The organism is Vibrio sp. 1402 (assembly GCF_033340275.1).
The window spans coordinates 576,716-799,148 of sequence record NZ_JAWOWE010000001.1 but is presented as its reverse complement, the minus strand read 5'-3'; the positions used below and the strand labels follow the sequence as shown (position 1 = coordinate 799,148).

Below are 222,433 nucleotides of genomic sequence, written 5' to 3'. Positions count from 1 at the left end.
TTGAAAGCACCGGTCTTGAAAACCGGCATACGTTAATAGCGTATCTAGGGTTCAAATCCCTATCTCTCCGCCACTTTTAAAAAAACCGCTGTTCTTACAGCGGTTTTTTTGTATCTGCTGTTTTTTAACCGCTGTTATCGAAACTTCTAATTGGTTTTTCTCTAGCTCTTTCTCCAAGTTTTTGCGTACCTACATTGGGTTTAGTTTACGCAGTAATACCTTCAATCGAAGACATTTCCATACGTCTCATTTGGGCTTCAAATAGAGCTTTGTTAAGTCTCAACGTGGGATGCTTAAACGCATTTTGATAGAGTCCCAGTCTAAATACTGCAAATGTACTTGGAGAAAAAATGAAGCTACTTTACTGGTTAGATGAATGGCAAGCTCTTACTCAACAAGAACAAGAGATGGCTTTACCTATCTCTGGCTACGATTTACTTGATGATGTGTTTGTGAAGTATGAACTCGTTGATCTTAACAAGCCATTGTTGTTTACATTTTCTCCTTCCGGTACTGATGTGCAGGTACAAGATTTAACTCCGGATTTTTCTCCTTGGGGCTACGAGCTCGGAATACAACAACAAGTAAACATTATTGCCTTTCAACATTTAGGACAAAGTAATTGGTTCCGTAGTCGGAATTTGATTTTCTTTCTGGAGCAGCTATCTGAGTTGCTTCATCCCTTCAAATGTCGTTTGGGTTATGGGCAAAGTCGAGGTGGCTTTGCAATTGGCGCGTTCGCTAACTTGCTGAAACTAGAACATCTTTTGTTGTTTTATCCTGTTAGCACTAAAAATAAAGCGTTAGTGCCTTGGGATGATCGGCCGAGTACTGAGCTTGCTCAGCAGTTTGCTTGGGAAAGCGGCTACCATGATCGAGATTTGGGCAATGCCAAAGGTTATATTATTTATGACCCATCCAATCGCATTGATCGTCTCCATGCTAAACGTTATCCAGAGCTTACCCATTTAAAAGTCGTCGGTATGGGACACGGCACTCAATCCACACAATTAGATAAATTAGAATTTTTTAATCTGGTGGCGCAGGAGTTTGTTCGCCATCAAACCTTAGATATTGACCAATTTAATAAGCAAATTCACGCTTTGTTTTAAAAGAGGACTGATATCAGAGTCCCCTGTAACCAGGGGGAGATGATCACACACTAAAACTAGATTTTTAACACAATTGCTAGGCGCAATTTAGATGGAGGATTAATGAAGTTACTGTACTGGTTGGATGAATGGCTGGCTCTTTCTCGTGAAGAACAGCAAACCAGGCCACCGATGTCCGGGGAGGACTTACTTGATGATGTATTTGTTAAGTATGAGTTTGTCGACCGCAATAAACCGTTGTTGTTCACCTTTTCCCCTGCTGGTACGAATCTACAAGTACAGGACTTACACTCAGACTTTGCGCCTTGGGGCTATCGCTTAGCCCAGAAACAAAAAGTAAATATTATTTCATTTCAGCATCTTGGGAAAAGTAACTGGTTTCGTAGCCGTAATTTAATTTTCTTTCTAGAGCAACTGTCGACTTTACTTGAGCCCTTTGAATGTCGTTTAGGCTATGGACTTAGCCGCGGTGGTTTTGCTATTGGTGCCTTTTCCAATCTATTAAAGTTGGATCAAGTATTGATGTTTCACCCGGTCAGCACAAAAAACAAAGTTTTGGTGCCATGGGATGATAGGCCAAGTACTGAATTAGCCCAACAATTTGATTGGGAAGGAAAGTATCACGACCTTGACCTTGGCGATGCAAAAGGCTACATCATTTATGATCCAACTAATGAAATCGACCGCCTTCACGCCAAACGCTACCCAGAGCTCACTCACTTAAGAGTCTTCGGGATGGGACATGGTACCCACGCGACGTATTTGAATAAATTCGGTTTTTATAAGCAAGTGGCCGTAGACTTTATACGTTATCAGAAGATAGATATAGCGCAGTTTCGTCATCAGACCAAAACGCTGCGCTTAAAAGAAGATTACTATCAGTGCCTTAACAAGGCGAATGCGAGCTCACAGCATCGTTTAAACTTACTGAGTACCGCTCATAATGTACTAATTGAAGAAAAGAAAGAACATGTGAAGGAGCATCAAGCACAAATCGATATTCAGCCACTTGTTGATATTGCACTTAAGCATGAGTATGACAACCCGCAAGATGCAGTACAACTTTTGGAAGTCGCTCAGCAGTTGGTTCCGAATGATCCCGTTGTGGAGCACAAGTTGCAGCAACTGTCGTAACGTTGAGATATAATGCGGACGATATTGGTCGAAATAGGTCAGTGGCTTTTGTCGCTGGCCTTTTTAATAGCTTATGGATTGATATTTCGATGAAATCTAATGAAGCAGTACAAAATAAAAAGCCCAAGCAAATGCTTGGGCTCCATAAATGTTAATGCGAGTTTTAAAACTCTTTTGGCGCAAAGCCTGTCATCACATCAAGGCGAAGTTCTTTACCAACTTTTGTTAATGGGTGAACGATTACTAAGCCGCGTACGCGTTTTTTCAGTTTGCCGATGTCCGCTTGTTCTGCTTTGGTGATTTCACGAGAGAAAGGCATATCAAGTAAGCTTTTACGTTCTTTGTTCAGCTCATAGTTTTGCTTGTGCTTTAACTGGTTAAGCTTTTTGGTAAGCTGTTCTACTTCATCCGTGAACTTTGTAATCATTTCGTGATCACCACGAGAACGTGCCGCATCAAGTTTACGTTGGCATGTATCTAAACGGTTGTGCAGCTTTTGAATATCAGTTTTTATGCTCATGGTAATTTGGCTCAAATTTTAAATAGTCGAGGAGTATAGCATAGCTGAGATCACACGCTCTACTATACTTCTCGATTGTCTGGCTTTAGTTAATCAGTTCATTGCCCGATACGTTACCAGAGAAAAAGGCTTCGACGTTATCAAGCGTCACAGAGGCAATGTTATTAAGTGCTTCGTGAGTCAAGAATGCTTGGTGGCCAGTAAACAGCACGTTATGACAAGCCGATAAACGGCGGAAAACATCATCGACAATGACATCGTTAGATTTATCTTGGAAGAATAAGTCTTTTTCATTGTCATACACGTCTAGGCCAAGCGCACCAATCTTACCTTGTTTCAACGCTTCTATCGCCGCTAGTGAATCTAGCAACTCGCCTCGACTGGTGTTAATGATCATTACACCATCTTTCATTTGCGCGAAGGCTTTTTCGTTCAATAAGTGATAGTTTTCTTCACTCATTGGACAATGGAGAGAGATAATATCCGCATTAGCGTAGATTTCTTCAAGCGAACAGTAACGGGCTCCCATTTCTAGCGCTAATGGGTTTTCGTAGGGGTCGTAGCAAAGCAGTTCCATGCCAAGCCCTTTGAAGATACGCATCGTCGCGATACCAATCTTACCCGTACCAATAACACCAACGGTTTTTCCGAAAAAGTTAAAGCCAACAAGACCCTCTAGCGAGAAGTTGGCGTCACGTGTGCGTTGGTAGGCCTTGTGAAGACGGCGGTTTAGGCACATCATTAAACCAACCGTGTGCTCTGCCACTGCTTCTGGTGAGTAAGCAGGAACTCGAACCACTTGTAAGCCTAGTTCTTTGGCTGCTTGTTGATCAACTTTATCATATCCCGCGCAGCGCATAGCAATAAGCTTGGTCCCGCCCAGAGAAAGCTGTTTAAGGACAGGAGCTGAAAGATCATCATTAACAAACGCACATACGACATCACTGCCGTGCGCCATCTTGGCTGTTTTTTCGGTTAATCGGAAGTCGTGATAGTGAAATTCAAAATCGCGGTTATTTTTAATTTTATTAAAAGAGGCTTCGTCGTAGGATTTTGCACTAAAAAAAGCAATGTTAATCATGGTTCCCTCTCAAAAAGTGCGGACTTTATAAATAAATATGCTTATAAAGTAATGCAACTTAGCCGCAATGAATAGAGAAATCTTCTCTTTGACTTTTGTTGTATCAAATAACGATAAGAAGTACGCCTTTCAGCGAGTCTATCTTATGGTTCCGCATTAGATACTGTTTGCTTTACGAGCATTAACTGACTAGCATTATCGCTCTTTTCTTGTTCACTTTATTAGCTTAGGCGTTACGACAATGTCAGTAAAATGGTGCTCTATGTTCTTGTGTTGTGTGTTTGCTTCTGGCACTCACGCAGCTGTTGACCTCGTTAAAGTCGACAAGTCTAAGCGTCGAATGTATTTGATGGAACAAGGAGCAGTGCTAAAAGAATACCGAATTGCTTTAGGAGCGAACCCTCAAGGACATAAACAAGAAGAGGGAGACAATCGCACACCAGAGGGCGAATACACTCTAGATTATGTTATAGAGGACTCTGCTTTTTATCGTTCTGTGCATATCAGTTACCCTGATGCGATTGATACGTTGGAAGCGAAGCGCCGAGGTGTGTCCCCTGGAGGGAACATCAAAATTCATGGCTTAAAAAACGGTGAGAGTCAGTTGCCGATTTACATCCAAAGTTTTGATTGGACTAATGGGTGTATTGCGATTACCAACGAGGAGATGGACGAATTTATCCAGCTTGTCGAGATGGGGACACCAATTCAGATTGAGTGGTAACAAAAGGTCCCCTTTAATGTTCTGGCTCTTATAGGCTATGGCATAAAGCGCTGTGGATGATCACTAAAAATACCGTCTAACTGAGGCAGGTATTTCAGTTTATTTGGATTGTTCACCGTATAGCACATCACTTTGTAACCGGCTTGTTGGAGTTTGTTTATCTGGCGAGTACGAACCCAGTTAATATTTAGGTTGCAGCTATAGGCACTAACTTCTTCCAAAAGGCGTTTATCTTTTCTCGTAAAGAATTCACTTAACACACCCAATCGGTAGCCACTGCAGTATTTGTGCATCGCTCTAATGACGTCATGACTAAAGCTCGATAGGAGTACATTCTCTTGCGGCATTGGACTTTTTGTTAACGCATTGGCGAGAGTCTGCGCCACTTCTTCCGCTGGATGGTTGTCTACTTTAACTTCGATATTCAAGTTAAGCTTATTCTCAGTAGCTAAAGTGAGCAGTTCATCTAGTGTCACGATCTTCTCGCCTGAAAAGTCTGTGCTAAACCAACTACCGAAATCTAATGCTTTTAAGTCTTCCAGGGTGAGCTCATCAACACGCCCTTGTCCATTGCTGCATCGATTGACGGTATGATCATGGCAAACCACTAAAACATTATCTTTGGTAGGCTGTATATCCACTTCCACCCACTTCAACCCCAGGTCAATGGCTGCCTGAATGCTTATTTTTGTATTCTCAGGGTATGAACCTGCCACGCCACGGTGACCAATTAATAACGTTTCCATTCGCTTTATCTTTTGCTTTGCGGTTGCCTGATTGTACTCGTTTTTTCTATGAAGATATATCTAGGTGCATATTGTTAGGAACCTTTAGTACAAGTGAACATTAAACTCTAATAGTACGTTGCTGCTTCTTGGACTGAGTCCTGTGGACTTAAAGCCTTAGAGTGTGTAGTTGTTTAATTGGTAAATGAGTAATAAAATGCGAACCATTTTTATTTGAATGGTGAGTGGTAATGTCACGAGTTTTGATAGTCGATGATGACGTTCCTTTGTGTGAGCTGTTAGAAGCGGTTTTGCAAGAGGAGGGCTACATCGTATCTTCTGTGCATTGCGGTGAAAGTGCGCTGCAATATATGGAAAAAACGCCTGTAGATCTTGTATTGCTTGATGTCATGTTACCAAACCTTAACGGCATGCAAGTTGCTCGTAGGATCTGTCAGCGCTTCGCGACACCTATTCTAATGCTTACCGCTCTCAACGATGAAAACTCGATGCTTGATGGTTACCAAGCGGGGGCCGATCAGTATATCGGAAAGCCCTTTAATGTCGCTGAGCTTCTAATGCGCATCAAAGCGATTCTTCGTCGTGTTGGCTTGGAACGTCAACGTCAGACGATGTGTAGTACCGTTCAAACGATCAGCGACCAGCTTAATAGCTTACCCCTCACAAGTACGGAAGCTGAACTATTGAGCTACTTGGTAAAAAACCAAGGAGTCGTGATTTCAAAAGCAGAGCTTCAAACTGAAGTGTTAAAGAAAGAGCTGAGTCCTTTTGATCGCAACCTTGATATGCACATCAGTAACATACGTCGCAAGTTAGTTGAAGCGGGGCTTTCCAAGCAACATATCAAAACCTTCCGTGGCAAAGGTTACAGTTATTTAGAGGCTGTAAACCGTTAATGAAGCTCCGATGTCCACCTTTTATTGCAAAACGTAAAGATAGCTTAGCGTTCAAGTTATTTAGTTGCATGACCGCAATTGTCATTAGTATTTTGGTCGTGCAATCCTTAGCGGAACAAGCTCTGGTGAAAGCCATGTTGAAAGTGCCCGATAGTGTGCGAGAAGAAATGCTAGACCTTGCACATCAAGCCAATGTATTGATTGAGCACGGAGACATGGACGAACTTGCTGACTGGGCAAATGCGCAAAACTTTTATTTATTTGTGTTGAATGAACATCAGCAACCAGTTACGCACCGTCTGATGCATCCGCACTTCGAGTTCAAACTTCAATTTAAGAGAAGCATTGATGATCAACTTGAGGGGAAAGTGAATCGCCCCATCATCAATATTCCTTTAGTTCATGGCAATACTTTAGTGATTCAATTGCCACATCGACTGCACCCTGCAAATGACTTCATTCTGTATTTCTCTATTCTCAAAGTCGTGATTGCAGTGGTTATTTTGGCGCTCTTTTCGCTGCTAATGGCACGTAACTTACAGCAACCATTGGATCGATTGAGAGAAGCAAGCAAAAAGCTATCTAATGGCGATTTTAATGTCAGTGTCGTGAAAGAGCTGAAGTCGAGCACGCGTGAGTTTAACGAGTTAGCGCAAGATTTCGATCACATGACGCAACAGATTCATTCTCTCGCTGAAAAGCAGCGACTGCTTATAAGAGATGTCTCTCACGAATTGAGAACGCCGTTAGCGAGGCAGAACTTGGTTCTGCATCTTTTGCGAAAGCGTGTTGGAGAAAGTGAGCAAAGCCTAGTGGCAAGGCTAGAAGATGAAGCAAAAGAGCTAAACCATTTGATCAGCGATATATTGGAGTTCAGTCGCTTGGAAAATGCGCGCTTCGACAAAGCCACGAAACGCTGTGATTTAGAAGTTTTGCTCTCCCCGCAAGTAGAACGTTGCAAAATAGATTTGAAGTCAGAACAGACGTTGTCTTTCCGCTCAGAAGCTGTATGTGCTAAAGCCATTTGTGAAGAAACGCTGGTCATTCGTTGTTTGAACAATCTTATTGGTAATGCCATTAAATATTCAGGACCAGCATCTCAGATAGAAGTTTCTCTGGAAAATTATGTCAAAGAAGGGCAGCAGTTCACCACCATGTCAGTATCTGATGATGGGCCTGGTATTCCAGAGAACAAGCTGGTCGATATTTTTGATCCGTTTACACGCTTAGATGCTTCTAGAGATAAAAAGCTTGGTGGCTACGGTTTAGGTCTTGCGATTGTCAAAGAATCCATGCGTATTATGGGTGGAGCAGTCACGGCGAAAAACCGTGAGCAAGGCGGTTTGAGGGTTACTTTAGTGTTCAAGCAATAAGTATGATTAAGTCGTAATTTTTGTGATTAATGTCACATTATCATGGCGCATCATCAGAGAGTACTTTACAAAAGTTTGCAAATGCAAAGAATGTAAATTTAATGCAAATGGTAATACTTATCACTTATATTCACCCGCGAAATAATTAAGAGGGAATCGCATTCAACAAGTATGTGACCCGAAAAATAATAATCGGAGTGAAAGGATATGTTTACTAAGAGCCATTTGGCGTTAGTGATCGGTGCAGTGTTAGCAACACCTGCAGTGGCGGAAGTTCAAACAGACGAACATGTAGTTGTAGAAGGTCGAGAGTTCGGCTACAAGGCAGATACAAACAGTACAGCAATGCGCATGGAAATGACGCAGCTGGAAACGCCGGGACAAGTAGCGGTTATCGATGAAACGGTAATTGATGAGCAGCGTGCAAGTACACTTGGTGAAGTGCTACGTAACGATGCAAGTGTTAGCGCGGGTGGTACAAGCCGTAACCGCGAACGTTTCTCTCTACGTGGTTTTGAACTTAGCAGTTCAGACGGTTTTCTTCGTGATGGTCGTCAACACTGGTCACACTACCGTCAGCCAATTGAGCTTTTAGAGCGTGTTGAAGTGCTTAAAGGTCCATCAGGTCTGCTATACGGTAAATCTGAGCCGGGTGGTTTGGTAAACATGGTTTCGAAAAAACCAACAACTCAAACACAAGCAAGTTTGAGTCAAGATCTAGGTTCGAATGATCACTCACGCACTGTGCTTGATGTGAGTGGCGCGCTAAATGATGCAGAGACACTGCGAGCGCGCGCAATTTTTGCCAAAGAAAGCTACGGCTCTTGGCGCAGGTACGGTGATGGCACTGAGCCTAAAACAGATCGTACGGTAGCTGGCCTAGTGGTTGAGTACGATATCACAGACAACTTTATGGTATCGGCTCATTACGATCGCACGAAAGACGACGGTAGCGTGGACTCTGGCGCATACATTGTTGATGGCAAAGCGGTTCGCGGTGATAAGTACATTTGGGATGCGCAGTGGTCTGAAATTGATAACGAAGTAGAAAACTACGGTGTCGATATTAATGCGCAAGTCACGGATAACGTGAACGTAAAAGCAGGTTACAACCGCCAAGACTTTAAGCGTTTTGATGTAGAGTCTTACCCTAAGTTTGATCAGTATGAAGAGTTAAATACGATTAAGCATCGAGGCAACGATCGCTCCGATAATTGGGTATTTGATACTGCATATATAGATGTGACGACGGACTTTACTTTGTTCGGTACGGAAAACACGTTGTTAGTGGGCGCTAACTACTTAGATTACAGTTATGATCGCTTTATGGCATTTCATAATGAGGCGAGTATTGCGCCAGGAGAAACGGTGCCTAAGCCTAGCTATAGTAGTTCGAGGAAATCACCAACAGCTGAGTACGATACTTGGGGTATCTACGCGCAAAATATGATGACGATTAATGATTACTGGCAAGTGCTTGCAGGTGTTCGTTATGACGAAAAGCGTGATGATGAACTGACCGAAAACCAAGTTTCTCCAAAGTTAGGTGTGATATTCCACCCATCGACGAATGGCTCGGTTTACGTTCAGTATTCTGAAAGCTTCATGCCTCAAGGTGAAGTCAGCAACGGTAGTCGTACCTACATCAATGAAGGTGAGAAACTCGACGCTGAGCGTGGTATCTCTTATGAAATCGGTACGAAGTGGGAACTGTTTGATCAGCGTTTATTTGTATCTGGTGCTGTGTTTGATATCACGTTAGAGAACATCTCGCTGGATGTTGAAAGCGGCAAAGACGCGGGCGGCAATCTCCTACACAAGAAAACGCAAGGTGGTGAGCAAGTTCACAAAGGCGCTGAGTTAATGGCTCAAGGTTTTGTGACCCCAGAGTTGTCGCTAACCGCTTCTGCAATGTATTTGGATGCAGAGCTTAAGAAGGCAGAAAGATATGAAGGTAACCGCCCTGTAGACGTGCCAGAGTTCTCGGCAAGTCTATGGTCTAGCTACAAGGTTCAAGACAACACTAACTTAAACCTTGGTTTGATTTATGAAGGTGATCGCTACGGTGATGCAAAGAACACCTTCAAGAAAGATGGCTACGCTCGCGTTGATATGGGCGTGTCATACAAACATAAGTACGATGAGAACTTGGATATTATTGCTCGATTCAATGTCGAAAACTTATTCGATACTGACTACTTCGCAGGTGGTGGTAGCACGAATGGCGAGCAAAAAGGTGCGAGTGGGGTTGTGGTTGGAGAAAGCCGCAACTACATGGCAACAATCCAGTTCAAGTACTGATAACAATTTGATTATTAAAGGGGAAGGGTAGTCTTCCCCTTTGGTCGTTTTTGGAACACAGAAATATAACTCGTATGAATCTAATGAAATCAAGTATCGCTCTGTTGATATCATCGGTTTTGATTCCCGCTCACGCGGCGAACTTAAACGATGCACAAGCTGTGCAGAGTAAAACAAACCAGTCGTCGGCGGTAAGCCAAAAACGTATTGATGCAAGCGCAGAAAAATCACTTACTCTAGAAGCTGAAATTGAGCAGCTGCAAGAGGAAGTCGGTAACTTGAAGATTTATCGCGATCATCTTGCAAGCCTTGTTGAAAGTCAAAATCAAGAAGTTGATAGCTTGAACGAGCAAATTGAGCAGATTGCTCAAACTCGTCAAGGTGTCGTGCCTTTGATGTATCACATGCTTGAGGGCTTAAAAGTGCTCGTCGCTAACGACAAGCCTATACGCAAAGCGCAACGTGAGGAGCGAATTGCAAAGCTGGATTCCATGATGACGCGTGCAGACGTTGCGGATGCAGAGAAGTTTCGTCGTATTTTAGAAGCGTACCAAATTGAAATGGATTACGGCACCAAGCTTGGCGTTTACCAAGGCAAGATTAACCTGGGTGACAATGAAGTTGTGGAGGCGGACATTCTCTATTTAGGCCGTTTGTCTTTGGTAGCGCGTAGCTTATCTGGTGACACATTTTGGAGCTGGTCGCAGCAACAACACGCATGGCAACAAGTGGGTTCTGAGCAAAAATCAGAGCTAGACAAAGCGTTCGCTATGGCGAATAAACAGATCGCGCCGAGCATGTTAACTCTGCCAGTGTCGTTAACCGCTGCGGAGGGCAAATAAATGATGAAAAAATGGTTATCGGTTGCATTAATCTCGACAGCCGCATTAATGCCTCATACAACTTTTGCTAGTGATGCGTTGTTACAAAAGGCGCAGCAAGAAAATCGTCAACAGCAATCGCACAATGTCGCGCGTGAATCAGGTTTTAAGCAAACAGAGCAAGAGCTACAGACTATAAAGAATAAATTGGTGGCAGAGCGGGCTGCTCTTCAAGCAGAAGCGGACTCATTAAGTGTTACCTTCGGTGAAAATGAAGCAGAACTGGCACAGCTAGAAGAAAAGTTGCGTCTAGAAACCGGGAGCCTAGGTGAGTTATTTGGCGTCGTTCGCCAGAACGCAAAAGAGCTAGAGTCTGAGCTAAAAAGCTCAGTAACCGGTGTTGATGCAAACTCATATCAGAAAGATATCGATGCTATTGTTGCGGCTAAATCACTGCCAACGTTGACCCAACTTCAGGCGATGTGGCGCAGCATGGAAGAACAAATCAAAGCAAGCGGTGAAATGGCAAACGTCTCTTTCACACTGCTAAATGGCGAAGGTCGTGAACAAACGGTTAATGGTGTTCGTCTTGGTTCTATGGCGCTGCTGGATAAGACTGGCTACGTTAAGTGGAATGGTCAACGCGGAGACGCGGTAAACTATCTTCGTCAGCCTGAGAACGGTCCAACAGCGAATACTATTTCCTCTGGTGACATTGATGCACTTGTCATTGATCCGTCACGTGGCATTCTTCTTGAACAGCTTGCAAACTCACCGACTTTGGCTGATCGCCTAAATGCGGGTGGCGTTGTCGGTAAAATCATCCTTGGTTTATTGGCTATCGGCCTATTGATTGCGCTCGTACGTGGTGCATCACTGATGATTTCGCGCCAGAAAATCATGAAGCAACTGAAAACCCCAGCGCAGCCAGGAGACAACCCTTTGGGTCGCGTGCTAGCGGTATACCAGAAAGACAAGCATCGCAGCGTAGAAGCGTTAGAACTACGTCTTTTGGAAGCTGTTGTTGATGAGCAAACCCACCTAGAAAAAGGGTTGTCGATGCTTAAGCTTCTTGCAGCTCTAGCTCCTATGCTTGGCCTACTAGGCACGGTAACGGGTATGATCGAAACCTTCCAGGTCATCACTCAATTTGGTAATGGTGATCCGAAAGTAATGGCGGGTGGTATTTCAATGGCACTTGTGACTACCGTACTTGGCCTTGTTTCAGCCATGCCTTTGCTATTAGCGCACAACGTATTGAGCTCTCAAGCAGAAAATATTCGCAGTATCTTAGAAAAACAAGGCATCGGTTTAGTTGCAGAACAAGCTGAGCGTGATATGCCGAGTAACAAAAGCCATTCTAACACCTTAGCGGAGAACGCAGCGTAATGGAGCAGATCCTACTCAGCACATTGGGTTTGATCAGTGAGGATTGGGCCACAACCTTGATGAGCTTTATGCAGCAAGGTGGTCAAATCCTATGGTGGTTGGCCGCCGTCGTGGCGGTGTGCTGGCTGTTGGTTATGGAGCGAGTTATTTATCTCACAACGGTTTTCCCTGGGGTAAAAAAACAGCTTTGTGAGCAGTGGCAAGCAAGATCAGAGCACCACTCTTGGTACGCGCATCAAATTCGTGAAGGATGGATTGCAAAAGCGCAAATCGAACTGCGCCAAAACCTATCGACTATTAAGCTACTTGTGGCGGTTTGCCCAATGCTAGGGTTGTTAGGGACGGTGACAGGCATGATTACGGTGTTTGACGTAATGGCATCGCAAGGCAGCAGCAATCCGAAATTGATGGCTTCTGGTATCTCACTTGCTACGCTGCCAACCATGGCGGGTATGGTAGCAGCGCTTGCGGGCATGTTTATTCATGCTCGCCTTAGCAAAGTGTGTGAACGAAAAGCTATCCAGTTAGAACAATCTTTAAGGAGTCAAAAGTGAGACTCGGACGCAGACCTAACCAACAAGATGAAGCTCAAGTCGATTTAACCTCGATGCTTGATATCGTCTTCATCATGTTGATCTTCTTCATTGTGACCAGTTCGTTTGTACGTGAATCCGGTGTAGAAGTGAATCGCCCTCAGGCTTCTAATGTAGTAAGCCAAAAAGACGCGGGCATTTTTATCGCAGTAACGGCAGCGAATGATGTGTACATCGACAAACGAGTGGTTGATATTGAGCGTGTTGAGGCCTCTATTGAGCACCTGTTACTTGATCAGCCTGATGCTTCGTTAGTTATCCAAGCTGACGAGCATGCTTACAATGGCACTGTCGTGAAAGTGATGGACGCTGCAAAGGCGGCAGGTGTGAAGAACATTGCATTGGCGGCGGAGAAACCTTAATGGGCAGGCTGTTACTTGCACTACCAGCATCACTGTTAATTTCTGTGAGCTTGTTTAGCTTTATGGCGTGGATGGTTGATAAAGGCAACCAGCGTGCGCCAGAAGCTTCAGAAGCCGTTCGTTTTGATATGGTGATGGTAGAGAATGAAGCAGACGTGCAGCGTCGTCAACGTTCAGTGCCGGAGCAACCAGAACCACCTCAAGCGCCGGAGCCAATGGATCTGTCTCAAGCTGACACTCAAATGGAACCAATGAGTCAGATGACGCCAGTCAGTGCTTTAGGTTTAAACACTGCCCTTGAAGGCATCGCGATTAGTGCACCAAACTTGAAGGGAACAATGGGCAACCAGCAAGCACTGCCGTTGTATCGTGTTGATCCTCGCTATCCAAGTAAGGCGCTGAAACGTAGAGTGGAAGGTTATGTCATTATGCGTTTCACGATCGATGCAACTGGACGACCAAAAGATATTGAAGTGATCGAGGCTGAGCCCGAGCGCATGTTTGAAAGGGAAGCAATCCGTGCGCTTAAAAAATGGAAGTATCAGCCAAAAGTTGAGGATGGTGTGTCAATTGAGCAGTTCGGACAAACCGCTAAAGTGGAGTTCAAGTTAGCCAAATGATGAAAAAATTCTTAATCGGTACGGTATTAAGCCTGAGTGCACTCTCAACCATTGCCAGTGAGTTAAGCCAATACACCGCAGCGAGAGTTCAACGAGCACATAATTTGGCTCAAGAAGAGAAACTGAAAGAAGCAATTTCATCTCTTGAAGCTATGGAGCTTTCTCGTGGATATGACCAAGCTTATGTCGCTCGAATGTTGGGTATTTTTTACTGGCAGAACGAGCAAACTCAAGCGGCGATTAAGCAACTTGAGTTGGCAGTCAATAGTGGTTTGCTACAAGATGAGCAAGCATGGCAAACCCGAAAAATGTTGGCTGATATACTGCTGAACGAGCAACGTTTTTCTAAGGCTTTACCTCATTACTATGCCTTGAGCAAAAACATTCCTAAAGGTCAAAAAGCGCATGAGCTATGGCTGCGTATTTCCCAATCTCATTATCAACTGAGTCAGTGGCAAAAAGTGCTTTCAGCAATGGCTCGTTATGAGAAATTTGGTCAGCCAGACAAGCTTGGCGCATTGTCGATAAAGCTTTCTGCTGAGCTAGAACTGAAAAAGTGGAAGCCGGCAATCTCGACCATCAAACGCTTAATCGTGATTGAACCTGAGCGAATTGAATGGTGGCGTCAGCTTGTTGCTCTATACCTACGGGTTGATGACAACAAACGTGCCCTAGACTCTTTGGCGTTGGCAAAACTGAAAGGGTTACAACTTAGCCAAGATGACTTAAAGCTGCTGGCACAATTGTACGCGAAACGAGGTATTCCTGAGAGAGCTGCGTTGGTGATGAACGAGCTAGAGGATGTAAACTCGAATAGTAAGCTAAAAGCTCAGCAAGCAACGTATTGGCAAATGGCAAAAGAGTGGGAAGAGTCTATTGATAGCTGGCGTATTGCAGCTCAGCTAGATAGGCAGTATTACTGGAACTATTCTCAACTGTTGGTGCAAGAAGGCCATTATAAAGATGCCATTGCCGCGCTCGATAAGGTCAGAGGTCGTAAAGCGGATGTTGCACTTATCAAAACTCGCGCTTACTACAAACTTAAGCGGTTTGACGATGCGCTCGCTAATGCCAAAAGAGCGAATGAGATTAAGCCATCGAATCAGGCAAAGAGTTGGGTTAAGTATCTATCACAGCTACGCAAAGTAGAATCGACGCAGAACTCATAGCGAACATTTTTATTAAATACCCGAGCTCAGTCTCGGGTATTTTTTTGTTTAAAGTAAACAATGTAAATTAAATGCCAATACGAATGATTATCACCTAAATTATGCCCCACATTTATTGGTGATGATTGTTTCTATGTTGCTTAAAAGCAAAGGTGTTCAAACTTGGGCTCGCCGCCTACATATCTATATTTCGATGGCTCTTCTCTTAGTTACGCTGTTTTTTGCAGTAACTGGTATTACCCTCAATCGCCCCGAATTGTTTGAACGCAGCGAACCTATCATTCAACAACATACTCTGACGGTTCCGCACTCAGTTTTATTCTCACATTCAGATACCTTTCAACCTAATCGTGAAGGGCTGGTGGCTTTCTTGACTAAAGAAACCGAGCTTCGCGGCACTCCCTCCGCACTAGATGTGTATACCGAAGTTGAGCAAGGTGAGTTGTTACTCGGAGAGCTTTCTATGGATTTTAAAGGCCCGGGTTATAACGCTACGGTCTTTATTGATATGACTACTGGTGCAGCAGACGTCGAAACGACGCACTACGGTATTGTTGCGCTGCTGAACGATCTACATAAAGGACGCAACAGTGGTGGGATTTGGAAGTGGTTTATCGACGTCACTGCGCTTTTGATGGTGTTTTTTGTTCTTACAGGCGTGTGCTTGTTACTGCCTAAGAAGAAGACGCTCAGAACGTCAATGCAATGGATGAGCTTTGGTACGTTACTGTCGCTCGTAATTTATTTTGTTGCTGTTCCATAACAGCTTTTTTAGAGAACACTTATGTTGAACACAGGAAGATTTTTCCGCCGTAATCACTTTTGTAAAGCCGCTTTGATCGCGGCTTTTACTCCTTTCTCTCTTTCCGCGGCGCCTCTACCAGATAACGCGAAGGTCGACTTCGAACTCGAACTTCCAAAGATAGATACCTCAATGTATGCACGCCCTTATGTGGCGGTTTGGGTTGAAAACGATCAGCGTAAACCGGTTAAAACCATCCAGTTATGGGTAGGGAAAGACGAATGGTTAAAAGATCTACGCAGCTGGTGGAGAAAAGCGGGTCGTTATGATCGTGAACTTGTTGATGCGGTGACTTCTGCAACACGTCCTGCTGGTCAATACCGCTTTGTCTGGGATGGAACCAATGACGCAGGGGAGCGTTTGGAACAAGGAAATTACACGTTGTACGTCGAGGTCGTTCGTGAACACGGTGGGCGAAACTACTTACGTCAAAAAATAACGCTAGCGGACAGTGACGTGCGCTATGAGCTTAAACCAACACAAGAGACGGGTGTCATCACCGTCAATTATCAAGTTAAGTGATTAAAGGACACAACAATGAAAACCAAAATGAAAGCAGTGGCATTGGCGAGTGTAATGGCAATGGGATTGGCTGTAACCACCACCGCACAAGCACATCCACGTTGGGTTCTGCCCTCTCACTTTACGGTTTCTAAAGAAGGCGGTGACTGGCTGACATTTGATGTTACTGCCTCTCACGGAACGTTTGTTTTTGATAAGCCTGCGGGTAGTGATCAGGCATTTGTGGTGATGCCGGATGGTCGCTCTGAGCGTCCTAACTTTGTTGTTCGTGGCAAGCGTCGCTCTATGTTTGATTTCTTTTTTACAGAAGAAGGCACGCACAAAGTCGCGATTAATAATCAGCCGAGCTACTACACACAATACAAAGCGGGCCGTCGTGATACGGTGAAATGGGCGCGAGCAAACAAAGCTGAGCGTGGTGACGTGCTTCCTGAGCAAGCGCGTGATGTGGTTACTCAACTAAGTTACACCCGAGCAGAAAGCTACATTACGGTTGGTATGCCAACGGACAAAGCGTTGGAGATTGAAGGCAAAATGCTGGAGATGAAACCGATCACGCATCCATCGGACATCATTGAAGGTGAGCCTGTGACTTTCCAGTTTTTCTTTAACGGAGAGCCACAAGAGGGCGTTACTGCTGAGATTACACGTGAAGGTACCATGTACCGAAACCATCAAGAACAAATCGATGTGGTGAGCGATAAAGATGGCAAAGTGATCTTCACGCCAGAAGTCGCCGGGCGCTACTTAATGAAAGCGAACTACAAAGGTGAATTAAAAGATAATCCATTGGCGGATAAAGCGAGTGCCAATGTTCACCTTACGTTTGAAACTCAACTTAACTAATCGAATTAGGCTCAGCAATTGCTGGGCCATTTTGGAATTATCATGAATAACACTTCTCTTCTAAAAGCGGTTTTGCTTTTTTCTGGATTTGCGTCCTTTCACGCTGCTGCACATTTTCCTCTGATGAGCTGTCACTTGGCGCAAGATAAAGTGATTTGTGAAGCGGGCTACTCGGATGGATCGACAGCAGTCGACTACGATGTCGAAATGTACGATTACGACGACAATCTGATCGCCAAAGAAAAAACAGATAAGCGTTCCATCGCAGAATTTACTCACCCTGAAACAGATTTCTATTTGGTATTTGATGCCGGACATGAAAGCCCGGTGGAAGTGGATATCGTTGAGCTGAAAGAGAAATGAGTGTACAGAAAGTTCGCCCTGATGATGGTAACCGAGAAGGAAAGTGGGTCGCACTGACAATCGCAGCAATTCTCAGTTCAGCAGCCATACTTATGCCCTACCATCAGGTCGCGACTGAAAAGTCAGACATGCAGTCTCATCAAGTGTTAATCACGGATTTACATCAAAATGAGTTGGGGTTGATCGCTGAGCTTAAGCTCGCTCATGAAGAGATTCGTGATTTGCAGTTAGATACCGGAACTTGGCCTGAGATCTCTGATATGGAGGTGCTTTGGATTGCTCCGTTCGTGAAAGACCAAAACTGGAAGCGTAAAGGTTCTCATCAGTGGCAACGAATTGATGACGGTGTCTACATTGGCGTGAAGACCAGTGCCCAAGGCTCTGCTTCCATGCTGTTGGATAGCCGCAGTTCTCAAGCTGATATTTGGTTTAATGATTCTAGCCGTTCGTTAAATGTGGAGGGACTAAGCGATCTAGCTAAACGCCACGATTTCGGGTGGAAACAAATCGTTCTGTCAGACTCTTCCTCTCATTCTCACGCCCATTAAGACAACATAATTGATAAGTACTATGATCAAACGCTCTCTTTTACGTCGTATTCTTACAGCCACCGCGTTATTGACGGTGTCTTCTACTGGCTTTGCTGCCGATAAACTCAGTATTGGTATTACGCTTCAACCTTATTACAGCTATGTTAAAGCCGTTGTTGGTGAGAAGGCGGACATCGTTCCTTTGGTTGATGCTGGTTTTAATCCTCACAACTATTTGCCACAACCTAATGATCTTAAGCGCTTAAATGAAATGGACGTAATAGTGATCAATGGTATTGGTCATGACGATTTTGCACTGAAAGTGATCAAGGCTTCTCAGCGTGATGATCTCGTGGTTATCGAAGCGAACAAAGAAGTGCCTTTATTGCCCGCTATGGGGCAGTCTGTTGGTCAAGGAGCAGTGAACCCTCACACCTTTGTCGGTCTATCAACAACCATTCAAAAGGTTTACACCATCGCGAGTGAGCTAAGCCAATTGGACCCAGACAATGCTACGTTCTATCGCCAAAATGCTCGTAAATACGCGAAAACATTTCGCCTGATGAAGCGTGATGCAATGTTGTCTCTTGGTGAGTTGGACACGGCTGGTATGAAGGTGGCGACAACCCACAATGCTTACGGATATATCCTTCAGGAGTTTGGTGTTGACGTTGCCGCTGTCATTGAGCCTGCTCATGGTGTTGAACCAAGTGCAAGTCAGCTACAGGAAACGATAGAGAAAATTCGTGAATCGGGCATTGATGTGCTGTTTTATGAGCTCAATATGCCGAATCGCTTTGTTGATACCATCGAAGAGGCGACTGGGGTGCAGCTTTATCGCTTTTCTCACATGACTCACGGTGAGTATGAGGCTGATAAAGTCGAGGTTGAGATGCGAGATAATGTGGAAACACTAATCGAAGCCATGAAATTTGTGGCGAGTAAGCGAGCAGGGGAAAAGGCGTAATGACTGGACCTTCCGTTTCCTTAAGTAACGTGGGCCTAAAATACGCCGACAATATCATTTTGCAGAACATCAGCGCCGAATTCGAGAACGCGAAATGTCACGTGATTATGGGACCGAACGGCGGTGGTAAAACCTCTTTGCTTCGTTCGGTACTTGGACTCACGCCATTTTCGGGAAACATAGCGCTCAATTGGCCAGAACCATCAGCTGCATCGGGGAAGATAGGGTATGTGCCACAAAAAGCGATGTTTGAAGCAAGCCTCCCGTTAACCGTGATGGATTTTGTACTGCTTAACCAAACTCGTATCCCTCTATTTTGGCGACGTAAAACGAAACAAACTCAACATGCCCTGGCCCAGCTGGATCGCGTGGGTATGGCAACGCGTTGCGATCGTCGTATGGGGCAACTCTCTGGCGGTGAGCAACAGCGTGTTTTGTTTGCGCAAGCTTTACTGGATGAGCCCAATTTATTGGTTTTAGACGAACCTACAACTGGCATGGATGAGCAAGGTGTTCGATATCTTGAAGGTTTGATTCATGAAGTCGTTGGAGAAGGCAAAACGGTACTGGCAGTGCACCATGACGTGACCGCAGTGCGCCGTTTAGATGCGCAGGTCCATGTTGTAAATCGTCAAATTGTGGCGTCAGGGCACCATTCAGATGTGCTAAGTCCTGATCGTATAGAAACATTATTCAAGCACTACACAGCAAAAGTGGAGGCTGCATAATGGATTGGTTGCGAGAGTTAGCGGTTAGCGGCGTTGAAGCTGGATGGTTAAGCGATAGCTTTTCTTATGCTTTCATGGTGAACGCAATTGTGGCAGCGCTGATATTAGGGCCATTACTTGGTGGTCTTGGTACATTAGTCATCGCCAAGCGACTGGCTTTTTTCTCTGAAGCGGTTGGGCATGCTGCGCTTACCGGAATCGCGATTGGTGTGTTGCTCGGTGAGCCGCCAGAGAATCCGATCATCGGATTGTTTAGCTTTTGTATGATTTTTGCGCTGTTACTTCACTTTGTTCGTAATCGTACGAATGTACCTTACGACACACTGGTTGGGGTTTTTCTTGCACTAGCGTTAGCGGTTGGTGCTGCGCTGTTAATGTACGTTGCTCGCAAGATCAACATTCACATGTTGGAGAACGTGTTGTTTGGCTCGATCTTGACTGTGACGGACAACGATATCCTTATTTTAGCGATCAGTTGTTTGATCATATTACTGCTTCTTATTCCAACGTTTAACCGCATTTTGCTAACTTGTATCAGCCCGGATATTGCACGTGTACGCGGCTTTAATACCAGCTTTTATGATTACTTATTTGTCATGATGATCACCTTGGTCACCATCGCCGCGGTAAAGATTATTGGCGCGGTATTGGTTGGTGCATTGCTACTGATTCCTGGTGCAACGGCTCGGTTATTGACTAAACGCATGGGCAGTTTTGTTCTCCTTTCTTCTTTATTGGCAACCATTGCGTGTTTAGTAGGAACCATACTGCCAATGGAGCTTGAGCTACCAGTGCCATCAGGCGCATCCATCATCATTGTTTCTGCGGCATTTTTCCTAACAGCAACGGTTTACCGAATTATCCAAAAAGCGTAACCATTTTTATAAAGTAATGAACATGAAGATAAAAAAATTAGCGATAACTTTTGGTTTGGTTATAGCGACAACACTTCCATCGTTGGCAAGCGCCAAAGACATTTTAACCAGCACTCCCGTCACGTACATGTTGTCTGAGCAACTCATGAAAGGTACAGGGATAGAGACTCAGTATCTGCCTCCAAAGCGTTACGGCGTTGAGCGTCTTGAAAACTGGTTCGCAAATAAAGGTACAGAGCAAGTTAAGCAAGCGGGTCAAGTCGCGACGGTTGCTATTACTCTTGGTGCGATTTGGAAACAAGACCCGACTTATGTTTACGCTCGACAGGGCAACATTCACTTGATTGAAATCGATGCATCGCAGGCCATTTCTCCTAGAGCTCAAGGAGTTGCAGTACTGACATTGGAAAACGGGTCAACATCGAAGTACGCATGGCTGAACCCTACAAACTTAATCCGAATGGCGGGCATTGTTGGAGAGGATCTACAACGTGTATATCCTGAACACCAAAAGGCTATTCAAACGAATCAACAGGTTCTTATGCTCAATGTGCGTGAACTGATCAACCAACAACAGGCAGAGATCTTCGATAAAGGCATCGATTCAGTGGTACTGATGAGTGAGTCATTAGAGGACTTTGCCTCTGGCAACCAATTGTTTGTGGTTGGGCGCGAATTTAAGCCGGAACTCGAGTGGACAGAAGAAGACAAATTATCTTTAAAAGCTCAGTTTGAACAAGATAAAACGCTATGGTTAGTGACGGATAAACAACCGTCGAAAACCTTGACATCGCTTATTAAACCGAGCCGCATACTGCAAATTGATGTTATTGACCGCTGGGGCAGTAAGGGTATCAAAACTGAGAAGCCACTCGCACGTTGGGAGATGTGACACGTAAAAAGCCACAGATTTTATGATGGGGAATGAAAAGTTCCCTATTTTTTTGTGACTCAGTTCAAAATGTGAGCATTAATACCACTGGTTGCATAAGAAAGTGTTTGTTTCATTTCTATTTCATTACTACTTTGTTATGTGTTCGTTGCGATTGATTCGGATTTAATCTGTTTCTAAGCGAACCGGTACAAACAACTATACGGATGTTAACAATGAAAATGAAAACTCTAGCCGTTGCAGTGGCGGCACTAGCATGTGGTTCACAGGCCTTCGCAGCAGAAGTTTACAACAGCGATGGTACATCTTTATCGATCGGCGGTCACGTTTCAGTTGGCGTGGGTGAGTATTTCGAAGAAGATGTAAAAGTTCACCAAGTGTCTCCACGTATTAACGTTGCGGGTAAGAAAGACATTGGCAACGGTATTACTATCGACGCTAAAGGTGAATGGGCGCTTAACTACCTAAACGGTGGCGAGCAATCGTTCAAAACTCGTCTAGGTTACATCGGTGCTACTCATGAGCAGTTTGGCCGTTTAGTAGCAGGTACTCAATGGTCACCTTACTACGATGTCGCTGGCGTTGCGGATCTACCAATCGCGTTTGCGAACGACTTTTTGTACGACAACCACGGCAACCTAGGCTCAGCTCGTGCTGATAAAATGCTTAGCTACCGTAAAGGTTTTGAATTTGGTGAAGGTTTTGCTTTCAACCTAGGTCTAGGTTGGCAAGGTGAGCAAACTTCAGATGCAACAACATACGAGCAACGTGGTCAAGTTGCATTGAGCGGTTCTGTAGCTGGCTTTGGTCTAGGCTACGTATACAGCGGCGGTGATGTTAAAAACGCGACTCTAGGTACTAAGAATGCTGAATCACACCTATTCTCTGTAAACTACGGTCAGTACGGTTCAGGTCTATACGCAGCAGTAGTATACGGTATGAACGAGTACTTCTACCAAATGCGTAAAGACACTTCTCAACTTGAAGCTCTTTTGGCATACGGCGTAAACGATTGGACATTCAGCGTTAACTACGAAGGCGTAGAAGACGAAGAAGACAACAAGACACTTTCAAGCGAAACTGCGCTACAAGCAGAGTACGCTGTAACTCCTGCTTTCGTAACGTTTGCAGCTTACCAGTTTGATCTAGGTAACGACTACAACAATGAAGAGAACGACTACTGGACTCTAGGTGCTCGTTACTACTTCTAATAAATAGGCCAGTTTCTACTGCCTAAACACATTTATTGTGTTAACGCCTACTCGTTGTGAGTAGGCGTTTTTCTTTCTGCTATCCTTTGGCTATAAGAGACGCTAGTCATTCTGTGCTTAGGTAACTCAACTCTTTGTTTAGAGAGTGCGTCTATAAAAATGCCCGCAACTTGCGGGCATTTTTTGTTGTTAGAGATACAGTTCTATTAATACGCTTATTTTTTATCGAGTAAATCGAGGAAGAAGGCATACTCTAGCGCATCTTCTTTTAAGCGCTTAAATCGACCAGATGCGCCGCCGTGTCCGGCTTCCATATCGGTTTTGAACAACAAGACGTTATCGTCTGTCTTCATTTCACGAAGTTTGGCGACCCATTTCATTGGTTCAAAGTACTGTACTTGAGAGTCGTGCAAGCCAGTCGTTACCAACATGTTCGGGTAGTTTTGCGCCTTGATGTTGTCGTAAGGCGAGTAACTCAACATATAGTCATAGTATGTTTTGTTATTTGGGTTACCCCATTCATCATACTCATTGGTGGTCAATGGAATTGATTCATCGAGCATAGTGGTTACCACGTCCACAAACGGAACATGTGCACCGATACCGCGGTACAGTTCTGGTGCTTGGTTGATGATAGCCCCCATTAAGAGACCTCCTGCAGAGCCACCAACAGCGAAGACTTTATCTTTAGCGCCATAGCCTTGTTCAACCAAACCTTTAGTGACATCAATAAAGTCGTTGAATGTGTTTTGCTTGGTTAGTTTTTTACCGTCTTCATACCAAGGGCGGCCAAGCATTTCAGATCCACGAATATGAGCAATGGCGTAAACAAAGCCGCGATCCAATAGACTCAAACGTGTCGAGCGGAAAGTTGGCTCAATGGTTGCGCCATAAGATCCATAACCATATTGGTAGAGTGGATTTGTACCATCTTTCTTAAATAAGTCTTTACGATACACCAAAGAAACGGGTACTTCTTTACCGTCACGGGCTGTGACCATGATGCGTTCTGATTGGTAATTGTTAGGATTAAAATCACCAAGTACAGGTGTTTGCTTCATGACTTCTGACCCGCCCGTTTTTAGATCGAAATCGTAGTAGGTTCCTGGAGTGGTTAAACTGCTGTAATAAATACGAACTTTCTCGTTATCCAGCTCTAGGTTACCTGTCAAATAGGCAGCAAACGCATCGTCATTAAATGTGAGGGGGAATTCTTTTCCTGTTGAAAGCTGACGTACAGTGACGCTTGCTAGGCCGTTAGAGCGCTGCTCATAGACGATGTGATCATCGAATAACTCGAAGTCGACAAGTTGAGTGTTGTTGTCTGCCGCAATCACATCTTGCCATTTAGAGCGGTCATGCATGTCATTTTGATGAACTTTCATCAAACGGAAGTTGACGGCTTGATAGTTAGTATAAATGTAGTACCAATCGCCTAGCTTAGAAATACTGTATTCAATGCCATCTTCACGAGGATAGAACGGTTTCGCCTTTGCTTTAGGGTTGTTCGCATCAATAATAGAGACCCCACTGGTTTCTGTACTCGAATGCCAGATATAAATATCTTCGCCATCTTTGCTTTTGCTTAGTGAGGTGTAATAGGCGCTGTCGGTTTCCTCAAAAATCAGCTCATCGCTGCTTTGTGGTGTGCCCAATACATGACGATAAACTTGGTAGCCCAATAAGGTCTGTGGATCTTTTTTGATGTAGTAAAAGGCGTTGTTATCGTTCTGCCATGCGACAGCGCTTGAGGCCCCTTCGATTTCATCTTGTAGGTAATTGCCTGTTGTCAGGTCTTTGATCTTAAGGGTGTACACGCGGCGGCTTAATGTATCTTCGCCATACGCCAATAAGTTTTCATTCGGACTAACGTATAGGCCGCCGATACTGAAAAATTCATGTTCTTTTGCTAGTTCATTGACATCTAAAATGATTTGTTTGTCTTTGCCTGCAAAGTCTTTAGCTCGCAAATGGACTTCGTACTCGTTATCTCCGGTCACTTCACTGGAGTAGAAGTAGTTGCCTTTACGAACCGGTACTGAGTTGTCGTCTTTTGCGATGCGCCCTTTAATTTCTTCAAATAGCGTATCTTGAAGTGTTTCAGTGTGCTTTAGAACGGTTTCTGCGTACTGATTTTCTGTCTCTAGGTGCTGTAAAATTTCAGGGTCTTTACGTTCGTCGTCACGCATCCAGTAGTAGTTATCAACGCGGGTATCGCCATGAATAGTCATCGCGTGAGGGACTTTTTTCGCAACTGGAGCTTGAGTTTGTTGAGCAACGATCTGTGTTTGGGAGTATTGAGTCATGCTGGGGATTCCTTGATTGCTGCATCCGGCGACAAGCGCGACCGAGACGGCCAACGTAGTTAAAGTGAAACGCATCTGATTTTATCCTTATTGTACACCCAAGTGGCCTCATCCTGAGGGCTGGGCTTTCATTTTGTTAGTGGTTTTCAGTTGTCCATTCTTTGTTATGGGGTATACCGAAAAAGTGAGAATCCTCAATATTTCCGAGTTGGATACTCAATTTGAAGGGCGCTGAAAACACATTGTGTAAGCAGCTGTTATTTTTAACAAATATCAATTCGAAAGTTAAATCATTCTCATCGGGGAATCGATATAGTGTGATATGAAAAAAGGGACACACTTGTTGAGTGTGTCCCTTTTGGATTTTGAAAGTAAGCTGATAATGATCAGATAACTTGCGGTACTTCGTTTGAGTGATTGTGTGCTCGATTCACCCACATTAACCCAAGCATTGCAATTACCGACATTGCCATCATCAAAATGCCCAAAGGCATCTGGTTATGCGCTGGAAATAGTGACGCGAGCAAAGTTGCGACACCTGCCCCCAAGTTTTGCATGCCACCTAATGTCGCGCCTGCTGTTCCTGCATGGTATGGGAATGGCGCAATCGCTCCAGTTGTTGCTGCTGGGAAGAGAATACCCGCACCCAAAAAGTACACGGTTGCGCCTCCAACTAGCGTTAACGCCGTGGTCAAACCAAACAAGCCTGGGATGAGCACAATAGCAGAGCCCACAAAAATAGAGACCAAGCCTACGTTTAAAGCACGACGCTCAGAGCGACGTCTTGCGATGTAGCTAGATAAGCCCGCACCCACCAAGTAACCTGGGATCGGCAATATAAACAGCAAACTTACCGTTGTTGCAGGTAATTCTAATACCCCACCTAACAACACCCCAGCCGCCGCTTCGAATACACCCACACCAGCGAATGTTGCAACCAGGCAAATCAAAAAGCCTTGAAAGCGACGGTCAGACAAAACGTGTTTGTAGCTTTTGGCTACTGGTTCGAATTTGCGTTTCTCTTTTGGTAGCGTCTCCATCATGCTTGTCATCATGGTGATCACAACCGCGATAGCAAATAGCGCTAAGAACAAGTAGCTCGACCGCCATCCGAAAGCTTCTGTTAGGTAGCCGCCTAATACTGGTGCCATTAATGGTGAGAAAATCACACACATGCTAATTAAGCTGTTTGCTCTGTGTAGATCAGAGCCTTCAAAGCAATCGCGAGTCAGAGTGCGTGACATCGCACCGCCGCAGCCAATACCTAAGCCTTGGATAAAGCTACCAATCAAGAACCATTCAAATTGATGTGCAAATAATGCTACCAGTGTACCCGCGATGTAGATAAGCAGCCCGACGATGATGATCGGTTTGCGTCCCAAGCGGTCCGATAGTGTGCCATACGCAAATTGCGACAAGCCATATGGGATTAGGTAACAAGCCATCACAGCTTGAAGTGATGACGCAGATACCAAAAACTCGCCCGCCATATGACCGATTGAAGGCACGTACATTGTCTGGGTCATTTGACCCACGGCAGTCAATATAGCGATTAAAAAGGTAAGTTTCGCTAATGGAAACGAAGCAGACATTTGCGTATCTCTCCAAAAAATTTAAGACGTAAAAACCCTTAGCGCTCTTTTACAGAGTGCCGACTGAATTCTTGTGTTGCGGGGGTATTTGCGCGAGATAATAGTGCTTGCTTGTATAATTAGCAATCGAAAAGTGTGAAGTTGAGCAAGATAAAAATCTATGATTTCAATTAGAAAAACTAATCCGATTTTGTTTTCAAAAAGCGGTGCATTTCTTTGTCTAATTACGTTAAATCTTTTACTTTTCGTGAATAGAATGAGCCTTATAGGTAACTGGTTTTAATGGTTAAAGTGCAAAAATAAAGCGTCTGCTCGGTTGATCTGAGTTCAAGATGAAACGAGTGAATAAAAGGTAGAGGAAAGCATCAGAAAGAAAAGGGAGCCGAAGCTCCCTTAGAAATGATTATGTCTATTCGCGCTCAGATGCGTATGCGTAAAGCATTTCTAGTGCGATGGTTGCTCCCGCTAGTGCGGTAACATCACTGTGGTCGTATGGAGGCGATACTTCGACAACATCCATACCCACGATATTCATGCCGGCTAAACCACGAATAATTTTCAGCGCTTTGTCTGAGTTCAAGCCACCACAAACTGGTGTACCAGTTCCCGGTGCGAAGGCCGGGTCTAAGCAGTCGATGTCAAAAGTGACATATATTGGCTTGTCTGCGACGGTGCGACGAATTTCTTCTAGGATCTCGTTCACCGACATGTCATTCGCTTGCATCGCATTAATCACATTGAAGCCGTGATCTTGCTGTTTGTATTCCGTACGAATGCCGATTTGTATTGAGTTCTTCGCTGAGATCAAACCTTCTTTCGGCGCATGGTAGAACATCGTACCGTGGTCGTATGAACTGCCATTTGCATAGGTGTCCGTATGAGCATCAAAGTGAATCAACGCCATTTGGCCATGATGCTTCGCATAGGCACGCAGGATAGGTAGCGTAATGAAGTGGTCACCGCCCAATCCCAACATGGTTTTACCACTTTTTAGAATTTCACTGGTTGCCGCTTCAAGGCGGTAAGTAAAATCTTCCGCATCACCGCAATCGAACACGAGATCACCTGCGTCGATCACTTTCAGTTTATCCAATACGTTGAAGCTCCACGGGAACTTCTTACCTTCCCATGCCAAGTTGACTGAGGCACGGCGAATTGCATCTGGACCCATACGCGCACCTGGACGCCCAGATGTTGCCATGTCCAGAGGGACTCCCAACACCACAACGTCTGCGTCTGCCGATACCGGGTTACGAATGTACGGCAGACGTAAAAACGACATAGAGTTGGAGTAAAGCGAATAATCAGTTTTAGTAAACAAATCATTCATATCAGAAGTCCTCTAAATAGGTGTATCCTGCTAGACCTTGTTCTAGTTCTGCTAGGATTTGTGCTTGTTCATTGGCTTCAACTCGCTGTGAAACCAATTGTTTATAATTGTCACGAATCGCATCCACGTCGATATGAACGTAGCGCATCATGTCTTCTACACTATCACCTTCGTTGATGTAACTGATCTCAAATTGACCGTGTTCATCAACATTGACTACAGCACTGTGGGTATCACCAAATAGGTTGTGCATGTCACCAAGGATTTCTTGGTATGCGCCTACTAGGAAAAAGCCCATTAAGTACGGTTTGTCTTTGCTCCAAGCTGGTACAGGTAGCGTGCTCTCGATGCCTTGACCATCAACGTAGTGATCGATCGCGCCATCAGAGTCACATGTGATGTCCAACATCACTGCACGACGCTCTTCCGCCTCGCCCAGACCAGAAAGTGGCAGAACAGGGAACACCTGATCAATACCCCAAGCATCTGGTAGAGATTGGAAGAGAGAGAAGTTCACGAAGAACTTATCCGCAAGACGTTCGCTCAACTCGTCCAGAATCGGACGGTGGAAGCGATTCTTAGTGCTCATCTTGCGGCTTAATTCGAAGTAAATGCGCAGTGACAATTGTTCTGCCCACGCACGTTGTTCCAAGTTAAGCACGCCTGTAGCAAATTGAGAGTGCACTTCTGCCAAATCACTTTGGGTATCATTGTAAATCTCAATTAACGCACGAGCGTCTGTACCATCTTGTAAGTTTTCCCAGTTTCGCCACATGTTTTGTAGCAACAGCGGAGCGTCCTCATCAAGCTCATGTACTTCTTCCGGTAGGTACGACTCGGTACCAATTACGTTAGAAATCAATACAGCGTGGTGCGCTGTTAGCGAGCGACCCGATTCCGAAATGATCACTGGCATTGGTTGTTCGTATTGCAGACACACATCGCCCACAGTGTTGACGATATTACGTGCGTATTCTGCAAGTCCGTAGTTCATCGAATTCGATGATTGGCTGCGTGTGCCGTCATAATCCACTGCCAAGCCGCCGCCCACATCGAAGTACTCGATGTTTGCACCGAGTGCGCGTAGTTCGCAGTAGAAACGTGCAGACTCGTTCACACCATTGCGTACATCACGGATGTTTGCCATCTGTGAACCAAGGTGGAAGTGAACCAGTTGCATCGCGTCTAGGTTGCCTTCGCGTTTAAGACGTTCAATAACGCTAAGCACTTGCGATGCTGATAAACCAAACTTCGATTTTTCACCGCCACTTGCTTGCCATTTCCCTGCGCCTTGAGAGGCGAGGCGAATGCGTAAACCAAGGCGCGGTTTTACGCCCAAACTTTTCGCTTCTTCTAGTACCAGATCCAGCTCAGAAAGCTTCTCTAATACGATGAATACCTTGTGACCCAGCTTTTCACCGATCAGTGCAAGACGCACATACTCACGGTCTTTGTAGCCATTACACACGATCACGGAGCTACCTTGTTGAGCCAATGCAAGTACCGCCAACAATTCTGGCTTGCTACCCGCTTCAAGACCAAGCTGCTTGGTTTCTAGTTGAGCTTGGCTCGCTAGAATTTCATCCACCACTTCACGTTGTTGGTTTACTTTAATTGGGTACACCAACAAGTATTTGTTTGGATATTGGTATTCTTCAATTGCTTGGTTGAATGCGTGGCAAATACCATGCACACGTTGGTGCACGATTTGCGGGAAGCGTACTAATACAGGCAGATTTAACTGCTTCGCTTCTAGCTCATTTACAATAGCGCTGAAAGGGATTTGATGTGCACGATCACTACGTGGTGATACATATACTTCGCCTTGGTCATCAATGCCGTAGAAACCTTGGCTCCAGTAGTGAACGTTGTAGTCCGCGCGGATGCGGTCTAATTTAGTTGCTTTTTCCAACTCGATTCTCACAAAAATGTACTTAACTCCTTAATTAATTAGAAGGAAAAGTACAAAAAAGCAAATCATGAGGTATTTACCTCATACCCTGACACGAACTCCGTGTGCGCGCATTAACGGATAAAAGGGCCCTTGAGTCTAATGATTAAAATCTATCATCTCGATTATGATTTGTTGTCGTCGCTACGTGTGAATATTTGTTTACCGAAGCGTCCATTCTGCTGTTATAGTTGGTCTGACCAGTAAGGATTCGGTCATGAAGCATCTCACTAAAATAAGGACATATTTTGCAGCTGCACAGAATTCAGGGGTACATTCAGACCATGTATCTCGCCGAATATCCCGATAAATTATTGTTGCTTGATGGTGCCAGTCGAGCAGACATTCCTCATCTTAAAGGCTTTATTGAACATCAACTCCATCGTCCTTTTTCTGACCTAAAGTTGGTTGTTGTGACCCACATGCATCCAGACCATGCTGGTGGTGCGCACAAACTACGTGATTTAACAGGATGTAAGCTATTGGCCGCAAAGCGAGAGAGCCAGTGGTATAGCGGTGTAGACGGTTGGCTAATGCATTTGACCGATTTAATGTTAGCACGCTGGATGGCGAATCGGATGCGTAAACCAAAGCAAAACCTTTGGTATTCCCGCAAGTTAAATCCAGATATTGAACTTATTGATGGAGAGTTTATTCCTGGATTTGATGATTGGCAGGTGCTAGAAACGCTTGGGCATACCGACCGAGATCTGTCGGTTTATCATTCTGAACAAGATGTGCTGTATGTGGCGGATTTAATGGTGCAGGTGAAAAAGCATCTGATTGCGCCGTTTCCCATATTTCATCCGAATCAATATCGGCAATCATTAAAGCGTGTGTTTGAGATGAATCCGCAATGTTTGCTTCTGGCACATGGGGGAGAGGTGACTTTGGATGAAAAAGCGTATCAGCACATTTTGAATACAGCGCCGACTAAGCCAATGACGCACTGGCGAGTGACAAAAGTTAAAGCGAAGGGATTGTTGTTTGCGTTATTTCGTAGGAAGTAGGCTGAGATAAAGCCAGACGAGTGATGCTCAACAAAAACGTTCGATCACTCATCTGAAGCTACGGGGTTAAGATGCCAATAAGTGAGATTGGCTAGGATCAACGAGCACTTTGTCTGCCATACCCTGACGACCTAACAACATCATGTAAGTCATTTTTTCACGGTTAGTCAACGTAATGTCGATTGGCCATTGTTGGTCGCCCATACGCAGCATCGTTGTGATCACGCAGCGGTGCTCAAAAGTACCGTTAGAAGATTTAACCTTACGGTTTGCTTTTAGTTTCGCTGTGCAGCGAACCACTTGTTCTAAATGGTATACATCTGGGTGCAAATCGAATGCAACATAAGACTGACCATCTTTTTCAAAGCAATCAATATTGTCTACATGTAATGAAGAGGTTTGAGCGCCTGTATCAATACGCGCTTCAAGGTGAGTAATCCCTAACTCTGGCAAGCAAATAGCTTCGGCATTCCCAATGATCATTTTCTGATTCATAGTGTCATCCTAGCGACGAGTAACAAGAGAGCCGGTTTTTTGGCTCTCTTGTGCGTTAAACAAAAATCAACCTTTACCGCGAGTACGGTTTGAATTTGGCTTAGCGTTTTTCTCGATAAAATCGAAGATCATACCTGCAATGTTTTTACCAGTTGCTAGTTCGATGCCTTCTAGACCAGGGGAAGAGTTCACTTCCATTACCACTGGGCCATTTTTAGATTGAAGGATATCCACACCACAAAGGTTCAAGCCCATCACTTTCGCTGCATTTACAGCGGTCGCACGCTCTTCTTTGCTCAAACGCACGAGTTGTGCAGAGCCACCACGGTGAAGGTTAGAACGGAACTCGCCTTCTTTTGCTTGGCGCTTCATTGCGGCAATCACCTTATTACCGACAACAAAACAACGGATGTCCGCGCCTTTTGCTTCTTCGATAAATTCTTGCACCATGATGTTAGCTTTCAAACCCATGAAAGCTTCAATCACGCTTTCTGCCGCTTTATTTGTTTCAGCAAGTACAACACCAATGCCTTGAGTGCCTTCTAGCAATTTAATCACTAGAGGTGCGCCACCAACGTTTTTGATCACGTCCTGAATGTTGTCAGGATGGTGAGCAAAGCCAGTGCGTGGCAAACCGATGCCTTTACGTGATAGCAGTTGTAATGAGCGCAACTTGTCACGAGAGCGGCTGATCGCGACAGATTCGTTGACACAAAATGTACCCATCATTTCAAACTGACGTACAACAGCAGTGCCGTAAAACGTAATAGATGCCCCAATACGTGGAATAACAGCATCGTATTGCGGTAATTCTTCACCCTTGTAGCGGATCTTAGGGTTGTTGCTCGTAATGTCCATATAACAGTGAAGCGTGTCGATCACATCGATTTGATGCCCACGTTCTTCACCCGCCTGTTTTAGGCGCATGGTTGAATATAAATTCTCATTACGAGAGAGAATAGCAATACGCATGGCAATTCCTTAGTAAGTCAGTACCAAATTAAAATATAAGTATAGAGCATAGAATGCAGTAGGCAGGTGATCATGTTATGACATAACCTACTTACTTCAACGATTTAGAATTGTGGTTGAACAACCACGTCGTCAGAGGTGCGCACCTTAGGGCGTTTTTTTGTGAGATGAAAACGAAAAAGCATCGTCGACACGACAAAAATATTTTATCGAACGCTCACGCCTTGCGGTATGAGACTGTCAAGGGTGAGATAAATAAAATTGAGCAAAAATTTCATCGCTTTGTCACGAATTATCGCTTAAAAAAGCGGCCAATTTGACCGCTGTTTTTAGCTGTTTTGATAGTGACTTAAAAAAAGTTCCGCCGTTTGGGTAGCTAACAGCCTAGATTCTTCATTCGACAAAGAGGGGCGAATTCCCATTAACTGCGGCCAGAATGCACTGCCTTTAAGTAAGTTGTGCAATTGAGTGCTTGCTATATGTACATCATCAATTTGCAAAGCGCCACTGTTCGATTTCTCAGTAAGCCAGCGGTATAGGGCGGTTTCCTGTTTCGACATTTGTTCTGCTTGTTCTTTGAGATCTTCCGGCTTAAATAAGAAGTGCCCAAATGCCACTTTTGCCAGCTCAATATAGTTTGGTTCCGTTACCACAATGATCTCGCTGTAGAGTAATTCAATCAATTGATCTTTGAGTGGCAGAGTGGCCAAGCGTTTAATATCGCTTTCCATCATTGACGAACGCCAAAGCTCAGTCAGCAACTCAGTCACGATCGCTTCCTTAGAAGGGAAGTGATTATAGACCGTGCGCTTAGAGACTTGTGCGATTGCAGAGAGCTTATCCATGCTGGTGTTTTGCACCCCAAACTCTTGGAACGCTTGCCTTGCCGCGCACAAGATGGCTTCTCTTTTGGTTTCACTACGACTTTTTCTTTTTACATTCATAAGCTTGCTAAGTTAAGAAGATCGTTTCTTGATCTATTTTACACTAAGTAGTTTACTTTTGATAATTAGAATGTAAACTGCACCGTGTAGTTTACTTCTGTTCGGGTTAACTTTTTATGAAAAAAACTTTGCTAGCCACAGTAGGAGCGTTCGCGATGGGTACATCAATGATTTCTTGTTCTAATGTTGATACTGAAAAAGCGCCAACATACCCGGACAAATTTGCAAATACAGAGTTGGAATACAAAAGCGGTTTGGGCGACATGTTCGAAATCATGAAAGCGTATTTTACGACTGAGCGCCTTAACCCAACACCAACGATTGAAATTCCAGTGCATGCGATCACAGCGCGGCAACTGTTAGAAGAGCAAGATGACGTCATCTATCGTCTGGGTCACTCAAGCGTATTAATGAAGCTCGACGGAAAACTGGTGATGACCGACCCTGTATTCAGTGATCGCGCGTCTCCTGTACAATGGGCAGGGCCAAAACGCTTTCACCAAACCCCCATCACGATAGAAGATTTGCCAACTATCGATGTGGTGGTGATCAGTCATGACCATTACGATCACCTAGATAAAGCTTCTATTAAAGTGCTAGGCGACAAGGTGGGCACTTTCTTGGTACCGTTAAAAGTTGGCCAATTACTGGTGAATTGGGGTGTGCCGAAGGAGAAAGTGATCGAGCTAGATTGGTGGGAGTCACATTCTGTCGACGGTATTGAATATACATTGACTCCGACTCAGCATTTCTCCGGTCGAGGTTTGACAGACCGCGATACGACACTGTGGGGCAGTTGGGTTATTAATGCACAACAACACAAAGTGTTCTTCAGTGGTGACTCTGGTTACTTCAATGGCTTTAAAGAGATTGGTGAAAAGTACGGTCCGTTTGACTTCACTATGATCGAAACCGGCGCATACAATGAACTTTGGTCAGACATTCACATGTTCCCAGAGCAAAGCGTTCAAGCACACATTGATGTGCAGGGCAAAGTGATGATGCCAATTCACAACAGTACGTTTGATTTATCGATGCATGATTGGAATGAGCCGATGCAACGCGCGTTAGATATCAGTGAAGAGCGCGGTGTAACGTTAGTGAGCCCTGAGATTGGTCAACGCTTGGCGATTGCGGAGCCTCAGCCTGCGAAGGCATGGTGGCAATAATGGCTGAGCTAAAAAGCCAAACATCAGAATAGTTAAGTCACTTATTAGTAGTTACTTGGTCAGGGATAAGGATAAAGGTGCGATGAAAGCAAAGTGGACGTTGTTACTTACATTAAGCATTCTGCCTACCTTTGCACTAGCAGGAGTAGAGCAAGATATCTTGACGTTGATAACACGAGTTGAGCAATCCTCTTGCACCTTTATCCGCAACGGCAAGTCGTACACTAATCAAGAAGCAGCAGAACACATGCGCAATAAATGGGATTACGCCAAAGATGACGTTGATTCCGTGGATGTGTTTATAAAAGAAGTTGCGTCGAAAAGTTGGTTATCTGGCAAACCATATTGGGTGGATTGCCAAGAGGAACGCATTACCAGCGAAGAGTGGCTAACATCATTGATGCGCACCACCGATCACATCCAATAACACTTCTTTGATGGTCTGATAGCGCAGAGGTAGAGCACGACTGCGCTTACGAACCAGAAATAGCTCTTCACATACAGTGTTTTTCAGTTGAGCAATGTATAACGTGTCTTTTAGTGGAAAATTGTCGACCGCACTTTGAGGCAGCACGGTGAAGCCAAGTCCTTTGCTGACAGGCAGCAAAATTTGGCTCAATTGATTTACGTAGCCGGATAATGGTAAATCGCTCATCTTAATTTCTTGGAGCTGTGGTTCTTCACATTGGTCAAAAAACAGCGTCATGTAATGCTCGGCATCAGGGTGGCTAATGACACCACAGTCATGCAAGAGTTGTGGCGTTATCTGCTTATTTTGATATTGCTTTGGCAGAACCAAGCACAACCTCTCTTTACCAATTCGCTCACTGTGAAACAGACCTTTGTTGGGAACATCAGTCACGATACCAATATCAATGTGCCCTTGCGTTATGGCGTTGAGAATAGATTGATTTGGCGCGGCTTCTAAATGTAACGATAAGCTCGGGTGCTGTTTTTGCTTCTCCAAAATGGGCCCATACAACATTAACGCCATTGCACCAGAACAAGCCAGTTTACAATGGCCTGAAAACGCATCATCAAAACTGAGCTCTTCGAGCAGCTTCTTTTCTCTATCTTCTAACTCGAGCGCATATGCGTAGACAATCCTGCCTTGCTCGGTTAATTCGAAGCTTTTGTTTTCGCGCTTGATCAAGGCATGCTGACAACTTTGCTCTAATTTTTTGATGTGTTGGCTGACGCCAGGCTGAGTCATAAAAAGTTTTTCTGCCGTTTGCGTAAAATGACCGACTTCAATCAATGTCTTAAATGTATGTAACCAAACAGGATTAAGCATAGTGTGTGATTTTCTGAGAGCTTTGTTGGGAGACGTAAAGAAAATGATAGCACGGTGTTTTATGAAAACAGAGAAGACTTAAACGATAAAAGATGAATCGTTATCAATACATTACAGACAAAATAAAACCCCGCCTGGTTTCCCAGACGGGGCTTATTCTTTTTCGCAGCAATCCAGCTACTAATAGGTGCTCCCTGCATCTATCCTTGATTGTGGCTAAGTCCTTTAACCGAGTTCCTTGTTCATCGCCTTCCTAGCGGTGTCCATTCTTGCCTATCATCCTGACGGGCGAACTCTATCCTAGAGCTTAACTACATCCTTGCTGACAACTCATCCTAAGTTATCAAATCTTCATCCTGAAGATACCCAATCCTTTAGGCTTTTTTCCTGTTCCCGCCAACATCCTGTCGACAAATTGAGTATTGATGTTTTGCTGATTTGACTCAATTAACTTTTCTAAATTATTTTTACTGATTATTTTAAGTGAATTTAAATATTACTTTTAAATCATATATTTAATGTTTTTTCTGGCATTGCTCTTAGAGGTGATTAATCTATTTGCTCACAACTCTTGTAAGAGATCTCGCACAAGTTTGGTGGTGAATGTATTAATGTGCGCTTTTTGTTCCGAGTTCTGTGGATTGAACTGGATCACAATGCGTTAAAAGGGAGACGATAAAGATGAAAGTGAATTGATCTTGAGTAGAGATTTGTTTGAAAAGAAATAAAAATTCTTGCGGTTTTTATAAACAGTATGGTAAATCTGAAATGCCCACCTTGTTAATCCTTATTAAGATTCAATGACAGTATAAGTAGGGAACTTGATTGCCATTTTTCTGTCATATCTGGTGAGTAAGTTAACTGTGTCAGATAGATAATATGCCGTTTGCCAGTAAAAACAGGCTGCAAGAAATCGGTAATTATCATTATGTTGTGAAATTGGTCACGGTTAAATGATTGATTCCCTTATAGATTGAAGGGGATACGACCTTAGACAATAAGCTCCATGAGGAGCGTTACTTATATAAGATGAGGGACTTTACTATGAAAAAGACTAGAAGAGCTCAGCTACATCGTGTGCGTATTCAATACTGGAAAGACACGAAAGACGCACCAGCTAAAAAATCATAGTTAATTATACCTAAAGGCACGAGCTGGCTGTGGAACGCAGTTTCCCGTTGATTGCCAGCTCAAAAACGCCACAATCACTCCGCGCAACTTCCCAAGCACCCTATTTTTAATATCGCATTCTTCAAAAAATAAAAAAGCCAGTCTTAAGACCAGCTTTCTCTACCATTTACTGAGCTCTGCGTATTACAGGTTGCCCTTTAGTTACAGGTAGTTGGCGTCAACTAGTTCGCCCGCTTGCGCGCTTTTCACTTCTGGGCGTGCTTCTAACCATTTGATAACTTGCGCTTTCTGTTCTTCAGTCGCACTGCCGTAACGGTCAGTAGAACATAGGAAGCCTTCAAACAGTTCTAGACCACCGCCACCGAAGCAAAGACCAAGCTCGTCAATGTAGTCGATAAAGTCATCAACGAATGCATCGTAACGGTCGAAGTCGTTAATGTCTGTTTCACAGCTGATCTCGAAACCTAGGATTGCGAACTCACCTAAGAACAGCTTTTTACGGATACGACGGCTCTTGTTACCGATCTTGTCTAATTTCATGATTATCTCTCGTAGATGATTTGATTTCGTACACCTTATACCTTCTATCACACTTTAGCCCAAGTAAAATCAGAATGAAGCGATACAGTTGGTGATTATGTGACCAGAATTTAATTGCTTCGTTAGCTGTGTTGGTTGGTTTGCAGTATTGTTGAAACACAAGTTTCATATGTTTTAAGCACTTTTGTCATTTTTCTTATCCAAACTTCTTGCCGTTCAACTAATCACTTATTTATTAATTAAACTATAAGATCGGGAAAGTAAAAATGAGCAAGGAAACCTTTGACGCGACGCGTTATAACCAAAGTGAAAACAAACCATTTGAAGAAGTATTAGAAGCGAGCCTATCTCGACGCAGCATTCTGAAAGGTGGTTTAGGTATCAGTGCGATGACAGCGTTTGGTGCTTTCGGATTGGCTGGTTGTAACTCGTCTGACTCAGGGAGTACAGTAAGCAGTGGTTCGGGCGCATCTAAAGCCGTTCTTAACTTTGAATCTATCCCTGGCTCACTCACTGACGCAGTTTCAATTCCACAAGGCTACACCGCACAAGTACTAGTACCTTGGGGAACACCACTTAATGCACAAGGCAGCGCATGGCAAAATGATGGTACCAACACCAGTACCGATCAGTTAAATGCGCTAGGCATGCACCATGACGGCATGCATTTTTTCCCATTGAACGATAGCACTACAGATGGCTTGCTATGTATTAACCACGAGTACATCGACACATCAGCACTGCATCCAAACGGTCCGACGGTTGAAAATGGCGTACGTACCATTGTAGATGAAGTGCGCAAAGAGATTAACGCGCACGGTGTATCAGTGGTTCGCATTCAACTGGAAGACAACATGTGGAAGTTGGTTGATACCGACCCACTAAACCGTCGTTATACTGGTGCGACAGTCATGGATTTGTCTGGCCCGGTAGCCCACACATCTTTAACTGTCACTCGTTTCTCACCAGATGGCAGCCAAGCGCGTGGTACGTTAAACAACTGTGGCAACGGCTACACGCCGTGGGGCACGTACTTAACGTGTGAAGAGAACTGGCCAGGTTACTTTGTTAACGCCGGGACTCGTACAGAAGAGCAAGATCGCATTGGTGTCGATGACCAAAGCACTCGTTACCTATGGGAGACATTAGCAGGAAATGCAGAAGAGCGTCTTGATGAGTTCTCTCGCTTTAATGTGGCTCCAACAGGAGCAAGTGCGATGGATGATTACCGTAATGAAGCCAATGGTCACGGTTACATTGTCGAGATTGACCCTTACACGCAAAACTCACGTGCGAAGAAACGTACTGCGCTAGGTCGTTTCCGTCACGAGGGCTGTACTTTCGGTAAGCTTGAAGAAGGCAAACCAGTGGTATTTTATTCTGGTCACGATTCTCGCTTTGAATACCTATACAAATTTGAATCTGCGGCAGCGTGGGATCCAGCAGATGCTAACCCTGATAACCGCTTGGCGATGGGTGACAAGTACATGGACGAAGGCACACTGTATGTGGCGCGCTTCAATGAAGACAGCACAGGTACTTGGTTACCATTAACGCTTGATAGCGTAACAACCGCTGGTGGTACGTTAGCGGATCACTTTGATTCACTGGCTGAAATTATCATCAATACTGCGGGTGCGGCGGATTTAGTTGGGGCAACACCAATGGATCGACCAGAGTGGTGTACGGTTGATCCATTCACGGGTTCAGTATATTTAACATTGACGAACAATACGCGCCGTACAGATGAAACCAATCCTGCGAATCCACGTTTGAATAATAAGTTTGGTCATGTTATTCGTTGGGATGAAGGTGCTTCAGCAACTGACTTTACTTGGGATATCTTTGTGTTTGGTTCGCCAGCAAATGGTGATGCAGATACCAACCGTTCTGGCTTGAATGAGTTAAACCAGTTTGCGAGCCCAGACGGATTAGCGTTTGATGGCCGTGGTATTTTGTGGATTCAGACTGATAACGGCGCAGATGAAGTCACGTCTTACACCAATGATCAAATGTTGGCTGTTGTTCCATCTAAGCTAACAGATGAGAATGGTGATCAAGCTGTGATTGGTGCGGATAATCAAGCTGAATTGAAACGCTTCTTTGTCGGACCAAATGGTTGTGAAGTAACAGGCTTTACCATCAGCCCTGATTACAAATCATTGTTTGTGAATATTCAGCACCCAGGTAACTGGCCATACAGTGAAGATGCAGCCGAAGAAACGCCTGCTGGTGTTTCTGTGCGCCCACGAGCGGCGACAGTGGTTATTCGCCGTGAAGACGGTGGAGAGATTGCAGTTTAATCTCTAAATGAATAAACACCTTAAAATTCAAGCCCTGCAATTGCAGGGCTTGATGGTTTAGGCGAATGCCTAGTTGCACTTTATACCTAGACAACAGGCTTAGCTTTTCAATGAACCGCCTGAAGTACGAATCACGTCTTGATACCAGAAAAAGCTTTTCTTACGTTTACGTTCTAGCGTTCCTTGCCCATCATCATGACGATCGACATAGATAAAGCCGTAACGTTTGCTCATCTCAGCGGTTGAATTCGCGACCAAATCGATTGGCCCCCAGCTGGTAAAGCCCATCAACTCAACGCCATCCAGAATCGCTTCGTGTGCTTGCACAAGGTGGTCGTTCAAGTAAGCGATGCGGTAATCATCTTGAATCTCACCGTTTTCATCGATTTCATCACGTGCACCTAAGCCGTTTTCTACGACAAACAGTGGTTTTTGGTAGCGATCGTGAAGGAAGTTCAGCAGAATGCGCAGGCCTTTTGGATCGATCAACCAGCCCCATTGGCTCTTCTCAAGATATGGGTTTGGTACGCTATCGACAATGTTACCCACTTCCTTCTGTTTCGGGTCTGCACTTGCACAGCCACTTGCGTAGTAGCTGAATGAGATGAAATCGACACTTGCCGATGCAATTTCTTCTAAGTCGCCTGCTTCCATCTGAATTTCGATGCCGTTTTCACGGAAGTAACGCTTCATGTAGCCAGGGTACTGACCACGTGTTTGCACATCACCGAAGAACAACCACTTGTTGTTTTCATGCATGGCAGCAAGCACGTCATCAGGGTTACAGGTGTATGGGTAGTTGATTGCGCCAAGCAGCATGTTACCAATCTTGCCGTTTGGTACGATTTTCTGACACAGTTTTACCGCTTTTGCGTTTGCGACTAGCTGGTGGTGAATCGCTTGGTAAATCTCTTGTTCATTGGCGTCTTCTTGCAAACCAACACCAGTAAATGGTGCGTGTAGAGACATGTTGATTTCGTTGAAGGTTAACCACAGCTTCACTTTGTCTTTGTAGCGTCCCAGCACGGTGCGAGCATAACGTTCGAAGAATTCGATGACGCGACGATCGCCCCAACCGCCATAGTTTTCAACCAGTGCGTAAGGCATTTCGTAGTGAGATAAGGTCACGAAAGGTTGGATGTTGTGCTCGGCAAGTTCGTCAAAAATTTTATCGTAGAACGCCAAACCTTCTTCATTAGGTTCTAGCTCGTCACCGTTCGGGAAGATGCGGCTCCAAGCTAAAGATAGGCGCAGACAGTTAAAGCCCATCTCTTTGAACAGCGCGATGTCTTCTGGGTAGCGATTGTAGAAGTCGATCGCCACGTCTTTGATACCCGGTGTACGCTCTGCACGGGTTTGATGCGGACTCAAAATACCGTTTGGCAGCATGTCTGATGTCGATAACCCTTTACCCCCAAGGTTGTACGCCCCTTCTACTTGGTTTGCAGCAATGGCACCACCCCAAAGAAAATGTTCAGGAAACTTAATCATGTTTCTCACTCTTTATATTTAGGAAATGTTTGTGGATTTATTGCTTGAGAATAGTGTAGGAGACACCTCGATACTTGTATCGAGATCGTATTTTTCTCAAACAGCGGGGATGCTTAGTTCTAATGATGATTTTGTAATCAATATCAACCTAGGCTGATTTGAACAATAGAGTGAAAGTCAGCCCATTTTGTTCATTCTTATGCACGGTAATTTGTCCGTTCATATCACGCATATTGTTGGCCGTAATCGCTAAACCCAGCCCCAATCCTTCACCAATTTTCTTTGAGGTTTGGAAGGGTTCGAACATGGATTCAAGCATCTCATTCGACACGCCACAGCCATTGTCACTGACGATCAGTTCGACCTGATTAACAGTTGGATTGACGATCAAGTTGAGCTGCGGGTTGGTGGTGTTGTTCATTGCGTCTAGCGCATTCGAGACAAGATTACCGAGTACCTGAAGCAGTCGTTGTTCTTCACCCATGACGTTAGGTAAGTCATGAGGAACTCGAACACGTACATCCACTTTGTCTAATTGGGTTTGATAAACGCGTAAGGTCTCTTCGAGTGCAGAGGTGAGAGAAATTGCCTGTAAGCTTTCTGGTTTGTTGTAGGCGAACGTCTTTAACTGACTGGTCATGCTTGCCATACGATCAATCAGCTTCTGTACCAAAACATTGTTGGCTTTCATCATCTCGGTTTCGCCACGTTCCGCTAGCAGCTCGTTTGTAGTGAGCAGGGTTCGCAAACCTGTTAGTGGCTGATTGAGCTCATGAGTGATCGCGCTCGACATGCGACCCAAAGCGGCCATTTTGCTCGATTCAATCAACTGGCTTTGTGCTTCTTTTAGCGCTTGAGTTCGCTCTTCTACTCGCTGTGCCAGTTCTTGGTTGACCTGTTGCAGTGACTGTTCGGCTTTTTTCCGCTTGCTGATGTCGATGATCGTTGCAAGGAAATACTGCTCGCCATGCCAAGGGAAACTGGTTAGCGAGAACAGGACAGGGAAGACGCTTCCGTCACTGCGTCTGGCAATGGTTTCGACCGTGCTGATCTCTGCGAGCTCTTTATGTTTAGGTAAGTCTTTCAGTAGCTTAAGTGTGGTGGAATTGGGATTGCCTGCATCGAATAACTCCCAAGCAAAAGCGTGTCGATTGACGCTTTCTGGTAAACAGAACAAACGCTTCGCCATTGGGTTGAGATCGAACAGTTGACCTTGTTCATCAATCAATAGCAAACCAACGTGGGTCTTATTGATCATCTGTTTCAAGCGGCGTTGGGACTCTTCCAACAGGGCTTGAATTCGTTGTTGGTTGATGTGCTTTTGGCGACGTTGTAGACCAATGATGACGAGTAATACAACCAATAAGAGCAACACAGCGACGCTCCAACCAATCACGTTGATGGTTTGTTGAATCGGCTTAGAAGGGGTGAGGTAGCTTACGTACCAATTCAAATCATCCAATTTAACGGTGTGCGCAAAATAGCGTTGCTGGTTGAGCGTCCACACACTGATATTGGTGTTGTCGTATAAGCGTTGCGTTTCTAACTGAACGGTGTTGCTCGGTTCGTTAAACCAGTCAGCGTTATAAAGCGCGCTACTCGATAGGAAAAAGCGTTGTTGACGATTCTGCAACGTGATGATGTCTTGGCTAGTAATGGTCTGTTCGGTCAACAAGCTAAGGTTGATTTGCACCACCACAATGCCAGCGATATCCAGACCATCGTAGATAGGGGCTGCAAGATAATACAATGGGCTCGAACCTTTGGTTTTGTTCACCAAGGAAACACCGCCGCCTTGGTTGTGAATTTGTTCCACAATGGCTTTTCGGTCAGACAGGCTAAAGCGCTCTTCGATTAAACTCGAGACCAATACTTCGCCAGAGTTAGACAGGATTAGCCAACCTTCCGTATTGGCGGCTTTATCTAGCTGAGTCAGTTGGGTTTGCAATGGCTCGTAATAAGTCAGATTCCCTTTCACAAACGCGATGGTTTCTGGGTTATTGGTTACGAGGTAAGGTAAGTGGTAGAAGCGTTTGAGTGCACGGCGAACTTCACCAATATAGTCGAGTAGTTTTTGTTGAGCTTCGGTTTGAGTTTGTACACTCAACCACTGACGGGCAACCTCTCTGCTGGCGCTATAGCAAGACAACATCAGCACTGCCGCAATTGCGACCACAAGCCATGTTTTGCCATTCCTTTTGCGCTGCATACCGACTCCATTCAGCTAGTGCGTTCTCACCAACAGTCATTAAAGAGTGCGCCTAACTGGTTGGATGTTAAAGACTTGTAAGCAAGAAGTGAGATCTAGCTCCTTTTCTCCTCAGTGGTTTTTGCTACCGTTAATAAAGATCGATTTCTTTCCCACCCCACAAAGCAGGCAGTAACTCATGGCTTTTGACGACATCCCTAAAATTGCACTTATCGAAGACGATGACATTGTTCGTCAGGCTACCAGCCAATGGCTGCAACTGGCGGGGTTCGATGTGACCTCATTCAGTTTAGGCGAAGAGGGCAAAGCGGCCATTCTGAGCCAAGAATTTGATGCGATTGTCAGTGACGTTCGCCTGCCAGACACCGATGGTTTGTCGATACTAGAAAGCCTGATTGCCAATCACGTCCCAACGCCAGTTATCTTGATCACCGGACATGGTGACGTCGATATGGCAGTAGGGGCGTTACAAAACGGTGCGTTCGATTTTATTGAGAAACCTTTCCAACCTGAGCGTTTATCCCAACGAGTAACCGAAGCGGTCGAGAGCTATCGCGCACAAACGTCTACTCAAGATCGCCAAGAGTACCTATCTAGCGTTAGCGGCTTAGAAGAGGTGTTGATTGGGCGAAGCCGAGTGATGCAACAGCTTAGAGAACAAGTAGCCAAGTTAGCACGCATTGATACTAACGTGATCATTTACGGCGAAACAGGTTGTGGTAAAGAGCTGGTGGCGACCAGTTTGCATAATGAAAGCCAACGCAGATCCTATCATTTTGTGCCAATCAACTGTGGCGCTATTCCTGAGAACCTGTTTGAAAGTGAGCTGTTTGGGCATGAAGCAGGGGCATTTACCGGAGCGGGTAAAAAGCGCATTGGTAAGTTGGAATACGCGGATAAAGGCACTTTATTCTTTGATGAAATCGAGAGTATGCCGCTGTCCATGCAGGTGAAAGTGTTGCGTTCATTACAGGAACATACGGTAGAGCGCGTTGGGGGCAACCAACAGATCTCAGTTGATTTGAGAGTGATCGCCGCCGCGAAAGAAGATCTCAATGATCATGACGAGTTTCGTCAGGATTTGTACTATCGTCTTAATGTGGCGCAGATCTATTTGCCACCGCTACGTGAGCGAGAAGAAGATGCGTTGATCTTGTTCGAACACTTTGCTCTGAAAAGTAATCCTGAGAGTCGTCTGCTGAGTGAAGCCGATAGAAAGGCCATTCTTGCTTACTCTTGGCCCGGTAACGTACGTGAGCTTAGGAATGTAGCGATGCGTTTTGCATTGGATGAAACCGTCTCCGTGATGGAAATTCTCTCCAGTCGACCATCCTCAACAACCGAAGAGACGCATGCGGGCGTGCCGTTGGCGATTCAGCTACATAACTTTGAACGTAAGGTGCTACATGATTCTTTAGTCAGGCATCATGGACGCATCAATGAGGTGATGCAGGAGTTGGATTTACCACGTCGAACCCTTAACCAAAAGATGCAGAAGTTTGGTTTGAATCGCTCCGACTATACTTAGTGCGATTTCTAGCTAATTCGAAATTACTGGCATAACAAACACGTTATGCGCTTTTGGCTGGAGCTGGGACAAACTTATAATTTAGGTCTTTACCTTCTCCAAACAAGGTAACGAGGTTCCTTCCAGTATGTTTAGAGCTATATAGCGCTTCGTCTGCTTCAGCAAGCGCCTCTTGAAGTGATTGCCCCTCAGATAACTGACTGATACCAAAGCTCATGGTCACTTCAGTTTTAAATGATTGCAAAGCGGTTTCAGTTTCGACCGCAAGGCGAATTTGCTCTGCGACAATTTTGGCTTGTTGTGCTTTTTCGAGCAAAACAATCATGAACTCGTCACCACCAAATCGCACAATGCAGGCTGACTCAGGAAGATGCTTTTTAAAAATAGTGGAGATCGTTGCCATGACGGAGTCGCCAACCGTGTGACCATAGTGATCATTAATCGCTTTGAACTTGTCGACATCAGTCATAATAATGCTGATTGCTTGGCTTTTTTTATGTGCTTTACTAACCAAGTTTGGAACGATTTCTTCCATGGCTCGACGATTATATAGCCCTGTGAGTGCATCTAAATGAGAGATATCATTTATGGATTGCACCAAGCGTCCGTTAATTAACCACAGCATACTAAAGCTCAAAGCAACGATCAGGCAGATGCTAAATAAGAAAGTCAGCTGATGGATAAGGCCTGCGACCATAAAACTTGGTAACTCACCTGAAAAAGTACTCCAAAGCGCCCTAAATCCCATAAAAAAACTAAATCCAAAGAAAGAGTAAGCCATTGCTTTAACAGGGAGCTTTAAGTCCTTTTGGGTACCTTTAAGCATGGCGACACCACTAAAGAAGGTGACGATACAAATATACATGCTCAGATAAATAATGCGGCTTTTGATAGAAGGGTCATGGAAGGTGAAATAGTAAAATGAACCACTGAAAACAGGTGTTAACAAGGTAAGACAGTGAGCCAATTTTAAAGGATATTGACGAAAAATGCTTACGCTATATAGCGTAAGCAAGAAGCCGACTAATATGAGAGTGTTGGCTATGACGATGGTCAGCCAGTCTGGCGCAGAGCCTCTAAAGCCAAGTAAAAAAGGGCCTAAACCAATAAACAGTAGTGATATCGAGAAGGTTTTTAAGCCTTTGACTCTACCCTGAGTGTATTGATAACAAAGCAGACTAATAGAGTAAATGCAAGAGAACAGAATAACGATAAAGTTCAGTGTTCTGATGTCTAGATACTGATTATCCATAGGCGACCCATATCAATCTTTCATTCAGGCAACTCCTTTGCCTGATATCAATAAGCGAGCTACATAGTAACGCACTTATTGAGCGATGTCTTATGTTAAACGGCTATTCATTCACCAGCTCGAATTGTTCGGTTTGGTTGGTTTTCGTCGTAAACAGCAGACCAACAATCATCATAAATACGCTAGGCACAATCCAGCTAGCAAAGTCATTGTACAGAGGCATGTAATTACCCATCCACTCATCAGTGGAACTTGGCATGTAACCTAGGATGTGCAGCGCATCAACACAACCAAACATTAGAGCAGTGAACGCGGTTGCGACGACCATGATTTGCGACATCTTGTCGCGCACTGGTGCCATGATCATCAATGCAATCGCTACTGGGTGAAGCGCCACAACCGCTGGTAATGTGATAGCCAATAGTTGCTCTAGACCTACGTTGGCGATCAAACCTGCCAATACCATGGTCGTGATCACGCAGCCTTTGTAGTTCACTTTGCTGAAAGTGTTGTCGTAAAACTCACTGCCTGCTGTGGTTACGCCGATAGCAGTAGTCAAACACGCCAATACCATCACGGCACCTAGTAATAGTGAGCCAAATGCGCCGAAGTGGCTGAAGGTGAACGCCGTTAAAATGTCGCCACCATTGCTGAACTCAGAACCCAAGTATGAGCTTGTTGAGCCAATGTAAGCCAATGAGATGTAAACAAACGCCATGGCAACCACGTACATCAAAGCTGCGATTAGCGTGTATTTTGCGGTGGCTTTCGGACAATCCACACCCATGCTGCGAATCGCGCGGAAGATAATCCAACCAAAACCGATAGAACCTAGCGCATCCATGGTCATGTAGCCTTGGGTCAAGCCTTCAGCAAATGCGCCAGATACGTATGGTCCCGTTGCGGCAGTTAGCTCTCCTGCAGGAGAAACCAAAGCAGTCACGGACATGATGATTAAGATCGCCATTAATGCAGGCGTTAAGATCTTGCCTAGGTTGTCGACCAATTTACCCGGATATAGGGCAAATAGAATGGTGATAGCACAGAAGGCAATAGTGAAAGGCACCAAAGCGGCATCACCAAACATTGGTGCAAAGCTAAATTGGTAAGCGACGGTAATCGCACGTGGGATTACGAACGCAGGGCCAATCACAATAAATACCATTACCCAAAAACTGGTCGCCAAAGGTTTAGGTAGGGCAGCGGTTAATTTGTCTGAACCGTTTACGATAGCCACCATCACCAGTGCCATCGCAGGCAGACCTACACCCGTCAAGAGGAAGCCAGACATCCCGCTCAGAAAGTTTTCACCTGCTTGGTAACCCAAAAATGGAGGGAAGATCAGGTTACCCGCGCCTAAGTACATGGCGAAAGTCATGAAGCCCAAAGCGGCGATATTGCGTGCGCTTAACATTGTTATTCCTCTTATGTTTCGCTTGGAAGAAACTGAAAGGAATGGGAGGAGTATGTGGTGTTCCCGTCAGCTTCTTCTCAAGCTGACAGAAAGTTTAGATATAGCCTGTCAGCTCTGAATCAGTTTCAGAGAGAGCAGGAGGATCGCAGCAGCAACGCCAGATGGGCGTTTTAAAGCGAATTGTAATTGCGCAGTTGCTGACATAGGTGATCCTTAATGACGAAAAAATACCAAGGAATACGTTTGCCTTGGCGTGTTGTTACCCTAACGAACATCGGGCTATTGGCACAACCCCGAAGTAGAAAATAAGTTGATACGGTCAATGTTTGTTTCTGAACTGGTGGATCGAACTGGTTTTTAAATTCAAAATTAGAATAAATGACTTTTCATTTCTTTAACATGGCTTGTTTTGCTGTATTTTTGTGCTATTTGTAGTCGTTTAGGCTATAAACCTCCGCTGATAAAGTGAGCAGCTTAGAATGATGCGCTTTTTCTTCTTATTGTTAAGACGATCATTAGTTGCAGTTCAATCCAAAATTGCATCGGCAAAATATTGCTTATTAGTGAATCGTGCATTTATTTTGTCTTGATCACATTTTTTTAACCTTTTGCGATCTAGGCGTGCAACCTTCTTCTCTTCAATGAGCAAGATCTTGCTCATTACTTTGCTATCAAATCAGCATAATTTTGCTCATTTTTGATGTCTTTCAGCGCTTAGTTCAATAAATACAAAGGGTTAAAAGTTGGCATTTCAATTGCTCTAGGGAATGTGTTGTTAATAAAGGTTTAACATGATGTAAATCCCCAATCGTGAAACGACTACACGGAGAGTAATAATGAAAATGAATAAGCTGGTAAAAGCTTTGGCTGTCGCTGTGACTTCTTTTGGTATTGCTGCTAACGCTGCGGCAGAAGATCGTAGCTACATTCTTGCAACGGCATCGACAGGTGGTACTTACTACCCTGTGGGCGTAGCGTTGGCGACGTTAAGCAAAGTGAAATTGGCACCAAAGCACCACTTCTCCCTTTCTGCAATCAGCTCTGCGGGCTCTGGTGAAAACGTCAAACTGCTGAACGAAAACGAAGCACAGTTCGCGATTCTGCAAGGTCTTTACGGTGCATGGGCTTGGTCTGGTGAAGGTCCTTATGAGAAGAGCGGTCGCCAAGAACAGCTGCGTTCGGTCTCTATGTTGTGGCAAAACGTTGAGCACTTTATTGTTCGCTCTGACCTAGCAAAAACGGGCACAGTGACTGACCTGAACAATCTAGACGGTAAGAAGTTCTCTATCGGTAAGAAGAACTCAGGTACTGAGAACTCTGGTCGCCAAATCATGAAAGGTCTGAAGGTAGATCCTGATAAATTCAATCTTGCTTACATGGGCTACGGCGGCAGTGCGAGCGCACTTCAAAACGGCACCATTGACGGCATGAACACGCCTGCAGGTGTACCTGTTGGTGCGGTCACTCAAGCTTTTGCTGCGTTGGGTAAAGACATTTCGATCCTTTCGTTTACTGACGAGCAAATCAAAGAGGCAAACGGCAACTACAACCTATGGACGAAGTACGAGATCCCTGCGAACACGTATCCAGGTCTAGATAAGCCGATCACCACCATTGCACAGCCTAACTTCTTGGCAGTTCGTGAAGATATCTCGGAAGAGGACGTTTACCAGCTAACCAAAGCGATCTACGAGAACCTGCCTTTCCTACAAGGTATTCATAAAGCAACCAAAGCAATGGCAATTGAGAAAGCAATTGCAGGCTTGCCAGTGCCTCTTCACCCAGGTGCGGTGCGTTACTACAAAGAAATGGGCATCGAAATCCCATCAGACCTAATGGCGAAATAACGCCAACTTCGCCCCGAGTTTCGGCTCGGGGCATTTTATCCCTACCGATTTCTAAGATGGAAAAAGCCGCCAGAGCTTGGAGTATGAGATGAGCGACTCAATAGAAAAGGAATTGCAGAAATTTGAGCTGCCCACGCGCACTGATTTTCCGTGGGTAACCACCACAATCACAGTGTTTGGCGTGGTGTTGTCTGCTTTGCACATTTGGTTTAATACCTTATCGACGTTACCAGAGCTATGGATTTCCGCGACCCACTTTGCTGGCTTTGCGGTGATTTGTGCGCTTTGGTATCCGGCTCATATCTCTCTCAAGCAGAGTAAGATTGCACTCGGCATCGATGTGTTAATTGCCATGGGCGCAGTCGCGTGTTTGCTCTACATTCCCTATGCCGAAGATGCGCTGTATGAACGTGGCGTCAAGTTCGTGACCAGCGATTGGGTCTTCGCCATCATGGCAATCCTGATTGTGATTGAGCTTATCCGACGCACCATGGGTTGGTTTATTCCAGTGCTGATTGTGGTGTGCCTGAGCTACGTTGTGCTTTGGGGTAAGTGGGCGACAGGTATTTTCCACTTCCCGGGTTTGAGCATGGAAACCTTGCTCTACCGTAGCTTCTATTCTTCTGAGGGCATGTTTGGCTCTATCTCGCGCATCAGTTGGACTTTCGTATTCATGTTCATTCTGTTTGGTGCGTTTCTTGTGCGCTCTGGTGTCGGTGATTACATCATCAATGTGGCACGTGCTGCGGCTGGCAAAATCATTGGTGGTCCCGGTTTTATCGCAGTGATTGGCTCGGGATTGATGGGCTCAGTATCTGGATCTAGTGTGGCAAATACGGTTTCAACTGGTGTTATCAGTATTCCTTTAATGCAAAAAGCAGGTTTCCCTTCGCGCTTCGCGGCGGGCGTTGAAGCTGCGGCGTCGACAGGTGGTCAGTTGATGCCACCAGTGATGGGCGCGGGTGCTTTCATCATGGCGTCTTACACGCAAATTCCTTATGTTGATATTATCGCCGTTTCTTTCATTCCTGCTCTTATCTATTTCTTGTCTGTGGCGTTCTTTGTGCGTATCGAAGCCAAACGCAGCGGCGTGCAAAAAATCACGACCAGTGATGAGTCTCTACTGAAAGTGTTGATCAGCGGTTGGCACAACCTTATCCCGCTGGCGGTATTGGTTACTTTGTTGGTTCAAGGTTTTACACCGACTTACGCTGCGGGCTTGTCGATCATCTCAGTGGTGGTGGCGTCTTGGTTCTCGAAAGATCACAAGATGGGACCAAAAGCGATCATCGAAGCACTTTCACAAGGCGCGAAAAACATGGCGACAACTGCCGTGTTGCTGGTGGGTATTGGTCTGGTGATCAATGTGATCAGCACAACGGGTATCGGCAACACGTTCTCACTGATGATCGACGGTTGGGCGAATGGCGACTTGTTCATCATGATCGTTTTGATTGCGCTCGCTTCTCTTGTTTTAGGTATGGGTTTACCTGTGACAGCGGCGTATATTGTATTGGGTACACTGTCTGCCCCTGCGCTTTACAAGTTAATTGCCGAAAACCAATTGCTTGAATTGATGGTGTCAGGTCAATTGCCTGAACAAGCAAAAGCCATCTTCATGTTGGCGGCGCCAGAAAAGCTGGAACTGCTTAATGCACCAATGGCGTTGGAAACTGCGAAAGAAATGGTGGCGCTAGTACCTGCGGACTTTATGGAAACCCTACTAGAGCAAAGTTTGGGTATGGAAGCGGTAGGCTTGGCGTTGCTGGCTGCTCACCTCATCATCTTCTGGTTATCGCAAGACAGCAACGTTACGCCTCCAGTGTGTTTGACCGCATTTGCAGCAGCGACCATCGCTAAAACACCGCCAATGCGCACTGGTTTGATGGCATGGAAAATTGCCAAAGGTTTGTATCTTGTACCGCTGTTGATTGCTTATACAGGCTTAGTCAGTTGGGATGTGACGTCAGTGATTACCGTGGGCTTCTTTGCCATCATCGGTACCTATGCATTGATTGGTGCGATTGAAGGCTACTTGGAAGGTCCTCTAATCATTCTGACGCGTCTCTTGTTGGTAGTGGTAGGTACATTGCTAGTTTGGCACGACATCCCAATGTTGGTTCGTGTGGCAAGCTGCGCGGTATTTGTCGCGGTGTTCATTTACAGTGGTCGCAAGTTCAAATTGCAACAATCTCAACTATCGGTTTTATAAGAGGTCGTATGAAATCAGTCTATGACTACATTATTGTCGGTGGCGGTATCGTCGGCGTATCGACAGCATGGCAACTGCAACAACGTCACCCAGACAAATCCATTTTATTGGTTGAGAAAGAGTCCGGTTTTGCCAAGCACCAAACCGGACACAATAGCGGTGTGATTCATGCTGGGGTGTACTATGCTCCGGGCAGCTTAAAAGCCGACTTTTGTAAGCGTGGGGTAGAGCGAACCATTTCGTTCTGTGCTGAGCACGATATTCCGGTGGAGAACTGTGGCAAGTTGTTGGTTGCGACTAATGAGCAAGAAGTCGAACGCATGAATGCCCTCTATGAGCGCTGCCATGTCAACGGCATCGACGTAAAGCTACTCGATGAAGTTCAACTCAAACTGGCTGAACCAAACATCACAGGCTTGGGCGCGATTTATGTCAAAACCACCAGTATTGTCGATTATCGTTTGGTCACTGAGCAGATGGCGGAAGAATTCAAAAAACTCGGCGGTCAAATCAGCTTGAGAACCAAAGTGGTGGCTGCCGAAGAGAAGGACGAGGAAGTCCAACTGACCTGCATTTCAGACGGTCAAACGATGCAGCTTAATACTAAGTTCTTGGTTACTTGCAGCGGCTTGATGGCGGATCGCATGACTAAGATGATGGGTATTCCAACTGACTTTCAGATCATCCCTTATCGTGGTGAATACTACCGCTTAGATAGCAAACACGACCAAGTGGTGAATCATCTTATTTATCCAATTCCCGACCCTGACTTGCCATTCTTGGGCGTCCATCTGACTCGCATGATTGATGGCAGTGTGACCGTAGGTCCAAATGCGGTGCAAGGCTGGAAGCGAGAAGGGTACGACAAGGTTAACTTCAGCTTGCAAGATACCATGCAAATGCTCAGTTTCTCCGGTTTCTGGAAGGTGACACAAAAGCATCTAAAAACCGGATTGGATGAGTTTAAGAACTCGTGGTGGAAGCCGGGCTATCTCAAGCTGGTCAATAAATACTGCCCAAGCATCAAGGTCGATGATCTCAAACCATATCCAGCGGGTATTCGTGCGCAAGCGGTGTTATCCGACGGAACCTTGGTTCATGACTTCTTGTTTGCCGAAAGCGCAAGAAGCCTGCACGTTTGTAACGCACCCTCTCCCGCAGCGACATCTGCAATGCCGATTGGGGAGTACATTTGCGATAAGGTGAATGAGAAGATAGAGGCGAAAACCGAGACGGTTTAACAGTAGAAAGCCAAACCAAAAGTACACCAGAGATGACTCTATTTGTTGAGTAATTAGTGTCGGGTGTGCCGGAAGTTTGGCTTTTACTTTGGTGATTGGATAATTTCCTTCTTATGATATTTGGATTTATTAGGAGAGGGATGGATGAAACTAGGTTTAGCCAACTACAACGTAGGTGTTGTTAAGCATGATCCTGCATGTCGACAGGATTTTGCACGCAGCCGATCTGAACTGGCGTTAGTGACGGAGATGATGTCAACTCAAATCGAGCATATTGGCAGTACTGCCATTTTGGATATGCCTGCCAAACCTATTATCGATATGGTACTAGGTATTGCGCACTTTCCTCATGTTTCTCTAAAACTTTCTTTGATGGAACAAGCTGAAATTACCATCGAAAAATATACGGATGCTAAGGCAAACTTCGTACGTAAAGTCATAGATGAGTTGAAGACAAAATGAAGAAACGGCTTGGATTCATTTTACTTTGTAGTGCATTTCATTCTTTTGCGTATCAACTGCATGAGCGCGACGAGAGCTATGTATTAATTGGTCATGAGCTCAGTGCTGGCTATATCGTTTATGTACCAGGCTCTATGGAAGCAGAAATTACCAATGTGTTTAAATTTGATTGTGAAGGCAGTCGTGTTGAAGCTGTGAAAATTGGTAGCGAGATTAATAACGCTGCGACATATGGCGAGCATCTCCAATACTATTTCTTTCTCGTGAGAGATCATCAGTTTCACGTTCCTCTAAGAATTATTGAATCTTTTAAAACGGTTGATAAAAAGTCAAAAGAGGTTCTATCAGAACATTTACCTTTCACAAAAAATGATGACCTTGGGTTAGCTTGTGATTTAGTTAGGCCTCAGGTTGAAAGCTATTACTTTTCCCAAGCTTTTGAAGCGATACCTAAACATACCAACAATAAAGGCGACTGAATCAGTCGACTTTATTGTGTCGGCTGTAGAGTCGTAGTGTCTATTGCTATTTAGGGCAGAGTTCGCCTTTCTTTGCGTGTCTTTCGATCATGTAATCGCCTCGGGCACTGTGCAATACAATTGCATTCCAGACTTGACCATCTTGCAACTCGAACTCAAACGCATAATGGGTGCCGCCGACCATTTTCGTTCTCACCTCATGAATTGCTTTCAATTTATCATCGGCATTCATTTGATAAAGCACCATGTTGAGTGAGCGTCTGGCGTCAGGAGTTGCTTCAGCAAGTTGCCAATGACCCTGCTCGTTTGTTGCGGAGCAAATAGACCGCATTTTACTTTTCATGGCGGATGACATCTGCTTGTCTACGGCCAATGCATTTGGTGAAAACAGTGGAACCGTCAAAGGAATCAAAGTTACCAGAAACCGCTTTAAGGTCATAAAAACACTCCGTTGTTTTACTCTTGCTTGAGTATAGACCTCAATGGCTTCAGATGTGGTGCAGTCGACTCTGGGCCTACAATATCGCAGTTCGTATCAACGAACTGATGATAAACAAGGCGACCACGCTTGCCAGCCAAATGCCAATGAACCACAAAATGGGCTTTAGTTTCATCAGTGATATCCTTCTCCACGTTTCATCTTGCCGCGGAACACCCAGTACGAATAAGCCGTGTAGGCTATGATCAGAGGAAGTAATACCACCGCACCGGCAAGTAAAAATGCCAAACTCTTATCTGGCGCAGCGACGTCTTGATAAGTGAGTGCGAATGGGACCAAGTAAGGGAATGTACTGACACCGAAACCCATCGCGGACACAAGAAACAGGCCGATCGCAAGAACGTAGGCTCGGACGGCTTTGTGGTCGAGTAAGGCTTTGAATAGCTGCCAAATAAGTGCCGCTGCAATAATTGGTAAAATGAAAAACAGTAGCGAGTTTGGTAATGAGAACCAACGTTCAAATACGATATTTTGGCTCAATGGCAGCCACAAACTGGCGATGAATATACAGGCTACCATCGCTAGTCCCCATCGTCGCGCGGCCACGTAATAGCGCCCCATCAGCTCTTTTGGAAGCTTGATTAATAACCAGCATGAACCGAGCAGAATATAAGCACAAACAAGCGCCAGGCCACAAAATACGCTAAATGGTGAAAGCCAATCAAACCATCCACCTGCGTATGCTCGTTCACTAACCTCTATACCTTGGAGCAGGGTTCCGAGCATAATGCCTTGCATCAATGCCGCGGTGAGTGAACCAATGAAAAAAGCGCTATCCCATAAAAACTTTCCGCGTTGTGTTCGGAAGCGATACTCAAAAGAAACCCCACGCAGAATTAACCCGAGCAGCATTAAAATCAGGGGAGCATAGAGTGCTGGCATAATGACCGCGTAGGCGAGGGGGAACACGGCAAAAAGCCCACCTCCGCCAAGAACTAGCCAAGTTTCATTCCCATCCCAAACAGGAGCGATGCTGTTCATCATCATGTCGCGCTCTTCATCGTCATTAGCGCTGAGGAATAGGATACCAATACCGAGATCAAAGCCATCTAACGCGACATAAATCAGAACGGCGAGCCCAATCAAAGCGTACCAAATTAATGCGTAATCCATGAGTAAGCTCCTAGGTTAGATGGTTAGAATGTGTGATGGCATCGGTTTTCGTGCCATCAGGAAGTCGGCTATCTAGACCTTCTTCATATCGAGTTGGAGACTTGCGCATCAAACGTAGGAGATAGAAGAAGCCAGCTCCAAAAACCACAAAGTAAACCACGATGAACGCCGTCAGGGAGACGCTCACCGCGGCGGCATCAATAGGCGATGCCGAATTGGCTGTGGTTAAAAGACCGTATACGGTGTAAGGCTGTCGACCGACTTCGGTAGTTATCCAGCCTGCTAAAACTGCAATGAACCCCGCTGGGGCAAACAGCACACAAATACGTTGAAGTGCCCTCGAATCAAAAAGTTTGCGACGTTTTCTTAGCCAAAGGCTCCACAAACCAATAACAAGCATGCCAAAACCAAGTGCGACCATGACTCGGAAAGACCAGAAAACGATAGATACAGGAGGGTGTTCCTCCTCTGGAAAAGCATCTAATCCCTTCACTTCACCGTTGAGGTCATGAGTTAAAATCAAACTACCGAGTTTGGGGATTTCCAGTGCGTATTCCATACGTTTTTCTTCATCGTTAGGGATACCGAAGAGGAGCAATGGCGCGCCTTGGTGAGACTCATAGTGCCCTTCCATCGCGGCGACTTTGGCGGGTTGATGTTCAAGGGTGTTTAATCCATGCATGTCTCCAGCAACGATTTGAATTGGTGTCACGATAGCAGCCATCCACATTGCCATCGAGAACATAATTCTGGCTAGAGGGTTATGGTTTGCTTTTAGCAAGTGATAAGCGGCAACGCCGGCTACAACAAAAGCAGTAGTAAGGTAAGCGGCGAGCAACATATGAACGAGCCGGTAAGGGAAGGAAGGGTTGAAGACAATCGCCCACCAGTCTTCTGGGATAAACTGTCCGGCTTCGTTGATACTATAGCCCGCTGGTGTTTGCATCCAACTATTAACCGAAAGTATCCAAAACGCAGACAAAAACGTCCCGAATGCAACAATACAAGTCGCGGCGAAGTGAAGCTTCTTACCCACCTTATCCATACCGAAAAGCATCACGCCTAGAAACCCCGCTTCGAGGAAAAACGCAGTAAAAACTTCATAACCCATTAGTGGGCCTAGGATTGGGCCTGTTTTGTCGGCAAACACGCTCCAGTTAGTACCGAATTGATAGCTCAACACGATGCCACTCACCACACCCATACCAAAACTGATGGCAAAGATTTTGAGCCAGTACTTATAGATTTGCATGTACTGTTTGTTGCCCGTTTTTAAGTACAAGCCCTCTAATACAGCGAGATAACTTGCCAAACCAATCGTAAAAGCTGGAAAAATAATGTGGAAAGAGACAGTAAAGGCAAATTGGAATCTAGCTAGGTCAATGGCGAGTGTGTCCATGAGCGGTCCCTTTTTCGTTGGATAAACTGTTCGCCGGATTTAAAGAGGAGACAGAAGAGTGGCGAACAAGGTGAAATACGAAGAAGGAAGACGAAGAGATTAAAAAACGATCGCTTTTTACACATGTGCGTACCATCTTTTAGATAAAGGAGGAGTGTTATGAGCCTTAAAGATTACTTTGAGAAAGCGACACCTAAGTTTGGTCCAGGTGGGAAGTATCACAAGTTCTACCCACTTTTCGAAGCTGTCGAAACCATTTTTTACACGCCTGGTAAGGTAAACCAGGGCATGACTCACGTTCGAGATAGCATCGATTTAAAACGTATTATGATCATGGTGTGGTTGGCGGTCTTCCCTGCCATGTTCTGGGGTATGTACAACATAGGCCAGCAAGCGAGTGATGCCTTGTTGTATGGAATGGATCAAGCCTCAGCTCAGCAAGCGCTTGTTTCTTCATGGCAACTGAGTTGGGTATGGGGCTCGTTAGATGCGGTTTCACAAGCGGGGTGGGGAAGTAAAATGTGGCTTGGTGCTACTTACTTTCTCCCGGTTTATGCGACGGTGTTTATCGTTGGTGGTTTCTGGGAAGTTCTGTTTGCTATTGTGCGAAAGCATGAGGTAAATGAAGGCTTTTTTGTCAGCTCTATACTCTTTGCGCTGATCCTTCCTCCGACAATTCCACTATGGCAAGCGGCTTTAGGTATCACTTTCGGTATTGTTGTGGCGAAGGAGATTTTCGGTGGTACTGGACGAAACTTCCTAAACCCAGCTCTGGCAGGGCGCGCGTTCTTATACTTTGCCTATCCTGCCAACATGTCCGGTGGTGCTGTGTGGGTCGCGGCTGATGGTTACTCTGGCGCTACTCCACTTAGTCAATGGTATGAAGGCGGGCAAAGTGCTTTGATAAATAATATGACAGGACAAACAATTTCATGGGGAGATGCTTTTGTTGGTAATTTACCAGGCTCAATGGGTGAAGTCTCCACGTTGTTGATCGCACTAACAGGCTTGGTTCTCATCTTTATGAAGATTGCGTCGTGGAGAATTGTTGCGGGCGTGTTGGTCGGTTTAATCGGAGCTTCATTACTATTGAATGCGATCGGTTCAGACTCTAACCCCATGTTTTCCATGCCGTTCTACTGGCACTTCGTGATTGGTGGGGTTGCGTTTGGTACCTTCTTTATGGCGACAGACCCTGTCTCGGCAGCTTTTACCAATAACGGGAAATGGGCATACGGAGTATTAATCGGCGTGATGACGATTTTTATCCGAGTGCTGAACCCGGCTTATCCAGAAGGCATCATGTTAGCGATTCTATTTGCTAACTTATTCGCGCCACTTTTCGATTACCTAGTCAAAGAAAGTAATATCAAACGCAGAATGAAAAGGGCGAGACCTTCTTAAAATGAGGGTAACCTCACTGAAAGTTGATTGAAAACTGCACTATATTGAAAAGGTCAGAGACATGGGGTTTCTGACTTTTTATTTTTATCAGGAGGACGAAGACGATGAGAATAAAGGATATTCTCGATAGCCGTTTGGTGCTGTCGTTCTGGTATAACCTAGACTACTGCTTGTCTCTTCTTAGTAAAATCTCTTCTCGTTGATTTCCTCAATGCAATCGCATTGAAAAGCATTCTATCTATTTGTTTTTTAGTCTTACGTGAAACTGCGTAGGGCAATGCGTATAAGGAAATTAACAATGAAACGTATTCCAGAACCTTTCCGTATCAAAATGGTTGAGCCAATCAAAATGACGACTTTGGCAGACCGTGAAGTCGCGTTAAAAGAAGCGGGCTATAATCCATTTCTTCTTCGTAGTGATGATGTTTATATCGATTTGCTGACTGACTCTGGCACTGGTGCCATGAGTGATAATCAGTGGGCTGGCATCATGATGGGGGATGAATCCTATGCGGGGAGTCGAAATTACTACAACCTGTGTGATGCAGTGGAGCACTTCTTCGGTTATAAGCTCACCGTGCCTGCACACCAAGGGCGTGGTGCCGAGCAAATTTTGTTCCCCGCTTTGATTGAGCGTATGCGTCAGGTGCGTGGTGGCGAAACGCCAGTATTTATCTCGAACTACCATTTTGATACCACAGCGGGTCACATTGAACTCAATGGCGGTAAAGCGATTAACGTGGTAACGGAAGAAGCATTCGACACCACTACGCCTTATGATTGGAAGGGCAATTTTGATATCGATAAGCTGGTGGCAACAATTGAAGCGCACGGTTCGCATAACATCTGTGCAATTATCACCACGATTACTTGTAATAGCTCCGGTGGTCAGCCTGTGTCGATGGAAAACATGCGCAGTGTGTACGAGATTGCAACCAAGTACGATATTCCAGTGGTGATTGACTCGGCTCGTTACTGTGAGAACGCCTACTTTATCAAGCAGCGTGAAGCGGGTTACGAGAATAAATCGATTCTGGAAATCATCCGTGAGATGTACCAGTACGGTGATATGCTCACCATGTCAGCTAAGAAAGACCCGATGGTAAACATTGGTGGCATGTGTTGTATTCGTGATCATAAGGAGTTGTTCCAGGCGGTGCAGACACGCTGCGTACCCATGGAAGGATTTGTAACATACGGTGGCATGGCTGGGCGTGATATGGAAGCGCTCGCTCGCGGTTTGTATGAAGCCGCGGACGAGGATTTTCTTCATTATAGAATTAGCCAAGTTCAATACTTAGGTGAGCGCTTACGTGAAGGCGGGATTCCGATTCAATACCCAACGGGTGGTCATGCGGTGTTTGTGGATGCCGCTAAGATTTTGCCACATATTCCAGCGGATCAGTTTCCTGCGCAAGTATTGTGTAATGCTTTGTACTTGGAAGCGGGTATTCGAGCAGTAGAGATAGGATCGTTGCTGCTTGGTCGAGATCCGGAAACGGGTAAACAAAAAGCGTCAGAGCTTGAGTTGATGCGTTTGACCATTCCACGTCGTGTCTACACAAACGATCATATGGATTACATTGCGGATGCGATTATCGAACTGAAAAATCGTGCACATGAGTTAAAAGGGCTCACTTTCGAGTACGAGCCACCAGTGCTGCGCCACTTTACTGCTCGATTTAAAGAGATCGATTAACTCAAGTTTAAATCTAGATAATCAAAAGGCCGCGAGTTTCGCGGCCTTTTTCGATTCGTTTATTTCTTAGCGTTACAGTTACGCTAACTCTAATGTGATGCGAACGAACTGGTCGTCTTGATACTGCACTTCATAATTGAAGGTACCACTGGCGTAAATGCTGCCAAGGAAAAGTGAACGTTGACTCATTGGTCCGCGGAACAGCATCGAAATAGGAGCGATTAGGGCGTTATTATCATCGAAGTGCTGATTTAAGTTCTCAGAAAGCACACACAGCAAACAGCCGTGTTGGTCGTGAGATAAGTCGACGTCTTCCGGTCGCGATAATAACACGGTAGTCCCCAGTTTCTTCTCAATCTCGTTGATCAGCAGCAAGTAGCTATCTAGATCGGGTTGAGGGTTGCTGGGTTTGTCTGCACCGACGCAGCGCTCGAGTAATGCTTCCAGATTTCCGTTCTCACCTTTTGCCTGCTGAGTCAAAGATTTTAACGGCTTTTTAATCAGCTTATAGCGATTACTCTTCAGTTTTGGTTTCAGCCATTTCTGAAGTAAGTCATTACGTTCTTTAAGGGAGAGGCCATGCGAGGACGCGTGAATTTTAAAGTGCAGGTGTAATAAAGCGTGAACCGCAAGCTCACTCAGAAGTTGATTAGCATCTGTAGACTGTCTTGCCTGCTTAGAACTTTGCATTACACTCGAACAAAATTAGGGAAGAAGGATAATGGTGCCGAGAGAGGGACTCGAACCCTCACACCAAAGGCACTAGCACCTCATGCTAGCGTGTCTACCAATTTCACCATCTCGGCATCATGATGCTCTGAATACTCAGAGGCCTCGAAAGAAGCAACGCGAATTATAACCAAAATCCACCTGTTGGCGAGAGCAAAATGACGAATTTTGGCTCTTTCGAGTTTGATTGCATATTTATTGGTCACTTTTATGTTTTTTACCATCAACGTCTATCCTTATTCCCTTACTTTTATTAATAGTATGACGACAAAAGAGTACTTTTGTCTAAATTTTGAACGCTTGAACGTTTGCGTAAATAAATGTGATGAATATCTCTTTTTGTTGGCTATACTTGCGTCCCGTTTAAGCGGGAATTAGGGTTTAGTTGTTCAGGACCCTTACCCATACAAGCCGTCACATGGAGCAGGCCAAGCAACATGCTCGCCAGCAGTGAATGACCCCACGGACCGGACCAGCTACGTTCAATTGCTTGTATAAGGTAAAAATAAGATGTCGAACTATTCGTTCTGTCTACATTCTGGATCTAAAAGTGAGTTATCGCTCGCTGCGTTGTCCCTTTCTTCTGCCAATTCCTTTGGCTCTTTTTTCTTTTTCAACGTTTAGTAGGTCCAGCTCATGAGTGTTCTATTTAGTCTATTTGGTATTGTTGCACTGCTAGGTTGTGCTTTCCTACTTTCTGAGGGTCGTTCTTCCATTAAATGGAAAACTGTATCTCGCGCCTTGATGCTACAAATGGGGTTTGCTGCGTTAGTGCTCTATTTCCCGTTGGGTCAAGCGGCGCTGGCGAGTTTAAGTAATGGTGTCGCGGGGCTACTCAGCTTTGCTGATGAAGGGATTAAATTCCTCTTTGGTGACCTCGCTTCTTCTGGCTTTATCTTCGCTATTCGTGTCCTTCCTATCATCATCTTCTTCAGTGCTCTTATCTCCGCCCTTTACTATTTGGGCATTATGCAAAAAGTGATTCAATTTATTGGCGGCGCTATCCAGAAGTTCTTGGGTACGAGTAAAGCAGAGTCTTTGGTTGCAACAGGGAACATCTTCTTATCTCAAGGCGAGTCACCACTTCTTATTCGTCCATTTCTTTCTAACATGACTCGCTCTGAACTGTTTGCTGTGATGGCTGGTGGTATGGCTTCAGTGGCGGGCAGTGTGCTTGGTGGTTATGCTGGTTTAGGGGTCGACCTCAAATACTTGATCGCGGCAAGCTTTATGGCAGCACCAGGTAGTTTGATGATGGCAAAAATCATCGTTCCTGAGCGTCAAACGCCAAGCGATTACAACAATATTGAGCTAGATAAATCAGAAGAAAGCAACGTAATTGATGCGCTAGCAAGCGGTGCCATGGGCGGTATGAAAGTTGCCGTTGCTGTTGGTACCATGCTTATCGCTTTCGTGAGTGTTATCGCGATGGTGAACACGGGGCTAGAAAACTTGGGTGAGATACTTGGTTTCTCTGGCGTAACGCTACAAGCGATTTTTGGTTATTTGTTTGCACCTCTAGCGTGGTTGATTGGTGTGCCAAGCCACGAAATTCTAGCTGCGGGTTCATACATTGGTCAGAAAGTGGTGATGAATGAGTTTGTTGCGTTTATCGATTTTGTGCAGCACAAAGCGACACTGTCTGAGCATACTCAAATTATTATCACTTTTGCGTTGTGTGGTTTTGCGAACATTGGCTCAATTGCGATTCAGTTGGGCTCTATCGGCGTGATGGCACCTGAGCGCCGCAAAGATGTTGCAAGTCTAGGCCTAAAAGCGGTTGCTGCTGGTACACTCGCTAACCTGATGAGTGCTTGCTTAGCGGGAATTTTTATCTCTCTCTAATTTAGATTGAAGATCCACACTCAAAACCCGCCTAAATGGCGGGTTTTGTTATTTCTAAGGCTTGGGCATTAAGCCGTAAGGTATCGATTTAAAAGCCTCTGGGTGCTCTTGATAAGTTGGCGCTTTATGTACCCCTTTCCAATCGAGCAGCATGATGGCTAGCACGTTACGGTGTTCGCCGTACTTGAGATCAAAGTTACCGTCGACCGACGGAATCATCCCTTTTTCTGCGTTGATTGCATGACGAATGGCTTGGCGGGTCTTCTTTACGACCGGATCATGGTCCAAGCCTGCTAACAAAAACGAAATGCCGACTTCCGCAATCACGTCTTCTTTGGCGCGCAGTAGGATAGTGTCGATATTGTTGCGAAAGTAATCATAAATCCATTGGTGTTTCTTCTCGCTTACTCGCTCCTGATAATACTGTGAATCGACAAAGATGATGTGCGTCATACCATAGAGTTTGTTCCAATACTGCTGAGCTGAAAGCATCTTATCTTTATCGTCGGGGTAGGTGTCACGGAAGGTTTGAGTGAATTCCTCGACCACATCTTGCTCTCCTAGCTGACGAAGCCAGTAGACTTGGTTTGCAAGCTGAGCTGCCCATGCCTCTATCATCTCTTTGTCCGTAACGTAACGCGAGAAATCGTAGCGCCTAATAATTTTTCTCAGCGTTTTGTCTTGTTTATGCTTTAGGCCATATTCGTTTGCTCTTGCCATTGCGCCAAGCAAATCCACACCAAGATAAAGGTACTCAGGATGGTGTTTAGTCACGGTATAGCGTCGCTGACCTCGTTCGGTTTCTTTCTCTTGATACGTGGTCAGCCTTTGAGATGAATAGAGAATGATGTCTTCTGGTTCAACGACTTCATTAGCAAATTGGTTTAACCGGCTGGCTACTTGTGCCATGTCGGTCCAAATGGCAGCGTGATATTTCTCATCTAATGTTTGGCGGTACATGCGTAAGCCAAAATGGCCCTCTTTAAACGCCGGGAAAGTGAACAGTTCTTGTTCGTAGGTACTACGAATCAACTGCGCTGATTGAGTATTATCGAGAAGCGGTACCTCTTCCTGTGATGCCTGAGCAGCAAAGGTAAGTGAGCAAGAGAGTAAGACCGCTAAGCTAAGAGGTTTAATACGCATAAATCCATTCCCTATGAAGTCCTGAACCTAAACCTACCATCAATATTAATTGAGAATGTAAAAGCTGAGTCAATAGTTAAAAATTTGCCTAAAAGTCAGGTTGATACGTTCATCTTTGGTTTTCGCGGTTTTTGGTACGCAGTGCTTCCAGTGATGCTGAAGCTCGCCAGCCATAATCAGTAAGGAGCCATGAGAAAGCTCGTATTCAATCTCAGTTTTACAATGTAAATTTCTAAGCAAAAATCGACGTGTTTCACCTAAGTTCAAAGATGCGATAACAGGGTTTCTACCTAACTCTGGTTCATTATCTTGGTGCCAGCCCATTGAGTCTTGGCCGTGTCGATATAAGTTAGCGAGAACAGAATTAAAAGTGACATCAGCAACTGATTCACAACGCACTTTCAGCTGAGTTAACTCAGGAGTCCAAGGGTGAGGCTGCATGGTTAAGCCTGAGTAAGTATATGCTGCATCACCGTGCCACGCTTGTAAGCGAGGTTGAAGTACTGACTTGCCGAACATAGTAATGTGTTCTTGGTGCCATGGCAGTGTCTTTCGAAGTTGGTCAAAGTAATTATCCGCCTCAAGATGGTTAAGAAATTGAGGATCATAATAAAGTTTTCCTCTTTCTACTTCTTGCCATAGATCGCCGCCAAATAAATCGCCTTGTTGATGCATCATCTCACACCTAAAACATAAAAGTTGTCAATCACTGTTACCTTTCTGATTATGATTGGTTATTCTTGTGATAATAAGAATTTTAACAATAAATAAAAAATCTCGTAGTTGTATACGAGTTGTGGGGAGAAAATGCGTTATTTACCCAGAAAGCGATGCTATTTTGCATTGTTCTTCCTCACCTTTTTCGCTTTGTGTATTGGAGTTATTGAGCTGTTAAATCGAAACCAGCAAGAGCTTCACAAAGAGCGAGTTCAAGTTGAGGCCAAAGAACAACTTTCCATTCTCCGTTCCAATTTGGAAGCGGTACTTATGGCGGATATCTACAAAGCCAGTACTTTAGCGACACTCATTACGTTACTTCCTAAAAACCAAGAAGAAGAATTGAGTATCGCCGCTCACCGAATCCTAAATAAAAGTAAACATATTACAATCATCGGTATCGCGAAAAATGATGTAATTAGTCATGTATTTCCACGCCAAGGTAATGAGCGCCTAATCGGCCTTGATTACCGCGCAGTGCCACAGCAGTGGGTACAGGTGCAAAAAGCCAAGGATGTACAAGAAATTTTCATCGCAGGGCCAGTGACTTTGATTCAAGGTGGCCGAGGTTTGATCGTGCGTGTGCCTGTTTTTCTTGATCCTCCAATGAATCAGGACTACTGGGGAGTGATCAGTGCGGTGATTGATTTCGATGCTCTGATGAGAGAAACCGGCGTAATTGATTTCTCGTATCGTTACCCTTTAATGATCCGTGGTTACGATAGCGGTGGCTCATTTGGTGATGCTTTCTTTGGCGCGCAAAGTGTAAATAGCATGGCATATGCAAAAGAGATGGTTCATTTTCCTTATGGTGGGTGGAGTATGGTGGTTTTCTCTGGAGGCAAAGCTGATCGCCAAATCTCTTGGCATCAGTTGCATTTAGCTAGAGTAATCGGCTATCCCATTATATTCGCACTTAGCCTCGCGCTGTTCGCCATTTATCGACTGTATACCATTGCAGATGACAGAGCTTTACACGATGAACTCACGCGTTTACCAAACCGTCGCTATTTTATGAAGTTTTACAAGCAGCAGTTTGAAATAGCGAAACGTTATAAAAAGCGTTATAGCTTCGCCTTAATTAATATTGACCTAGATAGGTTTAAACACATTAACGACACCTATGGTCACGACGCAGGTGACAAAGTTTTAATCGCTACGGCTGAAAGGGTAAAAAGCTCTCTGCGTAAATCAGACATCGTGGCCAGAATGGGCGGTGATGAGTTCTTAGTTGTAGTTCATCACCCAGGAACGGAAGAAAATGTTCAGTCCCTTCTACAAAAACTTCGATTAGCGCTATGCTCGACGCCCGTCATTTACGATGAAACGCTTATCTATTTGAAAGCCAGTATTGGGTACGCGATATTTGACCCGAAAATGTCATCTCCTGAGCAAATGATGAAAATAGCCGATGAGAGAATGTATCAACAAAAGCATGGCGGATGAGCCTGAACCCAGTTTCAATAAGGGGTTAGAGGAATGGTAAAGTTGGGAGCCCGAAATCTCATCATCATTGAGGTGCAAGAATATGTGACTTCATATGTTCACAGACACTTTGCTGAGAGAGTCGTTATTAGCAGTGCATTAAGTGGCATATTTGCATAATGTTGCATTTTGCAAATGCAGTTTGCGAAATTAATGGTTAATAAAGCAACGATATGCATCTGGATCTATTAAAAAACGGCTTTTTTAAAGTTGGCACGCATCGTGCTTTACTTAGAGTGACCCTTATTAAGCCGAGGGTCACCTAGCCAACTGACGTTGTTAGTGAATACAAATTGTTCACAAGTATATACCGCCAATCACGTTTATTGTGATTGGCGTTTTTTCTTTCTAAAGCCCGATGATATTCACATCGTTGCCCGTATCATCAGCTTCTCCGCACTTGCTGTAACAACTAGGTTGTCTTGGACAAACCGCACCTCTGGAGCAGATCAACCTTGCTTGGGTTTGAATCCCGCGCTCTATCCAGTTGATGTTTAATATCTTAGCGATAGTCGTTAAGTCTTTTTTGATGTGGGGAGGAATAACACTACTTCCGCCGGAAGCGACACAAAGGGACTTAAGTTCTTCCGCTATGGAAACGGCATCGCCACCTTGTGCAGAAATGGCAGGGTTAAGATCAATACCGGCACATAGCACCCGATTATTCCCCGCAGGATCAAATACGTTGACCGATTCGCAGCAGTAGATACGTGGCTCGTCACCAACATTTAAAATCGAAATTTGCGCTGAACTTGTATCCAAAGGCTGGGAAAGGCGTCGGAATACCGCCCAGTGCTGGCAAGGGTCGTTCACTTTGCGCATGTTGCCCCAAGGCAATGGAATACCATTTCCGCGATACACGGCTTTTAACTTGCCAGGGCCATAGGCATCAAAATAGTGCCAATGAGGGTAAGGCGAGACCACCGTCATGCGACGCATTGCAACAGAAGGAGAAACTCCCGCCTTTTTGTGAACATCAATCTCGTAACCAGAACGGTCAAGCAACTGACGAAAGGGTACTTTGGGGCAAAGCAAGGCACCAGCAAAAAAGCTGGACTCAAAATCACGCCAAGCTTGCAGGATATCTTGCGAATTGAGTTCAGAGTTAGACACAGGGCTGTCCATTTGCTCCCAATTGTTTTGATGCCCGATAGATAAAACGTTATTCATTGCATCGCTGCTATGGAGCACTCGATGGCCGATATATACCGCCAAGTCATACTTCAATCGGGTTGGATAGTCACGCATTCGTTTATTGAGATAAATAGTCCCAGGTGGCTCCATGAAAGACGTAATCAACTGTTTGGCGCTGACGCCCAGTTCATCAATCACATCTTGTGGCGCTCGATCTACCCAGCGGATATCCAATCCCATACTCTTTGCAATGTCTACGAGATCTTCTACAGATAGATTCAACCGCTTCAAGCCGACCTCTTCGGCGGCGCGCTCTAAATCAGGAAAATGGTTTTGATGGTTCTCTTGGTGCGCACGGATCAGCAAGTGAGCAAATTGACGACCTGTGATCCCGGTTTGAGACAGCATTTCTGGTATCGCGATTTGAAGAATATCATTGGAAAACAGGAAGCTCGGCTCCAACGCCATGCCACTAATCCCGCCACGATTTCCTTTGTTGGGTGTGATGGCTTCTAATTCGGGTTCATCATCTAAAAACCACGCCGGATCTTTTTGAAAAACTTCCGCGATCACTTCGAGCATATCGATACTCGGTACGCGTTTTCCGCGCTCAATCATCGAAAGGTAAGAAACCGAAGGAGCGTACTCTGGATTAATTCTTACACAACGGGCAGACAAATCTTCCATCGTTAAATGGTTGTTTTTTCTTAGGTTGCGAATTTTCGTACCAAGAAAATGAGACTGACGAATAAGGCTTTTTGACACAGACATTTTGTAAAATTCACATTGTAAAATTTTTGTTGTGAAATTGTAGTCAATATTTCGCTAGTCTACATAATGAGCAGGCAAGGAAATTAACCATCCACTTCACAGAATTGCCTGAAACTTAAATAAAGGATTTAAGTTTTTACTCTAGGACGAGTTTTTAAGTGCGAGGATATGACGATGAATATGCTGAACTTCGATAAAAAAGAGATGCAACAACAACAACGCCCATTTATCGCTGAAGCCGTATTTGCCGTCGAAGCGGTAAGTGCTGAGCAGCAGAGTGAGAAACAAGTAAAAGCGAAGCAACTGCTTGACCGCATGTTCCCATTGGAGAACGGGTCGCACCAAGATGTATCAAGTTACGTGATTGATTACCGCCATGTTTTGGCTTATTTCAAAGACGGTACACACAGCGGCCTGAAAAGCCCAAAACACTTCGTGGCGTACACTGGTGAAAAGGAAGATCCAAAATCGATTTTGTTTAAAGATGATTCGGGCAATCATGTAGAAGTGCTGTTTGGCTGTCATAAAGGCACTGGTTGCGTGGAATTAGTGGACATTGATGATATTCAATTGGAAACTCGCACGACGTTTCATCCTGAACTAACTGGCAATGCACCAACCGCGATGCGCCATTGGATAAGTCTAATCAAAGGCGACAAAAAAGGTAAGCCGATGGCATGCAGTGAAGATAAAGAATATACCGCAAAAAATGGTGACGACTACATTCTAAGTTACTGTTACAGCGTCGATTAAGATACTCATGATTGGATACAAAAACCCCGCACTTTACAGCGCGGGGTTTTCTTTTTTATCATAAAAGTCGTTTTCGCTTAGCCAGTTTATTTAAATTGGCATCACGCGGTTACGACCGAGTTGTTTTGCTTCATAAAGCTGTTTATCGGCTTTATTGATTAAGGCTTCAGGCGTATCACCCGGCTCAAATTCTGCTACCCCAAAAGAAGCGGTAATGCTGTGAACTTGTGTGCCTGAGCGCTTATCTCTGATACGCAGTTTTTCTATCATCCGGCGTAGTGTGTCTGCATATTGGCGAGCAATTCGCAGAGATTTGTTAGGTACAATTAACGCGAATTCTTCACCACCAAAACGGTACGCACATATCCCATCTCGACAGCTTTGTTGTAGCCGGCGGGCAATGGCTTTTAATACTGTATCGCCAAAAAGGTGCCCGTAATTGTCGTTAAATGATTTGAAATGATCGATATCAAGCATGATCAAGGTCATTGCCTGATTTGATGCAATAAGTGAAGAGAGATCTTTGTCAAATGCTCGGCGGTTGTATAGGTTTGACAAACCATCGAACAACGCATCTTGCTGTACTTCAGCCAGTTGGTTTTTGAGGCGAGAAATTTCTTCACTCGCGTTGGTCAATTGGCTATTCAAAAACTTTGTTGAGTGACGAATTTCGTGTGACTCTGCGACCAGTTGACGAATCACTACCATCACTTCTTCAATGCTTAGGCTATTGTCCTCAACTTTTTCCAGTTTATTAAAGCTTTTGTCTACCATCTCAGAAAAGGAGGAAGTATCTGAAATCGTATCGCTCATTGAACTGGATACTTCATGTAGCAGAACTTCTACATTGGTTCTAAGATCTTCAAGGCTGGTTTCTGCTTTGCTGGCCACATAGTTGTTGTAAAGCTGTTTATTGGTTGCTGGCGGGCAAATACCGTAGTTTTCTAACACCGTGTCTAACTCAAAGTTGAGTTCTGGAATGGTCTTGTCAACGTAGGTATACCAAAGCGCGTAGTTGGCTGGCGTGGCAGCAACATGGTTTTTGATCATCAGTGGGACCGCTTTTTTTAAATTAGCGGTTGATTTCTTAAACTCGTCGGTCATTTCTGCGATGGTACTAGCAAAATGGGATTGGGCTTAGATTAACGGATATTAACTAATGTCGCTTTAATTTTTATCACTTTTGCATGGTTTATATAGAAAATGAGTGATTAAGATCGTGATCAATACCGTTGGATTCAAATTTTATAAAATATCAGTATGAAACATGTACAGGAATTTGGTGGTATTGCGTGTTTTGAGATATCCAGCAAATGAATTCCGTGTGAACGTTAGTAACCTAATGATCGTCAAACTCTCGTTTTCGTATAAAAGCAAGTAAATCAAAAGGCTTAACGTCAGGGTCTCCGTGAAAAGAACTCGTAGACGAAGAATTAACATCTGAGGGTGCGAATTGAAAAAGAAAATAGGACTTTATTGGTTCACGAACGACTTGCGATTGCACGACAACCCACTGTTGAAAAGCGCCAGTGTAGAAATGGACGAGTTAATTTGCTTGTATTGCTACCCTTCAATGACGCCTTACTTGCATCACTTTGCGCAGGAAGCCTCTTTCGGGCGCGCGAAATTGCAGTTTCTCGACTCATCGCTTAGTGAACTCAATCAATCTTTGAATCACCTTGGTCAGCGATTATGGGCGGTTGAACTAACGCCCGATCAAGCAATCAAGTATGCTGTTAATCGCTTCGGCGTCACACATATATATGCTGACGCTTTTCCCGGTTCGGATGAGCAACAAGCGTTAGATCGCGCAGTTGAAGGCGCTTCTCATGTAAAAATAAAACAGCAAGCAATCCGGACCCTGTTAAGGGAAGAACAACTGCCATTTGACTTGAGCAAACTGCCTACGACTTTCACGCAGTTTAGAAAGCAAGTTGAAAGTTTAGACATCTCTCGGCCCCACGAGAGTATCCGTTCGTTACCTCCAATTCCTTTAGGTGTGAATCTGCCTTCCGTTACTGCATATTACTTTGACACAAAAGCTACGTTTCATGGTGGAGAAAGCCGCGGGCTTGAACATTGTCGCCAGTATTTTGCTTCCACACTAGCCAGTGAATACAAACAAACACGCAACGGTTTAGATGGCATGGATTACTCCACCAAGTTCTCTCCTTGGTTAGCTAATGGGTGCGTTTCTCCGAAAACCATTTATGCCATGTTGAAACGCTATGAAGCCGCGAATGGTGCAAATGATTCAACCTATTGGATTTATTTCGAGCTGCTTTGGCGTGAATACTTTTATTGGTATGCCCGTCGACACAAGCGACAGCTCTTCCGATTCGGTGGCATCCAAAATCGAGCACCACTCACCAGCTTTTACGCGCACCGTTTCCAACAATGGAAGAAAGGTGAAACGCCATTTCCTATCGTCAATGCGTGTATGCACCAACTTAATGAAACCGGTTATATGTCGAATCGTGGCAGACAGTTAGTCGCCAGTTGTTTGGTGCATGAACTTGGCCTCGATTGGCGTTATGGCGCGGCGTACTTTGAGTCACAACTGGTTGATTACGATGTGGCATCAAACTGGGGAAATTGGCAATACCTAGCGGGCGTTGGTGCTGATCCGCGTGGTTCACGACAATTCAACCTCGAAAAGCAAACCGAAATGTACGATCCGCACATGGAGTTCATCGATAGGTGGCAAGGTCGTTGTCCTGGCGCGCATTTGGATAGTGTAGACATGGTCGATTGGCCGATTGTGATGGGCAGCAGTGACAAAGCTTCGTCATCGGAGAAACCGTAATGCAATTTGAAACCGTACGATTGATCTTGGGCGATCAACTTAACAGTGAGCACTCTTGGTTTCAGCAACCTGATGAGCAAGTGCTTTACCTGATTGCGGAGCTCAAGCAAGAGAATACTTACGTCACGCATCATATTCAGAAAGTGTGTGCGTTCTTTTCTGCAATGGAACAGTTTGCAAAAGAGCGTCAGAGTGAAGGTCACCAAGTTCTGCACCTCACATTGGATGACACACAATCCTTCGACGATCTTGAGCAAGTCTTGCAACACTACGCGAGTGAAGTTGGTGCAAGTAAGTTTGAATATCAACGCCCGGATGAATACCGTCTGCTAGAGCAGTTAGCCAAATTAAAGCTTGATGGGGTCGTGACGCGTTGTGTCGATTCGGAGCACTTTTTGTTACCGTTTGAGGAAATAGAATCGCAGTTTCCTCAAGGCAAACACATCATGATGGAGCACTTTTACCGCCGTATGCGCAAGCGCTTCGACATCTTGATGCAAGACGGAAAGCCTATCGGCGGAAAATGGAATTACGATGCCAATAATCGTAACAAGCTCAAAGCCAAAGACATTGAACAACTTCCACAACCTTTGATGTTCAGTACCGACGTCCACGGCATTATTGAGCGGTTGGCAGAACATGACATCAAAACCATCGGAAACCTCGAAGGAGACTTGTTGTGGCCGATCAATCGCGCGCAAAGCCTCTCTTTACTCGCGCATTTCTGCCAAGTCTGTCTGCCGTTATTCGGACGTTTTCAAGATGCCATGACAGGCCAGCACGACGCTAAGTGGAGCTTGTATCACAGCCGAATTTCATTCTCGCTTAACAGCAAATTACTGCACCCGGGAGAAGTCATTGATGCTTCACTCAAGGCATTTCATTCCAACGCGGACATCGACATTTCTCAAGTTGAAGGGTTTATTCGCCAAATCTTAGGATGGCGAGAGTACATTCGAGGGGTCTATTGGGCGAACATGCCTCATTACCCGAAAAACAACGAATTGGGCGCAGAAAGAAAGCTGCCAGATTTCTTCTGGAATGGTGAAACTAAAATGGCTTGTATGCGCAATGCGATTGGGCAGTCCCTCGATTACGCCTACGCACACCACATCCAACGTTTGATGGTCACTGGTAACTTTTGCTTGCTAACCGAGATCGACCCAGATCAAGTGGATGAGTGGTATCTCGGTATCTATGTTGATGCGATTGAATGGGTCGAAATGCCGAACACACGTGGCATGGCATTGTTTGCGGATGGCGGCATTGTTGGCACCAAACCTTACGCGGCGAGTGGTTCTTACATCAACAAAATGAGCGACTACTGTAAGGGTTGCCATTACGACAATAAGGCGAGGAGTGGGGAAGGATCGTGTCCGTTTAACAGCCTTTATTGGCGCTTTATGAACAAACACGACAAGCGCCTCGCAGCCAATCCACGAATCGGGATGATTTTCCGCTCTTGGGACAACATGGAAGAACAACAACGCCAAGCGATTCTTGATACCGCAGAGCACTACATAGAAAACGTGGAGAACTTGTGATGGAAATACTCATCGTCGGTGGCAATGGTGGAATTGGTTTGGCGATGGTGAGAGAAGCCGCAGCTCGGTTCCCTCAAGCTCGCGTGCATGCCACTTATCGTAAGCAGCAACCAGATTGGCAACACCCAAATGTCGTTTGGCATCAAGTGGATGTATCGCAAGACGAGCAGGTAAAAGCGTTCAGTGAGCAGATTGAACACGTCGATTGGTTGGTGAACTGTGTTGGTATGTTGCACACCCAAGAGAAAGGTCCTGAGAAGAATCTTAGCTCGCTCGACGCAGACTTCTTTCAGCAAACCATCACGGTTAATACTTTGCCAAGTTTGCTGTTGGCGAAATACTTCACGCCCAAGCTAAAGCGCAGTACTGCACCCAAGTTTGCGACCATTTCGGCCAAAGTTGGCAGCATTAGCGATAATCAGTTAGGTGGTTGGTACAGCTATCGAGCATCGAAAGCCGCATTAAACATGTTCCTAAAAACCATGTCGATCGAATGGCAAAGAGTGGTCAAACATGGCACGGTGCTTTCACTTCACCCTGGCACCACAGATACCGCTTTGTCGGCACCTTTTCAAACCAATGTCCCAGAGGGAAAGTTGTTCACGCCAGAGCGAGTTGCTAAGGATTTATTAGGCTTGATAGAAAAAGCAACCCCGCAAGATAGCGGGGCGTTTTGGGCTTATGATGGGACGTTATTACCTTGGTAAGAGAACGCGTACAAACGTTAATACAAATGAAATAACATACTCCAGAGAGGGTCGGAGTGACCTACGTTTTCGTTGATTTATTTCTTCGGCAACGCTCAGAACAATAAACGATTTCCTCCCAATTTCGCGCCCACTTCTTTCTCCAAGAAAATGGGCGCTGACAGACCGGACAGACTTTCATGGGAAGGTTGGATTTAAAACCTTTCATCGCGCTGAATGTTCACTCCTAATTTGGTTAAAACTACTTATCAAATAGGTACAGGTAATCGCCGTAGCCTAAACTCGCCATCTTGTTCACAGGTACAAATTTCATCGCAGCAGAGTTCATACAATAGCGTAATCCCGTCGGCTTCGGACCATCTTTAAACACATGACCTAGGTGTGAATCACCAAACTTACTGCGGATCTCCGTTCTAGGGTAGAGCAGTTTATAATCGGTTTTCTCCACGATGTAACCCGGGTTAATTGGTCGAGTAAAGCTTGGCCAACCTGTGCCAGATTTGTATTTATCAGTAGAAGAAAATAGCGGTTCACCGGTCACAATATCCACATAAATTCCCGCTTCTTTGTTGTCCCAGTATTCATTATCAAACGGACGCTCCGTGCCTTCTTCTTGCGTCACGTAATACTGTAGCTCTGTTAAGTTTGATTTGATTTCAGACTGAGCAGGTTTACTGTACGCTTTCACTTTCGAAAGCAGCTTTTTTTCTTCAATCAACTGTCGAAGTGTTTTAGGACTTTCTTTTCGATCTTCACCAAATACTTCGTCGAGATATTTATCGCGACCTGATGCGTAGCGGTAGTATTTGTACTTCAAGCTACTCTTCTTGTAGTAATCCTGATGGTACGACTCCGCAGGGTAAAACTTTTCAAACTCGATCAGCTCTGTTTTCAACGGTTTTGGATAGATCATCGCCTTGTCGATTTCCATCATAAACTGCTTAGCAATCTGCTTTTGCTCCGCATTATGGTAGAAGATCGCTGGACGGTATTGAGGACCACGGTCAACAAATGAACCTTTATCGTCGGTAGGGTCGATATGACGGAAGAAGTAGTCCAGCACTTGCTCGTAGTTCACGACAGCAGGATCGTACTTCACCTCAATCACTTCAATATGACCAGATTTACCAGAAGAGACTTGGCGGTAAGTCGGGTTTTCAATATGACCACCTGAATAACCTGATACAACATCGATTACGCCGGGCAGTTGCTCTAAATCCGATTCTGTACACCAGAAACAACCGCCAGCTAGCGTTGCGATTCTTGTATTCTCTGAAGCCTTCAGCTTATCCATCGTATCGGCGGTACCTGTTTTACTCAATAGTAGAAACAAGACTGGAAGTGCGAAGGAGAAACCGGCCAATAACTTAGACATATTCTTCATAGCTACCTCATCGTTATTTTTGTAGAAAGTGTTACTTAAATAAAAAGTGTTACGTATAGAGAAAGGTAACCGAGCGAAAAAATTACAGTAATGTTGAAAATTCCGTTGCCCTTTTATGCGATAGAGCTAAAGTATCGACAAGAAACACACCGCTAGTAAGGGCAACGATGCCTTGAATAAGCGATGCTAAATGAGGTAAATCATGCAAGCTGAAGTTAAATGGATAGAAGATTTTAAATTCCTTGGGCAATCTCAGTCGGGCCACTCCGTAGTGATGGATGGCAATGGTGGTGCAACCGCACCAAGCCCAATGGAAATGGTACTAATGGCTGCTGGTGGCTGTAGCTCTGTCGATGTTGTTGATGGTTTGAAAACAGCAGGCCAAAAGGTTTCGTCAGTTAATGCTAAGCTAACCACAGAGCGTCGTAAAACCGCGCCGCGTATCTTTACGCAAGTGAATATCCACTTTGAAGTGTCAGGTGACGAGCTTGACCCAGAAGTCGTAGCAAAAGTGGCGGCTGACTCGCTAGAAAAATACTGCTCGGTTTGCTTAATGCTAGGTGAAGGTGTTGAGATGACCCACAGCTGGGAAATTGTGTAAGCCGACAGACTCCACAAAATATAAAAACAGGAAAGAGAAAAGTCCGGGCTTTTCTCTTTTTTTATTTCGCAGTTCACGTACCTTGTGAAGAATCTGAAAGCAGTAATTGCAGGTTGTAGGAGTCTTCCAGTGACAGAACTAGAAAAAATGATGTCTGGCCAGGTCTTTGATGGCATGGACAAAGAAATTGACGCCATTAGAAGCCATGCTCTTCAAGCACTTAGAGCGCTCAATAATAACACCGACGAAAGTCAGCGCGACGAATTGCAAAAGCAGCTATTTGGCAAGGTAGGCCGTTGTATTGTCCAGGCCCCTTTTCATTGTGAATTTGGTAAGACCATCGAAATAGGTGAAGAAACCTTTATCAACATGAACGTGGTCATGCTCGATGGTGCCAAAATTACCATCGGGAACCACGTGCTCATTGGACCGAGCGTGCAATTTTATACCGCTTCTCATTCTGTTGATTACCGCAGTCGCCGACGTTGGGAAACGTTTTGTAAACCCATCACGATTGAAGATGATGTGTGGATTGGCGGTAACTCCGTCATTAACCAAGGTGTAACAGTTGGCGCTCGTTCGGTTATTGCGGCGAACTCGGTAGTCAACCATGATGTGCCGCCAGATTGTCTATACGGAGGCACGCCAGCTAAGTTGATTCGTCGTCTCAACGAAGAAGAGTAGAGGTTAGTATGCAATAACTCTGGCGATTAGAGAGTTCAGACTGAGCTCTCTTCGTCGAGTACATCGTTATATTTTAATGTTAATTCCTCACTCAATTGCTAAAAGAACGGCACCAATTGATAAAGTCAGGGCAACGACAACAGAGTTAACAATGATAATACCCAGTAATAGAATCGACAAATAACGATACCATTTTGGTACTTCTCTAGAAATATTAGGTAATTTTCGCTTTTCACCTGAGCTAGGTTGAACGATTAAACGAACAAACATCAATGTTCGGAAAAATGCGTAAGGCCACCCTGTGAATAAAGAAAGCTCAAATTCATTAAAATATGGTTTTTTAAAATAGTTCCCAACAATCTCCTTCGGCATCAGAAAGTGCATGACACCGATAAAAATGGTTTGTAAGAAAATAATAATCACACCAGTCATTAAAGTGTAAAAAAGAAATGTGATTACTTGCTGCATATAGACTCTATTCCAGTACTAGCGACTAAGTTTGGCTTGCTTTCAATTGAGTTATAAAAGCTTTTTGCCACTTTACCGGATGCATAACCTACAGCCGTTGAACCGGCAGCGAGTACAATGGCAGTCCCCCAGCCAATAGGGTTTGATACTAAAAATAGACCGACTAACGCGCTGGTACCCATTCCTACAGCTGTGCTAGTTATTGACTCAACAAAAATTTCATTCTTTTCATGTTGGTCTTGTGTATTCGCAATCTGAATGCAGGAAGCCGTCAGACCAACACCGACTAAAACATGTCCGCCCACTTTAGATGCTTGAGCTATTTTATTCAGTTTTTCAGCTTGTTTAACTATATGAGCATTCGCAGGTAACCCTCGACTTCGAGCTATGCGGATAGACTCGTAAGCTTTTTATTATCAAGTGATAAATTTAGCCTTTCATATGGAGTACCATACATGTTTAATATAATTGATGATAAGTTATCATGAGTTTTTATCTTATACTCAAATAATCCCGACACAGAGCACCTCTAGCTAATAATTTGTTTGTGCAGATACTAACAAAAAACTATATTTAAAAAGTTTTATTTTTTGTATTCTAGACTTTCATTTTAAAAAGTTAAAAATTAGCTGATGTATTTATTATTTGTATGAAATTGTTAATGTGATTTTTTACATTTAAAGTGTGTTATTAAACTTGGTTGGATAAGTGAAGGTCATACATGATTTGCTAGTGATAAAAAACCTGCGATAAAAAATACAAGTGCTAACATTGTAGAGTTTATGATAATTACCCATATTATTATGAAGGATAATAGGCGGTACCACCTAGGCACCTCTTGGGATACATCGGGTAACTTTCGTTTTTTACCTGAGTTAGGTTGAACGATTAAACGAACAAACATCAATGTTCGGAAAAATGCGTAAGGCCAACCTGTAAATAGAGCTAGTTCGAAAGTGTTAAAATAAGGTTCTTTAAAGTAGCTATTGACAATGTCTTTTGGCATTAAAAGGTGCATGATACCTATAAAGAATGTTTGAAAAAAAATAACTAATACACCAGAGAACATTAAGTATCCAATAATGTTCCAGATCAATTGCATATTGCACCTATCCTTATAATAAACCGATGCTTTTTCAAAGGTTTTATCCTAATTTTTATCATGAAGAAATAAAGAGACTAACAGATAACCTATATCTTAGCTATGAATGTAAGGCCGTTTTGAAGGAGTGTCGAGAACGAAAATAAGAACTATTTTATTGATTTTTATGTAAATATAGTTGGTCGTGTATAAAATTGATAACGTGAAATGGCGAGATGTAAGCCTTGCACAACTAACAAAGGTTGGTTAAACAAGGCTAATAATCGGTTATGGATGAATAACGATTTGTTGCTCCTCTGTTAAAAATGAAACATTAGTTTAACTAAATGTGCCTTTCCAAATATCGCGCATTGAGCAGAGCAATGTAGAATCCTTGTGATGGAAGGATGAAGAACACTCAATCTTTCGATTCATACTGCGCAATATAATGTTTGAGAGATTTGGTTTCCGCACTCTGAAACTCTTCATCGTGCATACGCAGTGCTTGGATACGGTCGAGGCGGAACTGGCGGTAGTCATCGCGCAATTCGCACCAGGCGACCAGCGTCCAGACTTTGCCCCAAAAGAACTGGCCTAACGGTTGGATTTTTCTTTCGGTCACTTGTCCGCTTTCATCTTGGTAATCCAAACTGACCTTAAACTGATGATCAATCGCGTGGCGCAGAAGCTGCCCTCGTTTGGCAGTCTCGGATTGGGTGTGATAATCGGGCACAATCAGCGGACAATCTTCCACTTGTTGTTTGAGCTTATCGGGCAATACCGAAAGTATTTTGGTGGACGCAGAGTGAGACGCTTCGGCGAGTTCAACATCCGACCAGGCTCGAACCATCCGCATACCCAGTTCAAGCGCCATCATCTCTTTTTCTGAGAACATCAAAGGCGGCAGATGAGAGCCAGCTTGCAACAGGTAGCCAACACCTGCTTCACCTTGAATCGGAACACCAGAACTAAGCAACGACTGAACATCGCGATAAATCGTACGTTCGCTGACTTCCATTCTTTCTGCGAGCTCTTTCGCTGTCACGGCGTAACGCTTTGCGCGCAAAAGCGTCAGTAGCTCAAACAGTCGTTCTGATTTGCTCATGATGTTCCTTATCTAGACCTACTGGTTGTTAGTAGTAGTGTGGCTGATTACTTCTCTAGCTCACTGCACATTTTTAAGTTGTGATGTATAAGCTCGAAGCTTTCGCAGTCAATCATTGATAACAGAGGCTGAAATTCAGCGGCTTGCTTGAGCTGTTTTCCCGCCTGTTTTGCATCGTCCATTGAACGCCAGTAAATGATGTCTGTCCACACATCGTCCGTCGCTTCGTGACTGAGTGAGCGATACAAAAAGCCCGGCAGATTCTTCACAAACGTTTGTGACTGTTTGGCAGCGGCGATCACGTCTTGCTCTGTTGTGCCTGCGGTTAGACGAAATTGCACAGTTTCGATAACGGTTTCCATATTGTGATTCCTTATTGGTTTTGGCGGATTGCCTATTGAGTTCCAAATAAGGTTACGCGGATGGAATGTCAGAACATGTCAGTAGTGAAATCTCACTCACTTATCATCAATATGGTTATTTTTCTGGGCTGTTGTAACGATCCCAGTAAGGTAAATCTGTGCCGAGTTTTTCGCTGATAAAATCGATAAAGGCTCTTACTTTCAACGGCATGTGCTTGCGCTCAGGAAAAACCGCATAAATGGCGTGTTCTGGTAGAGAATACTCTTCCATCACCGGTTTTAGATTTCCTGCGGCAAAGTCTCTTCCTGCAATAAATGTTGGCAGTTGCGCAATGCCCGAACCTCTTAACAGCAACTGGCGAATGGCTTCGCTGTTATTGACGATAAAGTTTCCTTTTGGAAGCACCTTGTATTCGCTGCCGTTGTTGATGAACATCCATTCGACGCCGCCACGGAAATAGGAGTAGCGCAGGCAGTTGTGACTGACTAAATCACTTGGTTTTTGTGGTGTTCCAAACTCCGCTAAGTAATCTGGCGAGGCACAAAGCACACTTTTACAAGGGGCGAGGCGTTTTGCGATTAGATTGGAAGAGGTGAGTTCACCAATACGGATCCCCAAATCAAAACCGTCTTTAACCAAATCGACCATTTTGTCTTCGAGGTTTAAATCCACTTCAATTTTCGGGTAACGAGCGAGAAACTCGCTGATCAAAGGCGCGATATGCAGCACACCGAAAGACATCGGCACGGTAATTTTGAGCCGACCTTGTGGAGAGCCTTGCAGTTCAGATACCGCGTCTACGCCTTGCTGGGCCAGATTGAGCGCTTGAGAAGCGTACTCAAAATAGCGTTCTCCCGCTTCGGTCAGGCTCAGCTTACGCGTAGTTCGGTTAAGGAGACGAATGCCCAAATCGTCTTCTAGTTGGTTGATGCGTTTGCTGATCGCCGATTTCGTCAGATTCAGCTGTTTGGCCGCAAGGGAAAAGCTGCCGCATTCGACAACAGCAACAAAAACGGGCAGGGAGGCAATCGCGTTCACATCAATCTCCTATTATCGTGAAGCATTTATTGTTGAGCACAAGGATACAATTAATTTCCAATTATAGAGATTATCTTCAAGAAGAAAACAATCTAGACTATGCACCAGTATTACGACCTTGATTTTGGGAAGAAGAAAATGAAGTACGATTGGATCCTGTTTGACGCTGACGAAACCTTATTCCACTTTGATGCTTTCAAAGGTTTGCAGCTTATGTTTTCTCGCAAAGGCGTAGATTTTACTGAACAAGATTTTGCTCATTACCAAACCGTAAACAAACCGCTTTGGGTGGATTACCAAGACGGCAAAGTAACGGCAGATGAGCTAAAACATAAGCGTTTTATCGAGTGGGCTGAGAAGCTGAATACCACAACAGCAGATCTCAATAGCGCATTTTTAGAAGCAATGGCCGATATTTGCAGCTTGTTGCCAGGTGCAAAAGAGCTGATGGAAGCGCTGCAAGGCAAAGCCAAAATGGGCATCATCACCAACGGTTTTACAGAGTTGCAAGCAATTCGCCTTGAGCGCACAGGGATGACTGAGTACTTCGATAAAGTGGTGATCTCTGAACAAGTGGGCGTAGCAAAACCGGACTTAGGTATTTTTGAATACGCGATGCAGCAAATGGGCAACCCATGCAAAACGCGCGTACTGATGGTGGGTGACAACCTGCATTCCGATATTCTGGGTGGTAATAATTTTGGTATTGAAACTTGCTGGTTAAATACCACAGGCGCAAGCGTCGATGAGCGTATCGCACCAAATTACACCGTTGAGTCTTTGAGTGAACTAAAGAACATTTTGGTGGCGTAACCGAATCGGGTATTATTCCGTAGTAACCCTCAGAAAAATCAAGGAATAATCATGTCAGATATCAAACAGCTAGACAGCAAAGTCGTTTACCAGAATAAGTGGATGACGGTGCGTGAGGACAAAATTTTACGTCCGAGCGGCGCAGAGGGCATCTATGGTGTGGTCGACAAACCTGATTGTGCTGCGATTCTGGCTATCGATAACGGGATGATTCACTTGGTTCAGCAGTACCGTTACACCGTAGGTCAACGTTGTTGGGAGATCCCACAAGGGGCGTGGGAATCAAACCCAGATGCGGATCATCTTGAGCTTGCCAAAGGCGAGCTGCGTGAAGAAACGGGCATGCAGGCGAGCGCTATGGCGTATGTCGGCGCGCAGTTTATCGCATACGGCTTTTTGAATCAGACATGTCACGTCTACTTCGCCACTGATTTAACGGACGTGGGCAATCAACTCGACAGTGAAGAAGAGGATTTGATCACTCGCGCTTTTTCTGTTGAGGAGTTCGAACAGATGATGATCGACGGCACGATCAAAGATTGTGTCACCATCGCCGCTTATGGTTTGGCGAAGCTGAAGAAATTCATTTAGTTATCCATGACGATTTTTTAGTGAAAACAGCGGCCTAGTGCCGCTGTTTTTAGTTTGGGTGAGCTCGTTGAGCCATTGCTTACTCGTCGATTTTCTTACCTAAGATTTCCACTTGCGCTTTTTTGGTCACCCCCGCGACTTGCAGCGCAGTGCTGCCAACCGATTCATAGTTCAACTCGATTTTGTCTAACTTCGCGTTATCTTTTGTTGGTAGGCTTAAACTTCTTGATGACATGCCTTTAGTCAGAACACCTAAACTGTCGAACGTCTTTTCCTGACCATCTTTCATGATTACTTTAACGCTTTTCAGATCGACCGTACCTTGCGTACATTTGATTTTGATGTGGCTAAAACGAGCGTTAGCAAATGGGGACAGTGGATTGACTGTGTCGGTTTCCGATTTAAAACTGACGGTCTTATCTGCAATCTTATCCCAATTGTTGTCTCCTGCAACCGATTGGAAAGAGGCTACAGCCGCTAAAAGACAGAGTGCGATGGTGTTGAACAGTTTCATAGCTTTTCCTTACCTTAGGTTTAGATATTCTGTTTAATCAGTTCGATGACGTGTGTGACTTCGTCTTGAGTTAAAGCCCCTTCTTTGACGAATAAAATTTCGCCTTGTTTATTTTGTACGATAATCGCAGAACTTTCTTGCTGTAGATCCCAAGTTGTTGCTAATACGCCATTTTTGTCTAACACCATGGAAGACCAAGAGAATGTCTTTTTGCTGTCCTCTGCCGACGATTTAACAAATGTACCGGCTCCCCAAATGGCGTCTTCTTGGTTGATCACGGTTGTGGTCTGATACTGATCTTCAGGAAAGTGAGCGGCAGTGATTGCTGACATCAGCGGCGCGTTCATCTCTTTGGCTTTACTACGACCTGCAATGGCTTGTATCACACGGACTTTGCCTAACATCTGCTGAGTTGCCCAAGGTTGATAAGCCACATCGTCTCCTTGCAGCGTCATTTCGCCATAGGTATCAATGCTGACGGAAGGGGTGGTTTGACCGACAGAAAGGTTATGAGAGAAGGCGAATGTCGGGGCGAGTGCGAGTAAGAGTGACAGAACAGATGGAGTTTTCATTGGGGGTTCCTGTAACGAAGTGAGGTTAGAGCGAATCAAAATAAGGGGCAAATACGATGCCCCTTATCGGATGTGGCGTTTAGTTAGAAAGTACAACGCGCGCATTTAGCGGTTGCAGCGGACGATTGTTTTGTCCCATGACTTCCATCAGTTTCGCGGCTTGATCTTTGGATAAGGTTTGAGTGTCTTTAAGCACAAACCAGCGCACACCTTCTGAACATGGCGGTGTGGTTAAAGAGCCGTTAAATCGATAGTGGTTTGCAGTTTTTGGCAGTAAGTCGTTAATCTCAAACGTATCTTTAAAGAACGTGGTTTGATTCTCTTGTGGGATTGCGTTGATCAGTTTAGACAGTGCTGCGTTTTGATCGCCAGCATCAAACATCACCGAAATTACCGCCAACTCGCCGTCTGCGTTGGCGTGTACAAAGTGCGCTTCAAGTGGATATTGGCGGCCTTTGATTTGGTTTTCTGATGGTGTGTGGAAATGGAACTGTTGCAGCTCGAACGTCTCGCCATCGATGGTGAAGCTGTTACGTCCGTTCACTTGCGCTTGCAGCGTATGACCATTGTTGGTTAAACCAATGACCTGACCAGTGTACGAAAGGTTCAGTGCTTCCAGTTTTGCATCGGCTGGGTTGTCGATGTTGATTGGGCTTTGGTTTTTCGTGGTTGCGCAGTCTTTGGCGATTTTTCCCCAGTGCTCTGGCCCGTGTTTGTCATTGCCATAGCCCCATTCCGAAGCCTGAGCTGCGCTTAGAGTGAGAAGTGAGAGTGAAAAAGAAAGTAGTGTTTTGTTCATAATAATGTCTCTGTTCGGTCGCTTCGATAAGCGTTGTTACAAGGCAATGACCTAGAGGTTTGATCACTGCCTGACAAATTAGAAACGGTGGCTGAGTTGGGCACCAATTAGGAACGCATTTGAATGGGTCACGCCCGTCACCATAGGTGCAGGAACACCTTCATACGCGTACTCTTCTACGTTGACATCTTCACCAATCAAGTACGTCATGCCGATGTCAACCGTGGTATCTGATGACCATTGGTAAGATGCGCCCGCAGATAACCAGTGACGGTTCGAATCTGGAATAGAAAGCGAAGTCAGCTCATCGACAGGTGTTTTGTCGAACATGTAACCCGTGCGAAGTGTCCAACGTTCATTGGCGTACCAAGTCGCACCGATGGAGTAGTGCGCGGAGTCTTGCCACTGAAAATCTTTTAGCAACTGATCATCAGCTTTCAAGCTGTCAAATGCTGACCAACCAATCCACTGCACAGAATAGTGCAGGGCAAATTTAGGTAAGACGCGGTGATAACCGGAAAACTCCGCAATATCCGGTAGCGGCATAGCAAGCGAGTCGTACGATTCGCCAGCAAAGTGGATGTCGCCCTTGGCATCTATGTTAGGGCTGTGCTTGTAGCTTAAACCTAAGCGATGACGTTCGTTAAACTCGTACATCATGCCAATGTTCGCGCCAAGCCCAATGCCGCCAGCTTCCACATCAAGTGCGTTGCCTTTTACGGATCCACAGCGTTGTTCTAGTTCGTTTCCAAGTATGTTCCCACCAACGCAAACACCCACGTCCATATCGCGGTACAGCTCACCAGAGCCGTAAATCACATCAATACCACCACCGATACTAAAACGGTCGTTCACCTTGTATGCCAAGCTTGCGCCAAGGTTGACACTCGCTACGCTGGTGACACCGCCAAAAACAGGTGCGCCATAGTTTGGTTTAAACTCCATGTCGGTTCCGAAGTTGGAATATGCCGATAAGCCTAGATACCAGTCGTCGTTGATAGGGTGAATAAAGTAAAAATTGGGTACAACGGCTGGTTGACCAACGCCATCGACGTCATCAATGTCGGTCACGGTTTGAGAGAAGGACGGGGTAATGTCAACTTGAGGGGACGGAGGAAAACCGCCCATACCAACATTGACATCTGCATTAATGTTAGCTCGATGATATTGCGCATTTTTAACGGTAACGTCAGGTTTGACGTAAGTGACACCGAACGATAAGGCATTTTGTTTAAACAGCGTCATCGCTGCGGCGTTGCGGCTGACTACAGATGCATTATCACCAATGACGGCATCACCAGCAAAAGCACGACCAAGACCCGTCGCAGAATGTTCGTTAATTTGAAAACCACCGGCATACGCCGTCGAGGAGGCTAACCCGATTAATAAATAAATCGGTGAAAGAGTTAATTGTCGCTGCATGTTTTTCTCATGAATTAATTAGAAGTTGTATTGCAACTAAAATTAGTAAAATAAACAAATCTGACCAGTGTATTTAAGAGTAAAACTAACAGTGTGCTGACAATAAGTAAATTTAACTTAATAAATATTTATTGTTGAATTTATTAATGCTTCATGGCGTGAATATAGTAGTTATTTAAGTGTAAATTAAACCCTGAACCTCTATTTTTATTTTTGCGGTATTACTTCTCTATTTTTATTGTGCTGACTGTTCCCTAACAAATAGAGGGAAATCCAGCGATAAAGTGTCCGTGATGGAAACTCTGAGTCATTTGTATTTCCATTGCATCCCAACGTTGGTAGTTCGAATCAGCAAGAGAACTATCGTTTTAAACCCACATGACACACCCCTCTCGGTCTTACCTGTGTTATGTGGGTATTTTTTATTTAACTTGTCACTTAACTCCTCTTTAAATTCAATCATCAAAATGGCCATCATGAAATTTAAATTAATGGAATGTTGAATAATTTTGGATTTTACTGGTTTGTTAGTATTTAAAAGTTTTGTTTATAATACTTATAACTTGAATTTATATATTAAAAATGGTCTTTGTTATATGTATTGAATGATAAAGTTTTGAAGTGACTATAATATCTCTGATTTTTCACGTTAGTGAAGTTATTCATTCAGTTTCTTGACGTTAATTTACCTATCTTTACGTCTCGTACCCTGTACGGCTAAGACAAATAGCAGTATAAAATCAAAACGATTATTTACTTCACTCCTGCTATGAAACTCAATAAAAAATGGCTCGTTTTGTGTGGCCTACTTGCTATTGGTGCTGGTGGTTATCATTATCTGCAACGTCCAGAACCCATTTCTCCTTACGCGACAGAAGTCGTTCGCAAAGGCAATATCGAAAAGGCGGTATTAGCTAACGGCATGTTGCAAGCGTCCAAATTGGTGAATGTAGGTGCGCAAGTATCTGGGCAAATTCAACGCCTCGCTGTGAACTTAGGGGATGAGATAAAACAGGGGGACTTGATTGCACAGATTGACAGCCTGACTCAGCAAAACAGCCTCAAAGAAGCCCAAGCGTCTCTTAATAGTCTCAACGCTCAGTACCAGGCTAAGCAAGCGCAGATTAAACAAGCAAACTATGAATACGTGCGCCAAAAAGGCATGTTGGCAGCGAAAGCGAGCTCACGAGCTGATTACGAGAATGCCGAAGCGACGCTCGCCATCTACAAAGCCGAGTTAGCGCAACTGGATGCCGAAATCGAGAAAGCCAAAATCAACGTCGACAATGCGCAGTTAGATCTCGGTTACACCACCATCAACGCACCGATGGATGGCACGGTGGTCTACACCGCGGTGGAAGAAGGACAAACCGTAAACGCCAATCAAACCACGCCAACTATTATCGAGTTAGCCAAGTTAGATACGATGACAGTGAAAGCCGAAATTTCGGAAGCCGATGTGATTTTTGTTCACCCAGGCCAAACGGCGCTGTTCACCATTTTAGGCAAACCGAATCAGCAGTTTAAAGGCACATTGCGCGCCATTGAGCCGGGGCCAACCATCATGGATGGCGATGACAGCGATTTGAGCATTTCAGATAGCGACGCCATTTACTACAACGCTGTATTTGATGTGAAGAACCCGCAAGGTATTTTGCGCATCGGCATGACTGCGCAAGTTTCGATTGTCCTTGAGCAATCGGAAAATACCTTGATTGTCCCTTCACAAGTGCTGCAAAAATCTGGCGGCAAAGGCAACTATACCGTGCCAGTTCTTGAACAGGGCCAAGTGGTGCAAAAGCCCGTGACAGTGGGTATTAACAACAAAGTGAACGCAGAAATTCTCTCAGGTTTGAAGGAGGGCGACCAAGTTGTTCTTGGCAATGCCATGGATGGAGAATCATCAAGCCGAGGTGATCGTCGTCGACCTCCAATGAGGTTCTAATATGAGTGACGTGCTTTTAAAAGTTGAGGATTTAACTCGACGATTTGTCTCTGGCGACGAGTCGCTTACCGTGTTGAACCACATTAATTTAGAGATAAAACGCGGTGAAATGGTCGCGATCGTGGGGGCATCAGGCTCAGGTAAATCGACGCTGATGAATGTGCTCGGCTGCTTGGATAAACCGTCCAGCGGTCGATACTTCATTAATGGGCAAGATGTCTCGACGTTGGAATCTGATCAACTGGCGGAACTGCGCCGCGAGTATTTTGGCTTTATATTCCAGCGTTACCATCTGCTGGGGGATTTAACCGCGGTGGCAAACGTGGAAGTACCGGCGGTTTACGCGGGAGTTCCTCATCGTCAAAGAACGGATCGAGCGCAGTCGTTATTGGCTCGCTTAGGGCTGGAAGATCGTTTCACTCACAAGCCCAGCCAACTGAGTGGTGGCCAGCAACAGCGCGTGAGTGTTGCTCGTGCACTGATGAACGGCGGTGAGGTGATTCTCGCTGATGAGCCCACTGGCGCATTAGACAGTCACAGTGGGCAAGAGATGATGGCACTGCTTAAAGAGTTGCATCAACTTGGGCATACGGTCATCTTAGTGACTCATGATATGAACGTGGCGAACTTTGCGGATCGCATCATTGAAATCAAAGATGGTGAAATCATTGCAGATACGCCAAATGCACAAGTTGTAATCAATGAGCAAGCAGTACAGACACCGAGCACGTCTTTTCATCGCCCAGCGCAAGTCGCCAGTAAGTGGTGGAAGTGGGACAGTTTTATTGACGCGCTCAAAATGGCGCTGCTGGCGATGTCTAGCCACAGAATGCGCACGTTTTTGACCATGCTCGGCATCATTATTGGTATAGCCTCGGTGGTTTCCGTGGTGGCACTAGGTAATGGTTCACAACAGCAAATTTTGTCGAATATTTCATCCATGGGAACAAACACCATTGATGTCAGGCCGGGCAAAGGGTTTGGTGACCGCCGCTCCGGACGAGTGAAAACGCTAACCGCCGACGATGCTAAATCGTTGGAGAGTCTACCTTTTGTCGACAGTGTCACGCCGTCTTTATCCAACAGCTTAACCGTGCGTTACGCCAATCAGGATGCAACCGCGTCTGTGGAAGGGGTTGGGGAAGATTATTTCCGTGTGCGCGGTTATGAGATCGCCAAAGGTCAGTTTTGGGATGAAGAGAGCGTGAATTCGCTCGCCCAAGAAGCAGTGATTGATGACAACACCAGAAAGGAAATGTTTGCGGATAGAAATCCGATTGGTGAAGTGATTTTTCTTGGTTCATTGCCAGTGCGTATTGTGGGTGTCACGCAGAAAAAAGAAGACGCGTTTGGCAACAGCGACGCGCTGAAAATTTGGGTGCCATACACCACCATGTCGGGACGAATGATGGGACAACGCTACCTCAACGGCATTACTGTACGGATTGATGAGAACGCCCCAAGCGCAGCGGTAGAACAGAGCATCATCAACTTGTTAAAAATGCGCCACGGTACAGAAGATTTCTTCACGATTAACACTGACACCATTCGTCAGAGCATCGAGAAAACCACCGCAACCATGACGTTACTGATCTCAGCGATTGCGGTGATCTCCCTAATTGTCGGCGGAATTGGCGTAATGAACATCATGTTGGTGTCGGTGACAGAGCGCACGAAAGAGATCGGTGTACGAATGGCTGTGGGTGCGCGGCAAGCGGATATTTTGCGTCAGTTTTTGATTGAAGCGGTACTAGTGTGTTTGTGTGGTGGCATTGCTGGTATTGGCTTGGCGTTTTTGATTGGTTTTGCATTCAGTACATCTGGCAGCAGCTTCCAAATGATTTACTCAATGAACTCGATCATCTGGGCGTTTATTTGCTCAACGTTGATTGGCATCGCTTTCGGCTTTTTACCCGCTCGCAATGCCGCCAAACTCGATCCGATAGAAGCGCTAGCGAGAGACTAAAAATGAGTAACACAATGAAATTCAAAACTCGATTGGTCGCGGCTGCCTTAAGCGCAGTGTGGTTGTCAGGTTGTGGTTCGCTTATGCGTAGCGACTATCAAGCTCCTGAGGTGCAAGTGCCTGCAAATTGGCAACAGATGCATGTTGCGGGTGATGTCAGTATGGATCCTTGGTGGTTGGCGTTTAACGACCCAACGCTTAATCAATACATTACTCAGGTGTTGGCTCAAAACAACGATTTGACGCTGGCAACGCTAACGCTAAAGAAAGCGCGTTTACAGCTGGGTTTAGCGCAAGATGACCTTTTCCCTACGTTGAGTTCTTCCACATCAGGACAAGTTCAAAAATCTCTTGATAGCGGGGAATCGGCAGATAGCTACAGCACTAACTTGTCCGTCAATTACGAGTTGGATTTGTGGGGAAAAATCTCGGCAGACGTTGACCAAGCCAAGTGGACGGCGATGGCAAGTCAACAAGATCGCGAGGCGACCGCACAAAGTTTGGTGGCAACGACGGCATCGTTATATTGGCAAATCGGCTATCTAAAACAGCGCTTAAACCTCAGTCAGCGTAATGTGGAAGACGTAGCTCAAACGCTACAATTGATTGAAAAACAGTACCAACTTGGCGCTGTGGATCAGTTAGATGTGCTTGAAGCCAAACGTACGTTGGCAAGCTTACAAGCGCAGCAAAGTGAGTTTGAACAGAGTTTACTTGAGGCAAACAACGCCTTTGCGATTTTGTTCAATCAACCGCCGAAGAGCATCAGTGCAAACATCCAAATGCTGCCTGAAGGCGATATGCCATCGTTGAGTGTTGGTGCTCCGTCTGATTTATTGATCCGCAGACCCGACATTAAAGCAGCGATTTATGAAGTCAAAGCCGCACTAGCAAATAAAGACGCAGCAGATTTGGACTATTTGCCCAAGCTGACGCTTACTGGGGCTCTGGGTGGATCGTCACAAGCGCTCAAAGACCTGCTTTCCAACCCGATTGGCAGCTTAGGTGCGGATATGACGCTACCGTTTTTGCAGTGGAATGAGATGAAAAATAGCCAAGCCATTGCAGATTTAGACTATCAATCGGCTATTGTGAGTTATCGCCAAGTGTTGTACGCCGCATTCCAAGATGTCGAAAATGCCTTGTCGGCACGCGAGAAATTGAAGTATCAGGCGGCGCGTTTACAAGAGCAATATGATGCCGCAAGTGCCGCTGAGTCCATTTATGCTGCGCGGTATCAGTATGGCTCGACGTCGATCATGGACTATTTGAATGCACAAGAAGACACCAGAAACGCGCAAGCTTCTTTGTTGGAAAACCGCTACAACCAGTTTCTCACTCAGGTTACGCTTTACCAGTCTTTAGGGGGAACCGACGTTGCGCCGTTGTAATTAGGGGTCAGCACACACTAGCGAAGCGCCATGCAACAAAGCTTTTTTTGAAGGTATTACTGGTCCCATGAATGGGACCAGTAATAAAAGCTTAAGTTACTTGGCGAACTTCTTGAAAGGTGCATCAACCGGGGTGTCAGCTAGGTGATTGGTGTAGTTACTCATCACTTTTTGCGCTAGACCAAGAACAATTTCAAGCAGTTGCTGCTGTCCGTAACCCGCCGCAAAGAATTTCTCTATCTGAGACTCTTCAACTACACCACGTTGGCGCACCATTTGAAGCGTTGTCTCTCGTAGTGTTTCAAGTTTTTCGTCTGCCAATGGTGTTTGGTTGACGAGAGCATCGACAATCTCCTGATCCACTTTCATTGACGCCGCGATCGCACTATGAGCAGGAACGCAGTAGTGACAACCATGTTCAACGTTGATGGTTTGCCATACGACGGTCAATTCTTCTGCGTTAAATGATGTTTGTTGAAAGAGCTCATGCACAACTTGATAACCCTCAAGCAAGGTTGGCGCTTCAGCCATAACAGCATGAAGATTTGGTAGCATGCCAAACGCTTTGACTGAATTTTCAATCAGGTGCTTTGATCCTTCGGGTGCGTTTTCTGCGGTATACAGTTTAAATTCTGCCATGTTTAAATCTCCTGTAATTGGATATGAGCGGATTAGGCAAGAACAGGATAGTTGATTTTGAGCGGTCGCTCAATATAAAATTGAGCATATGTTCAAAATTGATAATTGCTCATGGCGAATACAAAGAAATTCCAACGTGATGAAGTGGTGAAAGCCGCCTCGGATCTATTCTGGAAGAAAGGTTTTCATGCAACATCTACACGTGATTTACAAGATAGCGTGAATCTGCGTCCTGGAAGTATTTATGCGACGTTTGGGTCAAAAGAGGGGCTATATTGTGAAGCGCTAAAAATGTACGTTGCGAACTTACAAGCCCTGTTTGAGTTGCATTTAGCTCAGAACACAACGGTTCTAGATGCAATAGAAGCTTTCGCGATTGATGTGGTTATCAATCAGCGAGACTCCAATCCCAGTGAAGTGTGCATGTTAGTCAAATCAGCAAGTGAATTTGCTGAGGATTTTAATGCGCTGCGCAATCAAACAAACAGCTTAGCAAACCAATTTGAATCTTTTCTTGCAAAGCTGTTTGAGCGAGCTATCGAGAATGGCGAAATTGAAGCTCAGGATACATTGCTTCTTGCTCAGTTGTTCCAGGTTCAGTTTACGGGTATACGAGCCTACTCATACCGTAGTGATGATGTAACCTTAAAGACGTTGATCTCTATTATGGTGGACAGCTTCCGCGGTAACGTACCAAAAACAGAAAGCTGAATGAGGCTGCTCAAAGTCAACGTCTCTAAATCAACGGCTTGAACTAAGCGAGCTCAAATAAACCCGTTATCGGGGTTCGATATCGATAAAAAATGACCACGAAGCATCGTGGTCATTTTTATGCAGATTAACTTGCAATGAACAACAACGGCTTATTAAAAGCGAAACTCTTCTAAGTTATTGCTGCTTTCTAACATTTTTTCAGCCACATAACGATGCGTTGCTGTGGTTGGGTGAGTCACATCCCAGAACACGAACTTATCTGCGCCAGATGCTGCACATTCAGAACGTAATGAGTGAGTGTACATGTAGTCAACAGAGGATGAACGGTTGATGTCTAAGCAAGGGTCGCTTGCATTTACGAAACCGTGTTCTGCTGGTGCCGAGGTTAACTTCTCAAACAGTGCGTGTGTATCAAACAATGCGATGTTGTAGCCTTGGGCTTTGTAGTACATCGCTTGTGCTTTGATGAACTCGTTCATTTTCAATACTTTCGCACGAATCGTTTCAATTTCTTCCTGTGTTGAGTATTTGAACTGTGGTGCTTTGGTTGCATCAGGCAGTGTCATCAACATGAAGTTCTTCGCGCCAGCGTCTGTTAAACGAATCAGAGCTTCAGCGTAATCCGCTTTTACTTCCGGCACGCTACGGTTGTAGTTCATGAAATCATTTAAACCAAACTCTAACGTAAACAATGTGTTAGCAGGGTTGTAGTTCTTCGCCAGCTTTGTGTAGGTTAAGTAAGAAGAAACTTGTTCGCCGACACCAGTTAGCGCGATGTATTGGTTTTCACCTGCTGCGCCACCAACTGCCCAGTTGTATAGCGGTAAGTTTTTGGCTTTAGCAACGTATTCCGTCCAAACAAAACCGTTTGAGAAGTGACCCAAGAACCAGCTATTCGGGTTAGGAAAGCGCCATTGGGACGCGTTAAAGATGTTGCCTGTATCAGACAAGCTATCGCCTAAAGCCACTACTTTGTTTATCTGATCTGGTTGCATTGCAGCATCATTGCTCCAGATCGTGTGGTTATAAGAATAACGATTGTCAGCAGCAAAAAATGTAATGTCTGCGTTCTCGTTCGCTAGATCTAGTGTTTCTTCACAACGCTGACGAATTACGTTTTGTGAGGTATTGGTGTAGAACATGTTTTTAAATGAAACAGAGCTCCACCAATAGCCATCGATAGTGAAGTCACTACCATCTTGGTTTTTTGCCCATTTCCAATCGGTAGCCGCATCGTCCTTAGAGTGGCTCGTACGATACCAGCATCGAACGTACGTATAAGTTTGATTTTCTTGCGCGCTAACCACTTCAGCCGCAGAAACCATTGCTGGTGATAAAGTTGGCTCCTCTGCAATGGCGGAGGCAAGCGGAAGTAATGCAGTTAATAGTGTGATTGTTTTTTTCATCATTCACTCTTCTTGTAATGGTTATTGTTCCGAATGCGTGAATACGCTCGGCTATAACAGTATTTAGATGAGAATTTTTCTCACTAAACCTTCTAATTCTGAGTAAATGCTCAAGACAGTCAACAACTAAATATTCAATATTTCAGTTTTGGCACCACGGTCAAAAAATCCATTCAGCATAGCAATCGATTAAATGGGTGATATTTAGAATAATTACTCACTAACATTAATTTAACATTCACTTTTTGTTAATTAAGTAATTGCTTTATAAGGTTTTGTCGGTGATTTTTAATGTTAACTTAAAGTGTTTGTTGAATGATCTTTTGTACAAATTTGTATATTCATGAAACAAATTGTTTGGCATTTTTGCTCTGTAAACTATAGCTGAAGCTCTCATGCAAACATCATGATGATGACTTTTCATGAGAATATAGTGAATAAAAATTAGCTCAAATAAGGAATAGGGCAAATGCACTACACAACAAGTAAAAAACAAGGCTTATTTTCGTTGTCTGCCGTAGCAATAGCACTGACCACTTCGATGTCAGCGTTTGCGGCTCCACCAATGGGATTTGATGAATCTAAGTTACCGACGAAGTACATCGTCAAATTCAAAGAAGATGCAGTCAGCCGTTCTTCAATGGGTGGTAACTCATTCTGGGGGCCACGAATCGCGCAGGAGTCTGTTCTAGAACAGGTGAAGGCACGTAAGGTGGAAAAACTAGGCAATCGCGCCATTTACAGCGTTGAATTGGATGGCGATGACTTAGAGCCGCTTCGCAATCGTAGTGATGTGGAATACGTGGAAGTCGATCCACCTCGCTATTTGCTCAGCGAAACGACCCCATGGGGATATGAAGCGGTTAATGCTCAACTGCTAGCTGACTTCAATGCGGGTAATCGCACTGTATGTATTATCGATTCAGGGTACGACATTTCGCACAACGACCTAAGCGGTAACCGCGTTGCTGGTACTAACGATAGTGGTACGGGATCATGGAGTGATCCGGGTAACAACAATGCCCACGGTACTCACGTCGCGGGTACGATTGCTGCGATTGCCAACACCGAAGGTGTAAAGGGTGTGATGCCAAACCAGAATGTTAATTTGCACATCGTGAAAGTATTTAACGAATCGGGTTGGGGTTACTCATCTGGGCTTGTTAAAGCTATCCAGACCTGTGCCGATAATGGTGCTAACGTTGTGAACATGAGCCTTGGTGGTAGTCAATCAAGCCGAACTGAGCAAAATGCACTGCAAAATATTTACGATCAAGGCGTTCTATTGATCGCCGCTGCGGGTAATGATGGCAATACAGCGCACAGCTATCCAGCTTCTTATGACTCAGTGATGTCTGTTGCGGCTGTTGATAATCAAAATGATCATGCAGCGTTCTCACAATCTACTAATCAAGTTGAGATCTCAGGCCCGGGTGTGGCGATCTTATCAACGGTTACGGTAGGTGAAGGTAAACTTTCTGATATTACCTTGAATGGTGTCAGTCAGTTTGATCGTGGGATTGTTCCTCACAATCGTTTGATCAATAACGGTTCTTCGTATGTTCCGGATCCAATCGCGGGTTCAGTAACGGCAACGCTAGATAGCTGTGATGTATCTGGCGGTAACTTTAACTGTGGTGATATGTCGGGCAAAATTTGTTTGACTGAGCGTATTGGCAACCAGTCTTCAGGAAACTACCCTGAAGTGGATGCGGTTCAGGCTTGTTACAATGCGGGTGCGCGAGCTGCAATCGTATACAGCAACTCTGAACTACCTGGTTTACAAAACCCATTCTTGGTAGACACAAACAACGCTTATCGTATGGTTTCGGTAACGGTTGATCGTGCATTTGGTCAAGAGCTGTTGGGGTATGTTGGTCAGGAAATTACTGTTGCAACAACCTCTGGTGAAGATTACGAATACTACAATGGTACATCAATGGCGACACCGCACGTAACGGGCGTAGCTGGCTTGGTGTGGAGTTACCACCCAACCTGTACAGCAGCGCAAGTGCGTAATGCCCTAGTGAAAACTGCAACAGATATTGATGTTGCTGGTCGAGACAACCGTACTGGCCACGGCCTAGTTAATGCTGAAGCGGCGAAGCTGTTCTTGGACGCTGGCTGTAATGGACCTGATGGTGGTAGCTCTTCGGATTCTAGCTTCTCAAATACCAGCCCTGTCGCGATTCCAGATAATAAATCTTCTGGCGCAATCAGTGCAGTAGAAGTCGATCGCTCTGGTGATTCAGGCACAGTAAGTATTGACGTTGATATTAGCCACACTTACATCGGTGATCTACGAGTGACTTTAACGTCACCGACTGGTGGAGAAGTTGTACTTCACAATAATACCGGCGGCAGCGCTAACGATATAAAAAATACGTTCCAAGCGGATTTTTCTGGTTTTGAATCGCAAGGTACATGGGAACTAAAAGCGGTGGACAGTGCCAGAAGAGACACAGGCACCATCAACAGTTGGACTCTGACCTTTCAATAAGGAGTGACTATGAAGAAGTTGACCTTACTTTCTTTGTCTGCGGTAGGCGCTACCGCACTATTGGCAATCGGACTGAGCTCAAGCAGCTTGGCAAACAATCAAGGATTTCCTCTCGTGGATGAACGCCAAGATCAAGCCGAGCAGCAACCTGCACGCTACTTTGTTAAGTATCATGAAGGAAAAGAGAGCGAAGTGAGAGCGCTTCTTCGTCAGCACAACATTGAAGTGGTCGACGCTCTGGTGAAACAACACGTGTTGGTTGTGGTGGGTGAACAGGCGGAAGTCGAGAAGCTCGCGGATCACGATGCGGTCGAATACACCGAGCAAGAGCCGACAAGAAAGCTGCTATCTAACGGAACTACGCTTCAATAAGTCAAACCTCCTTAAGATAGTGCCAAAAAGAAAAACGCCCCTCACGTGAGGGGCGTTTGTTTTCTTTCTACGATTGCTTTCTTCTAAAGTTCGTCGTTTGTTATGACTAGAGATTCTTGAAGATTGATGCCGATGAGCCTATTCCCGCATCAATCAAGTCAGTTATCAGCTAGTCATATTCAAACTAACTACTTAGCGAACAATCAGACCCAGTAAGATACCAACAGCGCCGAAGTCTGCGTCACTAAAGGTCGTGTTAGCAAAGCCTAGGTCGCCCAGTACTGGCATTAGGAATACTGGTAGGAAGGTAATCAGTAGACCTTGTGCAAAAGCACCCAAGATTGCACCGCGACGACCGCCTGTAGCGTTACCAAATACACCTGCCGCTGCACCTACAAAGAAGTGTGGAACGACACCAGGGATAATCACAGTAAGCCCCATCACGTAAAGTAGGAACATGCCCAAAAGACCTGCTGCAAAGCTCGATAGGAAGCCAACCAATACCGCGTTTGGTGCGTATGGGAATACAACCGGACAATCAAGCGCAGGTTTTGCGTTTGGTACTAGTTTGTCTGAGATACCTTTAAACGCTGGAACGATTTCTGCGATAACCATACGTACACCTTGAAGAATAACGTACACACCACCGGCGAATGTGATGGATTGCATCAGCGCGAACATGAACCAGTGCTTACCACCGCTAACTTCGCGTACAAAGTCACCGCCAGCGAAGATACACGTCACTATAAAGATGATGCCCATAGTGAACGAGATTGCCACTGGCGTGTCACGTAGGAACAACAAGCTCTTAGGTACGTTCATCTCTTCAGTAGAGTGTTCTTTGTTACCGAACTTGCTGCCAATAAAGCCAGCTAGCACGTAAGAAAGGGTAGAGAAGTGACCAATCGCAACGTCGTCAGAACCTGTTACTTGCTTCATGTACTTGTGAGCAATCGCAGGGAAGAACACCATCACAGAGCCCACAACCAGAGAGCCAAGCGCGATCAGTGGAACACCTTTCATGCCGCTAGAAGCAAGGATCGCCGCTACCATCATCGACATAAATAACGTGTGGTGACCCGTTAGGAAGATGAATTTCCATGGAGTGAAGCGAGCGATCAGAATGTTCACTAACATACCGAAGAACATGATCATCGCCATCTCTTTACCAAACGCTTCTTGCGCGATAGAGACGATAGCTTCGTTGTTTGGAACCACGCCAGTGATGCCAAATGCGTGTTGGAAAATCGTCGCAAAGTCACCCAGAGAAGTCACAACCAGACCCGCACCCGCGCCAAGCACGATGAAACCTAGAATGGTTTTTACCGTGCCTTTAATACACTCGGTGACCGGTTTTTTCTGGGCAATTAAGCCGATTAGGGCGATGAGACCTACCAGAACCGCCGGCTCTGATAAGACATCGTTCATTAAGAAACTGAAGAATTCCATAACGCCACCTTATAGAGCGCCAAGCTCTTGAAGTGCCACAGATAGACGCTCTTTCATTGCCACTTTGTCGACCATGTTATCAAGCGCAACGATGCGAGGTTCAACGCCAAGCGCGTTCAACTGTTCAACGATGTCGTTAGTACCGATGAAGATGTCACAATCCGTACCTTTTGCAGAACCTAGATCGATATGATCCACTTCTGCGTTTACATTCAATTCTTTCACGATGCCTTTGATGCTCATTTCCATCATTAGGCTAGTACCAAGACCGTGACCGCAAACAACCATAATTTTCATAATTCAGACCTTTTCTTTTTATAGGGGTGTATGCCCATTTTTTAAGGACACATCAGGAGTTAGTATTTTTCGATGATCGCGAGAACATCTTGTGTGTTTTGAGCGGTGCAGATGGCTTCTACATGCTCTTCATTCATAAACAACTCTGCCAGTTTAGAAATCGCATCCACGTGCGAGTTACTGTCTGTCGCGGCTAGCGTAACCAGCATTTTTACTGGATCGTTACCTTCAGAATCGAAGTTCACGCCGCTTTGAATCACTGTGATTGCAAGAGACAAACGGTTAACGCCATCTTCAGGACGAGCGTGTGGCATTGCCATACTAGGACCTACCACGTAGTAAGGACCGAGCTCTTCGTGTGAGCGGTAAATAGCGTCCACGTAGCTTGGCTCAATCGCGCCATTTTCAATCAGTGCTTCACAGGATTTGCTCACCGCATCTTTCCAGTCAGTAGCATCAGAATGGATGCGAATCACATCAGAGGTAATCAGTTCACGTAGCATTGGATCTTTCCGGTTTGTTGTTTTGTTGATGGGTACTTTATCGATCAATTTGTCAGAAAAACCTGAGAATGATCACAAATGGTAGCGCTATCTGATAGCGCTATCATAAATTGTGATAGCGCTACCATTTTTATCAGTCGTCCGAGTTTCATATGCTTGTGATCGACTTCTAATGCGCTAATATCAAAACCAATAAAACGCTGTGGTAAGATGTCGCGGCAGAAAATAGAGAACACTAAATAAGAACAATGAGCGAACCTCGCAAACGAAGAAGTACTGGCAATGTCACCTTGGCGGACGTCGCTAAAAAAGCCGGCGTAGGCACCATGACGGTATCGAGAGCATTACGAACGCCCGAGCTAGTATCTGACAAGCTGAGAGAAAAGATTCAACAAGTGGTTGATGAGCTCGGCTATATCCCGAATAAAGCGGCAGGGGCTTTGGCGTCTGCTGAAAGTTACTCCATCGCTCTTATCATTCCTTCCCTGTTTGAAAAAGCGTGCGCGCTTTTCTTACCGAGCTTTCAACAAGCGTTGAACAAAGCGGGTTATCAGTTGCTGCTTGGCTACAGTGATTACTCGGTAGAGCAAGAAGAGAAACTGCTTTCGACATTTCTTGAGAGCCGCCCAGCGGGAGTGGTGCTGTTTGGTAATGAACACAGCCAACGTACTAATCAGCTTTTGGAAGCCTCGAACACGCCAGTATTGGAAATTGCTGAGTTAAGTTCGAAAGCCAGTTACCTCAATATCGGTGTTGACCATTTTGAGGTGGGTAAAGCCTGTACCAAGCATGTGATTGAGCAAGGCTTCAAGAACGTGGGCTTCATTGGTGCGCGTGGGGATCACTCCACTTTGCAACGTAAGCTACACGGCTGGCAAAGCGCGATGATTGAGAACTACCTTGCACCGGACCATTTCTTAACCACCCACGAAGCGCCATCTTCACAATTAGGTGCGGAAGGGTTGGCAAAGTTATTGCTGCGCGATTCAAGTTTGAATGCTCTGGTATGTAGCCATGAAGAGATTGCGATTGGCGCGTTGTTTGAGTGTCATCGCCGAGTGCTGAAAGTCCCGACTGACATTGCGATTATCTGTTTGGAAGGCTCTTCTATGGGTGAGCACGCCTACCCAAGTTTGACCTGTGCGGAATTCGATTACGAACGTATGGGGACGAAAGCCGCAGACAAGTTACTGCAAGCCATTAAAGGTGAGCCTGTAGAACATGCAACGGACATGGGCTTTAAGCTAAAACGCCGAGCGAGTACTGCGATCAACTAACCTCATTTGGTTAGAAACTAATACGTGATACAAAAAACCTCTCGATGCTGAGAGGTTTTTTATGCGTGAGAATAATGATTCTCTACTAAGGACGCTCACCTGCTGCTAGGCGACGTTCGATATCTGCAACCACTTCTGGGAAGTCAGCGATCGTATCGATAAGGTAGTGCGGCGAGCTCTTGAGCAGTTTTGCACGCGCTTTTTCACGAGCGGCATCAAGCGTTGCTTCGTCCGCGGCTTGGTATTCTTCAAACGTTAGACCTGCTTCGTTACCAGAAAGCAGCAAACCAACGGTCCACATACCCGCGTTGTGACCTTCATCGATGCCCGGTGCGGCGTCATCCACTTTGATACACGCATTAACATCGGTAACATTCAGCTCAATCACGTTTTTCAGTGCCATAAATGGTGCTGGGCGACCACCTTGCGGCAGGTCATCCGTTGCTACTACGTAATCCGGTTTGTAGCCGTAATCCGCAGCCACAGGAATCAGCACATCCATCACTTCGCGAGGGTAACCAGAACAAGAACCGATCTTGATGCCTTTGTCTTTCAGACCGTTCACAACTTCAATCGCATTAAGGATTGGCTCTGCGTGGTCAGCCACTTTTGCTTTTTGCAGCGGCATGAATGCTGCGTAGATAGCGTCGATGTCTTCGCTGGTCATTGAGCGACCAAACTTCTCATTCCAACGCTTGTCAACGGCAGGAATACGACCCACAGCTTGGATGTGGTCCCATTTACCAAGCCCCATTGGTTCACGCGCTTCTTCAAGATCGATTTCGAAATCAAATCCTTGCTTGAACGCTTCCACAAAGATACTGGTTGGTGCAAAAGAGCCGAAATCGACGATAGTGCCAGCCCAGTCAAAGATCACTGCTTGAATTGGTGAGTTGCTCATGTTCAATCCTTTTTCTTGCTTGCCAGAGCGCTTGCTTACACGTTGAAACGGCGCTCTGAATAAATTGGTTTTTGTTGAGGTCTATTGACCCTAAAAGTAGTTAAAGTCTTTACACACTTTGGCGATGGCTTCTTCGAAGAGCGCCAACGCTTCTGTTAGTTGTTCGCGGGTGATGATCAGCGGTGGGCTGAGTTGAATCACGTTACCTTGCGATACCTTGAAACTCACTCCGTTGTTGAGGCATTGGTACAACACAGCTTCCGCTTCGTCATACGCGCGTGCTTTGCTTTCGTGGTCGGTGACCAGTTCAATGCCCCACAACATGCCGATGCCACGTACATCACCAATCACTGGGTACTTGACTTTCATCTCTAGCAGTTTTTCACGCATGAACTGGCTGTCGGCTTTGGCTTTATCTAGCAAGCCGTCTTGCTCAATGGCTTCCATGGTTGCCAGTGCCGCAGCACAACCGATAGGGCTTTTCTCATGAGTGTAGTGACCCATGGAAATTTGCTCGGCAGTGTTGTATTTGTCTTTGGTTACCATGGCTGCGATAGGCACTAAGCCTCCGCCCAAACCTTTACCGATGCAGAGCATATCTGGCTCGATGTCGTAGGCTTGGTAGGTAAACCATTCACCGCTGCGACCCATGCCGTTAGGGATGTCGTCGATGATCAACATGACATTGTGTTTGTCACAGATTTCACGGATGCGTTTCCAGTAGGTTTTACTTGGCACTTGAACATCTGTGTTGCGAACCGCTTCTGCGATAAATGCGCCCACGCCGCCTTCTTTCTCAATCACGTATTCAAGGTAGTCGGCGTAATGCACGTCACTGCCGTCCGCGACTGGAAAAGCGCCACGGTAAGACACCGCTGGTGGAATGCGCTCAACACCTGCCATTAATGGTCCCATGCCTTGACGGAAACACGCTTCGCCACCCACTGAGATGGCATCTAGCGATGCGCCGTGGAAGGAATCCCACAGAGACACCACCTTGTAGTTGCCCGTGATGTGGCGTGCTAATTTAAGAGCCATGCCAACCGCAGACGTGCCACCCGGAGCAAAAAGCACGCGGTTCAATTCGCCGCCACAGATTTGGGTGAGCTTTTCGGCACATTCAATCGCGGTTTCATTGGTAAAACGACGTGGAGAAAACGGCAGTTTGGCAATTTGCTCTTGCACACGTTTAATCACATGCGGATGACCGTAGCCCAGCTGATGGACGTTATTGCCATGGAAGTCCATGTACTTTTTGCCTGTAGCATCTTGGATGTAGATGCCTTCCGCTGCTTCCAAGGTATCTAAGCAAGGCGTCGACATGGCTTGATGAAGAAAGACCTCGGAATCGCGCTTCAATAATGCTTGCGTGCGTTCGTCGTCCATCGACGCATTCCAAGCTTGGCGCGCTGGCGTCGTGTTAACATCGCCTTCGCTACGGAAATGAGTCGGTTTGATATTCTGAGTCATAACGCTCTCTCAATCAGAAGGCTGCTTTACGCAACTTGCCAGTACATTGCTTTTTCAATTGCACCGATTAAGCGCTCGATATCTGCTGGGTAAACTTCGCCAATGTTGCCGATACGGAAGCAATCTGCATTTGATACCTTACCCGGATAAATCACGAAGCCTTGCTCTTTCAAACGTGTGTAGAACGCTTTGAACTGGTAATCACTGTGCGTCGGAGAGTAGAAAGAAGTGATGATTGGCGAGTGAAGGTCATCACTCAGTAGTGGCTCAAACCCCAAAGAGCGCATACCTGCAACCAGTGTTTTCTGGTTAGTTTGGTAACGGTTATGACGAGCCTCAATGCCGCCTTCTTGTTCCAGCTCTAACAAGGCTTGGTAGAAAGCGCGAACCGTGTGCGTTGGAGACGTAAAACGCCATTTGCCGTGGTTCACTTCCATACAGTGCCACTGGTCGTAAAGATCAAGGCTCAAAGAACGTGCCTGACCTTGGCACTTTTCGAGTTCAGTTTGTTTTGCAATCACAAAGCCAAAGCCTGGTACGCCTTGGATACACTTGTTAGCAGAGCTGATCATAAAATCGATGCCTAGCTCAGCGATATCGATAGGAATGCCGCCAAAGCTCGACATGGCATCGAGAATCACTACTTTACCGTGTGCTTTTGCCGCAGAAGCAAATGCCTCAATTGGGTTGAGCATGCCAGTGGTTGTCTCACAGTGAACAATTGCCACGTGTGTGATAGCAGGATCCGATGCCAATGCAGTTTCCACCTCGTTCAAGTGTGGCTGTGATGTTTCGCCTGGAGAAACTACATGGCATGGAATATTTAGGTAATCAGCGATCTGAGCGATACGCGCACCGTAAGCACCGTTGTCGACAACCAGCAATTTTCCATCTTTGCCAATGGCGCTGCCAATCGTCGCTTCTACTGATGCGGTGCCACTACCTTGCATTAGTACGCTGGTGTAGCCGTCTTGCTCCGTCGCCAGTTTTACAAGCTTAGTGCGGATCACTTCTACAATGTCTTTGTTGTATTCATCATCCCAAGTACACCAGTCTTTTAGCATGGCTTCACGTACTGTTTCAGAAGTAGATAGAGGACCTGGAGTCAGTAGTAGGTATTCGTTTTTCATCTCGATTTCCATCAGAATAGGCTAATTGGTCTACACCAAATTTCAAGTTCACTCTAGCGAGGAAGAAAAGGGCAGTAAATAGGCGAATCTCCAATTTCATAAAACTTTAATATCCAGAAAATGGCGGATCAATTGAACGATTATTCATCGATAATTTTCGTAAAACTGCCATTTAATGGTCATGAATTCGTCACAAAGGCTCAGTAGGGTGTATATCGTCAACTGGTACAGACCAAATGAAAACTTAGCCAAATTAACTGGAGAAAATGATGAAAAACCGTTTGATGAAAGGATCGCTGGCTGCACTTGTCTCTCTGCTAGCTACGAATGCAATGGCAGCACAGGAAGTCACGGTTTACACCGCTTTCGAAACTGACATTCTTGCGAAATACAAGTCTGCGTTTGAGAAAGATAACCCAGATATCAAGATTAAGTGGGTTCGCGATTCCACCGGTATCATGACGGCGAAATTGCTGGCAGAAAAGAACAACCCTCAAGCGGAAGTGGTTTGGGGTCTTGCTGGCTCGTCAATGGCACTGCTTAAAGATGAAGGTCTTCTTAAGCCTTACACTCCAAAAGGTTTGGAAGAGCTGCACGCGAACCTAAACGACCCTCAATCAAACCAAGCTTGGTTCGGTAACGATGCGTTCTTTAACGCAGTTTGTTTTAACGAAGCTGTAGCGAAACAACTTAACCTACCGAAACCAACGTCTTGGGAAGACCTAACAAAGCCGGTTTACAAAGGTCACATTGCAATGCCGAACCCAGCGTCTTCAGGCACTGGCTACATGCAGGTTTCTGCTTGGCTACAAAACATGGGTGAAGATCAGGCATGGAATTACATGCGTGACTTAGACAAGAACATTGCACACTACACGCACTCGGGTTCTAAGCCATGTGTTCAAGCGGGCATGGGTGAAGTGGCTATTGGTATTTCGATGGCGAGCCGCGGCGCGAAGCTAAAAACACAAGGCGCACCACTAGCGGTTATCACACCAAAAGGCATCGGCTGGGAATCAGAAGCCGTTGGTCTAGTAAAAGAGTCTGATGCAGCGAAGCGCGTGGTCGATTGGTCAATCTCTAAAGCAGCAAATGAGCTTTACGTAGAAATGTACCCAGTGGTTGCACATAAAGAAGTGAAAGCGACCGTATCTAACTTCCCGAACGTTCAAGAGAACATGGCGAAGATGGACTTCGCGCAAATGGGCAGCAAGCGTGCAGAGATTCTAGCGGCTTGGTCTGAGAAGTTCGATGCGAAATCAGAACCAAAGTCTTAATTGAATTTGCTTTGAGTTGAATGCTGAAATCCACCTCGATTGAGGTGGATTTTTTGTTTTCTCTGTTATTTCAGAGTTTGCTGCAAGTAGATTCCTAGTCTCACCTAGGTTCGCTGGAATGACGGACTTAAGGAAGTTGGGAGCTTCTATCCGCACTTACCACGTCATTCTCTAGAGCGACGAAGGAGTGAGTCGGGAATCTCTAATTGCCACTTAAACAAACCTCATCGCCCTTCATCTATTTGTCATCTTCTGGCTATAAATTTGTCATTGGAACGTAACACTCCAAAACTAAAGTTGGTATATACCATTTGGAGCGTGTGTTATGTCAACTAACCAACATTACCTAAATATCGAAAATGTAGTGAAGCAATTCGGACAGTTCACTGCATTGAAGAAAATCTCGCTAGCGATTGAAAAGGGCGAGTTTGTTTGTTTTCTTGGCCCTTCTGGCTGCGGTAAAACCACTCTGCTACGTGCTATTGCAGGTTTAGACCTACCAACGTCTGGTGCGATTTTTCAAAACGGTCAAGAGACCACATTCCTACCACCAGAGAAGCGCGATTTCGGCATCGTATTCCAATCTTACGCGCTGTTTCCGAACCTAACTGTGCAAGAGAACATTGCGGTGGGTTTGAAGAACCAAGGTATGTCGACCAAAGAAGCGTTAGAGAAAGTAGATTACTGGCTAGAAACCATTGGTCTTCCAACCTCTGGCGAGAAATTCCCTAACCAACTTTCTGGTGGTCAGCAGCAGCGTGTTGCTTTGGCTCGTGCATTGGCGCTATCTCCGGGTCTACTGCTACTTGATGAGCCGCTGTCAGCGCTGGATGCAAAAGTACGTGTTCACTTACGTGATGAGATTTGCAAGCTGCAACGTAAGCTGGGCATCACCACCATCATGGTTACGCACGATCAGGACGAAGCATTGTCGATGGCGGATCGCATTGTGGTGATGAACCATGGCGTGATTGAGCAAGTCGGTACACCTCAAGAGATCTACCAACAACCAGCAACGCGCTTTGTTGCTGAGTTTGTCGGCAGCATGAACTTTATTGAAACCTCAGCCGCAACAGACTCCCAAGTACGGATTGCCGAAACCCTGATGCCAGCGCCAAGCTTGACCAATCGTAAGATCCAACGTGGTGACCGCTTCGACCTTGCGGTGCGTCCTGAAAGTATCAAGTTCGTTGAAAACTACACCAACTCTTTACCTGTGCGAGTTACCGCAACCGAGTTTTTGGGGGCGTTTTTCCGCATTGATTGCGTATTGCAAAACGACAGCTCAACGAAAACCATCGTCGTGGATGTGCCTGTGGAAACGGTTCAAAAACTCAATATCAAAGCGGGCGATGTACGTTACATCCAGTTTGCTGAAGAAGGGTTGCATGGTTACGCCGTGCCCTCGGTTGATAAAGCACTAGCGGCGTAGGTGTAAACATGGATGCGAAGACAATGACGATGAATAGCCTGACCACACAAGACAAAGCAAAATCCCTACTCGGACGTGTCAGCCGCGACAACCTTGTGTTGTTCGGTTTGCTCGCAGGCTTGTCGACCATGATGGTGCTGTTCATCTTAATGCCGCTTTGGGCAATGTTGACCAAGAGTGTGCAAAATGCCAATGGCGAATTTGTCGGTCTGGCAAACTTTGCGACGTACTTTTCTTCTTCAAGCTTGTGGGTGTCGGTGGGAAACACCTTCACTTTGGGCGTGATTGTGACCTCGGTAGTGGGTGTGCTTGCGTTCGGTTATGCCTACGCGCTGACTCGTTCATGTATGCCGCTTAAAGGTTTGTTCCAAATCCTAGGTACTGCGCCAATTCTTGCGCCTTCGCTGTTACCAGCGATCAGTTTGATCTTCCTTTTCGGTAATCAAGGCATTGCCAAAGAGATGCTGTTAGGAAACTCGATTTACGGCGTGATTGGTATCTCGATGGGTTTGATTTTCTGGACCTTCCCTCATGCATTGATGATTTTGACTACTTCGCTGCGCACTTCAGATGCCCGTTTGTATGAAGCTGCCCGCGCATTGAAAACATCGCCCATCAAAACCTTCTTTATGGTGACGCTACCTGCGGCGAAATACGGTTTGATCAGTACGCTTATCGTCGTCTTTACACTGGTTATCACAGACTTTGGTGTGCCGAAAGTGATTGGTGGCAGCTACAACGTTCTGGCGACTGACATCTTCAAGCAAGTCGTGGGGCAACAAAACTTTGCCATGGGGGCGGTGACCAGCATTATGTTGTTATTCCCTGCGGTAATGGCGTTCGGCGCAGACCGTTGGGTACAGAAAAAACAAAAGAGCTTATTCGACACTCGCTCGGTGCCTTATCAGCCAGAGCCTAACAAAGCGCGCGACAGCATTTGTTTGGTTTACTGCAGCATCATTTCTATCGCAGTGCTGGCGGTGCTTGGTATGGCGGTGTATGGCTCGTTAGTTACGTTCTGGCCTTGGAACAAAGCGCTGACGCTAAACAACTACAACTTTGCCGAAATGAGCACTTACGGTTGGAGCCCATTCTTCAACTCGCTAACGCTGGCAGGCTGGACGGCAGTGATCGGTACAGCCATTATCTTTGTCGGTGCTTACTGCATTGAGAAAGGGCGTGCGTTTGGTCCAATTCGTCAGGTGATGCAAATGCTTAGCGTGGTGCCAATGGCGGTTCCTGGTATGGTGCTTGGCTTGGGTTACATCTTTTACTTCAATGATGCGAACAATCCTCTGAACGTGCTTTATGGCACCATGGCATTCTTGGTGATTAACACGGTAGTGCATTATTACACGGTGGGTCACATGACCGCCCTGACAGCGCTAAAGCAGTTGCCATCGGAGATTGAAGCCACGGCGGCATCGGTGAAGCTTCCTCAATACAAGTTGTTCTTTAAAGTGACATTACCTGTGTGCTTACCTGCGATTTTGGACATTGCGACTTACTTGTTTGTTAATGCATTGACCACCACTTCTGCGGTAGTATTCCTTTACTCAACCGATACGATTCCGGCTTCGGTCTCGATTCTGAATATGGACGATGCAGGTCAAACTGGCGCTGCAGCAGCGATGGCGGTGATGATCATGATGGCTGCCGCAATTGCGAAGATTGTTCAGATGACTTTGGGTAAATTGTTAGAGAATCGCACACAAGCTTGGCGCAAAAGATAAGGACACTTCGTGCAATACGTAAAAATTAAAGATTCGATTGTTGAACAGATTGAAGCGGGCATGCTATCGCCGCGTCAAAAATTGCCAGCAGAGCGTAAGTTGGCGGAGTCGTTCGATACTACACGTGTCACTCTGCGTGAAGCTTTATCACTGCTAGAAGCGGAAGGTCGAATCTATCGCGAAGATCGCCGAGGTTGGTTTATCTCACCTGAGCCATTGCGTTACGACCCTACCCAAACGCTAAACTTCCCGAACATGGCGAAAGCGCAAAATCGTGTGCCAAAAACGGAGTTGGTTGCAGCAAAAGGGACGTTGGCAAACAAACAAGCCGCGCGCTTACTGGACTTGCAACCTTTCTCGGACGTGTATCGAGTCGACCGTGTGCGATACCTTGAAGACAGACCTGTGGTATTCGTAACAAACTACATTCGCCCAGAGCTGTTTCCGAACCTGTTGGATTACGATTTATCAAATTCACTGACGGACATTTACCGCGAGCATTATGGCGTGACGTATCAAAAGATTCGCTACCGTATTTCAACCAGCACCTTGTTGGGGGAAATGGCTCAGGCACTGCGCGCGACAGCCGGCACGCCCGCGATGGTGGTGGAACGCATCAACTACAACCAACACGGTGAGTTGATTGATTGCGATATCGAATATTGGCGACACGATGCCATTAGCATTGAATCTCTGGCGGAACTCAATCGTTAAGTGGATTTTCTCATTATCTAAGGCTCCATCTCGGGGCCTTTATTTTATTCAGACAGGAACATTGAAATGGATTTGTTGGCGATTGGTCTCGTCGTTTTTTCTGCTGTTCTCCATGCGGGTTGGAATATCCTTGGTAAAAGCAACTCAGGCTCTGGACTCGCGTTTACTATGGCCGCCAGCTTTTCTGCATGTTTCATTCTTACCCCTTATTTGATTTGGTATTTGGCAACCATTGGCTGGACATCATTACCGAGTGAGTTTTGGGGGTTGCTGTTCATTAGCGGCATTTCACAAATGGTTTATCTGGTTGGTTTGATTGTCGCTTATAAGCATGCTGACGTGGGTGTGGTTTATCCCATTGCTCGGGCACTGCCAGTGATGATGGTCGGCGCAATCAGTGTGGCATTGGGACATGAATTATCCAGTCAGCAGTGGCTTGGGTTCTTGCTGATTACCCTTGGTTGTATGCTGGTGCCACTGACGAATTTTCGTCAAATGACATTGGGCTCCTATTTGAACGTCGGTGTGTTCTGGGCATTAATTGCCGCAATAGGCACAACGGGTTACTCGGTGGTCGATAAAGAAGCGCTGAGTTTACTTACAGGGCAAGCATCAGAGATCTTGAATGATCAGTACAGTGCGATCTTTTACTTAGGCGTGCAGTTTTGGGCAATTGGTATTCCTGCCCTTGTGTGGTGCTTGGCTACAGGCAAGCCAGATGAGATTAAGACAGCGTGGCAGATCCGCAAAACAGCCAGCATGGCAGGGGTAATGATGGCATCCACCTACGGCTTGGTGCTGTTTGCGATGACCATGACTGACAACGTGAGTTTGGTGGTGGCACTAAGGCAAATCAGCATTGTGTTTGGGTTGTTTATGGGGATTTGGTTTCTGTCTGAGAAATGGTATCTCACCCGAGGGCTTGGCGTTACTTCTATCGTGGCGGGGATTATTCTCGCGCTTGTGTATTGACCTATATTCACGAAAAAAGGCAGCGAATGAGCCTCTCGCTGCCTTTTGTATTAACTTGTAAGCCTTGTTTAAAAACGCAGTTGCGCACCAAACATCACGCCGCTAGAGTCAAAATCGCTGTTTTTTGAGTACACATATTCTGCATTCAAACCAAAGTGTTTATAGCTCCAGCCGATACCGCCAGCGGCTTCCCCTCCGACACTTGAGTGTTCGATGTTCTTGCTCTGACCGTTCACTCTATAAGTGTATTCGAGAGTGTAGAGAGTGACACCTGCCTTGCCGTACAGTTCGAAACCTGAACCCAGAGGATAGCTAGCATAGCCACTCAAGCGAGGTCCGGAGAAGCTCGTATCGGTGACTTCTGAAATCGGACTCACGAGTATCGAGCCGATACCGTCAAACGCGCCTTTATAACCTGCTTCGATACCAAAGTTATGTGTTGGCATGTAGCGGTAATATATTTCACCTAAGAACATGTCGCCTGATTCTTTGCTTGTCGGAGCATCGTAGTTCACATCGCCATAGCCAATGTTTGTACCTATGATGTGCTCACTGGTTTCTGCATTGGCTGACAAAGAAAAAGCCGACAACACTAAAGCAGTAATGAATGAATAACGCATGAACGCTTCTCCTTAGCTTTTAGCTTGCTCGCCTTTTAATATTTGTTCGAAAGTGACCTTGGTGTTGTCTAGCCATTCATAACGGCGACGATACATCGAACGCTTAGAGCGCGACATGCCTTCGATATCTCTACGGGGTGCATTTACATCAATTGAGTAAAAATGACGATTGTATTCGGTGCCGCCCAATTCTTGCCAGAGTGCATCGTAATCCGTTTTTATTCGCCCTTTGCTGTAACGTTTAGCTGCGTAAGTATGGGACTGCGTTTTCACCGCTAGAATCGTATTTACTTCCCAAATTTGTGCGAGCAAAGTGAGCAAGCTCACCATCAAGCTTTTTGGTCTCTGTCCGTAAAGCTTACGAGTTAGCTTTTTAATTTTCGCGTTGTTTTCTTCACTGCTTCGCGGTCCTTGTAAGCCTCCAATCATAATGCTGCGTCCAGATTCGATGTGACCTAGCGTAAAAGAGAGCGTGTAGAAGTTGCCATCTTCAGCGCTGTGCAGCACTAGGCTCATGTCGCCTTCTTTTTGATAACGTGCTTCGTATACTAATCTCACCGAGTACAGTATTTCGTCAATTTCAAAAGAGGCTAATGTTAGGCCTTTCGAGTCTGTGTAGATTTCTTCGATTGTTTGTTTAGAAAACAGTTCTGAAATAGTTTTATAGTGATCAACTACCAAGTTAGAACGATCGAACGCTGAGTTGTTTTTGATGATATACGGACGAAACGGTTTCTCTAAAAACCGATGCGTACGTGTACAAAGCAACTCTAACAATGACGATTCAATATTGTTTGAAAGGTGCTTAAATGCACGTTTGTAATAAAGCGCACGTAAGATGAACTTAGCTCTGTAGGTCCAAATTGGCTTGTAGACATCAGCATAATCATCTGAGTAAATCGATTTGCTATGGTAAAAAATAGATTTGTTCGCGGTCATTTTCACTCCAGATTAACTTGTGCTCAATAGCGACAATTAAGAACCGACGGACGAGCAGCGAAGAACCCGAAAAGGAGGAATGCAAAGCACGACTGAAAAGAGGTGGTTTTTGCTGTGTCCGACGTTTTTGTAAGGTTTTGAACACTGTTCTTTTGCTGGAATTCTAAGAGAAAATTGACCTTAGGTATTGTATGGTTTGGTAAGGAAATGTCAGGTTGAAACCCATTGTTCAAAAGGAAGAAAATGCGAATGTCGGCTGAATATGACGTTGAGTTGCTAAGTTAATGTGAAATAAGTTGAACGAAAATTGAACATTATTTGAAATTGTTTTGACGTGTTTTAGGTCTTTATACGTACCTTATAAGTATCGAGCCAATTTTGGCCCGATGTAAAGGTAAGTAAGGAGAGGTTTATGAAACGCTTAACAACTTTAGCAAGTACGATTGCTCTGATTGCTGCACCTTCTATGGCTCTTGCTGGTGGTTATCATTGGACAAACGATACCGAAACTATCCATGGCGACGTAATGGATAGCAAACAAGCGGCTTATGAAATGGGCCGAGACATGATCCAAAGCTACCAAAATAAATCATCTGGACAACTCCGTGATGAGTTTACGAGCCTTACAACGTATGTTGATCGCCAATCGTTTTCTATCACTGACTCAAAAGTCATGGTAAATGAGTTCTTGCAAAGTGACGGGCAAGTTGTTTACCAGCCTATTCTCAATGTTCAATACGAGTACCGCATGCGTGATACCGGTAAATATTAACCAGTAAGACGGACTCGAATTGTTTACCACTAATATTTTTGCTGTTTGTTTTGGGGAGCCACGAGCTCCCCATTTTGTTTTTGTTGGAAGCGAAAATTCGCACACTCTCAGTGCAACATTTTCTATCGCTCAGCGTTAGATTTTCTTGCTCGTTGATTGTCATCATCGTTTGTAAAGTGTTTGCGGAAATGGATGTAACGCACTAACGAGGATACCCGATGACACATCATTCATATTGGTTCAAGCAGGCAATTGAAGCTGAGCAACCAGAAACGCCACAACCGTTACAGCAGAACATTAATACTGACGTTGCGATTGTTGGTGGCGGATACACCGGACTTTGGACCGCGATTATGATTAAGCAGCAATCTCCGGAAAAAAAGGTAGTCGTGATTGAAAAAGGCCTTTGTGGCAGTGGTGCATCGGGCGCAAACGGCGGTTGTATGCTGACTTGGTCGACAAAGTTTCCGACATTGAAACGGTTATTCGGTGAAGAACATGCTGCTTGGTTGGTAAAAGAGTCGGAACAAGCAGTGCTAGAGATTGACGACTTTTGTCAGCAGCACAACATCGATGCGCAATTATCGTTGAAAGGGGTTTATTACACTGCAACCAATCAGGCTCAAACTGGGGGAATGCAGCCAGTTGTGGACGAGTTAAAGCGATTAGAAGTGAACAGTTGGCGTCGTTGCTCGGTGGAGGAACTGCGTGCCAATGCGGGATCGCCGCGCAATATAGAAGGCTTTCACTCTCCAGTTGCAGCCAGCGTTCAACCTGCTTTATTGGCGAGAGGATTAAGACGCGTCGCAATGGAGTTGGATGTTGAAATCTATGAGAATACGCCGATGACGCGTCTAGATTATGGAAAACCTGCCACTGTCTGTACACCTAAAGGAAATGTTCAAGCGCAGCAGGTGGTGTTGGCATTGAACGCATGGATGGTGGAGCAGTTTAAACAGTTTAAAAACAGTATCGTGGTGGTCTCTTCCGACATGGTGATCACCAAGCCGCTTGGTGACGCACTACCTCAATCTGGTTGGCAGGCAGGTTCTAGTGTGTTGGATTCTCGTATTTTTGTACACTATTACCGAGATACGCCAGATGGCCGTTTGATGTTGGGGAAAGGCGGCAATCAGTTTTCTTTCAATAACCAAGTTGACGCAATGTTTAACAAGCCAACACGCTACCAAGGTCTACTGCGTAAGTCGTTCGATAAGTTGTTTCCTCGTTTGAGAGGCGAGGAGTTTGCTTATTCATGGACGGGGGGCTCTGATCGTTCTGCTACTGGTTTCCCTTTTTTCGGCGATCTAGATAAACAGAGCAATATCTTTTACGGATTTGGTTATTCAGGCAATGGTGTAGCGCAGACTCGCATGGGCGGAAAGATCCTATCTTCATTGATATTGGGAATCGATAACGAGTGGACGAACAGTGGTTTAGCCAAAGGACCGTTGGGGTGTTTCCCACCAGAACCGCTTCGCTGGACCGGGGCTATGATAGTGCGCAACGCGGTACGTCGAAAAGAGGAAGCAGAAGATAACGAGAAAACGCCGTTTATCTGGGATAAGTGGCTAGCAAAACTTGCAGGACCAGCAGGTAAAGCGGATAAGCTTGACTAAACTGAAGACTTTAGCCACAAACGAGACAGTTTGCAGTGAAAGTCATTGGGGCGCGATGAAGCCTTGTGTTAGCCTCTGTCTTTCAAGCTCAGATTTAAAAGGTGAGTCATAAAATGAAAGTATTCAGCAACTTCGATAGCGGCAGCATTCACGTAGTGAAAGCGGACGACAAAAACGACATCCAACTCAAAATTCCTAACGACAATATGTCGGAATTCTACCAGTGGTTCCACTTCCGTCTTGAGACAGAAGTCGAGCAATCACACACCATCAAATTGCTTGATTTGGCTAAATCGGCTTATCCAGAAGGATGGCAAGGTTACGATGTGGTTGCGTCTTACGATCGTGAAGAATGGTTCCGACTACCGGCAGAGTTCGATGGCGACACGCTGACTTTCACTGTAATCCCTGAGCGCAGCTCAATTTACTTCGCGTACTTTGCGCCATACACGTACGATCGTCATTTAGACTTGTTACACATGGCACAAAGCGCGCACCACTGCCAACTAGAGACGCTTGGTCATACGCTAGATGGCAATGACATGAGCTTGCTTACTTTCGGTGAGCCAGAAGAAGGCAAAAAGAAAATCTGGATGATTGCACGTCAGCACCCAGGTGAGACAATGGCGGAATGGTTCATGGAAGGTATGATCCAACGTCTGTTAGATGAAAACGACACGGTTGCGCGTGCATTGCTTGAAAAAGCGGTGCTTTACGTCGTACCAAATATGAACCCAGACGGTGGTATTCGCGGTCACTTGCGTACCAACGCAGTAGGTGTAAACCTAAATCGTGAATGGCAAACGCCATCAATGGAAAAGAGCCCAGAAGTCTACCTTGTGCGTCAGCGCATGCTGGAAACGGGTGTTGACATGTTTTTAGATATCCATGGCGATGAAGCGATTCCGTATAACTTCGTCGCTGGCTCAGAAGGTATTCCTTCTTACGATGAAAATCTTGCCGCTTTAGAGGCATCATTTAAGCAAGCGTTATTGACTATTACGCCAGAGTTCCAAGATGAGATTGGTTACGATAAAGATGAGCGTGGTAAAGCGAATTTGACTGTGGGTTCAAATTGGGTTGCAGAGCAGTTCAAATGCTTGTCTTACACAATCGAAATGCCATTTAAAGATAACAACAATCACCCAGATCCACTTTACGGTTGGTCTCCTGAGCGTAGTGTCTTGTTTGGACAAGATGTATTAGCTGCAACGTTAACCGTAGCGGATAAAATTTAGCGCGACGAGTTAACGCTTTTTCATTATTTCGAAAACAGCTCATTTTAAATGAGCTGTTTTTTTGTGCTCTCCATATCCACGCTCCCCTGTAAAAATTTGTTGCCATTCACAAGCTTAAATGATGATTCTTAAATTTGAGAAAGTGGCTTTTTATGGTGATTTGCGTCACAGAAAGTTGGCTTCTTTGTGATATTCTCCGCAACGAATTGACTATGGCTAAACCAACGCAACGAACTTTATTTTTCGGTTGGGTATGCGGATGAAGCTCATGAATAGATGGTCTTGAGGTTACCTTTTTCCGTTTTACGTCATTGGCGTTTGAATATCATTTTTGATTCTTTCCTACGCTATTTAGCTATTTCTATTCGAAGAAAAGAGAAAGTTACGGCTTCATATTTTACGGCAGTATGCTGCCGCGATGTGTTGCTTTGTGTACAAGAAAAAGGAAAAGAATAATGAAAAAAATCGCTATAGCAGTGGCTACTGTACTTGCTGGTGGTGTGATCTCAAACGTTGCACTTGCTGACACTTACATGGGCGGTAAAATAGGTTACAACTCTCTAAACGATGCGTGTTACCTAAACGAACCTTGTGACGACGACAGTTTTGCAGCATCTATGCACTTAGGCTACAGCTTCAACAAGTACGTTGCAGCAGAGTATGGTGTTGATTACCTTGGTGACTTCACTGCAAACTTCAAAAAGCCTGGCCTAAACACAGTTGACGGTGACCTATGGGCACTAACTCTAGCTCCTAAGTTCAACCTACCACTAACGGATTCTTGGAATCTATTCGCGAAAGTTGGTGCTGCATACATGATGGCTGGTGACGAGAAAGATTTCGTACCAACTGGCTCTCTGGGTGCTGAATACCAAATCAACTACAACTGGAGCCTACGTGCTGAATACCAACGCTACCAAGATATGTCTGATGATGTAATTGAAGACATGGATTCAGATTTCTTCGGTATCGGTTTCAACTACAAGTTTGGTTCTGAGCCAGTCGTTCAAGAAAAAGCCGTTGAAGAGGTGGTAGAAGCACGTCCTGCAACCCGCATTGTAGATCACGTTTACCCTGCTCAAACAACAGCGACAGTACAATTCGACTTAGAAAGTGCAGAAGTGAAAGACGCGTCGAACCTTTCTGGTACCGTTGATTTGATGAATACTTACCCACAAGCTCAAGTTGAGATCACGGGTTACAGCGATACGACAGGTTCTGCTGCTTACAACAAGCAACTCACAGAAAAACGTGCGAAAGCCGTTGCTGACGAGTTCCAAGCAAAAGGTATTGCGGCTGAGCGTATGACAGTGAAAGGCATGGGTGAAGCTAACCCAGTAGCAAGCAACGAAACACGTCAAGGTCGTCAAATGAACCGTCGTGTTGAAGTAGTTGTCCCTGCGTTTGAATACCAAACCACTGAGAAAGCAGAATAATTCCTGCTTAAGATAAAGTTCCAAAAGCCAGCGTGTATCACGCTGGCTTTTTTGATCCCGCTTAACAAACTCAGCACTTTCATCAATTTGTCATCACCAGTTCATACCATGGCTGCCAAGTGTTTGGGAGAGTGTTATGCAAAGTTTACCGCCGCTTAATTTGCTCCGAGCGTTTGAAGCCACGGCGCGATTACAGAGCTTCACTAAAGCCGCAGAGGAGCTAAATGTGACCCGTGCGGCCGTCAGTCAGCAGGTGAAATCGCTAGAACTGCAGTTAAATGCAACATTATTCGAGCGCAAGGGTACGCATCTTACGCTGACCAGCTCAGCAAAAGAATACTGGCCTGTGGTTAACCATGTGCTTCAAACATTATCGACCACGACGCAGCATTTATTTACTCGTCCCAAGAATACGCAAGTTAACTTACATGTCGCTCACAGCTTTTGCTCTCAGTGGTTAATGCCAAGATTGGCTGATTTTCAGCGACAATTCCCAGACATTTCCTTTAAAGTCTCGACAACTGCTAATACAGTTCCAAACGCCAGTGCGATTGCGGATATCGAAATTATTAACGGAGATGGAGATTGGCAAGAGCAAGAAGCCATACGATTAACCCAAGAAAACTGGATTGTTGTCGCAAGCCCCGGCTTTATGCATTTAAACCCGATAAATGACCTCTCGCAGTTAGCTAAAGCGCCTAAAATCTGTACTAGTGGTTATCATGAATCTTGGCAAGAGTGGCTTTCACACCAAGGTTACCAAGGGAAGGTGAGCAAAGTCGTCGCCGAGTTTGAACACTCATTGCTTGCTATTCATGCTGCGATTAATCAACTTGGCGTGTTGCTGGTAAGAGACTTTCTTGTTGAGGATGAGCTGCAACAGGGCGTATTAGTCCAGGCTGGAAATTGGCATATGCCAAGTTCTGGTGCACATTATATGGTGGTTCGAGCATCCGAAAAATCACACGTAAACACCTTTGCTCAATGGTTAATACAGAGTCTTTAATGTTCGTTCAGCGAGTAAGTAGAGCGCATGTGTGGTTTGGCTATTATTAGCAGTAGCAAGTCATCAGTCTAGGACTGAGCGACATGCTTAATGACATCTAATAACCACTGATTTACCGGAGCTTGCTGTTGAGAGCGACGACAGCTCATCACGTAGCGAACATCAAGCTCTAGCCCAGCAGGAAGCGCGATACTCCGGCAACCCTTAGGAACATGTCCACTCATCGTTATGCCAAAATGATTCGTTTGCAGAAGCACTTTTTGAATCATCGCTGGATGCTCAATTTCCACTTTAGGTGTGGTTCTAAAACCCATATGTTTGAGCCTTTCCAACACTGGGTATCGGTAGTCGTTCCATCCCGGCGTTTTAAAAAGTATAAAAGGGTATTCTTCTAGTTCTTGGGAGTTTTGAGCGGGATGATCTTGTCGAACAAAAAATACCGCTTTTCCTCGCCCTAGTTCGGTCTGAACAATTGACTGTGGCAGATCTTCATCAAAGTAATGAATCGCAATGGCGTTTTCACCGTCAATTAATCGTTTTTTTGCTTCGCTACCCCAGCGCAAACATGAGAATTTTGCGTTTGGGGCGTGCTTTAGTAACTCCAAGTAAAACTTGTCACCAAAGTACTCCCAAAACAATGTGTTGGCATAAATAGTGATTGAACCGTCAAAATGAGCTGGTGAAAAATGCTGTGGTTTGATGGAATCAATACTGTTGATTATTTGCTCAAAATGCGCAATGTTCGCTTCCACAAAAGCTGTTGGTTCAAAGCCATTTTTGGTCTGAACGAATAGCGGATCATTGAGCTGAGTTTTCATCTTTGTCAGATTTTTGCTGATTGCTCCTGACGTTTTACCGAGTGATTCTGCGACTAACCGGACGTTACGTAACTCATACATCCGTTTTAATACCAAAATATTTTGAATATCCAGATTAACGCTCATACATTGTCTCGCTTGGCTTTTGTCGACAAATCATATCGCTGAATTTCTTAAGAAAAGACAACGCTCGGTCAATTTAAGTTGCTGCCTTATCCCTGATTTATTGAAGGTAACGATAAGTTATTCTTGGTTACATCAGTTTATTAGCATGGATTTCCATTTGGTAAATAATGGCTTTCCTCGTATGAGCGCGTTTCTGTTGTTACAGTTTTTCCACCGACAGAAAGTAAGAACGATAATAGAGGTGATGTATGAAAAAACTAATCGCACTTGTTTTGATGGTTTGCTCAACAAACGTAGCATTTGCTGGTGATGGGTCATACACGGGCACGATTGATATGACGATGGCAACGAAAAATCAGGTTGACGTAGAGCGTTCAGATTCTCAATTGACGCTGAAGGGTCGCAATGAAATGGCCTATGGCGGTGTAACAATCCATTCGGATGCTGCAACTCAAAAAATTGAACTTCGTGGTCGACGTGATTAATCGAATAGTTTCTTGTTAAGAAAATGCCGCGAAGAACGCGGCATTTCTATATGTAATATCATCAGATCATAATTACCAGATAAGCGTATGGTGAGAAGCTAAGCGCAATGACCACCTGCCATTATTCGCATGGCGGTGCCATATGAATGACAGCTAAGCCCCCCAAAGAGGTTTCACGGTATTTTTTATTCATATCTTTACCAGTCTGATACATGGTTTCGATAACTTTATCTAAAGAAATTAAACATTTACTTGTGCGCTTTAATGCCATACGCGATGCATTAATCGCTTTCATTGCTCCCATGGCATTTCTTTCAATACAAGGTACTTGAACCAAGCCGCCAATCGGGTCACAAGTCATACCCAATGAATGCTCCATCGCAATTTCCGCAGCAATACAAATCTGCTCGTTACTGCCCCCTCTTAGCGCTGTTAAGCCAGCGGCAGCCATGGATGAAGAAACCCCAACTTCTCCCTGACACCCCACTTCTGCACCAGAAATTGACGCGTTAGTTTTATATAAGATGCCGATAGCGCCGGCGACTGCGAGAAAGTCTTTTAGCTGTTTAACATCGAGCTCTTTGATGAAGCGATGGTAGTACATCAATACCGCCGGAATCACCCCTGCTGCACCATTCGTTGGAGAAGTGACGACTTGCCCTCCTGCTGCATTTTCTTCACTAACCGCAAAGGCGAAGAGATTGATCCAATCCATGATCTCCATCGGATCGTTTTCAACTGCAGCGTTGGCTTCGAGCTTTTTCAAAAGGTTTGGTGCTCGACGAGTGACATTTAGACCACCTTCCAAAATCCCTTCCGTATCGAAGCCACGTTGCATGCAGAGCGACATCACTTTCCAAATTTGCTCTGCTCTTTGGTTAATTTCTTCGTCTGAGCGAAATGCGAGTTCGTTTTGGAGGATCATGCCTCCCAAGCTGAAACCGTTCGTCTCGGCTTTTTCCAGCATCTCATCTGCGGATGTAAACGGAAATGGTACTGCGACCTCATCTTGTTGCGTGCCGTTCTCTAGTTCGTCGGCGGTGGCGATGAATCCGCCCCCAATGGAGTAATAAATTTCAAACGCTACTTGATCTCCAGCAGCGTCTAATGCCGTAATCGTCATGCCATTTTCATGCAGGGGAAGGTTGTCGCTATGAAAGACGATGTCATGGTCGTAGCTAAACTCAATCTGGTGTGTACCGGCGAGCATGAGCGTATTATTGTCTATGGTATTTTGTAGCGCACTTTTGGCACTGCTCATTTTGATGGTATCAGGTTTATTTCCCATCAAACCAAGGACCGTGGCTCGGTCTGTATGGTGCCCTCGACCTGTCAGTGACAATGAGCCATAAAGGTCCACTTGCACCCGATGCACTTTCGCCATAGAGTCGCTAACTAGCTGAGTGAAATGGAATCCGGCAAGCATAGGACCATTAGTATGGGAGCTGGATGGCCCGACACCAATTTTAAATATATCGAAAATCGACAGCATAATTGACTTCCTTTAGCAGTGAACCTTTATAAAGGTCTCTAGAACAGTGTTGTTAACTAGATGTTAAAGCTTGTGGGTCGGGAGTGAAAGAAGATTTTTGTAACACTGCCAACTAAGCGTGAGATTTTAAAATGAAGTTAGACAACATCGTCATCGTTTTAGGTAAACGCCTCGTCAATAACAAATTGACCTCTGAGGGCATAACCAGAGTCGAAGTTTTGTCTTGTAGGACTGCATCACTACCGACAGAGCGAACGGCGATTATTTTTTGTGGCGGAGTAACGCAAGGACAAAGCGTTTCTGAAGCAGAGGCGATGTACGCGTATTTTAGAACCCTAAACGCAGACTCTGTGACTCCGTTCCCTGAACGTCATATACTCTTAGAAACGGAGTCGTTGAACACGTTTCAAAACATGCGTTATGTTTCCCAAGTTTTGTGCAAAAGTGGGTTGTTCGAGTTATGGTTGGGGCATCCGGTTGAGGTTATCTTGCTGTCTAATGACTACCACCTCGAACGAATCATTGATATCCAGAATTTGATGGATGAGCAAGGCTTATTACGAGTACTTAAATCCGATTGCGAATCCATTGGGGTGACTCTCAATATTCCACTGGATATCAGCAAACATATTCGCGTGCCATACCCACATAAAGGGCTTATGGCGGAGACATTCTTGCTACTCGATGAACTCACAACCTACCGAGTTTATTTAGAAGGGGTCAAGCATGGCGCATTTTTCCGAGATTTATCAATTGTCCGAAAAAAGCCACTTATGATCGCAAGAGATGCTATTCACAAATTGCTCTCTTTACCGCTCGATAAAGAGGCTTTGCAACATATTGAAGAAATGAAAAAGGCCGTCGAAATGACGGCCTTGGATGAATCTATAGGTGCTGCGGAAAAGGCATTAAGTATCTTCCATCCGATACTGACTGCATTGAACCGTCGCTTTGATCCTGAGTCTATTCATTAAGCTCGCGTTTTGTACGGACGGCGCTTAATGCGATCAAGCAGTAGCAAAGCAGTTCTATACCTTCTTCTGAGATATTTTTAACATCACGGATGTAATTTTCATCCATCACTTGTTGCCAAAAACTACCCATACCATACAAACGAGAGAAGACTAATAATAGCATTACAGCACCAACTAATAGCTTCATATGTGGCACCGTTAAAATGGTCGCCATTTCGTTCATGGTACCTTTACCACCTTGGTAAGCTTTGGCGCAAGCCAGTGCGGTGACAGCAAGTGCTGGGAAAACCCAAGAGCCATGATGAATCATATCTGTCCAATAGTCCGTTTCGCGAATAATCAGTACTGCAAAAAATCCTGCAATCAAAATAGCCGCATGCTTTAGCTGAGGCTGTTGTTTCGATAAGCTGAAAAACGACCATGATGCAATAGCAAGCATCACAAGCTGGAGCGTTTCTGTAACGGAAAGCTCGCCAAGGCTTGATCCCAACACGACATAATCAAGACGAAGACTAAGGTTAACGAGAATACTTATAGCGACAATCATCAAGGCGTTTAAGCTTGATTTATAAATAATGCGCTTTGATTTTTCAGTAACAACGTTGCTTGGGGCTGACTCGGCTTCTTTTACTATTTGTGTTTTCATCTTGCTCACCTGTCCCAGAAAATGTGGAAGAAATGTGAATTAGTGTGATCTGTGTTTGGAATTTTATTGTCCAAGTGGAAAGTTATGTCAGAGGAATGTCAAGAATAGAACACTGTTCGATATAGGGTCGATGTGCGGTAAAGTCAGAGATATGTAAAAACAACGTAAGAACACTTTGATAAATCGAATAAAAAAGGAGCCAAAAGGCTCCTAAGTGATAGAGGGAAGGTGACGTATCGACAAAAATAATTAGTAGTTGTCACCCTCATTTTCTTTGTGATTCTCGCGATAGTATTCCCATTGCTCGACGCGTTCATTGTCCGACAGCACACAGTAAGTGACACGCTCGCCGTTTTCCGACACGGTATCCAGCTCACCACCTTGCTGAACACAGTATACGGCTGCGGGATTTGCAACGGAGGTATACTCAGTTGATCGGGTCGCTCCCTCGTAAGTTGAACAACCAGCCAGTACCAATGTTGCAGCCATAGCCATCATTAAATTTGTCTTTTTCATTCTTTATCTCCGCATGGGGTGGGCGAGTATTGTATTGATTATAAGCAACTTTAAGAGATTATTGTCTTATCGATGTTAAAAGTAAGAGGGACGTATAAGAATTTAGATATTCTCATTTATTGCTGATTAGCACGTCACACTTCTGTTCTAGGCGTATTGTTGTGAAGGTCATATCAATCACTTCCTGACAAGCGCTCGAACGTACCTGGTCTACAACAATGATTTAAAGTGTGAAATTCGGTAATATGCGCACAAAACATTGACCGTGGTATTTTCGATGAGACATTTAAAATCGACCGTTCATCCAGACATAGAGCATTTGGATGACAAAATTGTTTTTCAGCGCAATGCAGCGCGAGCCATTGTACTTGATGGTGAAGATGTGCTGTTGCTCTATACAGAACGTTACCATGACTACACGCTACCAGGCGGTGGTATTGATGATGGTGAAGATGTCATTGCTGGATTAGTCCGTGAATTAGAGGAAGAAACGGGCGCCCAAAATATACATGGTATTAAGCCTTTCGGAATCTTTGAGGAGTTTCGTCCGTGGTACAAGGATGACGCTGACGTGATGCACATGGTGTCGTATTGTTATACATGTAAAATCGAACGTGAGCTAGGCGAAACGGCGTATGAAGATTACGAAGTTAAAAATGGAATGCGCCCGGTATGGATGAACATACACGAAGCAATTGCACACAATGAAAAAACGATGGCAGAAAGCCCGAAAAAAGGCATGAGCATTGAGCGCGAAACGTTTTTACTTCAGTTGATTTCTAAAGAATTACTATAAACAGCTAGTTTGCATCATTACGACTTAGCTTCTGTTGGCTCTATTGTGGGCAAAGATTTTAGAGCAATAAAAAAGTCCGGACTCCCCCCCGGAACCCGGACTTATTCCAGACGCGCAAGCGAAGCGTCATCTTGATATGTTAGATTTGTTTCGAACTATGAAAACAATAGCTGTTTTACATTTAGTGTGTAAATAATTATTAGGTCTGACCATTGGTTTTCATGTTTTTTTGCAAACGCAATGTGACGCATATCTACCCAATTGCCAAGCGCAATTGGGGCGCTTTTTAGTAAACCACTACTCTTTCTTATCTTTGAGATACCTTACCTCAACTTTTTTGCACACGTTTGCATAGAGATCACGAGTTTTCAAATCCGCCGAACAGGATCTTGTGATTTTACGTTTCTCTGACATTGAGCTCTGTCGTAGCTTTTATCACAAATTAACTAGCGGAGGCAGTCGGCTAAAGTCGACCAGCGGTTGTGAAATCATAGGAGCGTCTGGAGCAAATAAGAGTAAAGGTTGAAATGATGAGGATTGTAACTGACCGATATCTATCAACTTTTCCAATGCATAGAAGCGGCTGACATATTGGCGAGTCTCGTTAGGCAGCGTGAGTTGTTGGAAATCTCGACTTCCTGCTCGCTGAATAGCACGTGCAACACGTCCTTCTCCGGCATTGTATGCAGCTAAAGTGAGAGCCATATTTTGATCGAATTTGTTGTATAAAAACGCCAGGTACTTGAGCGCGGCCGTTGTGCTAGCTTCTGTGTCAAAGCGATCGTCTTGTTTTGTATTTATCGTTAATCCGAAACGTTTCGCTGTGGCTGGTATCAGTTGCCAAAGTCCGGCGGCGTTAGCGTGAGAAACGGCTTTGGGGTTGTAAGAAGATTCTAACATTGGCACTAAGGCTAGGCTATTTGGTAATGAGTGGTTTTGAAGCTGTTTGAAAATGTGGTTAATTACCGGCTTGGATGAATCGAGACGCTTGGCAATTTGTGGCTTGTATGGGGCTAATACTTGATACTGCGTTTGAATATCGACAGCATTTGGTTTTGCCTGGCATGTGAATGGAAGGTAGGACAGAAAGGCAATAAAAATAAAAAGGCCTACAGTACTCAGCCGAGATGGCGACTGAATCTGTAGGCAAGACGAACATCGTTTAGAACGATTTATCTTCATAAGTGTGTTGCACAGGTTGTTTGAGTTGACTGACCAACTCATGGAACGCCGCAGAGCTGTGGCCATTGCTCTGATTGTATTGTTGGCACTGACTTACCAACGTTTCCAATAGCGCCCATTGTTTTCTAGCTTGCATACCTATTTGGGCAGGCAAAGCATTGAAAATTCGTTTTACGCTGGCGTCATTACACGCTAACCCCAGCGCTCGCATACACTGGCTTCTGTCATTGGCGGAGCGGCTGAGTTTATTGAGTATCGGCATTTGTTTCTGAACATTGTCGTTCAGTGCCTCTCCATCAAACTTTAAGTACAATACCTTTTGCTGCTGAAGCAAAGGAAGTAGTTGTTGATAAAGCTTAATATCCTCAGATATAGAGCGAACAAATTGTTGAATTCGCTGCGATACTGCGCTTGCCATGATGTCTTCCTAGCGTTTTATTACTCGTGACCTGTATGGAACTGCATGATTGCCTTGGATAGCACTTTTGTATCTAGGCTAAGTTCACCACGCGCTAATGCGTTGCGTACTTGTTCTACTTTTTCCATATCAACATCAGGTAGTGATGCCATTTCAGCTTGAGCGCGATCTATCGCTACGGTATTCGCTTGAAATGCAGGCTCGTGTACTTTGCTCTGTTCGACGACGTCGACAGGCTGTTTGCTTGCTTGCTGTAATTTTGTTTGTGGGACATGACCGCCCGCGACTTTGTCGATTTTCATGCTGTGGTCCTCATCATCATGTTCTAAATTAAGTAGGCGGTTAGAATGTGATAAACATTAAATATTTTTTTTGTACTCGAAGTTCAGTGTTACTGACGAGAGCCAAAATTAAAAAATGTTACCCCGAGTCAAAAAATCAAAATTGAGTATGAACCTGGTTTAATCCAGTTACGACTGCTCTTATGACCTTGCCCGAACTTGGGTTTTCCACGTCAATTTGTTGCCCTTTCGCTCCATCTTCTAAGGCGACTCCTTTTGTGCTGGCACTAAATCCATTTTTGCTCGCAATGACTATGACTTCATTGCCTTTCTCGATTAGAGGTGGGGCCGACAAATTGGATGGATTAACCACTTGTCCAGCCCTCAAACGACGAGAGGTTTCTAAGCCTACTGCTTGCTCGGGGCGAGTATAAAAATCGTCTTGGCGAGAGATGGTTCGGGTTTCAAGCTTTATGTGTTTAGCCGTTACGACTTCATTTCGGCCAACCGTGGTTGTCGCGACCAAAACAGGCAGAGTCAGCGAAGACTTTATCGTAACGTTAATTCGCCATGGTGATGCGATATTGTCGCAGCTGACTGAGCGCTTGAGGTTACCGACTGGCAACGTGTTGTTGTCACGACCTGTGATAACTAAAGGCGATTGACATTCTGGCAAGTGATTGGCGGAACCGGGCACCCACATGTCGAAGTCCAGTTTGTACTTCCCCCACTGATTGGAGAGCGCTACGCGATCCACCTCTTGTTCGAAATCCGTTGCTACAACGGACTTTATCTCTTCAACGCTGAGGGTTTTGTCATTGGTGTTGGCGAATGCTTGTTCTGATGTCAAAGCGAGTAACGTCAGCATTATTGTTGAGGAAGTGGACACTTTCCTCTTGTTTTTAATGCTTTCCGAGAACCGGAAGTTTGGCTTCCATCCTTGTTTGTAAGTCATTGATATATATAGCTATTTTTTATGGCACGTATCTTGTTTGTATGTTGGCGTATTCGAGCCAACTGTAAGGAAGATGCATGGCGATCACATTTGAAAATGCTTTAGGAGTACATCCAGAGGCACTTAATTTTCGCGTTCAGCGTACCAAAGTCCTCGCCAGTAACCTAGCAAATGTTGACACCCCTGGGTATTTGGCGAAAGACCTAAGTTTCACCACCGTAATGAACCAAGTAACGGCAGGTGGTGTGAACAAACCGGTGCCAAAGTTCCAGGTTCAGGCCCAATACTCGGTGCCTTACCAGAATAGCAAAAATGGCAACACCGTAGAGCTTGGTGTTGAACAAGCAAAATTCACGCAAAACAACATGGACTTTCAAACTAGCCTGACGTTTCTCAACATGAAATTTAATGGCTTAGCGAAAGCGATTGAGGGACGTTAATTATGTCATTCACTGATATTTACTCGATCACTGGTTCCGCGATGACAGCACAAACTGTGCGTCTTAATACGGTAGCCAGTAACTTAGCAAACGCAGATGCAGTATCTGCAAATCCAGAAGATGCTTATAAAGCGCTTAAGCCAGTATTTGCGACTGTGTACCAAAAAACGCAAATGACAACAGAAAATGGAGCTTATCCCAATGCAGAAGTTCGCATTGTTGACGTTGTTAAAAATGCTGGAGATGCAGAGAAGCGTTTTGAGCCGAACAACCCACTGGCTAATGATGACGGTTATGTGTTTTACCCAGATATTGATGTAGTTGCTGAAATGGCAGACATGATGTCCGCAACACGCAGCTTCGAAACGAATGTTGAAGTATTAGCCAATGTAAAAAGTATGCAGCAAGGTCTGCTTAGATTAGGGCAGGGCAGCTAATGAGTATTGCACAATACACCCCTTTATCGTCTGACGCTCCAGTAAATACAAAAGCAAAAGACAGCAACGGTATCTCACCAAACCCTAAAGACATGAACAGCGCTTCTTCATTGGAGAATGAGTTTATTTCTTTGATGGTGGCTCAAATTCAAAACCAAGACCCACTTAATCCCCTTGATGGTACGGAATACGTTGGTCAATTGGCTCAGTTCTCGCAGGTACAAAGTACCGAGAATATGTCTAAGACAATGCAACAGAGCATGGTGTTACTGGACAACATGCAAGTGCTATCAACAGCGGGCCTTGTTGGGCAAACGGTTTACGTCAATGCGGATGAATTTCAGCTTGGTGAAGACGTACAAAACGGAAAAATCGAACTCGCTCATAGCTCAAACCAAGTCACGTTAGTTGTTAAAGATGAATTTGGTCAATCAACTAAAGTGCCACTAGGTGCTCACGGCAAAGGTGACGTCGACTTTTCAATTAATCCTGAAGAACTTGGTCTTAAACCAGGCAAATACTCAGTGGCCGTAGAAGTGCAAGAAGGGCAAGCAAGTCCAAATGTGCTGATGGCAGGCACTGTTGAGCAAGTGCGCATTCCTAATACCGGTGGCGCAGCATTAGTCAATGTCCATGGCGTTGGCAACGTTCCTTTCTATCAAATCACTCAGTTTGGTGCTTAACCAAATACGGAAATCAGAGGTCTATTTATGAGTTTTAACATCGCACTAAGTGGTCTGGACGCGACCAACACAGAGCTAAACACAATCAGTCACAACATTGCCAACGCATCAACGTATGGTTTTAAAGGTGGCCGCACAGAATTCTCCGCTGTATATAACGGCATGCAACCTGGTGGTGTGGAAGTCGCGTCAATTTCACAGAACTTCGACAAAGACGGCAGTATCACAGGAACTGGTCGTGCGATGGACCTAGCTATTAATGGCGGTGGCTTTTTTGTTACTAAAGATAATATGGGTCAAATGTTGTACACACGTTCAGGTGTGTTCTCAACGGATAAGAACAACTTTGTTACGGCTAACAGCGGTGCAAAGCTTCAAGGTTACAGTGTCGATAGCAACAACAACCTAATGACAGGTTCTGTGGGTAATATTCAGGTATCGACTTCCTCACTGAATGCTAAAGCAACAGACAGCTTAGATTTTGTTGCGAACTTCGACGCAAGCGCGTCTGTTATTGATAAAGCCGTAACGCCATTCAATCCAAAAGATCCAAGCTCATTTAACTCGTCTTACACAACAAAAGTCTACGACTCACTGGGTAACTCGCACACGGTAACTCAGTACTTTACTAAGACTGCTTCTAACTCGTGGGAAGTGAACGTTCAAGTAGATGGCGGTACGACGCCAGTAGCAACTGTGCCTGTAACGTTTGGTAAAGACGGCTCGCTTTCAGCACCAACTGCGCCGTTTAATGTTTCATTCCCTGCTGCAGGCGCGAACGCGATGAGTGTAGACATTAACCTGAAAGGCAGCACGCAATTTGGTGCAGCTTTTGGCGTAAGTACTAATAGTCCTAACGGTTACACATCAGGTGAACTTGCAGGTGTACGCGTTGAAGGTAACGGCATGGTTTACGCGACTTACACTAACGGCCAATCACAGCTACAAGGTCAGGTTGTTCTTGCTGATTTTGCAAACACACAAGGCTTAGCGAAAGTGAGTGGAACATCATGGACTCAAAGCTTTAGCTCAGGTGCTCCAATTATGGGTGTTCCGGGTTCAGGTACGATGGGTGACCTAACTCCGGGTGCATTAGAAGGTTCTAACGTTGACTTAACCAGCGAGCTTGTTGCTCTAATGACTGCACAACGCAACTACCAAGCAAACGCAAAGACAATTTCTACCAGCGACAAGCTTACTCAAGCTTTGTTTAACGCGGTGTAATGGGAGTTTTGCATGGATAGTTTGTTATTTACGGCAACGTCGGGTGCCAGCCGAGTTCTTAAAGCGCAGCACGTTCGTTCAAACAACTTATCAAATGCTGATACTGCGGGTTTTCGAGCGGATATGGAGCGTGTGCGTAGTGTAGAGATGCAAGGCCCAGGTTTTGATGGTCGCACTATGGTTGTGACCAACTCTGCCTCAACACGTTTCGACGCTGGCGATATTGTGAAAACAGGACGTCCGTTGGACGTTGCGGTTATGGGGGAGGGATATCTCTCTGTAGAAACCCCAGCGGGTAACGAAGCTTACACCCGTGCAGGCAATATTCAGGTCGATACTTTTGGCGCTCTAACAATCAATGGGTTCCCTGTCCTCGGTGACAATGGTCCTTTGGTTGTGCCGGATTATCAAAAGATTGAAATCAGCGAGCGTGGTCAAGTCTCAGTGATCCCACCAGGTGGCGGCGCAGAAATTGTGGCAGGCACTTTGAAGTTGGTTAAACCGGAAATTAATCAACTGCAAAAAGAGAGCGATAGCTTGCTGCACAGCGTAGATGGCGTGCCATTCGCGGCAGATGAAACCGTGCAACTCTCTCCTGAGCACATTGAGGGCAGTAACGTATCTGCTATTGATGAATTGGTTAGTGTGATGTCGCTGACGCGCAACTTTGAAATGCAAGTTCGCATGATGAAAACGGCGGAAACTCTAGCAAAAGCTGGTAACAAATTAATGGCGGCGAGCTAAGTCTCGCCCCGCAAGGAGTAAAAAATGCATTCAGCATTATGGGTAAGTAAGACAGGCATGGCAGCGCAAGACACGAAGATGACTGCCATTTCTAACAACCTAGCAAACGTAAACACGGTTGGCTTTAAGCGTGACCGAGTCGTATTTGAAGATCTTTTCTACAGCATTCAGCGTCAACCAGGCGCACAAGTAGACCAAGTTAACGAACTACCAAGTGGTATTCAGCTAGGTAGCGGTGTTCGCGTTGTTGGCACACAAAAAGTGTTCACGCAAGGTAATACCCAAAACACAACGCAAGAGTTGGATCTTGCTGTAATGGGTCAGGGTTTCTTCCAAATAGAAAACTCGGACGGACAGATCATGTATACACGTAATGGTCAGTTCCATCGAAACTCAGAAGGCTTAATGGTGAACAGTCAGGGCCTGCCTTTAGAGCCTCAAATCCAGATCCCAGACAATGCGGTCTCTTTCTCTGTGGGTGTTGATGGCACAGTGACTACAACAACAGCAGATGATCCAACACCTCAGCAGCTTGGTCAAATTACACTTGCAAAATTCATCAATCCAGCCGGCTTAGAGGCCATGGGTGGCAACTTATTCCGTGAAACGGAAGCCAGCGGTCCAGCTGATGAGCTGATTGCAGGAGCTGATGGCGCCGGCATTATCAAGCAAGGTGCACTGGAAGGGTCAAACGTACAAGTAGTAGAAGAGATGGTCGACATGATCACCACTCAACGTGCGTATGAGATGAATGCGAAAGTGGTCTCTGCTGCAGATGACATGCTGAAGTTTGTTTCGCAATCAATGTAAGTATGAAATTGGTGATGATGAAGGAAAAAGCAATGAAATGGCTTTCTAAGAGTTGGGCAGTAGCCGCCGTGTTGCTGGTGGGATGTGCTGGCCGTCAGGAATTTATTCCGCCTGAGCCGAATGCTGAGGAATATGCACCACCAACGCTCGATTACACGCTGCCGGAAACCCAATCTGGTAGCCTTTATCGTCACCAATACACGATGACCCTGTTTCAGGATCGTCGTGCTTACCGAGTTGGCGATGTATTAACGGTTCAATTATCAGAAGAAACCTCATCGAGTAAAAATGCGGGTACTAAGTTCGGTAAAAGTTCAGCAATTAACTTTGTGGCTCCGACCATAGGCACGAAAACTATCGATGAGTTAGGGGTTAGCGTGGATGGCAAACGTAACTTCGATGGCAGTGCATCAAGTTCACAAGGCAACAAGCTTCAAGGTGCCATTACGGTAACGGTACACGAAGTATTACCTAATGGCGTATTGCGTATCAGCGGTGAAAAATGGCTTCGTCTGAATCAAGGCGACGAGTTTATTCGTCTAACCGGTATCGTCCGTGTGGATGATATTAACCGCAGTAACCAAGTTTCTTCTCAACGAATTGCTGATGCAAGAATTACCTACGCAGGTCGCGGAGCGCTAGCTGACAGCAACGCAGCCGGGTGGCTAACTCAGTTCTTCAACAGCCCATGGGTACCTTTCTAATGAAGACAATGCAATCTTTCTTTATGTCTCTCCTATTGGTGTTGACCTTGGGACTACCAGGCACTTCACGTGCTGAAGCGGAAATTCCGATCATGGACTTGGTCGATGTTCGCGGCATTCGAGAAAACCAACTGGTTGGTTATGGTTTGGTAGTTGGCTTAGCCGGCCAAGGTGACCGAAACCAAGTGAAATTTACCTCTCAATCTATTACCAACATGCTACGTCAGTTTGGGGTTCAAATTGATGACAGTATGAACCCTAAGCTACGAAATGTGGCTTCTGTGAGTGTGACAGCGTCCGTTGACCCAATGGCAGGCCCAGGACAAACGTTGGATGTGGTTGTGTCTTCAATCGGTGATGCAAAGAGCCTTCGCGGTGGTACGTTATTGCTAACGCCTTTACGTGGTATTGATGGCGAAGTGTACGCGATTGCGCAAGGTAACGTGGTTGTGGGCGGCTTATCTGCAGAGGGGCGAAGTGGCTCCAAAGTAGAAGTAAACACACCAACGGCGGGTCGCGTTCCGAATGGTGCGACTTTAGAGAGAGAAATCAAAACCGATTTCAACCAACGTGATGAAATCACCCTAAACCTGCGCAAGCCTAGCTTCACTACAGCAAAAAATATTGCGCGTGAAATTAACAACACTTTTGGGCCTAACGTTGCAGTTGCGATCAATAAAGCGCGCATTGATATGCGTGCACCAAAAGATACACAGCAGCGTGTCGTCATGATGTCGATGCTTGAAGAAATGAGCGTCGTTGAAGGCCGTAAACCTGCTCGTATTGTCTTTAACTCTCGCACTGGCACCGTAGTGATCGGTAAGAGTGTCAAAGTGAGTGAAGCAGCAGTAAGTCACGGTAACTTGACCGTGCGAATTTCTGAATCACAACAAGTTAGTCAGCCTAATGCGTTTGCAAATGGCGATACGAAAGTCGTTAACCAAACGGACCTTGATGTGAATGAAGATCTCGCTCAGATGGTGATTTGGCCTCCAGGCACGGAACTTAACACCATAGTTAATGCGGTAAATAGTTTAGGTGCCACGCCTACAGACTTGATGTCTATCCTGCAAGCTTTGAGTGAAGCAGGTGCATTGAACGCTGAATTGGTCGTGATATAAGGAGTTAAGGATGAAGCTAGACAGTACCAATGAACAAACTCAGTTAAATTCGATGCTTTATCACGACAATAGTGCATTGGCTAACATCAAGCATAGTCGTGATCAAGAAGGCGCACTTGAAGTCGTCGCAGGTCAATTTGAGGCAATGTTCCTACAAATGGTGTTACGCCAAATGCGCAGCAGTAGTGACGCTCTTGCTGATAAAGACAGCCCGTTTGCCAGTCAGCAACAAGGGGTATTCCGTGATATGTATGACGGACAGCTGGCGATGGAACTAGCAAAGAAACAGAGCTCAGGCATTGCCAATATGCTCATCCAGCAGCTGAGCCCGTCTATGCGTGAGGTTGCTTTCGATGCTGCGCGCAACATCTCATCCGCTAACGATGGTAAAGGTTCGAATTCTGAATCTATCTCACAAGTAGATTCTAAAGAGGTGGAGAAGAATTCAAGCCTATTTAATACCGCTTCTCAAGCCGTCGCCTCTGTTAAACAGGTATTCGGTGAGGCCGGTATGACTACCGCGTTTTCTCAGCCGTTGATCAGAAAAATGGAGCTGTAAATGAACCTAGTTAATATTGCCCTTTCAGGTTTAGGCGCGAACCGTGTGGCCCTAGACGTAACCGCGCAAAACGTGGCAAACGTGAATACCGTGGGTTACAGTCGTCAACAAGCGTTGATGGCGTCTGTCGATGATGGTAAAGCCAATCGCTTAAGTCCAGGTTTAGGGGTAGAAGTCACTAGCATTCGCCGCGTTACTGATCAATTTCTGATTAAGCAAACGTGGTCGACTAACAGTATGGCGGCATACGCATCTGGATACACCAGTAACATGAGTCAGCTGGAGAATACGCTTGGTGCCGATGGTTTCAGTATATCGGCTGGCTTGGACTCGCTAAACGCTGCGCTTAACGATGCGACCGTTAAGCCGGAATCCATACCTTACCGCCAGCAGATCATTAACGAATCTGAAGCTTTGGCCCGCCGTTTTAATACGCTTACCGAATCTTTATACAATCAACATAAAGACATGAGCGACCAACGTAATGCAGCGCTTAACCACGCGAATAGCCTTATGGAAAATATCGCGAAGGTGAACAAGCAACTGGTAGAGATGCAAGGTACAGGTGGTAACCCATCACAGTTAATGGATGAACGAGATAGGTTAATCGGTGAGTTATCTCAAACCATTGAAATCAAAACAACACAGCAGCATGACGGCAGTGTTCAGGTCACACTAACCTCTGGTCAACCGCTTGTGATGGGTACGGACCATGGCAAACTGGAAGCCATTCCTGACCCGAGTGATCCTTACTTGGCGGACTTACACGTCACGTTCTCGAATCAAAGTTTTGCGATTGGTGACTCGCTTGGTGGCAAATTAGGTGCGATTAATGACTATCAAACCGAAGTGTTGAAACCAAACCAATTGGCTCTGAATGACATGGCGAAAGCTCTCGCGGATGAATACAACGCCGTGCTTGCAACTGGCAAAGACTTAAATGGCAACCCAGGTAAACCTTTGTTCAGCTATGACCCAGCAAACCCTGCAGCCAGTTTGGATATTACCAAGCTAACTCCAGATGAGCTTGCGTTCTCAAGTGATGGAACACCTGGTAACGCAGATGCGTTGCAATCATTGATCGAGTTAAGCAACAAGCCAGTGGCGGTATCAGGTTACGGCTCAGTAAGCTTGAACGATGCCTTTAGTTCAATGGTGGGTCAAACCGCAATTAAAGCACGCCAAGCTAACGCTGATTATCAAGCGAAGTTAGCCATGAACAAGCAAGCGCACGCAGCTCGCGATAATGTTAGTTCCGTAAACAGCGATGAAGAAGCGGCTAACCTAATGATGTTTGCTAATGCGCACAATGCCAACATGAAAGTGATCAGCACAGCAAATCAACTGCTCGATTCTATTCTGCAGTTATTCTAAGAGGAAAGTTTAGATGCGAATTAGTGACAATCAATTTAGTCAAATGATGTTGCACAGCTTGCAGAGCAATAGCGCGGGATTAGGCGAAGCTCTGCAACAGATGTCTACTGGCAAGCGCTTGACCAAGCTGTCTGACGATCCAATGGCTTCGATCAAGTTGCTTAACTTAGACCGAGAAACCAGTGCGATTGCTCAGTACAAAAACAACATTGAAAACGTAAAAACGACGCTATCGAGTCAAGAAACCCATTTAGATTCGATCAAAGAAAGCTTAAAAAGCATGCGAGACATCGCGCTTTGGGGTGCGAACGGCTCTCTTACTGACGAAAGTCGTGGCGGTATGATTACAGAGCTTAAGAGTTACCGTGACTCTATTGAGTCGTCTTTTAACGCGCAGGATGAAGAAGGGCACTACCTTTTCTCTGGTACTAAAACGGATACTGCGGCTGTAAGTAAAGCGAGCGGCAGCTACGTAATTGAAGGTAATAGTGACAAGCGCGTAGTAACAATTGCTAAAGGTGTCACGATGGATTCCAATATGACTGCAAAAGAAATATTGGACCTTGGGGGAGGCCATAACGTGCTTAACCAAATTGATGCGCTGATCAAAGAGTTTGAGAGCCCTACCGCCAACTTCAGAGCTGAAGTTGAGGCGAGTATCAGCGCTATCGACGATACTTTTTCAAACGTACTAGGGACCATGACTGAGATTGGTGGTCGACACAACAACTTAGATCTTGTTGGTGGCGCGCACAGTGAAAACAAGCTGTTCGTTGACAAAGTATCTGGAGACCTCTCTGCTCTGGACTATGGTGAAGCGTCGGTACGATTGAGTAATTACATGGCCGCTTTGCAAGCAACGCAAGCAAGCTATGTGAAGATCGATGGTTTGTCGCTGTTTGACCGTTTATAAGGTTAGGAAGTTCTTTTTATGGTAATGAGTACAGTAGAGGTTAGACCCCATAGCATACGCTTAGGTGGACAAGAACAAGCCTCTATCATGCCGACCCGTTCTGCAGACTCAAGTACGGCAATTAAACCGCGCCCGGCGCAAATTCAGGCTGACACTGCGTCAGCCTACTCTGTATCTGGTATTCAGCTTACGCAGGGTCAGCAGCAAGCCACGGCGGTTCAGATCGCGTCCAAATCGCTGCAGGTGATTGGCAAAGAGCTTACGCAAATTAAACGTGGTTTGACGCAAGCTATTAATCAAGGCGTACAAAATGTTCCTGGTTTGCAGGATACATTGGTTCGTTCTAAAGCCACCATCCAAAAAGTCGTTGAGCAAGCACGTTTCGATGGCCAGAAAGTCCTAAATAACGAACTGCATTTAAAACTGGATAAAGCGGATATTCGTCGCTTTTCTATTCCAGGTTTGAATGTTCATCGCTTAAGCGACAAGACCGAGCAAATCCGTTTGGATTTTCCTCAAGGTCAAGCGGTGATGATTCAGTTTGATGGACAATCAGACGGTGAGCGAACGGTCAAAATGCTGGATCGCAGCTTGATTGCGTTAGGAATGCGAGCCTCATTAGCCGATGATGGCAGCATTTTATTTGAAGCCAGAGACAACGCTTATCAACAAATGCAGCAAAAGGTGATGGTAACGGGGGAAGGGCACCGATTCCCTGCGGGACAGCCTAACGTTTTGAACTTAAAGTCTGAGCCAGATGGTATTGCGGAGCTCGGGTTTGATCTAGGCTCACGCGACGGCATCAAGCAGACGATTGCCAAAGTAAATCAGCATCTGAAACAAGTTCAAACGAGTTTGCAAGAAGCGAAAGCTTTTCATGGTGAACTGAATACTCAAATGCGTTCTATCCAAACCAAAACCGCACAGCTTTCAGTCAATGAGGTGAATGCAAAACTGGATGGATTCATGCAAAAGTCTGGCGAGTTTACTTCGACTTTTCAGGCATTGAATGCGCAAGCAAACGTGCGTCGTCATACCGTGGTCGCTTTACTGAAGTAACGAACACTCCAATGATTCCCGGCTTTACACTGTTATCGTCCCCCAATAACGAAAACAGCGCACTGTCGGGAATCTCTCTTCGACTCGTCTAGGGCTCGAGTGCTTTTGCCACCGAACGATTCAATTTCTGGAATAGCCATCCAAGTGCTATCAAAGACGCACCTAAGCCTAAGAAGCTTATTGCTCGCCAGAACCCATCCAGAGAGCTCACATCCCATAAGAATACTTTCAGTGCGACACAGGCAAGGACCACTAGACCGACACGCTGCATCATCAGCCCCTGTTGGGTCACGCCGCGCCAAGTCAGCAATCCACCTACGAGCAAGCCAGCCACTGAATAACTGAACAACTCTGCCATGCTGGTTGGCTGATACAGCATCATCGATGTGGTTTGCCAGAATTGACGGATAGACATCCCCAACCAAATGACTGCAAGTAAAAAGCCTAGACTAGCAATCGCAAATCGATGAACTTGCAACGTATTCCAGCGTTTAAATGTTGCGATAAGCAGGATGCAAGCTGGTAACAGCCAGCCGATACTCAGCATGTTAAAGATGGGAAGTGCTTGTGCCGAGACGTTATCAGTCACCAACGGCGATTCTGCCGTATTAAGCAAAATAATCAATATAGCGAACGCGCACCAAAGCAAGTAACTATAGATTTCGTAGATACGACTTAAGCGTTGCGCAAATTGGCTGCGGTAGCTGTATACCAAACCCATAACTAATGCTTGATTGGCAAAGACTGCCGCACTTGTGAAGTCGATGTGCCCCAAGTAACCATATTGCCCCGTTAACCAGTAGTTAGTTTGGGTGAACAATGCCATTAAGAATACATGTAAAAACGCCCCTTCAAACCAGTTGGTCAGTTCTCGGTCCACTTGTTTTAGTGTTGAACGAGCATAAGACAAGATGAAGAGAGAAGGCAGATAACTCACAAGAACCCAAGCCCAATGCCCAGCTTCTACCGGTTGCCATTCGGGGATGAAAGGTAGCAGCGTGAGTCGGATAACCAGTATTCCCATTGCCACTTTAATCGCCCAACTCGCAGGTCGAAATAACCCGACTTGAGCCTGTAAGGCCATTATCGCAACTTGTATTGAGATTGCTGTTGTTAACCAAGTATCGCTCAACCAAACAAAAGCAATACCTATGATTAAAGCATGCATAACGGCAGAGCATTCTAATGCCAACGAACGTGCACGCTGACCAAGCACAACGTAGTAAGTGGCCATCAATGCGCAGAATGCAGTCCAATACCACAGGTAGCCCTGCATAAATTCGTCAATATAAAACAACGTAATTAAGCTCATCGCGGGAGCCAGTACCAGCAGAAGCAGCCCACTGAGTTGCGAACGGTCACTAAGTGATTGGCAATATGTTCGATAGCAGATCAGCGCAATACTCACCGCCAATGCGAATAGGATGCTAGCTTCTCGCTCTACCATATACAGCGCATCAAAAGCGATGGTAAGAACTATCAGCGCGGTTGCCGAGACGAGTATGGATGGCAAAAATACACGTAATGACCAGCCTGTACGAAGTGCTGGTAGCCAGATGCTCGCAACAAGCAGCGTATAACAGTACGCCATTTGTAGAGTGTTCAGCTCCGGCATTCTGGTGACGGCAGAAAAGGTCAATAAAGCAGTTGCGAGAGCGGTAGCGGTCGGCGAGTTTGTCCACTTGCTTTGATAGTGACGAAAGCGAGGATTGAGCATCCAACCCATTCTCGGAACCGCGAAAATGAGATACAAAGTGATGGAGAGATAAATCGCGAGCCACGAGAACAACCGTTCTGTTGGTACACTCTCAATCAACAGCAACATCCAAATGACATGTGGAATCGCGATACTTGGCGTAATCCATGCCCTACGCACTTTTTGCATCAATAAGGTCGCCGCGAACGAAATCGCGCAGATGTATCCGGCTAACAAAAAGTAGTTGGGTTCACTACCTCCAATCCACAGTGGTGCTGTGTAGCCACCAATTAAGCCAAGCACGGCCATTAACGGCCCTTGTCGCAATGATAATGCTAAACTGAAAAATGCCGCTGAAGCCAAAATGATCAACGAGATACTTGGCGTTAGCATTTGATAAACCACAAAGGCAAAAATGACGGTGCAGTAAATGCCCGTTAATCCCGTACCGGTAACGGCAGCAGGAACATACGTAAAGCCTTGGGCTCGTGCTGCCCGTTGCGGATTCTGTTGTTCTTTACGGTGAAACCACTCGCCAACAAGCACCATTAGTAATGAGATCATAAAGGCAAAGGACACTCGCATAAATGGCGAAAACTGGATGTGGCTACCAATCACCTGTACGAGATAACCTCCACCGATCAGCATGGCCAATGCGCCTACCCAAACCAACCAATTTTCTTGAATGTTGCTAAGCAGGCTCTGAACTTTACTCTGAAGGAATGACTCATTTTCTTGACTAAAAACATCCAGTTGCACTTCTCTTGTCTGGGCGTATTCTTGATTCGCAGCGCTCTGGTCTAAGTCTAGGTTGGCAGCTGGATCATGTTCCCCAGAGGATGAGACATTTTTCTGTTGTGATTCTATGTGAGGTGACGTCGCTACAGATGGTGTGTCTTTTTCGATGCTGGATTGTTGGTGCACTTGTTGGTTTGAGCCCCCATGGACACTGGCTCGTAGTGATGTAACTTCCTCACGAAGTTTGGTTAGTTCTTTTTCTAAAAGTGCAGCTCGGTTGGCGGCTTTCACTCCGATGAGGATGGCGAGACACGCCATGAACAGTGCTAGTATTACGTACAATCCATTTCTCCTTGCGTACGTCGCGTGACCCACGATTCTTAACTTTGAGCACTTACGCTAAAGCTTAGTTCATGCTCTATGCCTTAGCCTCATATAGTGCTAGGTTCCGCGCTTTCTTCAGAAATCATTCTACATAATGAAACTCAATGCGTAATGATGAATTCGACAAAGTCGCACACTTGTGTGCCACTTTAAGACCTGATGAACAAAAATGAGTCGTTAAGTCATTGGGGGTCAACTATATTCATAGTTCTGATGCGATCGCCAAAGGACTTCAAACATGTGCGTTTCGTAGCGATGTCATCGAAGGTCAGTCGTTTGATTTGCACGTTCGGTTGTTTCTATTTGACCGTAAGGCTGAATGTATTCGGGTATAGCGCATTCACGCGAAAAAAGACAAAAACAGGTAATTATTGATGCAAGTGGGTAATGAAGCGCTGGTGCTGTCAGCGGTTGGGGTTATTGGTTTAGGTTGCCAATGGTTAGCTTGGCGATTGCGTTTGCCAGCGATTTTATTTTTGTTGTTGGCAGGGCTGATCGTCGGGCCATTTATGCAGTGGTTAAATCCTGATGAGATATTAGGTAATTTGCTCTTTCCGTTGGTCTCTTTGGCGGTGGCAGTGATTTTATTTGAAGGCAGTTTGACCTTAAATTTTAAAGAAATTCGTGGCGTGAGTGGTTCGGTATGGAGCATTGTTTCCATCGGGGCGATCATTTCGTGGGCGGCGACCAGTATCGCAACACACTATTTCCTCGGCTTTACTTGGGAGCTTGCCATGTTGTTCGGCAGCTTAACCGTAGTAACAGGGCCGACGGTCATCGTGCCACTTCTACGAACCGTAAGACCTAACAGTACGCTTGCTAACATTTTGCGATGGGAAGGGATTTTGATTGACCCGCTCGGTGCGCTTTTTGTTGTGATGGTTTACGAGTTTATCGTATCTCACAGCGCGATAAATAGCGTCGAAGTGTTTGGGACGATCATTGCTGTCGGTGTCATGCTAGGTGCGGCCTCAGGCTATGCAGTTGCGACGATCATGCGTCGCTCTTGGCTACCGGAATATTTGCAGCCATTTGCGGTTTTGATGGTGGTTCTAGGTGTATTTTCGGTCTCTAACCACATTGAGTCTGAAGCTGGGTTACTAACCGTCACCGTAATGGGTATGTGGCTCGCAAACGCTAAAGACATCAATATTCAGCAAATTCTGCACTTTAAAGAGCATTTAACCATTTTACTGATCACCGGATTGTTCATCTTCCTTGCGGCTCGAATCAGTCTGGATGATTTTGCTGCGCTAGGTAGCGGTGCGTTATTGTTGTTTGTATTTATGCAGTTAGTGTCGCGTCCGTTATCGATTTTTCTTTCAACCTTCCGCAGCAACTTGCGTCTTAAAGATAAGCTGTTTTTGTCTTGGGTTGCACCGCGCGGTATTGTTGCTGCTTCGATTTCGTCTCTTTTCGCGATCAAATTGACCGAATACGGCATTGATGAAGCGATTTTACTGGTCCCTATGACCTTCATGGTGATTATAGGAACGGTCGTGTTACAAAGTGCGACGGCACGTCCTGTAGCGCTGACGTTGGGCGTTGCAGAGCCAGCACCACGCGGCTTCTTGTTGATTGGTGCTAACCGAGTAGCAAGAGAAATAGGGCAGGCGCTGGCGCGTTATGACCGCCGCGTATTAATGACTGACTCAAACTGGGAGTACATCAGTCAGGTTCGTATGTTGGGGTTGGATTACTATTACGGCAACCCTATTTCTAGTCACGCGGACGACAACTTGAACTTGATAGGAGTTGGACAAGTGGTTGCATTAACGCCCGATCAGCATTTCAACATTATGGCTTGCATGCAATTCGTCGACGAGTTTGGGGAAGATAAAGTTCACTGCTTACAAAAAGTGAAAACCAACGGCAATGGCAGCGAGAAGCACTCCGTGGCTCAGGAGTACCATGGTAAATTGCTGATGGGCGGCAATGTAAGCTATACCCAGCTAGCCAGTATGTTAAGTCGTGGTGCAGAGGTTAAACACACGAAATTGAGCGATAACTTCACGTATCAAGATTATTTAGCGCATCACAAAGGTAGTTCAGTTGTACCGCTGTTCCATGTAGAAGAAAAAGGAAAAATTCAATTCTGTGATGATCCCGAACAGTTTGAACCAACGACGACAAGCACTGTTGTGTCGCTAATTCTGTCGGACAGCGTAAAGTAAACTACAGAGCAATGTGATCCATTTTCATCATGGGTATCGTACGCTGATTATCTCAATTTGAAGAGAAACTTGCCGGCTTGTTTAAAACGGAAAGCGAGTTTCTTTTCTTATAATGTCAGGGGCAGTCGAGACTCATTACTCGTTTCGGAAAAGTAATCCGGCAAATTCACAAAATTCGCATTGACGTTACTGATAAGGATCGCAATACTGCGCGACTGTTTTACTTTAGGGTGACATTATGGCTCCGCAAACTAACCGAAAAGATTTACACCTAGATGCTGTTTTACATCATGATATGAGCATGAAGCATAAAACGGCGGGTTTTGAGTCTGTCGAGTTTGAACACTGTGCGCTGCCAGAATGTGACTTTCACGCGATCGATTTATCGACAGAGTTTCTTGGTCATCAATTAGCGCTACCGTTTTTGATTAGCTCGATGACTGGCGGAGCAAAAGACGCAGAAACGATCAATTGTCGTTTGGCTGAAGCAGCAAGTGAATTAGGTATTGCCATGGGTGTGGGCTCGCAACGGATTAGCTTAGAAGAAAGTCAGCATTCGGGCTTGGGTAAAACCATTCGTGAGTTGGCGAAAGAAGTACCGTTGTATTCCAATCTTGGAGCCGCTCAATTGCTCGATAAAGGTAAACTCGATAATGCGCAACGTGCGGTTGAGGCGATTCAAGCCGATGCCTTGTTTGTGCACGTTAATCCAATGCAGGAAGCGTTTCAGAAAAATGGCGACCACAATTGGGTTGGTGTTTTCCAGGCAATTGAGATGCTTAAATCTCGCGTGAAGGTTCCTATCATTATCAAAGAAGTCGGTTTTGGTATTAGCGGACACATTGCGCAGCGATTAATTGATGCTGGTGTGGATGCAATTGACGTTGCGGGCGCGGGTGGCACAAGCTGGAGTGCGGTTGAAGGGTATTGCCAAGATAATCCGAAAATGCAGCGTGCAGCCGAGCTTTTCCGCGATTGGGGTGTCCCTACAGCAACATGTTTGGCTCAAATCCGCGCACTGCATCCTACATTACCGTTGATCGCCTCGGGAGGTGTTCATAACGGACTTGAAGCGGCGAAAGCCATTCATTTGGGTGCTAATCTCATTGGGCAAGCTGGTGCGGTATTAAAAGCTGCGACGATCAGCACGCAGTCTGTCGTCGAACACTTTGAACAAATGGCATTAGAGCTGCGTTTAGCGTGCTTTGGTACTGGCTCTTCTAAGGTTGGTGAGCTAACGAAAGCGCGCTGTCTATAGCTTTTAGAATGGCGCGCTTTACACAGAGTCGCTCAATAATTTTTCGATGTCTTAACACGTAGACTGATAATTTCGTTATAGTTGATACAAAAGTCACTTCAGCTAGTGACGCCTTTATTCAGACACTTGAATGGGCACGTGTTGAAGAGATTGAGTTTAGTTTTACTATTGTTTGCAACTGGAACCTTAAATTTATGAAAAAACTAGTCATGCTGATGTTGGCGGCTTCTGCTTTGACCGCTTGTAGTGATGAAGTGGGCACTGAAGGCTGGTGTAACGACATGCGCGATAAGCCAAAAACAGAATGGACAGCAGACAACGCGGTAGACTTTGCAAAGCATTGTGTTCTGCAAGATGGTGTCGGCAGCGAGCAATGGTGTGAAAACCTGAAAGATAAGCCGAAAGGTGACTGGACTGCAAACGAAGCGACCAGCTTTACTAAACACTGCATTTTTTAAGCACAGCGGAAAGCGCCTTTTCTGAGGTGACATTCTGTGAGGTAAACACCAAGCGTTATTGCTTGGTGTTTTTGTATCTAAAATAGCTCGATTTTTCACGTGTCAGCGCACTTCCCTCTGAATGGAAAGTTTTACATTTTCGTTTCATTTTTGAAAACCTGTATTGCCTGCCTTTAATTTTTCGTATTGCAATGGCATGGTGTCGAGATAGCCATCTAATTCAATTAGATTCATAACAAAAAGGAATTCAAATGGAAGTACTAAAAGGCTCATGTCTGTGCGGCAAGGTAAAGTTGGAAGTGGCAGATGAATTTAAGTACATGGGAAATTGCCATTGCTCTGAATGCCGCAAGTTCACAGGTTCTGACTATTCATCTGCCGGTGGTATTGCGTTGGATAAACTGCTTATTATCCAAGGGAAAGAAGATATTCAAACTTATCAGAAAAGCGAAAATACCATGCTATGCTTTTGTCGCCACTGCGGATCGAGCCTGTATTCGAAAAAGAACAATGGGATCGTCAACATTCGCCTTGGTATCTTGGATGACACACCTTCTCACAAGCCTGATTTCCATATTTTTGTCGCATCGAAAGCGCCATGGATCGAGATATCGGATAACCTGACTCAATTTGATGCAGGGCCCAGATAGTAGAGTTGTTGTAGATAAGTATTTAGAAACAGAGCGCGTTACAATACGCTTGCGACGCTCTCTGTGCTTTTACTTTGTATATTAGAACGGAGACGACTATTTGGCGTCTTGTAGTTCTTCAAAGCCACCTGCATTGTGCAGATTCGTAAAGCCTTGCGATTGTAAGTATTGATACGCTTTGCCAGAGCGGTTACCACTGCGACAGTACAACACGATAGCTTGATCTTTATCGACGTCTTGAAAATGTTTATCAAGTTCAGATAAAGGGAAGTTGACGGCATTATCCAAATGCCCTTCAGAAAACTCTTGCGGCGTGCGCACATCGACAATCATCGCGCCCTCGTCAATCAATTGCCAACCTTGTTCAGCGCGTTCAGAAGCTGACACGTTGGGTGAGAGGAAGCCAACGCATAACGTTGCAAGAAATAGAGATACGGCCTTTTTCATTGTTTGATTATCCTTTTTAAGAGTACGTAACCACTCTAGATTTGATTGAGCACATTTTCCATCATAAAGAGATGCTAAGTGGTTGTGAATGCGATAATTCGATAGAAAATTTTATTTAATTTAATAAAAAATTTTTATCAAATTCACCTCTTGAACTCTAATTTTTCGACCTTATTATTTTCATCGAAAGCGAGCTGTCGACTCGCAAATCCATCTTGATGTTTATTTTGTCTTTTATTTTTGGTTCCAAGTAGGAGGCACTTAAAAATGAAAATTCGTCCTTTAAATGACAAGCTAATTGTTGAAAGACAAGAGGTGGAAAATAAATCTGAAGGGGGAATCGTTTTAACTTCTCAGTCGGTGAAAAAATCAAACCGCGGGAAAGTCATTGCTGTTGGTTTAGGTAAACGTCTTGAAAATGGCGAACGCGCTGCGATGGAAGTCAAAGTGGGCGACCAAATCATTTTCAATGACGGTTACGGCGTGAAAACCGAGAAAATTGACGGCGCAGAATACTTAATTCTGTCCGAATCTGATGTGTTAGCAATCGTTGAGTAATTATTTTTGTAGTAGTTTTTTGAGGAGATAACCATGGCTGCAAAAGACGTATTATTTGCTAATGACGCACGTCAAAAAATGCTGAAAGGTGTGAACTTACTGGCGGACGCAGTAAAAGTGACACTAGGCCCGAAAGGCCGCAACGTTGTGCTTGATAAATCTTACGGCGCGCCAACCATCACCAAAGATGGCGTGTCTGTAGCGAAAGAAATCGAACTGAAAGATAAGTTCGAAAACATGGGCGCACAAATGGTGAAACAAGTGGCGTCCAAAGCGAATGATGAAGCGGGGGACGGTACAACGACCGCTACCGTACTGGCGCAATCTTTCATCAATGAAGGTCTTAAAGCGGTAGCCTCTGGCATGAACCCAATGGACCTAAAACGTGGTATCGACAAAGCCACTGAAGCGGCGGTTGAGAAACTACGTGAAATGTCTAAGCCATGCAGCGACAAAGAATCTATCACCCAAGTGGGTAGCATTTCTGCAAACAGCGATCGCGCGATCGGTGAAATCATTGCAGAAGCGATGGAGAAAGTGGGTCGCAATGGCGTGATTACGGTTGAAGAAGGCCAAGGTCTAAACAACGAATTGTCTGTGGTTGAAGGTATGCAATTTGACCGCGGTTACTTGTCGCCATACTTCATCACTAACCAAGAAAATGGCAGCGTCGAGCTAGACAACCCTTACATCCTATTGGTGGACAAAAAAGTCAGCAGCATCCGCGAGCTATTGCCTGTACTAGAAGAAGTGGCGAAATCTTCTCGCTCGCTATTGATCATTGCTGAAGACATCGAAGGTGAAGCGCTAGCGACATTGGTTGTGAACAACATGCGCGGCATCGTGCGTGCGACCGCGGTGAAAGCGCCTGGCTTTGGTGACAACCGTAAAGCGATGATGGAAGACATTGCGGTACTAACTGCTGGTACGGTCATCTCTGAAGAAATCGGCCTAGAGCTCGAAAAAGCAACGTTAGAGCAACTAGGTAGTGCGAAGAAAGTGACCATCACCAAAGACACAACAACCATTGTGGGTGGCGCAGCAGAAGCAAGCGCGATTGCTGATCGTGTGGCTTCGATTGAAAAACAAATCGAAACAACCACCTCTCAATACGATAAAGACAAGCTTCAACAACGTGTTGCGAAGCTTTCTGGCGGCGTAGCGGTGATCAAGATCGGCGCTGCAACCGAAGTTGAGATGAAAGAGAAGAAAGATCGCGTGGACGATGCACTACACGCTACTCGCGCAGCGGTTGAAGAAGGTATTGTTGCTGGTGGTGGTGTTGCTCTAACTAAGATCGCGAAAGAATTGGCGGATCTAAAAGGCGACAATGATGACCAAAACGTGGGTATCCGAGTTGCCCTACGTGCAATGGAAGAGCCTCTTCGTCAAATCGCAACTAACGCAGGTGACGAAGCTTCTGTTGTGGCGAACGCTGTTAAAGCGGGTGATGCCGATTACGGTTACAACGCTGCAACAGGTGAATACGGCAACATGATCGAAATGGGCATCTTGGACCCTGCTAAAGTAACACGTTCAGCGCTTCAATTCGCAGCGTCTGTTGCTGGCTTGATGATCACCACTGAAGCGATGATCACCAACCACGTTGAAGACAAAGAACTTGATATCTAACGTCATCAACCGTTAGTGATTAAGTAAGCGTTAAAATAACAATAACATTGCAAAACCTAAGCGGGCTCGCTTGAGCCCGCTAATCAGTCATTTGAGGTAAGTGTTATGACCCGTTTACCTGCGTTTTCTTTCTCAATATCTGAGCCGGGCGGTAATGAAGCTTCGTCAACGTGGCCGACTGCTATTCACTTCCCCCTCGTTCCAGCTGGGCCAGAGTTTTCGATCGAAAATGCTCTGCCTAAACGTCCGACAGTGACGATATTCACTATCGATCTGTCTCAGTTATTTAAAGGGGACGCCCGGGTCATCCATTAACTGTATCGAAACAGCCAGCGTACGTTGGCTGTTTTTTTCTAATTTAAAGTATTGATAATGTAGATTTTTAATTGATTACTGCCACTTGTTCAATGATCAATTTGAATTGGGATAATCGGACCGCAAGCGTACTACACCTTTAAGCCCAGCATCCCGCCGAAAATGATCAATCCCGCCCCACATGCTTGATTGAGTCGATGCTTAATCTTCAACAAGAAAGCTTGTAGCTGGGATGACGTGAATAAAACAGCAACGATAGAAAACCAAATACCATGCAGCGCAATCATATAAATCCCGTAAAAAAAGGCGATGTGTTGCTGACTAGAGTCGGGAGAAATCACTTGGCTAAAAATACTCAGAAAAAACAGCATCGTCTTGGGATTGAGTAAATTACACAGAAATCCCTGCATGAAAAATCGCCACATTGAATACTCGCTCTGTTGAATGGTTTCTGAGTTTGACGCAGGCTGCGAGGAGAATATTCCTTTAATCCCAAGGTAGACAAGATAAGCGGCCCCAAGATAGCGCACGAGATTAAACAACCATTCATTTTGTGAAATTAAGTAACTGATCCCCAGCATGGAGTAAGCGATGTGGATGCTTATCGCCATGCTGATACCAATCGCACTGTATACGCCTGCTTTTCGTCCTTGATTTAAGCTATTTCTTAATACCAAAACAAAGTCTGCGCCAGGGCTAATGACAATAAGCACACCTAATAACGCAAGAGTTACAAATTCCATATCGATTTCCTGTTTGAATGATGAAGTCTGGGATGTAGCGGAATTGTAGGTGTCTTTATTACTGACTATAATCGAAAAATATTCCCATATTGGTGAGAAAAACTCACAGATGCGTCACCTGAAATCTTTTTATGTCTTCCACGTTGCGGCGAGTTCTTCAAGCTACACTGAAGCGGCTGACAAACTGAACATTACTCACGGAGCCGTGAGTAAGCAGATCAAGCAACTTGAGCAATATCTGTCTCAACCTTTGTTCTTCAAAGAGGGCAGGAAAGTCGTGTTGACGGCGGAAGGCGAATTACTCAAGACATACACAGAAACGGCATTCCAAACGCTAGAAACAGGCGTGAATACGCTTATTCAAGAGAAGCATCAGCATCTTGAAGTGTCTTGTGAACCGACATTAACCATGCGCTGGTTGATGCCAAGGTTGGCCGCGTTTAATGATGAACACCGTGCTGATGTTCGTTTGTCGACGGCTGGTGGCCCGGTAACATTAGGATCAACTGGGCTTTCGATGGCGATTCGTCGAGACGATTTTGCGCAGCATCACGATTACGACAAAACCATTCTTGTGGAAGAGTGGATGGGGCCGGTATTTTCTCCTGAGTATTGGCAATCCATTAAAGACAATTTGAAAGCAGCTCGATTGTTGAATAGTCAAACCAGACCGAATGCTTGGGCGGATTGGCAGCAATCAACACGTTGTGAAACTTTCAACGGCAACACTCAGCAATCATTCGCGCATTTTTATTTTTGCATACAAGCAGCGGTGGATGGCTTAGGCGTCACAATGGGATCGTATCCTTTTGTCATGGACGATATTAAGCGTGGTAATTTGGTCGCACCATTTGGGTTTTCTCCATCAAGTTGCAATTACGTTTTATTGAGTCAAGATAAAAAGCGTACAGAACTCGAACATAAATTTATCACGTGGTTACAAACGCAAATGGCAGAGTGTGTGCCACTGTCATCACAACAGATTACGCAAGGCGAATAGAAGGCATAGAGCGAGATTACGTCAGTCAGTTTTATGGAAAAAGGCTTAGGAAATTGGAAATGGAAAACCTCAATATTGTTGAAATCAAATCATTTGTTCCGGCGAAAGATTACGCGCTATCAAAACGCTTTTATGAGGCGATTGGCTTTGAAATGGCGTCGGACTTCGGTGATGTAGCATACTTCTCTCAAGGTAGCTGCGCGTTTCTTTTACAGAATTTTTATGAGCCAGAACACGGCAATAACTTCATGATGCACTTGCTCGTAGAAGACGCAGAAAGCTGGCATCAGCACTTATCCAAAGTGGGTCATGAAGAATTTGGTTCGCGTTTGACAGAGCTAGTCGAGCAACCTTGGGGCATACGCGAATGTTGTTTGTTTGACCCTAGTGGCGTTTTATGGCGAATTGGCCAGAACATGAATACTGACTAACGCCAGTCTTATTTTCACCACATCTACGCGCAGATATTGAGATCTCGATATCTGCGCGTTTTCTTTTTTTACTTAGCCTTGCCAACGTTTGTAGCGCACTCACGCCTTTTTCGAGGTGGTGTGCGATGGGCTAACGCCAAAAAACTCCTCAAGCAGCATGGCTTTGAGTTCCGCTCTGACTTCTGCGCCACCGATTAACGCCAAAAGTGCGAGTCCTCCTGGAATAAGGATGACCATTAATATCGGTCTTAAAATATACGAAAAGCAGAAGATGGTCGGGAAGAAAATCAATCCTTGGCCTAGTTTGTTTAATACGTACATGAGCGATTCCTTTTGTTTTTATATAAAATGAGCATGCTCAATTTTATAAATGAGCGCGCTCAATTTGTCAATCTCAACCACGCAAGGTATGATCCTTTCAGGCTCATTAAGCAGACACATCAATGACGAAGCGACAACAAACCAGAGATAAAATTCTAAAAGCCGCATGGGCATCTTTTGCTCAAAATGGCTATGACATGACGACCACAAGGCAGATAGCGAGAGAAGCAGGAGTAGCCGATGGCACAGTGTTTAGCCATTTCCCGACTAAACTGTCGATTTTGCGCGAAGGGATGCTGGCGCAACTGCAACAGATCAGCCAAGAAACGCTAGTCAGTGTGGAAGGTAAAACCGATATCGACATTGGTTTGGCGCTGACGGAGAAATACTATCGCTACTATTTTGCGAACGTTGAGCTGAGCCGAGCTTTGTTGAAAGAGGTGATTTGGGATTTGGATTATTATCAGTCGTTTAACCAAGCTTTGTTTCAATCTGTAAACGGAAGCTCCGTCCTTGAGGGAAAAATACCGCTGATTTTTGACTGCTATTTTATGACGTTAATCTCGCACTTGAGCCGTGCAGAACCGGATATTGAAGCGGCACTTGAAGAGCTTCATGCTAAGTTTCAGCAAATCATTGCGACTGCATAACACGGCCCCAACGCAGGATCTGAAAGAACATACTGCCTGTCATTTTATTTGCTGGACTCCCATTTTCTCGTTTCAGTTGGCGTCTCACCAAATAGCCGCTTGTAGCTTTGACTGAACTGCCCGAGATGGAAAAAACCAAAGTCAAAAGCAATTTCTGCAATTGTTCGATTATCTTCAGGGCTTTGTAGCACTCTACGTACTTGATTCAGGCGCATTCGATGTATGAACTCCTTTGGGGAAGTATTACAGCAATGTTCAAAGGTGTACTGTAGTGTGCGACGACTGACGTGTACTGCATCACACAGTTCACTGACGGTTATTGGTGTACGGTAGTCTAGATCCTGTAGCTGTTGTTTTATACGCTGCATCACGTGTTGACGATGAGAGATTGATATCGGATGGCTCGTGTGCAGTGAACTGAGTGAGAACAACTCCAGCACAATGTCTTTTAAGATTGCTTGATGTGTGGTTTCAGACCATCTTGGCTCGGCGGAACCAAGTAACGTGCCTAAGTAGTATTTAAGTTGTTGAATGTGTTTTTCCGTCAAACCCGTTAAGTGAAATGTGTTGTTTTGGATACTCCCAAGCTCAAGTTGATTTTCTATGATGTGAACGAAGTTTTTGTCGAGCACTATTCCATAGATAGAAAACTGCTCCGGTGTCATTAACTCAAAATCAGCGCCACCTTGCCTAAGCAAAAGCTGGTTTGAATTAAACTGACTGTGATTTAGGTGTAGCGGCTTATTTTCCGCACTCAAACCCAACCAAATACCTCCCTCTTCAACCCTGCATTGCTGTCTTAGCGAGCGGTTACTGTCTTCACGAAACACATGGAAATTGGGAAATCGTCGTTCTCGAATTTGACCTAAAAATCGACCATCGCTGAGTTGGTCATATTCCTGTTGCCAGTTTATCAGACTCGCAGCTTGTTGGTTTGCATCCTTAGTGTGATGGATGCACAGCATTGGTGCAGTTTGGGGCATTTGGTTACTCATCCTTGTGATGCTCATTCCTTTTTTGTGAGTCATGTTGGAGCAGTATTTACATAACTCATTGTTTATTATTGGTTTATAAATGTTGCCAGTTTTTGATAACGCTACGGAACACATTTGGCAATACTTTCTTAAAGCTTATTGATAGTTCAGCAAAAAGCGAACCAAATAGTGAAGAGGAAGAGCAATGACGGCAACTTATCGTCGGCAACAAGGAAGTAAAGTCTATACCTTTAAGTCATTAGCTGACTTGATGGCGAAAGCGACACCGGAGCGCTCAGGCGATGCGTTAGCCGGGGTTTGTGCTCAGTCAGCGGCAGAACGTGTAGTCGCACAAATGGCGCTGTCTGAGTTACCACTTAAAACGTTTCTTAACGAGGCGGTTATTCCATACGAAAGCGACGATATCACTCGCCTAATTATCGATACGCACGACCTTGAAGCCTTTAAGCCGATTGAGCACTTGACGGTCGGAGATTTTCGAAATTGGCTGCTGAGTGAAGAAGCCGATGGTGAAACGTTGGCTAAAATTCGTCAAGGTTTAACACCAGAAATGGTGGCCGCAGTCAGTAAGATTATGCGCAACCAGGATTTGATTCTCGTTGCTAAAAAATGCCAAGTTGTCACGGCTTTTCGGAATACGATTGGTTTGCCGAGTCGCCTGTCTACTCGCTTACAGCCGAATCATCCCACTGATTCTCTCAACGGTATCGCAGCGACCATTTTTGATGGTCTGATGTACGGAAATGGCGATGCGGTTATCGGTATCAATCCGGCAACAGATAATGTACCTCAAGCTATTAAGTTAATGAACTTAATGGATGAGGTGATTCAACACTATCAAATACCGACTCAGTCTTGTGTGTTAACTCATGTCACGAACACGATCGAAGCCATTGAAATGGGTGCACCAGTCGATCTCGTTTTTCAGTCGATAGGCGGCACGCAAGGGACGAATGATACCTTCGGAATCGACTTGTCGATTTTGAAAGAGGCCCATGAAGCCGCGTTGTCTTTGAATCGAGGCAGTGTAGGAAACAATGTGATGTATTTTGAGACCGGACAAGGTACAGCGCTGTCTGCGAATGCGTTTCATGGGGTCGATCAGCAGACTTGTGAAGCCCGCGCTTATGCTGTCGCGAAACAGTTCGATCCTTTGTTGGTTAATACTGTCGTTGGGTTTATTGGCCCTGAGTATCTGTTTGATGGCAAACAGATCATTCGTGCTGGGCTTGAAGATCATTTCTGTGGGAAGTTGCTTGGTTTACCTATGGGTTGCGATATCTGTTACACCAATCATGCCTATGCCGATCAGAATGACATGGATAACTTGCTAACACTATTAGGTGTGGCCGAGTGCTCGTTCATCATGGGTATTCCAGGGTCTGATGACATCATGCTCAACTATCAAACTACCTCATTTCACGATGCCCTTTACGCAAGAAAAGTACTCGGTTTGAAGCCAGCACCAGAGTTTGAACAATGGTTAATGGAGATGCAGATTTTCGAGAGCGTGCAAGACGTTCGGTTAAGTGAGCAAATCTCTCGCTCGTTTTCGGGAGCAATTAACCAACTGAATAAGGGGTATTCTCATGGGTAAAGTAATCACCATTGCTCAGTCCCCACAAGATGAGTCTGAAGTTGTCACACATAACCCTTGGGGCAAGTTACGCGACTTCACCTCTGCTCGGATCGCTCTGGGTCGCAGCGGGAACAGTGTACCAACCAACGAGTTACTCTCATTTCAGCTGGATCACGCCCAAGCTATGGATGCAGTGCATTGCAGTTTGAATATTGAGTCTCTCGTTGCTGGTTTGTCGGACTCTTACTCGATTCTTGAAAATACCTTAGAACCTCCAGTGGTAGTGAGCAGTCAAGTGAGTGACCGGCTTATGTACCTGCAAAGGCCCGATTTAGGAAGGCTGCTTGATGAATCTTCTTGGCAAACGCTCAACTTGATAGCAAATGAGCATAACACTGACATTGATCTTGCGATTGTTATTGCTGATGGACTTTCTTCCGTCGCAATTCAAAACCATGCCGTGCCTGTTGTTACTCGATTGATTTCTCTTTTAAGCGCTGATGATGGACATCAATGGAAATTCGCACCTATCACAATCGTAAAGCAAGGAAGAGTAGCGGTAGGGGATGATGTTGGTGAATGTTTTAACGCCAAGGCCGTGCTGGTTTTAATTGGAGAGAGACCCGGTCTAACTTCTCCGGATAGCATGGGTATGTATCTCACTTGGGGGGCTAAACGAGGCTCTAAAGATTCCCAAAGAAACTGCATTTCCAATGTGCGCCCTCAGGGGCTCAACTATGACGATGCCTGTGAACGCGCATTTTACTTGCTCAAGGAAGCTCGAAAATTACAACTGTCAGGAGTGAATCTGAAAGATCGCTCAGATATCAATGAGCCAAGTGGCGCAAGCGTTGAAGATAAACACAGCGACAACTTTTTAATTTCATCAAAGTAGAAGGATTTACTATGTCTAAACATCAGGAGTACTTGGCCAAAAGGCAGCTAAAAAGAGGCACCGCAGGTTGGATTTTACTTGCTGGCTTAGGTGTCTCGTATGTTATATCTGGTGACTTTGCCGGTTGGAACTTTGGCATCGCTCAAGCAGGATGGGGAGGCTTTCTTATTGCTGCTATCGCGATGGCAGTAATGTATTTCACGCTAGTATTGTCTTTAGCTGAAATGTCTGCGGCGATTCCTGCTGCGGGTGGTGGTTACAGCTTCGCAAGACAGGCGATGGGGCCGACAGGTGGCTTTTTCACTGGCTTATCAGTTTTGATTGAATATGCGCTCGCGCCTGCTGCGATAGTGATTTTTATTGGCTCAGCAGTGAATGAATTGGTTGGTATCGATGGCCCTGTTGTTTACGCACTTTTCTACGCCGTCTTTATCGCTATTCATATGGCAGGGGTTGGCGAAGCTCTCAAAGTAATGATGGTCATCAGTGGTTTGGCTGTGCTAGCTATTCTCATTACTGCTGCTGTGCTTATTGGTCACTTTGACGTTAATAACTTATTCGATATTGCTCCGGCGACGGCTCAGGCAACAGAAATCTTGCCGTTTGGGTGGTATGGCGTATGGGCTGCGTTGCCATTTGCAATGTGGTTGTTTCTTGCGGTTGAAGGTGTGCCTTTAGCGGCAGAGGAGGCAAAAAATCCGGCAAAAGATGTTCCCAAAGGCATCATTGGTGCGATGCTGTTTTTATTGCTAACCGCAACTCTCGTAGTCGTCCTTTTGGCTGGTGCGGTTGGCTCAAAGGTCATAGGCGATAGCGCGGTGCCATTAGTTGACGCCCTAAAGCTTACGGGCAATTCAACGGTAGCAATGGCCGTGAACTTACTTGGATTGGCTGGCCTTATCGCTTCTTTCTTTTCAATCATTTATGGTTACAGTCGCTTGGTGTTTGCGCTTTCCCGCGCGGGTTATTTACCGCAAACTTTGTCATTAACCAGTGACAAAAAAGTGCCTTCTCGTGCGCTTTTGGTTCCGGGCGTTTTTGGGTTCTTGGTTTCACTTACGGGTGAGGGGGACTTAATCTTGGCGATGGCTGTTGTCGGTGCGACTGTATCGTACGCATTAATGTCCTTGAGCCATATTTTATTGCGAATTAAACAGCCGGAATTAACTCGTCCATATAAAACGCCTGGTGGGATAATTACGTCGAGTATTTCTCTGGTGCTTTCTTTGATCGCAATGACAGGTGTTTATGCTTTTGATCCCTCAGCCTTTTTCATGACAATGGGATTGTTTCTTATCGGTGGTGTTTATTATGGGTTATACAGCCGCAACAAACTGGTGGCAGCAACCGCCGAGGAAGAGTTTGCCATGCTGTCTGTAGCAGAGCTAGAGCTTGAATCAGATGTCGTACGATAGTCACTTTGATTCTTGTTATTCAGCATATTAAGGGAGCCATAGGCTCCCTTTGTCATTTCTATCAAAAGTGCATAGCGCACAAATGCATCACTTTAACTTTATAAGTGTTTAATCATGTGAAAGTCTAGTCTGGATAACGATGGCGCAGATCCATCACAGGTAAAGGTTAAGTTTTCAAGGAAAGATCATGATAAACAAGGTATTTAATACACTTTTGGGAACAGAGTTACCGATTATTCAAGCGCCAATGGCCGGTGTGCAAGACAGCCAAATGACCATCGCCGTCAGTAATGTTGGCGGGCTTGGCTCGTTACCTTGTGGAATGCTGAACAAAGACGCCATCGTAAAAGAACTTCAACTTATCAAGCAGGCAACTAACCGACCGTTTAACCTCAATTTCTTTTGCCATGAAATGCCGGAGTATGACGCCAACAAGCACGAAAAGTGGCAAAAAACGCTGCAACCGTATTTTTCCGAGGTTGATGCAACCGTTCAGGCTCAGCCAAACGCTCCGACAAGGATGCCTTTCAATCATGATATTGCTGACGCGATTGAACCATTTGCACCGCCAGTGATCAGTTTCCACTTTGGTTTGCCAGACGATGATCTGTTAGCTCGAATTAGAGGGTGGGGAGGGAAGATCCTTTCGTCAGCGACCACGGTGGACGAAGCACTTTGGCTAGAAGCAAAAGGCGTTGACGGTATTATCGCCCAAGGCTTGGAGGCTGGTGGACACCGAGGTATGTTCTTATCGGATGATTTAACTACTCAATTAAGTTTGATGGCGTTATTACCACAAATCGCCAAACGGGTGAATTTGCCCGTTATTGCTGCAGGCGGAATCGCTGATAGAAGTGGGGTGGAAGCCGCGTTGAGATTAGGAGCGAGTGCCGTTCAAGTTGGCAGCGTCTATTTGTTGTGTGATGAGGCGAAAACATCGTCTTTACATCGATATGCCATTGCCAGTGAACGCGCGCAACATACCGCAGTGACCAATGTTTTCTCGGGCCGACCAGCGAGAGGCATTGTGAATCGCGCGATGTCGGAGCTAGGCTACATCAGTGAGTTTGCGCCGAAATTCCCATACGCCTCCATTGAAATGGCTCAACTAAGAGCGCTTATGGAAAAGCAAAACCGAGATGAATTCACACCGTTGTGGTGCGGACAAAACTCGTCGGGTTGTAAGGAAATATCGGCGGCAGAAATGACATTGTCATTAGTGGAAGGCATCGATTTAAACTGATATGCATCTTGCCTTTTAAAGCGATGCTGACCGAATGGTTACGAGTTATCCCTGTATTTATGTAGTAAATCTAATGGGATGTGGCAGTAATCATTCGGAAAGTTTGTGAGTCTGTCTTGGTGCTCATCATCACTTGGCACATAATTTGTGAGTGGCAGTACTTCTACGGCGATCTTGTCGGTGTCCGGTCGTGCTGCGATAAACGCTTTCGCGATGGTGAGATGCTGTTCGTTTTGGCTATAAACACCAGTACGGTACTTCTCACCTACGTCTTCACCTTGCTTGTTAACGCTGTAAGGGTCGATTATCTCAAACAAATACCCCATTAAAGTTTCAACCGAAACTTGCTCAGCATCGAACTGGGTTTTCACGCACTCTGCGTAGCCATCGTATTCGGATTGAGTGTTATCCGTTGTGCCATTTGCTCGCCCGGCTTCTGTGTTGATTACGCCCGGAAGGTGGCGCATAAATTCTTGCACGCCCCAAAGGCAGCCGCCTGCGAAGTAAATTTCTTCCATTACTTTTATCCTAGTCTCTATCGTTGTTGGGATGTAGGGAGTTAACCCCTCTTCTTCCATCCCATTTTCGTTGCCCTATTATCTGTTGATGGGAGCGATATTCGCAAGGTACAGCTTGGCTAATCAGACCACGCGTTTTTTCCTTTTTACTTTCAAGTTCTTTTCTTATGAAACATCAGGTGAGTATACTGTAAGCTCATCAATAAGGAGCGAACCTGTGAACCCAAGACAAAATGAAATCCTGCAATTAGTGAACGACCGTAAACGCGTTCAAGTCACAGAGCTTTCTGACATCATTGGCGTGTCGGGTGTGACCATCAGACAGGATTTGAACTTTCTGGAGCAACAGGGCTACCTAAAGCGCGTTCACGGCGCAGCTACCGCGTTGCAAAGTGATGACATTGATGCCCGCCTAGAAGTACGTTTCGATATTAAACAATCGCTCGCAAACCAAGCTGCGGATTTGGTCGCACCGAATGAGACAGTGCTGATTGAAGGAGGCAGTGCCAATGCGTTGTTGGCTCGGACATTGGCTGAGCGCGGCGATGTGACCATCATTACGCCATCGGCGTATATCGCCCATCTCATCCGTAACACTTCTGCCAACATTATCTTGCTTGGTGGCGTGTATCAGCACCAAGGCGAGAGCTTGGTCGGACCGCTGACTAAGTTGTGTATTGAGAACATTCATTTCAGCACGGCCTTCTTGGGTATTGACGGCTTCCATCAAGACACTGGCTTTACTAGCCGCGACATGATGCGTGCTGAGATCGCAGAAACCATCATTGCGAAAAAAAGGCGCAATATTGTTCTAACGGATTCTAGTAAATTTGGGCAAATTTATCCCTCATCAATTGGTAATACTGACGAAATATCAGTGCTGCTGACTGACAAAGCCGCTCCGAAAAGCGACCTTGAACAAATCAAAAAGCGAGGTGTGGAAGTTATATTAGGCTGATTAAGCCACGCTTCGTTTTCGCTTCGCGAGCATTGCTGTTGGGGAGAAACCGGTGACTAGCATAGTGCCGCTAAGCACTAGAATTGTTCCTATGATGGTGTTAGAACCGACGGGCTCATCTAGCACCAAGTAGCCCCATAAGATACCAAAAACAGGAACAAGAAAAGTGACAGTCAGTGCTGACGCTGGGCCGATATCAGAAACTAAGCGGAAATAGAGCAAATAAGCGAACCCTGTGCATACAACGCCGAGCGTGACAACAGAGCTCCATTCGAAATGACTTGGTTCTGCACGCATTGGTAAGAATGGTAGCAGCGGCAGTACCCAAATAACCGCCGCCCACATGCTGCCGTGAGCATTGTCAAAAGCAGGTACTTGTGGCGCATTTTTAGTGTAGTTGGTAGCAATGCCATAGCTGAAAGAAGCCATCAAACTGGCGGCAATAGGGAGCATGGCTTCTTCACCTATGGTTGAAGTATCTAAGCCGACCAAGACTGCAACGCCTCCAATGCCTATTAGCATACCGAGAACAGATTTCGCTGTGAGTGGGCTGCGGTACCAAACAAAGCCAACTAGTGCTCCCCATATTGGGGCGGTTGAGTTCAATATTGCTAAAGTTGATGCATTCAGTGTCTGGGCTGCGTACGCAAAGAGTAAAAATGGAACTGCGCTATTGAATAAGCCAATAATAAAGAAGTGTTTAGTATGCGTAGTTAACGTGAGTTTCTTCTTCAAATATACGGCGATCAATAACAAAGCGACGGCGGCAAATGTAACTCGAAATTCGATTAAGTAAGCCGGCCCGAATGTGTTGGCGGCGACTCGCATAAACAGAAACGAGCCACCCCAAATAGCAGCGAGGCAGAGTAAGCGAAAAAAACTGACGGCAGTCATTTGACATCCTTGGTCGAGGTCTAGCGCCTCATCGATTAATTGTTGCGCTAACAGTGAATTAAACCAAGGATGAGGTCAACCAGAAATGTAATGCCAGTTCCGGATCTGGCTAGCTTGGGCTCACGTTGATGGTGTGTTGTTGATTTGTGATGACTTAATGGCTCTCTGACCATACTGCGAATTCATTTCCACTCGGTTCAGTGAAGTGGAATCGACAGCCGCCGGGGAATTCGAAAATAGGGCGGATAACTTTTCCACCATGCAGCTCTACTTTTGTCTGAGTGGCCTGAATGTCTGAGCTATAAAATACTAAAAGTGCGCCACCATTTGCGGTTTGGTTTATAAACTCAGATTTGAAGAATCCGCCATCCAACCCTTGTCCTGAAAATGCAGAATATTCTGGACCATAATCGGTAAAGCTCCAGTCAAAAGCACGCTCAAAAAATTGTTTGGTCGCACTGACATTAGTGGAACCAAATTCAACGTAATTCAATTTTTCATGTTGATGCATGGTGAAATCCTTCTCGGTTACTATCGTTTCTAGGCGAACTTTTCTACGATGATGTCGTCCGCTTTTTCGACAAATAATGCGCCATTATCTCTGAGCTCTGTCAGCACATTCTCTACATTATCAGGCAGCACCGCACGAGTTGAAGCAAGATTAACTACCACATTGTAGCCAAGTTCCAGCGCTTGCATGACGGATTTTTTCACGCAAAAGTCCAAGGCAAGGCCACCGATAACTAAGGTATCAATCCCGTTGAACTTTAGAAATTCATGCGCACCTGTCGTTTTGGTGTCGGCAATATCATGGAAAAAAATACCGTAAGGGTGCGCATCAGGATCCATGCCTTTATTAACTTGAAAATCGTAGTCCAACACGGGTGGTAAACCATCTAGCAGCTCAGAACCTGTTGTGCCAAGCACACAGTGACGGTTCCACTTTATATCCACATTCGGTAAACCAACGGGCTCAAGCATATTGGATGGCGATTCTGCATCCCACTTTGCTTTTGGTGGGTGTAAGTCACGACTGACCAGTTTTAATCGGCCTTTGGCATGATTACTCAGAAGCTCCGGTACGATTTCCAACGCACCTGCAACGGGCAGTTCATTTGGACATAACTCACTAAAGCCTTTCTCTGGATCAACGTCGATCACTGCTGTAGTTTGATAGTTTACTCGAACAGTCATGGCAGACTCCTTGTCTGTCTGATTGTCTGCGTTTATCCACGCAAACAGTTTTGAAAAAAGGTTACTTCGTCGCTAGTCAGCGTATATACCATTGCGGGTTTTCCACCTTTGCCTTTGTTGGTTGAAGCGACTTTATTAGTGGGTTTTAGTACGCCTGAATCTATCAAGCGGCGCTTAATCGTCATTCGGCTGATATCAATACCAAACTCTTGATAAGCAGAAATGATGTCCGCAACCAAAAACTCTTTGTCTAATGCAAACAAAAGAACCGATGTGTATTCAATGGATGCACGAAGCTTTTGCCACGCTTTTTCAATGGTTTTTTGATGATCAAATGCGAGAGTCTCTTCTCCATTGAGAATAGCCTGTAGCGAAAACCATTTAAGTTGGCATTCCGGTACACCTGCATTATTTATTTGCTCTACATTGTTACGATCGACTAAGGCGTAGTGCGTAATGTTTAAGCTCCAGTCTTCTGGGTCGCGCTTTGGATCACCGTCGATAAACGCTTCGCTAAAATGGCGAGGGTAGGTATGGATTTTCTCACGGCAAATTCGGCGACGCGCCGCTTCAAAGTTTTCATCGGCCGGGCGTCCGCCTTCACTGGTTAAGTCTTTATCAAAGACAAATCCGCCCGGTAGTGCCCAGACTCCATGGTATGGCCGATTTGGATTTGAACGTTTAATCAACAACACTTCCAATCCCTTATCGGCACAGCCAGATAGCCTGAATGGAATAATGTCGACAGATACGATCATGGTTGGGTCCTAATATTGATTTGTAAGTAATCTAGCGCATAACAAGTGGTCAATCAATGGGTAAGTAACGAGTTGTTAGAAACGTTTTCGGTAGTGTTCTTAATACGGTTTGAGCATAAATTTACGGATGACTCTGACTTATTCACAATGCTTGTTCGAATTCTAGACAAAAAAACCTTATAAAAATGAGTGGTTAGTAACAAAAGTTGACAAACTATAGATGGGTGTTTATTGTTTACGCAAATTAGTTAGTAACAAAAAGTTATATACCCAGGAAGGGCATGTAGAAGGGCACCTAATGACCACCAAACTATTTTCTTCCCGCATCATTCAAAGCGCTTTGGATTTCGATGTCTACAAAGTCAATATGATGAGTGCTGTAACAGCGCTTTACCCTGATGCGATGGTGTCATATAAGTTTATCGTGCGCAGTGAGGAAGACCTTTCTGAGCTTTTGCCTGAGGTAAAAGCCGAAGTCCTTAAACTGCAAGATATTCAATTTACGCAAGAAGAAATTGAATATATTAAGCGTGTCGCGCCTTACCTGAATCCTGACTTTGTTGATGCACTGCGCCATTTCCGTTTCAACCCACAAAGCGATGTCTCTTTCCATAACAAAGCCATGGCTGATGGCTCAAGCCAGTTAAGAATTACTATTAACGGTTTGTGGCGAGATACCATCTTGTACGAAACGATCATCATGAGCATCGTGTCTGAAGTTCGTAGCCGTCAGCGTTGGTCAGATATCCCTGTTGTGCAATTTACCACTGTTTTAGAAGAGAAAGTTCGGCACCTAAAGTCGGAACTAAAACGTCGTAACATCACTAACTTTAAATTTTCTGACATGTCGACGCGTCGACGTTTTTCCTTCCAAGCTCAGCGCACTATGCTGGAATATTTGTGCCAGGAAGTGCCGGAATGTTTGACAGGAACAAGCAACTATCACTTAGCAAAAGAGCTAAACTTGACGCCTATCGGCACCGTTGCTCATGAATGGTTTATGGGACACCAAGCTCTGGTGAATGTGCGAGATTCGCAAAAAGTGGCGTTGCAACGTTGGCAAAAAATGTTTAATGGTGCACTAGGCATTGCGTTAACCGATACGATTGGTATCGATGCTTTCCTTAAAGACTTTGATGAAGAACTAAGTAACGCGTACTTCGGTGTACGTCACGATAGTGGTTGCCCTTATAGCTGGGGTGAAAAAATGATTGCACACTACCAGTCACTGAATATAGACCCATTAACAAAAACACTGGTGTTTACCGACGGACTTAACTTCGAACAAGCGTTAGATATTTGCGAGTATTTCCAAGGACGTATTCAGGTGAGTTTTGGTATCGGTACTTTTCTTGCCAATGATATGGGTGATTATGTCAATAAAGATGGTGAAGCCTACCAGCCACTTTCTATCGTGATAAAAATGGTCACGTGCAATGGTTCACCGGTCGCCAAAATCAGTGACGAACCTGAGAAAGCCATGTGTGAAGATATCTTCTTTTTGATGAATCTCAAGCGCCGCTTTGAACAACCTCTTGATTTAAATGAGTGTCGTAAAATGATCGATCGTTTAGAAACTGAAGGTCAAAATTATCTCATTGACGCGTAGGCGTTATCCTCTCTCCTTGATAAGCACCCTCTATCGTTACGACAAATTTATATAGGTAAACGTGGAGGGTGATTTCGTTATAGTAATATACAGAAGTAACCAGATACAGCGCAGGAAAGCACTCAAAAGTTGATGTGTTATCTGCCTTTGATTAGTGTAAATCGATACGTTACAGCATCGTGGACGGTGTATCTCATCCGACACTAAACTCAGTCTAATCACGTAGTTTATTCCCACGTACCATGAGCTCACTCGGGTATAGACGTCTATCTGCTTTTATGACTTTGGGCTTCACGTAGTTGCTTGAATCAGGAGTCAAAATGAACCTAGTAGTACATTTGCAAAAGAAAGCGATCCGAAAATATGGCTATGAGATGGCCACTCGCCAAGCATGGAGGTGTGGTATCAAGGCAAATCTTGTAAAGCGCGTGATTGGCCTTTTTAAAGGACAAATTGTTTGTGTGGTTGAAGGTTGCCGAGCAGAGTTTTCTTCTCCTCTTAATAACCCCCTTCACGAAGATGACAAGCAGGGGCGATATGTGTTTGTTGGCGGTGTATGCTGGGAACCAAATAACATTATAGCGCCTGGTTTCCCTGATTTTATGTTTATGCACGTGCGTAATCTAAGCCACCGTCATAAGTATTTAACGGATGACGAACTATTTTTGAGCTTGGCTTAAAAATAAATCTCATAGACTAGTCCAGCCCAATCATAATCAGTAGTGATACAGTTTTAGCTCTGTTGACACGTTGCTGAGTGTTTCTTGACGTATCTTTTATAAAACAGTGTTTCTTTACTTGTTAATGACAGAGGGTTTGTTTTCGTCTGATGTGATTTCCCTTTTGCGATTTACCATAACGCTCATTAAAGCAAACCATACTGGGATGTAAATCATGAATATGAAATCTATCGCAATTGCAATGGCAGTTGTTGCTGTACTAGCAGGCTGTAAAGACAAAACGCCACCAGCTCCAACTCAAGCAAACATTACTTTGGTTGAAGCGGTGACTGAAACGGTGAAAAAGCCGCACCAAGTATGTAAAGACGTGGTAGTAACCGAGCAAGTTGCCCCTGCGGATGACAATAAAATTATTGGTACGGTTGGTGGCGCAGCAGCTGGAGCCGCGCTGGGCAACCAAATCGGTGGTGGCTCAGGTAAAGTGATTGCAACTGCAGCTGGTACGATTGCTGGTGCACTGACAGGTCGTAAGATCCAGGAGAATGTGCAAAAAGGTGATGTAGTAACAACGACGAAAAAACAGTGTCATACAGAATATACGACATCTGATAAAGTAGTGGGTTACGACGTCACTTACGAAGTTTCAGGTGCACCAACGACGGTTCGTTTGGCGAGCAAACCAGCGACAAAAACGTTCCCAATTCAAGATGGTAACGTTGTTCTACCACAATAGTTAGCGACTTAACCGAAGCGATTAACAAGCCCTTTTATCTTTGAGATGAAAGGGCTTTTTCACATACGCGGCGTTTTCATCTGTTTTCCTATTGGAATGTGCGGCCAGAAATACCCGTTAATTTCCGCGTCCGATACAATCACTTTTCTAAAAGTACGAACGGAAAAAACATGGAAGATTTTTACCTGACCGAGCACGGTCTGGCTGGTTATTTCGAAGCTCAATGGTTCGACAAGTTCATTGAGGAGCAACAGATTGAGATGATAACCAGTCGCTCAAAACAAGTCCCACTTTCTTTTTTGTCATCACCTCACTGCTCCCAAGTTGCTGATTTTATTGCGCAGGCGGTAATCGAAAGCAGCGTTCAGCCGTATTCCCTACTTGAGGTTGGGGCGGCGCTGGGAAGAAATTATTATGAGTTAGTGCAACGCTTACCTAACCTTAAAGAAGCGACGCTTGTGGAGCCTTCAAATAGGTTAATGGATGGCTTGAAGCAACTATTAATAGAAGAACAACGCGTCGAGCTTACTTACCTTCACGATGTGAACACCTTAAACACTTTAGAGGTAGAGAATAGAGATATCGTACAGAAATGTGCTCATGTTGATTTGACGCTAATTAACCAGCCTTTTGAGCTCGATACTCTCCAATCTCGCTTTGATTTAGTCGTATGTTTAAATGTGATTGATCAATGTGAGTCGCCACTTAGCGTGATCAATGCTCTAAAAAAAACCACCAAGGTGGGTGGGCTGATCGTTGTCTCTTGCACTTATCAGTGGAACGCGAAACACATCAAAAATAAAGAAGAGGCGGTTGATGATATCAAAGAATACTTTGCTGAAGGCTGGCGTCTAGTGTCGGAAGCCGAGCATGAATATCGCATCCGGTTTAATGATCGCTTTGCAAGGCAGTTTTTATCTCACGTAGTCGCTTACGTAAAAACCGATTAGAGCCACATAAAAAAACCGAGCACTTACGGCTCGGTTTTTTAGTCTTTGGGTTAGAGCACAACTTTAAGTAACGTGCGCTTCTTGTTGCTCTTGCAACTTTTTCTTACGACGTTCTCGTTTAGAAAGCCAAACCAGAGGCACAACAATCATAATGGTTCCTATTGCCATAAATATATCTGGCACTTCTCCAAACCAAATCAATCCCACAAACACGGCACCAATTAAGCCACTGTATTCAGCGCTGGCAATTTTGTTGCTATCGATCGAGCGGTAAGCGATGACACATGTTGCTGCATAAATCATGATGAACAGACTTGAGCCAGCAGCAACAGGGAAAGCACTCCAGTCCCAAGGTTCTGCTTCGATCAGAACAAGCAAGAAGGCTACTGGAATACCTGCCAAGTTTGTCATCAATAATGTTTGCATCACAGACTGATTTTTTGGCAGTTTTCGAATGAGCAAGTTATTGATTGCTAAAGTAATTGCAACAACTAAAGCTGAAATCGCTGCCCAATCGATTTGGTCTGGACGAATGATGACCAATACACCGGCAAAGCCCATTATCGCTGCGGCGACCGATTGTTTAGATAGCTGTTCGCCAAAAAAGATTGCTGCAAGCGGCAACATGATCAATGGCGCGGCGTAAAAGATCGCGTTCGCAGTTGCGAGCGGTAAAGATGAGATCGCCAAAACCATGAATATTGCACCAAGTAACCATACGTGAGCGCGAACAGCATGCCACTTAAACCCTTCAAGAAAAGGCGCATTTTTTGTTAGCAAGTAGACTGGCAGCAGGAAAAGCACCGCTGAAATTTGTCGGAAAAAGACAAATTGAAAAATAGGCACTTCATTTCCGACACTTTTAATTAAAGAGTCCGAAAGCACCGCAATGAGATTTCCAACAATTAATAGCAGCATCGCTGCTCCGACCGATGTAACTTTCACTTTTTCCTCTCCTCTTTCTTTGCCAAAGAGTAGGTGATGTCATAGGATGAAGTGAAGTGATATTTATTAGTTTAAGTATGAGATTTTTAGATAATGAAATTGCCACCACTCAGAGCGGTTCACTGTTTTGAATCTGTTGCCAGAAACTCTAGCTTTTCGCTTGCTGCTGAAGAACTCAATGTGACGCAAAGTGCCGTTAGTCACCAGATACGACTATTAGAAGATTATTTGGGTGAATCATTATTTATCCGTCAAGGCAGAAAGCTCTCTTTGTCCGATACGGGCACCCGCTATTTAGAGGATATTAGCCCAGCAATTAGCTCAATTGCGATGGCCAGCCAAAAGGTGCGAGAAGGGGACAAAGGCAGCATACGGTTGGCGATTTATAGCTCGCTTGCCGTAAAGTGGCTTATTCCTCGTTTGTCTGATTTTAAGCGCTTACATCCAGAAATCGATCTGACACTCAATATGGTCGTTGGTGATCCTGAACAGACAGACAGCGTTGGCGATTGTTTTATCACGGTAGAAAAGCCAAAGCGAAACTACATGTCGGTAAAGTTATACGCGGAGACGCTGTATCCGGTCTGCAGCCATAAAATTTGGAAAGAGTTGCAAGATCAACCGATTCCAGAAGCGCTTTGGCGATACCCTATTTTGTCGACAGACTCAATTTATCGTGAGAGAGGAAAAGACTGGGCTGAGTGGTGCAGAGCGGGCGGTTACACCTTGCCGAAAGATGTCGATGTTCAACATTTTAGTCATATGTTGTTGGCAATAGAGGCGGCGCGTTATGACCAAGGCATCGCATTTGCGAATGATTTTATGCTTAATGAAAGAGATAAAGCGCACGATTTGGTGTATATCCCTTCGCATGGATTGGAAACCGGCGACAGCTTTTATTTTATTCATAAAAAGAGTCGAGCCAAGCAAGCGGAAATCATCAAGCTCACTAACTGGTTGAAGCAGCAATGCTTGTGAAATGACTAAATTGTCAAAATTAAGAAAGAAAGTGGCAAAGTTGTGTCTAAATATTTCATGTTTTATTGAGTTTTTATTCATTAACATCCACTTGGTTTTGAAACCAAGTGAAATGGATAGCATGGCATGCTTAAGGATGGGCAAAACACAACCTCAATAATTAACAGGCAGTGAAATACAATGTTTAAAAAAACATGGCTAATGACAGCCCTTCTAGCAACATGTTCTGTTGCAAACGCAGCTCCTTACGTTGGTGCATCTGTAGGTCAAGCATCGTTTGGTGATGTTAATGGCTCTATCAATGGTGGTGGTACTAACGCTAGCACTAAACTTAAACTTGAAGATGACTCAAGCCTTTCAGGCAAAGTATTCGGTGGTTACAAATTCAACGAATACATTTCTCTAGAAGCAGCCATTGGTGGCTACGATGCTTTAGACGGCAAAGTTGTTACTGTTGGTGATATGAAGTATCTATCGATTCAGCCAAAAGCGACTCTACCGATTGGCGATCGTTTCAACCTTTTTGCTAAAGCTGGTCTTTCTTACTTCAATGCTGAATTCAAAATTAGCAACTCTGTGATTGACGGTAGCGCAGGCCATACCACCATTTCTGACAGCACTGTAACAGGCATGTACGGTTTAGGCGCAGAGTTCGCTATTACTGAAAACTTTGCTCTACAAGTTGAATGGGAATACATGATGCCTGAGCTAGACATTGCGAAATTTGGCAATGAAAAAGTAACGGTTGATGCAGACATCAATGTGTTCTCTGTAGGTATGAGCTACCGTTTCTAAGAATACTTATTCAAGTTACCTCTTGGCTTAGTAAACGTTTTTGACTTCTGTTGGTCGAGCTGAGTCCAAGCTTTGAATTTGTTTAGATATAGCACAGGAAGTTTAGTTGCTAAGCGTCCTGTGCTATTTTTTTGCTTTGGAATAACTCTTAGGAATCTTTGTGAACGATGTCAATCTTAGGTATCTGGATCTACTGTTAAAGCACTTTGAACCTCACCAGTATCACCTTGTTACGCTTTCTGAGCTAGAAGCGGTGATTTGCACGTCGAGGCGCAATGTTTCTATTGTGATGAAAAAGCTTGCCACTTACGATTGGGTCGATTGGCAACCTGCGATTGGCCGAAGTAACGCTAGCCGTCTCAGTATTAATATTTCCCTCCAACAAGCGATGACCGAGTTTTTGGTTGAGGAGCTTGGCAGAGGAAGAATGAACTCAATAACGAAACTTATTGATTGGTTCGGTCAAACCGCGGTTAGAGCACTAACTATCGCTTCTGAAAAAGTGAATCGATTGAATGAATCAAATAACGCTATTTTGATTTCTTCTTACCCTTGGGTATCCAAAATCGACCCTGCGAATACTTACCGTCACACTGAATTACACGTCGCGAAAAGCGTTTATGACGTATTGCTGACCCAAAATTCCAATGGTGGTATCGAGCCATCGTTAGCACACGAATGGAAAATGGAAGGCAAGGTAATGACGTTATGGTTGCGGCCAGGCATATATCGCCATGATGGCGAGCCCCTTAACATACAGGATGTGGTTTGGAGTATAGAAAGACTTAGGGAGATAAAAGGACCAGTTCACGAGCTCTGGCAATGTATTGATAGCGTGGTTGCAGAAACATCTAACTGCTTAAAAATTATATTGAAGTATCCGAACAAGTTGTTTCCATACATGCTAGCAACTCCTCATGCGTCTATTCTATGTCGAGATGTCGTCTCTTTCGGTTCTAGTTATTCCTACCACATAGGGACTGGACCATTTAAAATCAGCGGCTGGAACCAGGAGAGTATGACTCTTGAAGCGCACAAAGAGTATTTTTCAGCACGCGCATTGTTAGATCAAATAACGCTGTCTCATGGTGATGTTAAAACCTTAAATATGTTGAGCTTTAACCAAAGCTCCGATCACGTTGAAGTGGAAAAAATTAGCGCATTTTCATATTTGACCTACCGCGAACGCGTGGAATCCCAACTCACAAAAGAGACTTGGTATCAACTCGCTGATTACATCCATGTGCAAAAGCGAATTTATGATGCGCCAAGTGCCGTTGACAGCATTCAGTTAGAGACTCACGAGCAAGATTTATCAATAACAGATGGTGTTGTGATACCTAAACTGAAAGGTAAAGTGGTATTAGCTGAACCTGTCTGGACGATTCCGAGTTTAATTCGTCGTTCCGAATGGTTGCACAGTGTGATTCGTGCAACGGGATTAGAGTTAGAGATCATTGTTATTGATGACATTAGTTTTCCTGAGGTAGTGTCTCACCAAGCAGATTTGCTCTTCATTGAGGAAGTCATGGAAGCACCATTTGAATATGGCATCTTCGAATGGCTGTCGATAGCAACTGGACTGCGTTTTAGTTTTGATCAAAGCCAGATGTTAAGCCATAGAGAAAAGGTTCGCAGGGCGATGGCAGATGATCACTCGCTACAGTCTTTATTAAACCTAGAGAAAGCGCTGCGCGATCAGTACCTATATTTGCCTTTGTTTGTTGGCTACGAAGAAGTGACAAAAACACAGCAAGTGCGAGGTGTGCAGGTGAAGAATACAGGCTATAGCGATTTACATAGGTTATGGATTGCTCATTCACACTAGAGTCGGTGTTCAAGATTATGCAAATGTCCAACGCATAAAGCCATCGAAATGATGGCTTTATAAGGGCGTATCGGATTAGAAGTTGTACGACACACTTGCGCGAACAACCCATTGGTTTGCGCTATCAACGATAGAAGAGTCGCTGATACCGCTGCCTAGGCGCGTGTATTGTGTCATTTGGCTTACTTGCCAGTTGTCGTTGATTGGCATAACAAGTTTGTAGCCCACACCATAGCTTACCGTTGAATCACCTTTGTATGCTTTGCGGTTTGCGTTTGCTTCGCGTTGTTTCACACCAAAGTAGTAATCTACGTAGTCTTCACTTTGATAAGTTAGGTTAGCAAAAGGAACAAAATCAACACTACCGAATTTCATGATGTGGAAGTAAGTCGCGCCCGCTAAGTAACCTTTGTAAGCACCGCTGATATCGTGCTGAAGGTATGTAGAAATGACGTTGTTTTGATCCAGTGTAAAGTCTGCGTTTAAACCTAGATCGACGGCGAAACGGCGTTTATCTGTGCCTTTCAGGCTTTTCGCTGTATCACCGTCGCGCATTACACCGCTACCTACAAGGTAGGCACTCATGTTGATTAACTCATTGGTGTTACCGAAGAAGCGGTAGTTAATGCCACTTAGGTCGGCATTAAAGTCGTCACCATGGTAACCACCGTTGAGAATTGGTGCTGTATTATGTTTTTGATCTTTGAAAAGATCGCTGCCTTGAGCCACACCAGCTTCTACGTTCCAACCGCCTTCGTTGTTGTAGATGTTACCGTTACGAATGTAAGTATCGCCAGCGAAAGCTGAGCCAGCAGCTGTCAAAGTAAGTAGTGCAATTAATGTTTTTTTCATCATTTTTCCGAGTTGTTCTGTTTTGTTTTGAACACTGTACAAAATAACGTTGTAAGCATCTATCTGCAAAGCGTATGGAAATGTAATGAACAATCAGGGTAAGAAGCAGAATGTTGCTTTAGAATAGAAAGGTTGCTGGAATAGCTTTCGTTAAAATAACGAAAAATCCGAGCTGGGGTGGCTCGGATTTGAGGTATTTATCAGGTATTGATACTAACTTCTTACTGTTTCGTTAAGTTGTATAGTGGTGCTAGGTCACCCGTTACTTTTTCGCCATTCATGTCTAGCTTCATAAGTACGTTTTCACCAACAAAGTATTGGTTTGGTGCATCTTCATTTGTCAACGTTACGATGCTGCCATTTGCATCCCAAGTGAATTGACCTTCAGATTTTGATTGACCGCCTTCTTTGTCTTGGTAGCTTTCTTCAAGTACGTAAGTGCCATCTTGATTTAGTGTGATGGTCATATCGATACCAGCACAATCCGCGCAAGGTAGTGTTCCTTTGTAGGTGCCGTTCCAGTCCAGAGCACTTTGTGCGTTGTGTTCAGAGTCTACAAATGTCTCTTCAGTAATTACTTGTTCTTCTTCTACTGGTAACGTGTCAATTGTCTCAGTCGTAACGTCTGCACTGGTGGTGACTTCAGTTTCCGTTGCCTGAGGTACTTCAACTGCGCTTGTTTCGGCAGGTTTCTCATCTTGACAGCCTGCAAGAATGATTACCGCGCCTGTTAGTGCCAACATTGTCTTTTTCATTTTATCCCTCTTTAAATCAAGATTTTGTATGAGAGTAATAGTAGACATTTATCGAGGATTTGCGTCATCAAAAAGCAATAGAATGATCTAACTATGTCAATAAAACCGGATATGAGCATGAAATTGTCAGGAAAATCAGAACAATGTAAATGTTGCTTTGGGTATCAAGCTTGAGCCCACAGATAAATATCTAAAAAGGGGAGTGGGAGTGAGTTAATTGATAACAGCCCACATTGTTGTGAGCTGTATTATCAACATCATCTAAGAAACGTTATTGAAGCTTGAGCGTGAAGTGCCTCGTTTTGTGCTTCGTTGATCAGAAAACAGCTCCGCAATAACCTGACGATTTAATTCGCCTTTCAAATGGCCGTGCTCATCGATGACGGGCAGTGAATGTTCACACGACATGACTTCAGTCAGCACTTGCTCAATGGCTAAATGTGGAGAGATGATAGGCACCTCTTCATAGATATCATCACGCCAATCTGATATATGAGTTAACTTCGCTGCGTTTAGCAATCCTTGCTGTGTTATCACGCCTTGATAGCCTGCATTGGTCTCATGGTAGGCATAATCACGTTTAACACGTTTCATTTCACTTAGTGCATCTTCAATGGTTTCAGCGCGAACACAGTACGAAGGTGGCTGCATCAGCGTTTCGACTGTCAGTGCTCGCGCTCTATTGACGTCTTTTACAAAGGCTTCAACGTACTCATCGGCAGGATGCAGTAAAATTTCGTCTGGTGAACCTTGTTGGACAAGTTCACCGTCTTTAAGAATCGCGATGCGATCGCCAAGTCGAAGCGCTTCATCTAAATCATGAGTAATGAAAATAATGGTTTTGTGCAGCTTCTGTTGCAGCTCTACCAACTGATCTTGCATTTCGCTCCGAATCAGAGGGTCCAATGCTGAGAAAGCCTCGTCCATCAACAGTATTTCGGCGTCGGTAGCCAGTGCCCGTGCAAGGCCCACTCGCTGTTGCTGTCCACCCGATAGTTGAGCGGGATACTGGTGCTCATAACCCGTCAGTCCAACGGTTTCTAACCATTCATTTGCTTTTTCTAAGCGCGCCTCTTTATTCATTCCCTGAACTTCCAAACCATATGCGATGTTGTCGATAACAGTGCGATGAGGCAGTAAGCCAAAGCGTTGGAACACCATAGACATCTTGTGACGGCGAAACTGTTCAAGTTCTTTGTTAGAAAGTTGCATGACATCCACCCCTTCTACCAAGATCTGCCCCATGGTTGGATCGATTAATCGGTTGAAGTGGCGAATCATGGTGGATTTTCCAGAACCGGATAACCCCATAATGACAAAAATTTCACCCTTTTGAATTTGCAGGTTGATGTCTTTTAGTCCGACCGTATGGCCCGTTTCCGCTAAAACCTGCTCTTTACTATGTCCCAACTTAACGCGCTCAATCACGCTATTGGGCTTGGGGCCGAAGATTTTATACAGACCGCTGATTTCGATAAGTGGACTAGTCATGTTTTGAGTCTCCTAAATGAGCTTGAGTGCGTTTCGCATACGCTTGTGAAGCACGATCAAAAAGGATTGCTAGGGCGACAATTGCTAAACCATTGAGAAGACCAAGAGTGAAATATTGATTGGTAATAGACTTTAGAACAGGCTGACCTAAACCTTTTACCCCAATCATTGATGCGATGACCACCATTGACAGTGCCATCATGATCGTTTGGTTAATTCCCGCCATGATGGTTGGCATTGCAAGCGGAAGCTGAACCCCAAAAAGCCGTTGCCGAGTGCTGGCACCAAATGCGGTTGCGGCTTCCAATACTTCTTTATCAACTAGACGAATGCCCAAATTGGTTAAACGAATAACCGGTGGAATCGCGTAGATCACTACGGCGATAAGGCCAGGAATTTTCCCGATGCCCAATAACATCACAACTGGAATGAGATACACAAATGCCGGCATGGTTTGCATGACGTCGAGTAATGGTGTTACCACCGACTGAATGTGATTAGAGCGCGCCATAGCGATGCCGATAGGGATACCAAGTGCGATGGCAAGCATAGTACATACAGTGATGATACTGAGCGTACGCATAGTGTCTTCCCACATTCCAAAATAGCCAATCAGAATCAGCGAACCAAAACATGCAGCGGCCAGTTTCCAAGAGCGGCTAGCGGCATAAACGAGAGTGGTGCAGACACCTAAAATAATGAACCAAGGTGTAGAAATCAGAAGTTTTTCAAACCAGACAAGAAACGCCAGGAGCGGATCAAACAGAGACTCAATGAGTTCACCATACTCGCGAGAGAAATCTCTGTAGGCGCCGTCGAGTGTTTTGCGAATCGCCCTGAGATCAGAGGCATCCATTTCCGGGAATTCGCTGAGCCAATTTGAGTCAGACATATGTACTTCCTTTTTCTGATATACCTAAGCGCTTTCAAGAAACTTAATTTGGCAAGAAGAGTAGGGCACCTAGGCCAAGTAATGGTCGTTCGACAGGTTCTTTATCGAAAGTATTACTCTTTAAGCTCAGGCGAATATCGTCAAGCTTCTCTTTTTCGTTCCTTAGGTATACATCCTTTTAAATAAAACAATCATTAGTGTTCAAACTAATGATTTGCTTGGATTATAGTTTTTCTTCTTCAATAAAATGAACACATTAGCGTGTATTTGTATGAAAAATCTGCGCAAACTAACGTTTTTATTATCCGGTTAATTAGAATTGATCTTTTTGCTCGTTTGTCATCGAAATTTCTAAATTATTAGATGTCTAATTAATGCTGATGTATTACGTATTTGTCGTGTTGATTTTTGCAAACTTAGTTTATTGGCATATGCTAAAAATGTTATTGGCATATGCCAGTTTAAGGCGTAATTTGACCCTGTGTTTTTGAGGGACAATGATGGCAAGACCAAAGATAGAAAGACGAATATGCGGACGTGCGGCTCACCATTGCTTTAAGCCCAATGGCATTCCATTTAATCAGTTGGAGCAAGTCGCCATATTACCAGAAGAGTTAGAAGCGCTACGTTTAGCCGACTTAGAGGGGCTTAGCCAGCAGCAAGCTGCGGAGCAGATGGGCGTTTCTAGACAAACTTTTGGTAACACAGTAAAAAGTGCAAGATTGAAAGTCGCAAAAAGTTTAGTTGAAGGTCATGCATTAGTTTTTCCGAATGAGGAGTCAAACTTATGATTTATGCTATTCCTAATGATGGTGAGCGGGTGGCAAACCACTTTGTAAAAGCACCATACATTGCTATTTATTCTGATACTGACGGTATGCTAAAAAACTTAGCGAACATAGCTTCTATGCCACAAGCGGGTTGTAATGCGAAGTCTCAGTTGATTCAGTCTCTACAAGGGTACAATGTGGATGCTGTTCTTGTGCGAAATATCGGTGAACGTGTATTGGCAAAGCTACTTAGCAGTGGTACGCCAGTATTTAGGCTGTCTACTCGTAGTTCCTTGGAAGATGTGCTTGCGGTTCCAAGAGAGCCTTTGATTGAGCCCTCTCAAGGACGTCCATCAAACAATCATAAGAAAAGTGTTCACAAACAAAAAGGCGGCTGCGGCTCCTGTGGTTGTGGTGGCCAAAAATCAAAACCCTCCTTGTTGGCAAGACCTAAAGCGCTACTCAAAGCAACATCTAGCCCTGCTATACTTAAGCTAGAGTCGATGGCTAATAAGGCAGGTTAATATGGTTTGGTTATTTACCTTTCTTGGTTTTCTCGCAATCATTTTGTTGATGTCACTTGGCGTCATTTTTCATAACAAGCGTATTCAAGGAAGTTGCGGCGGTTTAAACAACGTCGGTGTTGATAAAGTATGCAACTGCGAAACCTCATGCGCAGAACCTGAAAGGCGTTTATATCAAATCTCAGAGCCTAACTCATCACCTGAGCGCTAAGGCTTTTGGCCCATTGCGGCAAGGTTTGCCGAAACCAGTCCAAATATTTGCTGGTCTGCGGATTCTCTCTGGAGACCAGTATGTTGACTACCTCGACAACGATCCACGCTTTTGCTAGTCCGATATCGCGCGCCAATTCTGTTGTTTCACCTTTCTCTGCGCACTCTATATACTTGCCTGCTACGTTCAAGTAATCATCAAATGTGCCCATGCCCTCGATGAGCGGCGCTAAATCTATCGCGACATGCCCTGTAGAAAAGCGTTCCCAGTCGAACAGCACTAGCTCGCCATTTTCGCGCTGTCCCCAGTTTCCAGCATTCGAGTCTCCGGAGATCAAGTTCTGTCCATCGAAAAGATGCGCCGATCGTTGTTGGAGGTTGTGGAAGAACTGTTCTGTCTCTGAGCCCAGTTCAAGTGTAGCGAGTGCTTGTTGAGTCGCTTGTGGTGTCCACTGGTGGCGGTGATAAATACCATCTGATGTTGGTGGAAGTTGGTGCAGTTTGACGAGTTGTTCAATGACTCGACCATCTTCAAGTAAGAATGCTTGCTCGACTGCGTGGGGAACGTATTCAATGTGCAGAACGTTTTTCTGGTCGTCGAATTGAATCAAGCGCGGTACGTGTATTCCAAGCGCGTTAAACTGTTCGGCATAGCGTTGATAAAACGCCACTTCTATTTGAGTAGGGTTACGTTTTTCTATTACTTGGACGCCATCTTGTTCGATGAGAAAAACTTTGGCACTGCCCATTTGGTTGAGTTCTTGCTGCGACACCGGACTTCCTGTCTTCATGTAGAGAGAGCTCACCTTAATCGCTGCACTCACGTTTGCCAATAGCCACGACAAAGTGCCTCAAAAATATTAAATGCAACTGTTTAAATATGATTTTGCTGTGAGTGTCTAAATTTTACACAGTCTCGCCTGTACTCCGATAAATTCGTTCTACGCTTACTATTCGTCTTAATAAAGGAGAACCAAAATGGCTGTAATGAAGCAGGATATTCCAAATCGTGTAACGGTTTACCATGACAATATCGATCAAGAACAAGAGCTGAAAAATGCGATGCTGCCAGAGAAACCGCGCTACTTTAACGGTGCTCCGACTTACAAAGCGAACAGCATCGAAGAGTTTGAAAGCAAAATCAGTCAGATAGGTTTGTCTCTCGATAAATAATTTTTCTTTTACATAAAAGCGCCCTCAAAATGAGGGCGCTTTTTTGTTTATGTGATTGATTTGAATCGTAGGGAATTAACCTTGTTGTGCACTGCCTTGGCAGACTTGCTTCTGCACTGCTGGTGGCGCGGGCTCGTAATGGCTTAAGGTCATACTAAAGCTGCCTTCGCCACCGGTGATGGAGCGTAATCGACGAGCGTAATCTTGCAGCTCGTTTACTGGTGACTTGGCTTTCAACAACGTGAATTGGCTATCAATCGGTTCGGTGCCTTCTATTAATCCTCGATTACCTGACAAATCCCCAGACACGTCACCGACGTTTGTGGTTGGGACGTGTAACTCCATTTGGACAATTGGCTCCAGCACAATAGGATCGGCGTTGTTAATCGCATCTAAAAAGGCTTTCTTACCTGCGATGACAAACGCAATTTCTTTCGAATCGACGGAGTGATATTTACCGTCATAAACGGTGACTTCCACATCCTTAATTGGGTTGCCAGAAATCGCGCCTTCCTCTAACGCTTGCAAAATACCTTTTTCAACAGCAGGAATGAGCGCGGTTGGGATGGCGCCACCCACCACTTTGTTGATGAACTTAAATCCGGCACCACGTTCGAGTGGACGAACGTTCAATTGCACTTCACCAAACTGGCCTGCACCGCCACTTTGTTTTTTGTGTCGATAATGCCCTTCGGCAGGTTTGGTGATGGTTTCAAAGTATTCGACGCTTGGTTGGCAGGTTTCGACGTCCAGTTTGTACACGTTCGCCATCTTTTCTAATGCGACTTTGAGGTGAAACTCCCCTTGGCCGCTGATGATGGTTTCGTTGGTGCGAGCGCGATGTTCGATGCGCAGCGAAGGATCTTCACTGGCAATTTTATTCAGCACATCTCCTAATTTTTGCTCATCTCCACGCTTAAGAGGCTTCAAGCACAAAGAATACATGGAGTCAGGAAGATCCAACGTTTTGAGTTGAACTCCATCTTCTTCGTGAGAGTCATGAACGATTGAATCGAATTCGAGATCATCCACTTTGGCTAAAACGCAGAAGTCGCCCGCAAGCGCGCGAGGGATCTCGGTTCTATCTTTGCCCTGCAGTTGATATAAGTGCCCAACTTTAAATGCCTTGTTGCTTTCGCCAATATAAAGCTGGCTGCCCGCATTGATTTCCCCCTGATACACACGTAAGTAGGCAAGTTTTCCCATATATGGGTCGACGCTGACTTTGTACACGTGTGCGACGGTGTGCTCTAAGGTTTCGCAATTTACTTTGATTTTTTTGCCGTTCTTTTCCAGTTGAGGAGGGTTACCCTCGTTTGGCATGGGCATGATCTCCGCCAAGGTGCGCAGCAGCAACTCGACGCCCGTGCCGGTTTGTGCTGAGACAAAACAGACCGGAATCACATGTCCAGTTCTTAGTGCTTCTTCAAACGGATCATGCAGTTGCTCTGCGGTGAGTTCGGAGCCTTGTTCCAGATACAGTTCCATCAGTTCTTCATCGACTTCGATAACTTGGTCAATTAGGGTCTCATGAGCTTCATCTACCGTTGCAAGTAAGGTTTCTCGTCCCAATTCTGGTTCGAAATAGCAGTCAACTACAGATTCCCCATCAGCCGAAGGTAAGTTGATCGGCAAGCAGTGGTCCCCAAAATGCTCAACGATGTTCTCCATCAATCTCTCTAACTGATTACCGTGGTTATCGAGCTTATTGATGATGATCATCTGACATTTTTGCTGCTCTTTTGCAAAGGTGAATAAGCGATCGGAAGTTTGGTTAAGCGGTGTTTGAGGGTCGATGACAAGGGCGGATGTTTCAACGGCAGGAAAAACGCTGATAGTACGGCCAAGTAACTCGTTTTGTCCCGGAGTGTCGATGACATTGAGCCGGTGTTTATTCCAGCGCAGTGCGACTGGCGTTGCTTCAATACTGTGTTGATATTGGATGGATTGAGGATCGAAGTCGGTAACGGTATCGCCTTTTTCTACGCTGCCTAAATGGTGCGTGGCATCACAGGTAAAGAGCAGTTTTTCTATCAGCGTGGTTTTACCGGTCCCGGTTTGGCCGACAAAAGCGATATTGCGTATTTTATTGATAGGCATAGAGCCTCCTTGCAAGATGGCGTGAAAAACCTACGAATTGCTAGGAAGTGGGTTGCTATAGAAACCCACGCACTGCATTGGAGTAGGGCGGGATTACCGCCTATTCGTCTTCCATGTCATTTTTCGGATGACTCGATGCATAAGACCACCTTCTTGGACCACTGTAATCTTAGCATGCCGTAATAACCGTATAATTTATGTGACTTATTTCATGATGGGGCTGATTGTTTTTTAATCGAGATCATAAACTCAGAGGTTCTGACTTTTGGAGCAAAACCTCTGGATTGTTTAGGCTATTTGGAAAGAACGATTTCGCCGTCGCGATAAACCAAGCTTGGCGTTACATCTTGTCCTAGTAACACCGGGCCATCAAGATCGACAACGCTCGCCTGAGCTGCAATAGGTAACGCGGCTCGCATCGCCAGCGACGTCCCCAACATACAACCGGACATGAGGCTAAAACCGAGTTTTTGGGCGTCGTCGGATAATAATAGTGCTTCAGTGAGTCCGCCAGTTTTATCTAGCTTAATGTTCACCATTTCATATTTGCCAACCAGCTGATGTAATTGCTCTCTGGTGTGACAACTTTCATCGGCGCAAAGTGGAATGGGGTGCGGAATGCTGGCGAGTACGTCATCGCAGTCTTGTGGCAACGGTTGTTCGATCATGGTGATGTCTAGCGGTTCGAGTTGAGCAAATACCGTCGCGAGATCGAGGCTTTGCCATGCTTCATTCGCATCTAAAACAATTTGCGCGTGCGGCGCGGCATCGCGTACTGCTGCAACGCGCTCAATCACGTTTTCACCATCCAGTTTTACCTTAAGCAGTTTTGCGCCTTGGCTAAGGTAAGCTTGCGCCTGTTTTGCCATTGCTTGCGGCGTGTCGATAGAAACCGTCATCGCCGTCACAATCGCCTCTGGTAACGTAAAGAGGTCGTGAACCTGTTGCTTGTGGCTCAAAAGCGCGTGAAGATGCCAAAGGGCGCAATCCAATGCATTTCTTGCCGCCCCTGCGGGCAATAACGATTGAAGCTGGCTTTTGAGAACCATGACATCAGCTTCGCCTTTGGCATACAAACTTTGCAGTTCATGCGCGGCGTGAGAAATCGTCTTAATCACCGATTCAACCGATTCACCATAACGAGGGTATGGCGTGCATTCACCTTGGGCTGTCATGCCTCGATGTTCAATTGTCACGCGGACTACGTGGCACTCTGTCCGACTGCCGCGAGAGATGCGAAATGGTGTCACCATGGCAATCGTGACGGGTTCTACATGAATTTTCATCTCACTAGTTTTCCCTAAACCGCAGTTATTTTCTAAACCGTAAATGTTTCTTAAATCGTAAGGAGCCTATCTGCAACCGCATCAACGCCAAAACGCACAGGGTCGGTGACGGGCACCTGGTATTTGTCGCTCCAATCCTGGCATAGCTGGGCTGCATCTTCTTCGCTGATCGCCGAAGTGTTCAAGCAAATACCCACTAATTGAGCGTTTGGATTTGTTAGGCGAGCAGCGGCCAGATTCGCTTCTATCGTTTGTTCAATGGTTGGCAAGCTCACATGTGGTAAGTTGCGGATGTGCGGGCGACCAATCTCATGGCACAGTATCAGAGCGTCAGCTTGTGCGCCGTGAAGTAAGCCCAAACTTACGCCAGCAAATGAAGGGTTAAACAATGAACCTTGCCCTTCGATGATGTCCCAATCGTGATCGGTGAACTCAGGGCTGATCGCTTCTACTGCGCCGGAGATAAAATCGGCAACTACAGCATCAATCGAAATGCCACTGCCTGCGATGAGAATTCCGGTTTGACCCGTTGCTTTGAACTCTGCACGACAGTTTTTACGCTTCAATGCATGCTCAATGGCAAGGGCAGAGTACATTTTGCCAACGGAGCAATCTGTTCCTACAGTAAGTACTCGCTTGCCTGCGCGAGCTTTGCCATTGCCGACCTTGAGCGGGGCATCATAATGGCGAACATCATACAGTTTGGTTAATCCGCGTTGTTCTAGATCGGCAAGAGGAGAAAGTTCCGCCAAACGTTGGTGCATGCCCGATGCAATTTCAAATCCCATCTCTGCCGCTTCAAGTAAGGTTGCTTGCCAAGCTTCGGGAATGACGCCTCCTGGATTTGCAGTGCCAAGCACCAGCGTTTTTGCTCCTTGCTGCTGCGCTTGTTGTAGTGTCATGTCGGTTAAACCAAGCGATACGGTTTCTGGCGTCAGGCGGATTTGGCCAAGACAAATCTCAGGTCGCCATTGATATATGCCACGCGCGGTTTTTGCTGCGAGTGGATCGGTTACATCGCCAAGAAAAAGTAGGTAAGGTTGAGCAATTTGCATGATGGTTCCCTTCGTCATCGTTATTGCTCATTAATGTAGCCAGACTGATTTAGGAAACCGAATGCTTATTTGTTAGGCGGGTATAACTTCAGGTTATACCTTTAAACCATCTGTTGTTTTAGGGCGGTGATAAATTGCTTTGTCGCAATGGATTGAGGTGTGTGCTCTGCGAATAAAATAGAGACAGAGAAGGACATATTTGGCTCCAAAGCATGCACGGAAACGGCATTATCTTGGCGATATTGTTTTGCAGTCCAAGGGTCTACAATCGCGAATCCTGCTTCGTTTTTCACCAGTTCAGCCGCCGCGGAGTAGCTGCGGACGGTGATGGCATGTTGATAATGCTCGTCACGCGCCGATAAGGTTTGATGCAGCAATAAGCCCAGAGGGTCTCGGCTATCTAAACCGATAATGGGTAAATCGTGACTGATGAGTTCTTCTAAAGTGACGGTTTTTTCTGTGGGTATCGCTGCGCTTTTAGGGGCAATTAGCGCCAAGTTTTCTTTTAATAACATGTGTCCCATGATCGCTGGTGGCGTTTCTTCACCGAACGCAATGGCGACATCCAATTCATGTTTCAGTAAACCTGAGCACAGCTCATCGCGATTAGCCGTTGAGAGCTCAAAGGAGATGCCGTGCTCTTTCGACAGCAACGCGACAGTCGGCGCTAACAAGTGTGCGGCCAAAACAGGCGGAGCACCGACTCGTAAATGTTGAGTTCCCTGTTTGACTTTGTTGGTCAGAGAGCGAAATTGTCCGAGTTGTTGATAGACTTTTTCAGCCTCTGGCAATAAGGCTTTGGCTTCTTGAGTGGGAACGAGACGGCCCTTTACACGCTCAAATAAAGCGAAGCTCAGTTGTTGTTCTGTATGGGCGAGAACTCGAGTGACATTAGGTTGGGAAACGTGCAGTAAGCGAGCCGCGCCTGACACCGTTCCTGCTTGCATAATGGCGTAAAAGACTTCTAATTGCCTTAAGTTCACTGCGATTTCCCTCTGCTCATGTTGCTCACCTCAGAATACCCAACCTTGCTGATGAGCGATAGAGGTAAAAGTGCTGGCGTAAAAAATAGGAAGACGATGTTGGTGCCTTCCTATCTCGCTTTTTCAATTTCTCAACTTCTCAATTTCTATGCTTCACTTTGCTGCTGCATGAAGGGGCAGGTCGTTAAACGGCTCTACGTCTCGACTGAGTAATCCCATCAAAATCACTGCTAACACCATGACAGCAGCTGCGATTGCAAAACCGTATTGTGTTAGTTCGTAATGACTCAACATTGCAATCAGGACGTAACTGAGAGATTGAATGGTGGTGGCAAACATGCTGATGCCGCCATCGACGCGACCTCGTTGATGAACCGCTACGGTGTGATGCATCCAGTTGACTCTCGCAATGCGATTTAGCGCGTTAAATACGCCAAACAGCGCCGTAAACAATAAGATGGTCAGCGGGCTCATCGCAAAACTCATCCCGATAAGCGCAAAAGAGACCATAACCATCGAAGCGAACATAATGTGGCTATGGGAGGCACGGCTTAGCACTTTGGTGACAATAAAGCCGGTTAGCAACGAGCCGAGGCCAAAACTGATGTTGAACCCTGCAAACCAATCGCCAGAGATGCCTTGTTCAGAAAACCAAATCGGCACCAGTTTGCTCAAATACGTCAATGCAGGATAAGAGAGGCAAGAGAGCAGAATAAAGCCATAAAATCGGGGTTCGAGACGGAATATTTGTTTGCTCTCTTTGAGTTGCGCGATGAAAGCAACGGATTTTGATGCCCTTAATTGTTGGGTATAAGGCGTCAGAATATAGAACATCGCTGCTAACGCAGAGGCGCTGGCCGCAAACAAAGCAAACTCTTTCATACCCCACATTTCAAGCAAAACAATACCCAACGCGCCAGCTCCGAGGGTTGTGGATTGCATTACAATTTCTTGCTGACCCGAAATTTTCGCATACTCATGGTGCTGATAATTTTCTTGGGTGAAGGCGTTGTTGGTCGTCCATGCAAAATTACTCGAAACCCAATACACCAATTGCGCAAAAGCCAGCAACCAGTGTGACTCAAACCCTAACCAATAAGCAATGAACACCACCAAAGCCATACCCGATTGAATCCATTGATTGAGCACGAGTAGTACTTTGCGTGAATGTCGGTCAATTAAAGTGGAAAAGAAAGGCGTTGCTAGAAAAGAAATCGCGGTGCAGCTCAGAGAAACTAAAGCGACGAAAGTGCCCATGTTAGGTTCGGAAAGCATGACCCATGGCAGCGCCATCATGAATAAGCCAGAGGAAATGCTGTCGAAGAAGCGGCCAGCTAAGTACGGCTGAGTTTTATTTTTCATTATGTTTGCCTCTAACTCCCGATGGCTTTCAAAAGGTTGATGTCCAACTGTCTTGTGTTTAACAACCAAGTCGTTCGCGCTGAACACATTATCTTGAGATCGCCGGGGTTTAGCGTTAATTAAGATGGTGCAACTTTAAAACCTCAAGTAAACTTGAGGTAAAGCATTTTTTTAACAAAATTGATACACAGGGAGTCAAGGATGGAAATCAGCGTAGGAGAAGTGGCAAAACGTTCTGGAGTGAAAGTATCTGCCCTACATTTTTACGAGCAAAAAGGACTGATTTCGAGTTGGAGAAATCAAGGTAATCAGCGTCGCTACCATCGTAGTGTGTTGCGCCGTGTTGCGGTGATCAAAGCAGCGCAGCAAGTTGGGTTGTCGTTAGAAGAAATTAAACATGCGTTAGATGAACTGCCGAAACACCAAGCCCCTAACAAAGCGCAATGGGAAAAAATGGCAAGCCATTGGCATGAACAGTTAGAACAAAAGATTCAAAAACTTAAAGCGTTGCAAAACGATTTAGGAGGATGCATTGGCTGCGGGTGCTTGTCGTTAGAAACCTGCGCACTGCGAAACCCAGAAGATGTATTAGGGAAAGACCACTCGGGGTCGAACTTAACGTTAGAAGAAGAGTAGCGATTATCTCTATTCTTTGTCGAAACTGTCGACTACGATCGCGCCCATCGAAGCAGGCATTGTGATGACGATAACGCGCTTTATCGCAACCAAAGGCTCATTCATGAGTGGCAGCTTATCAAGACAGAAAAGAACTAACGCTACCACAACGGCCGCAATGAGGTACGCGATAACCACACGAAAAATAAAGATGGATACGCGATTCTTGATGTGGCTTTGAAACACGCTTTGATACGCGAAAAAACTGAGGAAAATGACAGAAAGACTTAACAGCATGAGCAAGTTTGCCATTGGTAGGCTCTCACCCAATCGCCACGCTTCCTCCGAAAATGAGATCGGGACTGCTAGGGCAAAAGCGCCAACCAATACTTGGCTAGCGTCTTCTAGATTAAAGTGGCTGCTCATGCTGTTTATTCCATTATTCGCTTGCTAGATGTAAGAGCTTTTCAAAACGCTCATTACCGTGCAGCAATTCGAGGTCTCGTTCTTCGGCAAGTAAATCACGAATGGATGGGCTGTATTCAATTGCGCGTTCCAAGTCTTCAATAGCTTGCTCTTCGATACCAAGGCGAGAGTATGCACACGCGCGTTGATACAGTGCAGGGCCGTTGGTGTAATCGACTTCAAGTACGCGGTTACAAATGCTAAGTGCCCAATGGTATTCGTTGATTTCCATCGCTGCGTCGGCTTTGTAAGTCAACGCTTCTAAATCACCTGGACGAATTAATAAGATTTCATCATAGATTTCAATACGTTGTTCTGGAGTTTGAGAGCTTTGTGCACGTAGCCATAAGTTATGGATCTCGTTGATTTTCTCAATCTCTTTGTTGTTTTCGCTGATAATGCGAGTTTTGCGTTTTAAATCTCGCTCAAGGGCGACAAACTTTTTCTCGTATTCTTGGGCGATCTTCTCCAATCGTTTATCAGCCATCTCTTTGGTGTTGTGTTTAAACTCGCGCAGAGATTGCCATCCGACAAAGGCAATCAGCGATGCGACACCAGCAATGATGTAGAAGAAGTATGTAACGGTCACGTTGGCATAGTTCAACGATTTATCTGCGACCGTTAGCTCGCGATCGGTGATCTCTGTGATCATTCGCTTTTCTAGGCTTTGATAGTCCTGACGCAGCGCTTTTAGTTCATCTAAAATATAGCGTTCCATTAATGGTCTATCTAACAGATCCGATTCTGAATACTTTTCCTCCGATGCCATTGTTGGCAAGGCAAGTATCAGCGAGAAAAAAATACCAATAAATAAGCGCATATAACGTCCTTTCACGAGAAGAGTACAGATAGACCATGCAACAATAGCAAATAGCACAAACGTTTAGCAAAGTTATTACAAAAGAAATAACAGTCGTCTACGTAGAAGTCATATTCTTGTTGTTTTTCAGTTTGTTCCTGGTGGTTATTTGTTGTGATATCTTTTATCCTCCTTGCGAATTTATGATTAATGGAGTGAGCATGGACGCGCGAGCTAAGGATTACTTAGAACAATTTCTAGAATTATTATCACCAGAACAAAGGGAAGCTGTACCATCAGTCAGTGCTGACTATTATTGTGCCGATGAATACAACGCGAATGTATGCGCAGACTTGGTTCGTATTGGACAGAAAACTGCATCGTGCAGTTTGGAGCTTTGGTATCGAGAGCATGGTGAAACCATGCCCCAAGTCGGTCATTTACAAGTAGTGACGAATTGGGATGGGGACCCGGTTTGCGTGATACGAATTACTGACGTAAGTACATGCAAATATGAGGATGTAACCGCAGAGTTTGCCTTCGCAGAAGGCGAAGGTGATAGAACCTTAAACTGGTGGCGTGATGCTCATACTGCATTTTTTAAAGCTGAATGCGATGAGTTGAACATCGATTGGCATGAGAAACGTACGCTGGTTTTAGAGCGTTTTGAAGTGGTGTATCCCGTCAATTAATCTCTGATAGCAGCACTGATTTGAAGTGCTGCTATCTTTATTGAGAGACCATTTTTAGCGCTTTCGAGCGGTCACACTAAACATATGCCAATGTTTTTGGCTTCCTACTACAGTGGTCCCGTCTTCATCTCTTTCATGCAATGAAATGAGGTCGTAACCTTCGAATAAGCTTTCCACTTCCTTTTTTGTTAATGCGGTAATGTTTGGATGCATTTCGGAGGTAACCCAGGAGTCTTTCACTCCCAAGAAATCGCCGCAGAAGATACCGCCCGGTTGTAATGCGCTGTCTATTTTTTTCCAGACTTGTTTGAAGCCTGTGTCAGGGCAAAAGAACAAACTGGCATTTGCGATAACCAAGCTGCACTGAGGGTAATTAAATTCAGTAAAACAGCACTGCGAAACCGAAAATCGCTTATTACCTTCAAAGCGTGTTAAACAAGTTTTTACTGCATCTTCATTGCTATCACATGCGTGAACCTTAAATCCCTGTTCGAGGAGAAAGTGGCTGTCTCGACCTATTCCGCAGCCAATATCGAGAGCGACTTTGCCTTCTATCTTAAGTAGGTTCAGGGCATTTTCCACGTTTGGGCGGTGAGGTTGGCTTAAAATCTTCTGATAGTATTCATTCCATTGCGCTGGCATTGAACTTCCTTATGTTGGTTGTGCCCCCCAGCCCCAAAACTAGCGTCCATTTTGTTTCGCTTGACTGGGTAGGTTTGCAGTATTGGCAACTGTTATAGCTGATCTTCAATTGGTAATATTCCGGAGAACCAAGCACCCATTTTTCGCCATACTCCTGCTTCTGGTTCGGAGTCGTATTCTTCGCCTGTTTTTACGTCGGTCCAGACAATGTCCCCGTCGCGCAGAGTTAAGGCATAGGCGTTACTCGACAGTTGATTCGGCAGTTGTTCTAGAAACATTTGCACATATTCTGGCTGTTCTATAACAACTGCCATTTCGGTATTCAAAGCTGCCGAACGTGGGTCCCAGTTCATTGAACCAACGAAAAGTGTTTTGTTATCAATCGTCATTGCTTTAGCGTGTAAACTTGCTCTGCTACTCCCCGTGATGCTCCACTTACTTTTGAGTTTTGCGCTCGCTTTTACTTCCCAAAGCTTGATTCCAGCTTCGAGTAGATCTTTTCGATATTTTGCGTACCAACCATGCACGGCAAACACATCGTTAGACGCGAGGCTATTGGTCACAATCGTGATATCAACGCCTCGCTTGGCCGCGTTACTTAATGCTTGAGTACCTGCTTCAGTTGGAACGAAATAGGGAGAAATGAGCACAAATGAATCCTCAACACTTTTAACCAGTTCCGACAAATTATCAATAAGTTGGCTCTCTCGGGTTGCGACTTTATCGGGCAGATCAAACCATACTTTCGCTTCTCCCCAGTAGAGCTTGAGTTTGCCTTGTTTTAGATCTTGGTACATATCCAGTTGGGTGAAGTCATAGCGGCCGGTTGAAAACTTTTCCTCTAACCGGAGTTTATTGACCTGCTTTTGAATCGCTTGGTCGGTAATTTGCTGTGAATTCGGTGTAATCCATTCCATTGGTATCGCATAGGCGCTATTCCAGTAGAGGTCGAACTGATCGGCAGTTTGTTGTACCGCCTCACCATAGAGCAGAAGATCAAAATCACCAAACTCAACTTGCGATTCAAAAGAGAAGTATTCATTGCCGATATTTCTACCTCCGACAATGGCGGAAACACTGTCTGCAATCAGAGACTTATTGTGCATACGACGATTAAGGCGTTCAAAATCGCTAGCAAGAGCGAACCAACGGGAGTCGCGATACTGATGCGGGTTAAATAAGCGGATTTCTATATTAGGATGTGCATTGAGGGCAGCCATCACATCGTCGTTTCGCTTTTGCATATCGTCAAGCAACAGCCTTACTCGAACACCACGCTTTGCCGCTTCATACAAGCGCCACGTTATTAGCTGACTCGTTTCGTCACCACGGTAAATATAGTATTGAAGATCAAGACTTTTCTGGGCGGACTCGATCAAAGAGGTTCGAGCAAGAAGGGCATCGTGTCCCTGATTTAACGGTGCAAAGCCAGTTATGGACTTAGGATCTCTCCCGTAAGCTTCAAAGTACTGCGCAAGAACAGAATCCTTTTGATAACCGAGCTGAAAGCTGGTGGACTTTTCACTGGCGTCATTCAACGATACGGATGAGCATGCCGATAAAATAGTGAGCAGCGAGGGGAAGAGCAACTTGGCGAGCGTTTGTAACAAAGCACATTTCCTTGTCTTACAGAGTGTTACCTACTCCAAATTATAGACTTAAGCTGACGCCACATGCACCCAGAACCGTTTGATAACGAGCGATTAATCAATGAATTGCCATAGAGCCTGCACCAAGTTCAACTTTTAGAGCGCAGATAATCATTTATTTTAATTATCATTATGGCCGTATTGGTCATAATCACTAATATCTGGTGATTATGACCAATAGCACACTGGATAAAATAATGGTTTTTATATAACCATATGATTTTTAATAAATAAATGCTTGGCATGTCATTTGCTGTTTAGAATAAAAGTTAAGTCAGAGCAACTTGCGCAGTTGGTTAATTTTTTGTTAATTTTATTAACTTTGAATTGGCAATAACTATCTAGTTCGCTGCTTAAAAGACTAGGCAAGTGCCGCTTTGATGTTTATTCAAATTCAATTCTCTCACCACCATGCTTACCGGGAGCAATGGACTGAATAAAAGTGTGGTGTTGAAAACAACAATAAAAAAGGATTTTCGATGTTAGCAAAACCCATATTACGTTGGCTTTTACCCTTCGTCGTCGTTGGAGGCTCTTATGCAGGATATGCTGCAATTGCCGCAACTGCGCCGGAAAAAGAGTCAACCAAAGATGCAATTACAGAGCCTACTGTTCAGGCTTCTTCTCTTTTTCCTACCGATCACAAAGTGGTGATTACCAGTCACGGTGAATTAGTCCCTTTTGAAAAAACACACCTTTCCGCGCAAGTTAGTGGTGAAGTTACAAGTTGGCACCCGAATTTTGTGACGGGTGGCATCGTAAAACGAGGAGAGGTTCTTTTCACAATTGAAAGTGACAACTATGAAGCGTCGGTTTTACAAGCTGAAGCCGATTTAGCTAGTGCACGCGCAAACTTGATTGAGGAACAAGCGAAAGCCGAAGTGGCAAAACGTCAGGCAAAGAGACTGAGCGATAAGCAAGTGACGGATCTGTATTTACGCAAGCCTCACGTTTTGAGCGCACAAGCGCAAGTGAAGTCGGCTCAAGCGGCACTCAAACGAGCAAAAAGAGAGTTAGAAAATTGCAAAGTCGTTGCACCTTACGATGCGCTGGTTGTTGAGCGTGATATTGGTGTTGGTCAATTTGTTACATCTGGTTCTCGAGTTGCCACGTTAAACAACATCGAAGTGGCAGAGGTGCACGTACCCATTGCCGGTTTTGATAGTGCATTTTTACCCGAATCCATTGGTGAACTCACTGCGACAGTGACGCAGCAAGGTGTGTTTTCTACCACTAGAGAAGGTCGAGTAGTTCGTGATCTAGGCATGATTGATAGCGCTACCCGAATGATTAACATGGTCATTCAAATCGCGGACCCATACGGTGTCGATAACCAGCAGCCTCCAATTAAATTCGGCTCCTACGTTGAAGTGAGCTTCACTGGTAAGGAACTTAAGCACATCTACCGCTTGCCACAGGAATTAGTTAAAAACCGTACCGTGTGGGTGGTGAATGGCGATAATCAACTTCAACCCAGAACTGTCACGGTTTTGAGAGCAGAAGGTGAGTTTTTGCTGGTGGGCGAAGGCTTAGAGCAAAGTGATAAGTTGGTACTGACCTTACCAGAGTACCCTCAAAAAGGCATGGCGGTACAAATTGCAAAAAAGAGTGACGACTCCGAAACCGTCGTACAGTAAGTAGGAGTTTGTCATGGAAGATACTAAACAAAAGGGCTTAATTGCCTATTTTGCGAATAACCCCGTCGCTGCCAACCTTTTGATGGTGTTCATCATTATCATGGGTGTGGTGAGTTTTCTCTTTATTCAAAGGCAGATGTTTCCGAATATTGAGGTGAACTACATTGATGTTCGTGCGACTTATCCTGGCGCTTCTCCTCAAGAGATAGAAGAGAGTATTCTCGTTAAGGTCGAGGAATCGATTAAAGACGTCACCGGGATTAAAAAAGCAGTCTCAACGGCCTCTAGAGGTAGCGCGTATGTTTCCATCGAGGTAGACGTTAATGCCGATATCAAGCGTGTCTTAGATGATGTAAACCAACGTATTGATACCTTGTCTAACTTACCAGCGGGTATGGAACCAATCAATGTCTACCAAGTTGAATGGCGCCAAGATGTAATCGAAATGGGGTTAGTTGGGGACCGACCGCTCGAGGAGCTTAAACCGCTTGCTAAGCAAATCGAAGATGAATTACTTCAGTTAGAAAACGTCATGCTGGTGTATCTGAGTGCGCCAGAAGAAGAAATAGCGATTGAAGTAGACCCACTTGTTCTTCGTAAATACGACCTGACGTTGAGCGATATCAGCAGCGCGATCAGCCGTTACTCAGCCAACTTTTCTGCGGGCGAAGTAAAAACAAACTCAGGGATGATTGCAGTAAGGATTGAAAACCAATACTACCGTGGTGATGAGTTTAGAAATATTCCTGTAAAGCTTGGCGCAAATGGTGCGAAGGTTTTACTGCAAGATATCGCCACGATCAAAGATGGCTTTACGGAAGAAGAGCGCTATTTTGAATACTCAGGGCAAAATGCGATCTACATGTCTGTTGAAGCAACTCGTGATCAGAACATTATCCCTGTTGCACAGTCCGTTCGTAATTATATTGAAGCAAAAAACAAGACATTGCCGCAGGATGTTAAGCTCAAAGTCTTAGTTGATACGACTTATTATTTAAATGGGCGTCTCGACATGATGTTGAAAAACTTGCTGCAAGGTGCTGCATTAGTCGCGATTATGCTGACCATTTTCCTACGTTTCCGCTTGGCTATGTGGGTAATGATTGGGCTACCTGTCTGTTTCCTCGGTGCTGTAATGATGATGCCAGCTTTGGGTATTACAGTGAACATCGTCTCGCTGTTTGCTTTCATCATGGTGCTCGGAATTGTGGTGGATGACGCCATCGTCATGGGAGAAAGTGCGTACAGTGAAATCGAAGAAAAGGGCGGCGGTGTCGATAACGTGGTACGCGGTGTCAAACGTGTTGCTACGCCAGCGACATTTGGTGTTCTGACAACGATTGCTGTATTCGCACCATTCTTGTTGTCTAGTGGTATTGATAGTGCCTTCTTTTATGGTATCGCGGGGGTCGTGATTCTGTGTTTGATCTTCAGTTTGATTGAATCGAAGCTGATCCTTCCTGCACACCTTGCGCATACTCATTTTAAGCCAGTTAAACCAGGTGGTTGGCGTGACCGATTTAACCAACGTTTTTTTGGTTTTGTAAATGGTCCATATCGGAACTTTGTAACAACATGCACCCATTGGCGCTGGACAGTGTTTGCGGTGTTCTGTGGTTTACTGCTGATCAGCGCGGCTTTGATCAACGCGAATTATGTTCGGGTGATCCCCAACCCTAAAGTGCCGACTGACTATCCTGCGATCACTATTGAAATGAATGATACCGTTTCAAGTGAGCAGACAATCAGTGCACTCAAGACTATTGAACGTGTCATGCAAAAGATCGAATCTGAGACCATTGCAGAACATGGTCAAGGAATGATTCGTGATGTGCTGTCGTACAACAGAAGCCGCACCGAAGGTCGTGTATTAGTACCTCTGGTTGATGAAGAGTTACGCCCGTTCAATACATTTGAACTGGCTCGACGTTGGCGTGAAGCTATGCCTGTTATTCCCGGTATGAAGAGCATCAAAATCCGCGAGCAGAGTGCGGGTGGTGGTGACAGAGATGAGTTTGGCTACTTGTTGTTTGGTTCTAACATCAATGAGCTCAACGAGGCTGGGCGTTACTTGATAGAGCGTTTACAGCAGGAAGAAGGGTTATATGATATTTCATCTTCTATTGATTCTGGAAGCAAAGAAGTACTCCTGTCTCTTGCGCCTGTAGCGTACGATCTCGGTCTGGATCTCACCATGATCGCAGAGCAAGTTGGTGGCAGCTTTTATGGTGGCGAAGCACAGCGCATTATTCGTGATGGTGAAGAAATTAAAGTTATGGTGCGTTACCCGCAATTGACGCGTGAAGCATTCTCATCATTGCGTTACGCTGTGATTACCACACCAGCAGGTAAGAAGGTCATGTTGGGTGATGTGGTGAAGATCAATGAGCAGCCGGGCGTGAGTAGCATTCGACGTGAAGGCGGGTATCAAACCGTTTATGTCTATGGTTCCATAGACGAAGAATTGGTTGAACCTCAAGAAATCGTTAAGGTCATTGACGACAATATCTTACCGGACATGAAGCAAGCCTTCCCAACTGTGAAAACAGAATTGGGCGGTGATATTGAAGAGCAGGCTGCGCAGCGTAATGAACAGATTTTGTTCTTTATTGCTGGCATGATCATCGTCTACATCTTGTTAGCTGTACCGTTAAAAAGTTATACCCAACCTTTGATTGTAATGTCCGTTATTCCGTTTAGTCTGACGGGGGCGATTTGGGGCCATTTCTGGCTAGGTTTAGACATCAGTATGATGTCGACATTTGGTTTGATCGCCGCTGCTGGCGTGGTTATTAACGACTCTCTGGTTATGACAGATTACGTAAACCAAGTGAGAGAAAAGGGTATGAACATCAAACAAGCGGTTGTTGAGGCGGGTTGTGCTCGTTTTCGAGCTATCACGCTCACCTCAATAACGACGTTTGCGGGTGTATTGCCGATAATGTTTGAAACGAGTTTGCAGGCGCGTTTTGTCATACCGATGGCTGTCGCTTTGGGCTTTGCGGTGTTGTACGCAACGGTTCTGACTTTAGTGTTGGTGCCTTGTTTGTATTTAATGCTTGAAGATATTAAAAATATTTTCAGATCGATCAAGAGGTTTATCCATCGTTTGATTAATCGTTTCAGAAAGTCGCCAGTGACGTCGAGCGTTGAAGCAAGCGTATCGAGTTAACAAGCTTGATGTTAACGATTAGGAGCAGCCTTCGGGCTGCTTTTTTGTTTCCGCATTTTGATTCAAAGCGATTTTTTAGTGGGCAGTTACGTAATTATCTGATGAGAAAACTGCCTGACAAAGCATTTTCAATGTGTATGTTTCTAATGTTTTAAATTCGTATGGTTAATTTGACACTTGGTTAGCGAAATTTACCAGACGAAGATAACGTTGAATATGAGGGTTTATTTAAGTTGTTGAAAAATAACAAAATAAAAGTTGGCATCGTATGTGCAATATATAAATTGTAATTAAAATTAACTGCTAATCCTCAAGGAGCTTATTATGAAAAGCGTATTTCTATCTACTCTAAGTCTTATTGCTGTAATGTCATCACCAATCGCTGCTGCTAACACTTTAGACAAAGAGGAGTGGAGCTCAGATTTACGTCAGGACTTTTCTGAAATGAAACATGAAGCTATAGCAGATATTCAGCAAATGAACATGGATGCCATTCACGCACGTGATGAGCGTATCGTGAAAAACATTAAAGATGAGCAAGAACAGTTAGTAAAGGTAACGTGCCACAAAGAGAAAGCAAGCAAGTCATAAACGCCGATAAAAGAGACTAACAGACGAAAATGAATCCAATACGAGTTCGGTGTTAGTTAGCAGTAAGCACTGACCTTGTTGCTCTACTTGCCAGCCTTTTAAGGCTGGCTTTTTTGTTTCTCATTTCATGGGTGGAGATCAGATCCTCAAGCCTATTATCAATAGTTGGCGTGTTTGATGAGCTATTGCTGGATGGAGCGGATGTAACTTTTAAAAGTGTAGATTTCAGTAAAGTGGAGGTGATGTTAGATATTTAAAATTTTGAAAAGATCCGATCTCCTTTTTGACCTTCATAATACCTTAGTATGTGGCTTACCTTTACTTGAATTAGAACTCATATTGCAGGCGTTCGTTTAAAGGTATTGATGCATATTTGAAGAGTAAGAGATAGACATATGAGTTTTATTAAAATGTGTAAAGATGGTTTTAGAGGAAAGCCGGATTTCTCTGACTTATTACATAATGCGTTCCAGATAGATGACTTAGTGCTGTCATTTGAGTGTCCGAACAACATATATGAAGGACATGTATACCAGGATCTTGTTAATTTAGAACAGTTCGATGTTGAATCAAAAATAGAGAGGCATGAAAGGTTTGTAAAGTTAGCTACGGTATATTTTTTGTTTCAGAAGAAAATATTAAACCCTTTGCTTCCTATTAACAAACAAGGTGGATTATATATTAGGCTACGGGTTAAATCTACTGGAGAAGATATTGATAATATTAGTCAATTGTCCTCATTTTTAGAGAGAGAATATTATGATTTTTATCATGCCCCGGAGCAAAGTGAAGGCTCTATGAGGGGGTATCATACAGACTTGATGAAAGAATTGACTAAGCGTGCGAATAAACAATGGGGAGAAATTCCAGAAAGTGAACACCGAAAAAGAGAAAAAGAAGAATATTTAATTAGAGGTTTCTTAAGTGGTTATCCACCAATAAAGTGTGAGATAGTTGAAGTTGGAAAAAACAAATACTCAAAATACTCAGAAGGTAATCTTAAGTATAAGAGTGAATTACGAAGAGTATACAATTTACCCATAAAAAATGAATTCTACCTGAGCATCGAGTTTTGGTATAAGTACGAATCGATGTTTGCTAAGCAGAAGTTTTTAGATTGGGTGAGAAGTGCGGATGAAACCTTTGAAAAAAAAGTATTGGAATTACTGGATTTGTCTCCGCTCATCGACTCGTATACAGCCAAAGCGGTAAAGGGATTGAACGAAAAAACTAAGGCAGAGTAACACAGCGTCAAGAAAAGCTAGCAAAGTATGTAGCCATGAGAGAAAAATGAATCAAATTGGATGTCTATTTACCTTTGTACGCCATGGCGCATATAAAGCCAATGGATTTAGTATAGAGCCTATCACAAATATCAATACATATTTAAATAACAAGAGATATAAATATGAATTTTATCAAAATCTTTAAAGATGGGTTTAGAGGGAAACCAGATTTTGCACACTTGTTACATAATGTATTCCAGATAGATGACTTAGTACTATCATTTGAATGTCCGAACAATATATATGAAGGTCATGTATACCAAGATTTTATTGAATTACAACGATTCAATATTGATTCAAAAGTAGAGCGGCATGAAAAGTTTATAAACTTGGCCACGATTTATTTCTCTTTTCAAAATAAAATAATAAATCCACTATTACCAATCAATAAACAAGGTGGTTTATATATTAGGTTAAGGATTAAGTCTGCAGATAAATATATTACTAGTGTTAATCAACTATCTTCATTTATAGAGAAAGAGTACGTAGATTTTTATCATGCTGTAGAGTCACCTGACGGTTCTCAAAAAGGTGATCATACAGAGTTGATGAATGATGCCATTGCGTATGCAAATCATCGTTGGGGAATGGACCCGATAAACGAAGAAAAAAAGAGAGCGAAAGAAGAGTTCCTTGTAGGAGAGTTTCTTCGTGGTTACCCTCCAATCAAATGCCAAGATATCAAGATTGGTGGAAATACATTTTCAAAATATGTAGAAGGAAATTTGGAGTATAAAAAAGACTATCGAAGAGTGTACAATTTGCCTATCAAAAATGAGTTTTACTTTAGTATTGAATTTTTATATGAAATCGAGCCTATGTTTGCTCAAAAAAAGTTTTTAGATTGGGTAAGACACGCGGATGAAATCTTTGAAAAAAATGTTTTAGAGTTGCTAGCACTGTCTCCGCTTATTGATTCGCATACTACCTCCAAATCCGAAAGGTTGGCAAAAAAAAGTTGATCCAGAGCGTTCATACTTAACTTAAAGAAAAAAGCCCGCGAAGAATGCTTTCACGGGCGAAAAAAGGGCACCAAATTGGGTGTCTATTCATTTTGGAGGTGGTCGAACGTCCATATAAAACTGACAATAGGCTTGGTGAGAGGCTTACCACCAGCGCGACCAACGAGGCTAAAGTTAACATTGTTGTAATGATTGTTAAAATGTTAATTCTTCAATCAATGTTTTCATTATCGTGAGTTTAAATTGTGAATGTGTTGCCTGCGTGTATTTTTACTCTGTGAAATGCCGTTTTTGACAATAAAACATATTATAAATCTTGTGTTGGTTATTTGATTTGGTTATATAAAGCTCAACATACTTAATCCTTAACTGTTCATATTTACACTTAATGAGACACAATAACCCTCTGTTTGTTAAGTGATTGTGTGTTTTTTAACGCATTGGTATTGAACAAAAAGCGACCTAAGCCGTTCTTGTTCATTTTGATAAGTTTACTTATCAGTCGTTTTAGATTTCTTCGTGCTTATGGACTAGGCCGAAGTCAGCTAAAATGGCATACGCAGCAGGGATCATAAACAACACCAGCAGAGTGGATGCGAAAATACCAAACACGATGGAGATAACCAGTGGTTGGATAACCTGTGCTTGCAAACTGGTTTCAGTCAGTAACGGAAGCAAACCTGCTGCAGTGGTCATTGATGTTAGGAATACTGCTCTAAAGCGTTCCCGACTGGCTTTGACTACTGAGTCATGTACATTATCCCCTTCATCCACATGATGGCGTATGTACTGAACTAACAGAATCGAGTCATTCACCACAATCCCTGCTAATGAGACGAAGCCCATCATACTTGGCATACTTAATGAGTGACCGAGTAGGATGTGTCCCCATACCACGCCAATAAAGGCGAGGGGAATCGCAAGCATGACGACGAATGGTTCCAAATAACTGCGGAATTGGTAACTCAGAATCGCAAACACGCCAAATAAACCAAGCAAGAAGCCTTTACCCATTGATGAGCCAGTTTCAGCGGTATCTTTGGCTTCACCTTCAAAATCAAAGCGAAGACCAGGATACTTTTGCATAAGCTTTGGCGCATCATCCTGTTGGAACTGACGAATAATGGCGGTTGAGTTGGCTTTCGTATTGTCGATATCGCCGAATACGCTCACAGTCCTCAAGCCATCAATGCGCTGGATTCTTACGTAATTACGTTGGAAATCCAAAGTCGCAATGGTTGCGAGGGGGATTTGACTGCCATCGGACAAGATAATCGGAAAGTTTGCCAATTGCTGTAAGTCACCGGCTTGTGCTTTATCGAGGCGAACTTCGATGGAAATGTTTTCTACCCCAACTTGGATCTCGTCTGCGGTTTGGCCAAAGAAAGCTGCACGCAATTGATTGGCGATGAGTTGGCCGTTAATCCCGTAAGCTTCTGCGCCCGGACGCAGTTTTACCAAGACTTCTTCTTTACCCATACGCATGTCATCCAACACGCCATGGACACCGTCAAACTCATTTAAGTACTGTTGAATGTCGATAGAGGCGGCTTTGAGCGCATCCAGTTCATCATGCTTCGCTCGAATTTCAATCGCTCGTCCACCCGGCCCCATGGTCGGTTGTTTAAATACCAGTGAGATAGGATCCGCAAGTTCACCAATGTCTTCACGCCATGCGTCGATAAATTCATCGATGAGTGTGTTACGACTCTCGGCGCCCAGCAAATCCAGACGTACCGTGGCAATGTGAGGGCCAGATTCATTCGCGTCGGCGTTAGCGTTGAATTGACTGGTGATGTGTAGAACCAATGGATTGCCGTCTTCCACTTTCTCTGTCCATTCTTTATCTAGCTTTTGAGCGGAAGCGACGATCTTATCGACGACAGCTTCCGTTTGAGACAGAGAAGAACCCGGAGGAAGAATAATGCGCGCTTCTGCAATGTCGCCATCCAACTCAGGGAAGGGTTGGAACTTGAGTAAACCACCTACTAACGTGGCAGCGGAGATAAGAAGTAATGCAACTACGCCACCCATAAAGGCATAGCGATACTCGACCACTTTATCCACTGCGTTGACCAAGGTGGTGTTACGGAAGTTTTCAAAAGAAGCGAGCAGCTTTTGTTTAAACTTCGGTGTCTTTCGCTCTTGCTTTTGTTTATGTAGCGAATGAGAAAGGTGGTTAGGTAGGATCAAGAAGGCTTCCACCAAACTCAAACTCAAAACGAGGATCAGAACTTGAGGAACTGCTTTAAGTACCGCACCCATTTCACCTTGCAGGAATAACAAGCTACCAAAAATACACACCGTAGTTAGGAAGGAAGAAATTACCCCTGGCAGTACCTTTTTCACTCCTTTGATAACGGCATCATCGATCTCTTCTCCTCGGTCGAGGTGAGCGGCAATCGATTCGGCAATAACGATGGCATCATCCATCATGATACCGATGGCCATGAGTAACCCGACCAAAGACATGATGTTGATGGACAGGCCAAGTTGCGCCATCAAAAATAACCCACCTAAGAAGGCAACGGGTAAACCAGCTGCGACCCAAAAGGAATAGCGAAAACTAAAGAACAACCACATGGTGGCGAAGACCAGAATGATACCTTGCCAACCGTTTTTGACCATCATGGTCAGGCGATCCCAAAGCACGGATGAAAGGTCATTGGTCATTTGTAGCATCACACCGTCTGGCGCGATAGCTTGTTGTTCTTCGACAAATTGAGCAACCCGTTCCTTGATACGCAGTGCGTCATCTTCTTTGTTTTTGCTGACTTTTAGTAGGGCAGAAGGGTGACCATCGAAGAGGACTTTCTGTTCGTCCAATTCAAACCGGTCGGTAATCGTCGCAATATCTCTTAGACGGATGATTGAGCCATTTGTACCAGAGCCCACGACGATAGTCTCAAGCTCTTCCGGCGTCACGCGTCGTTCGTCAAAGCGGATCAGAAAGTTCTTATCTGGCGTTTCGACATTACCACTTGGCAACTTGACGTTTTGACGACCAATCTGGTCCGCAATATCACCAACACTCAAACCAAGTTGTCGGATAGCTTGAGTGTCTAACTCTACTCGGTATTGGTGGTCAGAGAAGCCAGCAACTTCAACCAAAGAGACATCGTAATCGATTTTTAACGTGCGTTTAAGCTGTTCGGCATACGCTTTTAGCTCTGGCCATGTGGTATCTGCGGTGATCGCGACATCCACAACTGGCTCGTTCCAATCGAGCTCTTGGACCACAGGAGATTCAATCTCTTGTGGGAAGTCGTTTATCGAGTTGATCTGGGTTTGAACATCAACCAACATGCGCCCAATGTCGGCTTCTTCATTCAGTTTTAAGATAAGACGCGCAGAACCCTCAATCGCTTCACACTGAGTTTCTTTAATGTTGGCAAGGCCATCGACAGCATCTTCCATTCGGATACAGATGCTCTCTTCTACCTCTTGAGGGGAAGCGCCGGGGTAAACCACACCAGCTAGGATGTAGGGCGGATCAAACTCAGGAAAAGTTTCACGCTTAATCGTGGAAAGTGAAGAAATCCCCAATATCAGCAGCGTTAGCATCAGCAAGTTGGCTGCTGTTGGATGCTTGGCGAAGAATCGGATCATGAATCAGACTCCTCAATAGCCGTTTCTGACTGTTCAGGTGACTCTTTCAATAGCATGCCGTTAATCGCAGGCAGCAAATCGTTGATGATCAGCTTCTGACCTTGCTCTAGTTCACCATCGATCACCACTTGGTTATTGCGACGATATAACACTTCAACCGTGACGACTTGCAGACGATTGTCATCGCCCATCAGGTAAATCTTATTGCCATGAAGCGCACGCTCTGGGATGACCCAACTCGGGTTCTCTTGTCCCTCAATCAAGGCACGCACAAACATGCCGTTCACCAATGGAGGCGCAGACGTTGGGTTTAATGCACGGTAGTCTTGTTCAATTTCCAGAATCACACCGGCAGTCGCTTGGCTTGGATCAACCGTTTCACTGATGCGTGCAACTTTCGCAGGCCAGCTTGCAGAGAGGTTACCGCTGCTGAGTTCAATGTTGGCATGAATCGCATTCATATCAGGTTGTGGAATACCAGATTCATCACGGACAAACTCACCGATGCTCGCCGCCAAAGTTTGCATGTCATGAATGGATAGTTGAGCTTCCACTTCCATGACATCAATACCATGTCCTGTCACCATGGTTTGTTGGAGGTTAACCACTTGCTTTTTCTCAATTTCTACGTCAGCAATACGCAAATCGTAAGGAAGCGTGATGATGGTTTTATCAAGCGAGCGTTCGGCCTCATCCACTTTTGATGCATTAACTTTAACTAGGGCTTCCGCGACTCGTTTCTCATCCGGCATCAAACCAATTTGATTTTCAATATCCAGTACTAACTTACGTTGAGAGAGCGCGCTTTGCTCTTGCTGATCTACATCCGATTGCGAGGTTAAGCCTTTCTTACGTAGGTTTTGTTTACGGTCTAACTCTTTGTTGGCGATAACCAGACGGTTGGCTTCTATCTTGAGTGTGCTTTTGAGATTCGCTTCTTCTTGGTTCAGCTTAGCCAGAGAGGTTTGAGCAGATTTGAGATCGGCTTGAGCTTGAACCAGTTTCAACTCGTAATCGAGTGGGTCGATTCGCAAGATTTCCGTTCCTGCTTGCAGCACTTGTCCTTTTTCCAGTTGCGGATGACGGTAAACCACTTTACCGGTCACTTCGGCTATCGCTTTCCATTCAACTTTCGGTGCGATTTTACCAAAGCCAATAGCAACAGGTGCAATCGCTTTCAGCTCAAGTGGAATCGTCTCGACCAACCGTGCACGATCTCCAGCGGGTTTTACGGGCAAATCTGGTTTGAGGCTAATCGCCAAAAACAGAATGACGACCCCCACCGCAAGAGCAGGAAAGAACAGCAGCTTTTTATTTATCTTCATATTGGTCGCCCGAGTCTAAAAATCCATGTTTCATCAGTTGTATGTTGTGTTCGAATAATCGGTTCAAGAAGGCTTCAGAAAGTTCAATGCCATGAATGGCGAGCAGTGCTGGTGGTGCCATAAAAGGAAACACCATCAAGCTGATGTAAGAGACGCGACAAAGTTGAGGGTCGGCGTCTTTTCGTAAAACGCCACTGTCAATCAACTTATCAAAGATCACGCCTTGCATTGGCTTGCTGATATCTGCGAAGACTTTTTCGAGCAGTTTGCGTTGGGTTTCCGATGGGGGCATATGCATAACTTGGGCAACTAAGCGTGGGAACTGTGGTACCTTGATCATTTCGCGGTAGTAGGTACGCATTAGATCGAGAAAGTTTTGCTCGTTACTGTTGGATACCAACGTCTGCATCTGCTTTTGCATCGGTGACAGTGTTTCGCGCAACATGGTCTCGAACAGGCCTTCTTTGTTGCCAAAGTAGTAGCGAATCATCGCAACGTTCACGCCTGCTTTCTGCGCGACTAGGCGAGTAGAGACCTTGTCATAAGCCATAATGGTGAAGAGTTCGCGCGCGTGGAAAATCAGTTTTTCCCGTGCGTCGATATTATCTGTGGGTCTTCCCGCCCTTCGATGCGCTTCCGTCACAATCTTCTCTCAAAATATTAAACATTTGATTAATTATAAGACGCTGATTTCTCATGCGACATGTGAAAAATTAATCAGTATTTAATCAAGTGATTAATTTGTGATGAAGAGAAGTAAAAAAGAGCAGAAAGAACTGCTCTTTGAACAAATAGAAAAGTATTTACTTAGGAAGAACGGTCTTGTGAGGCTATATCACCCCCAACTTAACACACTCCAATTCGGTCTGTTGGCGTGTTCTTTTAGTTGTGGGCATGGATTTACCAGATAAGCGTAGTTCGCGTATTCACAAAGCGGTAAATCGTTGATTGAATCGGTATAGAAATGGATTTCGGAATAAGGCTCAGGCTGATTTTCTAGCCACTGTTTTAATCGCGTGACTTTGCCTTCACGATAACTCGGGATACCGTCGATTTCAGCAGTATAACGGTTGTTTTTCTCGATTAAATCAATTCCGAGTGCGGTTGGAATATTAAGACGGCGACCAACGGCTTCCACCAAAAAAGTGACGCTGGCAGAGATGATAACCATATCTATACCATCACGAGACAGTTGCTCAATCAGGGTTTTGGCTTGAGGGAACTGTTTAGGCAAAATATGGCTTTCAACACATTCTTCAACCAAGGCGTTTACTTCTTCAATCGGCATGTTTTCTAGTGGCTTCATGGAGAACGCTAGGTAATCTTCCATGTCCATTTTGCCTTCAGAGTACAAGGCCATTAGACGCTGATCTTCCATAATAAATAAAGGATCAGTCGCGATGCCTTTCTCAACCATAAACTCGTTCCAAATCATTGCGCAGTCAGCGTTTATTAGGGTTTCATCCATATCAAAAACATACAAAGGTTTGGACATGTTTAGGCTCTCACTGGTTGAATTTCGTTTAGGTTAAAGAGTAGCTCTAGTTGGCTGCCATTCGCTAGTAAGCGTTCTGAAGAGCGGTTAAGCAAGTCAACAGTGAGCTCACACTCTTCAACGTTCACTTGATAGCGAATAACATTACCTAGAAGCTGGTGGTTGGTGATCGTACCTACTTGTGGCGCTGAGATGTGGCTATCATATTGACGACCTTGCTCTTTTACATATATAGACTCTGGGCGAATCGCCACTTTCCATTCGGTATCAATGTTGAAGAGTTGCTTGGCTTTATTGGCCTCTACAAGGTTGTAGTGCCCCATGAAACCGGCCACAAACTCGTTAGCAGGATGAGTATAGATTTCTTCAGGTGTTCCTGCTTGAACAATTTCTCCTTTACTCATTAGGAAGATACGATCAGACATAATCATCGCCTCTTCTTGGTCATGAGTTACGAAGATAGTGGTGAGATTCATCTCTTTCTGAATATCTCGGATTTGCTGACGAAGGTGTTTGCGGATTTTGGCATCAAGCGCAGAAAGTGGTTCATCAAGCAATAATATGCGAGGTTTCACCACCAACGCTCGAGCGAGTGCGACACGCTGGCGCTGACCGCCAGAAAGTTGATGCGGATAGTGTTTTTCTTTACCTGCCAGATCCACCAGTTTGATGACTTTAGCCACTTCACGTCGAATATCATCATTCGCAAGCTTTTTCATTTTTAAGCCAAATGCAATGTTGCCTTCGACGGTCATATTGGGAAACAGCGCATACGATTGAAAGACCATCCCAATACCACGCTCTTGCGGGACTTGATGCGTGATATCTTCTCCGTTTACCCAAATCTCGCCTCCATCGACAGGGTTAAGCCCAGCAAGGCTGCGAAGTAGTGTCGATTTACCACAACCGCTAGGGCCTAAAAGCGTAATGAATTCACCTTGCTCGATGTTAAAGTGAATGTCCTCAAATACGGTGTTATCACCAAAACGTTTAGTCAGATTTTTCGCTGTTACGTAGCTCATTGTTTGACTCCTCGGCTGAAACGACTTGCCAACCAAGTCAGTAAAAAAATAAATAGGAAGTAGGTCATCACTAAGGCAGACGTAAAGTGGCCGCTCGTCTGACGCATGTTATACAAGTAGATTTGCAGGGTTTCATAACGTGTGCCGACTAAAATATTGGCGAACACAAACTCTCCCAATAGAAATGAAAATGAAAGGAAAAGCGATGCCATCAGTCCTTTTTTGAGGTTAGGTAAAATGACCATCAAAAACGCTTTGGTTGTGCTTGCCCCTAGCAAGTGTGCAGCGTCCATTAAATCGTTAAGGTTAATTGCTTCGAAGCTATTAGAAATCGCACGATACATGAACGGTAACGCGATGGTGAAGTAAGTACCTACTAGAATCCAAGGAGTACCGATAAGGGAGATTTCACTGTCAGCATAAAGTTGAAGCAAGCCGACGGAGGACACCACTGGTGGTACAGCGAATGGTAGCAAAATCAATACGTTCATGAGCTTATCGAGCTTCGGAAAGTAGTAAAACACCACGAATATCGCTGGCAGAACCAGAATCACACTGAGGGTTAGCGAAGCAATACAAATAAACAGCGAACGCCCAAACGCTTGCAAAAAGCGTGGGTCGGTCAGCAATTTAACGTACCAATCAAAAGTGAAACCATCTGGAAGCACCGTGGCGCCCCAGCGTGATGAAAGCGAATAGACAAAGGTCGCTAAAATCGGGATGAGCATGATCCCAACAATGGAATAAACCACCGTTTTATGGAATCGATTATTAACGTTGTGCATGACTACTTCCTACCTGCATAGCTTTTCGAAATGAGCCATTGGTTAATCACTGTGATAAAGGCAAGTAACGCCATTAGAATCACCGAAATTGCAGCGGCGAGATTAGGTTCAAGGAACAGGTCTCCCGATACCAGACTCGCAATTCGAATTGTGATGACGTTATAGTTACCGGAGGTCAACGCATAAACACTCGCATATGCGCCAATTGCGTTGGCTATTAAGATAATAAAGGTACCGAATAAGGCTGGTGAGAGCACTGGCAGAGCGATTTTCGCCCAATACTGTGATGTTTTGGCTCCCAGTAGCGCAGCAGCTGCTTGCCAATCATCACTCAACGCATCGAACGCAGGGTAGAGCAACAACACCGCCAGCGGGATTTGGAAGTAGATGTAAATGGCCAGCAGGCCCCATTTACCATAAAGGTCGAAATCACCGAGTAAGCCATACTGCTTGAGCAAAAGGGTAATCGCCCCATTGGTGCCCAAAATAATAATAAAAGCGAATGACAGAGGTACGCCTGCAAAGTTGCTGCTCATGTTCGTAAACGCAATCACACCGTCGCGGACTTTAGAATCGACTCTGCGCAGAGAAGAGACCAACAGAGTCGCAATGGCTAAGCCAAAAATGCTCGACCATATAGCTAACCACAAACTGTTGCCAAACGCCTGCATCATAAAGGCGGAGTCGAGCACTTCAATGTAGTTATCGAAGGCAAACTCGCCATCGTAGATAAAGCTGTTTAACAGCACCCAAATCATCGGTGCGAGTTGAAATAGGTAGAAAAACAGCGCGAAAGGCACCAACCAAATGGCTGGCTTAAAGCGCTTTAACCAAGTACTTGCCAAATTTGAGCGTGATTCGCTGGAGCTTGGGGAGAGGACTGAACTGCTCATAGTGCTAACAATTCCTGAGTGTATGGCTTCGTGTGGTCAAGGTTTAGCAATTGACAAACGGTGCCACAAATATCAGTTTGCTTAACATGACAATCTTGATGGGTAAACTTATCACCAATGACAAACAGGGGAACTTCTCGCTCTTCAGGTAAAATCCCACCATGAGAAAGATCGTTGTTCATGCCATGATCGCTGGTCACAATGATTTGATACCCATCAGCAAGCCATTGATCGATGTAGTTGGAAAGAATAATGTCTGCACCTCGCGCACAATTGCGGTATTGGCGAGAGTCTAGGCCAAACTTATGTCCTGTATCGTCGATATTCATCGGATGGATCAATAAAAAATCAGGTTGATAGTTGCGACGTAAATACTCTGCGTCCAGGAACAAGGCTTCATCAGGATAATGATCCCAATGGTAAAAGCAGCCATGCTGGATATTCAGGGTTTCATCATGCGTGAAACGATCGCGAACAGGTTCAAATGGCGCGCGATTATAAAGCTCACTTACCCAATGGTAGGCAGCCGCAGCGGTCACTTTTCCTTGGGCTTTTGCCAAACTGAAAATGGAATCGTGTTTGGATAGACGAACGATATTGTTGTTTACGATGCCGCTTTCTACAGGGCGAACGCCCGTTAAAATGCACTCATAAAGTGGGCGAGACATAGAGGGCAGCTCACACTGCACAGGATAAAGCGTTGCGCGAGTTTCTTGTTGGGAACGACTTTGTTCTAGAAGACCATTGAGGTAGCCCATGCAATCACGGGCTACCTGATAGTTCAGTCCATCTAGAACAACAAGGATGACCTTATTGCTCATAACGACTTACTCTTATTGCTGGTGGATTAAGACACTTTCTTGCCATTGACGTGGCAGCTTACGTGCGGACTTTTCCCAAGCTGAGAAGTCAGTCACTGGGTGAACATTGCTGTATTGGTCATTAGCAATTAGCTTGTCTTGCACTGCTTGAGGCAGTGTGATGTTGGTGCGGATTGGACGCGCATAACCTTCTGCTAAGTTGATTTGCCCTTGATCGCTGAAGATGTATTCACGAGCAAGCTTTGCTGCATTAGGGTTCTTCGCGTATTTATTGATTATGGTTGTATAACCAGAAATCACAGAGCCATCTTGAGGAATGCTCACTGTAAAGCGGTCGCGGTCAATTTTGTCGCGGTAGTTCAATGCATTGAAGTCCCACATGATCGCCACTTCAACTTCGCCTTTTTCTAGGTTGGCGATGTTCGGATCGGTAAATGAAAGACGACCTTGCTTCGCGAGTTCAGAAAAGAATTTGAGCGCAGGCTTGAGGTTGGATTCGTCCCCACCGTTGGCGAAAGCTGCGGCGAGAACCGCGTTGTTTGCCTGTGCTGCTACGCCTACGTCACCTACGGTCACTTTGTAGTCGCCTTTTAATAGGTCATCCCACGTTTTTGGCGCGTCTTTTACGAGGTTATTGTTGGAGATAAAAGAAATAGTGCCAGTGTAGGCAAGTGCCCAATGACCATCTTCGTCTTTTGCCCAATCTGGGATGTCATTCCAAGTTGTTGGTTTATATGGCTGAGTGACGCCTTTTTTAACCGCTACACGTGCGAAGGCAAAGCCTACGTCACCAATGTCTGCGGTCGCGTTTTTCTTCTCAGCTTCGAATTTTGCGATTTCTTGAGCCGAGCTCATATCCGTGTCTTGGTGCTTAAGGTTGTAATTTGACTTTAAATCAGCCCAAGTGTCTTTCCAGTTTGCCCAACTGTCAGGCATACCCACACTGTAAACCGCCCCTTCTTTTTGTGCTGCTGCTACCAAAGATTCAATATCGGCTTCTTTCGCTACTGTTGGCGTAGCGAGCGTTACCGCAATGATTGCCGCTGGTGCGGTAATTGAACGACTTAGCAAAGTTTTCATTGTCTCCATCCTTCTGGACTAGGTCAGTAAGTTCGCTTTGTATGCTATGGATGGAATGTGACGATTTAGCGCAAGTAATTTGACAGTTTTGCTGATTTTATATGGCACTTATATTTCATACGTTCAGTATGTGTTCTGTTGATTAATGTCATATTTTTGTTACGTAAACGCCTTATGTTATTCGTCAAATTATCGTTGGACTAGATCAGAATGAGAGCGACAGGCACCGGACAATTTGGTACCCAATTAGGAAAAATTAGAAGCAGCTTAAAACAGCAGATTCTTTCCGGCATCATGTCGGAAGGACAAAAACTGCCGTCAGAGAGAGAGCTCAGTGAGCTGTTTTCTACAACTCGAATCACTATCAAAGATGCGTTGGTGTCTTTAGAAACTGAAGGTCTTATTTATCGAGAAGAGCGCCGGGGTTGGTATGTATCTCCTGAGCGTATCTGTTACAACCCGTTGTCTCGTTCTCACTTCCATCAGATGATTCGAGAGCAGCATCGTATTGCAGAAACTAAGTTACTCAACGTGCGAAGTGAAATGGCCGCAGGTGAGTATGCCAAATCGTTAGAGGTGGAGCTAATTACCCCAATTTATGTAATTGAACGGTTACGTTTTATTGATGGGCGAGCGGTATTGTTTGTTGAGAACGTGCTCAAAGCGGCACTGTTTGAGGGTATATTGTTTGAGAACCTCACCATGTCCCTGACGGGCATTTATCGTGAGAAGTATGGTTACGAGACAAAGCGCTCTCGTTTTGATGTGATTCCCACGTCAGCTCCTGCTCATGTCGCTAAGGCGTTGAACCTAGTTGAAGGACAACCCGTTCTGAAAATTCGGCGGGTAAACTACAAACAAGATGGGCATTTAATGGACTGCGAATTCGAGTATTGGCGTCCAGACGCAGTGATGATTCGCATTGATAGCGTAGGATAAAGCGCAGAATTAAAAAGAGCCCAATGAAGGGCTCTTTTTCGCATATTGGTTAGAGAGGCGGTTTAAACGAGGCCTTGCTCTTTCGCCATTCTGCTTGCAATGCCGGGTGCTTTCCAAATGCTTGGCAGCAAAATGAAAGACACAGGTACGGCGGTAATCACAATGAAAGACTGCAATGCAGAAATACCACCAGAGCCCATTGAGATAAGCGCAATAGCGACAATACCCATAATCAGCCCCCAGAACGAGCGAATCACTGCGTTTGGTTCTGTTGAGCCCGTCATCACTACACTTATTGTGTAAGTCATCGAGTCACCCGTCGTCACGATAAATGTTGTCGTTAAGATCAGGAAAAGAACCGAAATGATCATTGGGTAAGGTAATTCACCAGTAATCGCTAGCAGTGCTGCAGGCAAGTTAAAGCCTTCAAACGCAGATGAAATCAAACCAGGGTTATCAAGTTCAAACGCAAGGCCACTGCCACCAACGATACTAAACCAGAAGCAAGTAATCAGCGGTGCCGCGATGCTAATAGACATGATTAATTGGCGAATTGTACGACCACGAGAGATACGAGCAATAAAGATCGCCATCATTGGGCCATAACCGATAAACCAACCCCAGAAGAATACTGTCCACCAACTTAGCCAGCCTGTATCACCACGGTAAAGTGCCATAGGGAAGAAGTTATCCACCATACGACCAACGCCTTGCACGTAGCCATCAACGATAAAGCTTGTCGGCCCGAAGAACAGGATGTAACCAATTAATAGTACAGACAAAATGATGTTGTAACGACTGACGATTTGAATACCCTTGCTCAATCCGCTCAGTGCGGAAAGGGTATACATCAGGATCGCCGCCATAATAACCATACTTTGCGTTACGAACGTATCTGGCAGGCCAAACAATGAGTTTAGCGCGTAGCTAATTTGTAAACCTAAGAAGCCGATAGGACCGATGGTTCCTGCTGCTACTGCAATGATGCTACATGCGTCAGCAACATCACCAATCCAGCCTTTAATGGCTTTATCACCAAACACAGGGTAAAGCAGAGTACGCGGCTTAAGAGGCAGGCCTTTATCGTAATGCAAGTGCATTAAGACAATGGAAGATAGACCACCAAGGATCGCCCAAGCTAAGAAGCCCCAGTGCATAAAAGACTGAGATAGGGCATTGATTGCGGCAGTTTTCGGTGAGGCTTCCCCGTATAGAGGCGGAGCAGTCACAAAGTGCGCGATAGGCTCAGCTGCGGCCCAGAACACACCACCACCTGCAAGTAGAGTACAGAGTACGATTGACAACCACTTAAAGTTATCAATATCAGGTTTCGCTAGACCACCTAGGCGCACATAACCAGTGCGACCAAACGCAAGAGCCAAACCAATTAGGAAATTCAGAAGAAGCAGTACTTGCCAGTAAGCTCCGAAATATTTAGTAGCAAAGCCGAAGCCGGTGTTAACCATTGCGGTTAGAGAGTCGGTATTCGTTAGAGCAAGTAAAACGAATAGAGTGAGGAAGCTACCACTTAACCAAAAGACAGGATTGGTGAGTTCGAGGCGCTTGAGTAAAGATGGGGGATGAATAGCAGAATAGTCAGCATCCTGAATAGGCGCTGTGTGGGAGGCGGCATTCGTCATATTTGACATAATTACTTCGCTTTTTAGGGCTATGAAGCCGTGCATTTCCCCTCACATCGTTTCGACGAAAAGTGTGAGGATGTTCAAAAAGCCGATGATGTTAACATGTCGAAGTTGCAAATATAACCTTAGATTTCGATTAATTTTTAACAGGTTAGCCAAGTTGCTGATTTTTGGGTAGAGATCAAAAGAAAGAGTTTTTACGTGAAATGCACCGCATTTCGTATGTAATTAACATTTCCCTTGTTTTTGCATGGGATTATCAGGATTACATTGAGAAAACATGTTTTTCCCAAGCTAAGGTTTAACTCGATGGCTCACTTCGAACTTAACGGGCAGTGGATGCTTACCTCGCCACAGCGCCCCAATCTTGAAATTCCAATGTTTATTCCGGGCGATAATGTGTCGGCGCTTTTACAAGCAGAGCAGATTCCAGATCCTTATTTTGCCGATAATGAAAACAAAGTTCGATGGATTGAAGAGTGTGAGTGGCATATCTCACGTGAGTTTGACGTCGACGCGTTTACGTTGTCTGCCAAGCAAATTTGGATGACGCTAACTCGTGTCGATACATTGGCAACCTTCTATGTTAATGGTGAGCTAGCACTAACTTGCAGCAACATGTTTACCCAGCAACGTGTGGATATTAAACCGCATTTAAAGCAAGGTACTAACACGATTCGGGTTGAGTTTGCTCGGGCGGATTTAGAAGGTATCGCAAGAGCAAAAAAACTGCCATTTCCTATTCCATCGGCAATGGGCAACAACCAAATTCCACACATGAACTTGATCCGCAAAACACAATGCCATTCCGGATGGGACTGGGGCATTTGCTTGATGGTATCGGGTATTTACGACCCCATTCAAATCGACATTGTGAATGAGCTTTGGCTCAAAGGCTTCTCGACAGAGCAGCAATGGCAAGCCGATGGGAGTGTGTTTCTTGATGTAGTAGTTGAAGTGGAAACGGACAGTCAACGCCATGAAATGATGGTTGAATTTAATGGTGGGCGTCAATGTATTCAAACAAAAGGAAGTGGTCACTATCATTGCCAGTTCCACATTTTGGAGCCTCAACGCTGGTGGCCATCGGGTTATGGCGAAGCGTATCTCTATCCCATTACCATTTCTTGCAGAGAGCAAAAGTTAACGCACAACATTGGTTTGCGTCAGTTAACCCTAAATAACCAAGCTGATGAGCACGGCTCTGCAATGGAATTTATCGTCAATGGCGTACCGATTAATGCTAAAGGTGCCAACTGGATCCCTATTGACGCAATGCCGGGGCGAGAGTACGAAACACGTTATCGCAACCTTTTGCAAAGTGCGGTTGACGCCAACATGAACATGATTCGCGTATGGGGCGGTGGTCAGTACGAGAGTGAAACCTTTTATAACCTTTGTGATGAACTTGGTTTGTTGGTGTGGCAAGACATGATGTTCGCCTGCTCGTTGTACCCATCAAACGACGAGTTTTTAAAAGACGTAGAAGAAGAACTTAGATTCCAAATCCCGAGGCTTAAGAAGCACCCATCAATCGCACTTTGGTGTGGTGACAATGAAGTGATTGGAGCTATTGGTTGGTATGACGAATCTAAGCGCAGCAAAGTCAAATACACGGTTAACTACGATCGCCTCAACCGCATGATTGAGAAGGAGATTACCGAGCAAGATAGCACTCGCCGTTTCTGGCCAAGTTCCTCATGTAATGGTGAACTGGATTTCGGTGATGCGTGGCATGATGATAGTAAAGGCGATATGCACTTTTGGGACGTTTGGCATTCAGGAAAATCATTCAGTGCTTACGTTGACGTGAATCCTCGTTTTTGCTCTGAGTTTGGTTTTCAATCTTGGCCATCTTTTGCTGAAGTTAAGCGGTTTGTCCCTGAGCAAGACTGGAATATTACATCCCCAACTTTCGAACAACATCAGAAGAACCCTCGAGGTCATAGTATTATTACAGAGATGTTCACGCGCTATTTTCGTTTTCCCTCTGGATTCGAGAGCATGCTGTATTTAAGTCAAGTTCAGCAGGCAATCGCGATCAAAACTGCATGCGATCATTGGCGTGCCATTTCTCCAGTTTGTCGCGGCATGCTGTACTGGCAACTCAACGACAATTGGCCTGTCAGTTCTTGGTCTAGTTTGGAATACAGTGGTCGATGGAAGCAGTTGCACTACCATGCGAAGCGATTTTTTGCGCCACAGTATTTGGTATTTTCCGAGCATACAGGCAAGTTGAGCCTACATTTGCTCAATGATGCCAAAGAGTCCGCAAGCGTCAACGCACTGCTTAAGTGGGTAGATTGGCAAGGGGAAGAAAAGCAATGTTGGAGCTTAGAACAAACAGTCATAGCAGACAGCAATACGATTTTGTGGCAATTGGATGAATCGATCGAGAAGGACGAACTTACGTCAGGCTTCTTCTATGTTGAAGCGCAAATCGGTGAAGACAGAATAAGCAACACATGGTTTAGTACTCACGAGCTAAAAACCTTGCCGATAGCGAAAGCCAATATAGGTGTCTCTATTGAAGGGAGGAAAATTACATTGATTGCGGATAAGCCTGCGTTTTTTGTTCATTTGGAGAGTGATGCTGATGGAAGGTTCAGTGACTCTAGTTTTACTCTGTTGGCCAAGGTTCCAATGACGGTTGAGTATTTAGGTGATGATGTTTCAGGTATGCAGCAGTCGTTGAGGGTATGCCACCTTAATGATTAAAGCGGGCATAGAACATCTACATGCTGATAACTAAAAAGGGAGCGTTTGCTCCCTTTTTAGTTACCAAGTATCCGTTATTAAGCTCAGGTTGAGACAGAAGTTTATTTAAGTTTCTGATGGACCCGATAGCTAACGACAAAGCCAATGTAGAATAGTGCAGCAAGAGTAATCACTGCCGTCGCGTACGCCAGCAGGCTGTTTAACCCTAAACCAAAAGCCAAAGTGAAGGCGATACCATGAATGGCTTCCGCAGGGATTCGGTACCAAGCAGCGTGGACGGAAGATCCGAAGAGGATAAAGGTACTAAGTAAGACAATCGTGCCGCCTATAAAGCCGACCCATCTGCTGTTGTTCATGTTGCAGTCTCAGGGGTTACCGAGGTAACGTAACAAAATATTTCAGAGTCGTATTATACAACCGAGAGAGGGTATGGGTGGTAGAAATATTTGCCTCACAAACTAAGAGGCCATCTAAGTGGCCTCTTTTTAACCGATTTAACGGCATCCGTTATGACGCAAAGGTGTGAGGCTTGTAAGAAACCTAACCTTTGGCATTCGTTTGGGGTTGTGCTTTTGGTCGTATCGTCCAATCACCACCAAGCGATTTGTAGAGCGTAATCGTAGCTTGTGCGGTTTGTAACTTTGCCGCGACTTGCTGATCTTGCATCATGCGTTGCTGACGTTGCGCATCTAAAACCGATAAGTGATCAATCAAGCCAGCGCGGTACAGTGACTTGGCTTTGTTGACGGCGTTATTGGTGGCTTTCAATGCATCATCGATTCGGCGCTGACTTTCTTGGCTGCGACCATAAGCAAACAGTGTGGATTCGGTTTCTGCTAAAGCCGCCTCGACCGTATGTTGATAAGACAATGTCGCCGAATCAAAACGCGCTTGGTTGATGGCTTCAATCGCTTCGCCACGCCCCCCATCGAACAAGTTCCAGCTTACGCCAGCCGCACCCATCCAACCGAAAGAATCGCTACTGAAGAGATCGTCAAAGCTTGACGCCGACAACCCCGGAGCGCCCGTCAAAAAGAACTTCGGATATTGATCAGCAACGCTTGCTGCTAACTCTTCATTGAGCGCGGCCATTTCACGCTCGGCTAAGCGAATATCGGTACGACGTTTCAATAGATCGGAAGGTAAACCGACCGGCACCATGTCCTGCATGACAGGTACACTATGCTGCTTAGATAGGCGGATTTCGACTTGTGTTAGCGGCTCACCAAGCAATACTGCTAAACGATGTTTGTGCGCTTGTTGGGCAATCTCTAACTGCGGAACGAGCGATTCCATTGCCGCAAGTGTGGCCTTCGTTTGGGCTAAATCGAGATCAGAACCGTAGCCGCTGCGCACGACTTTTTCGACGAGATCAAGTGTACGTCGTTGATCTTCTAAGTTCGACTTTGCCAACTCAAGGCGTTCGCTTGCGCCTTGGTATTGCAAGTAGTTATGAATCAAATCCGCCGTGATCACCGTGTTCAAGCCGTTTTGATAAATTTGAGCTTGTTCGAGATGAATTTGTGCCGCGTTTGCTTGGCGGTCGATACGCCCAAACAGATCAGCCTCCCAAGCCATACTCGCGCCTGCAAATACGCCATCGTGCTGATTATCCATTAGGGTGACGTTACCAATTTGAGGTGGCAGACCCGGCATGGAATCACTGAGTGGATTCAATATCGGACCGAGTGAAGAGTCATTTTTGCTGAACTGATAGTTCATGTAAACCGCACTAAGATTAATTGTCGGTACCTTGAATGACTCCACCATGGTTTTATAGTTGTTGGCCATTTTCACCCGCTCGGCCGCCACTTTCAGCGGAATGTTTTGGTTCTGCATGTCTTGAACCATTTGATTCAACACCGGATCGTGAAACTTAGTCCACCAAAACTCAACGTGTTGTAAATCGGTACTCAACCCTGCATTTTCGGCGTTCAAGTAGGTTTCTGCCATACTGGTGGTCGGTGCTTGGTAGTCTGGTCCCACCGCACAGCCCGCTAAACTTAGGGCTAGAACGACAGGCGTTAGAATGAATTTTTTCACGATGACGCCTCCTCTAGCTCAGCGTTGGTTTGTGTGGATGGTACTTTTTCTTTGTAAGCAAGGCGATACAGTGCAGGCATGACAAACAGTGACAATATGGTTGCGGCTGCCAAGCCTCCGATGATGGTTGCGGCCATTTGGTCAAACAGCAGGTCTGACAGCAGCGGGATCATGCCGAGCGCGGTCGTTAACGCACCCATAGAAATGGCCATAGTACGGTTGATCGTGGCTTCTTTGATCGCGTCAGACAAGCTCTTGCCATTTGTGCGTTCGAGCTCAATTTGATCCATTAGTACGATGCCATTTTTGATGATCATCCCGGTCAGTGTAATAGCTCCGATTAGCGCCATAAAGCCAAATGGTTTATCGAATCCAAGCAGAGCAAACACCGCCCCTGATGCTGCCAGTGGTAGCGTTGCGAGGATGATGATTGGCTGCTTAAAGCCGTTGAACATCGCGACTAAAATGATCACCATGATCAGCATTGCTTTTGGTTGCTGCTTCATGATGTCGGTGACCGCTTTGTCTTCATCGTAATATTCGCCGCCCCATTCCATGCTGTAACCCGCCGGAAGTTGGATAGCTTCAACCTGATCTTTAATGGCATTTCTTACGTTCGCTGGTGTGGAGTCTCGGCTCACACCCGCTTGAACCGTGATGGTTTTCACGCGGTCGCGTTGCCAAATCATGCTCTCTTCGGTGACCAGTTCGAATCCATCCACCACTTGACCAAGCGGAACGCTGTTAAAGCCAAGTAGCGAGCGCACAGGTAGCGTTTCTAGTGACGCCATGTTTTGCGATGTGCCACGTAGCTGAATTGGAATCAACTCATCATTCAGGTTCATTTGTCCGAGCGGCATGCCGTCTGATGCGCGTTTTAGCGCGAAAGCGACATCGGCGCGGTTAATGCCTGCTTGACGCATTTTGTCTTGGTTTAGAATCGGCTTGAGCACTTTGCTTTCTTGGCGCCAATCATCGCGAATGTATTTTGCATCAGGGTTTGAAGCAAAAATCGTTTTCGTTTCCGCCGCTAGTTGATGCAATACGGTTTCATCCGGACCAGAAAAACGCACTTCAACCGCGAACTTATCTTTGGTTGCCAGCTTCAGCGCTCGAAAGCGAGGTTCGGCATCAGGAAACGCCTCTTTCAGCCAATCATCCCCACGCGTTACCAAGTGGCTGATGCTCTCGTAGTCTTTGGTGTTGATCAGAATCTGGCCGTAGGCAGGGTCGAGCGGCTCAGGCTCTACCGTTACCGAGAAGCGAGGTGCACTGGTGCCGACGTAGCTAGAGATACTTTCCACTTCTGGTTGTGCGACCAACCATTCTTCAACTTTGCGCATGTCTGCCGAGGTTTGTTCAATCTTGGCACCATTGGGTAGCCAGTAATCGAGAAACACAATTGAGCGATCCGACTGAGGAATAAAGTTCACGGCCACATACGGGATTGCCACGGCGGTGACTAAAATCAACGGAACCAAAGCGGCTAAAGCTTTACGCGGGTTGTCCACCGTCCAGAATACCAACTGTTTATAACGGCTCGGTTTGGTCTCTTCGCTGTTAGCTTTTGGCTTGATGAACATCCACGCCATTAATACTGTAAACGTCATCGCGACGATCCATGAAAGCAACAGTGACGATGCCACAATGTAGAACACAGAGCTCGCAAACTCGGCGGAGTCGGTTTTGGAGAACAACACTGGGCTTGCACCCATAATCGCGATGATAGTTGCGCCTAAAAGTGGCACGGCGGTCTCTTTGACGGAATCAATCGCGGCGCGAGTTCGCTCGATACCTTTGTTGAGCTTGGCGATCATCATATCGGTGATCACAATGGCGTTATCCACCAACATGCCCAGTGCGAGAATAAACGTACCTAGCGAGACACGGTGCAAATCGATGCTGGCGATGTTCATGTATACAAGCGTGAGCAAAATCGTCAGGAGCAAGCTTGCGCCAACGATGGTTGCACTCTTAAAGCCCATGAAAACCAACAACACCACAAAAACAATCGCGACACTTTCAAGCAGGTTGCCAACAAAGTCGTCGATAGACTTTTGTACTTCTTCAGGTTGATAAGCAACGGTCGAGATGTCGACACCCAGCGGCAGCGTTGCCTGGTAGTTAGCGATGATGTCTTGAATCGTATCGCCAAGTGACACCACGTTAATGCCTTGAACTGGGCTCACCGCCAAGGTGACAGCGGGCTCTCCGTTGTAGCGGTTTTCTGCCAATGCTGGTGTTTGATAACCCATGGTGATGTCGGCGATGTCACCAAGACGAATCAACCCCGAGCCAAACTCGCCGGTGCCACCATTGATGATTAAATTGCGAATGTCTTCTAGAGACTGAAACTCACTGGTTTGCGCAATACGAATACGCTCTGTACCTGCATCGAATTTTCCCGCTTCGAACGTGCTGTTTTGTGTGCTCAGTTGGTTCCAAACTTGTGCTATCGACAAACCATATTGAGCCAAGCGCTCGTCTGGCATATCGATATGTACAACGCGAGGTTGAATGCCGTGTAGCTCGATCTTTTTGATGCCGTCGACGGCTTTGATTTGGCGTTGCAGCTCTTTGGCGTAGCGACGCAACTCTTCTGGCGCAGCATCTGTGCTGTGGATAGAGAAAAGCATGCCGTAGACTTCAGAGAACTCGTCTTGCACTACGCTGATCTGTGCACTGGAAGGCAGCTGCAGTTTTACATCGTCCACTTTGCGTCTCAATAAGTCCCATTCCTGCGGAAGTGCTTTGGAATTAAGGCTCTCTTTGAGGTCAACAAAGACCATAGACAAACCTGGGCGAGACAATGAGCGCAAGCGATCCAACTCTGCCATTTCCTGCAATTTGGTTTCCACGGTATCGGTGACTTGGTGCTCGACTTCTTCGGCAGACGCACCCGGATAAAGGGTCACGACTACCGCAGTTTTTACCGTAAAGCTCGGGTCTTCCAACTTGCCTAAGTCGAAGTAAGAATAGATGCCAGCGATCACGCTCAATACGATAAAGAACAGAACGAACTTACGTTGGCGAATCGCGAATTCAGCTAAATTGATCATGGATTCGCACCTACAACGTCTTGATGGTCAGGTTTGGGGCGGCATCGCCCTCGCTCAGATAATGGCTACCGCTGATCACCACATAATCGCCTTGCTCAAAACTTCCGGTCACACACGCTTGGTATGCGTCGATAGAGTCAAGATTGACAGGCTCTGAATGAATAACCGCATCACGAACCACATTCACGTGCAGAGTCTGTTTCTCACCCAAAATTGCAGAGTAAGGAAAGCAATGGCTTGAGTGACTGGTGTTGAGCGCGGTATTTACTGTGACTGCTTTACCGTTGAATAGCGCACTGGAAATCGAATCGATGTCTAGCGTGACGGTATAGGTTTGTTTGAGCAGGTGCTTCTTCGGCGCGATTTCTGCCACGGTTGCTCGGTAGGATTGCTCCGAATCATACCAAGTCAACGATGCTGGCTGACCTAGTGCGAATTGCGACTTCATATTTTCCGGTACGTCGATGTCGACTTCCCAACTGCCTTCTTGCTGAATTGACACAACACTGCCGCCCGGCAAGGTTTGTTCATGTGGATCAACAGAAACGTCGGCAACAATGCCAGTGAATGGTGCACGTAGAGTGGTGTAACGTAGGGCATCTTTTGCACGTTGGATGTTTTTCTCAACCACTTTGACGGCAGAGAGGCTACGTTCGTAGCTGCTGATGGCTCGGTCTAAGTTTACGCTGGCAATGGCATCATCAGAAGTCGCTTGTTTTACGCGCTTTAACTCGGCTTTCGCGAGTTTGTGGGCTGATTGTGCTTCTAACATGCGTGCTTGTAATTCTTCTAGTGAGACTTGGTAGTCGTGCTTGTCCAGCATGGCAATGACTTGGCCTTTTTCTACCAAGCTGCCTTTATTTACGAACACGCTTTCCACGGTGCCGGGTACACGAAAAGAGAGTGAGGCGGTTTCTTTTGCTTTTACGATCCCGCTGAATGATTTGTTGAGTTCTTCATTCCTTTCGTTGACTTCAATCACTTGAACGGGTCTGGATGCGCTTGGCTCCTCAACCTGAGGTTGGGCTTGATTACAGCCGAGTAGAGAGAGCGCGATAGTGCTCAGCGCAGCGATTTTGATTTGATGATTCATAAGATGGCTCCATAATTTCGGCGCCATCTTATAATTCACAGATGTTCAGATAATCATGCGTGCGCATGATTCAATGTCACAAATTTTATGACAATAAATGCAAACTACAAAAGTTTTGGGATTTTATTGCACAAATGTTCAATAAGTAACCGGCTAGCTTGGTTCAGCGTTTTCGGTTGAGGATAGAGTAACCACCCCATTTCTTCCGTGACAGCATATTGAGACAATACTTGCACCAATGCACCGGATTCGAGCTCATTTTTTACCAACAGTTTTGGGATATAGCTGATGCCGCGGTCAAGCACTGTGGAGCTTTTAATAAAGCCGATGTTGTTGGAAATGAGTTTTGGTTTGAGCGCTACGTTTTGTTCCTGAAAATGCCAAAGGTTGTCGACATTGCCATTTGGCCAACGAAAACAAATGCACTGATGATCGCTCAACTCTTCTAATGTGGCGGGCGTGCCGTGAGTTTGAAGATAGTTCGGTGAGGCAACGACACATCGGTCTAGCGTTAAGATCTTTCTCGCGACAATGTCTGAGTCAAACAGCATGCCGCCGTGCAGCGCGATGTCCAACCCTTGTTGAAACATATCAATAAAGCCATTGTTGATATTGCGAATGTCGAGTTCAACCTGCGGGTATTGATCCTGAAATTCAAACAAAATGGGTTGAAGATGTTCATAGGTTTCTGGCAGAAGGCCAAGTTTGATTTTGCCGCTGACCTCGATGTTTTCGTTACTGGCTTGCTGGTTTGCCGAATCAAGCAAGGTGAGTACTTTTTGCAGATCTTGGTAGTAGGCATCGCCTTTGTTTGTCAGCGAAAGGCTGCGAGTGGTGCGGTGAAAAAGTTGCGTTCCGAGGTAACGTTCCAGTTCTCCAATGCGTCGACTAACATTTGCTCGTGGCAAGTCCAAAGCATTGGCTGCCGCTGTAAAGCTGCCAAGTTGGACGACTTTGGTGAACAGTTTTAGATCGTCAATTTTCACTCTTGAACTCCATACTCTTTGAGCGCCGTGCTAAACCCTGACACTCTAGAGTATTGATGTGTGGTATACAAAACTTATTATTAATTATCAAAATATAAATAAGGACTTCAACATGTTGAGATTTATACAACGTCGCCGCATTAAGAAAGTGATTAAACTAATGAGTACCAGATTGGTGGTGGGATACGGCAGTCGTGAGTACTTTTCGGTTGGTCAGGTAAAGACGAGCACCAGCGAGTTAAGCGCGTGCCAACAAAAAATTGCGTTGGCGTTGTATGCGAATCCGCAAGATCTTGATTTGGAAAATCAACCAGAGTTGCAAGCCATCCGCTCTGATGTAGCGCATGACTTCTTCGCTGGTGTCGATTATACCGCTCAAGATGTGCTTAATTTACTCGGCTCTGGTGGCTGGAAAGGAGGTCGAATGGAAGATGGAATGTCTCATCATTTTGGTATGCACAGTCGCTATTAAAAACATGCGTTAATTTTATAAATTCGATAAATATTTTTGCTGTTAAAGATTAATTAAATTTTCTTTCAATTGGGTAACAATTACCTAATTATGCACCCGAATCCCAGCGCGTCGCTGGACTGGTTGGATTGCATACCATGAAATTAATCATCAAAGGATTGGGGCTGAGTGCTCTTGTGCTCAGCATGTTTGCTCATGCAGATAGCAAAACGTTGAACGTTTATGCATGGGGTGGCTATTTGCCGGAAGCATCGTTAAAAGCGTTTGAAAAACAAGAAGGCGTTACGATTAATTATTCGACCTTTGAGAATAATGAATCAATGTATACCAAGCTAAAATTGCTAAAAGGTTCTGGTTACGATGTGGTTTTTGCTTCTGCGTACTTCATTGAAAAAATGGGTCGAGAAGGACTGCTTTCGAAAATAGATCACGCTCAAGTGCCAAACATGCAAGACACAATGGACGGCTTACTTGGCCAAGCGCACGATCCGAAAAATGATTACTCATTGCCTTATATTTGGGGCATTACCGGGATCAGCTACAATGAATCCATGGTTGAGCAACCAGTGACAAAATGGGCTGACTTATGGGAGTCACAATACGAACAACAAGTCATGCTGATTGATGACGTTCGCGATGTGTTCGGTATGGCGCTGAAGAAAAATGGCCATAGTGTGAACACCAAAGACGAAGCAGAAATCAAACAGGCTTTCGATTCTTTAGTGGCACTGAAAAATAACGTATTGCTGTACAACTCAGATGCACCTCAAGTCCCTTACGTGTCCGGTGAAACATCGGTCGGCATGCAATGGAACGGCAACGCATTCCAAGGGCAGGTTGAAATGCCTGAGCTGAAGTTCGTGATGCCGGAAGAGGGCGCGGTATTGTGGATGGACAACTTCACTATTCCGTCTGGCAGTAAAAACAAAGCATTGGCGCATAAATTTATTAACTTTATGTACCAATCAGAGAACCAAGCGGAAATCGTGACCAGTTTGGGTTATGCGTCGGCAACAAACGCTGGGCGTGACAAATTGCCAGAAGAGTTGAAAAACAACCGTACTATTTTCCCTTCATCAGAAGACATGAAAAAAGGCGAGTTCATTAATGATGTTGGCGCAGAAACGTTAGCGATTTACGAAAAGTACTGGCAACGTTTAAGAACGCAATAAGCGACGTCTTTACCTATTTTTAGGCTTAAAATCGTTCAAATTTGGATTCCCCTCATCACGAAAGTGGTGAGGGGAATTTTTTACAGGCTTTGTACTGCGAGTGTTACTACGCGGCACGCTTTACGAGGCAGAAGTGCTTTTTACCGCGTTGCAGTAACCAGTATTGATCGAACAGTGGGAAGCTCAAACTTGGGTTATCAGCCGACACTTTTTCACCGTTTACACTAATGGCGTTGTTGCTGATGTGTTCGCGTGCAACACGCTTCGAACTTGCTAAACCCGACTCAACCAACAGCTCAACCAAATCTTGTTGTGCGCTCTCAATGCTTGGTAAACCATCCAACTCCAATTGTTTTAATTCACCCAAACTCAGTTGTTGCACATTACCGCTGAATAAAGCTTGAGTGATGCGCTCGGCGCTAGCTAGGCCTTCTTCGCCATGAACAAATCGCGTCATTTCCTCAGCGAGAATACGTTGTGCTTGCGGTTTACCTTGGCTTGTTTGGTCTTGCGCCTCAATGCTGGCAATTTCTTCGCAGCTCAAGAACGTGTAGTAACGCAGGAAGTGGTAAACGTCGGCGTCTTCTGCGCCAAGCCAGAACTGGTAGAACGCGTAAGGAGAGGTTTTGCTAGGATCTAGCCATACTGCGCCGCCTTCGGTTTTGCCAAATTTGGTACCATCGGATTTGGTGATCAGCGGCAGAGTTAAGCCAAATACTTGCTCACCATTTTGACGGCGAGTTAAATCGATCCCGCTGACGATGTTTCCCCATTGGTCATTGCCACCGATTTGCAAACGGCAACCGTATCGACGGTTTAGCTCGGCAAAATCGTACGATTGCAGTAGGGCGTAGCTAAATTCGGTGAAGGAGATACCTTGGTCAGGTCGTTGCAGGCGTTGTTTTACCGAGTCTCGGTTGACCATAGTATTGATCGAGAAGTGCTTACCCACATCGCGGAAGAAGTCGATCACATTGATCGCTTTCATCCAGTCAGCGTTGTTCACCATGATCATCGGCTTGGTCAGTTGGAGGTTCATCAACTGCTGAATTTGATTAGAAAGATCGTTAACCCAGCCTGAGACGATTTCCTCTGAGTTCAGACTGCGCTCAGTCGCTTTAAAGCTTGGGTCGCCAATCATGCCCGTTGCACCGCCAATCAAGGCAACAGCTTGGTGTCCGGCATCTTGAAAGCGCTTAAGCATAATCAAAGGCACGAGGTGGCCGATATGCAAGCTGCCAGCTGTAGGATCGAAGCCGCAGTAAACGGTTTGTGGCTGTGAGAGAAGTGTCTGAATTTCTTCCAAATCGCTGGCTTGTGCAATCAAGCCACGATCTTGTAAATCTTGCAGTAATGGTGTTGTCATTCTTTTTGTCTGTTTTAGTGGTTGTTACATTCAGACTAAAACGCGACACCTTTTCTCGATATATCCCTTAAGGGACAGTTTTTTATCTTGAATGGAGAATGAGGTGATTGAGGAAAAGCTGGAATAACTCACTCAATGAAGACACATTTAATTGCGAGTAAATTCGCTTTCGATGATTTTTGACCGTGCCTTGAACTAAGTGTAACCGCGCGGCAATTTCTTTGGTGTCAAACCCTTGAGCGAGAAGCGAAGCCACCTCTTGTTCGCGACGGGTGAGTGATTCTACGCCAAACGTTGCTAAAGCTTGCTCAATGGCTAATCGCATACTGCCAGAATAAGCACTCTGTGCAAAAACAGGCTCAGAAAAGGTAAATTCCGTTTGTTTCCAATGCTGCTGACAAAGCGACTGAATTATCGGGAAATAGGGCTTTAGCTTATTGATTTGTGGCTGAGAAAAGTATTTTCCATCAGTCATATATCCGAAGTACAGCATGACCCAACGGCCAGATTCAACTTCGACTAGCATGCTAAGCTCGTCTTTCCACCCTGTTTGATGATAGAACTGCTCGCAGTATGAGGTGAAGTCAACGCCTTTACGCGCCACGTCTTTGAGCGTAAATACGCCTTGTTGCTTTGTCTCGTTTAGTTTGAGAAAAAAAGGGTCATTTTGAAATGAGTCAGTAAGGTAGCGTTGAAAAAGTAACTCTCGCTCGTTCTCAATTGAGTCGTAGAGATAAATAGGATGTTTACCTTCTCGGTAACCTAAAATAACTGCGCAATCAAAATGAAAAAGAGTGCGAATGACACGCATAAGTTTAGGAGTAAAGTTAGGCGTGTTAAGAGCAGAAATTGCTTCTGCTAGCAGATTATTAAAGTTATTGTCAGGCATGGGATACCGAATTGCAGGTGGTTTTGCGCAAGCATAACCAAAAGCAATCCAACGAGAAAGGGAAGTCGCCATCTTCTGGTGACTTCCATAGAGAAAGTTGCGTAAGTGCTCAGTTTTGAGGAATCATATCCCCGTTAACTTATTGATAAGGGTGCATAACAACGGTTTTATTTAAGCGATTAGTTGCTATGCATTACTGCGAGTTAGTGAGCTCTTCGTTAACCCAATATTTAGAACCAGACACGTTAGCATCGATGAGCAAACCTTTAGCGTTCAACTGATAGACGGCGACGCCGCTGTTAAATTGTTTTGAAAGTTGCTCTGAATCTTCGCCCGCAACAGCAGAGGCTTCACTTGTGGCCTCCCATCCTTCGTTGACGAACGTATCAAAGTCTTCTTTGCTCTCAAACAGAACCACTTGTTGGTAAAATTTGCCGCCAGCCCCAAGTGCAACGCCCAAACCAAACATATTCATATAAGTGCGTTCTTCTGTTTCCTTATTCACTGCGACTCCTGACCCTGAGTTGGTGTGAAACAGCAAAGATAATTTACGAGAATCAAAGACCGCGTAGCCGTACGCGTTGTCGTAAATAGCTTTTGCCTCCGGCTTTTCATTAAATAACTTGAGCAAAGCGCTATCTGCCATTAAGTCCACGGCTTGGCGAGCTTCTTCTGGCGTATCGCCTTCCATCAGCTCATCAATTTTTTTGTCGGCAGCATCTATCCATTCTTTGCTTTTCTCGATGCTGGCTTCCGTCCATTCGCCTGCGGTATTGATCGCTTCCTCGGACCAGTTCGTGAAATCTTGCCACGCTTGTTTTGAAAACGCTTTGGTGTCGTCCCAAGCATCTTGTGCAGTATCAGAAACTGCGTCGCCAAGCTCAGACATTTTATTGGAAATTTCATCCCAATCGGCATAAGCAGGGGATGCCAGGAGCATCAATGTAGTAAGGAGTGCGATAGGCTTTTTCATCAAATTCTCTCTGGAGTTATCGATATACCATTCATTTTAGGTCATCAGACTTTGATAATGAAATTGACTAAATGACGAACTTGAGAGAGGAATCACGAACTGATTGTGAAATGACGTGTGAATAACAAAGCCCTCACAAGGGGAGTGTGAGGGCTAGAGTTTATCGTGTGTTACTTGCTGCTAACTTTACCGAGTTTTAACCAAGTATCGATAACCGTATCTGGGTTTAGTGATACAGAGCTAATACCTTGATCCATT

At 45.0% G+C, this 222,433-nt stretch carries 210 protein-coding genes and 1 tRNA gene (1 of these 211 only partly in view); 113 read left to right on the top strand and 98 right to left on the bottom strand.

Features of this window, described 5'->3' with window-relative positions:
* Positions 1–350: 350 nt before the first annotated feature.
* Together R7044_RS03485 and R7044_RS03480 are read left to right on the top strand one after the other, a co-directional pair.
* The gene (locus R7044_RS03485) at positions 351–1,112 is read left to right on the top strand and encodes a hypothetical protein (RefSeq protein ID WP_064354473.1); all 762 of its coding nucleotides are present in this window, start codon (positions 351–353) and stop codon (positions 1,110–1,112) included.
* A gap of 102 nt (positions 1,113–1,214) precedes the next feature.
* Positions 1,215–2,246, top strand: coding sequence for a cytosolic protein (locus tag R7044_RS03480; RefSeq protein WP_205391285.1), 1,032 nt, complete (start codon positions 1,215–1,217; stop codon positions 2,244–2,246).
* Between the two features lie 163 nt (positions 2,247–2,409).
* Here R7044_RS03480 and R7044_RS03475 read toward each other — a convergent pair whose 3' ends face one another.
* Positions 2,410–2,766, bottom strand: coding sequence for a YibL family ribosome-associated protein (locus R7044_RS03475; protein ID WP_005374274.1), 357 nt, complete (start codon positions 2,764–2,766; stop codon positions 2,410–2,412).
* An 85-nt stretch (positions 2,767–2,851) separates the two neighbouring features.
* Complete coding sequence (locus R7044_RS03470; protein WP_054579202.1) at positions 2,852–3,847, bottom strand: 2-hydroxyacid dehydrogenase; 996 nt, start codon at positions 3,845–3,847, stop codon at positions 2,852–2,854.
* 241 nt (positions 3,848–4,088) lie between these two features.
* On the opposite strand from R7044_RS03470, the gene R7044_RS03465 reads away from it, so the two are divergent.
* Entirely contained in the window at positions 4,089–4,571 is a 483-nt protein-coding gene (locus R7044_RS03465) for a L,D-transpeptidase family protein (protein ID WP_017819702.1), read from the top strand.
* Positions 4,572–4,606: 35 nt separating this feature from the next.
* Here R7044_RS03465 and R7044_RS03460 read toward each other — a convergent pair whose 3' ends face one another.
* Positions 4,607–5,317 (bottom strand): glycerophosphodiester phosphodiesterase family protein, encoded by a 711-nt coding sequence (locus R7044_RS03460; protein ID WP_017819703.1) that lies wholly within the window; start codon positions 5,315–5,317, stop codon positions 4,607–4,609.
* Between the two features lie 230 nt (positions 5,318–5,547).
* On the opposite strand from R7044_RS03460, the gene R7044_RS03455 reads away from it, so the two are divergent.
* The 19 genes from R7044_RS03455 (at position 5,548) to R7044_RS03365 (ending at position 22,577) form a co-directional block, all read left to right on the top strand.
* On the top strand, positions 5,548–6,213 hold the full coding sequence (locus R7044_RS03455) for a response regulator transcription factor (RefSeq protein WP_005386018.1): 666 nt from the start codon (positions 5,548–5,550) through the stop codon (positions 6,211–6,213).
* Positions 6,213–7,586: a sensor histidine kinase gene (locus tag R7044_RS03450; protein ID WP_017819704.1), complete on the top strand. Its 1,374-nt coding sequence runs from the start codon at positions 6,213–6,215 to the stop codon at positions 7,584–7,586. The genes R7044_RS03455 and R7044_RS03450 overlap by 1 nt, the downstream gene beginning before the upstream one ends.
* 207 nt (positions 7,587–7,793) lie before the next feature.
* A complete protein-coding gene (locus R7044_RS03445; protein WP_161440718.1) occupies positions 7,794–9,887 on the top strand; it encodes a TonB-dependent siderophore receptor in 2,094 nt (697 codons plus the stop codon).
* A gap of 74 nt (positions 9,888–9,961) precedes the next feature.
* Positions 9,962–10,729 carry a DUF3450 domain-containing protein gene (locus R7044_RS03440; protein ID WP_085569258.1) on the top strand — a complete coding sequence of 256 codons (768 nt, stop codon included), beginning with the start codon at positions 9,962–9,964 and terminating at the stop codon, positions 10,727–10,729.
* On the top strand, positions 10,730–12,097 hold the full coding sequence (locus R7044_RS03435; RefSeq protein ID WP_085569257.1) for a MotA/TolQ/ExbB proton channel family protein: 1,368 nt from the start codon (positions 10,730–10,732) through the stop codon (positions 12,095–12,097).
* Positions 12,097–12,651: a MotA/TolQ/ExbB proton channel family protein gene (locus R7044_RS03430; protein ID WP_017635540.1), complete on the top strand. Its 555-nt coding sequence runs from the start codon at positions 12,097–12,099 to the stop codon at positions 12,649–12,651. Before R7044_RS03435 ends, R7044_RS03430 begins: the two co-directional genes overlap by 1 nt.
* Positions 12,648–13,052, top strand: a complete 405-nt coding sequence (locus tag R7044_RS03425) for an ExbD/TolR family protein (RefSeq protein ID WP_005374257.1) — start codon at positions 12,648–12,650, stop codon at positions 13,050–13,052. The genes R7044_RS03430 and R7044_RS03425 overlap by 4 nt, the downstream gene beginning before the upstream one ends.
* Entirely contained in the window at positions 13,052–13,672 is a 621-nt protein-coding gene (locus tag R7044_RS03420) for an energy transducer TonB (protein ID WP_005374256.1), read from the top strand. Before R7044_RS03425 ends, R7044_RS03420 begins: the two co-directional genes overlap by 1 nt.
* Positions 13,669–14,841, top strand: a complete 1,173-nt coding sequence (locus R7044_RS03415; RefSeq protein ID WP_017635539.1) for a tetratricopeptide repeat protein — start codon at positions 13,669–13,671, stop codon at positions 14,839–14,841. The genes R7044_RS03420 and R7044_RS03415 overlap by 4 nt, the downstream gene beginning before the upstream one ends.
* Before the next feature lie 133 nt (positions 14,842–14,974).
* Complete coding sequence (locus R7044_RS03410) at positions 14,975–15,604, top strand: PepSY-associated TM helix domain-containing protein (protein WP_005374254.1); 630 nt, start codon at positions 14,975–14,977, stop codon at positions 15,602–15,604.
* A 21-nt stretch (positions 15,605–15,625) separates the two neighbouring features.
* Positions 15,626–16,165, top strand: coding sequence for a DUF2271 domain-containing protein (locus tag R7044_RS03405; RefSeq protein WP_017635538.1), 540 nt, complete (start codon positions 15,626–15,628; stop codon positions 16,163–16,165).
* A 15-nt stretch (positions 16,166–16,180) separates the two neighbouring features.
* On the top strand, positions 16,181–17,011 hold the full coding sequence (locus R7044_RS03400) for a DUF4198 domain-containing protein (RefSeq protein WP_005374252.1): 831 nt from the start codon (positions 16,181–16,183) through the stop codon (positions 17,009–17,011).
* 42 nt (positions 17,012–17,053) lie between these two features.
* Positions 17,054–17,374, top strand: a complete 321-nt coding sequence (locus R7044_RS03395) for a hypothetical protein (RefSeq protein ID WP_005374251.1) — start codon at positions 17,054–17,056, stop codon at positions 17,372–17,374.
* A complete protein-coding gene (locus R7044_RS03390) occupies positions 17,371–17,922 on the top strand; it encodes a DUF6162 family protein (RefSeq protein ID WP_225455352.1) in 552 nt (183 codons plus the stop codon). Before R7044_RS03395 ends, R7044_RS03390 begins: the two co-directional genes overlap by 4 nt.
* A gap of 22 nt (positions 17,923–17,944) precedes the next feature.
* The gene (locus R7044_RS03385) at positions 17,945–18,871 is read left to right on the top strand and encodes a metal ABC transporter solute-binding protein, Zn/Mn family (RefSeq protein WP_005374249.1); all 927 of its coding nucleotides are present in this window, start codon (positions 17,945–17,947) and stop codon (positions 18,869–18,871) included.
* Positions 18,871–19,599, top strand: coding sequence for a metal ABC transporter ATP-binding protein (locus R7044_RS03380; protein ID WP_025768067.1), 729 nt, complete (start codon positions 18,871–18,873; stop codon positions 19,597–19,599). Before R7044_RS03385 ends, R7044_RS03380 begins: the two co-directional genes overlap by 1 nt.
* Complete coding sequence (locus R7044_RS03375; RefSeq protein WP_005393560.1) at positions 19,599–20,474, top strand: metal ABC transporter permease; 876 nt, start codon at positions 19,599–19,601, stop codon at positions 20,472–20,474. Before R7044_RS03380 ends, R7044_RS03375 begins: the two co-directional genes overlap by 1 nt.
* A gap of 22 nt (positions 20,475–20,496) precedes the next feature.
* The gene (locus R7044_RS03370) at positions 20,497–21,366 is read left to right on the top strand and encodes a metal ABC transporter solute-binding protein, Zn/Mn family (protein WP_225455351.1); all 870 of its coding nucleotides are present in this window, start codon (positions 20,497–20,499) and stop codon (positions 21,364–21,366) included.
* A 215-nt stretch (positions 21,367–21,581) separates the two neighbouring features.
* Entirely contained in the window at positions 21,582–22,577 is a 996-nt protein-coding gene (locus R7044_RS03365; RefSeq protein ID WP_031780879.1) for a porin, read from the top strand.
* Between the two features lie 215 nt (positions 22,578–22,792).
* Here the strand turns inward: R7044_RS03365 and R7044_RS03360 are convergent, their stop codons facing one another.
* From R7044_RS03360 to speA, 4 genes are all read right to left on the bottom strand, one after another.
* Positions 22,793–24,958, bottom strand: a complete 2,166-nt coding sequence (locus R7044_RS03360; protein WP_225455350.1) for a S9 family peptidase — start codon at positions 24,956–24,958, stop codon at positions 22,793–22,795.
* A 311-nt stretch (positions 24,959–25,269) separates the two neighbouring features.
* A complete protein-coding gene (emrD, locus tag R7044_RS03355) occupies positions 25,270–26,475 on the bottom strand; it encodes a multidrug efflux MFS transporter EmrD (RefSeq protein WP_005374234.1) in 1,206 nt (401 codons plus the stop codon).
* Positions 26,476–26,884: 409 nt separating this feature from the next.
* Positions 26,885–27,805: an agmatinase gene (speB, locus tag R7044_RS03350; protein ID WP_053307121.1), complete on the bottom strand. Its 921-nt coding sequence runs from the start codon at positions 27,803–27,805 to the stop codon at positions 26,885–26,887.
* Between the two features lies 1 nt (position 27,806).
* Positions 27,807–29,717 (bottom strand): arginine decarboxylase, encoded by a 1,911-nt coding sequence (gene speA / locus R7044_RS03345; protein ID WP_031778854.1) that lies wholly within the window; start codon positions 29,715–29,717, stop codon positions 27,807–27,809.
* A 323-nt stretch (positions 29,718–30,040) separates the two neighbouring features.
* Between speA and R7044_RS03340 the strand changes: the two genes are divergently transcribed.
* Positions 30,041–30,766, top strand: a complete 726-nt coding sequence (locus R7044_RS03340; protein ID WP_225455359.1) for an MBL fold metallo-hydrolase — start codon at positions 30,041–30,043, stop codon at positions 30,764–30,766.
* Between the two features lie 66 nt (positions 30,767–30,832).
* Here the strand turns inward: R7044_RS03340 and R7044_RS03335 are convergent, their stop codons facing one another.
* From R7044_RS03335 to R7044_RS03325, 3 genes are all read right to left on the bottom strand, one after another.
* Positions 30,833–31,261, bottom strand: a complete 429-nt coding sequence (locus R7044_RS03335) for an ATP-dependent zinc protease (RefSeq protein WP_005384193.1) — start codon at positions 31,259–31,261, stop codon at positions 30,833–30,835.
* 66 nt (positions 31,262–31,327) lie between these two features.
* On the bottom strand, positions 31,328–32,233 hold the full coding sequence (gene rimK / locus R7044_RS03330; protein ID WP_005374224.1) for a 30S ribosomal protein S6--L-glutamate ligase: 906 nt from the start codon (positions 32,231–32,233) through the stop codon (positions 31,328–31,330).
* Between the two features lie 329 nt (positions 32,234–32,562).
* The gene (locus tag R7044_RS03325; protein ID WP_025768062.1) at positions 32,563–33,177 is read right to left on the bottom strand and encodes a TetR/AcrR family transcriptional regulator; all 615 of its coding nucleotides are present in this window, start codon (positions 33,175–33,177) and stop codon (positions 32,563–32,565) included.
* Positions 33,178–33,332: 155 nt separating this feature from the next.
* On the opposite strand from R7044_RS03325, the gene R7044_RS03320 reads away from it, so the two are divergent.
* Together R7044_RS03320 and R7044_RS03315 are read left to right on the top strand one after the other, a co-directional pair.
* A complete protein-coding gene (locus tag R7044_RS03320) occupies positions 33,333–34,346 on the top strand; it encodes an MBL fold metallo-hydrolase (RefSeq protein ID WP_031780877.1) in 1,014 nt (337 codons plus the stop codon).
* Between the two features lie 82 nt (positions 34,347–34,428).
* Positions 34,429–34,773 (top strand): DUF5329 family protein, encoded by a 345-nt coding sequence (locus R7044_RS03315; protein WP_053307122.1) that lies wholly within the window; start codon positions 34,429–34,431, stop codon positions 34,771–34,773.
* Here R7044_RS03315 and R7044_RS03310 read toward each other — a convergent pair.
* Complete coding sequence (locus tag R7044_RS03310; RefSeq protein ID WP_017819717.1) at positions 34,741–35,640, bottom strand: LysR family transcriptional regulator; 900 nt, start codon at positions 35,638–35,640, stop codon at positions 34,741–34,743. The two genes, R7044_RS03315 and R7044_RS03310, sit on opposite strands and share 33 nt — an antisense overlap.
* Before the next feature lie 1,332 nt (positions 35,641–36,972).
* Complete coding sequence (locus R7044_RS03305) at positions 36,973–37,311, bottom strand: YggL family protein (protein WP_017819719.1); 339 nt, start codon at positions 37,309–37,311, stop codon at positions 36,973–36,975.
* A 266-nt stretch (positions 37,312–37,577) separates the two neighbouring features.
* Here R7044_RS03305 and R7044_RS03300 point away from each other — a divergent pair, with 266 nt between their 5' ends.
* Positions 37,578–39,614 carry a PhoX family protein gene (locus tag R7044_RS03300; RefSeq protein ID WP_017635525.1) on the top strand — a complete coding sequence of 679 codons (2,037 nt, stop codon included), beginning with the start codon at positions 37,578–37,580 and terminating at the stop codon, positions 39,612–39,614.
* Positions 39,615–39,713: 99 nt separating this feature from the next.
* Here the strand turns inward: R7044_RS03300 and R7044_RS03295 are convergent, their stop codons facing one another.
* Together R7044_RS03295 and R7044_RS03290 are read right to left on the bottom strand one after the other, a co-directional pair.
* On the bottom strand, positions 39,714–41,105 hold the full coding sequence (locus R7044_RS03295) for a glycoside hydrolase family 1 protein (RefSeq protein ID WP_033906241.1): 1,392 nt from the start codon (positions 41,103–41,105) through the stop codon (positions 39,714–39,716).
* A 148-nt stretch (positions 41,106–41,253) separates the two neighbouring features.
* Positions 41,254–43,314, bottom strand: a complete 2,061-nt coding sequence (locus tag R7044_RS03290) for a sensor histidine kinase (protein WP_064369501.1) — start codon at positions 43,312–43,314, stop codon at positions 41,254–41,256.
* A 178-nt stretch (positions 43,315–43,492) separates the two neighbouring features.
* On the opposite strand from R7044_RS03290, the gene R7044_RS03285 reads away from it, so the two are divergent.
* A complete protein-coding gene (locus R7044_RS03285) occupies positions 43,493–44,842 on the top strand; it encodes a sigma-54-dependent transcriptional regulator (protein WP_053349389.1) in 1,350 nt (449 codons plus the stop codon).
* A gap of 43 nt (positions 44,843–44,885) precedes the next feature.
* On the opposite strand, the gene R7044_RS03280 is transcribed toward R7044_RS03285, so the two are convergent.
* Positions 44,886–46,094 (bottom strand): GGDEF domain-containing protein, encoded by a 1,209-nt coding sequence (locus tag R7044_RS03280; protein WP_225455349.1) that lies wholly within the window; start codon positions 46,092–46,094, stop codon positions 44,886–44,888.
* Between the two features lie 103 nt (positions 46,095–46,197).
* Positions 46,198–47,508, bottom strand: coding sequence for a branched-chain amino acid transport system II carrier protein (gene brnQ / locus R7044_RS03275; RefSeq protein WP_064376706.1), 1,311 nt, complete (start codon positions 47,506–47,508; stop codon positions 46,198–46,200).
* An 836-nt stretch (positions 47,509–48,344) separates the two neighbouring features.
* Between brnQ and R7044_RS03270 the strand changes: the two genes are divergently transcribed.
* The 5 genes from R7044_RS03270 (at position 48,345) to R7044_RS03250 (ending at position 53,749) form a co-directional block, all read left to right on the top strand.
* Positions 48,345–49,355 carry a TAXI family TRAP transporter solute-binding subunit gene (locus tag R7044_RS03270; RefSeq protein WP_017635521.1) on the top strand — a complete coding sequence of 337 codons (1,011 nt, stop codon included), beginning with the start codon at positions 48,345–48,347 and terminating at the stop codon, positions 49,353–49,355.
* A gap of 88 nt (positions 49,356–49,443) precedes the next feature.
* The gene (locus R7044_RS03265; protein ID WP_225455348.1) at positions 49,444–51,567 is read left to right on the top strand and encodes a TRAP transporter permease; all 2,124 of its coding nucleotides are present in this window, start codon (positions 49,444–49,446) and stop codon (positions 51,565–51,567) included.
* A gap of 8 nt (positions 51,568–51,575) precedes the next feature.
* A complete protein-coding gene (gene lhgO, locus R7044_RS03260; RefSeq protein ID WP_005374181.1) occupies positions 51,576–52,808 on the top strand; it encodes an L-2-hydroxyglutarate oxidase in 1,233 nt (410 codons plus the stop codon).
* Positions 52,809–52,952: 144 nt separating this feature from the next.
* The gene (locus R7044_RS03255) at positions 52,953–53,270 is read left to right on the top strand and encodes a GrpB family protein (RefSeq protein ID WP_033906247.1); all 318 of its coding nucleotides are present in this window, start codon (positions 52,953–52,955) and stop codon (positions 53,268–53,270) included.
* A complete protein-coding gene (locus tag R7044_RS03250; RefSeq protein ID WP_033906248.1) occupies positions 53,267–53,749 on the top strand; it encodes a hypothetical protein in 483 nt (160 codons plus the stop codon). Before R7044_RS03255 ends, R7044_RS03250 begins: the two co-directional genes overlap by 4 nt.
* Positions 53,750–53,795: 46 nt before the next feature.
* Here the strand turns inward: R7044_RS03250 and R7044_RS03245 are convergent, their stop codons facing one another.
* The 3 genes from R7044_RS03245 to R7044_RS03235 form a co-directional block, all read right to left on the bottom strand.
* Entirely contained in the window at positions 53,796–54,188 is a 393-nt protein-coding gene (locus tag R7044_RS03245) for a hypothetical protein (RefSeq protein WP_033906249.1), read from the bottom strand.
* A gap of 174 nt (positions 54,189–54,362) precedes the next feature.
* Positions 54,363–55,361: a cytochrome d ubiquinol oxidase subunit II gene (cydB, locus tag R7044_RS03240; protein ID WP_033906250.1), complete on the bottom strand. Its 999-nt coding sequence runs from the start codon at positions 55,359–55,361 to the stop codon at positions 54,363–54,365.
* 10 nt (positions 55,362–55,371) lie between these two features.
* Entirely contained in the window at positions 55,372–56,760 is a 1,389-nt protein-coding gene (locus tag R7044_RS03235) for a cytochrome ubiquinol oxidase subunit I (RefSeq protein ID WP_033906251.1), read from the bottom strand.
* Between the two features lie 159 nt (positions 56,761–56,919).
* Here R7044_RS03235 and R7044_RS03230 point away from each other — a divergent pair, with 159 nt between their 5' ends.
* Together R7044_RS03230 and R7044_RS03225 are read left to right on the top strand one after the other, a co-directional pair.
* Positions 56,920–58,164, top strand: coding sequence for an NADH:ubiquinone reductase (Na(+)-transporting) subunit B (locus R7044_RS03230; protein ID WP_033906252.1), 1,245 nt, complete (start codon positions 56,920–56,922; stop codon positions 58,162–58,164).
* A 298-nt stretch (positions 58,165–58,462) separates the two neighbouring features.
* Positions 58,463–59,863, top strand: coding sequence for a tryptophanase (locus R7044_RS03225; RefSeq protein WP_005384172.1), 1,401 nt, complete (start codon positions 58,463–58,465; stop codon positions 59,861–59,863).
* Positions 59,864–59,941: 78 nt separating this feature from the next.
* On the opposite strand, the gene R7044_RS03220 is transcribed toward R7044_RS03225, so the two are convergent.
* Positions 59,942–60,553 (bottom strand): DUF2913 family protein, encoded by a 612-nt coding sequence (locus R7044_RS03220; RefSeq protein WP_005374167.1) that lies wholly within the window; start codon positions 60,551–60,553, stop codon positions 59,942–59,944.
* A gap of 32 nt (positions 60,554–60,585) precedes the next feature.
* A tRNA-Leu gene (locus tag R7044_RS03215) sits at positions 60,586–60,669 on the bottom strand.
* 559 nt (positions 60,670–61,228) lie between these two features.
* Here R7044_RS03215 and R7044_RS03210 point away from each other — a divergent pair.
* Positions 61,229–62,437: a NupC/NupG family nucleoside CNT transporter gene (locus R7044_RS03210; protein WP_104980352.1), complete on the top strand. Its 1,209-nt coding sequence runs from the start codon at positions 61,229–61,231 to the stop codon at positions 62,435–62,437.
* A 54-nt stretch (positions 62,438–62,491) separates the two neighbouring features.
* Here R7044_RS03210 and R7044_RS03205 read toward each other — a convergent pair whose 3' ends face one another.
* On the bottom strand, positions 62,492–63,580 hold the full coding sequence (locus R7044_RS03205; protein WP_225455347.1) for a DUF3541 domain-containing protein: 1,089 nt from the start codon (positions 63,578–63,580) through the stop codon (positions 62,492–62,494).
* Between the two features lie 69 nt (positions 63,581–63,649).
* Entirely contained in the window at positions 63,650–64,255 is a 606-nt protein-coding gene (locus R7044_RS03200; RefSeq protein WP_053349380.1) for an alpha-ketoglutarate-dependent dioxygenase AlkB family protein, read from the bottom strand.
* Positions 64,256–64,387: 132 nt separating this feature from the next.
* On the opposite strand from R7044_RS03200, the gene R7044_RS03195 reads away from it, so the two are divergent.
* Complete coding sequence (locus R7044_RS03195) at positions 64,388–65,743, top strand: diguanylate cyclase (protein ID WP_104976309.1); 1,356 nt, start codon at positions 64,388–64,390, stop codon at positions 65,741–65,743.
* 387 nt (positions 65,744–66,130) lie between these two features.
* On the opposite strand, the gene R7044_RS03190 is transcribed toward R7044_RS03195, so the two are convergent.
* Positions 66,131–67,687 (bottom strand): DUF3612 domain-containing protein, encoded by a 1,557-nt coding sequence (locus R7044_RS03190; protein WP_225455346.1) that lies wholly within the window; start codon positions 67,685–67,687, stop codon positions 66,131–66,133.
* Positions 67,688–67,861: 174 nt separating this feature from the next.
* Between R7044_RS03190 and R7044_RS03185 the strand changes: the two genes are divergently transcribed.
* Positions 67,862–68,440: a malate synthase gene (locus R7044_RS03185; RefSeq protein WP_005374156.1), complete on the top strand. Its 579-nt coding sequence runs from the start codon at positions 67,862–67,864 to the stop codon at positions 68,438–68,440.
* Positions 68,441–68,530: 90 nt separating this feature from the next.
* Here the strand turns inward: R7044_RS03185 and R7044_RS03180 are convergent, their stop codons facing one another.
* Positions 68,531–69,544 (bottom strand): GGDEF domain-containing protein, encoded by a 1,014-nt coding sequence (locus tag R7044_RS03180; protein WP_005374150.1) that lies wholly within the window; start codon positions 69,542–69,544, stop codon positions 68,531–68,533.
* Between the two features lie 349 nt (positions 69,545–69,893).
* Here R7044_RS03180 and R7044_RS03175 point away from each other — a divergent pair, with 349 nt between their 5' ends.
* Genes R7044_RS03175 through R7044_RS03165 form a run of 3 tightly spaced genes read left to right on the top strand, consistent with a single transcriptional unit; the run spans position 69,894 to position 73,497 of the window.
* Positions 69,894–71,246 (top strand): DASH family cryptochrome, encoded by a 1,353-nt coding sequence (locus tag R7044_RS03175; RefSeq protein WP_225455345.1) that lies wholly within the window; start codon positions 69,894–69,896, stop codon positions 71,244–71,246.
* On the top strand, positions 71,246–72,790 hold the full coding sequence (locus R7044_RS03170) for a cryptochrome/photolyase family protein (protein WP_017819731.1): 1,545 nt from the start codon (positions 71,246–71,248) through the stop codon (positions 72,788–72,790). Before R7044_RS03175 ends, R7044_RS03170 begins: the two co-directional genes overlap by 1 nt.
* Complete coding sequence (locus R7044_RS03165; protein WP_017819732.1) at positions 72,790–73,497, top strand: SDR family oxidoreductase; 708 nt, start codon at positions 72,790–72,792, stop codon at positions 73,495–73,497. The genes R7044_RS03170 and R7044_RS03165 overlap by 1 nt, the downstream gene beginning before the upstream one ends.
* A 61-nt stretch (positions 73,498–73,558) precedes the next feature.
* On the opposite strand, the gene R7044_RS03160 is transcribed toward R7044_RS03165, so the two are convergent.
* Both R7044_RS03160 and msrB read right to left on the bottom strand, forming a co-directional pair.
* Positions 73,559–73,705 carry a DUF2256 domain-containing protein gene (locus R7044_RS03160; protein ID WP_005374142.1) on the bottom strand — a complete coding sequence of 49 codons (147 nt, stop codon included), beginning with the start codon at positions 73,703–73,705 and terminating at the stop codon, positions 73,559–73,561.
* 33 nt (positions 73,706–73,738) lie between these two features.
* Complete coding sequence (msrB, locus tag R7044_RS03155) at positions 73,739–74,881, bottom strand: peptide-methionine (R)-S-oxide reductase MsrB (protein ID WP_005374134.1); 1,143 nt, start codon at positions 74,879–74,881, stop codon at positions 73,739–73,741.
* A 202-nt stretch (positions 74,882–75,083) separates the two neighbouring features.
* Here msrB and R7044_RS03150 point away from each other — a divergent pair, with 202 nt between their 5' ends.
* Together R7044_RS03150 and R7044_RS03145 are read left to right on the top strand one after the other, a co-directional pair.
* Positions 75,084–75,482 (top strand): OsmC family protein, encoded by a 399-nt coding sequence (locus R7044_RS03150; RefSeq protein WP_205391272.1) that lies wholly within the window; start codon positions 75,084–75,086, stop codon positions 75,480–75,482.
* A 129-nt stretch (positions 75,483–75,611) separates the two neighbouring features.
* Positions 75,612–76,166 carry a sugar O-acetyltransferase gene (locus R7044_RS03145; RefSeq protein ID WP_042523386.1) on the top strand — a complete coding sequence of 185 codons (555 nt, stop codon included), beginning with the start codon at positions 75,612–75,614 and terminating at the stop codon, positions 76,164–76,166.
* 87 nt (positions 76,167–76,253) lie between these two features.
* On the opposite strand, the gene R7044_RS03140 is transcribed toward R7044_RS03145, so the two are convergent.
* The 5 genes from R7044_RS03140 to R7044_RS03120 form a co-directional block, all read right to left on the bottom strand.
* Positions 76,254–76,634, bottom strand: a complete 381-nt coding sequence (locus R7044_RS03140; protein WP_005374128.1) for a hypothetical protein — start codon at positions 76,632–76,634, stop codon at positions 76,254–76,256.
* On the bottom strand, positions 76,622–76,816 hold the full coding sequence (locus R7044_RS03135) for a hypothetical protein (protein ID WP_225455344.1): 195 nt from the start codon (positions 76,814–76,816) through the stop codon (positions 76,622–76,624). The genes R7044_RS03140 and R7044_RS03135 overlap by 13 nt, the downstream gene beginning before the upstream one ends.
* A 1,317-nt stretch (positions 76,817–78,133) precedes the next feature.
* Entirely contained in the window at positions 78,134–78,820 is a 687-nt protein-coding gene (locus R7044_RS03130; RefSeq protein ID WP_025547493.1) for a helix-turn-helix transcriptional regulator, read from the bottom strand.
* A gap of 47 nt (positions 78,821–78,867) precedes the next feature.
* Positions 78,868–79,182 (bottom strand): hypothetical protein, encoded by a 315-nt coding sequence (locus R7044_RS03125; RefSeq protein ID WP_029795225.1) that lies wholly within the window; start codon positions 79,180–79,182, stop codon positions 78,868–78,870.
* A 115-nt stretch (positions 79,183–79,297) separates the two neighbouring features.
* Positions 79,298–80,221 (bottom strand): LysR family transcriptional regulator, encoded by a 924-nt coding sequence (locus R7044_RS03120; protein WP_005384329.1) that lies wholly within the window; start codon positions 80,219–80,221, stop codon positions 79,298–79,300.
* A gap of 138 nt (positions 80,222–80,359) precedes the next feature.
* Here R7044_RS03120 and yjjG point away from each other — a divergent pair, with 138 nt between their 5' ends.
* Positions 80,360–81,034, top strand: a complete 675-nt coding sequence (yjjG, locus tag R7044_RS03115) for a pyrimidine 5'-nucleotidase (protein ID WP_140293742.1) — start codon at positions 80,360–80,362, stop codon at positions 81,032–81,034.
* Between the two features lie 51 nt (positions 81,035–81,085).
* A complete protein-coding gene (locus tag R7044_RS03110) occupies positions 81,086–81,625 on the top strand; it encodes an NUDIX domain-containing protein (RefSeq protein WP_017635078.1) in 540 nt (179 codons plus the stop codon).
* A 79-nt stretch (positions 81,626–81,704) separates the two neighbouring features.
* Here R7044_RS03110 and R7044_RS03105 read toward each other — a convergent pair whose 3' ends face one another.
* The 4 genes from R7044_RS03105 to R7044_RS03090 form a co-directional block, all read right to left on the bottom strand.
* The gene (locus R7044_RS03105; protein ID WP_213866855.1) at positions 81,705–82,139 is read right to left on the bottom strand and encodes a hypothetical protein; all 435 of its coding nucleotides are present in this window, start codon (positions 82,137–82,139) and stop codon (positions 81,705–81,707) included.
* A 20-nt stretch (positions 82,140–82,159) separates the two neighbouring features.
* Positions 82,160–82,711: a YtfJ family protein gene (locus tag R7044_RS03100; protein WP_213866856.1), complete on the bottom strand. Its 552-nt coding sequence runs from the start codon at positions 82,709–82,711 to the stop codon at positions 82,160–82,162.
* A gap of 79 nt (positions 82,712–82,790) precedes the next feature.
* Entirely contained in the window at positions 82,791–83,510 is a 720-nt protein-coding gene (locus tag R7044_RS03095; protein WP_225455343.1) for a carbonic anhydrase, read from the bottom strand.
* A gap of 78 nt (positions 83,511–83,588) precedes the next feature.
* Positions 83,589–84,932 (bottom strand): OmpP1/FadL family transporter, encoded by a 1,344-nt coding sequence (locus tag R7044_RS03090; protein WP_005497916.1) that lies wholly within the window; start codon positions 84,930–84,932, stop codon positions 83,589–83,591.
* A gap of 769 nt (positions 84,933–85,701) precedes the next feature.
* Between R7044_RS03090 and R7044_RS03085 the strand changes: the two genes are divergently transcribed.
* From R7044_RS03085 to R7044_RS03075, 3 genes are read left to right on the top strand one after another with little or no spacing between them, the layout of a single operon-like run.
* Positions 85,702–86,877: an efflux RND transporter periplasmic adaptor subunit gene (locus R7044_RS03085; protein WP_005384341.1), complete on the top strand. Its 1,176-nt coding sequence runs from the start codon at positions 85,702–85,704 to the stop codon at positions 86,875–86,877.
* 1 nt (position 86,878) lies between these two features.
* Positions 86,879–88,843 (top strand): MacB family efflux pump subunit, encoded by a 1,965-nt coding sequence (locus R7044_RS03080; RefSeq protein WP_025768038.1) that lies wholly within the window; start codon positions 86,879–86,881, stop codon positions 88,841–88,843.
* A 14-nt stretch (positions 88,844–88,857) separates the two neighbouring features.
* Complete coding sequence (locus R7044_RS03075) at positions 88,858–90,234, top strand: efflux transporter outer membrane subunit (RefSeq protein WP_225455342.1); 1,377 nt, start codon at positions 88,858–88,860, stop codon at positions 90,232–90,234.
* Positions 90,235–90,330: 96 nt separating this feature from the next.
* On the opposite strand, the gene R7044_RS03070 is transcribed toward R7044_RS03075, so the two are convergent.
* The gene (locus tag R7044_RS03070; protein WP_005374097.1) at positions 90,331–90,873 is read right to left on the bottom strand and encodes a carboxymuconolactone decarboxylase family protein; all 543 of its coding nucleotides are present in this window, start codon (positions 90,871–90,873) and stop codon (positions 90,331–90,333) included.
* A 111-nt stretch (positions 90,874–90,984) separates the two neighbouring features.
* Here R7044_RS03070 and R7044_RS03065 point away from each other — a divergent pair, with 111 nt between their 5' ends.
* The gene (locus R7044_RS03065; RefSeq protein WP_005374096.1) at positions 90,985–91,584 is read left to right on the top strand and encodes a TetR/AcrR family transcriptional regulator; all 600 of its coding nucleotides are present in this window, start codon (positions 90,985–90,987) and stop codon (positions 91,582–91,584) included.
* A 155-nt stretch (positions 91,585–91,739) separates the two neighbouring features.
* On the opposite strand, the gene R7044_RS03060 is transcribed toward R7044_RS03065, so the two are convergent.
* On the bottom strand, positions 91,740–92,996 hold the full coding sequence (locus tag R7044_RS03060) for an SGNH/GDSL hydrolase family protein (RefSeq protein WP_115386464.1): 1,257 nt from the start codon (positions 92,994–92,996) through the stop codon (positions 91,740–91,742).
* A gap of 466 nt (positions 92,997–93,462) precedes the next feature.
* Here R7044_RS03060 and R7044_RS03055 point away from each other — a divergent pair, with 466 nt between their 5' ends.
* Both R7044_RS03055 and R7044_RS03050 read left to right on the top strand, forming a co-directional pair.
* Complete coding sequence (locus R7044_RS03055; protein ID WP_025768035.1) at positions 93,463–95,493, top strand: S8 family serine peptidase; 2,031 nt, start codon at positions 93,463–93,465, stop codon at positions 95,491–95,493.
* Positions 95,494–95,502: 9 nt separating this feature from the next.
* On the top strand, positions 95,503–95,865 hold the full coding sequence (locus R7044_RS03050; RefSeq protein ID WP_225455341.1) for an ATPase: 363 nt from the start codon (positions 95,503–95,505) through the stop codon (positions 95,863–95,865).
* A gap of 192 nt (positions 95,866–96,057) precedes the next feature.
* Here R7044_RS03050 and R7044_RS03045 read toward each other — a convergent pair whose 3' ends face one another.
* From R7044_RS03045 to R7044_RS03035, 3 genes are read right to left on the bottom strand one after another with little or no spacing between them, the layout of a single operon-like run.
* Positions 96,058–97,314, bottom strand: coding sequence for a PTS ascorbate transporter subunit IIC (locus tag R7044_RS03045; protein WP_225455340.1), 1,257 nt, complete (start codon positions 97,312–97,314; stop codon positions 96,058–96,060).
* A gap of 9 nt (positions 97,315–97,323) precedes the next feature.
* On the bottom strand, positions 97,324–97,611 hold the full coding sequence (locus R7044_RS03040; RefSeq protein WP_005374080.1) for a PTS sugar transporter subunit IIB: 288 nt from the start codon (positions 97,609–97,611) through the stop codon (positions 97,324–97,326).
* Positions 97,612–97,670: 59 nt separating this feature from the next.
* Positions 97,671–98,114, bottom strand: coding sequence for a PTS sugar transporter subunit IIA (locus tag R7044_RS03035; protein ID WP_225455339.1), 444 nt, complete (start codon positions 98,112–98,114; stop codon positions 97,671–97,673).
* 248 nt (positions 98,115–98,362) lie between these two features.
* On the opposite strand from R7044_RS03035, the gene R7044_RS03030 reads away from it, so the two are divergent.
* A complete protein-coding gene (locus tag R7044_RS03030) occupies positions 98,363–99,391 on the top strand; it encodes a LacI family DNA-binding transcriptional regulator (RefSeq protein WP_005442357.1) in 1,029 nt (342 codons plus the stop codon).
* Positions 99,392–99,476: 85 nt separating this feature from the next.
* Here R7044_RS03030 and phnX read toward each other — a convergent pair whose 3' ends face one another.
* The 3 genes from phnX to phnW form a co-directional block, all read right to left on the bottom strand.
* On the bottom strand, positions 99,477–100,292 hold the full coding sequence (phnX, locus tag R7044_RS03025; protein WP_042523361.1) for a phosphonoacetaldehyde hydrolase: 816 nt from the start codon (positions 100,290–100,292) through the stop codon (positions 99,477–99,479).
* A gap of 90 nt (positions 100,293–100,382) precedes the next feature.
* Positions 100,383–101,762: an aspartate aminotransferase family protein gene (locus tag R7044_RS03020; protein WP_042523359.1), complete on the bottom strand. Its 1,380-nt coding sequence runs from the start codon at positions 101,760–101,762 to the stop codon at positions 100,383–100,385.
* Positions 101,763–101,788: 26 nt separating this feature from the next.
* A complete protein-coding gene (phnW, locus tag R7044_RS03015; protein ID WP_005432490.1) occupies positions 101,789–102,892 on the bottom strand; it encodes a 2-aminoethylphosphonate--pyruvate transaminase in 1,104 nt (367 codons plus the stop codon).
* Positions 102,893–103,158: 266 nt separating this feature from the next.
* Between phnW and R7044_RS03010 the strand changes: the two genes are divergently transcribed.
* The 5 genes from R7044_RS03010 (at position 103,159) to R7044_RS02990 (ending at position 109,020) form a co-directional block, all read left to right on the top strand.
* A complete protein-coding gene (locus R7044_RS03010) occupies positions 103,159–104,169 on the top strand; it encodes a putative 2-aminoethylphosphonate ABC transporter substrate-binding protein (RefSeq protein WP_005384363.1) in 1,011 nt (336 codons plus the stop codon).
* Between the two features lie 325 nt (positions 104,170–104,494).
* Complete coding sequence (locus R7044_RS03005; protein ID WP_009705055.1) at positions 104,495–105,601, top strand: putative 2-aminoethylphosphonate ABC transporter ATP-binding protein; 1,107 nt, start codon at positions 104,495–104,497, stop codon at positions 105,599–105,601.
* An 8-nt stretch (positions 105,602–105,609) separates the two neighbouring features.
* Positions 105,610–107,334, top strand: coding sequence for a putative 2-aminoethylphosphonate ABC transporter permease subunit (locus tag R7044_RS03000; RefSeq protein WP_042523354.1), 1,725 nt, complete (start codon positions 105,610–105,612; stop codon positions 107,332–107,334).
* Positions 107,335–107,343: 9 nt separating this feature from the next.
* Positions 107,344–108,048: a phosphonate utilization transcriptional regulator PhnR gene (gene phnR / locus R7044_RS02995; RefSeq protein WP_005374048.1), complete on the top strand. Its 705-nt coding sequence runs from the start codon at positions 107,344–107,346 to the stop codon at positions 108,046–108,048.
* A 66-nt stretch (positions 108,049–108,114) separates the two neighbouring features.
* Positions 108,115–109,020, top strand: a complete 906-nt coding sequence (locus tag R7044_RS02990) for an EamA family transporter (protein WP_225455338.1) — start codon at positions 108,115–108,117, stop codon at positions 109,018–109,020.
* 68 nt (positions 109,021–109,088) lie between these two features.
* On the opposite strand, the gene R7044_RS02985 is transcribed toward R7044_RS02990, so the two are convergent.
* Both R7044_RS02985 and R7044_RS02980 read right to left on the bottom strand, forming a co-directional pair.
* Positions 109,089–109,640, bottom strand: a complete 552-nt coding sequence (locus R7044_RS02985) for an outer membrane beta-barrel protein (protein ID WP_085569210.1) — start codon at positions 109,638–109,640, stop codon at positions 109,089–109,091.
* Between the two features lie 12 nt (positions 109,641–109,652).
* Complete coding sequence (locus tag R7044_RS02980) at positions 109,653–110,579, bottom strand: VirK/YbjX family protein (RefSeq protein WP_181881307.1); 927 nt, start codon at positions 110,577–110,579, stop codon at positions 109,653–109,655.
* Between the two features lie 412 nt (positions 110,580–110,991).
* On the opposite strand from R7044_RS02980, the gene R7044_RS02975 reads away from it, so the two are divergent.
* From R7044_RS02975 to R7044_RS02955, 5 genes are all read left to right on the top strand, one after another.
* Complete coding sequence (locus tag R7044_RS02975) at positions 110,992–111,351, top strand: DUF3316 domain-containing protein (protein ID WP_064369428.1); 360 nt, start codon at positions 110,992–110,994, stop codon at positions 111,349–111,351.
* A gap of 218 nt (positions 111,352–111,569) precedes the next feature.
* Positions 111,570–112,970, top strand: coding sequence for an FAD-dependent oxidoreductase (locus R7044_RS02970; RefSeq protein WP_115386471.1), 1,401 nt, complete (start codon positions 111,570–111,572; stop codon positions 112,968–112,970).
* 113 nt (positions 112,971–113,083) lie between these two features.
* Positions 113,084–114,208, top strand: coding sequence for a M14-type cytosolic carboxypeptidase (locus tag R7044_RS02965; protein WP_115386472.1), 1,125 nt, complete (start codon positions 113,084–113,086; stop codon positions 114,206–114,208).
* Between the two features lie 455 nt (positions 114,209–114,663).
* Positions 114,664–115,644 carry an OmpA family protein gene (locus tag R7044_RS02960; RefSeq protein WP_065275126.1) on the top strand — a complete coding sequence of 327 codons (981 nt, stop codon included), beginning with the start codon at positions 114,664–114,666 and terminating at the stop codon, positions 115,642–115,644.
* Between the two features lie 136 nt (positions 115,645–115,780).
* Positions 115,781–116,650, top strand: coding sequence for a LysR substrate-binding domain-containing protein (locus R7044_RS02955; protein ID WP_115386473.1), 870 nt, complete (start codon positions 115,781–115,783; stop codon positions 116,648–116,650).
* Positions 116,651–116,718: 68 nt separating this feature from the next.
* On the opposite strand, the gene R7044_RS02950 is transcribed toward R7044_RS02955, so the two are convergent.
* Positions 116,719–117,594, bottom strand: coding sequence for a LysR family transcriptional regulator (locus R7044_RS02950; RefSeq protein ID WP_005384388.1), 876 nt, complete (start codon positions 117,592–117,594; stop codon positions 116,719–116,721).
* 248 nt (positions 117,595–117,842) lie between these two features.
* Here R7044_RS02950 and R7044_RS02945 point away from each other — a divergent pair, with 248 nt between their 5' ends.
* The gene (locus R7044_RS02945; protein ID WP_054579233.1) at positions 117,843–118,079 is read left to right on the top strand and encodes a hypothetical protein; all 237 of its coding nucleotides are present in this window, start codon (positions 117,843–117,845) and stop codon (positions 118,077–118,079) included.
* Positions 118,080–118,200: 121 nt separating this feature from the next.
* On the opposite strand, the gene R7044_RS02940 is transcribed toward R7044_RS02945, so the two are convergent.
* Positions 118,201–119,571, bottom strand: coding sequence for an L-serine ammonia-lyase (locus tag R7044_RS02940; RefSeq protein ID WP_017819764.1), 1,371 nt, complete (start codon positions 119,569–119,571; stop codon positions 118,201–118,203).
* A 131-nt stretch (positions 119,572–119,702) separates the two neighbouring features.
* Here R7044_RS02940 and R7044_RS02935 point away from each other — a divergent pair, with 131 nt between their 5' ends.
* The gene (locus R7044_RS02935) at positions 119,703–120,545 is read left to right on the top strand and encodes a YdcF family protein (protein WP_225455337.1); all 843 of its coding nucleotides are present in this window, start codon (positions 119,703–119,705) and stop codon (positions 120,543–120,545) included.
* Here the strand turns inward: R7044_RS02935 and R7044_RS02930 are convergent.
* Together R7044_RS02930 and R7044_RS02925 are read right to left on the bottom strand one after the other, a co-directional pair.
* Positions 120,535–121,191: a hypothetical protein gene (locus R7044_RS02930; RefSeq protein ID WP_005374025.1), complete on the bottom strand. Its 657-nt coding sequence runs from the start codon at positions 121,189–121,191 to the stop codon at positions 120,535–120,537. The genes R7044_RS02935 and R7044_RS02930 overlap by 11 nt on opposite strands.
* A 249-nt stretch (positions 121,192–121,440) precedes the next feature.
* On the bottom strand, positions 121,441–121,707 hold the full coding sequence (locus R7044_RS02925) for a DUF333 domain-containing protein (RefSeq protein ID WP_005374023.1): 267 nt from the start codon (positions 121,705–121,707) through the stop codon (positions 121,441–121,443).
* Positions 121,708–121,984: 277 nt separating this feature from the next.
* On the opposite strand from R7044_RS02925, the gene R7044_RS02920 reads away from it, so the two are divergent.
* Complete coding sequence (locus R7044_RS02920) at positions 121,985–122,503, top strand: NUDIX hydrolase (protein WP_005374021.1); 519 nt, start codon at positions 121,985–121,987, stop codon at positions 122,501–122,503.
* A gap of 435 nt (positions 122,504–122,938) precedes the next feature.
* On the opposite strand, the gene R7044_RS02915 is transcribed toward R7044_RS02920, so the two are convergent.
* The 4 genes from R7044_RS02915 to flgA all read right to left on the bottom strand — a co-directional run bounded on the left by R7044_RS02915 (position 122,939) and on the right by flgA (position 125,339).
* Positions 122,939–123,685: a lytic transglycosylase domain-containing protein gene (locus tag R7044_RS02915; RefSeq protein ID WP_042523341.1), complete on the bottom strand. Its 747-nt coding sequence runs from the start codon at positions 123,683–123,685 to the stop codon at positions 122,939–122,941.
* Positions 123,666–124,103: a flagellar export chaperone FlgN gene (gene flgN, locus R7044_RS02910; protein WP_005374018.1), complete on the bottom strand. Its 438-nt coding sequence runs from the start codon at positions 124,101–124,103 to the stop codon at positions 123,666–123,668. The genes R7044_RS02915 and flgN overlap by 20 nt, the downstream gene beginning before the upstream one ends.
* 20 nt (positions 124,104–124,123) lie before the next feature.
* Positions 124,124–124,405: a flagellar biosynthesis anti-sigma factor FlgM gene (gene flgM, locus R7044_RS02905; RefSeq protein WP_005374016.1), complete on the bottom strand. Its 282-nt coding sequence runs from the start codon at positions 124,403–124,405 to the stop codon at positions 124,124–124,126.
* A 136-nt stretch (positions 124,406–124,541) separates the two neighbouring features.
* Positions 124,542–125,339 carry a flagellar basal body P-ring formation chaperone FlgA gene (gene flgA / locus R7044_RS02900; protein ID WP_025768020.1) on the bottom strand — a complete coding sequence of 266 codons (798 nt, stop codon included), beginning with the start codon at positions 125,337–125,339 and terminating at the stop codon, positions 124,542–124,544.
* 77 nt (positions 125,340–125,416) lie between these two features.
* Between flgA and flgB the strand changes: the two genes are divergently transcribed.
* Genes flgB through R7044_RS02840 form a run of 12 tightly spaced genes read left to right on the top strand, consistent with a single transcriptional unit; the run spans position 125,417 to position 135,407 of the window.
* Positions 125,417–125,779, top strand: a complete 363-nt coding sequence (gene flgB, locus R7044_RS02895) for a flagellar basal body rod protein FlgB (protein ID WP_005374013.1) — start codon at positions 125,417–125,419, stop codon at positions 125,777–125,779.
* A gap of 2 nt (positions 125,780–125,781) precedes the next feature.
* The gene (gene flgC, locus R7044_RS02890) at positions 125,782–126,216 is read left to right on the top strand and encodes a flagellar basal body rod protein FlgC (RefSeq protein WP_176311422.1); all 435 of its coding nucleotides are present in this window, start codon (positions 125,782–125,784) and stop codon (positions 126,214–126,216) included.
* Positions 126,216–126,899: a flagellar hook assembly protein FlgD gene (gene flgD / locus R7044_RS02885; protein ID WP_005384410.1), complete on the top strand. Its 684-nt coding sequence runs from the start codon at positions 126,216–126,218 to the stop codon at positions 126,897–126,899. The genes flgC and flgD overlap by 1 nt, the downstream gene beginning before the upstream one ends.
* Before the next feature lie 27 nt (positions 126,900–126,926).
* Positions 126,927–128,123 (top strand): flagellar hook protein FlgE, encoded by a 1,197-nt coding sequence (flgE, locus tag R7044_RS02880; RefSeq protein ID WP_005374010.1) that lies wholly within the window; start codon positions 126,927–126,929, stop codon positions 128,121–128,123.
* Positions 128,124–128,135: 12 nt separating this feature from the next.
* The gene (flgF, locus tag R7044_RS02875; protein WP_005374009.1) at positions 128,136–128,867 is read left to right on the top strand and encodes a flagellar basal-body rod protein FlgF; all 732 of its coding nucleotides are present in this window, start codon (positions 128,136–128,138) and stop codon (positions 128,865–128,867) included.
* 24 nt (positions 128,868–128,891) lie between these two features.
* Positions 128,892–129,677 (top strand): flagellar basal-body rod protein FlgG, encoded by a 786-nt coding sequence (flgG, locus tag R7044_RS02870; RefSeq protein WP_005374008.1) that lies wholly within the window; start codon positions 128,892–128,894, stop codon positions 129,675–129,677.
* A gap of 32 nt (positions 129,678–129,709) precedes the next feature.
* A complete protein-coding gene (gene flgH / locus R7044_RS02865; protein ID WP_017635111.1) occupies positions 129,710–130,381 on the top strand; it encodes a flagellar basal body L-ring protein FlgH in 672 nt (223 codons plus the stop codon).
* On the top strand, positions 130,366–131,502 hold the full coding sequence (locus R7044_RS02860; protein WP_086026720.1) for a flagellar basal body P-ring protein FlgI: 1,137 nt from the start codon (positions 130,366–130,368) through the stop codon (positions 131,500–131,502). The genes flgH and R7044_RS02860 overlap by 16 nt, the downstream gene beginning before the upstream one ends.
* 10 nt (positions 131,503–131,512) lie before the next feature.
* Entirely contained in the window at positions 131,513–132,061 is a 549-nt protein-coding gene (locus R7044_RS02855) for a rod-binding protein (protein ID WP_005384422.1), read from the top strand.
* Positions 132,062–133,435, top strand: coding sequence for a flagellar hook-associated protein FlgK (gene flgK, locus R7044_RS02850; RefSeq protein WP_005374000.1), 1,374 nt, complete (start codon positions 132,062–132,064; stop codon positions 133,433–133,435).
* Between the two features lie 13 nt (positions 133,436–133,448).
* Positions 133,449–134,348 (top strand): flagellar hook-associated protein FlgL, encoded by a 900-nt coding sequence (flgL, locus tag R7044_RS02845; RefSeq protein ID WP_005373998.1) that lies wholly within the window; start codon positions 133,449–133,451, stop codon positions 134,346–134,348.
* 18 nt (positions 134,349–134,366) lie between these two features.
* The gene (locus R7044_RS02840) at positions 134,367–135,407 is read left to right on the top strand and encodes a hypothetical protein (RefSeq protein WP_062731081.1); all 1,041 of its coding nucleotides are present in this window, start codon (positions 134,367–134,369) and stop codon (positions 135,405–135,407) included.
* A gap of 88 nt (positions 135,408–135,495) precedes the next feature.
* On the opposite strand, the gene R7044_RS02835 is transcribed toward R7044_RS02840, so the two are convergent.
* Entirely contained in the window at positions 135,496–138,159 is a 2,664-nt protein-coding gene (locus R7044_RS02835; RefSeq protein ID WP_405540292.1) for a DUF2339 domain-containing protein, read from the bottom strand.
* 440 nt (positions 138,160–138,599) lie between these two features.
* Here R7044_RS02835 and R7044_RS02830 point away from each other — a divergent pair, with 440 nt between their 5' ends.
* The 4 genes from R7044_RS02830 to R7044_RS02815 all read left to right on the top strand — a co-directional run bounded on the left by R7044_RS02830 (position 138,600) and on the right by R7044_RS02815 (position 142,765).
* Positions 138,600–140,399: a cation:proton antiporter gene (locus R7044_RS02830; protein WP_005373994.1), complete on the top strand. Its 1,800-nt coding sequence runs from the start codon at positions 138,600–138,602 to the stop codon at positions 140,397–140,399.
* A gap of 238 nt (positions 140,400–140,637) precedes the next feature.
* On the top strand, positions 140,638–141,657 hold the full coding sequence (gene fni / locus R7044_RS02825) for a type 2 isopentenyl-diphosphate Delta-isomerase (RefSeq protein ID WP_054576170.1): 1,020 nt from the start codon (positions 140,638–140,640) through the stop codon (positions 141,655–141,657).
* Between the two features lie 194 nt (positions 141,658–141,851).
* Positions 141,852–142,115 (top strand): DUF3012 domain-containing protein, encoded by a 264-nt coding sequence (locus tag R7044_RS02820; RefSeq protein ID WP_005373992.1) that lies wholly within the window; start codon positions 141,852–141,854, stop codon positions 142,113–142,115.
* Positions 142,116–142,366: 251 nt separating this feature from the next.
* Positions 142,367–142,765 (top strand): GFA family protein, encoded by a 399-nt coding sequence (locus tag R7044_RS02815; protein WP_005373991.1) that lies wholly within the window; start codon positions 142,367–142,369, stop codon positions 142,763–142,765.
* A gap of 96 nt (positions 142,766–142,861) precedes the next feature.
* Here R7044_RS02815 and R7044_RS02810 read toward each other — a convergent pair whose 3' ends face one another.
* Positions 142,862–143,212, bottom strand: a complete 351-nt coding sequence (locus R7044_RS02810; RefSeq protein WP_025768015.1) for a rhodanese-like domain-containing protein — start codon at positions 143,210–143,212, stop codon at positions 142,862–142,864.
* Positions 143,213–143,479: 267 nt separating this feature from the next.
* Here R7044_RS02810 and R7044_RS02805 point away from each other — a divergent pair, with 267 nt between their 5' ends.
* From R7044_RS02805 to R7044_RS02795, 3 genes are all read left to right on the top strand, one after another.
* Entirely contained in the window at positions 143,480–143,770 is a 291-nt protein-coding gene (locus tag R7044_RS02805; RefSeq protein WP_005373989.1) for a co-chaperone GroES, read from the top strand.
* A gap of 33 nt (positions 143,771–143,803) precedes the next feature.
* Positions 143,804–145,402: a chaperonin GroEL gene (groL, locus tag R7044_RS02800; RefSeq protein WP_005388702.1), complete on the top strand. Its 1,599-nt coding sequence runs from the start codon at positions 143,804–143,806 to the stop codon at positions 145,400–145,402.
* Between the two features lie 105 nt (positions 145,403–145,507).
* Complete coding sequence (locus tag R7044_RS02795; RefSeq protein ID WP_005373984.1) at positions 145,508–145,717, top strand: hypothetical protein; 210 nt, start codon at positions 145,508–145,510, stop codon at positions 145,715–145,717.
* Positions 145,718–145,848: 131 nt separating this feature from the next.
* On the opposite strand, the gene R7044_RS02790 is transcribed toward R7044_RS02795, so the two are convergent.
* Positions 145,849–146,460 carry a LysE family translocator gene (locus tag R7044_RS02790; RefSeq protein WP_005373983.1) on the bottom strand — a complete coding sequence of 204 codons (612 nt, stop codon included), beginning with the start codon at positions 146,458–146,460 and terminating at the stop codon, positions 145,849–145,851.
* 109 nt (positions 146,461–146,569) lie between these two features.
* Between R7044_RS02790 and R7044_RS02785 the strand changes: the two genes are divergently transcribed.
* The gene (locus R7044_RS02785; RefSeq protein WP_225455358.1) at positions 146,570–147,460 is read left to right on the top strand and encodes a LysR family transcriptional regulator; all 891 of its coding nucleotides are present in this window, start codon (positions 146,570–146,572) and stop codon (positions 147,458–147,460) included.
* A 59-nt stretch (positions 147,461–147,519) separates the two neighbouring features.
* A complete protein-coding gene (locus R7044_RS02780; protein ID WP_053304622.1) occupies positions 147,520–147,891 on the top strand; it encodes a VOC family protein in 372 nt (123 codons plus the stop codon).
* Positions 147,892–147,990: 99 nt separating this feature from the next.
* On the opposite strand, the gene R7044_RS02775 is transcribed toward R7044_RS02780, so the two are convergent.
* Positions 147,991–148,212 (bottom strand): hypothetical protein, encoded by a 222-nt coding sequence (locus R7044_RS02775; protein ID WP_017635120.1) that lies wholly within the window; start codon positions 148,210–148,212, stop codon positions 147,991–147,993.
* A 122-nt stretch (positions 148,213–148,334) separates the two neighbouring features.
* Here R7044_RS02775 and R7044_RS02770 point away from each other — a divergent pair, with 122 nt between their 5' ends.
* On the top strand, positions 148,335–148,862 hold the full coding sequence (locus R7044_RS02770) for a TetR/AcrR family transcriptional regulator (RefSeq protein WP_138939752.1): 528 nt from the start codon (positions 148,335–148,337) through the stop codon (positions 148,860–148,862).
* 44 nt (positions 148,863–148,906) lie between these two features.
* Here the strand turns inward: R7044_RS02770 and R7044_RS02765 are convergent, their stop codons facing one another.
* Entirely contained in the window at positions 148,907–149,857 is a 951-nt protein-coding gene (locus tag R7044_RS02765; protein WP_225455335.1) for a helix-turn-helix domain-containing protein, read from the bottom strand.
* A gap of 184 nt (positions 149,858–150,041) precedes the next feature.
* Between R7044_RS02765 and R7044_RS02760 the strand changes: the two genes are divergently transcribed.
* From R7044_RS02760 to R7044_RS02745, 4 genes are all read left to right on the top strand, one after another.
* A complete protein-coding gene (locus R7044_RS02760; protein WP_005388715.1) occupies positions 150,042–151,454 on the top strand; it encodes an ethanolamine ammonia-lyase subunit EutB in 1,413 nt (470 codons plus the stop codon).
* Positions 151,447–152,331: an ethanolamine ammonia-lyase subunit EutC gene (gene eutC / locus R7044_RS02755; RefSeq protein WP_167415744.1), complete on the top strand. Its 885-nt coding sequence runs from the start codon at positions 151,447–151,449 to the stop codon at positions 152,329–152,331. Before R7044_RS02760 ends, eutC begins: the two co-directional genes overlap by 8 nt.
* An 11-nt stretch (positions 152,332–152,342) precedes the next feature.
* Positions 152,343–153,746 (top strand): ethanolamine permease, encoded by a 1,404-nt coding sequence (eat, locus tag R7044_RS02750; RefSeq protein ID WP_005373969.1) that lies wholly within the window; start codon positions 152,343–152,345, stop codon positions 153,744–153,746.
* Between the two features lie 187 nt (positions 153,747–153,933).
* Positions 153,934–154,989, top strand: a complete 1,056-nt coding sequence (locus tag R7044_RS02745) for an NAD(P)H-dependent flavin oxidoreductase (protein WP_033906298.1) — start codon at positions 153,934–153,936, stop codon at positions 154,987–154,989.
* Between the two features lie 38 nt (positions 154,990–155,027).
* Here the strand turns inward: R7044_RS02745 and R7044_RS02740 are convergent, their stop codons facing one another.
* A complete protein-coding gene (locus R7044_RS02740) occupies positions 155,028–155,507 on the bottom strand; it encodes a peptide-methionine (S)-S-oxide reductase (RefSeq protein ID WP_225455334.1) in 480 nt (159 codons plus the stop codon).
* Between the two features lie 217 nt (positions 155,508–155,724).
* Here R7044_RS02740 and R7044_RS02735 point away from each other — a divergent pair, with 217 nt between their 5' ends.
* Entirely contained in the window at positions 155,725–156,465 is a 741-nt protein-coding gene (locus tag R7044_RS02735; RefSeq protein ID WP_054576166.1) for a DNA-binding transcriptional regulator YciT, read from the top strand.
* On the opposite strand, the gene R7044_RS02730 is transcribed toward R7044_RS02735, so the two are convergent.
* From R7044_RS02730 to R7044_RS02715, 4 genes are all read right to left on the bottom strand, one after another.
* Positions 156,466–157,359: a DMT family transporter gene (locus tag R7044_RS02730; protein WP_225455333.1), complete on the bottom strand. Its 894-nt coding sequence runs from the start codon at positions 157,357–157,359 to the stop codon at positions 156,466–156,468.
* Between the two features lie 154 nt (positions 157,360–157,513).
* A complete protein-coding gene (locus R7044_RS02725) occupies positions 157,514–157,870 on the bottom strand; it encodes a VOC family protein (RefSeq protein ID WP_025768007.1) in 357 nt (118 codons plus the stop codon).
* A gap of 29 nt (positions 157,871–157,899) precedes the next feature.
* Positions 157,900–158,553 carry an isochorismatase family protein gene (locus tag R7044_RS02720; protein ID WP_054579245.1) on the bottom strand — a complete coding sequence of 218 codons (654 nt, stop codon included), beginning with the start codon at positions 158,551–158,553 and terminating at the stop codon, positions 157,900–157,902.
* A gap of 32 nt (positions 158,554–158,585) precedes the next feature.
* Positions 158,586–159,311, bottom strand: coding sequence for an NUDIX domain-containing protein (locus R7044_RS02715; RefSeq protein ID WP_005373953.1), 726 nt, complete (start codon positions 159,309–159,311; stop codon positions 158,586–158,588).
* Between the two features lie 298 nt (positions 159,312–159,609).
* Between R7044_RS02715 and pncB the strand changes: the two genes are divergently transcribed.
* The 4 genes from pncB (at position 159,610) to R7044_RS02695 (ending at position 163,283) form a co-directional block, all read left to right on the top strand.
* Positions 159,610–160,920, top strand: a complete 1,311-nt coding sequence (pncB, locus tag R7044_RS02710; RefSeq protein ID WP_021035923.1) for a nicotinate phosphoribosyltransferase — start codon at positions 159,610–159,612, stop codon at positions 160,918–160,920.
* 320 nt (positions 160,921–161,240) lie between these two features.
* Positions 161,241–161,600 (top strand): hypothetical protein, encoded by a 360-nt coding sequence (locus R7044_RS02705; RefSeq protein ID WP_017819785.1) that lies wholly within the window; start codon positions 161,241–161,243, stop codon positions 161,598–161,600.
* A gap of 214 nt (positions 161,601–161,814) precedes the next feature.
* A complete protein-coding gene (locus R7044_RS02700; RefSeq protein WP_053307172.1) occupies positions 161,815–162,333 on the top strand; it encodes a glycine zipper 2TM domain-containing protein in 519 nt (172 codons plus the stop codon).
* A gap of 170 nt (positions 162,334–162,503) precedes the next feature.
* The gene (locus R7044_RS02695) at positions 162,504–163,283 is read left to right on the top strand and encodes a methyltransferase domain-containing protein (protein WP_033906303.1); all 780 of its coding nucleotides are present in this window, start codon (positions 162,504–162,506) and stop codon (positions 163,281–163,283) included.
* Between the two features lie 63 nt (positions 163,284–163,346).
* Here the strand turns inward: R7044_RS02695 and R7044_RS02690 are convergent, their stop codons facing one another.
* Positions 163,347–164,228, bottom strand: coding sequence for a DMT family transporter (locus R7044_RS02690; RefSeq protein WP_005373940.1), 882 nt, complete (start codon positions 164,226–164,228; stop codon positions 163,347–163,349).
* Between the two features lie 93 nt (positions 164,229–164,321).
* On the opposite strand from R7044_RS02690, the gene R7044_RS02685 reads away from it, so the two are divergent.
* The 3 genes from R7044_RS02685 to R7044_RS02675 all read left to right on the top strand — a co-directional run bounded on the left by R7044_RS02685 (position 164,322) and on the right by R7044_RS02675 (position 167,829).
* Positions 164,322–165,206 (top strand): LysR family transcriptional regulator, encoded by an 885-nt coding sequence (locus R7044_RS02685; RefSeq protein ID WP_005387224.1) that lies wholly within the window; start codon positions 164,322–164,324, stop codon positions 165,204–165,206.
* A 180-nt stretch (positions 165,207–165,386) separates the two neighbouring features.
* On the top strand, positions 165,387–166,001 hold the full coding sequence (locus R7044_RS02680) for an outer membrane beta-barrel protein (RefSeq protein WP_005373936.1): 615 nt from the start codon (positions 165,387–165,389) through the stop codon (positions 165,999–166,001).
* A gap of 160 nt (positions 166,002–166,161) precedes the next feature.
* Positions 166,162–167,829, top strand: a complete 1,668-nt coding sequence (locus tag R7044_RS02675) for an ABC transporter substrate-binding protein (RefSeq protein WP_225455332.1) — start codon at positions 166,162–166,164, stop codon at positions 167,827–167,829.
* Between the two features lie 75 nt (positions 167,830–167,904).
* On the opposite strand, the gene ompV is transcribed toward R7044_RS02675, so the two are convergent.
* The 4 genes from ompV to R7044_RS02655 form a co-directional block, all read right to left on the bottom strand.
* Entirely contained in the window at positions 167,905–168,681 is a 777-nt protein-coding gene (ompV, locus tag R7044_RS02670) for an outer membrane protein OmpV (protein ID WP_225455357.1), read from the bottom strand.
* Between the two features lie 221 nt (positions 168,682–168,902).
* Positions 168,903–169,436, bottom strand: a complete 534-nt coding sequence (locus R7044_RS02665; protein ID WP_137282823.1) for a copper resistance protein NlpE — start codon at positions 169,434–169,436, stop codon at positions 168,903–168,905.
* Between the two features lie 261 nt (positions 169,437–169,697).
* Positions 169,698–170,927, bottom strand: a complete 1,230-nt coding sequence (locus tag R7044_RS02660; RefSeq protein WP_086047542.1) for a quaternary amine ABC transporter ATP-binding protein — start codon at positions 170,925–170,927, stop codon at positions 169,698–169,700.
* Positions 170,920–171,819, bottom strand: coding sequence for an ABC transporter permease (locus R7044_RS02655; protein WP_005387211.1), 900 nt, complete (start codon positions 171,817–171,819; stop codon positions 170,920–170,922). The genes R7044_RS02660 and R7044_RS02655 overlap by 8 nt, the downstream gene beginning before the upstream one ends.
* 500 nt (positions 171,820–172,319) lie before the next feature.
* On the opposite strand from R7044_RS02655, the gene R7044_RS02650 reads away from it, so the two are divergent.
* From R7044_RS02650 to nqrM, 3 genes are read left to right on the top strand one after another with little or no spacing between them, the layout of a single operon-like run.
* Positions 172,320–172,610: a DUF134 domain-containing protein gene (locus R7044_RS02650; RefSeq protein ID WP_005373924.1), complete on the top strand. Its 291-nt coding sequence runs from the start codon at positions 172,320–172,322 to the stop codon at positions 172,608–172,610.
* Positions 172,607–173,113: a NifB/NifX family molybdenum-iron cluster-binding protein gene (locus tag R7044_RS02645; RefSeq protein ID WP_005387209.1), complete on the top strand. Its 507-nt coding sequence runs from the start codon at positions 172,607–172,609 to the stop codon at positions 173,111–173,113. Before R7044_RS02650 ends, R7044_RS02645 begins: the two co-directional genes overlap by 4 nt.
* Position 173,114: 1 nt before the next feature.
* Positions 173,115–173,324: a (Na+)-NQR maturation NqrM gene (gene nqrM / locus R7044_RS02640; RefSeq protein ID WP_017635136.1), complete on the top strand. Its 210-nt coding sequence runs from the start codon at positions 173,115–173,117 to the stop codon at positions 173,322–173,324.
* Here the strand turns inward: nqrM and R7044_RS02635 are convergent.
* Entirely contained in the window at positions 173,302–174,114 is an 813-nt protein-coding gene (locus tag R7044_RS02635) for a phosphotransferase (protein WP_225455331.1), read from the bottom strand. The two genes, nqrM and R7044_RS02635, sit on opposite strands and share 23 nt — an antisense overlap.
* A gap of 187 nt (positions 174,115–174,301) precedes the next feature.
* Here R7044_RS02635 and R7044_RS02630 point away from each other — a divergent pair, with 187 nt between their 5' ends.
* Positions 174,302–174,496, top strand: coding sequence for a hypothetical protein (locus tag R7044_RS02630; protein WP_005373920.1), 195 nt, complete (start codon positions 174,302–174,304; stop codon positions 174,494–174,496).
* 75 nt (positions 174,497–174,571) lie between these two features.
* Here the strand turns inward: R7044_RS02630 and fusA are convergent, their stop codons facing one another.
* The 5 genes from fusA to R7044_RS02605 all read right to left on the bottom strand — a co-directional run bounded on the left by fusA (position 174,572) and on the right by R7044_RS02605 (position 181,282).
* Complete coding sequence (gene fusA / locus R7044_RS02625) at positions 174,572–176,596, bottom strand: elongation factor G (protein ID WP_053304611.1); 2,025 nt, start codon at positions 176,594–176,596, stop codon at positions 174,572–174,574.
* A 293-nt stretch (positions 176,597–176,889) separates the two neighbouring features.
* The gene (gene dgcA, locus R7044_RS02620) at positions 176,890–177,882 is read right to left on the bottom strand and encodes an N-acetyl-D-Glu racemase DgcA (protein WP_053304610.1); all 993 of its coding nucleotides are present in this window, start codon (positions 177,880–177,882) and stop codon (positions 176,890–176,892) included.
* A gap of 50 nt (positions 177,883–177,932) precedes the next feature.
* On the bottom strand, positions 177,933–178,937 hold the full coding sequence (dgcN, locus tag R7044_RS02615; protein WP_053304687.1) for an N-acetyltransferase DgcN: 1,005 nt from the start codon (positions 178,935–178,937) through the stop codon (positions 177,933–177,935).
* 101 nt (positions 178,938–179,038) lie between these two features.
* Positions 179,039–179,920: a LysR family transcriptional regulator gene (locus R7044_RS02610; protein WP_047102778.1), complete on the bottom strand. Its 882-nt coding sequence runs from the start codon at positions 179,918–179,920 to the stop codon at positions 179,039–179,041.
* Between the two features lie 153 nt (positions 179,921–180,073).
* The gene (locus R7044_RS02605; protein ID WP_017635140.1) at positions 180,074–181,282 is read right to left on the bottom strand and encodes an MFS transporter; all 1,209 of its coding nucleotides are present in this window, start codon (positions 181,280–181,282) and stop codon (positions 180,074–180,076) included.
* A 201-nt stretch (positions 181,283–181,483) separates the two neighbouring features.
* Here R7044_RS02605 and soxR point away from each other — a divergent pair, with 201 nt between their 5' ends.
* On the top strand, positions 181,484–181,918 hold the full coding sequence (gene soxR / locus R7044_RS02600) for a redox-sensitive transcriptional activator SoxR (protein WP_047102776.1): 435 nt from the start codon (positions 181,484–181,486) through the stop codon (positions 181,916–181,918).
* Positions 181,919–181,927: 9 nt separating this feature from the next.
* Here soxR and R7044_RS02595 read toward each other — a convergent pair whose 3' ends face one another.
* Positions 181,928–182,323 (bottom strand): DUF2391 family protein, encoded by a 396-nt coding sequence (locus R7044_RS02595; RefSeq protein ID WP_005373896.1) that lies wholly within the window; start codon positions 182,321–182,323, stop codon positions 181,928–181,930.
* A 13-nt stretch (positions 182,324–182,336) separates the two neighbouring features.
* Entirely contained in the window at positions 182,337–183,182 is an 846-nt protein-coding gene (locus R7044_RS02590; RefSeq protein ID WP_005373890.1) for a tetratricopeptide repeat protein, read from the bottom strand.
* Positions 183,183–183,382: 200 nt separating this feature from the next.
* Between R7044_RS02590 and R7044_RS02585 the strand changes: the two genes are divergently transcribed.
* Entirely contained in the window at positions 183,383–183,853 is a 471-nt protein-coding gene (locus R7044_RS02585; protein ID WP_005373887.1) for an ASCH domain-containing protein, read from the top strand.
* A 54-nt stretch (positions 183,854–183,907) separates the two neighbouring features.
* Here R7044_RS02585 and R7044_RS02580 read toward each other — a convergent pair whose 3' ends face one another.
* A complete protein-coding gene (locus tag R7044_RS02580; protein ID WP_205391249.1) occupies positions 183,908–184,495 on the bottom strand; it encodes a class I SAM-dependent methyltransferase in 588 nt (195 codons plus the stop codon).
* A 92-nt stretch (positions 184,496–184,587) separates the two neighbouring features.
* A complete protein-coding gene (locus R7044_RS02575) occupies positions 184,588–186,105 on the bottom strand; it encodes a phospholipase D family protein (protein WP_213895803.1) in 1,518 nt (505 codons plus the stop codon).
* 518 nt (positions 186,106–186,623) lie between these two features.
* Here R7044_RS02575 and R7044_RS02570 point away from each other — a divergent pair.
* The 5 genes from R7044_RS02570 (at position 186,624) to R7044_RS02550 (ending at position 193,792) form a co-directional block, all read left to right on the top strand.
* Positions 186,624–187,781, top strand: coding sequence for an efflux RND transporter periplasmic adaptor subunit (locus R7044_RS02570; RefSeq protein WP_005387110.1), 1,158 nt, complete (start codon positions 186,624–186,626; stop codon positions 187,779–187,781).
* Between the two features lie 13 nt (positions 187,782–187,794).
* On the top strand, positions 187,795–190,953 hold the full coding sequence (locus R7044_RS02565) for an efflux RND transporter permease subunit (protein WP_033906309.1): 3,159 nt from the start codon (positions 187,795–187,797) through the stop codon (positions 190,951–190,953).
* A 324-nt stretch (positions 190,954–191,277) separates the two neighbouring features.
* Positions 191,278–191,544: a hypothetical protein gene (locus tag R7044_RS02560; protein ID WP_005373876.1), complete on the top strand. Its 267-nt coding sequence runs from the start codon at positions 191,278–191,280 to the stop codon at positions 191,542–191,544.
* Positions 191,545–191,939: 395 nt separating this feature from the next.
* Positions 191,940–192,788, top strand: coding sequence for a hypothetical protein (locus tag R7044_RS02555; RefSeq protein WP_005387103.1), 849 nt, complete (start codon positions 191,940–191,942; stop codon positions 192,786–192,788).
* A gap of 164 nt (positions 192,789–192,952) precedes the next feature.
* The gene (locus R7044_RS02550) at positions 192,953–193,792 is read left to right on the top strand and encodes a hypothetical protein (protein ID WP_033906310.1); all 840 of its coding nucleotides are present in this window, start codon (positions 192,953–192,955) and stop codon (positions 193,790–193,792) included.
* 507 nt (positions 193,793–194,299) lie between these two features.
* Here R7044_RS02550 and R7044_RS02545 read toward each other — a convergent pair.
* The 9 genes from R7044_RS02545 to R7044_RS02505 form a co-directional block, all read right to left on the bottom strand.
* Entirely contained in the window at positions 194,300–197,401 is a 3,102-nt protein-coding gene (locus R7044_RS02545; protein WP_205391247.1) for an efflux RND transporter permease subunit, read from the bottom strand.
* Complete coding sequence (locus R7044_RS02540) at positions 197,398–198,726, bottom strand: efflux RND transporter periplasmic adaptor subunit (RefSeq protein WP_025767987.1); 1,329 nt, start codon at positions 198,724–198,726, stop codon at positions 197,398–197,400. Before R7044_RS02540 ends, R7044_RS02545 begins: the two co-directional genes overlap by 4 nt.
* The gene (locus tag R7044_RS02535) at positions 198,713–199,369 is read right to left on the bottom strand and encodes a TetR/AcrR family transcriptional regulator (protein WP_025767986.1); all 657 of its coding nucleotides are present in this window, start codon (positions 199,367–199,369) and stop codon (positions 198,713–198,715) included. The genes R7044_RS02540 and R7044_RS02535 overlap by 14 nt, the downstream gene beginning before the upstream one ends.
* 192 nt (positions 199,370–199,561) lie before the next feature.
* Entirely contained in the window at positions 199,562–200,221 is a 660-nt protein-coding gene (locus R7044_RS02530; RefSeq protein ID WP_017633566.1) for an HAD family hydrolase, read from the bottom strand.
* Between the two features lie 2 nt (positions 200,222–200,223).
* Entirely contained in the window at positions 200,224–201,243 is a 1,020-nt protein-coding gene (locus R7044_RS02525) for an ABC transporter ATP-binding protein (protein ID WP_005373862.1), read from the bottom strand.
* Positions 201,240–202,028, bottom strand: a complete 789-nt coding sequence (locus tag R7044_RS02520) for an ABC transporter permease (RefSeq protein ID WP_033906312.1) — start codon at positions 202,026–202,028, stop codon at positions 201,240–201,242. The genes R7044_RS02525 and R7044_RS02520 overlap by 4 nt, the downstream gene beginning before the upstream one ends.
* A gap of 2 nt (positions 202,029–202,030) precedes the next feature.
* The gene (locus R7044_RS02515) at positions 202,031–202,921 is read right to left on the bottom strand and encodes an ABC transporter permease (protein ID WP_033906313.1); all 891 of its coding nucleotides are present in this window, start codon (positions 202,919–202,921) and stop codon (positions 202,031–202,033) included.
* Positions 202,918–203,742, bottom strand: coding sequence for an alkaline phosphatase family protein (locus tag R7044_RS02510; protein ID WP_033906314.1), 825 nt, complete (start codon positions 203,740–203,742; stop codon positions 202,918–202,920). Before R7044_RS02510 ends, R7044_RS02515 begins: the two co-directional genes overlap by 4 nt.
* Positions 203,743–203,754: 12 nt before the next feature.
* Complete coding sequence (locus tag R7044_RS02505; protein WP_005373851.1) at positions 203,755–204,822, bottom strand: ABC transporter substrate-binding protein; 1,068 nt, start codon at positions 204,820–204,822, stop codon at positions 203,755–203,757.
* Positions 204,823–205,032: 210 nt separating this feature from the next.
* Here R7044_RS02505 and R7044_RS02500 point away from each other — a divergent pair, with 210 nt between their 5' ends.
* A complete protein-coding gene (locus R7044_RS02500) occupies positions 205,033–205,761 on the top strand; it encodes a UTRA domain-containing protein (RefSeq protein WP_033906315.1) in 729 nt (242 codons plus the stop codon).
* Between the two features lie 62 nt (positions 205,762–205,823).
* Here R7044_RS02500 and R7044_RS02495 read toward each other — a convergent pair whose 3' ends face one another.
* Positions 205,824–207,410 carry a BCCT family transporter gene (locus tag R7044_RS02495; RefSeq protein WP_005373846.1) on the bottom strand — a complete coding sequence of 529 codons (1,587 nt, stop codon included), beginning with the start codon at positions 207,408–207,410 and terminating at the stop codon, positions 205,824–205,826.
* Between the two features lie 303 nt (positions 207,411–207,713).
* Between R7044_RS02495 and R7044_RS02490 the strand changes: the two genes are divergently transcribed.
* Positions 207,714–210,122, top strand: coding sequence for a beta-mannosidase (locus tag R7044_RS02490; RefSeq protein WP_033906316.1), 2,409 nt, complete (start codon positions 207,714–207,716; stop codon positions 210,120–210,122).
* A gap of 101 nt (positions 210,123–210,223) precedes the next feature.
* Here R7044_RS02490 and R7044_RS02485 read toward each other — a convergent pair whose 3' ends face one another.
* The 5 genes from R7044_RS02485 to R7044_RS02465 form a co-directional block, all read right to left on the bottom strand.
* Positions 210,224–210,478: a hypothetical protein gene (locus tag R7044_RS02485; RefSeq protein ID WP_005387084.1), complete on the bottom strand. Its 255-nt coding sequence runs from the start codon at positions 210,476–210,478 to the stop codon at positions 210,224–210,226.
* A gap of 184 nt (positions 210,479–210,662) precedes the next feature.
* A complete protein-coding gene (locus R7044_RS02480) occupies positions 210,663–212,165 on the bottom strand; it encodes an efflux transporter outer membrane subunit (RefSeq protein WP_033906317.1) in 1,503 nt (500 codons plus the stop codon).
* On the bottom strand, positions 212,162–215,224 hold the full coding sequence (locus tag R7044_RS02475) for an efflux RND transporter permease subunit (protein WP_172563715.1): 3,063 nt from the start codon (positions 215,222–215,224) through the stop codon (positions 212,162–212,164). Before R7044_RS02475 ends, R7044_RS02480 begins: the two co-directional genes overlap by 4 nt.
* 10 nt (positions 215,225–215,234) lie before the next feature.
* Positions 215,235–216,317: an efflux RND transporter periplasmic adaptor subunit gene (locus R7044_RS02470; RefSeq protein ID WP_205391246.1), complete on the bottom strand. Its 1,083-nt coding sequence runs from the start codon at positions 216,315–216,317 to the stop codon at positions 215,235–215,237.
* A 104-nt stretch (positions 216,318–216,421) separates the two neighbouring features.
* On the bottom strand, positions 216,422–217,303 hold the full coding sequence (locus R7044_RS02465) for a LysR family transcriptional regulator (protein WP_033906320.1): 882 nt from the start codon (positions 217,301–217,303) through the stop codon (positions 216,422–216,424).
* 112 nt (positions 217,304–217,415) lie between these two features.
* Here R7044_RS02465 and R7044_RS02460 point away from each other — a divergent pair, with 112 nt between their 5' ends.
* Positions 217,416–217,775 (top strand): DUF6559 family protein, encoded by a 360-nt coding sequence (locus R7044_RS02460; protein WP_005373833.1) that lies wholly within the window; start codon positions 217,416–217,418, stop codon positions 217,773–217,775.
* 137 nt (positions 217,776–217,912) lie between these two features.
* Entirely contained in the window at positions 217,913–218,947 is a 1,035-nt protein-coding gene (locus R7044_RS02455; RefSeq protein WP_005373831.1) for an ABC transporter substrate-binding protein, read from the top strand.
* A 106-nt stretch (positions 218,948–219,053) separates the two neighbouring features.
* On the opposite strand, the gene tyrS is transcribed toward R7044_RS02455, so the two are convergent.
* From tyrS to ppsA, 4 genes are all read right to left on the bottom strand, one after another.
* A complete protein-coding gene (gene tyrS, locus R7044_RS02450) occupies positions 219,054–220,313 on the bottom strand; it encodes a tyrosine--tRNA ligase (protein ID WP_005373828.1) in 1,260 nt (419 codons plus the stop codon).
* Positions 220,314–220,395: 82 nt separating this feature from the next.
* Positions 220,396–221,202, bottom strand: coding sequence for a response regulator transcription factor (locus R7044_RS02445; protein WP_031778843.1), 807 nt, complete (start codon positions 221,200–221,202; stop codon positions 220,396–220,398).
* A gap of 193 nt (positions 221,203–221,395) precedes the next feature.
* The gene (locus R7044_RS02440; RefSeq protein WP_005373824.1) at positions 221,396–222,175 is read right to left on the bottom strand and encodes a hypothetical protein; all 780 of its coding nucleotides are present in this window, start codon (positions 222,173–222,175) and stop codon (positions 221,396–221,398) included.
* A gap of 170 nt (positions 222,176–222,345) precedes the next feature.
* Positions 222,346–222,433, bottom strand: the end of a protein-coding gene (ppsA, locus tag R7044_RS02435; protein WP_005373822.1) for a phosphoenolpyruvate synthase. Its footprint extends 2,285 nt past the window's final position; only the last 88 of its 2,373 coding nucleotides appear in the window; its start codon lies off the right edge, out of view — the gene reads right to left on this strand; its stop codon occupies positions 222,346–222,348.

Coding starts and splice junctions, on each gene's coding strand:
- R7044_RS02460 (WP_005373833.1), top strand. CDS start 217,416: ATGTTGAGATTTATACAACGTCGCCGCATTAAGAAAGTGATTAAACTA.
- R7044_RS03430 (WP_017635540.1), top strand. CDS start 12,097: ATGGAGCAGATCCTACTCAGCACATTGGGTTTGATCAGTGAGGATTGG.
- R7044_RS03265 (WP_225455348.1), top strand. CDS start 49,444: ATGAGCGACTCAATAGAAAAGGAATTGCAGAAATTTGAGCTGCCCACG.
- R7044_RS03005 (WP_009705055.1), top strand. CDS start 104,495: ATGTCAACTAACCAACATTACCTAAATATCGAAAATGTAGTGAAGCAA.
- R7044_RS03065 (WP_005374096.1), top strand. CDS start 90,985: ATGGCGAATACAAAGAAATTCCAACGTGATGAAGTGGTGAAAGCCGCC.
- R7044_RS02645 (WP_005387209.1), top strand. CDS start 172,607: ATGATTTATGCTATTCCTAATGATGGTGAGCGGGTGGCAAACCACTTT.
- rimK (WP_005374224.1), bottom strand. CDS start 32,233: ATGCGTATTGCTATTCTCTCTCGTAATGAGAATTTATATTCAACCATG.
- flgB (WP_005374013.1), top strand. CDS start 125,417: ATGGCGATCACATTTGAAAATGCTTTAGGAGTACATCCAGAGGCACTT.
- R7044_RS02705 (WP_017819785.1), top strand. CDS start 161,241: ATGAACCTAGTAGTACATTTGCAAAAGAAAGCGATCCGAAAATATGGC.
- dgcN (WP_053304687.1), bottom strand. CDS start 178,937: ATGCAAATTGCTCAACCTTACCTACTTTTTCTTGGCGATGTAACCGAT.
- R7044_RS02490 (WP_033906316.1), top strand. CDS start 207,714: ATGGCTCACTTCGAACTTAACGGGCAGTGGATGCTTACCTCGCCACAG.
- R7044_RS03420 (WP_005374256.1), top strand. CDS start 13,052: ATGGGCAGGCTGTTACTTGCACTACCAGCATCACTGTTAATTTCTGTG.
- R7044_RS03340 (WP_225455359.1), top strand. CDS start 30,041: ATGTATCTCGCCGAATATCCCGATAAATTATTGTTGCTTGATGGTGCC.
- R7044_RS03450 (WP_017819704.1), top strand. CDS start 6,213: ATGAAGCTCCGATGTCCACCTTTTATTGCAAAACGTAAAGATAGCTTA.
- R7044_RS02935 (WP_225455337.1), top strand. CDS start 119,703: ATGAAGTTAGACAACATCGTCATCGTTTTAGGTAAACGCCTCGTCAAT.
- R7044_RS03195 (WP_104976309.1), top strand. CDS start 64,388: ATGCGTTATTTACCCAGAAAGCGATGCTATTTTGCATTGTTCTTCCTC.
- R7044_RS02785 (WP_225455358.1), top strand. CDS start 146,570: ATGCGTCACCTGAAATCTTTTTATGTCTTCCACGTTGCGGCGAGTTCT.
- R7044_RS03440 (WP_085569258.1), top strand. CDS start 9,962: ATGAATCTAATGAAATCAAGTATCGCTCTGTTGATATCATCGGTTTTG.
- flgF (WP_005374009.1), top strand. CDS start 128,136: ATGGATAGTTTGTTATTTACGGCAACGTCGGGTGCCAGCCGAGTTCTT.
- R7044_RS02970 (WP_115386471.1), top strand. CDS start 111,570: ATGACACATCATTCATATTGGTTCAAGCAGGCAATTGAAGCTGAGCAA.
- R7044_RS02695 (WP_033906303.1), top strand. CDS start 162,504: ATGGAAGATTTTTACCTGACCGAGCACGGTCTGGCTGGTTATTTCGAA.
- R7044_RS02570 (WP_005387110.1), top strand. CDS start 186,624: ATGTTAGCAAAACCCATATTACGTTGGCTTTTACCCTTCGTCGTCGTT.
- phnX (WP_042523361.1), bottom strand. CDS start 100,292: ATGAGCAACTCACCAATTCAAGCAGTGATCTTTGACTGGGCTGGCACT.
- R7044_RS02665 (WP_137282823.1), bottom strand. CDS start 169,436: ATGAAAAAGACAATGTTGGCACTAACAGGCGCGGTAATCATTCTTGCA.
- R7044_RS03230 (WP_033906252.1), top strand. CDS start 56,920: ATGAGCCTTAAAGATTACTTTGAGAAAGCGACACCTAAGTTTGGTCCA.
- R7044_RS02525 (WP_005373862.1), bottom strand. CDS start 201,243: ATGAGCTACGTAACAGCGAAAAATCTGACTAAACGTTTTGGTGATAAC.
- R7044_RS03095 (WP_225455343.1), bottom strand. CDS start 83,510: ATGAACAAAACACTACTTTCTTTTTCACTCTCACTTCTCACTCTAAGC.
- R7044_RS03140 (WP_005374128.1), bottom strand. CDS start 76,634: ATGCAGCAAGTAATCACATTTCTTTTTTACACTTTAATGACTGGTGTG.
- R7044_RS02805 (WP_005373989.1), top strand. CDS start 143,480: ATGAAAATTCGTCCTTTAAATGACAAGCTAATTGTTGAAAGACAAGAG.
- flgH (WP_017635111.1), top strand. CDS start 129,710: ATGAAATGGCTTTCTAAGAGTTGGGCAGTAGCCGCCGTGTTGCTGGTG.
- R7044_RS03245 (WP_033906249.1), bottom strand. CDS start 54,188: ATGACCTTAAAGCGGTTTCTGGTAACTTTGATTCCTTTGACGGTTCCA.
- R7044_RS03365 (WP_031780879.1), top strand. CDS start 21,582: ATGAAAATGAAAACTCTAGCCGTTGCAGTGGCGGCACTAGCATGTGGT.
- flgA (WP_025768020.1), bottom strand. CDS start 125,339: ATGACTTACAAACAAGGATGGAAGCCAAACTTCCGGTTCTCGGAAAGC.
- R7044_RS03130 (WP_025547493.1), bottom strand. CDS start 78,820: ATGAGCAAATCAGAACGACTGTTTGAGCTACTGACGCTTTTGCGCGCA.
- R7044_RS02700 (WP_053307172.1), top strand. CDS start 161,815: ATGAATATGAAATCTATCGCAATTGCAATGGCAGTTGTTGCTGTACTA.
- R7044_RS03470 (WP_054579202.1), bottom strand. CDS start 3,847: ATGATTAACATTGCTTTTTTTAGTGCAAAATCCTACGACGAAGCCTCT.
- R7044_RS02990 (WP_225455338.1), top strand. CDS start 108,115: ATGGATTTGTTGGCGATTGGTCTCGTCGTTTTTTCTGCTGTTCTCCAT.
- R7044_RS02945 (WP_054579233.1), top strand. CDS start 117,843: ATGAAAAAACTAATCGCACTTGTTTTGATGGTTTGCTCAACAAACGTA.
- eutC (WP_167415744.1), top strand. CDS start 151,447: ATGGGTAAAGTAATCACCATTGCTCAGTCCCCACAAGATGAGTCTGAA.
- R7044_RS03385 (WP_005374249.1), top strand. CDS start 17,945: ATGATCAAACGCTCTCTTTTACGTCGTATTCTTACAGCCACCGCGTTA.
- R7044_RS03210 (WP_104980352.1), top strand. CDS start 61,229: ATGAGTGTTCTATTTAGTCTATTTGGTATTGTTGCACTGCTAGGTTGT.
- R7044_RS02560 (WP_005373876.1), top strand. CDS start 191,278: ATGAAAAGCGTATTTCTATCTACTCTAAGTCTTATTGCTGTAATGTCA.
- fni (WP_054576170.1), top strand. CDS start 140,638: ATGGCTCCGCAAACTAACCGAAAAGATTTACACCTAGATGCTGTTTTA.
- R7044_RS02720 (WP_054579245.1), bottom strand. CDS start 158,553: ATGACTGTTCGAGTAAACTATCAAACTACAGCAGTGATCGACGTTGAT.
- R7044_RS03100 (WP_213866856.1), bottom strand. CDS start 82,711: ATGAAAACTCCATCTGTTCTGTCACTCTTACTCGCACTCGCCCCGACA.
- ompV (WP_225455357.1), bottom strand. CDS start 168,681: ATGAAAAAAACATTAATTGCACTACTTACTTTGACAGCTGCTGGCTCA.
- R7044_RS03390 (WP_225455352.1), top strand. CDS start 17,371: ATGAGTGTACAGAAAGTTCGCCCTGATGATGGTAACCGAGAAGGAAAG.
- R7044_RS03380 (WP_025768067.1), top strand. CDS start 18,871: ATGACTGGACCTTCCGTTTCCTTAAGTAACGTGGGCCTAAAATACGCC.
- R7044_RS02660 (WP_086047542.1), bottom strand. CDS start 170,927: ATGACTAGTCCACTTATCGAAATCAGCGGTCTGTATAAAATCTTCGGC.
- R7044_RS02455 (WP_005373831.1), top strand. CDS start 217,913: ATGAAATTAATCATCAAAGGATTGGGGCTGAGTGCTCTTGTGCTCAGC.
- R7044_RS03285 (WP_053349389.1), top strand. CDS start 43,493: ATGGCTTTTGACGACATCCCTAAAATTGCACTTATCGAAGACGATGAC.
- R7044_RS02960 (WP_065275126.1), top strand. CDS start 114,664: ATGAAAAAAATCGCTATAGCAGTGGCTACTGTACTTGCTGGTGGTGTG.
- R7044_RS03105 (WP_213866855.1), bottom strand. CDS start 82,139: ATGAAACTGTTCAACACCATCGCACTCTGTCTTTTAGCGGCTGTAGCC.
- R7044_RS03255 (WP_033906247.1), top strand. CDS start 52,953: ATGAAACTAGGTTTAGCCAACTACAACGTAGGTGTTGTTAAGCATGAT.
- R7044_RS02565 (WP_033906309.1), top strand. CDS start 187,795: ATGGAAGATACTAAACAAAAGGGCTTAATTGCCTATTTTGCGAATAAC.
- R7044_RS03460 (WP_017819703.1), bottom strand. CDS start 5,317: ATGGAAACGTTATTAATTGGTCACCGTGGCGTGGCAGGTTCATACCCT.
- R7044_RS03360 (WP_225455350.1), bottom strand. CDS start 24,958: ATGCGTTTCACTTTAACTACGTTGGCCGTCTCGGTCGCGCTTGTCGCC.
- R7044_RS03190 (WP_225455346.1), bottom strand. CDS start 67,687: ATGTCTGTGTCAAAAAGCCTTATTCGTCAGTCTCATTTTCTTGGTACG.
- R7044_RS02740 (WP_225455334.1), bottom strand. CDS start 155,507: ATGGAAGAAATTTACTTCGCAGGCGGCTGCCTTTGGGGCGTGCAAGAA.
- R7044_RS03290 (WP_064369501.1), bottom strand. CDS start 43,314: ATGCAGCGCAAAAGGAATGGCAAAACATGGCTTGTGGTCGCAATTGCG.
- R7044_RS03085 (WP_005384341.1), top strand. CDS start 85,702: ATGAAACTCAATAAAAAATGGCTCGTTTTGTGTGGCCTACTTGCTATT.
- R7044_RS02630 (WP_005373920.1), top strand. CDS start 174,302: ATGGCTGTAATGAAGCAGGATATTCCAAATCGTGTAACGGTTTACCAT.
- R7044_RS02725 (WP_025768007.1), bottom strand. CDS start 157,870: ATGCATCAACATGAAAAATTGAATTACGTTGAATTTGGTTCCACTAAT.
- R7044_RS03475 (WP_005374274.1), bottom strand. CDS start 2,766: ATGAGCATAAAAACTGATATTCAAAAGCTGCACAACCGTTTAGATACA.
- R7044_RS03270 (WP_017635521.1), top strand. CDS start 48,345: ATGAAAATGAATAAGCTGGTAAAAGCTTTGGCTGTCGCTGTGACTTCT.
- R7044_RS02815 (WP_005373991.1), top strand. CDS start 142,367: ATGGAAGTACTAAAAGGCTCATGTCTGTGCGGCAAGGTAAAGTTGGAA.
- R7044_RS03480 (WP_205391285.1), top strand. CDS start 1,215: ATGAAGTTACTGTACTGGTTGGATGAATGGCTGGCTCTTTCTCGTGAA.
- brnQ (WP_064376706.1), bottom strand. CDS start 47,508: ATGTTAAGCGCACGCAATATCGCCGCTTTGGGCTTCATGACTTTCGCC.
- R7044_RS03310 (WP_017819717.1), bottom strand. CDS start 35,640: ATGCTTAATCCTGTTTGGTTACATACATTTAAGACATTGATTGAAGTC.
- R7044_RS02950 (WP_005384388.1), bottom strand. CDS start 117,594: ATGAGCGTTAATCTGGATATTCAAAATATTTTGGTATTAAAACGGATG.
- R7044_RS02840 (WP_062731081.1), top strand. CDS start 134,367: ATGGTAATGAGTACAGTAGAGGTTAGACCCCATAGCATACGCTTAGGT.
- R7044_RS03220 (WP_005374167.1), bottom strand. CDS start 60,553: ATGCAAAGTTCTAAGCAGGCAAGACAGTCTACAGATGCTAATCAACTT.
- R7044_RS02540 (WP_025767987.1), bottom strand. CDS start 198,726: ATGAAGATAAATAAAAAGCTGCTGTTCTTTCCTGCTCTTGCGGTGGGG.
- R7044_RS02515 (WP_033906313.1), bottom strand. CDS start 202,921: ATGAGCAGTTCAGTCCTCTCCCCAAGCTCCAGCGAATCACGCTCAAAT.
- R7044_RS03135 (WP_225455344.1), bottom strand. CDS start 76,816: ATGGGTACCAGCGCGTTAGTCGGTCTATTTTTAGTATCAAACCCTATT.
- R7044_RS03395 (WP_005374251.1), top strand. CDS start 17,054: ATGAATAACACTTCTCTTCTAAAAGCGGTTTTGCTTTTTTCTGGATTT.
- R7044_RS02655 (WP_005387211.1), bottom strand. CDS start 171,819: ATGTCTGACTCAAATTGGCTCAGCGAATTCCCGGAAATGGATGCCTCT.
- R7044_RS03295 (WP_033906241.1), bottom strand. CDS start 41,105: ATGATTAAGTTTCCTGAACATTTTCTTTGGGGTGGTGCCATTGCTGCA.
- flgL (WP_005373998.1), top strand. CDS start 133,449: ATGCGAATTAGTGACAATCAATTTAGTCAAATGATGTTGCACAGCTTG.
- R7044_RS03320 (WP_031780877.1), top strand. CDS start 33,333: ATGGGTACATCAATGATTTCTTGTTCTAATGTTGATACTGAAAAAGCG.
- R7044_RS02940 (WP_017819764.1), bottom strand. CDS start 119,571: ATGCTGTCGATTTTCGATATATTTAAAATTGGTGTCGGGCCATCCAGC.
- R7044_RS02530 (WP_017633566.1), bottom strand. CDS start 200,221: ATGTCCAAACCTTTGTATGTTTTTGATATGGATGAAACCCTAATAAAC.
- lhgO (WP_005374181.1), top strand. CDS start 51,576: ATGAAATCAGTCTATGACTACATTATTGTCGGTGGCGGTATCGTCGGC.
- R7044_RS03325 (WP_025768062.1), bottom strand. CDS start 33,177: ATGAATGTAAAAAGAAAAAGTCGTAGTGAAACCAAAAGAGAAGCCATC.
- R7044_RS03055 (WP_025768035.1), top strand. CDS start 93,463: ATGCACTACACAACAAGTAAAAAACAAGGCTTATTTTCGTTGTCTGCC.
- R7044_RS02440 (WP_005373824.1), bottom strand. CDS start 222,175: ATGAAAAAGCCTATCGCACTCCTTACTACATTGATGCTCCTGGCATCC.
- R7044_RS02545 (WP_205391247.1), bottom strand. CDS start 197,401: ATGATCCGATTCTTCGCCAAGCATCCAACAGCAGCCAACTTGCTGATG.
- R7044_RS02765 (WP_225455335.1), bottom strand. CDS start 149,857: ATGAGTAACCAAATGCCCCAAACTGCACCAATGCTGTGCATCCATCAC.
- R7044_RS02745 (WP_033906298.1), top strand. CDS start 153,934: ATGATAAACAAGGTATTTAATACACTTTTGGGAACAGAGTTACCGATT.
- R7044_RS03300 (WP_017635525.1), top strand. CDS start 37,578: ATGAGCAAGGAAACCTTTGACGCGACGCGTTATAACCAAAGTGAAAAC.
- R7044_RS03225 (WP_005384172.1), top strand. CDS start 58,463: ATGAAACGTATTCCAGAACCTTTCCGTATCAAAATGGTTGAGCCAATC.
- R7044_RS02555 (WP_005387103.1), top strand. CDS start 191,940: ATGAGTTTTATTAAAATGTGTAAAGATGGTTTTAGAGGAAAGCCGGAT.
- R7044_RS02580 (WP_205391249.1), bottom strand. CDS start 184,495: ATGCCAGCGCAATGGAATGAATACTATCAGAAGATTTTAAGCCAACCT.
- R7044_RS03445 (WP_161440718.1), top strand. CDS start 7,794: ATGTTTACTAAGAGCCATTTGGCGTTAGTGATCGGTGCAGTGTTAGCA.
- R7044_RS02770 (WP_138939752.1), top strand. CDS start 148,335: ATGACGAAGCGACAACAAACCAGAGATAAAATTCTAAAAGCCGCATGG.
- R7044_RS02585 (WP_005373887.1), top strand. CDS start 183,383: ATGGACGCGCGAGCTAAGGATTACTTAGAACAATTTCTAGAATTATTA.
- R7044_RS03060 (WP_115386464.1), bottom strand. CDS start 92,996: ATGATGAAAAAAACAATCACACTATTAACTGCATTACTTCCGCTTGCC.
- R7044_RS02920 (WP_005374021.1), top strand. CDS start 121,985: ATGAGACATTTAAAATCGACCGTTCATCCAGACATAGAGCATTTGGAT.
- R7044_RS03200 (WP_053349380.1), bottom strand. CDS start 64,255: ATGCATCAACAAGGCGATTTATTTGGCGGCGATCTATGGCAAGAAGTA.
- R7044_RS03250 (WP_033906248.1), top strand. CDS start 53,267: ATGAAGAAACGGCTTGGATTCATTTTACTTTGTAGTGCATTTCATTCT.
- R7044_RS03160 (WP_005374142.1), bottom strand. CDS start 73,705: ATGAAAGGTTTTAAATCCAACCTTCCCATGAAAGTCTGTCCGGTCTGT.
- R7044_RS02810 (WP_025768015.1), bottom strand. CDS start 143,212: ATGAAAAAGGCCGTATCTCTATTTCTTGCAACGTTATGCGTTGGCTTC.
- R7044_RS03080 (WP_025768038.1), top strand. CDS start 86,879: ATGAGTGACGTGCTTTTAAAAGTTGAGGATTTAACTCGACGATTTGTC.
- R7044_RS03315 (WP_053307122.1), top strand. CDS start 34,429: ATGAAAGCAAAGTGGACGTTGTTACTTACATTAAGCATTCTGCCTACC.
- R7044_RS02915 (WP_042523341.1), bottom strand. CDS start 123,685: ATGAAGATAAATCGTTCTAAACGATGTTCGTCTTGCCTACAGATTCAG.
- R7044_RS03045 (WP_225455340.1), bottom strand. CDS start 97,314: ATGGAATTCTTCAGTTTCTTAATGAACGATGTCTTATCAGAGCCGGCG.
- R7044_RS02485 (WP_005387084.1), bottom strand. CDS start 210,478: ATGAACAACAGCAGATGGGTCGGCTTTATAGGCGGCACGATTGTCTTA.
- R7044_RS02775 (WP_017635120.1), bottom strand. CDS start 148,212: ATGTACGTATTAAACAAACTAGGCCAAGGATTGATTTTCTTCCCGACC.
- R7044_RS03020 (WP_042523359.1), bottom strand. CDS start 101,762: ATGACTCAGAATATCAAACCGACTCATTTCCGTAGCGAAGGCGATGTT.
- R7044_RS02635 (WP_225455331.1), bottom strand. CDS start 174,114: ATGAAGACAGGAAGTCCGGTGTCGCAGCAAGAACTCAACCAAATGGGC.
- R7044_RS02955 (WP_115386473.1), top strand. CDS start 115,781: ATGCAAAGTTTACCGCCGCTTAATTTGCTCCGAGCGTTTGAAGCCACG.
- R7044_RS02975 (WP_064369428.1), top strand. CDS start 110,992: ATGAAACGCTTAACAACTTTAGCAAGTACGATTGCTCTGATTGCTGCA.
- phnW (WP_005432490.1), bottom strand. CDS start 102,892: ATGAAAAACGAATACCTACTACTGACTCCAGGTCCTCTATCTACTTCT.
- R7044_RS02780 (WP_053304622.1), top strand. CDS start 147,520: ATGGAAAACCTCAATATTGTTGAAATCAAATCATTTGTTCCGGCGAAA.
- R7044_RS03090 (WP_005497916.1), bottom strand. CDS start 84,932: ATGCAGCGACAATTAACTCTTTCACCGATTTATTTATTAATCGGGTTA.
- R7044_RS02520 (WP_033906312.1), bottom strand. CDS start 202,028: ATGCACAACGTTAATAATCGATTCCATAAAACGGTGGTTTATTCCATT.
- R7044_RS02860 (WP_086026720.1), top strand. CDS start 130,366: ATGGGTACCTTTCTAATGAAGACAATGCAATCTTTCTTTATGTCTCTC.
- R7044_RS03280 (WP_225455349.1), bottom strand. CDS start 46,094: ATGGATAATCAGTATCTAGACATCAGAACACTGAACTTTATCGTTATT.
- R7044_RS03170 (WP_017819731.1), top strand. CDS start 71,246: ATGCAATTTGAAACCGTACGATTGATCTTGGGCGATCAACTTAACAGT.
- R7044_RS02925 (WP_005374023.1), bottom strand. CDS start 121,707: ATGAAAAAGACAAATTTAATGATGGCTATGGCTGCAACATTGGTACTG.
- R7044_RS03030 (WP_005442357.1), top strand. CDS start 98,363: ATGAGCGAACCTCGCAAACGAAGAAGTACTGGCAATGTCACCTTGGCG.
- R7044_RS03165 (WP_017819732.1), top strand. CDS start 72,790: ATGGAAATACTCATCGTCGGTGGCAATGGTGGAATTGGTTTGGCGATG.
- flgC (WP_176311422.1), top strand. CDS start 125,782: ATGTCATTCACTGATATTTACTCGATCACTGGTTCCGCGATGACAGCA.
- msrB (WP_005374134.1), bottom strand. CDS start 74,881: ATGAAGAATATGTCTAAGTTATTGGCCGGTTTCTCCTTCGCACTTCCA.
- R7044_RS02855 (WP_005384422.1), top strand. CDS start 131,513: ATGAAGCTAGACAGTACCAATGAACAAACTCAGTTAAATTCGATGCTT.
- R7044_RS02965 (WP_115386472.1), top strand. CDS start 113,084: ATGAAAGTATTCAGCAACTTCGATAGCGGCAGCATTCACGTAGTGAAA.
- R7044_RS02835 (WP_405540292.1), bottom strand. CDS start 138,159: ATGGCGTGTCTCGCCATCCTCATCGGAGTGAAAGCCGCCAACCGAGCT.
- R7044_RS02830 (WP_005373994.1), top strand. CDS start 138,600: ATGCAAGTGGGTAATGAAGCGCTGGTGCTGTCAGCGGTTGGGGTTATT.
- R7044_RS02505 (WP_005373851.1), bottom strand. CDS start 204,822: ATGAAAACTTTGCTAAGTCGTTCAATTACCGCACCAGCGGCAATCATT.
- R7044_RS03415 (WP_017635539.1), top strand. CDS start 13,669: ATGATGAAAAAATTCTTAATCGGTACGGTATTAAGCCTGAGTGCACTC.
- R7044_RS02470 (WP_205391246.1), bottom strand. CDS start 216,317: ATGAATCATCAAATCAAAATCGCTGCGCTGAGCACTATCGCGCTCTCT.
- tyrS (WP_005373828.1), bottom strand. CDS start 220,313: ATGACAACACCATTACTGCAAGATTTACAAGATCGTGGCTTGATTGCA.
- R7044_RS02760 (WP_005388715.1), top strand. CDS start 150,042: ATGACGGCAACTTATCGTCGGCAACAAGGAAGTAAAGTCTATACCTTT.
- R7044_RS02495 (WP_005373846.1), bottom strand. CDS start 207,410: ATGTCAAATATGACGAATGCCGCCTCCCACACAGCGCCTATTCAGGAT.
- R7044_RS02795 (WP_005373984.1), top strand. CDS start 145,508: ATGACCCGTTTACCTGCGTTTTCTTTCTCAATATCTGAGCCGGGCGGT.
- emrD (WP_005374234.1), bottom strand. CDS start 26,475: ATGTCTGCTTCGTTTCCATTAGCGAAACTTACCTTTTTAATCGCTATA.
- R7044_RS03110 (WP_017635078.1), top strand. CDS start 81,086: ATGTCAGATATCAAACAGCTAGACAGCAAAGTCGTTTACCAGAATAAG.
- R7044_RS03180 (WP_005374150.1), bottom strand. CDS start 69,544: ATGACCGACGAGTTTAAGAAATCAACCGCTAATTTAAAAAAAGCGGTC.
- R7044_RS02790 (WP_005373983.1), bottom strand. CDS start 146,460: ATGGAATTTGTAACTCTTGCGTTATTAGGTGTGCTTATTGTCATTAGC.
- eat (WP_005373969.1), top strand. CDS start 152,343: ATGTCTAAACATCAGGAGTACTTGGCCAAAAGGCAGCTAAAAAGAGGC.
- R7044_RS03205 (WP_225455347.1), bottom strand. CDS start 63,580: ATGCGTATTAAACCTCTTAGCTTAGCGGTCTTACTCTCTTGCTCACTT.
- flgD (WP_005384410.1), top strand. CDS start 126,216: ATGAGTATTGCACAATACACCCCTTTATCGTCTGACGCTCCAGTAAAT.
- R7044_RS02680 (WP_005373936.1), top strand. CDS start 165,387: ATGTTTAAAAAAACATGGCTAATGACAGCCCTTCTAGCAACATGTTCT.
- R7044_RS02445 (WP_031778843.1), bottom strand. CDS start 221,202: ATGCCTGACAATAACTTTAATAATCTGCTAGCAGAAGCAATTTCTGCT.
- R7044_RS03035 (WP_225455339.1), bottom strand. CDS start 98,114: ATGCTACGTGAACTGATTACCTCTGATGTGATTCGCATCCATTCTGAT.
- groL (WP_005388702.1), top strand. CDS start 143,804: ATGGCTGCAAAAGACGTATTATTTGCTAATGACGCACGTCAAAAAATG.
- R7044_RS03185 (WP_005374156.1), top strand. CDS start 67,862: ATGAATATGCTGAACTTCGATAAAAAAGAGATGCAACAACAACAACGC.
- R7044_RS03435 (WP_085569257.1), top strand. CDS start 10,730: ATGATGAAAAAATGGTTATCGGTTGCATTAATCTCGACAGCCGCATTA.
- R7044_RS03400 (WP_005374252.1), top strand. CDS start 16,181: ATGAAAACCAAAATGAAAGCAGTGGCATTGGCGAGTGTAATGGCAATG.
- R7044_RS02595 (WP_005373896.1), bottom strand. CDS start 182,323: ATGAGCAGCCACTTTAATCTAGAAGACGCTAGCCAAGTATTGGTTGGC.
- R7044_RS03305 (WP_017819719.1), bottom strand. CDS start 37,311: ATGAAATTAGACAAGATCGGTAACAAGAGCCGTCGTATCCGTAAAAAG.
- R7044_RS03010 (WP_005384363.1), top strand. CDS start 103,159: ATGATGAAAAACCGTTTGATGAAAGGATCGCTGGCTGCACTTGTCTCT.
- R7044_RS02985 (WP_085569210.1), bottom strand. CDS start 109,640: ATGCGTTATTCATTCATTACTGCTTTAGTGTTGTCGGCTTTTTCTTTG.
- R7044_RS02980 (WP_181881307.1), bottom strand. CDS start 110,579: ATGACCGCGAACAAATCTATTTTTTACCATAGCAAATCGATTTACTCA.
- R7044_RS03125 (WP_029795225.1), bottom strand. CDS start 79,182: ATGGAAACCGTTATCGAAACTGTGCAATTTCGTCTAACCGCAGGCACA.
- R7044_RS02650 (WP_005373924.1), top strand. CDS start 172,320: ATGGCAAGACCAAAGATAGAAAGACGAATATGCGGACGTGCGGCTCAC.
- R7044_RS03375 (WP_005393560.1), top strand. CDS start 19,599: ATGGATTGGTTGCGAGAGTTAGCGGTTAGCGGCGTTGAAGCTGGATGG.
- flgK (WP_005374000.1), top strand. CDS start 132,062: ATGAACCTAGTTAATATTGCCCTTTCAGGTTTAGGCGCGAACCGTGTG.
- R7044_RS02550 (WP_033906310.1), top strand. CDS start 192,953: ATGAATTTTATCAAAATCTTTAAAGATGGGTTTAGAGGGAAACCAGAT.
- R7044_RS03000 (WP_042523354.1), top strand. CDS start 105,610: ATGGATGCGAAGACAATGACGATGAATAGCCTGACCACACAAGACAAA.
- nqrM (WP_017635136.1), top strand. CDS start 173,115: ATGGTTTGGTTATTTACCTTTCTTGGTTTTCTCGCAATCATTTTGTTG.
- R7044_RS02685 (WP_005387224.1), top strand. CDS start 164,322: ATGAAATTGCCACCACTCAGAGCGGTTCACTGTTTTGAATCTGTTGCC.
- R7044_RS02475 (WP_172563715.1), bottom strand. CDS start 215,224: ATGATCAATTTAGCTGAATTCGCGATTCGCCAACGTAAGTTCGTTCTG.
- R7044_RS03465 (WP_017819702.1), top strand. CDS start 4,089: ATGTCAGTAAAATGGTGCTCTATGTTCTTGTGTTGTGTGTTTGCTTCT.
- flgM (WP_005374016.1), bottom strand. CDS start 124,405: ATGAAAATCGACAAAGTCGCGGGCGGTCATGTCCCACAAACAAAATTA.
- flgE (WP_005374010.1), top strand. CDS start 126,927: ATGAGTTTTAACATCGCACTAAGTGGTCTGGACGCGACCAACACAGAG.
- R7044_RS03485 (WP_064354473.1), top strand. CDS start 351: ATGAAGCTACTTTACTGGTTAGATGAATGGCAAGCTCTTACTCAACAA.
- R7044_RS02715 (WP_005373953.1), bottom strand. CDS start 159,311: ATGATCGTATCTGTCGACATTATTCCATTCAGGCTATCTGGCTGTGCC.
- R7044_RS03040 (WP_005374080.1), bottom strand. CDS start 97,611: ATGAAAATTATGGTTGTTTGCGGTCACGGTCTTGGTACTAGCCTAATG.
- R7044_RS02510 (WP_033906314.1), bottom strand. CDS start 203,742: ATGAGCAATAAGGTCATCCTTGTTGTTCTAGATGGACTGAACTATCAG.
- R7044_RS03370 (WP_225455351.1), top strand. CDS start 20,497: ATGAAGATAAAAAAATTAGCGATAACTTTTGGTTTGGTTATAGCGACA.
- speB (WP_053307121.1), bottom strand. CDS start 27,805: ATGAATGATTTGTTTACTAAAACTGATTATTCGCTTTACTCCAACTCT.
- yjjG (WP_140293742.1), top strand. CDS start 80,360: ATGAAGTACGATTGGATCCTGTTTGACGCTGACGAAACCTTATTCCAC.
- R7044_RS03050 (WP_225455341.1), top strand. CDS start 95,503: ATGAAGAAGTTGACCTTACTTTCTTTGTCTGCGGTAGGCGCTACCGCA.
- R7044_RS03335 (WP_005384193.1), bottom strand. CDS start 31,261: ATGAATCAGAAAATGATCATTGGGAATGCCGAAGCTATTTGCTTGCCA.
- R7044_RS03070 (WP_005374097.1), bottom strand. CDS start 90,873: ATGGCAGAATTTAAACTGTATACCGCAGAAAACGCACCCGAAGGATCA.
- fusA (WP_053304611.1), bottom strand. CDS start 176,596: ATGCCTATCAATAAAATACGCAATATCGCTTTTGTCGGCCAAACCGGG.
- R7044_RS02930 (WP_005374025.1), bottom strand. CDS start 121,191: ATGAAAACACAAATAGTAAAAGAAGCCGAGTCAGCCCCAAGCAACGTT.
- R7044_RS03235 (WP_033906251.1), bottom strand. CDS start 56,760: ATGGACACACTCGCCATTGACCTAGCTAGATTCCAATTTGCCTTTACT.
- R7044_RS03075 (WP_225455342.1), top strand. CDS start 88,858: ATGAAATTCAAAACTCGATTGGTCGCGGCTGCCTTAAGCGCAGTGTGG.
- flgN (WP_005374018.1), bottom strand. CDS start 124,103: ATGGCAAGCGCAGTATCGCAGCGAATTCAACAATTTGTTCGCTCTATA.
- R7044_RS02820 (WP_005373992.1), top strand. CDS start 141,852: ATGAAAAAACTAGTCATGCTGATGTTGGCGGCTTCTGCTTTGACCGCT.
- flgG (WP_005374008.1), top strand. CDS start 128,892: ATGCATTCAGCATTATGGGTAAGTAAGACAGGCATGGCAGCGCAAGAC.
- cydB (WP_033906250.1), bottom strand. CDS start 55,361: ATGGATTACGCATTAATTTGGTACGCTTTGATTGGGCTCGCCGTTCTG.
- R7044_RS03405 (WP_017635538.1), top strand. CDS start 15,626: ATGTTGAACACAGGAAGATTTTTCCGCCGTAATCACTTTTGTAAAGCC.
- R7044_RS02605 (WP_017635140.1), bottom strand. CDS start 181,282: ATGAAAAATAAAACTCAGCCGTACTTAGCTGGCCGCTTCTTCGACAGC.
- R7044_RS02590 (WP_005373890.1), bottom strand. CDS start 183,182: ATGCGCTTATTTATTGGTATTTTTTTCTCGCTGATACTTGCCTTGCCA.
- R7044_RS02500 (WP_033906315.1), top strand. CDS start 205,033: ATGAGAGCGACAGGCACCGGACAATTTGGTACCCAATTAGGAAAAATT.
- pncB (WP_021035923.1), top strand. CDS start 159,610: ATGACCACCAAACTATTTTCTTCCCGCATCATTCAAAGCGCTTTGGAT.
- R7044_RS02730 (WP_225455333.1), bottom strand. CDS start 157,359: ATGACTGCCGTCAGTTTTTTTCGCTTACTCTGCCTCGCTGCTATTTGG.
- dgcA (WP_053304610.1), bottom strand. CDS start 177,882: ATGAAAATTCATGTAGAACCCGTCACGATTGCCATGGTGACACCATTT.
- R7044_RS03150 (WP_205391272.1), top strand. CDS start 75,084: ATGCAAGCTGAAGTTAAATGGATAGAAGATTTTAAATTCCTTGGGCAA.
- soxR (WP_047102776.1), top strand. CDS start 181,484: ATGGAAATCAGCGTAGGAGAAGTGGCAAAACGTTCTGGAGTGAAAGTA.
- R7044_RS03455 (WP_005386018.1), top strand. CDS start 5,548: ATGTCACGAGTTTTGATAGTCGATGATGACGTTCCTTTGTGTGAGCTG.
- R7044_RS03410 (WP_005374254.1), top strand. CDS start 14,975: ATGTTGCTTAAAAGCAAAGGTGTTCAAACTTGGGCTCGCCGCCTACAT.